The sequence below is a fragment of the Photobacterium sp. GB-56 genome (assembly GCF_003026105.1).
GTDB lineage: Bacteria > Pseudomonadota > Gammaproteobacteria > Enterobacterales > Vibrionaceae > Photobacterium.
In genome coordinates this window covers 115,343-346,028 of record NZ_PYNW01000001.1, presented here as the reverse complement: position 1 = coordinate 346,028, position 230,686 = coordinate 115,343, and the positions used below count along the sequence as shown (strand labels likewise).

218 protein-coding genes, 4 tRNA genes, 1 other RNA gene, 1 pseudogene, 1 riboswitch and 1 other annotated feature (2 of these 226 cut by a window edge) are annotated in these 230,686 nt (G+C 40.7%); of the genes and pseudogenes, 78 read left to right on the top strand and 146 right to left on the bottom strand.

Annotation, left to right across the window (positions count from 1 at the left end; translation table 11 throughout):
* The 3 genes from C9J42_RS01705 to C9J42_RS01695 form a co-directional block, all read right to left on the bottom strand.
* Positions 1-816: the 5' portion of a trypsin-like serine protease gene (locus tag C9J42_RS01705; protein ID WP_233219347.1), read on the bottom strand. It extends 285 nt beyond the left edge of the window; only the first 816 of its 1,101 coding nucleotides appear in the window; its start codon is at positions 814-816; its stop codon lies beyond the left edge, outside the window.
* 448 nt (positions 817-1,264) lie between these two features.
* Positions 1,265-1,355, bottom strand: a tRNA-Ser gene (locus tag C9J42_RS01700).
* Between the two features lie 29 nt (positions 1,356-1,384).
* Positions 1,385-1,472, bottom strand: a tRNA-Ser gene (locus C9J42_RS01695).
* Between the two features lie 261 nt (positions 1,473-1,733).
* Here C9J42_RS01695 and C9J42_RS01690 point away from each other — a divergent pair.
* Positions 1,734-2,306, top strand: coding sequence for a UPF0149 family protein (locus C9J42_RS01690; protein ID WP_105060577.1), 573 nt, complete (start codon positions 1,734-1,736; stop codon positions 2,304-2,306).
* Between the two features lie 99 nt (positions 2,307-2,405).
* On the opposite strand, the gene nadA is transcribed toward C9J42_RS01690, so the two are convergent.
* The 18 genes from nadA to aspS all read right to left on the bottom strand — a co-directional run bounded on the left by nadA (position 2,406) and on the right by aspS (position 19,966).
* A complete protein-coding gene (gene nadA, locus C9J42_RS01685; RefSeq protein ID WP_107205632.1) occupies positions 2,406-3,467 on the bottom strand; it encodes a quinolinate synthase NadA in 1,062 nt (353 codons plus the stop codon).
* Positions 3,468-3,630: 163 nt separating this feature from the next.
* On the bottom strand, positions 3,631-4,353 hold the full coding sequence (gene ybgF, locus C9J42_RS01680) for a tol-pal system protein YbgF (protein ID WP_107287054.1): 723 nt from the start codon (positions 4,351-4,353) through the stop codon (positions 3,631-3,633).
* A 21-nt stretch (positions 4,354-4,374) separates the two neighbouring features.
* Positions 4,375-4,917 (bottom strand): peptidoglycan-associated lipoprotein Pal, encoded by a 543-nt coding sequence (gene pal, locus C9J42_RS01675; RefSeq protein WP_107205630.1) that lies wholly within the window; start codon positions 4,915-4,917, stop codon positions 4,375-4,377.
* Between the two features lie 58 nt (positions 4,918-4,975).
* Entirely contained in the window at positions 4,976-6,304 is a 1,329-nt protein-coding gene (tolB, locus tag C9J42_RS01670; RefSeq protein ID WP_107205629.1) for a Tol-Pal system beta propeller repeat protein TolB, read from the bottom strand.
* 35 nt (positions 6,305-6,339) lie between these two features.
* A complete protein-coding gene (gene tolA / locus C9J42_RS01665; RefSeq protein WP_107259431.1) occupies positions 6,340-7,428 on the bottom strand; it encodes a cell envelope integrity protein TolA in 1,089 nt (362 codons plus the stop codon).
* A gap of 9 nt (positions 7,429-7,437) precedes the next feature.
* Entirely contained in the window at positions 7,438-7,881 is a 444-nt protein-coding gene (gene tolR, locus C9J42_RS01660; protein ID WP_105060582.1) for a protein TolR, read from the bottom strand.
* 3 nt (positions 7,882-7,884) lie between these two features.
* Positions 7,885-8,574: a protein TolQ gene (gene tolQ, locus C9J42_RS01655; RefSeq protein ID WP_105060583.1), complete on the bottom strand. Its 690-nt coding sequence runs from the start codon at positions 8,572-8,574 to the stop codon at positions 7,885-7,887.
* Positions 8,575-8,979, bottom strand: a complete 405-nt coding sequence (ybgC, locus tag C9J42_RS01650) for a tol-pal system-associated acyl-CoA thioesterase (RefSeq protein WP_107301598.1) — start codon at positions 8,977-8,979, stop codon at positions 8,575-8,577.
* Positions 8,980-9,257: 278 nt separating this feature from the next.
* Positions 9,258-9,551 carry a cyd operon protein YbgE gene (gene ybgE, locus C9J42_RS01645; protein WP_107205626.1) on the bottom strand — a complete coding sequence of 98 codons (294 nt, stop codon included), beginning with the start codon at positions 9,549-9,551 and terminating at the stop codon, positions 9,258-9,260.
* 1 nt (position 9,552) lies between these two features.
* Complete coding sequence (cydX, locus tag C9J42_RS01640) at positions 9,553-9,660, bottom strand: cytochrome bd-I oxidase subunit CydX (RefSeq protein WP_005370675.1); 108 nt, start codon at positions 9,658-9,660, stop codon at positions 9,553-9,555.
* A gap of 14 nt (positions 9,661-9,674) precedes the next feature.
* Positions 9,675-10,811 (bottom strand): cytochrome d ubiquinol oxidase subunit II, encoded by a 1,137-nt coding sequence (cydB, locus tag C9J42_RS01635; protein WP_107205625.1) that lies wholly within the window; start codon positions 10,809-10,811, stop codon positions 9,675-9,677.
* A 17-nt stretch (positions 10,812-10,828) separates the two neighbouring features.
* Positions 10,829-12,415: a cytochrome ubiquinol oxidase subunit I gene (gene cydA / locus C9J42_RS01630; RefSeq protein ID WP_107205624.1), complete on the bottom strand. Its 1,587-nt coding sequence runs from the start codon at positions 12,413-12,415 to the stop codon at positions 10,829-10,831.
* Positions 12,416-13,355: 940 nt separating this feature from the next.
* Entirely contained in the window at positions 13,356-14,375 is a 1,020-nt protein-coding gene (gene ruvB, locus C9J42_RS01625) for a Holliday junction branch migration DNA helicase RuvB (RefSeq protein WP_105060588.1), read from the bottom strand.
* 29 nt (positions 14,376-14,404) lie between these two features.
* A complete protein-coding gene (ruvA, locus tag C9J42_RS01620) occupies positions 14,405-15,028 on the bottom strand; it encodes a Holliday junction branch migration protein RuvA (RefSeq protein WP_107205622.1) in 624 nt (207 codons plus the stop codon).
* A gap of 77 nt (positions 15,029-15,105) precedes the next feature.
* Positions 15,106-16,560 (bottom strand): methyl-accepting chemotaxis protein, encoded by a 1,455-nt coding sequence (locus C9J42_RS01615; protein ID WP_107259425.1) that lies wholly within the window; start codon positions 16,558-16,560, stop codon positions 15,106-15,108.
* Between the two features lie 120 nt (positions 16,561-16,680).
* Positions 16,681-17,202 carry a crossover junction endodeoxyribonuclease RuvC gene (gene ruvC, locus C9J42_RS01610; RefSeq protein WP_005370662.1) on the bottom strand — a complete coding sequence of 174 codons (522 nt, stop codon included), beginning with the start codon at positions 17,200-17,202 and terminating at the stop codon, positions 16,681-16,683.
* Positions 17,203-17,224: 22 nt separating this feature from the next.
* Positions 17,225-17,971 carry a YebC/PmpR family DNA-binding transcriptional regulator gene (locus C9J42_RS01605; RefSeq protein ID WP_107245547.1) on the bottom strand — a complete coding sequence of 249 codons (747 nt, stop codon included), beginning with the start codon at positions 17,969-17,971 and terminating at the stop codon, positions 17,225-17,227.
* A gap of 204 nt (positions 17,972-18,175) precedes the next feature.
* Positions 18,176-19,966 carry an aspartate--tRNA ligase gene (aspS, locus tag C9J42_RS01600; protein WP_107245548.1) on the bottom strand — a complete coding sequence of 597 codons (1,791 nt, stop codon included), beginning with the start codon at positions 19,964-19,966 and terminating at the stop codon, positions 18,176-18,178.
* 320 nt (positions 19,967-20,286) lie between these two features.
* On the opposite strand from aspS, the gene C9J42_RS01595 reads away from it, so the two are divergent.
* The 8 genes from C9J42_RS01595 (at position 20,287) to C9J42_RS01560 (ending at position 27,992) form a co-directional block, all read left to right on the top strand.
* Complete coding sequence (locus C9J42_RS01595; RefSeq protein WP_107259423.1) at positions 20,287-21,198, top strand: DUF72 domain-containing protein; 912 nt, start codon at positions 20,287-20,289, stop codon at positions 21,196-21,198.
* A gap of 171 nt (positions 21,199-21,369) precedes the next feature.
* On the top strand, positions 21,370-22,098 hold the full coding sequence (cmoA, locus tag C9J42_RS01590; RefSeq protein WP_005370656.1) for a carboxy-S-adenosyl-L-methionine synthase CmoA: 729 nt from the start codon (positions 21,370-21,372) through the stop codon (positions 22,096-22,098).
* Between the two features lie 15 nt (positions 22,099-22,113).
* A complete protein-coding gene (gene cmoB / locus C9J42_RS01585; RefSeq protein WP_107259419.1) occupies positions 22,114-23,088 on the top strand; it encodes a tRNA 5-methoxyuridine(34)/uridine 5-oxyacetic acid(34) synthase CmoB in 975 nt (324 codons plus the stop codon).
* An 86-nt stretch (positions 23,089-23,174) separates the two neighbouring features.
* Entirely contained in the window at positions 23,175-23,984 is an 810-nt protein-coding gene (locus C9J42_RS01580) for an ATP-dependent zinc protease (RefSeq protein ID WP_107245553.1), read from the top strand.
* 14 nt (positions 23,985-23,998) lie between these two features.
* The gene (locus tag C9J42_RS01575; protein WP_107205615.1) at positions 23,999-25,507 is read left to right on the top strand and encodes an inactive transglutaminase family protein; all 1,509 of its coding nucleotides are present in this window, start codon (positions 23,999-24,001) and stop codon (positions 25,505-25,507) included.
* 3 nt (positions 25,508-25,510) lie between these two features.
* A complete protein-coding gene (locus C9J42_RS01570) occupies positions 25,511-26,485 on the top strand; it encodes an alpha-L-glutamate ligase-like protein (RefSeq protein ID WP_105060595.1) in 975 nt (324 codons plus the stop codon).
* A 142-nt stretch (positions 26,486-26,627) separates the two neighbouring features.
* Positions 26,628-27,134: a VC2046/SO_2500 family protein gene (locus tag C9J42_RS01565; protein WP_107292067.1), complete on the top strand. Its 507-nt coding sequence runs from the start codon at positions 26,628-26,630 to the stop codon at positions 27,132-27,134.
* Positions 27,135-27,314: 180 nt separating this feature from the next.
* Positions 27,315-27,992: an SDR family NAD(P)-dependent oxidoreductase gene (locus tag C9J42_RS01560; RefSeq protein WP_107290564.1), complete on the top strand. Its 678-nt coding sequence runs from the start codon at positions 27,315-27,317 to the stop codon at positions 27,990-27,992.
* Positions 27,993-28,055: 63 nt separating this feature from the next.
* Here C9J42_RS01560 and adhE read toward each other — a convergent pair whose 3' ends face one another.
* Positions 28,056-30,737: a bifunctional acetaldehyde-CoA/alcohol dehydrogenase gene (gene adhE / locus C9J42_RS01555; RefSeq protein ID WP_107205612.1), complete on the bottom strand. Its 2,682-nt coding sequence runs from the start codon at positions 30,735-30,737 to the stop codon at positions 28,056-28,058.
* A gap of 695 nt (positions 30,738-31,432) precedes the next feature.
* On the opposite strand from adhE, the gene C9J42_RS01550 reads away from it, so the two are divergent.
* The 4 genes from C9J42_RS01550 (at position 31,433) to C9J42_RS01535 (ending at position 36,488) form a co-directional block, all read left to right on the top strand.
* Positions 31,433-32,071: a YchE family NAAT transporter gene (locus C9J42_RS01550; protein ID WP_045127240.1), complete on the top strand. Its 639-nt coding sequence runs from the start codon at positions 31,433-31,435 to the stop codon at positions 32,069-32,071.
* A 207-nt stretch (positions 32,072-32,278) separates the two neighbouring features.
* Entirely contained in the window at positions 32,279-33,097 is an 819-nt protein-coding gene (locus C9J42_RS01545; RefSeq protein ID WP_005370644.1) for an ion transporter, read from the top strand.
* A gap of 145 nt (positions 33,098-33,242) precedes the next feature.
* A complete protein-coding gene (locus tag C9J42_RS01540; RefSeq protein ID WP_107245556.1) occupies positions 33,243-35,600 on the top strand; it encodes an AAA family ATPase in 2,358 nt (785 codons plus the stop codon).
* Positions 35,601-36,488, top strand: coding sequence for a mechanosensitive ion channel family protein (locus C9J42_RS01535; protein WP_107205610.1), 888 nt, complete (start codon positions 35,601-35,603; stop codon positions 36,486-36,488).
* 68 nt (positions 36,489-36,556) lie between these two features.
* Here C9J42_RS01535 and cysS read toward each other — a convergent pair whose 3' ends face one another.
* The gene (gene cysS, locus C9J42_RS01530; RefSeq protein WP_107245560.1) at positions 36,557-37,939 is read right to left on the bottom strand and encodes a cysteine--tRNA ligase; all 1,383 of its coding nucleotides are present in this window, start codon (positions 37,937-37,939) and stop codon (positions 36,557-36,559) included.
* 202 nt (positions 37,940-38,141) lie between these two features.
* On the opposite strand from cysS, the gene C9J42_RS01525 reads away from it, so the two are divergent.
* Together C9J42_RS01525 and lpxH are read left to right on the top strand one after the other, a co-directional pair.
* Positions 38,142-38,636 (top strand): peptidylprolyl isomerase, encoded by a 495-nt coding sequence (locus tag C9J42_RS01525; RefSeq protein ID WP_005370640.1) that lies wholly within the window; start codon positions 38,142-38,144, stop codon positions 38,634-38,636.
* Positions 38,637-38,681: 45 nt separating this feature from the next.
* On the top strand, positions 38,682-39,422 hold the full coding sequence (gene lpxH, locus C9J42_RS01520; protein ID WP_107287061.1) for a UDP-2,3-diacylglucosamine diphosphatase: 741 nt from the start codon (positions 38,682-38,684) through the stop codon (positions 39,420-39,422).
* 28 nt (positions 39,423-39,450) lie between these two features.
* Here lpxH and C9J42_RS01515 read toward each other — a convergent pair whose 3' ends face one another.
* On the bottom strand, positions 39,451-40,353 hold the full coding sequence (locus C9J42_RS01515) for a sulfite exporter TauE/SafE family protein (protein WP_107245563.1): 903 nt from the start codon (positions 40,351-40,353) through the stop codon (positions 39,451-39,453).
* A gap of 322 nt (positions 40,354-40,675) precedes the next feature.
* Here C9J42_RS01515 and C9J42_RS01510 point away from each other — a divergent pair, with 322 nt between their 5' ends.
* The 10 genes from C9J42_RS01510 to hisIE all read left to right on the top strand — a co-directional run bounded on the left by C9J42_RS01510 (position 40,676) and on the right by hisIE (position 50,086).
* Positions 40,676-41,902, top strand: a complete 1,227-nt coding sequence (locus C9J42_RS01510; RefSeq protein ID WP_107205606.1) for an EAL and HDOD domain-containing protein — start codon at positions 40,676-40,678, stop codon at positions 41,900-41,902.
* A gap of 2 nt (positions 41,903-41,904) precedes the next feature.
* A complete protein-coding gene (locus C9J42_RS01505; RefSeq protein ID WP_107205605.1) occupies positions 41,905-42,429 on the top strand; it encodes a YchJ family metal-binding protein in 525 nt (174 codons plus the stop codon).
* A gap of 334 nt (positions 42,430-42,763) precedes the next feature.
* Positions 42,764-42,899 (top strand) — a sequence feature (His leader region).
* A 41-nt stretch (positions 42,900-42,940) separates the two neighbouring features.
* Positions 42,941-43,837, top strand: coding sequence for an ATP phosphoribosyltransferase (gene hisG, locus C9J42_RS01500; protein WP_107205604.1), 897 nt, complete (start codon positions 42,941-42,943; stop codon positions 43,835-43,837).
* A gap of 3 nt (positions 43,838-43,840) precedes the next feature.
* The gene (gene hisD, locus C9J42_RS01495; protein WP_107205603.1) at positions 43,841-45,142 is read left to right on the top strand and encodes a histidinol dehydrogenase; all 1,302 of its coding nucleotides are present in this window, start codon (positions 43,841-43,843) and stop codon (positions 45,140-45,142) included.
* 9 nt (positions 45,143-45,151) lie between these two features.
* Positions 45,152-46,198 carry a histidinol-phosphate transaminase gene (gene hisC / locus C9J42_RS01490; RefSeq protein ID WP_107245700.1) on the top strand — a complete coding sequence of 349 codons (1,047 nt, stop codon included), beginning with the start codon at positions 45,152-45,154 and terminating at the stop codon, positions 46,196-46,198.
* Positions 46,199-46,209: 11 nt separating this feature from the next.
* A complete protein-coding gene (gene hisB / locus C9J42_RS01485) occupies positions 46,210-47,280 on the top strand; it encodes a bifunctional histidinol-phosphatase/imidazoleglycerol-phosphate dehydratase HisB (protein ID WP_369917432.1) in 1,071 nt (356 codons plus the stop codon).
* Positions 47,280-47,927, top strand: a complete 648-nt coding sequence (gene hisH / locus C9J42_RS01480; RefSeq protein ID WP_107245566.1) for an imidazole glycerol phosphate synthase subunit HisH — start codon at positions 47,280-47,282, stop codon at positions 47,925-47,927. The genes hisB and hisH overlap by 1 nt, the downstream gene beginning before the upstream one ends.
* 20 nt (positions 47,928-47,947) lie before the next feature.
* The gene (gene hisA / locus C9J42_RS01475; protein ID WP_005370613.1) at positions 47,948-48,682 is read left to right on the top strand and encodes a 1-(5-phosphoribosyl)-5-[(5-phosphoribosylamino)methylideneamino]imidazole-4-carboxamide isomerase; all 735 of its coding nucleotides are present in this window, start codon (positions 47,948-47,950) and stop codon (positions 48,680-48,682) included.
* Between the two features lie 10 nt (positions 48,683-48,692).
* Complete coding sequence (gene hisF / locus C9J42_RS01470) at positions 48,693-49,466, top strand: imidazole glycerol phosphate synthase subunit HisF (RefSeq protein WP_005370612.1); 774 nt, start codon at positions 48,693-48,695, stop codon at positions 49,464-49,466.
* Positions 49,463-50,086 carry a bifunctional phosphoribosyl-AMP cyclohydrolase/phosphoribosyl-ATP diphosphatase HisIE gene (gene hisIE, locus C9J42_RS01465; RefSeq protein WP_107205601.1) on the top strand — a complete coding sequence of 208 codons (624 nt, stop codon included), beginning with the start codon at positions 49,463-49,465 and terminating at the stop codon, positions 50,084-50,086. The genes hisF and hisIE overlap by 4 nt, the downstream gene beginning before the upstream one ends.
* A 113-nt stretch (positions 50,087-50,199) precedes the next feature.
* Here the strand turns inward: hisIE and C9J42_RS01460 are convergent, their stop codons facing one another.
* Together C9J42_RS01460 and C9J42_RS01455 are read right to left on the bottom strand one after the other, a co-directional pair.
* Positions 50,200-50,778 (bottom strand): thymidine kinase, encoded by a 579-nt coding sequence (locus C9J42_RS01460; RefSeq protein WP_107205600.1) that lies wholly within the window; start codon positions 50,776-50,778, stop codon positions 50,200-50,202.
* Positions 50,779-50,940: 162 nt separating this feature from the next.
* On the bottom strand, positions 50,941-52,539 hold the full coding sequence (locus tag C9J42_RS01455) for a Na+/H+ antiporter NhaC family protein (RefSeq protein WP_107205599.1): 1,599 nt from the start codon (positions 52,537-52,539) through the stop codon (positions 50,941-50,943).
* 86 nt (positions 52,540-52,625) lie between these two features.
* Positions 52,626-52,806: riboswitch (Lysine riboswitch) on the bottom strand.
* Positions 52,807-53,167: 361 nt separating this feature from the next.
* Between C9J42_RS01455 and C9J42_RS01450 the strand changes: the two genes are divergently transcribed.
* Entirely contained in the window at positions 53,168-53,563 is a 396-nt protein-coding gene (locus tag C9J42_RS01450) for an H-NS family nucleoid-associated regulatory protein (protein WP_045183993.1), read from the top strand.
* A 234-nt stretch (positions 53,564-53,797) separates the two neighbouring features.
* Here the strand turns inward: C9J42_RS01450 and C9J42_RS01445 are convergent, their stop codons facing one another.
* Both C9J42_RS01445 and C9J42_RS01440 read right to left on the bottom strand, forming a co-directional pair.
* Entirely contained in the window at positions 53,798-54,766 is a 969-nt protein-coding gene (locus tag C9J42_RS01445) for a lytic transglycosylase domain-containing protein (RefSeq protein WP_045082690.1), read from the bottom strand.
* A gap of 7 nt (positions 54,767-54,773) precedes the next feature.
* Positions 54,774-55,052 carry a YcgL domain-containing protein gene (locus C9J42_RS01440; protein WP_005370601.1) on the bottom strand — a complete coding sequence of 93 codons (279 nt, stop codon included), beginning with the start codon at positions 55,050-55,052 and terminating at the stop codon, positions 54,774-54,776.
* Between the two features lie 220 nt (positions 55,053-55,272).
* Between C9J42_RS01440 and minC the strand changes: the two genes are divergently transcribed.
* Genes minC through minE form a run of 3 tightly spaced genes read left to right on the top strand, consistent with a single transcriptional unit; the run spans position 55,273 to position 57,084 of the window.
* Positions 55,273-55,977, top strand: coding sequence for a septum site-determining protein MinC (gene minC / locus C9J42_RS01435; RefSeq protein ID WP_107205598.1), 705 nt, complete (start codon positions 55,273-55,275; stop codon positions 55,975-55,977).
* 24 nt (positions 55,978-56,001) lie between these two features.
* Positions 56,002-56,814 (top strand): septum site-determining protein MinD, encoded by an 813-nt coding sequence (minD, locus tag C9J42_RS01430; RefSeq protein WP_107205597.1) that lies wholly within the window; start codon positions 56,002-56,004, stop codon positions 56,812-56,814.
* 6 nt (positions 56,815-56,820) lie between these two features.
* On the top strand, positions 56,821-57,084 hold the full coding sequence (minE, locus tag C9J42_RS01425) for a cell division topological specificity factor MinE (RefSeq protein ID WP_005370595.1): 264 nt from the start codon (positions 56,821-56,823) through the stop codon (positions 57,082-57,084).
* 52 nt (positions 57,085-57,136) lie between these two features.
* Here minE and rnd read toward each other — a convergent pair whose 3' ends face one another.
* From rnd to C9J42_RS01390, 7 genes are all read right to left on the bottom strand, one after another.
* Positions 57,137-58,264: a ribonuclease D gene (gene rnd, locus C9J42_RS01420; RefSeq protein ID WP_107205596.1), complete on the bottom strand. Its 1,128-nt coding sequence runs from the start codon at positions 58,262-58,264 to the stop codon at positions 57,137-57,139.
* A 163-nt stretch (positions 58,265-58,427) separates the two neighbouring features.
* Positions 58,428-60,110, bottom strand: coding sequence for a long-chain-fatty-acid--CoA ligase FadD (gene fadD / locus C9J42_RS01415; RefSeq protein WP_105060617.1), 1,683 nt, complete (start codon positions 60,108-60,110; stop codon positions 58,428-58,430).
* Positions 60,111-60,284: 174 nt separating this feature from the next.
* Entirely contained in the window at positions 60,285-61,163 is an 879-nt protein-coding gene (locus C9J42_RS01410; protein ID WP_107287064.1) for an alpha/beta fold hydrolase, read from the bottom strand.
* 3 nt (positions 61,164-61,166) lie between these two features.
* Positions 61,167-61,733, bottom strand: coding sequence for a Slp family lipoprotein (locus tag C9J42_RS01405; RefSeq protein ID WP_107292072.1), 567 nt, complete (start codon positions 61,731-61,733; stop codon positions 61,167-61,169).
* Positions 61,734-61,850: 117 nt separating this feature from the next.
* Positions 61,851-62,144, bottom strand: coding sequence for a hypothetical protein (locus C9J42_RS01400; RefSeq protein WP_107301597.1), 294 nt, complete (start codon positions 62,142-62,144; stop codon positions 61,851-61,853).
* A 75-nt stretch (positions 62,145-62,219) separates the two neighbouring features.
* Positions 62,220-62,921 carry a tRNA (adenosine(37)-N6)-threonylcarbamoyltransferase complex dimerization subunit type 1 TsaB gene (tsaB, locus tag C9J42_RS01395; RefSeq protein WP_107205592.1) on the bottom strand — a complete coding sequence of 234 codons (702 nt, stop codon included), beginning with the start codon at positions 62,919-62,921 and terminating at the stop codon, positions 62,220-62,222.
* A complete protein-coding gene (locus C9J42_RS01390) occupies positions 62,922-64,877 on the bottom strand; it encodes an ATP-dependent DNA helicase (RefSeq protein WP_107259399.1) in 1,956 nt (651 codons plus the stop codon).
* Between the two features lie 227 nt (positions 64,878-65,104).
* Between C9J42_RS01390 and purU the strand changes: the two genes are divergently transcribed.
* A complete protein-coding gene (gene purU, locus C9J42_RS01385; RefSeq protein ID WP_105060623.1) occupies positions 65,105-65,938 on the top strand; it encodes a formyltetrahydrofolate deformylase in 834 nt (277 codons plus the stop codon).
* Positions 65,939-66,019: 81 nt separating this feature from the next.
* On the opposite strand, the gene C9J42_RS01380 is transcribed toward purU, so the two are convergent.
* Entirely contained in the window at positions 66,020-66,604 is a 585-nt protein-coding gene (locus C9J42_RS01380) for a VOC family protein (protein WP_107301596.1), read from the bottom strand.
* 417 nt (positions 66,605-67,021) lie between these two features.
* Between C9J42_RS01380 and argS the strand changes: the two genes are divergently transcribed.
* The gene (gene argS, locus C9J42_RS01375) at positions 67,022-68,752 is read left to right on the top strand and encodes an arginine--tRNA ligase (RefSeq protein ID WP_105060625.1); all 1,731 of its coding nucleotides are present in this window, start codon (positions 67,022-67,024) and stop codon (positions 68,750-68,752) included.
* A gap of 135 nt (positions 68,753-68,887) precedes the next feature.
* On the opposite strand, the gene C9J42_RS01370 is transcribed toward argS, so the two are convergent.
* Positions 68,888-69,493, bottom strand: a complete 606-nt coding sequence (locus C9J42_RS01370) for a DUF924 family protein (protein ID WP_107205589.1) — start codon at positions 69,491-69,493, stop codon at positions 68,888-68,890.
* A gap of 141 nt (positions 69,494-69,634) precedes the next feature.
* On the opposite strand from C9J42_RS01370, the gene C9J42_RS01365 reads away from it, so the two are divergent.
* Complete coding sequence (locus C9J42_RS01365) at positions 69,635-70,069, top strand: HIT domain-containing protein (RefSeq protein WP_107205588.1); 435 nt, start codon at positions 69,635-69,637, stop codon at positions 70,067-70,069.
* A 48-nt stretch (positions 70,070-70,117) separates the two neighbouring features.
* Here C9J42_RS01365 and C9J42_RS01360 read toward each other — a convergent pair whose 3' ends face one another.
* From C9J42_RS01360 to znuA, 5 genes are all read right to left on the bottom strand, one after another.
* The gene (locus C9J42_RS01360) at positions 70,118-70,360 is read right to left on the bottom strand and encodes a FeoC-like transcriptional regulator (protein WP_107245581.1); all 243 of its coding nucleotides are present in this window, start codon (positions 70,358-70,360) and stop codon (positions 70,118-70,120) included.
* A complete protein-coding gene (gene feoB / locus C9J42_RS01355; RefSeq protein WP_107205586.1) occupies positions 70,357-72,642 on the bottom strand; it encodes a Fe(2+) transporter permease subunit FeoB in 2,286 nt (761 codons plus the stop codon). Before feoB ends, C9J42_RS01360 begins: the two co-directional genes overlap by 4 nt.
* Entirely contained in the window at positions 72,642-72,869 is a 228-nt protein-coding gene (locus tag C9J42_RS01350; protein WP_105060630.1) for a FeoA family protein, read from the bottom strand. Before C9J42_RS01350 ends, feoB begins: the two co-directional genes overlap by 1 nt.
* 290 nt (positions 72,870-73,159) lie before the next feature.
* Positions 73,160-74,521 (bottom strand): murein DD-endopeptidase MepM, encoded by a 1,362-nt coding sequence (mepM, locus tag C9J42_RS01345; RefSeq protein ID WP_107205585.1) that lies wholly within the window; start codon positions 74,519-74,521, stop codon positions 73,160-73,162.
* A 3-nt stretch (positions 74,522-74,524) separates the two neighbouring features.
* On the bottom strand, positions 74,525-75,520 hold the full coding sequence (gene znuA, locus C9J42_RS01340; protein WP_107301595.1) for a zinc ABC transporter substrate-binding protein ZnuA: 996 nt from the start codon (positions 75,518-75,520) through the stop codon (positions 74,525-74,527).
* Positions 75,521-75,688: 168 nt separating this feature from the next.
* Here znuA and znuC point away from each other — a divergent pair, with 168 nt between their 5' ends.
* The 3 genes from znuC to C9J42_RS01325 all read left to right on the top strand — a co-directional run bounded on the left by znuC (position 75,689) and on the right by C9J42_RS01325 (position 79,433).
* Entirely contained in the window at positions 75,689-76,453 is a 765-nt protein-coding gene (znuC, locus tag C9J42_RS01335; protein ID WP_107292075.1) for a zinc ABC transporter ATP-binding protein ZnuC, read from the top strand.
* A complete protein-coding gene (gene znuB / locus C9J42_RS01330) occupies positions 76,450-77,235 on the top strand; it encodes a zinc ABC transporter permease subunit ZnuB (RefSeq protein ID WP_105060634.1) in 786 nt (261 codons plus the stop codon). The genes znuC and znuB overlap by 4 nt, the downstream gene beginning before the upstream one ends.
* Positions 77,236-77,375: 140 nt before the next feature.
* Positions 77,376-79,433, top strand: coding sequence for a PhoX family phosphatase (locus C9J42_RS01325; protein ID WP_107287070.1), 2,058 nt, complete (start codon positions 77,376-77,378; stop codon positions 79,431-79,433).
* 71 nt (positions 79,434-79,504) lie between these two features.
* Here the strand turns inward: C9J42_RS01325 and sucD are convergent, their stop codons facing one another.
* From sucD to sdhC, 8 genes are all read right to left on the bottom strand, one after another.
* The gene (gene sucD / locus C9J42_RS01320) at positions 79,505-80,377 is read right to left on the bottom strand and encodes a succinate--CoA ligase subunit alpha (RefSeq protein ID WP_005370551.1); all 873 of its coding nucleotides are present in this window, start codon (positions 80,375-80,377) and stop codon (positions 79,505-79,507) included.
* A complete protein-coding gene (gene sucC, locus C9J42_RS01315; RefSeq protein ID WP_005370549.1) occupies positions 80,377-81,543 on the bottom strand; it encodes an ADP-forming succinate--CoA ligase subunit beta in 1,167 nt (388 codons plus the stop codon). The genes sucD and sucC overlap by 1 nt, the downstream gene beginning before the upstream one ends.
* A gap of 147 nt (positions 81,544-81,690) precedes the next feature.
* Positions 81,691-82,896 (bottom strand): 2-oxoglutarate dehydrogenase complex dihydrolipoyllysine-residue succinyltransferase, encoded by a 1,206-nt coding sequence (odhB, locus tag C9J42_RS01310; protein WP_107205581.1) that lies wholly within the window; start codon positions 82,894-82,896, stop codon positions 81,691-81,693.
* Between the two features lie 27 nt (positions 82,897-82,923).
* Entirely contained in the window at positions 82,924-85,755 is a 2,832-nt protein-coding gene (gene sucA, locus C9J42_RS01305; protein ID WP_107205580.1) for a 2-oxoglutarate dehydrogenase E1 component, read from the bottom strand.
* A 117-nt stretch (positions 85,756-85,872) separates the two neighbouring features.
* Positions 85,873-86,586: a succinate dehydrogenase iron-sulfur subunit gene (locus C9J42_RS01300; RefSeq protein ID WP_005370542.1), complete on the bottom strand. Its 714-nt coding sequence runs from the start codon at positions 86,584-86,586 to the stop codon at positions 85,873-85,875.
* Positions 86,587-86,601: 15 nt separating this feature from the next.
* Positions 86,602-88,368 (bottom strand): succinate dehydrogenase flavoprotein subunit, encoded by a 1,767-nt coding sequence (gene sdhA, locus C9J42_RS01295; protein ID WP_107205579.1) that lies wholly within the window; start codon positions 88,366-88,368, stop codon positions 86,602-86,604.
* Positions 88,369-88,716 (bottom strand): succinate dehydrogenase, hydrophobic membrane anchor protein, encoded by a 348-nt coding sequence (gene sdhD / locus C9J42_RS01290; RefSeq protein ID WP_045148138.1) that lies wholly within the window; start codon positions 88,714-88,716, stop codon positions 88,369-88,371. It abuts the gene before it with no gap.
* The gene (gene sdhC / locus C9J42_RS01285; RefSeq protein ID WP_107205578.1) at positions 88,710-89,111 is read right to left on the bottom strand and encodes a succinate dehydrogenase cytochrome b556 subunit; all 402 of its coding nucleotides are present in this window, start codon (positions 89,109-89,111) and stop codon (positions 88,710-88,712) included. Before sdhC ends, sdhD begins: the two co-directional genes overlap by 7 nt.
* Positions 89,112-89,501: 390 nt before the next feature.
* On the opposite strand from sdhC, the gene C9J42_RS01280 reads away from it, so the two are divergent.
* The gene (locus C9J42_RS01280; protein ID WP_107205577.1) at positions 89,502-90,791 is read left to right on the top strand and encodes a citrate synthase; all 1,290 of its coding nucleotides are present in this window, start codon (positions 89,502-89,504) and stop codon (positions 90,789-90,791) included.
* 84 nt (positions 90,792-90,875) lie between these two features.
* Here C9J42_RS01280 and C9J42_RS01275 read toward each other — a convergent pair whose 3' ends face one another.
* Complete coding sequence (locus C9J42_RS01275; RefSeq protein ID WP_107205576.1) at positions 90,876-91,634, bottom strand: Nif3-like dinuclear metal center hexameric protein; 759 nt, start codon at positions 91,632-91,634, stop codon at positions 90,876-90,878.
* A gap of 155 nt (positions 91,635-91,789) precedes the next feature.
* A complete protein-coding gene (locus tag C9J42_RS01270) occupies positions 91,790-91,987 on the bottom strand; it encodes a DUF2517 family protein (RefSeq protein WP_107205575.1) in 198 nt (65 codons plus the stop codon).
* Between the two features lie 127 nt (positions 91,988-92,114).
* Here C9J42_RS01270 and C9J42_RS01265 point away from each other — a divergent pair, with 127 nt between their 5' ends.
* On the top strand, positions 92,115-92,903 hold the full coding sequence (locus C9J42_RS01265; protein WP_107259389.1) for a DUF1853 family protein: 789 nt from the start codon (positions 92,115-92,117) through the stop codon (positions 92,901-92,903).
* A 55-nt stretch (positions 92,904-92,958) separates the two neighbouring features.
* On the opposite strand, the gene pgm is transcribed toward C9J42_RS01265, so the two are convergent.
* On the bottom strand, positions 92,959-94,605 hold the full coding sequence (gene pgm, locus C9J42_RS01260) for a phosphoglucomutase (alpha-D-glucose-1,6-bisphosphate-dependent) (RefSeq protein ID WP_107301594.1): 1,647 nt from the start codon (positions 94,603-94,605) through the stop codon (positions 92,959-92,961).
* Positions 94,606-94,642: 37 nt separating this feature from the next.
* Positions 94,643-95,188: a replication initiation negative regulator SeqA gene (gene seqA, locus C9J42_RS01255; RefSeq protein WP_107245703.1), complete on the bottom strand. Its 546-nt coding sequence runs from the start codon at positions 95,186-95,188 to the stop codon at positions 94,643-94,645.
* A 104-nt stretch (positions 95,189-95,292) separates the two neighbouring features.
* On the opposite strand from seqA, the gene C9J42_RS01250 reads away from it, so the two are divergent.
* The 3 genes and pseudogenes from C9J42_RS01250 (at position 95,293) to fldA (ending at position 97,167) form a co-directional block, all read left to right on the top strand.
* Complete coding sequence (locus tag C9J42_RS01250; RefSeq protein WP_107245590.1) at positions 95,293-96,057, top strand: alpha/beta fold hydrolase; 765 nt, start codon at positions 95,293-95,295, stop codon at positions 96,055-96,057.
* Between the two features lie 172 nt (positions 96,058-96,229).
* Positions 96,230-96,446: pseudogene (locus C9J42_RS21575) on the top strand (DUF2788 domain-containing protein).
* A gap of 193 nt (positions 96,447-96,639) precedes the next feature.
* Positions 96,640-97,167, top strand: a complete 528-nt coding sequence (gene fldA, locus C9J42_RS01240) for a flavodoxin FldA (protein ID WP_107205571.1) — start codon at positions 96,640-96,642, stop codon at positions 97,165-97,167.
* A 73-nt stretch (positions 97,168-97,240) separates the two neighbouring features.
* Here the strand turns inward: fldA and C9J42_RS01235 are convergent, their stop codons facing one another.
* Positions 97,241-97,726, bottom strand: coding sequence for a DUF4442 domain-containing protein (locus C9J42_RS01235; RefSeq protein ID WP_107205570.1), 486 nt, complete (start codon positions 97,724-97,726; stop codon positions 97,241-97,243).
* Positions 97,727-97,918: 192 nt separating this feature from the next.
* On the opposite strand from C9J42_RS01235, the gene fur reads away from it, so the two are divergent.
* Both fur and C9J42_RS01225 read left to right on the top strand, forming a co-directional pair.
* Positions 97,919-98,365 carry a ferric iron uptake transcriptional regulator gene (fur, locus tag C9J42_RS01230; RefSeq protein WP_107205569.1) on the top strand — a complete coding sequence of 149 codons (447 nt, stop codon included), beginning with the start codon at positions 97,919-97,921 and terminating at the stop codon, positions 98,363-98,365.
* A gap of 143 nt (positions 98,366-98,508) precedes the next feature.
* Positions 98,509-99,549 (top strand): linear amide C-N hydrolase, encoded by a 1,041-nt coding sequence (locus C9J42_RS01225; protein ID WP_107294121.1) that lies wholly within the window; start codon positions 98,509-98,511, stop codon positions 99,547-99,549.
* Positions 99,550-99,642: 93 nt separating this feature from the next.
* Here the strand turns inward: C9J42_RS01225 and glnS are convergent, their stop codons facing one another.
* The 3 genes from glnS to nagE all read right to left on the bottom strand — a co-directional run bounded on the left by glnS (position 99,643) and on the right by nagE (position 105,917).
* Complete coding sequence (gene glnS, locus C9J42_RS01220) at positions 99,643-101,307, bottom strand: glutamine--tRNA ligase (protein ID WP_107287076.1); 1,665 nt, start codon at positions 101,305-101,307, stop codon at positions 99,643-99,645.
* 284 nt (positions 101,308-101,591) lie between these two features.
* The gene (locus C9J42_RS01215) at positions 101,592-104,255 is read right to left on the bottom strand and encodes a beta-N-acetylhexosaminidase (protein ID WP_107205566.1); all 2,664 of its coding nucleotides are present in this window, start codon (positions 104,253-104,255) and stop codon (positions 101,592-101,594) included.
* 171 nt (positions 104,256-104,426) lie between these two features.
* Complete coding sequence (gene nagE / locus C9J42_RS01210) at positions 104,427-105,917, bottom strand: N-acetylglucosamine-specific PTS transporter subunit IIBC (RefSeq protein WP_107245595.1); 1,491 nt, start codon at positions 105,915-105,917, stop codon at positions 104,427-104,429.
* Positions 105,918-106,174: 257 nt separating this feature from the next.
* Between nagE and nagB the strand changes: the two genes are divergently transcribed.
* From nagB to asnB, 5 genes are all read left to right on the top strand, one after another.
* Positions 106,175-106,975, top strand: a complete 801-nt coding sequence (nagB, locus tag C9J42_RS01205) for a glucosamine-6-phosphate deaminase (protein ID WP_107205564.1) — start codon at positions 106,175-106,177, stop codon at positions 106,973-106,975.
* Positions 106,976-106,993: 18 nt separating this feature from the next.
* Positions 106,994-108,130, top strand: a complete 1,137-nt coding sequence (nagA, locus tag C9J42_RS01200; protein WP_107205563.1) for an N-acetylglucosamine-6-phosphate deacetylase — start codon at positions 106,994-106,996, stop codon at positions 108,128-108,130.
* A 2-nt stretch (positions 108,131-108,132) separates the two neighbouring features.
* A complete protein-coding gene (locus tag C9J42_RS01195) occupies positions 108,133-109,347 on the top strand; it encodes an ROK family protein (RefSeq protein ID WP_107205562.1) in 1,215 nt (404 codons plus the stop codon).
* A gap of 115 nt (positions 109,348-109,462) precedes the next feature.
* Complete coding sequence (locus C9J42_RS01190) at positions 109,463-111,055, top strand: cation:proton antiporter family protein (RefSeq protein WP_107245596.1); 1,593 nt, start codon at positions 109,463-109,465, stop codon at positions 111,053-111,055.
* Between the two features lie 320 nt (positions 111,056-111,375).
* A complete protein-coding gene (asnB, locus tag C9J42_RS01185) occupies positions 111,376-113,046 on the top strand; it encodes an asparagine synthase B (RefSeq protein WP_107205560.1) in 1,671 nt (556 codons plus the stop codon).
* Positions 113,047-113,124: 78 nt separating this feature from the next.
* On the opposite strand, the gene C9J42_RS01180 is transcribed toward asnB, so the two are convergent.
* The 4 genes from C9J42_RS01180 to htpG all read right to left on the bottom strand — a co-directional run bounded on the left by C9J42_RS01180 (position 113,125) and on the right by htpG (position 118,467).
* Positions 113,125-114,429 carry an inosine/guanosine kinase gene (locus C9J42_RS01180; RefSeq protein WP_107205559.1) on the bottom strand — a complete coding sequence of 435 codons (1,305 nt, stop codon included), beginning with the start codon at positions 114,427-114,429 and terminating at the stop codon, positions 113,125-113,127.
* A gap of 147 nt (positions 114,430-114,576) precedes the next feature.
* A complete protein-coding gene (hemH, locus tag C9J42_RS01175) occupies positions 114,577-115,554 on the bottom strand; it encodes a ferrochelatase (protein WP_107287078.1) in 978 nt (325 codons plus the stop codon).
* A 225-nt stretch (positions 115,555-115,779) separates the two neighbouring features.
* Positions 115,780-116,424: an adenylate kinase gene (gene adk / locus C9J42_RS01170; RefSeq protein ID WP_105060657.1), complete on the bottom strand. Its 645-nt coding sequence runs from the start codon at positions 116,422-116,424 to the stop codon at positions 115,780-115,782.
* Positions 116,425-116,565: 141 nt separating this feature from the next.
* Positions 116,566-118,467: a molecular chaperone HtpG gene (gene htpG / locus C9J42_RS01165; RefSeq protein WP_107205557.1), complete on the bottom strand. Its 1,902-nt coding sequence runs from the start codon at positions 118,465-118,467 to the stop codon at positions 116,566-116,568.
* A gap of 193 nt (positions 118,468-118,660) precedes the next feature.
* Between htpG and C9J42_RS01160 the strand changes: the two genes are divergently transcribed.
* Both C9J42_RS01160 and C9J42_RS01155 read left to right on the top strand, forming a co-directional pair.
* Positions 118,661-119,530, top strand: a complete 870-nt coding sequence (locus tag C9J42_RS01160) for a transcriptional regulator (protein ID WP_107205556.1) — start codon at positions 118,661-118,663, stop codon at positions 119,528-119,530.
* Positions 119,521-120,066: a regulatory protein ToxS gene (locus C9J42_RS01155; protein WP_107205555.1), complete on the top strand. Its 546-nt coding sequence runs from the start codon at positions 119,521-119,523 to the stop codon at positions 120,064-120,066. The genes C9J42_RS01160 and C9J42_RS01155 overlap by 10 nt, the downstream gene beginning before the upstream one ends.
* A gap of 72 nt (positions 120,067-120,138) precedes the next feature.
* Here C9J42_RS01155 and recR read toward each other — a convergent pair whose 3' ends face one another.
* The 5 genes from recR to C9J42_RS01130 all read right to left on the bottom strand — a co-directional run bounded on the left by recR (position 120,139) and on the right by C9J42_RS01130 (position 124,718).
* Positions 120,139-120,738, bottom strand: coding sequence for a recombination mediator RecR (gene recR, locus C9J42_RS01150; protein ID WP_107205554.1), 600 nt, complete (start codon positions 120,736-120,738; stop codon positions 120,139-120,141).
* A 3-nt stretch (positions 120,739-120,741) separates the two neighbouring features.
* Positions 120,742-121,071 (bottom strand): YbaB/EbfC family nucleoid-associated protein, encoded by a 330-nt coding sequence (locus C9J42_RS01145; protein WP_107205553.1) that lies wholly within the window; start codon positions 121,069-121,071, stop codon positions 120,742-120,744.
* Positions 121,072-121,108: 37 nt separating this feature from the next.
* On the bottom strand, positions 121,109-123,331 hold the full coding sequence (gene dnaX, locus C9J42_RS01140; protein WP_107287079.1) for a DNA polymerase III subunit gamma/tau: 2,223 nt from the start codon (positions 123,329-123,331) through the stop codon (positions 121,109-121,111).
* A 276-nt stretch (positions 123,332-123,607) separates the two neighbouring features.
* Positions 123,608-124,153, bottom strand: coding sequence for an adenine phosphoribosyltransferase (gene apt, locus C9J42_RS01135; RefSeq protein WP_005370463.1), 546 nt, complete (start codon positions 124,151-124,153; stop codon positions 123,608-123,610).
* A gap of 130 nt (positions 124,154-124,283) precedes the next feature.
* Positions 124,284-124,718, bottom strand: coding sequence for a YbaN family protein (locus tag C9J42_RS01130; RefSeq protein ID WP_107205551.1), 435 nt, complete (start codon positions 124,716-124,718; stop codon positions 124,284-124,286).
* A 570-nt stretch (positions 124,719-125,288) separates the two neighbouring features.
* Between C9J42_RS01130 and C9J42_RS01125 the strand changes: the two genes are divergently transcribed.
* Positions 125,289-125,636 carry a conjugal transfer protein TraR gene (locus tag C9J42_RS01125; RefSeq protein ID WP_107205550.1) on the top strand — a complete coding sequence of 116 codons (348 nt, stop codon included), beginning with the start codon at positions 125,289-125,291 and terminating at the stop codon, positions 125,634-125,636.
* A gap of 78 nt (positions 125,637-125,714) precedes the next feature.
* On the opposite strand, the gene C9J42_RS01120 is transcribed toward C9J42_RS01125, so the two are convergent.
* Both C9J42_RS01120 and C9J42_RS01115 read right to left on the bottom strand, forming a co-directional pair.
* Positions 125,715-126,353 (bottom strand): DUF2057 domain-containing protein, encoded by a 639-nt coding sequence (locus tag C9J42_RS01120; protein ID WP_107205549.1) that lies wholly within the window; start codon positions 126,351-126,353, stop codon positions 125,715-125,717.
* Positions 126,354-126,479: 126 nt separating this feature from the next.
* Complete coding sequence (locus C9J42_RS01115; protein WP_107205548.1) at positions 126,480-127,466, bottom strand: porin; 987 nt, start codon at positions 127,464-127,466, stop codon at positions 126,480-126,482.
* Between the two features lie 699 nt (positions 127,467-128,165).
* Between C9J42_RS01115 and dinG the strand changes: the two genes are divergently transcribed.
* The 6 genes from dinG to C9J42_RS01085 all read left to right on the top strand — a co-directional run bounded on the left by dinG (position 128,166) and on the right by C9J42_RS01085 (position 134,421).
* A complete protein-coding gene (gene dinG / locus C9J42_RS01110) occupies positions 128,166-130,244 on the top strand; it encodes an ATP-dependent DNA helicase DinG (protein ID WP_107259378.1) in 2,079 nt (692 codons plus the stop codon).
* A 21-nt stretch (positions 130,245-130,265) separates the two neighbouring features.
* Positions 130,266-131,039 (top strand): TSUP family transporter, encoded by a 774-nt coding sequence (locus tag C9J42_RS01105; RefSeq protein WP_158259263.1) that lies wholly within the window; start codon positions 130,266-130,268, stop codon positions 131,037-131,039.
* Between the two features lie 26 nt (positions 131,040-131,065).
* Positions 131,066-131,617 (top strand): primosomal replication protein PriC, encoded by a 552-nt coding sequence (priC, locus tag C9J42_RS01100; protein WP_107205546.1) that lies wholly within the window; start codon positions 131,066-131,068, stop codon positions 131,615-131,617.
* A gap of 2 nt (positions 131,618-131,619) precedes the next feature.
* Positions 131,620-132,528 (top strand): histone deacetylase, encoded by a 909-nt coding sequence (locus C9J42_RS01095; RefSeq protein ID WP_107259376.1) that lies wholly within the window; start codon positions 131,620-131,622, stop codon positions 132,526-132,528.
* 15 nt (positions 132,529-132,543) lie between these two features.
* Positions 132,544-132,705, top strand: coding sequence for a pleiotropic regulatory protein RsmS (gene rsmS, locus C9J42_RS01090; protein ID WP_107205544.1), 162 nt, complete (start codon positions 132,544-132,546; stop codon positions 132,703-132,705).
* Between the two features lie 189 nt (positions 132,706-132,894).
* Positions 132,895-134,421, top strand: coding sequence for an EAL domain-containing protein (locus C9J42_RS01085; protein ID WP_233217608.1), 1,527 nt, complete (start codon positions 132,895-132,897; stop codon positions 134,419-134,421).
* An 82-nt stretch (positions 134,422-134,503) separates the two neighbouring features.
* Here C9J42_RS01085 and C9J42_RS01080 read toward each other — a convergent pair whose 3' ends face one another.
* From C9J42_RS01080 to C9J42_RS01070, 3 genes are all read right to left on the bottom strand, one after another.
* Complete coding sequence (locus C9J42_RS01080) at positions 134,504-134,992, bottom strand: hypothetical protein (RefSeq protein ID WP_005370451.1); 489 nt, start codon at positions 134,990-134,992, stop codon at positions 134,504-134,506.
* 362 nt (positions 134,993-135,354) lie between these two features.
* Positions 135,355-136,269 (bottom strand): hypothetical protein, encoded by a 915-nt coding sequence (locus C9J42_RS01075; protein WP_146144052.1) that lies wholly within the window; start codon positions 136,267-136,269, stop codon positions 135,355-135,357.
* Positions 136,270-136,316: 47 nt separating this feature from the next.
* Positions 136,317-137,633, bottom strand: coding sequence for a sphingomyelin phosphodiesterase (locus C9J42_RS01070; RefSeq protein ID WP_107301593.1), 1,317 nt, complete (start codon positions 137,631-137,633; stop codon positions 136,317-136,319).
* Between the two features lie 192 nt (positions 137,634-137,825).
* On the opposite strand from C9J42_RS01070, the gene C9J42_RS01065 reads away from it, so the two are divergent.
* Both C9J42_RS01065 and C9J42_RS01060 read left to right on the top strand, forming a co-directional pair.
* A complete protein-coding gene (locus tag C9J42_RS01065) occupies positions 137,826-139,208 on the top strand; it encodes a trypsin-like serine protease (RefSeq protein WP_107301592.1) in 1,383 nt (460 codons plus the stop codon).
* 104 nt (positions 139,209-139,312) lie between these two features.
* Positions 139,313-139,669 (top strand): hypothetical protein, encoded by a 357-nt coding sequence (locus C9J42_RS01060; RefSeq protein WP_107301591.1) that lies wholly within the window; start codon positions 139,313-139,315, stop codon positions 139,667-139,669.
* 342 nt (positions 139,670-140,011) lie between these two features.
* Here the strand turns inward: C9J42_RS01060 and ffs are convergent.
* Positions 140,012-140,108: signal recognition particle sRNA small type (gene ffs, locus C9J42_RS01055), an RNA gene on the bottom strand.
* A 161-nt stretch (positions 140,109-140,269) separates the two neighbouring features.
* Positions 140,270-141,004: a hypothetical protein gene (locus C9J42_RS01050; protein ID WP_107205539.1), complete on the bottom strand. Its 735-nt coding sequence runs from the start codon at positions 141,002-141,004 to the stop codon at positions 140,270-140,272.
* Between the two features lie 68 nt (positions 141,005-141,072).
* Between C9J42_RS01050 and C9J42_RS01045 the strand changes: the two genes are divergently transcribed.
* Positions 141,073-141,384 carry an MGMT family protein gene (locus tag C9J42_RS01045; RefSeq protein ID WP_107205538.1) on the top strand — a complete coding sequence of 104 codons (312 nt, stop codon included), beginning with the start codon at positions 141,073-141,075 and terminating at the stop codon, positions 141,382-141,384.
* A gap of 78 nt (positions 141,385-141,462) precedes the next feature.
* Here the strand turns inward: C9J42_RS01045 and C9J42_RS01040 are convergent, their stop codons facing one another.
* Positions 141,463-141,885 (bottom strand): YbaY family lipoprotein, encoded by a 423-nt coding sequence (locus C9J42_RS01040; RefSeq protein ID WP_107205537.1) that lies wholly within the window; start codon positions 141,883-141,885, stop codon positions 141,463-141,465.
* Between the two features lie 125 nt (positions 141,886-142,010).
* Between C9J42_RS01040 and tesB the strand changes: the two genes are divergently transcribed.
* Entirely contained in the window at positions 142,011-142,868 is an 858-nt protein-coding gene (tesB, locus tag C9J42_RS01035) for an acyl-CoA thioesterase II (protein WP_107205536.1), read from the top strand.
* Positions 142,869-142,940: 72 nt separating this feature from the next.
* Here the strand turns inward: tesB and C9J42_RS01030 are convergent, their stop codons facing one another.
* Positions 142,941-143,402, bottom strand: coding sequence for an Lrp/AsnC family transcriptional regulator (locus C9J42_RS01030; RefSeq protein WP_107205535.1), 462 nt, complete (start codon positions 143,400-143,402; stop codon positions 142,941-142,943).
* Positions 143,403-143,563: 161 nt separating this feature from the next.
* On the opposite strand from C9J42_RS01030, the gene C9J42_RS01025 reads away from it, so the two are divergent.
* Complete coding sequence (locus C9J42_RS01025; RefSeq protein WP_045148102.1) at positions 143,564-144,634, top strand: PLP-dependent cysteine synthase family protein; 1,071 nt, start codon at positions 143,564-143,566, stop codon at positions 144,632-144,634.
* 289 nt (positions 144,635-144,923) lie between these two features.
* Positions 144,924-145,619 (top strand): 7-cyano-7-deazaguanine synthase QueC, encoded by a 696-nt coding sequence (queC, locus tag C9J42_RS01020; RefSeq protein ID WP_107205534.1) that lies wholly within the window; start codon positions 144,924-144,926, stop codon positions 145,617-145,619.
* A 91-nt stretch (positions 145,620-145,710) separates the two neighbouring features.
* On the opposite strand, the gene prmB is transcribed toward queC, so the two are convergent.
* Complete coding sequence (prmB, locus tag C9J42_RS01015) at positions 145,711-146,643, bottom strand: 50S ribosomal protein L3 N(5)-glutamine methyltransferase (protein WP_005370403.1); 933 nt, start codon at positions 146,641-146,643, stop codon at positions 145,711-145,713.
* A 53-nt stretch (positions 146,644-146,696) separates the two neighbouring features.
* On the opposite strand from prmB, the gene smrB reads away from it, so the two are divergent.
* Positions 146,697-147,227, top strand: a complete 531-nt coding sequence (gene smrB / locus C9J42_RS01010) for an endonuclease SmrB (protein ID WP_107205533.1) — start codon at positions 146,697-146,699, stop codon at positions 147,225-147,227.
* A 57-nt stretch (positions 147,228-147,284) separates the two neighbouring features.
* Here the strand turns inward: smrB and C9J42_RS01005 are convergent, their stop codons facing one another.
* A complete protein-coding gene (locus tag C9J42_RS01005; RefSeq protein ID WP_233217609.1) occupies positions 147,285-147,647 on the bottom strand; it encodes a hypothetical protein in 363 nt (120 codons plus the stop codon).
* 37 nt (positions 147,648-147,684) lie between these two features.
* Positions 147,685-148,155, bottom strand: coding sequence for a phosphohistidine phosphatase SixA (gene sixA / locus C9J42_RS01000; protein WP_107205531.1), 471 nt, complete (start codon positions 148,153-148,155; stop codon positions 147,685-147,687).
* A 339-nt stretch (positions 148,156-148,494) separates the two neighbouring features.
* Here sixA and C9J42_RS00995 point away from each other — a divergent pair, with 339 nt between their 5' ends.
* Positions 148,495-151,260: an insulinase family protein gene (locus C9J42_RS00995; protein WP_107301590.1), complete on the top strand. Its 2,766-nt coding sequence runs from the start codon at positions 148,495-148,497 to the stop codon at positions 151,258-151,260.
* Positions 151,261-151,451: 191 nt separating this feature from the next.
* Here the strand turns inward: C9J42_RS00995 and fadJ are convergent, their stop codons facing one another.
* Both fadJ and fadI read right to left on the bottom strand, forming a co-directional pair.
* Entirely contained in the window at positions 151,452-153,572 is a 2,121-nt protein-coding gene (gene fadJ, locus C9J42_RS00990) for a fatty acid oxidation complex subunit alpha FadJ (protein ID WP_107205529.1), read from the bottom strand.
* Positions 153,572-154,882 (bottom strand): acetyl-CoA C-acyltransferase FadI, encoded by a 1,311-nt coding sequence (gene fadI, locus C9J42_RS00985; protein WP_107205528.1) that lies wholly within the window; start codon positions 154,880-154,882, stop codon positions 153,572-153,574. The genes fadJ and fadI overlap by 1 nt, the downstream gene beginning before the upstream one ends.
* A 605-nt stretch (positions 154,883-155,487) precedes the next feature.
* Here fadI and C9J42_RS00975 point away from each other — a divergent pair.
* The 4 genes from C9J42_RS00975 (at position 155,488) to C9J42_RS00960 (ending at position 159,957) form a co-directional block, all read left to right on the top strand.
* Positions 155,488-156,051, top strand: coding sequence for a sigma-70 family RNA polymerase sigma factor (locus C9J42_RS00975; protein ID WP_107205526.1), 564 nt, complete (start codon positions 155,488-155,490; stop codon positions 156,049-156,051).
* Positions 156,044-156,760 carry a DUF3379 family protein gene (locus C9J42_RS00970; RefSeq protein ID WP_107259364.1) on the top strand — a complete coding sequence of 239 codons (717 nt, stop codon included), beginning with the start codon at positions 156,044-156,046 and terminating at the stop codon, positions 156,758-156,760. The genes C9J42_RS00975 and C9J42_RS00970 overlap by 8 nt, the downstream gene beginning before the upstream one ends.
* A gap of 264 nt (positions 156,761-157,024) precedes the next feature.
* On the top strand, positions 157,025-158,260 hold the full coding sequence (locus C9J42_RS00965) for an outer membrane protein transport protein (RefSeq protein ID WP_107205524.1): 1,236 nt from the start codon (positions 157,025-157,027) through the stop codon (positions 158,258-158,260).
* Positions 158,261-158,613: 353 nt separating this feature from the next.
* A complete protein-coding gene (locus tag C9J42_RS00960) occupies positions 158,614-159,957 on the top strand; it encodes an outer membrane protein transport protein (protein ID WP_199187036.1) in 1,344 nt (447 codons plus the stop codon).
* A 95-nt stretch (positions 159,958-160,052) separates the two neighbouring features.
* Here C9J42_RS00960 and C9J42_RS00955 read toward each other — a convergent pair whose 3' ends face one another.
* The 10 genes from C9J42_RS00955 to ccmA form a co-directional block, all read right to left on the bottom strand.
* Positions 160,053-160,853: a VacJ family lipoprotein gene (locus tag C9J42_RS00955; RefSeq protein WP_107205522.1), complete on the bottom strand. Its 801-nt coding sequence runs from the start codon at positions 160,851-160,853 to the stop codon at positions 160,053-160,055.
* Positions 160,854-160,921: 68 nt separating this feature from the next.
* Complete coding sequence (gene ccmI / locus C9J42_RS00950) at positions 160,922-162,211, bottom strand: c-type cytochrome biogenesis protein CcmI (protein WP_107205521.1); 1,290 nt, start codon at positions 162,209-162,211, stop codon at positions 160,922-160,924.
* Complete coding sequence (locus C9J42_RS00945) at positions 162,208-162,723, bottom strand: cytochrome c-type biogenesis protein (RefSeq protein WP_107205520.1); 516 nt, start codon at positions 162,721-162,723, stop codon at positions 162,208-162,210. Before C9J42_RS00945 ends, ccmI begins: the two co-directional genes overlap by 4 nt.
* Positions 162,723-163,277: a DsbE family thiol:disulfide interchange protein gene (locus tag C9J42_RS00940; protein ID WP_107205519.1), complete on the bottom strand. Its 555-nt coding sequence runs from the start codon at positions 163,275-163,277 to the stop codon at positions 162,723-162,725. The genes C9J42_RS00945 and C9J42_RS00940 overlap by 1 nt, the downstream gene beginning before the upstream one ends.
* A complete protein-coding gene (locus C9J42_RS00935) occupies positions 163,270-165,252 on the bottom strand; it encodes a heme lyase CcmF/NrfE family subunit (RefSeq protein ID WP_107245615.1) in 1,983 nt (660 codons plus the stop codon). Before C9J42_RS00935 ends, C9J42_RS00940 begins: the two co-directional genes overlap by 8 nt.
* Entirely contained in the window at positions 165,249-165,734 is a 486-nt protein-coding gene (gene ccmE, locus C9J42_RS00930) for a cytochrome c maturation protein CcmE (RefSeq protein ID WP_107287247.1), read from the bottom strand. The genes C9J42_RS00935 and ccmE overlap by 4 nt, the downstream gene beginning before the upstream one ends.
* Positions 165,731-165,937, bottom strand: coding sequence for a heme exporter protein CcmD (gene ccmD, locus C9J42_RS00925; RefSeq protein WP_045127283.1), 207 nt, complete (start codon positions 165,935-165,937; stop codon positions 165,731-165,733). The genes ccmE and ccmD overlap by 4 nt, the downstream gene beginning before the upstream one ends.
* A 7-nt stretch (positions 165,938-165,944) precedes the next feature.
* A complete protein-coding gene (locus C9J42_RS00920) occupies positions 165,945-166,676 on the bottom strand; it encodes a heme ABC transporter permease (RefSeq protein ID WP_107245619.1) in 732 nt (243 codons plus the stop codon).
* Between the two features lie 153 nt (positions 166,677-166,829).
* Positions 166,830-167,498, bottom strand: coding sequence for a heme exporter protein CcmB (ccmB, locus tag C9J42_RS00915; protein ID WP_107245708.1), 669 nt, complete (start codon positions 167,496-167,498; stop codon positions 166,830-166,832).
* An 8-nt stretch (positions 167,499-167,506) separates the two neighbouring features.
* Positions 167,507-168,154: a cytochrome c biogenesis heme-transporting ATPase CcmA gene (gene ccmA / locus C9J42_RS00910; RefSeq protein WP_107245620.1), complete on the bottom strand. Its 648-nt coding sequence runs from the start codon at positions 168,152-168,154 to the stop codon at positions 167,507-167,509.
* 115 nt (positions 168,155-168,269) lie between these two features.
* Here ccmA and C9J42_RS00905 point away from each other — a divergent pair, with 115 nt between their 5' ends.
* Both C9J42_RS00905 and C9J42_RS00900 read left to right on the top strand, forming a co-directional pair.
* A complete protein-coding gene (locus C9J42_RS00905; protein WP_107287246.1) occupies positions 168,270-169,130 on the top strand; it encodes a hypothetical protein in 861 nt (286 codons plus the stop codon).
* 3 nt (positions 169,131-169,133) lie between these two features.
* Positions 169,134-169,442 (top strand): EscU/YscU/HrcU family type III secretion system export apparatus switch protein, encoded by a 309-nt coding sequence (locus tag C9J42_RS00900; protein ID WP_107287245.1) that lies wholly within the window; start codon positions 169,134-169,136, stop codon positions 169,440-169,442.
* Between the two features lie 3 nt (positions 169,443-169,445).
* Here the strand turns inward: C9J42_RS00900 and C9J42_RS00895 are convergent, their stop codons facing one another.
* From C9J42_RS00895 to flgK, 37 genes are all read right to left on the bottom strand, one after another.
* On the bottom strand, positions 169,446-169,880 hold the full coding sequence (locus tag C9J42_RS00895) for a DUF2802 domain-containing protein (RefSeq protein ID WP_107205512.1): 435 nt from the start codon (positions 169,878-169,880) through the stop codon (positions 169,446-169,448).
* Positions 169,880-170,374, bottom strand: a complete 495-nt coding sequence (locus tag C9J42_RS00890) for a chemotaxis protein CheW (RefSeq protein WP_005370336.1) — start codon at positions 170,372-170,374, stop codon at positions 169,880-169,882. Before C9J42_RS00890 ends, C9J42_RS00895 begins: the two co-directional genes overlap by 1 nt.
* Positions 170,375-170,398: 24 nt before the next feature.
* Entirely contained in the window at positions 170,399-171,349 is a 951-nt protein-coding gene (locus C9J42_RS00885) for a chemotaxis protein CheW (RefSeq protein WP_107205511.1), read from the bottom strand.
* Positions 171,339-172,118: a ParA family protein gene (locus C9J42_RS00880; RefSeq protein ID WP_107205510.1), complete on the bottom strand. Its 780-nt coding sequence runs from the start codon at positions 172,116-172,118 to the stop codon at positions 171,339-171,341. Before C9J42_RS00880 ends, C9J42_RS00885 begins: the two co-directional genes overlap by 11 nt.
* A 10-nt stretch (positions 172,119-172,128) precedes the next feature.
* Positions 172,129-173,295 carry a chemotaxis response regulator protein-glutamate methylesterase gene (locus tag C9J42_RS00875; RefSeq protein ID WP_107205509.1) on the bottom strand — a complete coding sequence of 389 codons (1,167 nt, stop codon included), beginning with the start codon at positions 173,293-173,295 and terminating at the stop codon, positions 172,129-172,131.
* Positions 173,296-173,371: 76 nt separating this feature from the next.
* Positions 173,372-175,600: a chemotaxis protein CheA gene (locus C9J42_RS00870; RefSeq protein ID WP_107205508.1), complete on the bottom strand. Its 2,229-nt coding sequence runs from the start codon at positions 175,598-175,600 to the stop codon at positions 173,372-173,374.
* 9 nt (positions 175,601-175,609) lie between these two features.
* Positions 175,610-176,329 (bottom strand): protein phosphatase CheZ, encoded by a 720-nt coding sequence (locus C9J42_RS00865; RefSeq protein WP_107205507.1) that lies wholly within the window; start codon positions 176,327-176,329, stop codon positions 175,610-175,612.
* Positions 176,330-176,377: 48 nt separating this feature from the next.
* Positions 176,378-176,749, bottom strand: coding sequence for a chemotaxis response regulator CheY (cheY, locus tag C9J42_RS00860; RefSeq protein WP_199187030.1), 372 nt, complete (start codon positions 176,747-176,749; stop codon positions 176,378-176,380).
* Between the two features lie 64 nt (positions 176,750-176,813).
* Positions 176,814-177,536 (bottom strand): RNA polymerase sigma factor FliA, encoded by a 723-nt coding sequence (locus C9J42_RS00855; protein ID WP_045082753.1) that lies wholly within the window; start codon positions 177,534-177,536, stop codon positions 176,814-176,816.
* Positions 177,529-178,419 carry a MinD/ParA family protein gene (locus C9J42_RS00850; RefSeq protein WP_005370324.1) on the bottom strand — a complete coding sequence of 297 codons (891 nt, stop codon included), beginning with the start codon at positions 178,417-178,419 and terminating at the stop codon, positions 177,529-177,531. Before C9J42_RS00850 ends, C9J42_RS00855 begins: the two co-directional genes overlap by 8 nt.
* Complete coding sequence (gene flhF, locus C9J42_RS00845) at positions 178,412-180,124, bottom strand: flagellar biosynthesis protein FlhF (protein WP_107245623.1); 1,713 nt, start codon at positions 180,122-180,124, stop codon at positions 178,412-178,414. Before flhF ends, C9J42_RS00850 begins: the two co-directional genes overlap by 8 nt.
* Before the next feature lie 50 nt (positions 180,125-180,174).
* A complete protein-coding gene (gene flhA / locus C9J42_RS00840; RefSeq protein ID WP_107205504.1) occupies positions 180,175-182,271 on the bottom strand; it encodes a flagellar biosynthesis protein FlhA in 2,097 nt (698 codons plus the stop codon).
* A gap of 362 nt (positions 182,272-182,633) precedes the next feature.
* A complete protein-coding gene (flhB, locus tag C9J42_RS00835) occupies positions 182,634-183,764 on the bottom strand; it encodes a flagellar biosynthesis protein FlhB (RefSeq protein ID WP_045148070.1) in 1,131 nt (376 codons plus the stop codon).
* A gap of 23 nt (positions 183,765-183,787) precedes the next feature.
* Positions 183,788-184,570 carry a flagellar biosynthetic protein FliR gene (gene fliR / locus C9J42_RS00830; protein ID WP_107205503.1) on the bottom strand — a complete coding sequence of 261 codons (783 nt, stop codon included), beginning with the start codon at positions 184,568-184,570 and terminating at the stop codon, positions 183,788-183,790.
* 20 nt (positions 184,571-184,590) lie between these two features.
* Positions 184,591-184,860 (bottom strand): flagellar biosynthesis protein FliQ, encoded by a 270-nt coding sequence (fliQ, locus tag C9J42_RS00825; RefSeq protein ID WP_005370314.1) that lies wholly within the window; start codon positions 184,858-184,860, stop codon positions 184,591-184,593.
* 33 nt (positions 184,861-184,893) lie between these two features.
* Positions 184,894-185,742 (bottom strand): flagellar type III secretion system pore protein FliP, encoded by an 849-nt coding sequence (fliP, locus tag C9J42_RS00820; protein ID WP_107205502.1) that lies wholly within the window; start codon positions 185,740-185,742, stop codon positions 184,894-184,896.
* Positions 185,729-186,178 carry a flagellar biosynthetic protein FliO gene (gene fliO, locus C9J42_RS00815; protein ID WP_107205501.1) on the bottom strand — a complete coding sequence of 150 codons (450 nt, stop codon included), beginning with the start codon at positions 186,176-186,178 and terminating at the stop codon, positions 185,729-185,731. Before fliO ends, fliP begins: the two co-directional genes overlap by 14 nt.
* Positions 186,179-186,186: 8 nt before the next feature.
* Positions 186,187-186,576, bottom strand: coding sequence for a flagellar motor switch protein FliN (fliN, locus tag C9J42_RS00810; RefSeq protein WP_107205500.1), 390 nt, complete (start codon positions 186,574-186,576; stop codon positions 186,187-186,189).
* 16 nt (positions 186,577-186,592) lie between these two features.
* The gene (fliM, locus tag C9J42_RS00805; protein ID WP_107205499.1) at positions 186,593-187,642 is read right to left on the bottom strand and encodes a flagellar motor switch protein FliM; all 1,050 of its coding nucleotides are present in this window, start codon (positions 187,640-187,642) and stop codon (positions 186,593-186,595) included.
* Between the two features lie 7 nt (positions 187,643-187,649).
* Positions 187,650-188,132, bottom strand: coding sequence for a flagellar basal body-associated protein FliL (fliL, locus tag C9J42_RS00800; RefSeq protein ID WP_107205498.1), 483 nt, complete (start codon positions 188,130-188,132; stop codon positions 187,650-187,652).
* 53 nt (positions 188,133-188,185) lie between these two features.
* Complete coding sequence (locus C9J42_RS00795) at positions 188,186-189,637, bottom strand: flagellar hook-length control protein FliK (protein WP_107301589.1); 1,452 nt, start codon at positions 189,635-189,637, stop codon at positions 188,186-188,188.
* A 120-nt stretch (positions 189,638-189,757) separates the two neighbouring features.
* Positions 189,758-190,198 carry a flagellar export protein FliJ gene (gene fliJ / locus C9J42_RS00790; RefSeq protein ID WP_045148062.1) on the bottom strand — a complete coding sequence of 147 codons (441 nt, stop codon included), beginning with the start codon at positions 190,196-190,198 and terminating at the stop codon, positions 189,758-189,760.
* 31 nt (positions 190,199-190,229) lie between these two features.
* Positions 190,230-191,552 carry a flagellar protein export ATPase FliI gene (gene fliI / locus C9J42_RS00785; protein ID WP_005370306.1) on the bottom strand — a complete coding sequence of 441 codons (1,323 nt, stop codon included), beginning with the start codon at positions 191,550-191,552 and terminating at the stop codon, positions 190,230-190,232.
* Positions 191,549-192,352 (bottom strand): flagellar assembly protein FliH, encoded by an 804-nt coding sequence (gene fliH, locus C9J42_RS00780; protein ID WP_107301588.1) that lies wholly within the window; start codon positions 192,350-192,352, stop codon positions 191,549-191,551. The genes fliI and fliH overlap by 4 nt, the downstream gene beginning before the upstream one ends.
* 35 nt (positions 192,353-192,387) lie before the next feature.
* Positions 192,388-193,431, bottom strand: a complete 1,044-nt coding sequence (fliG, locus tag C9J42_RS00775) for a flagellar motor switch protein FliG (RefSeq protein ID WP_107205920.1) — start codon at positions 193,429-193,431, stop codon at positions 192,388-192,390.
* Positions 193,424-195,172 (bottom strand): flagellar basal-body MS-ring/collar protein FliF, encoded by a 1,749-nt coding sequence (fliF, locus tag C9J42_RS00770; protein ID WP_107205495.1) that lies wholly within the window; start codon positions 195,170-195,172, stop codon positions 193,424-193,426. Before fliF ends, fliG begins: the two co-directional genes overlap by 8 nt.
* Positions 195,173-195,233: 61 nt before the next feature.
* The gene (fliE, locus tag C9J42_RS00765) at positions 195,234-195,545 is read right to left on the bottom strand and encodes a flagellar hook-basal body complex protein FliE (protein ID WP_107205494.1); all 312 of its coding nucleotides are present in this window, start codon (positions 195,543-195,545) and stop codon (positions 195,234-195,236) included.
* Positions 195,546-195,586: 41 nt separating this feature from the next.
* The gene (locus C9J42_RS00760) at positions 195,587-196,966 is read right to left on the bottom strand and encodes a sigma-54 dependent transcriptional regulator (protein ID WP_107205493.1); all 1,380 of its coding nucleotides are present in this window, start codon (positions 196,964-196,966) and stop codon (positions 195,587-195,589) included.
* A gap of 37 nt (positions 196,967-197,003) precedes the next feature.
* A complete protein-coding gene (locus C9J42_RS00755; RefSeq protein WP_107205492.1) occupies positions 197,004-198,044 on the bottom strand; it encodes a PAS domain-containing sensor histidine kinase in 1,041 nt (346 codons plus the stop codon).
* A 338-nt stretch (positions 198,045-198,382) separates the two neighbouring features.
* Positions 198,383-199,831 carry a sigma-54 dependent transcriptional regulator gene (locus C9J42_RS00750; protein ID WP_107205491.1) on the bottom strand — a complete coding sequence of 483 codons (1,449 nt, stop codon included), beginning with the start codon at positions 199,829-199,831 and terminating at the stop codon, positions 198,383-198,385.
* A gap of 274 nt (positions 199,832-200,105) precedes the next feature.
* Entirely contained in the window at positions 200,106-200,507 is a 402-nt protein-coding gene (fliS, locus tag C9J42_RS00745) for a flagellar export chaperone FliS (RefSeq protein WP_107292091.1), read from the bottom strand.
* Positions 200,508-200,559: 52 nt separating this feature from the next.
* Positions 200,560-200,859, bottom strand: a complete 300-nt coding sequence (locus tag C9J42_RS00740) for a flagellar biosynthesis protein FliS (protein WP_107205489.1) — start codon at positions 200,857-200,859, stop codon at positions 200,560-200,562.
* A gap of 12 nt (positions 200,860-200,871) precedes the next feature.
* Positions 200,872-202,257, bottom strand: coding sequence for a flagellar filament capping protein FliD (gene fliD / locus C9J42_RS00735; RefSeq protein ID WP_107205488.1), 1,386 nt, complete (start codon positions 202,255-202,257; stop codon positions 200,872-200,874).
* A gap of 11 nt (positions 202,258-202,268) precedes the next feature.
* A complete protein-coding gene (locus C9J42_RS00730; RefSeq protein WP_107205487.1) occupies positions 202,269-202,694 on the bottom strand; it encodes a flagellar protein FlaG in 426 nt (141 codons plus the stop codon).
* 70 nt (positions 202,695-202,764) lie between these two features.
* Positions 202,765-204,183, bottom strand: a complete 1,419-nt coding sequence (locus C9J42_RS00725; protein ID WP_107205486.1) for a flagellin — start codon at positions 204,181-204,183, stop codon at positions 202,765-202,767.
* A 200-nt stretch (positions 204,184-204,383) separates the two neighbouring features.
* Positions 204,384-205,619, bottom strand: coding sequence for a flagellar hook-associated protein FlgL (gene flgL / locus C9J42_RS00720; protein WP_107301587.1), 1,236 nt, complete (start codon positions 205,617-205,619; stop codon positions 204,384-204,386).
* A 12-nt stretch (positions 205,620-205,631) separates the two neighbouring features.
* Positions 205,632-207,965 (bottom strand): flagellar hook-associated protein FlgK, encoded by a 2,334-nt coding sequence (flgK, locus tag C9J42_RS00715; RefSeq protein ID WP_107301586.1) that lies wholly within the window; start codon positions 207,963-207,965, stop codon positions 205,632-205,634.
* A gap of 234 nt (positions 207,966-208,199) precedes the next feature.
* Between flgK and C9J42_RS00710 the strand changes: the two genes are divergently transcribed.
* A complete protein-coding gene (locus C9J42_RS00710) occupies positions 208,200-208,388 on the top strand; it encodes a flagellar hook protein (protein ID WP_107205483.1) in 189 nt (62 codons plus the stop codon).
* Positions 208,389-208,484: 96 nt separating this feature from the next.
* Here C9J42_RS00710 and flgJ read toward each other — a convergent pair whose 3' ends face one another.
* The 11 genes from flgJ to C9J42_RS00655 form a co-directional block, all read right to left on the bottom strand.
* Positions 208,485-209,471: a flagellar assembly peptidoglycan hydrolase FlgJ gene (gene flgJ / locus C9J42_RS00705; RefSeq protein ID WP_107301585.1), complete on the bottom strand. Its 987-nt coding sequence runs from the start codon at positions 209,469-209,471 to the stop codon at positions 208,485-208,487.
* A gap of 42 nt (positions 209,472-209,513) precedes the next feature.
* A complete protein-coding gene (locus C9J42_RS00700; RefSeq protein ID WP_006646763.1) occupies positions 209,514-210,605 on the bottom strand; it encodes a flagellar basal body P-ring protein FlgI in 1,092 nt (363 codons plus the stop codon).
* 45 nt (positions 210,606-210,650) lie between these two features.
* Positions 210,651-211,421, bottom strand: coding sequence for a flagellar basal body L-ring protein FlgH (gene flgH, locus C9J42_RS00695; protein WP_199187034.1), 771 nt, complete (start codon positions 211,419-211,421; stop codon positions 210,651-210,653).
* A gap of 55 nt (positions 211,422-211,476) precedes the next feature.
* Entirely contained in the window at positions 211,477-212,265 is a 789-nt protein-coding gene (gene flgG / locus C9J42_RS00690; RefSeq protein WP_107205480.1) for a flagellar basal-body rod protein FlgG, read from the bottom strand.
* Between the two features lie 16 nt (positions 212,266-212,281).
* A complete protein-coding gene (flgF, locus tag C9J42_RS00685; RefSeq protein WP_107205479.1) occupies positions 212,282-213,031 on the bottom strand; it encodes a flagellar basal-body rod protein FlgF in 750 nt (249 codons plus the stop codon).
* Between the two features lie 174 nt (positions 213,032-213,205).
* On the bottom strand, positions 213,206-214,600 hold the full coding sequence (gene flgE, locus C9J42_RS00680; RefSeq protein WP_107205478.1) for a flagellar hook protein FlgE: 1,395 nt from the start codon (positions 214,598-214,600) through the stop codon (positions 213,206-213,208).
* A 6-nt stretch (positions 214,601-214,606) separates the two neighbouring features.
* Positions 214,607-215,332 carry a flagellar hook assembly protein FlgD gene (gene flgD / locus C9J42_RS00675; protein WP_107301584.1) on the bottom strand — a complete coding sequence of 242 codons (726 nt, stop codon included), beginning with the start codon at positions 215,330-215,332 and terminating at the stop codon, positions 214,607-214,609.
* A 17-nt stretch (positions 215,333-215,349) separates the two neighbouring features.
* Positions 215,350-215,766 (bottom strand): flagellar basal body rod protein FlgC, encoded by a 417-nt coding sequence (flgC, locus tag C9J42_RS00670; protein WP_045082774.1) that lies wholly within the window; start codon positions 215,764-215,766, stop codon positions 215,350-215,352.
* Between the two features lie 2 nt (positions 215,767-215,768).
* Positions 215,769-216,164 carry a flagellar basal body rod protein FlgB gene (gene flgB / locus C9J42_RS00665; protein WP_005370239.1) on the bottom strand — a complete coding sequence of 132 codons (396 nt, stop codon included), beginning with the start codon at positions 216,162-216,164 and terminating at the stop codon, positions 215,769-215,771.
* A 152-nt stretch (positions 216,165-216,316) separates the two neighbouring features.
* On the bottom strand, positions 216,317-217,144 hold the full coding sequence (locus C9J42_RS00660) for a protein-glutamate O-methyltransferase CheR (protein ID WP_045148043.1): 828 nt from the start codon (positions 217,142-217,144) through the stop codon (positions 216,317-216,319).
* 66 nt (positions 217,145-217,210) lie between these two features.
* On the bottom strand, positions 217,211-218,146 hold the full coding sequence (locus C9J42_RS00655; protein ID WP_105060720.1) for a chemotaxis protein CheV: 936 nt from the start codon (positions 218,144-218,146) through the stop codon (positions 217,211-217,213).
* A 150-nt stretch (positions 218,147-218,296) separates the two neighbouring features.
* Between C9J42_RS00655 and flgA the strand changes: the two genes are divergently transcribed.
* The 3 genes from flgA to C9J42_RS00640 all read left to right on the top strand — a co-directional run bounded on the left by flgA (position 218,297) and on the right by C9J42_RS00640 (position 219,900).
* Positions 218,297-219,004 (top strand): flagellar basal body P-ring formation chaperone FlgA, encoded by a 708-nt coding sequence (gene flgA / locus C9J42_RS00650; RefSeq protein ID WP_107301583.1) that lies wholly within the window; start codon positions 218,297-218,299, stop codon positions 219,002-219,004.
* Between the two features lie 120 nt (positions 219,005-219,124).
* Positions 219,125-219,436, top strand: a complete 312-nt coding sequence (gene flgM, locus C9J42_RS00645) for a flagellar biosynthesis anti-sigma factor FlgM (RefSeq protein WP_105060722.1) — start codon at positions 219,125-219,127, stop codon at positions 219,434-219,436.
* 35 nt (positions 219,437-219,471) lie between these two features.
* A complete protein-coding gene (locus C9J42_RS00640; protein ID WP_107301582.1) occupies positions 219,472-219,900 on the top strand; it encodes a flagella synthesis protein FlgN in 429 nt (142 codons plus the stop codon).
* A gap of 3 nt (positions 219,901-219,903) precedes the next feature.
* Here the strand turns inward: C9J42_RS00640 and C9J42_RS00635 are convergent, their stop codons facing one another.
* Together C9J42_RS00635 and C9J42_RS00630 are read right to left on the bottom strand one after the other, a co-directional pair.
* Positions 219,904-220,365, bottom strand: coding sequence for an LPP20 family lipoprotein (locus C9J42_RS00635; protein ID WP_107301581.1), 462 nt, complete (start codon positions 220,363-220,365; stop codon positions 219,904-219,906).
* A 10-nt stretch (positions 220,366-220,375) separates the two neighbouring features.
* Positions 220,376-221,011, bottom strand: a complete 636-nt coding sequence (locus tag C9J42_RS00630; protein WP_005370226.1) for a FlgO family outer membrane protein — start codon at positions 221,009-221,011, stop codon at positions 220,376-220,378.
* A 146-nt stretch (positions 221,012-221,157) separates the two neighbouring features.
* Here C9J42_RS00630 and C9J42_RS00625 point away from each other — a divergent pair, with 146 nt between their 5' ends.
* The 3 genes from C9J42_RS00625 (at position 221,158) to C9J42_RS00615 (ending at position 223,313) form a co-directional block, all read left to right on the top strand.
* Positions 221,158-222,294, top strand: a complete 1,137-nt coding sequence (locus tag C9J42_RS00625; protein ID WP_105060726.1) for a flagellar assembly protein FlgT — start codon at positions 221,158-221,160, stop codon at positions 222,292-222,294.
* A 46-nt stretch (positions 222,295-222,340) separates the two neighbouring features.
* Positions 222,341-222,417 (top strand) — tRNA-Arg (locus C9J42_RS00620).
* Between the two features lie 362 nt (positions 222,418-222,779).
* Positions 222,780-223,313, top strand: coding sequence for a hypothetical protein (locus C9J42_RS00615; protein WP_233217610.1), 534 nt, complete (start codon positions 222,780-222,782; stop codon positions 223,311-223,313).
* 102 nt (positions 223,314-223,415) lie between these two features.
* Here the strand turns inward: C9J42_RS00615 and C9J42_RS00610 are convergent.
* Positions 223,416-223,491, bottom strand: a tRNA-Ala gene (locus C9J42_RS00610).
* A gap of 204 nt (positions 223,492-223,695) precedes the next feature.
* On the opposite strand from C9J42_RS00610, the gene C9J42_RS00605 reads away from it, so the two are divergent.
* The gene (locus C9J42_RS00605) at positions 223,696-224,232 is read left to right on the top strand and encodes an LA_2272 family surface repeat-containing protein (RefSeq protein WP_107205470.1); all 537 of its coding nucleotides are present in this window, start codon (positions 223,696-223,698) and stop codon (positions 224,230-224,232) included.
* 60 nt (positions 224,233-224,292) lie between these two features.
* Here C9J42_RS00605 and gltX read toward each other — a convergent pair whose 3' ends face one another.
* From gltX to zipA, 4 genes are all read right to left on the bottom strand, one after another.
* On the bottom strand, positions 224,293-225,717 hold the full coding sequence (gltX, locus tag C9J42_RS00600; protein ID WP_107259314.1) for a glutamate--tRNA ligase: 1,425 nt from the start codon (positions 225,715-225,717) through the stop codon (positions 224,293-224,295).
* A 418-nt stretch (positions 225,718-226,135) separates the two neighbouring features.
* The gene (locus tag C9J42_RS00595; RefSeq protein WP_107205468.1) at positions 226,136-227,545 is read right to left on the bottom strand and encodes a porin; all 1,410 of its coding nucleotides are present in this window, start codon (positions 227,543-227,545) and stop codon (positions 226,136-226,138) included.
* A gap of 529 nt (positions 227,546-228,074) precedes the next feature.
* The gene (ligA, locus tag C9J42_RS00590) at positions 228,075-230,087 is read right to left on the bottom strand and encodes an NAD-dependent DNA ligase LigA (RefSeq protein ID WP_107290592.1); all 2,013 of its coding nucleotides are present in this window, start codon (positions 230,085-230,087) and stop codon (positions 228,075-228,077) included.
* A gap of 144 nt (positions 230,088-230,231) precedes the next feature.
* Positions 230,232-230,686: the 3' portion of a cell division protein ZipA gene (gene zipA, locus C9J42_RS00585; protein WP_107301580.1), read on the bottom strand. Its footprint extends 889 nt past the window's final position; 455 of the gene's 1,344 nt are visible here — the last part of the coding sequence; its start codon lies off the right edge, out of view; the stop codon is at positions 230,232-230,234.

Sequence of the window (230,686 nt, the reverse complement as noted above, 5' to 3'; positions counted from 1 at the left end):
ACCAGTAAGTTGGTTATATTGATTTTCAGGAAAGTTATTTCGATTTATACATATCGCCCCATTACTAGCCAGTCCAATTAGCCTTACTCCCTTATCACTATCTGACATAGTCTGTTCATTCTGCCAAATAAGAGGATTACCCGAGTCACCATTACAAACATCTTTAATGAGTCCGTTAATATTTGAATCAGCGCATACAATATAATCATGATTATCAGTTAAACCTATGCATTGTTCGTCAGGAACCCCAGCTAAGGTGACTACCTGCAAGATTGATGGATAGCCTTTGCTAACAGTATCTCCCCAACCTGACGCAATTGTCGTTGATGATGAATCAATATTTGTTGCCCAAGAATTTCTAAATTGCTCATCTACAATATATTGCTCATTAACTGTAGCGATCTTAATCGCTTGAGACACCTCAAAAAGTGAGCGGTCTACCCTTAATAAAGCGATATCATTTAAGAATGTTAGCGGGTCATAATCTGGATGTGATATTTTATCGACAATATTAAACTTATATCTATCATGTAAAAGAACAAGATTGTCCACATCAACACTATGAGCACCAACAATAGCTACCTTACCTAAATTATCATTATTACAGTGAGCAACAGTTAGCAACCAATGCTCTGCGATGACAACCGCACCACAAATAATGGAATCGTTATTTTTACTTATAAGAGCGGCATTCCATGGTAGTAGAAAAGAATCAAAAAGATCGACGTCAGAGCCATTAAGCACTTTTTTAACAGGCTGGGAAAAAGATTGCGCAGATAAAAATAAAAGTACAATATAAAAGACCATTTTTTGCATGATTTTTACCATCGAAATTCAATATTTATATTCACTCTTAATAATAAACACCTTTGATAATAATTTAAAAATGATTCCATATATTCTTAAAAGTTAAACTATATTATTTATTTTAAACTTAATAGATAACATATATTAAATTGAAATAGTGATTAATAGACATACAGCCTATAACTAAAAGTTAATAATGACTCATACAATAATAAAGATATACGAATAAAGTAACGTCTAGAGCATAATAGAAAATACTTATATATTAGGTATATATACTCAAAACACAAAAAAGCCGCTAACTTTCGCTAGCGGCTTTCTTTAATATGACGGAGCAGCTCTGGGTATTAGAGGATTTGAACCCTTCTAATATAAATATCAGATTAATTTTAAAATATAATCATTCTTCCAGATGCAAAAAAGCCGCTAAGGGTTAACTTAGCGGCTTTCTTTAATATGGCGGAGAGATAGGGATTTGAACCCTAGATACGCTATAAACGTATGCCGGTTTTCAAGACCGGTGCTTTCAACCACTCAGCCATCTCTCCTAAATTGTTATCTCTTAAAAAATAAGAGATGGCGGTGAGGGAGGGATTCGAACCCTCGATACGTTGCCGTATACACACTTTCCAGGCGTGCTCCTTCAGCCACTCGGACACCTCACCACATTGCGTTAATAGGCACTGCTTCTTAACGGACGGCTACTATATTGTGCTAAAGGTATTAGGTCAAGATAAAACTGAAAGCATCGCATTAAGTGTCTACTTTTAAAACAAATCTGATACTTATACGAAAATATCTCATCGTGTCTCTATTTTGACCTAACGAGGCTGTTACAATAAGTAACTAATACTTGATTACTCTTTCGTTGATCGTTTAATAGGTCAAGGAATATCCTAACAATGATTAAATAGAGACTCTTTTATATGTCTTCAAAACTTAGCGTCATTTTGCAAGATCAACAGCTTGCCGAACTACTGCTCAACGAAGCGCAAACACGTGGCTTTGTCACTGCAATGGCTGCAGCACCTAATATTATTGCCCCAACAGAATGGCTAGCTTTTTTATGGGGTGGAGAAGAAACCTCTCCTTTTAGTACCCATGAAGAATTAGAAAACTATGCCAATGCAATCATTGATATTTTAAATGAAGCACGTACAACTCTCTATGACAACACATGGCAATGGCCTGAAGGCTGTGCACTAGACGATAGCCAAATTGTCACCGAAGCAACCAGTAACTTCTGTGAAGGTATGCTTCAGGGTTGGCAACTTGCGCGTGATGATTGGGAAACCATTATGCCACCAGAAAGTGAAGATAATGCCCTACTGGGTGGCGTATTGCTTTCTTTCAGCCTACTGTTTGATCCTGAAACAGCACTTGAAGCATTAAAAGAACAAGATGCTGATGCCTTAGCGCAATTTGAAGAGATCTTTAATGCCATTCCTGTAATGCTCTGTGGCTTAACACAACGTGGCGCAATGTTAGTTCAAGACTAATAATCCACACATTTCCCTAAAACAAAGAAGGCGAACAGAGATGTTCGCCTTCTTTTTTATGCTCGTTTGTTATTCATTGCCGCTGATTTAACAAAAAGCTTAAGCATTACCTTTTACTTTTAACTGCAATTCAGCCGCAAAATCTAGCATTCGGTTTAACGGGATCAGTGATTTTTCACGTAGCGATTCATCAACAAAAATTTCATGCTGCTCACCACCATCATTTAATGCGGTGTAAATCGCTTTCAAACCATTCATTGCCATCCACGGACAATGTGCGCAGCTACGACATGTTGCCCCAGCCCCCGCTGTTGGAGCCTCTACTAATTCTTTCTCTGGCACCATTTGCTGCATCTTAAAGAAAATGCCTTTATCCGTTGCTACAATAAGCTTCTGATTCGGTAGCTCTTTCGCGGCTTTAATAAGCTGGCTTGTTGAACCCACAGCATCAGCTAATGCGACAACACTCGCAGGTGATTCAGGGTGAACAAGAATAGCAGCATCAGGATATAGGTGCTTCATGTCGCGTAGGGCTTTAGCAGAAAACTCGTCGTGAACAATACATTCACCCTGCCACAACAGCATCTCTGCACCTGTTTTCTTCTGAATATAAGAACCTAAGTGACGATCCGGTCCCCAAATGATTTTCTTGTCTTCGCTATCTAAATGCTCAACAATCTCCAGTGCAATACTTGATGTTACAACCCAATCAGCACGTGCTTTTACTGCAGCAGAGGTATTGGCATAGACAACAACAGTATGATCAGGGTGAGCATCGCAAAACTCGCTAAATGCATCAATAGGACAACCTAAATCAAGCGAACATTCAGCCTCTAAGGTTGGCATCAATACATGCTTTTCTGGTGTAAGAATCTTGGCAGATTCACCCATAAAGCGTACACCACAAATAATTAAGGTGGTGGCTGGATGTTGATTACCAAAACGAGCCATTTCTAGTGAATCACCAACAAAACCGCCAGTTTCTTCAGCCAATGCCTGTATTTCAGGATCGGTATAATAATGCGCCACTAATACTGCATCTTTATCCTTTAGCAATTGTTTGATTTGCTGAATATATTGTTGTTTTTCAGTATCAGTTAGTCGGGCAGGTTTTGGTGGAAACGGATATACCATCTCTGATGGATCAAATGTAATACTCATTTTTCACTTGCTCATTAGCATTCCTTTAGTGTCCGAACATTATACGCTGGATTTTCCAAATTTCACCTTTAACCAACACTGCTTCGACTTCGTAGTAACAAAAAAGCCCACAACAGAAATAACCATTTCTTTGTGGGCTTTTAAAATCAAACCGTAACTGCGTTTATTTTAACTTCGTAAGCGCTGTTTTAGCTTGATTAGCAGACGTTGAATTCGGGTATGCTTTGATCACTTCTTGATAATATGTTTTTGCCGTCGCAATATCATTACCACGTTCTGCAATCACACCAAGTTTCAGCAACGCATCAGCGCGCTTACTTGAGTCTTTGGTATCTGCAACCACTTTAAAATTCGTTGTAGCATCTGCTAGCTGATTCTGAGCAAAGAATAATTGCCCTAACCAATAACTAGCATTCGGCTTATAAACCGAATTAGGGTAAGTCGTTAAGAAGCTTTGGAACGCTTTTGTTGCGCCTTTATAATCTTTCTCTTTTAAGATCAGATTAACCGCTTTTTCATAGGCCGTATTTTCATCGGTATTACTTGAAAAAGCTTCACTTGATGCCGCTTCTTTTTTAGCGCCCGTAGGCTCGGCTTTCGCTGGTTGGCGGCTCAAGTTATCAACTTCTCGATAGATGTCGCGTTGACGATCTACCACTTTTTTAATTTCATAACTATTACGTTCAACGTTGCCACGAAGCTCATCAATATCTGATGACATCTGCTCTAAGCGGCGCTGCATTTGTAACTGCACCTGACCTTGCGCTTCAAGCATACGCTCTAAGCTATCTAAATTCGCTGCCGATACAGGCGCGGCGACCACTTGGGTCGCCGCGCTCATCAGCAACACTAATGCAAGTTTTCGCATTACTTTGTTACTGCTCATATTGGGTTTACCTACATTAGATTAGTAAACTAAAACCGCGCGACGGTTTTTCGCATAATCAGCATCAGTGTGACCTAATACTAATGGTTTTTCTTCACCGTAGCTCACAATAGAAAGTTGAGATGCAGGTACACCTAATGCTTGCAGGTACTGTGCTACTGCATTGGCACGACGCTCACCTAACGCAATGTTGTATTCTGGCGTACCACGCTCATCAGCATGACCTTCAACGATGACTTTAATACTTGGGTGGTCACGTAAGTACGCAGCATGTGCTTCTAAAATTGCTTGGTACTCAGGTTGAATCTCTGCGTTATCAAACTTAAAGAAAACGGTTTGTTCTTGACGTAACTGCTGCAATTGTTGCTCAAGCAATTGTTCTTCACTCATGCTTCCTGATGGATCAACCGGAGTCACAATTGTTTGATCAGGCGAAGTGCTGCCGCCATTAGTACCGTTTTGGTTCGCAGCAGAGCTGTCTGCACTATCTGTTGAACTACATGCTGCCAATGTCATCATTGGTAGCGCAATGGCTAAACTTTTCAAAACTTTGTTCAGTTGCATCTAGATTTCCTTTTTAAACTCAATCGTGCCTCAAAAGGCAAATGAGAATTAACTCAAATTATAAAAATGGGCCCCAAGATGGTGCTCGTACACGTTTACTTGTTGATGGTAAGCGTGCTTGGAAACGACCATCGATGGATACCAAAGAAAGTTCGTAAGTACCATTATTTTGCGCTGAGCTATAAATAATCATACTTCCATTAGGAGCAATACTTGGTGACTCGGCAAGGCGTGCTTTTGTTAAAATTTGCATTGCACCTGTTTTAAGATCTTGTTTAGCAATGTTGTAACCACTATCTGAACGGTTTACGACGACAAGATAACGCCCATCAGGTGTAATTTGTGGTCCCATGTTCTGAGAACCTTGCCAAGTTACACGTTGCGTATCACCGGTTGCTAAATCTAAATGGTAAACCTGTGGACGACCGCCACGATCAGAGGTGAAGTAAAGAGATTGACCATCAGGTGCCCATACCGCTTCCGTATTATTAGCACGGCCGTGAGTAATTTGGCGTAATTGATTGGTTTTCAGATCTTTAATGTAGATCTGCAAGCTACCTGTTTTAGAAAGTACCATCGCTAATTTAGTACCATCAGGTGAAAACTGTGGTGAACCATTATGGCGAGGGTAATCCGCCACTACTTCACGCTTACCTGTGTAGATATCTAACACGAAGATCTGTGCTTTACCGCTTTCAAAGCTTACATACGCCAGTTTGCTACCATCTGGCGACCATGCAGGAGACATTAGCGGTTGTTTGGACTTCAATACCACACGTTCGTTGTAACCATCGTAATCAGCAACACGTAATTGATATGGAAACTTCGATGAACGATTATTATCAACGTATGCAATACGCGTTAAGAATGCACCACGTTCACCCGTTAGCTTCTGGTAAATTAAATCAGAAATACGGTGAGCATATTGACGCATGCGGTTGGGCTTTACTGACGCTTGATTATTCAATAGTAAATAATCGCCTTTTGCAGCCCCTTCAGTGCCTGCTGCTAGTTTACCTTTAACAATGTCGACTAACTGATAATTAACGGTGTAATTGCCATCTTGATTCTTAACAATTGTACCTGTTACAACCGCATCAACGCCCATCTTACTCCATGCAGAGTAATCAATTTGGCTTTCATTATGAGGTAACTGTGGCAATTTATTTGTCGGCACTGGGCTGAACTTACCACTTCGTTGTAAATCTGATGCAATTACTGCAGAAATATCAGTGGGTAGTTTACCTTCACCTTCCCATTTGAAAGGAACAACACCAATTGGGCGTGCAGAATCCACACCATCAGTGATCACTAATTCAAGTTCAGCATGTGCAAATTGGCTAACGCTTAATAGAGCTAAACATAAGCCCATTATCCAACGTTTCATCCATCGCTCCTATTTTATGTTGCACCACAAATCATTTACTGTGGCGTGACTGTAAGTTTGATATCTCTTAATTTTTTCGCAATTTCTGGATCATCAGGCATTGGGAATTGGCTAACTTTGACTACCGCAGATTTTGCCGCGCGACATAATGCACCATCACCACCAGATTGAGTGACATCCAGTACTAAACCATCAGCAGACAAACGCATAGTCAAATTACATTCTTGGCCTTTAAAACTTTGATCAACCAATAAATTTTGTTGAATCATTTGTTTATATATTGCGCCATAACGTGCCACTTCATCAGCAATATGTTGCCCTTTCGCACCACCGCGCTGCTCACTTTCCGCTTCAAGACCTGCAAACATATCATTCAATGCTGCTTCTTTTTGCTGCTGGAGTTTCTTCGCTTCAGCTGCTTTGCGTTTCGCTTCTGCTTCGGCTTTTTTCTTAGCTTCTGCTGCCTTACGCTCAGCCTCAATACGTTTTGCTTCTGCTTCTTTACGTTTCGCTTCCGCTTGAGCTGCTTCTTCTTGTGCTTTTTTCTTTGCTGCTACTTGCTTTTGACGCTCAAGTTCAGCTTGTCGACTTGCTTCTTCCGCTTTACGTTGTTCTTCAAGTTTTTGTTGACGAACTTGCTCCGCTTTTTCTGCTGCCTCTTGTTTCGCTTTACGCTCAGCTTCTGCTTTTGCTGCTTGTGCTTTCGCTACTTTTGCCGCTTCATCAGCTTTACGTTTTTCTTCAGCCGCTTGCTTTTGTTGCTCTGCGACTAACTTGCGTTGTTTCTCTGCTTCTCGTGCTTCTTTCTCAGCTTTTAGCTTGTCGGCTTTTAACTGTCTAACACGTTCAGCTTCATCTTTTCTCTGCTTTTCAAGCGCTTCCGTCTGCTCTTCCAGCCTTTTTTTACGCTCTTGTTCAGCACGTTTAGCCGCTTCCCGTTGCTCTCGAATTTGCGTCGCTTGTTGATGAATCATTGCAGGATCGACAACCACAGCTTGAATGGTATTGCCGCCCACATCTGATTTTTTCATCGTAAAATCAGCGCCCCAGAACAATAATCCAATCAACAGCGCATGAATAAATAACGATATAACGGTGGAACCTGTGTAATTGTTATTTTTCATTCTTTAACCTTATTGCTCAAGAGGCTCAGTCATTAAGCCAACAGAGCCGACACCGGCTTGGTTTAAGGCGTCCAATGTTTCGATAATATGTGCATAAGGTGTACGACCATCACCACCTACCATCACTAACGTTTTAGGCTGCGCTGCCATTTGCGCTTTTACACGTGCAAGCACTTCTTGCAACGATAAGCCCCGTTGCATGTCAGCATTGTCGATACTGACACCAAGGTGGCCATCTTTATCGACTTCCACAATAATTGGCGGAATATCGCTATCTTTATTCATCTCTGCAACCGTTTCTGCCGTGGTGGTTTGTGGCAGATCCACATCCACACCTTGGCTAACGAACGGCGCTGTTACCATAAAGATAATAAGCAATACCAACATAACGTCGATATAGGGAACAACGTTAATTTCCGCTGTCATTTTGCGCTTTTTCGGTTGATAAGCCATTGCTTACTTCTCCTGATTAGCGGCAAATGCTTGACGGTGTAAAATACTTGAAAATTCTTCCATAAACGTTGCGTACGTATGTTCTAGCTTTGATACTTTATTGGTTAAACGGTTGTAGAACATTACAGCAGGAATCGCAGCAAATAAGCCCATCGCTGTTGCAATCAATGCTCCTGCGATACCAGGTGCAACGGTTGCTAATGTTGGCTGTTTCATCGCACCAAGAGCAATAAATGCAGTCATGATACCCAGTACCGTACCAAATAAGCCGATATACGGACTAATTGAACCCACCGTCGCTAAAAACGGTAGATTGGTTTCCAATTCATCAACTTCTTTTGACAGTGATACGCGCATAGCTCGACTTGTACCTTCCATCACCGCTTCTGGCACTTTATCGTTGCTGCGGTGTAAACGTGCAAACTCTTTGAAACCTGAATAGAAAATTTGCTCAGATCCCGTTAGGTCATCTTTACGTGCTTGTACTTCTTTATACAACTGAGATAAATCAATACCTGACCAAAAACGATCTTCAAACTGTGCGGCTTTACGGCTAGCCTCTGACAATACTTGAGAACGCTTGATGATCATTGTCCATGATGCAATCGACATGCCTAATAAAATAAGCATAACCATAATTTCAAGCGCACCTGAATTTAGAATAATGTCTAAAACCGTCAACTCTGAGTTCACTTAATTTATCTCCAGCTTTAATTGTTCAGGAAGTGCAATAGGCTTCATCTGTGTCGGATCGACACAAGCAATTTTCACCAATACCTTACACAGCACTTCGTTGTTATTGTTTACTAATTCTTGGCTAAACTCGATTGAAGCTCGTCGTATATTTTGCACCACTGTATTGACCATTAACTGATCATCAAGTTTTGCACCACGAAGAAAATCAATCGTTAGGCTGCGCACAACAAAACTCATATTTAACGAAAATAACTGTTGCTGATTTAGCCCAATTTTTCTCAAGTATTCTGTTCGTGCTCGCTCAAAAAACTTCAAATAGTTAGCGTGGTATACCACCCCACCAACATCGGTATCTTCATAGTAAATGGTTACTGGCCACTTAAAAACATTAAGTTGTGTCATTTTATTACCATTGAGCCGTGGCTATCATTCATATATGCAAAAATACATTGCTGCTACTATACATCAACTTAATATAACGTTGTTACTGAGTGATGCTTTCAAGTCGTTATTTTATATAAAATTAACGCTTACGTATCCATTCTGACAATCAAATCACATTTCTGTTCACATACCATGCGTAACAAGCGAAATGAATGCAATTCCTACCTAATATTTATAAAAAAACGGCTTACTACCACAGTAGTAAGCCGTTTGATTATTCTACAAATCGCCTTCTATTAAAAAAAGTACAATTTAAGAACATAAATTAATATCGGAAGTGCGATGATTGGCGAGAAAAATAACTGCCAATACCAGCGATGAGGCACAAAACTCATACCAAAAACCATGGCACTGCATGTTGCCCAAATCATCAACGGCGCAATTACAGGACCAAAGCCACCAATTGCATCAGCAAACTGGTGTGGTTCCCACATCACTAACCCTGCAACAGTCACTGCCATTGCAATCGCTAATAATTTTAGTGGCAACATCATCAATGGTGCATGTATTGCTTTTATCGCACGATCCATATTACTCACTGTCGTTATCCATGTTTTCGGTCGTTTCAAGCCATAACGCATTGACGATACCAAAAGAACAAGCCAGTAGAACACCTAAAATCCAAGCAAAATACCACATTGTTCGTCTACTCCTTAGTACAGTGAAGTTTTGTTGTCTTCGATATATTTAGTATCTAGACGACCAAACATTTTGTAGTAACACCATGAGGTGTAAGCCAAGATCACTGGAACCATAATAAAGGCAACTACAGTCATGATCTTCAATGTTAACTCAGAGGATGTTGCATCCCAAATAGTCAAGCTGATGTGTGGATCTAGGCTTGAAGGCATAATGAATGGGAATGTTGCAAAACCAAACGTTAATACCACACCTACCATAGTTAGGCTTGAGAATAAGAAAGCAAAACCTGCACGGTTAGCACGTGAACACAGCGCTGTCAGTAACGGCATCACTACCGCAAGGATTGGTGCAATCCATAGTGCTGGGTAGTTCGCATAGTTAATGAACAATGCACCTGTCTGACGCATTACTTCTTTCGTAGTTGGATCTGAAGGTGCATTTTTAATGATTTCAGATGTAATTACGTAACCATTGATGCTTTGAGATACAAAACCTGCAATAACAAACACAACAGCCATTAGGATTGCAGAGCCTGCAGCAACCTTACGAGAACGCTCATGAATAGCATCTGTTGTTTTCATTTGTAGGAATGTTGCACCTTGAGTCACGATCATCAGTAAGCTCACCACACCACACAATAGTGCAAATGGATTTAGCAGACCGAAGAATGAACCTTTGTAGGTTGGGATCATGAACTCATTCAGTTCAAATGGTACACCCTGCATTAGGTTACCGAATGCTACACCGAAGATCACTGGTGGTACAAAACTACCAACGAAGATAGCTTTATCCCAAAGGCTACGCCATTTTGGATCTGTCAGCTTTGAACGGTAGTCGAAACCAAGAGGACGAAGCCAAAGTGCAGCTAACGTCAGGATCATTGCAACGTAAAAACCAGAGAATACAGTTGCGTAAACTAGTGGCCATGCTGCGAACAATGCACCACCAGCGGTGATTAACCATACTTGGTTACCATCCCAGTGAGGTGCAATTGAGTTGATCATTACACGGCGTTCGTTATCCGTTTTACCAATGATATGAGATAGGATACCTACCCCCATATCGAAACCATCCGTGATTGCAAAACCGATGCATAGCACACCGATTAATAACCACCAAATTAGTCGCAAGCTTTCATAATCAAACATTATTTGTTTCTCCCTGCTTACGCTTCAACCTGACGTGAAACCACATCTTGTTTTGTGTCATTTTGTTCGAAATGGTAGCGACCTGTTTTCAAGCTACTTGGACCAAGACGAGCGAATTTAACCATTAGGTAAACTTCAGCAACTAAGAATGCTGTGTATAGCGCTAGAATTGCCGCTAACGAGAACCATAGTTGAGAAGGTTCAAGGTTAGATGCTGCCATATGAACAGGTAAGATTTCACCTACTGCCCATGGTTGACGGCCATATTCTGCAACGAACCAACCAGCTTCAATTGCAATCCAAGGTAGTGGAATACCAAATAGCGCAGCTTTAAGAACAAGCTTGTTACCTGTGATCTTATGACGACAAGACTGGATAAATGCAGCACCAATAATGGCGAACATTAAGAAACCAGCACCCACCATGATACGGAAGCTAAAGAATAGCGGCCATACTTGAGGGATTGAGTCATCTACTGCTTTTTGAATTTGTTCAGGTGTCGCATCAACAACTTTGTCGGTGTAAGGCTTAAGTAGTAAACCGTAACCTAAGTCTTTCTTCACTTCGTCGAAAGCTGCAATGTTTTCTGGTGTCTTATCACCTGCGCGTAATTTCTCTAGCAGGCCGTATGCAACCATACCGTTACGAATACGTACTTCGTGCTCTTTCTTAAGATCACGGATACCCGTTACTTGTGTATCAAAAGAACGTGTTGCAATGATACCCATTAGGTACGGGATCTTAATTGCATAATCGGTTTCCATGGTTTCTTGATTAGGGAAACCAAACACAGTAAATGCCGCAGGTGCTGGCTCTGTGTGCCATTCCGCTTCAATTGCTGCTAATTTAGTTTTCTGAACGTCGCCTAGCTCGTAACCTGACTCATCACCAAGGATCATTACAGAAACGATAGATGCCATACCGAACGCTGCTGCGATTGCAAATGAACGACGCGCAAACGCAATATCACGACCTTTCAGCATGTAGTATGCACTAACACCTAGAATGAACATTGCACCACATACGTAGCCAGATGCTACAGTGTGAACAAACTTCACCTGTGCTACTGGGTTAAGTACTACGTCTGCAAAGCTCACCATTTCCATACGCATTGTTTCAAAGTTGAAATCAGCGCCGACTGGGTTTTGCATCCAACCGTTAGCAATAAGAATCCATAGTGCGGAGAAGTTTGAACCAAGAGCGACTAGCCAAGTGACAGCAAGGTGCTGGCGCTTAGATAGGCGATCCCAACCAAAGAAGAACATGCCGACTAGCGTTGATTCTAAGAAGAATGCCATTAGTGCTTCGATTGCCAATGGCGCACCGAAGATATCACCAACGTAGTGAGAGTAGTATGCCCAGTTTGTACCAAACTGGAACTCCATAGATAGGCCGGTAGCCACACCAAGAGCAAAGTTAATCGCGAAAAGCTTACCCCAGAACTTAGTCATGTCCTTGTAGATTTGCTTTCCGGTCATTACATAAACTGACTCCATAATGGCTAGTAAAAAAGCCATACCTAGAGTCAATGGAACGAACAAAAAGTGATACATCGCTGTTAGAGCGAACTGTAACCGCGATAGTTCGACGACATCAGTTAACATTGATAACTCCTTTATTCACCAGCTGACTGGTGACAGTACTAATATGTACCGATTATTGGGTTTAGCTTTGTATAGAGAACTTATTGCAATTTTGCCGACCTTCCTGATCACTTGCTTATAGTTGCAAGCATCCATGTTGTGTTGCAATATTGTTTAAATAAATTTAAATATACGTAATTCTATAGCTAATTTAGTCGTCGGTAATATTACAGATATTAAATGCAATCTTCAAAGAGTTTATTACGCGTTTTGCTTTGACAAATATCAAGAAAAAATGAGCTTGATAGCCTGTACGCAGATATTTTTGATTTAGATCAATTTACGGAAGATTTTGATAGGAAGAATGAATTAGGAAGGAGTAAACAATGAATTATATTTGATCGTATTCTGAAATATTGTTCCTTTTGCTATTTTTATTAAATCATGACTGTGAAATGAAGTGAGTCATTTTTTTACTTTACCATTATAACAATCTTATAAACCACTGAACAATAAAGAAAATAATCAAAACATCGTCTAAACTTCCATTCGTTGTCTTGTAAGGTATCGTAACCGACACTCAACTATCTAAACATACGAATGTATAAATATCTAAGTTAAACATAACGTCTTTTATTTTTTACTAAATATCAGCCCGTTAATGTATAAAATTAAACCGTCGATACAATAAAAATAAAACGTTTCGCATTTGTGATATTGCCTTGTCTATATTTCCCATTAGCTTTCACCTAATAAAAATGAAAACTATAATCATTTTTTTGACAATAAAAAACAGATAAATATTACTTGAATCATGAGTAAATAGTAAAATTGATTTTTAAATAACTAACGTGATAAATAAACATCAAATCAAAATAACAATAAATTCACAATATAATAAAAATATTAAACAAAAAGCGTGGCTTTCATCGCCACGCTTAATTTTTCTCGAATCGTTAATTTACTTCGTATTTTCAGGGAGGTCTAAACCAAAATGGAGATATGCGCGATGTGTCGCAATTCGGCCTCTTGGTGTCCGTTGTAAATAACCTTGCTGAATCAAATACGGTTCAAGTACATCTTCAATTGTATCTTTCTCTTCACCAATAGCTGCTGCTAAGTTATCTAAACCGACAGGGCCACCCATAAACTTTTCAATAATAGCTAATAGAAGTTTACGGTCCATATAATCAAAACCGCTGCTATCAACATCGAGCATGTCTAATGCTTTATTAGCGATATCAGGACAAATATGTCCGTTACCTTTTACTTCAGCGTAATCTCGCACACGCCGTAACAAACGATTAGCGATACGTGGCGTGCCACGAGCACGCATGGCCATTTCCATCGCGCCGCCTTCTTCCATTGATAGTCCTAAACATTTAGCACTTCGGCCTACAATGTCTTTGAGATCTTCTACTTTGTAATACTCAAGGCGTTGTGTAATACCAAAACGATCACGTAAAGGCGAAGTTAATGAGCCCGCTCGTGTCGTTGCACCTATTAATGTGAATGGGGGTAAATCAATTTTAATCGATCGTGCCGCAGGACCTTCACCAATCATAATATCTAATTGGTAATCTTCCATTGCAGGATACAATACTTCTTCAACTTGAGGGCTTAAGCGATGTATTTCATCAATAAATAATACATCGTTTTCTTCAAGGTTTGTAAGTAGCGCAGCCAAATCACCGGCTTTTTCAAGTACAGGGCCTGAGGTTGTACGAATACTTACCCCCATTTCATTCGCCACTATATTTGCAAGCGTTGTTTTACCCAATCCTGGAGGACCAAAGATCAATAAATGATCTAAGGCTTCATCACGCATCTTTGCCGCTTTAATAAATATTTCCATTTGATCACGAACATGATCCTGTCCTTGATAATCATCAAGTAATTTAGGTCGTATTGCGCGATCAATTATATCGTCTTCACGGGTTGTTTCGAAATTACCAGAAACCAGTCGATCAGCTTCAATCATATTTTAATGCCTATACCCAACTTACAGGGTTATACCATTGAGCGTAGTGCATCACGAATAATCGCTTCACTACTCATCTCTGGTTGTGTGACTTGAGAAACCACTTTCGCGGCAATTTGTGGTTTATAACCCAGTGCAACCAATGCACTCACCGCTTCATCTTCAGCGCGAGCTTGATTTGATGGATCTTGGATCGGAGCATTGGATGCCGCTGTATCAAGTGCTGGCGTAAATAAGTCACCTTCACCCCACCCTTTTAAGCGATCTTTCATTTCAACAACTAAACGTTCTGCTGTTTTCTTGCCGACTCCGGGGATTTTAACTAGCGTAGTCACATCTTCTAATTCAACGCTACGAACAAATTGACTTGCAGTCATAGCTGATAAAATTGCTAAGCCTAATTTAGGCCCAACACCGTTCGCTTTAATTACTTCACGGAATAACTCACGTTCATTTTTATTATTAAAGCCATACAGTAGTTGCGCATCTTCTCGTACCACAAAGTGAGTAAAGATAATGGCTTCTTGGCCGATCTGTGGTAACTCATAAAAACAGCTCATTGGCATCTGCACTTCATAACCAATGCCACCAACTTCAAGTAATACTTCAGGTGGCTGCTTTTCAATTACAATTCCGCGTAGTCGACCAATCAAAACATCATCTCTATAGTGAATTTAAACTGGCACTAGAATAGTAAAGAACTGGATAGACATCCAGTTCTTTATCGATTTTACGAAGAGTGAGAAACAACTTGATCAAGTTGTTGTGTTAAATGACGAACAGCAACCACTTGCTGATTTAATTCTGTACCATGTTGTGCAACTATTGCAGCCACACTTTGTGTATTTACCACACTATTAGCAACTTCACTGCTCGCTTCATCCAGCTCTTTTAATGCGGTTGATTGAGCAGTCATCAAACCCGATAACCCTTGTACATCTTGCGAAATCGTTGTGACTTGCTGAATGATATTATTCATCCGTTCAGTACTGGCGTTAATCACACCTTGACCGTGCCGTACTTCCTGCTCACTACGATCCAATAGATGGCGGATCTCAACGGCAGATTGACTACTTTTCGCCGAAAGCTCCCGTACTTGATCTGCTACAACCGCAAATCCCCTTCCCTGATCTCCAGCACGAGCCGCTTCTATCGAAGCATTTAGCGCAAGCAAATTGGTTTGTTCAGCAACAGAGGTGATTAAGTCCGCCACTTTCATAATCTCATCATGACTATTAATAATTTGGCTGATCGCTTGCGTTGAATCTTCTAAGTGCGCCGAACTTTTTTGCGCCAGCTCATAAACCACGTCGCTTTTTTCACGTAATTCCTCAACAAACTGACTTGAGCTCTCAACTCCAAGGACCATTTGGTGTACTTGATGGCTCATTTGTTCAGCAGCGCTGGCTTGTGATTCACTATTAATATTCAGTTCATTGACTTGGCTATCTAGCTGAGACGATTGATTCGCTAAGCTATAAGATACTTGCTTTAATTGTTCAGAATTATTATTCGCTTGAAGTAATACATCAGATAGACGTAACTCACCTTCAGTTGCTTTACTGGCCTCTGATTCACTTTTTAGCTTAGCTTTCTCGGCACGATTAATTGCTATATCACGTTGTTTCGCCGTAAAAGCTAATGCAATACCAATGACAATCAATGGCAATACGGTTCCAGACCAAACCTCAATTTGCTGTGCTGTATGAGATAAAGAAAGCTGTGGAAATGAAACACCCTGCATATGTTGGTATGTCATGTAAGCCGAAACACAAATGATCAAGCTACTCCAAAGAATAGCCATCGCGCGCGTTGCCGAGAGGAAGAAAGAGACAACTAACAAAGGCACCCAATAAGTCTGCGTTGAATCAACCACACCACCACTTTGATAAATAATATTCAGCGCGTGGATTGCCATACCAATAAAACCTAAATTTAAAGATATTAAAGGCTGCTGAAGCCAACGCAGGCTCGAAATAGCAAGGAGTTCTAATACAATCAATATGACAGAAGTAAAAACAAGATTATCATGACCATGGTTTGACCATTTAATCAAACTATAGATACCAACGAGAAAAGCGATAAAAGTAAATAAGGAAAGGATATCGGCTTGGCGTTGTTGTGCTGTTGTCCATTGAGGTTGGCGCGGCATAAATATACTGCGCCATAAAGTGGCAGGGTTCATGATCACTTCCTTGCTTATTATCGTTAGACCTCTGACCACTATAGATTGTTAACATTTCTATAACAAATATCTTAATAAATATATGCCTTAAGTGTCTCATCTTTAATAATAGTAAGCTTATTAACGATAACGCCCCTTTCGTGCTCCCGTCGCTTTCCCTGCCATTGCCACTAAGGTTTTATAGGTATGCGCGTGACAAATCGCAACAGCTAAAGCATCAGCAGCATCAGCTTGAGGCTTACCTGCTAGCTTTAATACGGAACAAACCATATGTTGTACTTGCGCTTTATCTGCCCCACCGTTTCCGACTACCGCCTGTTTGATCAATCGCGCGGCATATTCACTGACCGGCAAATCTGCATTTACCGCTGCAACAATTGCACTGCCTCGCGCCTGACCTAATTTAATCGCAGAGCTGGCATTTTTGCCCATGAACACTTCTTCAATGGCAAAAAAATCAGGCTGAAATTGCGTGATCACTTCAGACACGCCTGCATAGATTTGCTTTAATCGTCCAGGAATACCAGGCTCTGAGGTGCGAATACAGCCGCTTCCTAAATACTCTAAATTACGTCCAACCTGACGAATTACCCCGTACCCCGTAATACGAGAGCCGGGGTCTATACCTAAAATTATCGACATTTTTCACTACTATTAGTAGCAATTATTCAAGCGTAGCTGCTACTTCATCTGACATGTCACCGTTATGGTAGACTTCTTGAATGTCATCCAAATCTTCTAATGCATCAATCAAGCGTAATAGTTTAGGTGCTGTTGTTGCATCTAACTCAGCCTTCGTTGATGGCACTAAGGTTACTTCTGCATTTTCTGCTGTAAAACCTGCGGCATCTAATGCATCTTTCACGCTACCGAAATCTGCAGGTGTCGTATAAACATCGATTGAACCATCGTCATTAGTTTCAATATCGTCAGCGCCAGACTCTAACGCGACTTCCATAACAGCATCTTCATCTAACCCCGCCGCATAAGAAATCACGCCTTTTTTATCAAAAAGGTAACCTACGCTGCCATCCGTGCCAAGATTCCCCCCCGCTTTAGAGAAAGCATGACGTACGCCAGATACTGTTCGATTACGGTTATCCGTTAAACACTCAACCATTACCGCCGTACCCGCAGGACCGTAACCTTCATAAATGACAGTTTCTACGCCTTCGTCACCTTCACCACCAGCACCACGTGTTACTGCACGGTTGATAGTATCTCGAGTCATGTTATTTGATAGTGCTTTATCAATGGCAGCACGTAATCGAGGATTATTCTCAGGCTCACTGCCACCTTCTTTAGCGGCTACAGTAATCTCACGAATTAACTTAGTAAAAATTTTACCGCGTTTAGCATCTTGAGCTGCTTTACGATGTTTTATATTGGCAAATTTACTGTGTCCAGCCATGTTATCTCCAATCCGGCAATGTTAATTTTTTTGCTTGCATGAAAACATAAACCAAATAAGAGGTTAAAGCGAACAAAACACTTTTACCAAATAAGATGGACAGCAGAAAGGAATCAACAAAAGACAAAAAAGCCGATGTCTTATAGGCGTTCACTAAAAAGTGGCAAATAAGTCATCGGCTTTTATTACAGCAAATTAATCAGATCACTCTGCGTCTTTTGCTTCTTCGTCTTTCTTAGCAATTTTAACGGCAATAGATAATTCTTCTAGCGCTGCTGGGTTTGCTAGGCTTGGCGCGTCAGTTAATAGACATGCTGCTGCCGTTGTTTTAGGGAACGCGATAACATCACGGATATTATCTGTACCACAAAGAAGCATTACAAGACGGTCAAGACCAAACGCAAGACCTGCGTGTGGTGGCGTACCGAATTTCAGAGCGTCAAGTAGGAAACCAAACTTCAAACGTTGCTCATCAGCAGAGATACCTAAGATATCAAATACTGTTGATTGCATAGCAGAGTTATGGATACGTACTGAACCACCGCCCACTTCATAACCATTGATTACCATATCGTACGCATTTGATAGCGCTGCTGCAGGGTTAGCCGCTAGCTCTTCTGGTGTTAGGTTTAATGGTGATGTGAATGGGTGGTGCATTGCAGATAGTGAACCATCTTCGTTCTCTTCGAACATTGGGAAATCAACAACCCAAAGTGGTTTCCATGCTGACTTGTCTGTTAGACCTAGATCTTCACCTAGTTTCAGACGAAGTGCGCCCATCGCTTCTGTTACAACACGTTTGCTGTCTGCACCGAATAGAATGATGTCGCCAGATTCTGCTTGAGTGCGCTCAAGAAGATTAGCAACCACTTCTTCGTTAAGGAACTTCGCAACAGGAGATTGAACACCTTCAAAACCTGCAGCGCGATCGTTAACTTTCATCCATGCTAGGCCTTTCGCGCCATAGATACCCACGAACTTAGTGTATTCGTCGATTTGCTTACGGCTTAGCTCAGCACCACCAGGTACACGGATAACCGCTACACGACCTTTTTCGTCGTTAGCTGGGCCTGAGAATACTTTGAAATCAACATCTTTAACGATGTCTGCAACATCAACTAGCTCAAGTGGGTTACGTAGATCTGGCTTATCAGAACCGAAACGACGCGCGGCTTCTTCGAAAGACATGATTGGGAATGTGCCTAGGTCTACGTTTAGTAGCTCTTTCCACATTTCAGTGATCATCTTTTCAGTTACAGCACGCACTTCTTCAGCTGTCATGAAAGATGTTTCGATATCGATCTGAGTAAATTCAGGTTGACGGTCAGCACGTAAGTCTTCATCACGGAAACACTTAACGATTTGGTAGTAACGATCAAAACCAGACATCATTAGCAGCTGCTTAAATAGCTGTGGTGATTGTGGTAATGCGTAGAAGTTACCTTTGTGAACACGACTTGGTACTAAGTAATCACGCGCGCCTTCTGGCGTTGCTTTTGTTAGTACTGGTGTTTCAATATCAAGGAATGCATTGTCATCTAAGAAACGACGAACGAAGCTTGATGCTTTTGCACGTAGCTTAATACGATCGCTCATTTCTGGGCGACGAAGATCTAAGTAACGGTACTTTAGACGCTGCTCTTCAGAGTTCTTTTGGTTGAAATCAAGCGGTAACGCGTCAGAACGGTTAATGATTTCAAGGCCAGTTGCATAAACCTCAACTTCACCTGTTGCCATGTCTTTATTACATTGGCTTTCAGGACGCTCACGCACTTCACCCGTTAGGCGAATACAAAACTCGTTACGTAATTGGTTTGCTAGTGTGAAGATCTCAGTCATATCAGGATCAATAACAACCTGAACCACACCTTCGCGATCACGCATATCAATAAAGATAAGGCCGCCTAAATCACGACGACGGTTTACCCAGCCGCATAAATCGACTGTTTGTCCTGCAAGGGACTTGTTCAGGTGTCCACAATAATGGGTGCGCATAAGAAATTCCCAATCTATATACTTTACATTCCTGCGTTTAGTGTCGATAACGCTAAACGTCAGGCGAATTCAATCCCGACCGCTTGCTGTCTAATTTATCGTCTAAATTGGATAGCAAGAAGGCCAAGAGGTAAAAATAACGAGGCATTATACCCAAACAGGCTCAATAAGCGAAGTGATCCGACGGTAATTCATCACCAATTCGTTATGACGACTTTAAAGTCTTATTATGACCAAATATCTACGGCAATTTAGACTTTTACAAACAAAATCACGTAAGATAAATCATCACTCTCAACTTAATAAACCCAAGTCTTATTATGTCTTCACCTTCTGATTTATCTTTACCGTTATATCTTGGGTTATCTCAATGGTCACATAATCATTGGCAGCAAAGCATATACGGTAAAGGCTGTAAAAATGGTGACCGTTTAGCTCGCTATGCTGAGGTATTTCATACTGTCGAGGGAAATACCACCTTTTACGCTATTCCGAGCATGACGACGGTAAAAAATTGGAACGGTGCGACACCTGACAGTGGATTTAAATTTACCTTTAAAATTCCCCAAACCATCACACATCAGCAGCAGCTTCGTCATAGTAATCAAAGCTTGGTGGATTTTCTCAATACCATGTCGCCGGTTGAGGAAAAAACGGGCGTATGGATGATTCAGCTACCTGCGAGGTTTAGTCCTCACGATTTACCCTTACTCGATGCCTTTTTAGATCAGTTTCCACGCCACTTTACTACCGGTGTCGAAGTTCGCCATCCTGCGTTCTTTGCCAAAGGCGAAGAGGAAAAAGCACTTAATCGAATGCTGTTAGAAAAAGGCAGTAACCGCATTATTATGGATAGCCGTCCTGTATTTTCAGCCATAGCGAATACAGAAGCGGTGATTGATGCACAAAAGAAGAAACCTCGCGTGCCAGTTCATGCAATCGCAACCGCTGATAACCCTGTGATCCGCTTTATTGGTCATCCTGATGATGCGTGTAACGATCCTTTTTTTAAAAACTGGCTACAACGACTGCCTTTATGGATCAAAGAAGGTAAAACGCCCTATCTCTTTATTCATACCCCAGACAATAACGCTGCGCCTGAATCAGCCCGTCGGCTTTATAATGTGTTACGCGATCACCTTATCAGCGAAAACAACACTCTTTCGCCACTCCCCGAACTTGCTATACCCAGTGCAGCTGAAATAAGTACGCCACAAATCTCTTTGCTATAACGCAAATAATCAATCAAAGAACAAATCAGAAATCATTAAAGACAAATGCTGCTATTTTCTCTACAATACGCGACCTTTCAAAGGTGATGGATCGCCTGAGTATCAGCAAGGTTTGATGCTCAATACGTACAATGGATCCCTGTTCTTTATATATTATGAGGTTCGTGAGAAATGGCAGGCCACGACAATATTTTTGCTGCGCCAATTGAAAAACTCGGTGATTTTACGTTCGATGAGCGTGTTGCTGAAGTCTTCCCTGATATGATCCAACGCTCTGTGCCGGGTTACAGTAATATCATCTCAGCAATTGGCATGTTAGCTGAGCGCTTTGCCAAGCCTCATTCTAAAGTTTTTGATCTTGGTTGCTCTTTAGGGGCAGCCACTCTTTCTATGCGTCGCCATATTCAGCAAGAAGGTTGCGAAATATTAGCAATTGATAATTCTGCTGCTATGGTTGAACGATGCCGATTATTAGTGGACGCATATCGCTCTGACACACCAGTGCAAGTACTTGAAGCTGATATCCGTGATGTTGATATTCATGACGCTTCAGTCGTGGTGTTAAATTTCACTCTCCAATTCCTTGTACCTGAAGATCGCCAAGCATTATTAGAAAAAATCTATGCTGGCTTACGCCCTGGCGGTATTTTAATTTTGTCGGAGAAATATATTTTCGATGACGAACGTGCCAATGAGTTGTTGATTGATTTACACCACGATTTTAAACGAGCGAATGGTTATAGCGAGCTAGAGATCAGCCAAAAACGGAGCGCAATAGAAAATGTGATGCGCCCTGACAGTATTGAAACCCACAAAACACGTTTCAAGAAAATCGGCTTTTCTAGTTCTGAAGTATGGTTCCAGTGCTTCAATTTCGGCTCAATGTTTGCGATTAAATAAGGTTTTTTGTTCCATATGTTTAGTTTTTCTGATTTTTATCAGCTTCTTGCCCAGCATGAAACATTACGTCCATGGCTAAATACTCTACCTAAACAATTAAGTGATTGGGAAAATAGAGAGCACGGTGATATGGCTCGTTGGGTTCGCGCATTGCAAAAGTTCCCAACCGATAAACCCGATATTATTGATTTAAAAAATGAAGTCAGTGTTCGTAATGAAGTCCCGATTGCCGATGGTGAGAAAAAACGTTTAGAAAGTCTATTACGTTTGCTTCACCCTTGGCGTAAAGGCCCATTTACTATGCACGATATTCATATCGATACGGAATGGCGCTCAGATTGGAAATGGGATCGTGTACTGCCTCACATTACACCACTAAAAGGCCGTAGCGTATTAGATGTAGGCTGTGGTAATGGCTATCATATGTGGCGCATGCTGGGTGAAGGTGCAAAGCTTACCGTCGGTATCGACCCATCAAGCTTATTTTTAATTCAATTTGAAGCCATTAAGCGATTAATGGGCAACGATGATCGCGCATTCTTATTACCATTAGGTATTGAAGATCTGCCCGAATTAAAAGCATTTGATACGGTATTTAGTATGGGAGTCCTGTACCACCGTCGTTCACCGCTCGATCACATTATTCAGTTAAAGAATCAGCTGCGTAAAGGCGGTGAAGTCATTCTAGAAACATTGGTGATTGATGGTGATGAAAATGCGGTATTGGTTCCAACTCACCGCTACGCCCAAATGCACAATGTTTATTTCTTCCCATCAGCAAAAGCATTAAAAGTGTGGATGGAAAAATGTGGCTTTGTTGATGTGCGTATTGTTGATGAGAATATAACAACAACAGATGAGCAAAGAACGACAGATTGGATGACAAATAATTCCCTTCCGGAATATTTAGATCCAGAAAATCCGTCAAAAACTATCGAAGGATATCCAGCACCAAAACGTGCGGTTTTAATAGCCCGCAATCCTGACTAGTAACTGACACTGGGATGCTGTTCGCATCCCTTTTTGTAAGGTAAACTACGGTCGACATTAGAAAATAGACGCACATAGGAGATATGATGCTTCGCTTCAGCGTACCATTAATCACAATTGCAATACTGACAGGGTGTTCAAACACGCAGCCTCAAGATCATCAAGAAACCTTGGCAGCGATCAGCAACGTAGAACAGAATATTAATTCTCAATTAGATACTGTTTCTACCCGAATGGATTCACAACAGCAATATATTACCGAACTCGAAAGTAAATTAGCGTCTATATCTAAAGATCTAAAGTTTATTAAGCAAAAAAGCCTAGAAAAGCCTAAAGTTATTGTTGAAAAACAAATTGTTCGAGTGCCTGTTGAGCCAAAAATTGAAGATAATCCAACCCAAGCCAATGGTAAAGCTATCCTTGGTCAGGAAGAGTGGGTTTGGCTTGATTCGGTTAAATCATTCTTTAAAGCACGTGTCGATACAGGTGCAACCACCTCTTCTTTAAATGCTGTTGATGTACAAACTTTTGAACGAGATGGAAAAGAATGGGTACGTTTTAACCTGAGTCATGATTCAGCAGAAGATACACCAGAAGAAAAAGCACAAAACGATAAAGCAACACCTGAAACTATCGAAGCACCTATTCTGCGTTGGGTTCGTATCCGTCAATCAACTTCAGAAGATGCGGTACGTCGCCCTGTAATTGAAGCTTGGATCACGCTTGGCAATTTACATGAAAAAGCGCAATTCACGCTTGCAGATCGAACTAAGATGGATTTCCCTGTTTTATTAGGTCGTGAGTTCTTTAAAGACATTGCACTCGTTGATGTGGGTAAAGAATTTGTTCAAGGAAAAACTGAGCCAAAACCAGAGCCAGTTAGTGCTAATAAATAAATGATGAGGATGTCATGACGTCTAGAGTACCTTTTTATATCCTTATTTCACTGCTTATTATTGCAGGTTTAGGGTTGAGCATGTATCGCCACGATGTCTACGGTGTGCCGTGGACACCAGGCGAAGAGCGTGCAGTGTGGGAAGTTGAAGCACGTGTTCAATTCGATGCTGTTGGTGATCCTGTACAAGTTAAAATGGCCACGCCTGAAACACAGGAAGGCTTTACCTTAATTGATGAAAGTACGTCGTCTCCTCCTGGCTACTCTGTACTTATTCATGATACGAAAGAAGGTCACCAAGCTGACTGGGCTACGCGTACCGCAATGGGTAAGCAAGTGCTTTACTACAAAACTCAGCTTCTTGTTGATGATCAAGCGCAGTACAAAGAGATCCCACCTAAAGGTGAACCTGCAGCGGTTAGTTTAAGTAACCCACAACAAACAGCAGCAACAGCACTGTTAACACAGGCGCGTAATTTATCTGCGAACAACACCACGTTTGCCCGTGAGCTTATTCGCCAATTACAAGATAAACAAAACCAAAACGCATCTGTGTTACTTGATTCTATGAGTCCGCAAGAAGCCATTACGAATTTACTTTCACTTGAAGGTATCCATTCGCGTATTGTTAGCGGTTTAAAACTTGAAGATGGTCGTCGTCGCCAAACAGTGATGCCGATGGTTGAAGTGTGGGATAACAATAGTTGGAAGCTCTTTAATCTGACTACTGGCGAAGAAGGCAAACCTTCGGATGTAATGATTTGGAACCAACAAGGCAGTGCGATGCTAGATGTTGTTGGTGGTCGAAATTCTAATATTAGTTTTTCTATCATTGCTCAAGACATCACACCACAGCGTGCTACGCAAGAGAAGATTAAAGCCGAAGACTTATTAAACTTCTCAATCCACTCATTACCACTCGAAGAACAAGCAATGTTTAAAACCATTATGCTTGTTCCTATTGGTGCCCTGATTGTGGTATTCCTTCGCGTGATTATTGGCTTGAAAACCTCTGGTACTTTCATGCCAGTGTTAATCGCGGTTGCGTTTGTCCAAACACAATTATTAACGGGTATTGTTGGTTTCTTATTGATTGTTGGTACAGGTTTAATTATTCGAAGTTATTTATCGAAATTGAACTTGCTCTTAGTCTCACGAATATCCGCGGTAATTATTACCGTAATATTGATCATTTCAATATTCACGGTTGTTGCCTTTAAGATTGGTCTTATTGAAGGTCTAACAATTACCTTCTTCCCAATGATCATCTTGTCATGGACTATCGAACGTATGTCGATTCTATGGGAAGAAGAAGGGGCGAAAGAAGTCTTCGTACAAGGTGGTGGTTCACTACTCACTGCGATCCTTGTGTACCTTGCAATGACGAACCCTATGATCCGTCACCTAACATTTAACTTCATTGGTGTGCAGTTCATCATTCTAGCTGCCATCCTAATGCTAGGTAACTACACAGGTTATCGTTTAAGTGAACTTCGTCGTTTTAAGCCGCTAACTGAGGATTAATCGATGAATTTACTTGCACGTTTTACTTCACCAAACAAGCTGAAAGAACGTGGCATCATGGGGATGAACAAGCGTAATCATAGCTACATTGGTCGCTATAATGATCGCAGCCTTTATCCTCTTGTTGATGATAAATTAAAAACAAAATTTATCGCCCAACAAGCCGGTGCAACCGTTCCTGATTTGATCGGTGTTATCGATAGCCAAGGCTCAGTAAAAAAAATCCACGATATGGTAAAAGATTGGCCTGGATTTGTGATTAAGCCCGCACAAGGCTCGGGCGGTAAAGGCATTTTAGTTATTGTTAAGCACAAAGACGGTATTTATGTAAAACCGTCTGGTGCAGAAATCAATAAACAAGATGTTGAACGTCATATTACCAATACCCTCGCGGGACTATTCTCGTTGGGTGGTAAAAATGATGTCGCCATGGTCGAAAACTTGATCCAATTTGATAATGTTTTTGATGGCTTTAGTTTTGAAGGTGTACCTGATGTTCGTGTCATCGTATTTAAAGGCTATCCTGTGATGGCGATGATGCGTTGTTCGACCTCTGCGTCCGATGGCAAAGCAAACTTGCACCAAGGTGCTGTCGGTGTCGGGATTGATATCGCGTCAGGTAAAGCGGTACGAGCAGTTCAATTTAATCAGCCAATTGAACACCACCCAGATACTGATCGTTTACTCAGCGAGCTTCAAGTACCTAATTGGAACAAGCTACTAACGCTTGCTGCGAGTGCTTGGGAAATGACAGGCTTAGGCTACATGGGTACAGATATGGTGTTAGACAAAGTGAAAGGCCCTATGGTGCTAGAGCTAAATGCTCGACCAGGATTGGCCATTCAAATTGCAAATGGTTGTGGTTTACTCCCTCGCCTTCGCCATATTGAAAATATCGGTACTTCTGCACATACGCCAACACCTGAAGAGCGTGTCGCTTATGCTGCTCACCAGTTCGGTGTCAAACCTAAGTTTTAATCTTCTCGGTTAATACCTTTTGAAAGCCCTGTCGTGTTATCACGACAGGGCTTTTTTATTTTTATTAATAATATAAAAAATTAAAGCTCTTGGCATTGATGTCGATATAAAGACTATCACTATGATTAAGGCTTACTTTTCCATGCAACACATTTCTTTAGATAATATGCTGATCAATGAGATCCAGCTCGGTACAGGACTCAACCAAGCGGTTGAATCTGGTCGTCGTGCTGATTTCTCATTAATGCTTGCATTGCTATCTTCTGAATTAATGGAAAACACACCGCAAGATAACGAGCCTGAGCAGATTCAAACAGAGCAACAACTACGTGCTTATTTTGAGCTACCTTTTCCTCAACCGCTGACCACATCAAAACATTGTTACCAACGCTCTGCGGATCAGGCAAAAGCTTTCCATGAATCAGGTATTGCGAGTACCCGTTTACTACACGGCCTGCAACCCACAGCGTTAACGTTCCCAGCAGAGAACACTAAAGGATTACCTGAAGATATCTTTCACAACCTTTCAGTACACGAACGTCGCAAGCTTCCACCAGAAGAGCCTCGTCCTATCTCGGCATCACCAAAAACCTTATATGCTTCGCTTATTCATGCAAAGCGAACTTCTGAGCTTTATCACGCCGCTTAATATTCATATAACTATCTGCCAACCCAGCAATGATACCCAATAGGTATCTTTGTGAGCGCAATCAAACATTGTCACATCCAATTATTCTATTGTGAAAGCGCTAACTAATATGGTTCTTAACTACTTTTGGTCTGATCAGTTAATGCCATATTAACATGATAATTTTGGGATGATACTACTATGCTTATTGATCAATCTGTAATAGTCATCACTGCTGCAGGTACTCTCATCGGTAAAGCCATAGCTCTTCATTTTGCATCATTAGGGGCAAAACTTGCGCTCGTTGATAATGACATCCAAAATTTAGAGGCAACACAGGATGCTTGTTCTCAATTCTCTCGTCATATCAACATCTTTCATTTAAAAAACACCCAACCGCATTCAATTAAACAAGTCTTTACCAATATTCAGCGCCAACTAGGTACATTTAATGTCTTACTCAATACATGGCCAAAATGTACGAATACACCAAGTATTCTTGAGCCCAATGCAATTAATAAATTCAATGATGTAATGTGTAACAACGCAACCACTTTTTTTAGCGTTGGACAAATAGCAGCAACAATGATGCAAGACAACAAACAACCTGCTGTTATTATTAATTTAGCCTTACAACCATCTCACCATCACGCTCACCTTTCCGATACTAGTAAATCAGTAATACAAGGCTTAACTTTTGGCTGGTCTAAAGAATTATCTTCTTTGAATATCCGAGTGGGTGCCATTATTCCAATTACTTCAGATAATCAGACAATGCTCCATACACGATTACAAGTAGAAATAGTCAGTTGCACGGAATACATTATTACTAATGATTCCTTCAATGGCAGGATACTTGAAGCAGAGTGTTTGATATAACCATCTATAAGATATAAAAAAGCCCGCTAAGTTAGCGGGCTTTTTTTCAATCAACGCTAGGTATTAAGCTTTTGCTTTTTTACCTTTAGTGGTTTTCACTGGCTCTGATTTTTTAATCACTGTTGTGCCTTCAAACGCTTCACCTTCAATGAAAGGCTTACCGTAGTAAGATGCCATTAGTACATCTTTAAGCTCAGAGATTAGAGGATAACGAGGGTTTGCACCAGTACACTGGTCATCAAACGCTTCTACCGCTAACTCATCAACTTTCGCAAGGAAATCAGCTTCTGAAACGCCTGCTTCTTGGATTGACATTGGAATCTGAAGATTCACTTTCAATTCGTCTAACCAAGTTAGTAGACGCTCAATTTTCTGTGCAGTACGGTCACCCGCATGTGATAGACCTAAGTGATCAGCAACTTCAGCATAACGACGACGCGCTTGTGGGCTTGCGTACTGTGAGAATGCTGTTTGCTTTGTTGGATTATCATTCGCGTTGTAACGAACAACGTTAGAAATCAACAATGCGTTAGCAAGACCGTGTGGTACGTGGAACTCGGCACCTAGTTTGTGCGCCATTGAGTGACATACACCTAGGAATGCGTTCGCAAATGCGATACCCGCGATAGTTGCCGCATTGTGTACTTTCTCACGTGCGATTGGGTCATTAGCACCATTTGCATAGCTTGATGGTAAGTATTCTTTTAGCATTCTTAGTGCTTGAAGTGCTTGACCATCAGAGTATTCGTTAGCAAGAACTGATACGTAAGCTTCTAGTGCGTGAGTGACGGCATCGTAACCACCAAACGCTGTTAGAGACTTAGGCATGTTCATTACAAGGTTAGCATCAACGATTGCCATGTTAGGCGTTAGTTCGTAGTCAGCTAGTGGGTACTTAGCACCTGTTTTATCGTCAGTTACAACCGCAAATGGTGTTACTTCAGAACCTGTACCAGATGTAGTAGTGATACATACTAGTTCAGCTTTCTTACCCATTTTAGGGAACTTGTAAATACGTTTACGGATGTCCATGAAGCGCATTGCTAGTTCTTCGAAGTGCGTTTCTGGGTGCTCATACATTACCCACATGATCTTCGCAGCATCCATTGGCGAACCACCACCGAGTGCAATAATCACATCAGGTTGGAAGCTCTTCATTGCTTCAGCGCCTTTCTCAACAACAGACAGTGTTGGATCCGCTTCTACATCAAAGAATGTTTGAACTTCGATACCTTGTGCTTTAAGCAAAGATACGATTTCATCTGCGTAACCGTTATTAAATAGGAAACGGTCTGTTACTAAGAACGCACGCTTCTTACCTTCTAAATCGCTAAGTGCAATTGGAAGGCTACCACGACGGAAGTAAATTGATTTAGGTAGTTTATGCCACAACATATTTTCAGCTCGCTTCGCTACTGTCTTCTTGTTGATAAGGTGCTTAGGACCTACGTTCTCAGAGATAGAGTTACCACCCCATGAACCACAACCTAGAGTTAACGAAGGCGCAACGTTAAAGTTGTAAAGATCACCGATACCACCATGAGTTGTTGGGATATTCACAAGAATACGTGCTGTTTTCATTTTGTCGCCGAAGTACTTAATACGGTCAGCGTTAGTGTCTTGATTCGTGTATAAGCCAGATGTATGACCGATACCACCAATCTCTACCATTGTTACTGCTTGATCTACTGCATTTTCAAATGAAGACGCGCGGAACATACCTAATGTAGGAGATAGTTTCTCGTGTGCGAACTCATCGTCGAAAGAAACTTGCTCACCTTCACCAATAAGGATCTTAGTATTAGCAGGAACAGTAACACCCGCCATTTCTGCGATCTTCGTTGCTGGCTGACCTACGATATCTGCATTAAGGTTACCGTTGATAAGCAGAACTTTACGTACTTTCTCTGCCTCATCTTTTGATAAAACGTAGCCATTGTGAGAAGCAAAACGCTCTTTCACTTCATCATAGACTTCGTCCATAACGATTACAGCTTGCTCTGAGGCACAAACAACACCGTTATCAAACGTTTTTGACATAAGTACTGATGCAACAGCACGCTTAATATCAGCTGTTTCATCGATAACAACAGGCACGTTACCCGCACCAACACCGATAGCAGGTTTACCTGAAGAGTAAGCTGCTTTAACCATGCCTGGACCACCAGTCGCAAGGATAAGGTTGATATCATCGTGCTTCATTAGTGCGTTAGATAGTTCAACTGATGGTTGATCAATCCAGCCAATAATATCTTTAGGTGCACCTGCGGCAACAGCGGCATCTAATACTAATTTAGCAGCAGCGTTAGTTGAGTTTTTAGCACGCGGGTGTGGCGAGAAAATAATTGCGTTACGTGTTTTAAGAGAGATTAACGATTTGAAGATAGCTGTAGATGTCGGGTTAGTCGTTGGAACAATACCACAAATAATACCTACAGGCTCAGCAATAGTCATGGTGCCGAACTCATCGTTCTCTTCCAAGATACCGCATGTCTTTTCGTCTTTGTATTTGTTGTAGATAAATTCAGAAGCGAAGTGGTTTTTAATAACCTTGTCTTCGATGATACCCATGCCAGATTCAGCAACAGCTTGCTGAGCGAGAGGAATACGTGCGTTGTTTGCAGCAAGAGAAGCAGCGCGGAAAATTTTATCCACTTGCTCTTGAGAGAAAGTTGCAAATTCTTTTTGTGCCGCTTTAACGCGAGCAACCATTGCATCTAGTTCAGTGATATTTGTAACAGGCATAGTAGACTCCTACCTTAAGATTGAAAACTTTTTAGTAAGGATACGGCTTCATTCTTAATTCTCGAACTAAGAAAATCACACACTTAGTAAATTACTTTCAAAATTGATTATATTTATTCACATTCTAAAAAGATTTGATTTAGATCAGTGTTAGCTCTGATGATTAATTTATACCTAAAAATCATAAAAATGAGTAAAAAACAAACACATACTCTATAGAATCAATCTTTTTACTAATATTTCACATCTTAGCGACAATAACCACTTATTTCACAAGGAGAAATATTACGTAATAAAAATACATTTACTAGCCCTACATTTGTCTACTTGTGACAATTATCACCTTTTCATATACCAATTGGTCAATGTTGAGTCATTACTATTAATAAGCATTTCGTTTCACCATAGTAGTTCATGTTTTCAACAATAAAAGTTTATTTAAAAATAATGGAGAAATCTTTCACTAGAATTTTAAAAGCAGGCTTTTTTTTGTGGTTAGGCTAATAATTTAAGATTAAAATATCATCGAGTGATTAATTAACATTGGTTTTACCTGTCAAAAAATTAGCGTGCATAACCTAATTGTTAAGTTAATAACTACGCCTTATATACGAGGCTTTTTTACTCTGAGATCAACTGTATTGATTAATACTATTCTCATGACTTACACCTAGTGAAATCTAACTGAGAAAATCATGCAAGCCATTGAAATAGGAATATTTTTACACTTTTTTGTCGGGCTTTTTGCAACGGTAAACCCTGTTGGTATTATGCCTGTTTTCGTGTCATTAACTGGTTCAATGACACCTGAAGAGCGTAATAAAACTGCGTTAACAACCAATACAGCTGTTGTTATCATACTGGTAGTGGCTCTTGTTGCTGGCCAACACTTACTGGATCTCTTTAGTATCTCTATTGATTCATTCCGAGTCGCCGGCGGCTTACTGTTGCTGAGTATCGCTTTTTCAATGATGAGCGGTAAGATTGGCGAGGTGAAACAAAATAAAGAAGAGAAATCAGAGTCAGCCATACGTGAACAAGTCGGTGTGGTGCCACTTGCAATGCCTTTAATGGCAGGACCAGGTGCTATCAGTTCAACCATTGTTTATGGTTCCAAGTATCCAACAATGACATCAACGATTGGCATTGCCATTACCATCGTTGTATTTGCTTTTGGCTGTTGGTTACTGTTTCGCTCTGCACCATTAATTGTTCGCTTCCTAGGTCAAACAGGAATTAACGTTATTACTCGTATCATGGGTTTGATCCTTGCCGCACTTGGTATCGAATTTATTATTAATGGATTAAAAGTAATGCTACCAGGCCTAGTTTAAGCGTCACAACATAAACACCTCGCTAATAAAAGATAATAATTAAATATAAAGTCTCGATTTTTTCGGGACTTTTTATTATCAATTATCTACGCTCATCATTTACGCACTTACCTAATACTATTTTTGGTATACTAGTCTGCTGATTGATATGCCATACAAAATAATAACCTACTTCTGCGTAAGCTTACGGCTAACTAACACTTAATTATGATTAAACTGACTCTAAGACAACGTCTTTACCAAATTATTTTTGGTACCTCTACACGCGCTGGACAGCTATTCGATATTGGCTTAATAATCGCTATTGTTAGCTCTGAACTGATCCTAATCATTTCATCTGTTGCCAGTATTGAATCAAAATTCTCTACAGCGCTGTTAGGTGCTGAGTGGCTATTCACGATCTTATTTACCATAGAGTATATTCTGCGCTTGTATTGTTCGCCGCGCCCTCTCGCTTACGCGCGAAGTTTTTATGGCATCATTGATTTAATTGCCATTGTGCCTGCTTACATTTCTTTCTTTGTGCCAGGTTCAAACTATTTACTGATCGTACGTTTAATCCGTGTTTTACGTATTTTCCGTGTTCTAAAACTGGCTAGATTCTTACAAGACTCCAATATTCTTTTACGATCACTTCGCCATGCCCAACGTAAAATTTTTGTTTTCTTTAGTTCTGTATTAATTCTAGTTACCGTATTTGGTTCATTAATGTTCTTGATTGAAGGCCCTGAAAATGGCTTTACCAGTATCCCTAAAAGTATTTACTGGGCAGTCGTGACTATTACAACTGTTGGTTATGGCGATATTGTGCCGCAAACCGTAATGGGTAAGGCGTTAGCTTCATTGACCATGTTACTCGGTTACTCAATTCTTGCCGTTCCGACCGGTATTTTGACCGCAGAACTCAATCAAGAAATGAAAACACACCGAAACCTAAGACGATGCCCTAATTGTGCAACCAGTGGTCATGAAGTGGATGCTGATTACTGCAAAAAGTGTGGAACACAACTCCCTGAAAATATCTAATTATCATTAAAGAAAACCATTAATTTTAATGATTAACCACTTGATCTTTAAGACGTGATCTAATTCTTACTTTTACAAGATAACAATTATTCTCGTCTTATTTGGTCTACCTTTGTCTTCATCATTCAGGAAATATGAAAAATTAATGCGATTAACGATATACTCATTACTCTGTAGTTTCATTCTGATATTCAGTACTTCAGCATCTGCTACGCTAACCCTTTTTGAATCAGAGCAGCCTGAATTAACCCAAGCAGCAACGAGCATAAATACTGCCATTAATCAGCTACCTGATCAGCATTTGTTCACTCATAACGATGTTAAAGAAGTTAATTCCTTACTGTCTAAGACCCTCTCACAACAGAAGAAGCATCAAAAGTTACTGGCAACAGCACTGAATAAATACCAGAAAAGTGATGATAAAGAACAAGCATGGGAAAAACTGTCGTCGGTTTACAATTCACTACTGAGTATTAGCCAAGATAAAGAGCGCCTTCTCAATTTAAGTTCATCAGCTATCCAAGATAAGGTGACAGGATTTGGACCTTTTGGCGTTCAACAATTTAAGTTAGAGCTATCAATCACAGCACTTAACTTACAGTACATGGTCTTATATCAATTACGCAGTTTCCATGATTTGCTAAAAGATATGCTGATTTCGCCAGTCCCCATTCTTGTGGTTGCCTTAAAAGTTTTCGCTATTTTATTTTTACTTTCTTGGTGGCAGCGTAATAGCGCACGTTTGATCGAACATTTTAGAGAAACACAACTCGAACATAACCCGCATCCCAATCTTTTGTTTCGTGCGATTTGGTATATTAGTCGAGCGCACCGTCCAATTGGTTGGTTAATTGCAATCACGCTTTCACTCCGTATTGTTTCTCAATTACCAAGCTTGCACCACTTGATCTACTTGGAAATCTTCACATGGTGGATCCTTGGTGGCTCAATTGCAGTGCGATTTATACTTGAGTTTGCGCGTCGTAATAGCATCAATAATAGCGATGCTGAAGTTGTCGCATTACGTCTTTCAACTATTCGCCAATACGTATGGGGATTTATTGCCGCAGGCGTAATTCTACAAATTTCAGCGCGCACACTGGGGCAAGGCACCATCTATGCGTGGATTTGGTCAATTATCTTCTTTGGTTTTATCTTATTAACCTTAATTACGCTTCGTCGTTGGCGACATATCGTCTTTAAGCGCTTAGAAGGCGCGACACATCTGCCCCTTTCTATTAAATGGGCGCTCAATCATAAAGATAAATTATTACTTTCAATTCCAGCAACAGCACTAGGTGCAGCATGGCTTACCTTACGTCGCTTTCAACATACACTGGTTGCTAACTTATCAAAGTACATTTTCTTTCGTCATGCACTCGCCTATCTATTCCGTATTGAAGTTGCTAAACAAACAGAAACCTCTCGCGAACAACTCAATATGGTTCGTATCAAAGGTGCCGCTACTTATGAATATGTAAAGCCAGGTAGTGAGGATAGCCCAATCATTGAAGACTATGCGTTAGAAGAAATTAAACAGCTTTCAGGCTACTTATTAACTGATAAACCCGCAGTTTGTGTTGTTTCTGGTGAGCGTGGCATTGGGACAACGACACTTCTTCGACGCTTGTTACACAAAGTTAAAAATGCAACACCGATATACATTAACTGTCCTTATGATGGCTACGCAGAATTGCTACAACAGTTCTCTACCGCTCTTGGGCTTGCTAGTGACAGCTCTGAAGATGATATTCTTGAATACTTACGCAATAGTGAAACAACCTATTTAATTGCCATCGATAACGCTCAACGATTGGTGACACCTAAAGTCGGTGGACTAAAAGATCTAATGAGTATCACTAATTTATTGCGTAAAACACGGAAAAGTCATCGTGCGATTATTGCGGTTGAAAAATCATGTTGGCGTTTTGTTGATCGTGCTCGTGGTGAGCGTTTACTGTTTGATTTAGTCACCTTTATGCCACGTTGGAGCGAACAGCAAATTGGCGACTTATTAAAAACCCGTACCTCTTCCGAAGGAGAATTTGCCATTAGTTTTGAAGGCCTAGTGCTGCCTCGCCAGTGGGATGAAGATGACATAACAGAAGAAGAAAGAGCTCAACGAGGCTTTTATCGTATTTTGTGGGATTACTCTGATGGTAACCCTACGGTTGCTGTACGTTTCTTCCGTTTCTCTCTGCAGCGAGATAAAGACACAGATAAAGTACTGGTACGTTTATTTAAAGCACCACAATCTGAAGATTTAGAACAAATGCCAAAGCCGATGTTAGCAGTGCTACGTTCTATTGTGCAGTTAGAGGTCGCATCCCCGCAAGAGCTCTCTGAATGTACTCAGCTCAGCCTTGATGAAGTTATTGGTACGTTACGTTACTTCCAAAGTCGTGGTTTTATTGAATGGTCAGATGATAAAGCGAAAATCTCCGATCACTGGTTCCGTCATATCACTAATGTTCTCCACCGTCAGCACTTATTGGTGAAATAAATGAAGCGTTTATTCTGTCTCTTTAGCCTAATACTTCTTAGTTTTTCACCAGCCGTTTTTGCTGATGACATGCCAAACATTGAGGACTTCCAGCAATTTGCTAACCTTATTCGTTGGAGTGGCGTGCTCTTTTCTGCATTAACGGTTTGTGCCGCTTGGATATTACTGCGATTCATTCAATCGATTGTTGATGGTATCAGTAGCCAATTTGCTCAACGTCGAATGTTGCTACAAAAGTTACAATCTTTCTTCCAATTCTTCATTTATATGTCGACGGGTATTGCCGTCTTTATGATGAGTTTCCGTGTTGATGATCGTATCTTAGCTTTGATTGGCGGTACTATTGCAGTATCTGTTGGTTTTGCCCTTAAAGACTTGGCAGCCTCGTTCATTGCAGGCTTAACCGTGATGATTGATAGACCTTTCCAAGTTGGCGATCGTGTAACATTTGAAGGCAATTATGGTGACATTATTACTATCGGTTTGCGCTCTGTACGTATGCGCACCTTAAATGACGATATTATCACCATACCAAACAACAAATTCTTAAGTGAAGTCACCGTCAGTGGTAACTATGGTGCGCTGGATATGCAAGTGGTGATCCCCTTCTATATTAGTATGGATCAAGATATCCGCTTAGCCCGAGATTTAATCCAAGAAGCTGCGTCATCAAGCCGTTATATTCACCTACCAAAACCTGTAACAGTTTTAGTAAAGCAAACGATCACCGATAACTACCTAGCTATCATGTTGACTTGTAAAGCTTATGTGGTTGATACCAAATATGAAAAGTTATTTGAAACTGATATTACACTGCGTGTAATGGAAGAATTTGCACGTAACGGCATTAGGCCACCAGCAATCGCACTCAAAAGTACCGATGCTTAATTCGTATTTATATTACTGATATAAAAAAACCGAGCACTTAGCTCGGTTTTTTTCTTATGGGGATGTAATTACTTACGACGCCATGTTGTGCCTTGTGCACCATCTTCTAAGATAATGCCCATTGCTAATAACTTATCACGAGCGTCATCTGCTGCAGCCCAATCTTTTGCTGCACGCGCATCGAGACGTTGTTGAATCAATGCTTCAATTTCAGCCACATTATCATCTTCACCAGCACCACCTTGTAGGAAAGCTTCAGGCTCTTGAGATAGAAGACCAAGTACATCAGCAAGCTCACGCATACGTGCACCTAATGCAGAAGCTGTAGCAACATCATCTGTTTTCAAACGGTTAATTTCACGCGCCATATCAAACAATACTGAATAAGCTTCAGGTGTATTAAAGTCATCGTCCATCGCTTCTTTAAAACGAGTAACGAACTCTTCACCGCCAGCCGCTTCAACAGATGTGTCTAAACCACGAAGCGATGTGTATAGACGCTCAAGTGCAGAACGCGCTTGTTTCAAGTTCTCTTCGCTGTAGTTTAGCTGGCTACGGTAGTGACCAGACATTAGAAAGTAACGTACCGTTTCAGGATCGTAGTGGTTTAATACATCACGAATCGTGAAGAAGTTACCTAATGACTTAGACATCTTCTCGCGGTCAACCATTACCATGCCACTGTGCATCCAAGTATTTACATACTGGGTATCATGTGCACAGCAAGATTGCGCGATTTCGTTTTCATGGTGTGGGAACTGAAGATCTGAACCACCACCGTGAATATCAAAGTGATCGCCTAAGATTGCAGAGTTCATTGCTGAACATTCAATGTGCCAACCTGGACGACCTGGGCCCCATGGCGATTCCCACGTAGGTTCACCTGGTTTAGACATTTTCCATAAAACGAAATCTAGCGGGCTACGTTTTGCCATATCGATATCAACACGCGCACCTGCTTGAAGTTGGTCAAGATCTTGCTTAGATAAACGACCGTAATCTTCATACTTGCTCACTTCAAACATGACATCGCCATTAGAAGCAACATAAGCAAAACCACGTTCAATTAATCGCTCACAAAGCGCGATAATTTCTGCGATAAACTGTGTCGCACGTGGTTCAACGTCTGGACGTTTCATACCTAACGCATCAAAATCCGCATGCATTTCACCGATCAAACGCTCAGTTAATGAATCACAACTTTCGCCATTTTCAGCGGCACGCTTAATGATTTTATCGTCTATATCAGTGATATTACGAACAAATGTTAAATCATAACCAGAATAGCGCAGGTAACGAGAAACCACGTCAAAAGATACAAACGTACGACCGTGTCCGATGTGACACAAATCGTAGATCGTTACTCCACAGACGTACATGCCTACTTTACCAGGCTGGATTGGGGTGAATGCCTCTTTCTGTCGTGTGAGCGAGTTATAGATCTTTAACATGTCTCTTCATTACTCATAGTAGTAGGATTACAAATTCGAAGGGTAATTACACCTTTTATGCCTTTTGTTGGCAAGGAAAATCCTTTAATGAATGCTATTTTAACCATTAGCCTCCGATTAATCGGGTAATGTTTGTCTGAGCAGGCTATGGTAAGTTAATATTCAAGACTTAAAGAAAAATACTCCATTAAAGGAAAAGATCATGATTACCCTTCACACAAATTTTGGTGACATCAAAATTAACCTATTCGAAGACAAAGCACCTCAAACGTGTGCAAACTTCCTTCAATACTGCCGTGATGGTTTCTACAACGGTACTATTTTCCACCGTGTTATTGATGGTTTCATGGTTCAAGGTGGCGGCATGCTTCCTGGTATGGAAGAGAAAGAAACTCGCGCTCCAATTCAAAACGAAGCAAACAATGGCCTAAGCAACAAGACAGGCACACTTGCAATGGCGCGTACTAACGCTCCTCACTCTGCTAGCTCTCAGTTCTTCATTAACGTAAAAGACAACAACTTCCTTGATTTTACTGGTGAAAACATGAGCGGTTGGGGCTACTGTGTATTTGCTGCAGTGGTTGAAGGTATGGATGTAGTTAACAAGATTAAGGCTGTGAAAACAGGCCGTCACGGTTACCACTCTGATGTACCAGTTGAAGATGTTGTTATCGAAAGCGTAACTATCGAAGAATAAGTCTTCATTGATATTAAGGGTGGCATTAGCCGCCCTTTTTCTATTATGACAACACTATTTATTTCAGATCTGCACTTAAGTGCTGAGCGTCCCGATATGACAGCATGTTTTTTGCGATTTATGGCAGAAGACACAAAAGATATTGACGCCTTATACGTGCTCGGGGATTTGTTTGAAATGTGGATTGGTGATGATGAAGACTCACCTTTTTTACAACAAATCAAACAGGCCTTTAAAGCCCTCACTGACTCGGGGATTCCTTGCTATTTTATCCATGGTAATCGCGACTTTTTAATTGGTAAACGTTTTAGCCAACAAACGGGGATTCAGTTACTTCCTGAACATTGCATTGTTGAACTTTACGGAAAACCAACCTTAATCCTCCATGGTGACACTTTATGCATAGAAGACGAAGCGTATCAACGTTACCGTAAAAAAGTGCATAACAAGTTTATTCAATGGTTATTCTTCCGCATTCCCCTTTCTCGTCGTATTAAAATTGGTGAGAAGTTTAGAAGTAATAGTAGTAAAAATAATCAGATGAAGAGCCAATCCATCATGGACGTCACACAAAGTGAAGTGGTTCGATTGATGCAAGCTTTCCATGTTGATCAAATGATCCATGGTCACACCCATCGACCAGATATTCATTCACTCACTGTTGATAATAAGCCAGCCTCACGCATTGTCCTCGGTGATTGGTATGAACATGGCTCGATATTAGTCGTTACGCCTGATGGCTATCAGCTAGAAACCCGTAATTTTGATACTAATCAGCAGCAATAAAAAAGGTACGCACTGCGTACCTTCCTTTTTATGCGATCTTTTCTTCAACATTGACTTGCTTGAGCTGTTTTCGATCAGCTGCCCAAGAACGATACATCGTCAAAGAGGTATAGAAGACAACCCCACAAACAAGCCAAGCCAATACCTTCATATCTAGCGATTTCACTAAATAAGCTGCAATCACCACACCGATAGGCCCTGTTATTGCAACCGCCACTGACGCTCGACTATTAATTTTGTCTCGACGTAAGAAACCACCAGCAGAAAAGAAGCCTAAAAATCCACATGAGCACATCATCACAGGGAACGCAGCAAGCGGATTCATACCTAGCATGTAGATCATCGTCATACATGGTGCGTATAAACCAATACCTACCGTCATTAATGCGCCAAATAAGAAGTTACCAGCAATACCGACTGCCAACTTCCACCCTGTTAAGCCTAAACTGGTTCCGCCAAGAGGGAATAGCTTTAACTGACCCGCAAGCATTAAGCCCGCCACCACCAACAAAGCACCACTCATCACAATACGTATAAGTTGGCGATCCCAATTAGAAACTAAACGCGCACCGACGGTTGCCCCTAAACACGCTGAAACAACAAGACTTAATAAGGTAACTGCATCCACATTCACCGCAGTAAGAAAAATAAGTGCTTGTACGACCGTGGCTAACACCGCTTGGCAATTCAATGTTCCGGGAAGAACTTGATCATCAATAAGCTTAAATTGTTTATAACCTGCTGTCATAATAGCGAAACTTCCAACACCAAGAGTGTCACAGAAGTTTGCAAAACCACCAATCAAGGCGACGGGAATAATACGTGTATTTGCTTCCTGCTTTCGGTTTCTTCGCCAAGCTCTAATAAGCATCACAATAAAAACACTACCACCAACAAGCAATCCCGCTTGTATCAAGGCAAATATAGACATAACTAGTACAAATACGATTTGATAGAAAATTTAAAAGGTAGATCAAACAATTCACGACAAGAGTGAATGTTTAAACACTAATATTATGAACTCAAAACAGATCTTACACCATTTTCATTATTTATAATGGTTTTATGTGCTAATATATTTATAAGGTTTGATTATTTTAACCATCTGTAAACGTGATGTGCTTGTCGCTTCAATATTTTATTTAAATAGTGTTAAAAACATCACTTTGTGAAATATATAAATTTGATATGATCTAACTAATAACAACAATACTAAAACGATTTTATTTTTTTGGACTTTTCTGTAGATTTCAATGTTCTCATATATTGCTCGACAACCCATTTTAAACAGAAATAAGCAAACTATTGGCTACGAACTTTTATTTAGGGATGGCCCAGATAACTGCTTTCCAAATATTGGTGATGAGCAAGCTACAAACCGTCTGCTTAACGATAACTTTTTCAGTTCTGCTGGAGAAGCGCAATTAACATCAGGCAAACGCGCATTTGTTAATTTCCCTTATAGTTCAATAATATCAGGTACACCTCTTCTTTTCCCAAAACAAAGTTTCATCATCGAAATTCTTGAAAACTGTGAACCAACTGACGAGCTTTTTGAAGCTATAAAGAAACTTCATCAAAAAGGCTACACACTCGCACTTGATGATTTTATCCCTAATAAACAATGGACTCGCTTTTTTCCCTATATCCATATTATTAAATTCGATATTCGTCTTATCAGTATTGAAAAAGCCGCACGATTTATTCAATTCTATAAAGAAAAAACAAAACTACGTTTCTTAGCCGAAAAAGTAGAAACCCAAGAAGAATACCAACAAGCTTATGATGCGGGCTTTGATCTTTTCCAAGGCTTCTTTTTCAGCAAGCCAGAAATGATCCAACGAAAGTCATTAAAACCCTCATCTTTAACAACATTACGTTTGTTTAAAGAAATTTGTGTTACTGATGTTGATTTTGACAAAATTGAAGAAATTATTGCTACTGATTTAACCTTATCGTACAAATTACTTCGTCACGTCAATGCGCTAACATCAACGCGCTCAAAGCCAGTGACCTCTTTTAAACAAGCGTTAATTTTTCTTGGTGAAGATCAACTACGACGTTTTGTCACATTTGTCGCAACCTCGCATGCGGTTGAAAATAAACCTCAATCTCTTTATAACTTATCACTCCAACGTGCACATTTTTGTGAGCAGTTATATCGGACCCGAGTACCCAAAGATAATGGTAACCAAGCCTTTCTTACTGGGTTATTTTCCTTATTAGACTCTTTGCTTGATCAACCATTAGAAGAGTTGATAGAACTCCTCCCTTTAAGCGAGCAAGTTAAGTTAGCGTTAACTAAACGTGCCGGTCCTTTAGGCGCAATACTAAACTTAACAGATGCTTACGATCAGGCAAATTGGCCACTAGTTAAAAAATACAGCGCGGCATTGAAAATCAATGAATCAAGCATTGCAGACTACTATTTAGAATCAGTAAAATGGTCTACTGAATATGAGCAATCCTCGGCTAAATAAACATGTCTAAACACACATCAATGTGTCCTTGTGGAAGTAATAAGCCCCTTATTGAGTGCTGTAAACCTATCCATCTTGATCATTCAAAAGCAAAACACCCAGAACAACTGATGCGTGCACGTTACAGTGCTCATGTGCTTGGGTTAGTTGATTTTGTCGTTCAAACTTATCACTCTAGTTGTGAAGCAGAACAGCACCGCAATGCCATTGCAGAATCAGTACACTTAACATGGTTAGGGTTAGATGTTCTAAACAGTGAAATCGCTGAAAGTGGCGAAGGTTTTGTTGAATTTAAAGCCATGTACAAAGAAGCAGGCAATGAATATATCCTGCAAGAACGTTCACGTTTTTTACAGCAAGAAAAAGATAATAAGTTATGTTGGTTTTACATTGATGGTGAATACCCAGAACCACCACCAGTAGAGCAAACAGCTCCACCAGCTCCCGTTAAAAGTGAGAAAACTGTCGGTCGTAACGACCCTTGCTTATGCGGAAGCGGTAAGAAATATAAAAAATGTTGTGGTTAATACAGCGTTAACATTCTTCTCACTGAAACCGATCTTAGCGTCGGTTTTCTTATTTAAGTATGCTATTCACACAAAACTATGTACTGAACCAATAACTTACCTTGCTCTTACTTCTTTCGACATAATTAATTTAACCACCTAAAACTCAATAAGTTAGGAAACTTATTCTTACAATTGCGACAACGCCGAAACTATTTTCGAAAAGAAAAATAAATAAGATAAAAGGTTAAAAATAATGTTGCATTATCTAACACTCTTAGTTAGTGTGGGTAACAAGAAAGTAACACTATTATTTATTAACGAGATTTATTATGCGTATCCAAATGACTAACAATCATATTCATCACCATCCTGACTAGTCTTTCGGGAGGATACGCCTCACCCTGGAAGACAACATACTCTTCCAGTGGTCACAAGGAATAATCAAATTCAGACCCTCGGAAGATACAAGCTTCCGAGGGTTTTTTAATACCAGATTTTGAATTAAGTGAATTAGGACAGGGAAATGACTATGCAAACACAACGATTACGCATTGCGATTCAGAAAAAAGGCCGTCTAAGTAAAGAGTGTCAAACACTGCTTAAACGCTGTGGTGTGAAATTTAACATGGTAGGCGAACGTCTTGTTGTTCACGCTGAAAACATGCCTATAGACTTGCTACTTGTTCGTGATGACGACATTCCTGGTCTGATCATGGATGGTGTAGTTGATTTAGGTGTGATTGGTGAAAATGAACTTGAAGAAGTTGGCCTTGAACGTGCTGCTCGCGGTGAACCATCAGATTATATAAAACTACGCCGCCTAGATTTTGGTGGTTGCCGCCTTTCTATCGCAATTGATAAAGATGCTAAGTACAACGGTCCTCAAGATTTAAACGGCAAACGTATTGCGACGACTTATCCGCAATTAGTTAAACGCTATATGGATGAACTGGGCGTTAAATTTAGCACTTGTATGCTAAACGGCTCTGTTGAAGTTGCTCCACGAGCTGGGCTTGCTGACGCCATCTGTGATTTAGTTTCGACTGGTGCGACACTTGAAGCGAATGGTCTTAAAGAAGCAGAAGTGATCCTGCGTTCAAAAGCGGTACTGATCCAATCAACGCAGACACTCGATGCAGAAAAACAAGCATTAATTGAACGCTTACTGACCCGTATGCAAGGTGTGATCCAAGCAAAAGAATCAAAATACATCATGCTACATGCGCCAACTGATCGTCTAGAGCAAATTAAACTGCTACTACCTGGCGCTGAAGATCCAACGGTACTTCCTCTTGCTGAAGACAAATCTCGTGTTGCTATCCATTTAGTGAGTTCTGAAAACCTATTCTGGGAAACAATGGAACAACTAAAAGAATTAGGCGCAAGCTCTATTCTAGTATTGCCAATCGAGAAAATGATGGAGTAATCGATGAAGACAGTTGTATGGCAATCCTTAAGTGAAAGTCAGCGAGAAAATCTTCTTGCTCGACCAGCCGTAAATAATGGCGCTAATATTAGCGCTATTGTTTCTGGCATTATTAGCGATGTCCGTGAACGTGGTGATGAAGCTTTACTGGAACTGACAGAAAAATTTGATGGTATTCGTCCAGCATCCATCAAAGTCAGTGACACAGAAATCGACGATGCATGTGCTCGATTAAGTACAGAGATGAAAGAAGCGCTACAGCAAGCTTTTAACAATATCAGTACCTTCCATAAAGCACAGAAGCAACCGACACTGCGTGTAGAAACACAGCCAGGTATCATCTGTGAGCAAATGACACGCCCTGTTAATTCAGTCGGTTTGTATATTCCAGGAGGCAGTGCACCACTACCATCAACCGTATTAATGCTCGGCGTGCCCGCTAAAATAGCAGGTTGCCAAAAAGTGGTGCTGTGCTCTCCACCGCCTATTGCTGATGAAATCTTATACGTTGCCAAATTATGTGGCATCGATGATGTTTACAACGTCGGTGGTTCACAAGCGGTTGCAGCGATGGCCTACGGCAGCGAAACCGTCACTAAAGTCGATAAGATTTTTGGCCCAGGCAATGCCTTTGTAACAGAAGCTAAACGCCAAGTAAGTAATGATTTTCGCGGTGCTGCTATTGATATGCCAGCAGGCCCTTCTGAAGTATTAGTGATTGCAGATAGCAGTGCAGATCCTGACTTTATCGCAGCAGACCTACTTAGCCAAGCTGAGCATGGTCCTGACTCTCAGGTCATTTTGGTTACGCCTGATCCAGTGATTGCTGATAAAACCGCTGATGCTATTCAACGTCAACTAGCTCAATTATCACGTGCAGATATTGCGAAAGAAGCATTAGGTTCAAGCCTATTAATTGTCGCTGAAACATTACCGCAGTGTATTGCGATTTCTAACAACTATGGGCCTGAGCACTTAATTGTTCAAACCCGTACGCCACGTGATTTAGTGCCATTACTTGACAATGCTGGCTCTATTTTCTTAGGTAACTGGTCACCTGAATCTGTTGGTGATTATGCATCTGGTACTAACCACGTATTACCAACCTATGGTTATACACGGACTTATTCAAGTTTAGGCTTGGCTGACTTTTCTAAGCGTATGACAGTACAAGAGCTGTCTGCGGATGGCCTACTGGGGTTAGCAAAAACAGTAACCACGATTGCCGATGCTGAAGGTCTTGATGCCCACAAACGTGCAGTAACAATCCGTGTTGAAAAATTAACGGCTAAGCGTGAGGGATAAATCATGACGATGGCAAGACTAGCACGTAAAACAGTACGTGAATTAACCCCTTACCAATCAGCCCGTCGATTAGGCGGCAACGGAGATATTTGGTTAAACGCCAACGAATCGCCGTTTGATAACGAGTACAGCATTAGTCTTGCTCGATTAAACCGTTACAGCGAATGTCAGCCACCAGCATTAATCAATGCCTACGCAGACTATGCCAATGTAAAACCCGAGCAAGTGTTAACCTCACGTGGTGCCGATGAAGGTATCGAACTTCTGATCCGCGCTTTTTGTGAGCCAAACCAAGACAGTATTTTATATTGTCCACCGACGTATGGCATGTATGCCATCAGTGCTGAAACTTACGATGTAAATGCGAAAGTTATTCCGCTCACAAGCAAGTGGCAATTAGATTTAGAGGCCATTTCACAAAACCTTGATGGCGTAAAAATAGTTTTCGTTTGTAGCCCGAATAACCCGACAGGTAACTTGTTAGCACGTAAAGACATTGAAGCCCTGCTCGATATGACAGCAAACTCAGCCCTAGTCGTTGTTGATGAAGCCTATATCGATTTCTGCTTAGAAGAAAGCGCCAGCGATTTACTGTCAAGCTACCCTAATTTAGTCATTCTTCGTACGTTATCAAAAGCGTTTGCACTAGCGGGTTTGCGCTGTGGCTTTACCATTGCTAACAGCGATATTATCGATGTTTTGCTTAAAGTGATTGCCCCCTACCCCGTACCTGTACCTGTCACTGAAATTGCAGTCCAAGCCCTATCGGAAGCAGGTCGAGCACGAACAAAATTCCAAGTGCTTGATATCAGTGCTAACCGCGCTTACTTACAAGCGGGTTTAAGCATGTTAGATGGCGTAACCGTATTTGATGGCTACGGTAATTACCTACTGGTTGAATTCCCTAATGCAGATCAACTCTTTAAAGCATTATGGGATAACGGCATTATTTTACGCCGCTCTCCGATTGAAAACTGTATTCGAATCAGTGTAGGTAACCGCGATGAGTGTGAGAAAACTCTCGCCTTTATTCGTAGCCAATTAGAACAACAATAAGGACATTGATTGTGAGCAAGGAAAAGATTTTATTTATTGACCGTGACGGCACCTTAATTGTTGAGCCGCCAGTAGACTTTCAAGTAGACCGTTTAGACAAACTTAAATTTGAACCGAATGTGATTCCTGCCCTACTTGCTTTGCAAAACGCAGGCTACAAACTAGTGATGGTGACAAACCAAGATGGTTTAGGTACAGATAGCTACCCGCAGGCGGATTTTGATGCGCCACATAACATGATGATGGAAATCTTCGAATCACAAGGTGTAGTATTTAGCGATGTGCTGATCTGTCCTCACTTTGATAACGAAGGTTGTAGCTGCCGTAAGCCTAAACTTGGACTGGTCAAAGAGTACCTTCAACAAGGTCGCGTCGACTTTGAAACCTCTGCAGTCATTGGTGATCGGATTACCGATCTACAGCTTGCTGAAAATATGGCAATTCGTGGTATACAGTACAACCCTGAAACCATGAATTGGATGCAGATATTAACGGATTTAACCACCCAACCTCGCATTGCTGAAGTAGTACGAACCACAAAAGAAACTGACATTCGCGTTAAAGTGAATTTAGATCAAACGGGCGGTAATACGATTTCAACTGGCCTTGGCTTTTTTGATCACATGTTAGATCAAATCGCCACGCACGGCGGTTTTCAAATGACCTTAACCGTTGATGGTGATTTACACATCGATGATCACCACAGTGTTGAAGATGCTGCACTTGCGTTAGGCGAAGCGTTGAAAAAAGCCTTAGGTGATAAACGTGGAATTGGCCGCTTTGGCTTTAGCCTACCGATGGATGAGTGTTTAGCACAATGCGCGTTAGATCTCTCTGGTCGTCCGTATTTAAAATTTGAAGCACAATTTAGTCGTGATCAAGTAGGTGATTTATCAACGGAAATGGTGCCGCACTTCTTCCGATCTTTAACTGATACACTCGCTTGTACTCTGCACTTATCATCATCAGGTAATAACGACCACCACATTGTTGAAAGCCTATTTAAAGCTTTCGGGCGCACATTACGCCAAGCGATTAAAGTAGAAGGTAACGAGCTACCAAGCAGTAAAGGAGTATTGTAATGACAACAACCAATACTCAGCAGCGCGTCGTCATTATTGATACCGGCTGTGCCAATGTCTCTTCTGTTCGCTTTGCTATTGAACGTCTTGGCTATCAAGTAGAAGTCAGCAAGGATCCAGCAGTTGTACTTGCTGCCGATAAACTTTTTCTTCCGGGTGTCGGTACCGCCAGTGAAGCAATGCAGAACCTACAACAGCGTGATTTAGTTGGCTTAGTCAAGCAAGTGACTAAGCCATTATTAGGTATCTGTTTAGGTATGCAATTACTGGGTAAAGCGTCGCAAGAGCACGGGCAAAATGGCAGTGAAATTATTCCCTGCTTAGATTTGTGTAATGCTTCTGTAGAGAAAATCCAAGCAGAGGGGTTACCGCTGCCACATATGGGCTGGAACACCATTACACCGGAAGATAATCACCCATTATTTAAAGGTATTCCTGCGGGAAGCTATTTTTATTTCGTTCATAGTTACGCCATGCCTGTATTTGATCATACCGCGCAGCAAGGTGGCAAAACCATCGCCAGCGCGCAATATGGTCAAAGCTTTACCGCAGCAGTGCAAAATGGCAATTACTACGGGGTGCAATTTCACCCAGAGCGTTCAAGTAAAGCTGGCGCGAAACTCATTCAAAACTTCCTCGAACTATAACGATAACAAAAGGACTTGTTATGATTATTCCAGCATTAGATCTGATTGAAGGCCAAGTCGTTCGTCTATTCCAAGGCGACTATGGTCAAGTGACAGAATACAAAGTCGATCCCGCAGAGCAATTTAATCTTTACCACCAAGCTGGCGCTAACTGGCTACATTTGGTTGATTTAACGGGCGCAAAAGATACGCAAGCGCGTCAGTTATCTTTAATTGAAAAACTACTCAAAAGCACACCAGCCAATGTACAAATTGGTGGTGGCGTACGCACCGAGCAAGACGTCGCAGATCTGTTAAACGCTGGTGCTAAACGTGTGGTAATTGGTTCTACCGCCGTTAAACAACCAGAAATGGTAAAAGGTTGGATGGAAAAATACGGTGCTGAACACATCGTATTGGCTCTGGATATCAACATTGATGACAACGGTAACCGCATTGTCGCTGTCTCTGGTTGGCAAGAAGATTCAGGCGTTACTATTGAGGCGCTATTAGAAGATTTCTTAAAAGTGGGTTTAAAGCACGTGCTGTGTACTGACATTTCTCGCGATGGCACATTGGCTGGTTCAAATGTCGAACTGTATGTCGATCTTTGTCGCCAGTACCCGCAAGTACAATTTCAATCATCTGGTGGCATTGGCTCGCTTGATGATATTGCAGCATTAAAAGGCTCAGGTGTGGCTGGCGTTATTGTCGGTCGCGCCCTACTTGATGGTAAGTTTACTGCCGAGCAAGCCTTTACATGCTGGAACAATTAAGGAGACCACAATGTTAGCTAAACGTATTATTCCTTGTTTAGACGTACGTGATGGTCAGGTTGTAAAAGGTGTCCAATTTCGTAACCACGAAATCATTGGCGACATTGTACCACTGGCAAAACGTTACGCTGAAGAAGGCGCAGATGAATTGGTTTTCTACGATATTACCGCATCAAGTGACGGTCGTGTTGTTGATAAAAGCTGGGTATCTCGCGTTGCAGAAGTGATTGATATTCCATTCTGTGTCGCAGGTGGGATTAAATCTGCTGACGATGCGAGCCGTATTCTTCAATTTGGTGCAGATAAAGTCTCTATCAATTCACCAGCGCTGGCAGATCCAACATTAATCACCACATTGGCGGATAAGTTCGGTGTGCAATGTATCGTTGTCGGTATTGATTCCTATTTTGACGCTGAAACAGGTCAATATCAGGTATACCAATTTACTGGTGATGAAAAGCGTACCAAAGCAACCCAATGGCAAACACGTGATTGGGTTGAAGAAGTTCAACGTCGTGGCGCGGGTGAAATCGTACTGAACATGATGAACCAAGATGGCGTACGTAATGGTTACGACTTAGAGCAACTCAACATGGTACGCAGTGTATGTGACGTGCCTTTAATTGCTTCTGGTGGTGCAGGTGAAATGCAGCACTTTAGCGATGCCTTTAAGCTTGCGAATGTAGACGGCGCCTTAGCTGCCTCTGTTTTCCATAAACAAATCATCAACATTGGTGAGTTAAAGCAATTTCTGAAAACGCAAAATGTGGAGATCCGACTATGAGTTTATTAACCAAAATCAATTGGGAAAAAGTAGCCGGACTGATCCCTGCTATTGTTCAAGATAATGCCAGTGGTCAAGTGCTAATGCTTGGCTACATGAACGAAGATGCGCTTCAAAAGACACTTGATACTAAACAAGTCACTTTCTGGTCTCGCACCAAAGAGCGCCTGTGGACGAAAGGTGAAACATCAGGCAATGTACTGCAACTTAAAAGTATTCAGCTTGATTGTGACCAAGACACCTTATTAGTACACGTCGATCCAATTGGTCCAACGTGCCACTTAAACACGACCACCTGTTTTGATTCTGATGAAAGTGATGCTCAGCCACCGTCACTGGTTTTCCTTCATCAACTTGAGCAGCTCTTGGCGAGTCGTAAAGGTGCAGATCCTGAGTCTTCCTACACAGCTAGCCTCTACGCCCGTGGCACCAAGCGTATATCGCAAAAAGTGGGCGAAGAAGGTGTTGAAGTCGCGCTTGCGGCAACGTCGGGTGACAAAGCGGAATTAGTATGTGAATCAGCGGATTTGATCTATCACCTGCTTGTACTACTTCAAGATCAAGGTTTATCACTGTCAGATGTGACGAATAAACTGCAAGAGCGTCATAATAAGAAATAATTCAATCGTCAGTTACGATGAAAAAGCCAGCTAAATAAGCTGGCTTTTTGTTTCGCAATAATTACGTATTACTGGATAAGATAAAAAGGACTATCCCTATTATCATTAAATAATTAACGACCTAATGCCTCTTTATAATGTAATCGACATACTGATACGTAACGTGCGTTGCCACCAATTTCAACTTGTTCACCATCAGCAATAGCACGACCGGTTTCATCTTGACGGATCACCATGTTTGCTTTGCGACCACAGTGACAAATTGTTTTTAATTCAACTAACTTATCCGCCCACGATAATAAGTAACGACTCCCTTCAAAAAGTTCACCTAAGAAGTCTGTACGTAAGCCGTAACATAAAACCGGAATATCGAGTTTATCGACCACTTCCGTTAATTGATACACCTGCGCTTTAGATAAGAACTGGCATTCATCAATTAATACGCAATCAATTTTACCTCTATCTGATAACGCTTTTAATCGTTCGAATAAATCATCTTCTGCATTAAATAACTCAGCCTCTTCTTCTAAACCAATACGAGAGCTGACTTTACCCACACCAAAGCGATCATCAATCGCAGCAGTAAAAATAACGGGGGTCATTCCTCTTTCGCGATAATTAAACGAGGATTGCAATAATGTGGTCGATTTCCCTGCATTCATTGCAGAGTAATAGAAATACATTTGGGCCATGAGGATTCCCTAGTAATACGATTGGTTTAAAAAAACTGCGCCGATGCTACAGAAATTCACTCACAATGAAAAGTGATAGACTTAACAAGTACACATTAGTTACAAAAAAGCCCATACTCTTTTTCATGAAAAGTGTATGGGCTTAAAAGAACAGAGATAAAATCAGCTTTTTACTGTTGGGACATAAGTACGTCGTGATAACCAAGCAAACAACACACAAACCATAATAAAAGTAATTATAGCCGCGATGAAGGCTACGGGTAATGAATCAGTCATACCTAGCACAAGGAAGCCAATAGTAGAAACAAAGGCGACAGAAACTGCGTAAGGAAGTTGCGTTGCGACATGATCAATATGATGGCAACGTGCCCCCGTTGAAGACAATATTGTAGTATCTGAAATCGGTGAACAGTGATCACCAAATACAGAGCCTGCTAATACTCCCGCTAGCATTGGTAACATCAAGGTAATATCGGTTGCCCCAGCTAAATCACCAGCTATAGGTAACATAATGCCAAACGTGCCCCACGACGTACCTGTAGAAAATGCCATCACGCCTGATAATAAAAATAAGATCATCGGTAATAACATAGGGTTAATATTCCCTTGTACAAGGGTTGATAAATATTGACCCGTTTTCATATCACCAATAACGCTACCAATACTCCACGCGAATAATAAAATTAAAATCGCACCAAACATGGATTTAGCACCAATCCATAATGTGCGAATAACTTCATTAAATGCAATACGCTGGCGAATGACTGGAATAATCGCAGCAACTAAGCCAAATAAACCACCAAGACAAAGTGACTTACCGACATCAGTATTTTCAAACGCACCTAGCAGAGCAAAAGATTTACCATCTGCTGCTAATGCTTGATAGCCTGTAAAAACCATAAAAAAGAACGTGGCAAATATTAAAATAACAATCGGCCAAATTAAATCGCCAACTTTACCTTTCGTACTTTCAACAATTTCTAATTCGTCAGTTAAATCTTTTGCTTGTTCATCAACATCACCGCCTTCATCAAAACCACGGCCATGCATTGCTGCCATCTCATGTTTTTTCATTGGTCCAATATCCCATTGGAACCAAGACACAACAAAAACCATAGCTAAAGCAAAAATAGCATAGAAGTTCATTGGCGCTAGCGTTAAAAAGGCACTTAAAGGTGTATATTCTGTTACTCCATGCGTAACTAAAATACCGCCAATTAACGTAATTATATACGCACCCCAACTCGATGCCGGCATTAGAACGCACATTGGAGCGGCTGTTGAATCTAATATATAAGCCAATTTAGAACGCGATACGTAATAGCGATCCGTTACGGGACGAGCGATAGAACCCACCGCTAAACTATTAAAGTAATCATCAACAAAAATAAACACACCTAAAAAAGCAGCAAGCAGTTTCGCGCCCCTTTTTGTTTTAATTTTTGTTTGTGCCCATGCAGCGAATGCACGAGTACCACCAGACAATGTTAACAATGCTGTCGTCATGCCTAATATAATGAGGAATAAAACAATACTCATATTCCAGGTATTAATACCACCATCAGATATGAATAAGTTTTGTATAGTGCCTCCTAAATAAGAAGCTGAATGGTTAAATGAAAAGTCATTTAAGTAAAGTGCTCCTAATACGATACCCGCACCAAGAGAAACTAACACACGCCGAGAAAGTATCGCTAACCCTAACGCAACAATAGGAGGAATAATGGATACTAATGAATGGGAGTAATCTACTAAATTCATGATCTCAAAGACAACCGAATTAGGTTGGAGATCTACTGGATAACATGGCGGTTAACCATATTTGAAGAACGTCTTGGCTCTTCTCTTTTCACAGTAGCGCTCCATAGTGAATATGATTATATACTATGGCAGTGTTGCACTTATTCAATACAACCCCAGAAAAAGGATTTGACGTCACTCTTACTTCGGCATTAGCTCCTTTCATTAACCGTCATTGGTTTCACCCTCTTGTTAATTACTATTAGATAACGCGCCTCTACCTTACATCAAGGTTGCGATTATTCTACGTAATGTTTCATTATTTGCAACAACATCACATGAAACATTTAACAACAGAACAAATAACATTGCATTATAAATATAATCTTATCTAAGTATAGCTTCACCCATTAAATATTATGAACCTACGAGCAGATATGTTTCATTTTGTAACCATTTAAACATCTATTAAGCATAAATCCGATATTCGTATTTTTATAAAAATACGAATATCGCTATTATTAACAATTAACAATAAAGAATGTTTAAAGTGTTTTGACATAATGAATAAAAGCATTACTATTGTAATAAATGATTCGACACTGCTATTATTATTTACAGTTAGTTAAAAATAACAGGAAATATAAAAATGTCTGATGCAATGAAAGCACTTTTAAACCTTCGTAGTCTTCGTGCACTTTCTCGTGAATATACTTTAGAGCAACTAGAAGAAGCTTTAGAGAAATTAACTACCGTTGTTCAAGAACGTGCTGAAGCTGAAGAAGAAGAACAAGCAAAAGAAAATGAGCGTAATGAAAAACTAGCTCAATACCGTGAAATGCTATTAGCTGATGGTATCGACCCTGAAGAATTGTTAGCAAGCCTTTCAAAAGCACCAAAAGCAAAACGTGCTGCACGTCCAGCTAAATATAAATTCATCGATGAAAACGGTGAAGAAAAAACGTGGACAGGCCAAGGCCGTACACCAAGCGCGCTTAAGCAAGCACTTGAAAATGGTAAATCTTTAGAAGAATTTGAAATCTAATTTCATTTCCTACCATATATTTAGAAAGCTCAACTTAGTTGGGCTTTTTTTATACTGTCATGAACCAAGAATTATAGACATCAATCTAAACAACGCTGTTTTCGAATTGCTTAAAGATATGTCTAGGCAAATATTTATTCGCTTTTAAATATAGAAAACACAAATCAAAATAAAAAGCCAGGCAGTAGTGCCTGACTTTCAATACAGATAACCTTTTATTATTGGTTATAGCTATTAGATACGATCAGCAAGATGGCTGACAGCTAAAGCAAAATAATGAGAACGATTCCATTTCATTAATGTTTGGTAATTACCATAAACAAGGTAAGCACGCCCATGTTCGTCATCAGGTTGAATTAACCATGCATCAATGTCTTCTTTGGGTAAATTCCCACCACTCATAGTACGAACACCGAGTGTTTGCCATTGTGCTAGTGTTTTGGTTTTTTCTACACCCGTACCTTTTAAATCGGCCGATAATGATGATGGGATCTTAACTTGACGTCCCCAAGTATATTTATCATTCCAACCTGATTTTTTTAGGTAATTCGCTGCAGATGCAAAAACATCCGCTTTAGTATTCCAAATATCAGCTTTACCATCATTATTACCATCAACCGCAAAGGTTAAATAAGATGTTGGCATAAATTGGCATTGACCCATCGCCCCTGCCCATGATCCTTTCATCTCATCAATCGTAATATGTCCTTCTTGAAGGATTTGTAATGCCGCCATCACTTGTTTACGAAATAATGCTTCACGACGACCTTCATAAGCCAACGTGGTTAATGCTTCAACAACATGGTAATTACCTTGTAATTTACCAAAGTTACTTTCAACCCCCCACAACGCAACAATAAAACGTGGCTGTACGCCGTATTCTTTACCTATCCGATCTAATGTTGTTTTATTCTCTTGATATAAACGACGTGCTTGTTTTACTTTCCAGTCAGGTACAGCGCGTGGAATATATTGATCTAATGTTAACTTTTTCTCAGGTTGGTTTTTATCTGCCTTTACTGCACGATGAGTAAATGTAATGCCTTTAAAAGCTGAATCGAGAATAGGCTCAGAAATACCATTACTACGCGCTTCTGCTTTTAATTTATTTATATATGCGTTAAACCCTTCATCAGCAGCAAAAGCTGTTGAGGAAATCCCTAGTCCTAAGGCCACAACGGCCGATATAAAACGCTTATGCATAATAACCTTAATTAGCTCTGCCGGCTTTCTCGGCTTTATATTGATCCAATAAATTTGTTACTGGCGGTGGAACTTGAAGATAGAAACCAACGGTCTTTAATGCTTCTTTTACTTTTTCAACATCGGCCAAGGCTAACTTTCTCCCTTCTAACTTTATCACCATAACAAATTGCGGTTTACCAAATGTATTCATTAATACTTCAGGCACATCGGAGAAATCATCTTTCTTATTTACATATAAATATGTGTTATCTTTTTTTAAGCTTTTATAGATTGCACACAACATTTCAATTCACCTATTTGTTAAAGCTTATTCTTTCAGACAGCTATTTTAACGTATCATTCCCCGTTGGTTTATTTTTCCCCTACAGGATGAGACTTTTGTCTGAATTTCCCATGTCAAAGCAAGGATAACTTGCCCCTAACTGCTCGGGAATATACCATGCTAGTACCTTTGTGATAATCAACAAGAATGGTTAATTTAAACATTAACCATAATAAATACCATGACCAAGACGACTGAACTTAAAGGGAGCTCATTTACGCTCTCTGCGCTTCATTTAATTGATGGTGATATCAAAAAAGCGACCGATCACCTAAAAGAAAAAATTGAACTCGCACCTAATTTCTTTGCATCAGCTCCCGTTGTTATCGATATCTCTAATGCAGGCAAAGATATTAATTTTGAGCAATTAAAACGAGCAATTGTCGACGCGGGCATGATCCCTGTAGGTATCAGCGGTTGTAAAGAACAAGCGTTACAAAATCAAGCAAAATCTGCTGGATTTGCTATTATGAATGCCGCACGCACGGTGAAAGAAAAAACAACAGTAGAATCTACTGAAGCTGAGCCATCTTCTCAGCCAGTTCAAGGCCGAGAGTCTGCACTTATCATTCGCACTCCTGTTCGTTCTGGTCAACAGATTTATGCTAAAAATCGTGACCTTGTCATTCTCAACCATGTGAGTGCGGGCGCTGAAATTATTGCTGATGGTTGCATTCATATTTACGGTACGTTACGTGGTCGAGCATTAGCTGGAGCCAACGGAGACCTAGAAGCGACAATTTTCTGTCAGAACTTGCAATCTGAACTAATTTCAGTTGCAGGAAACTACTGGCTAAGTGATAACATTCAGGATGAGTTCTGGGGCAAGGGTGTTGTAATTTCAATTACTGATAATACGCTTAGCATCGAGCACCTTGCTTTATAAAAGTTTTAATAAGGAATTTAGTAAATGGCACGAATTATCGTTGTTACTTCAGGTAAAGGCGGCGTTGGTAAAACAACCTCAAGCGCAGCCATTGCATCTGGTCTAGCATTATGCGGTAAAAAAACGGCGGTTATCGATTTTGATATTGGTTTACGTAACCTTGATCTCATTATGGGTTGTGAGCGACGTGTCGTTTATGACTTTGTAAACGTTATCAACGGCGAAGCAAATCTGAACCAAGCATTAATTAAAGATAAGCGTGTTGATAACCTTTTTGTTTTACCAGCATCTCAGACTCGTGATAAAGACGCACTCTCTCGTGAAGGTGTTGAGCGTGTTTTAAATGACTTGGATAAAATGAATTTTGATTTCATTATCTGTGATTCTCCAGCAGGTATTGAAACTGGTGCTTTAATGGCACTTTACTTTGCTGATGAAGCGATTGTAACAACGAATCCTGAAGTCTCTTCTGTTCGCGACTCTGATCGTATTTTAGGTATTCTAGATTCTAAGTCTCGCCGAGCAGAAGATGGTAAAGACGCAGTTAAACAACACTTACTACTAACACGCTATAACCCGACACGTGTAACGCAAGGTGAAATGCTAAGCGTTCAAGATGTTGAAGAAATTTTACACATCCCTCTTTTAGGTGTTATTCCTGAAAGCCAAGCTGTGCTAAACGCATCTAACAAGGGTGAGCCCGTTATTTTCGATAAAGAATCTGATGCTGGCATTGCTTATGAAGATACAGTAGCACGCTTATTGGGTGAGGAACGCCCATTTAAATTCTTAGAGGAAGAGAAGAAAGGCTTCCTAAAACGCTTATTTGGAGGCTAACTTTATATGGCACTGCTCGAGTTTTTCCGCCCGAAAAAGACGAAAACAGCGAATGTAGCAAAGGAAAGGTTACAGATTATTGTCGCTGAACGTCGTAGTGCTGGACAACCGGCTCCAGCCTACCTACCCCAGCTAAAACAAGATATTTTAGATGTGATCAGTAAGTACGTTCAAATCGACCCAAATCAAGTGTCTGTGAACCTTGATCATAAAGAGGAAGATTTATCCGTACTCGAACTTAACGTGACGTTACCTGACGAAGAACGTTAATACAGAAAAACCCGCAGATGGCGGGTTTTTTCTTTTAGGACGTAGTAATCAATTAGGCTTTTTCGTCTAATAACTTTAATACACGTTGCTCAAATAAATCACGACGCCAGTTTTTCAACATTTCAGGACGTTTTTCATCTTGACGCTGATACTTCCATGCCCAAGATAATACTTGGTGGATCTGCTTTTTAGAAGCTAAGAACTCAGGCGCTAAACCGGTCTCTTTTTCAACATCTGTTACTACGTCTTTGATGGATTTTACCATCTGCTTATAATGTGGGAAATCAACCAAACGCTCTATTTTCGCGGGATAATCTTGCGCTGCAATACGATCGCAATCATGCACCATTTTCAATAAACGGTTACCGTGACGTTGGATCTCCATTGGCTCAAAATCTGCTTTCTCAAGCTCAGATCGTGATTTAATATTAAAACGCGCTAATTTCCATAAATGTAATTCTTTGACAATGAAGTTTAATGCGATATCCCGTTTCTGCGCTTCACGTACTCGCCAAGCTGCAACTTTTTGCAAAACAGCAAGTTGCTGTGGGTTTAACTGCCATGCGTTTTTAATATCAAGATACGCTTTTTCTGGATCAACGGGCTTAATACGGCGGTGTATTACAGATAGGCATTCTTGCTGTAATGCTTCCATATAGCCCCGTTCTTCAACCTTAGCTAATAAACTTTCAAACAACGGTTTTAAGTAATAAACATCGGCAGCGGCATAATCGAGTTGTTTTGCCGTTAATGGACGTGCAAGCCAATTGGTACGCGCTTCGCCTTTATCAAGCTCAACACCAACGTATTCTTTCACTAATGCACCAAAGCCCGTTGAAATACCTTGTCCAAGGAAAGCTGCCATTAACTGAGTATCAAACATTGGTGTTGGTAAACAACCGGCATGATGCTGAAATACTTCTAGATCTTCACCACAGGCGTGAAGCACTTTCATCACCGATTGATCACGTAACAATGCCCACAATGGCTCCATGTCTTCCACTTCTAATGGATCAATTAACGATAACTGCTCACCATCGAATAATTGAATCAAACCTAAACGCGGGTATAGCGTACGAGTACGGACAAATTCCGTATCAAGCATAACGGCAGTGTGCGTTCTGGCTGAGTCACAACGCTGTTGTAATTGCTCGGTTGTTGTAATTATCTCGAAGTTCACATGATACCTTTTCGGTGCGGGGCTAAATCATTAACCTTTTTGTAAATTATATTAAGAAAAATGCCGACGTAATGTCGGCATCTATAATATCGCGCAATAGTATGTAATAACACTTTTCAGCAAAAACTGATGGGCTTTTTTACATATTTATTATCGCAAACACTTATTGTTGTGCTTTTTTATCAGACTCTTCACGCAATACGCGACGTAGAATCTTACCTACATTGGTTTTTGGCAAGTCATCCATAAATTCAACAATTTTAGGTATCTTATAACCTGTTAAATGTTGACGACAATGCGCTATCAATTCATCTTTTGTGAGGCTCTGATCGCGTTTCACCACACATATCTTAACCACTTCTCCAGACACTTCATGAGCCTGGCCGATCGCTGCGACTTCAAGCACTTTGTCATGTAGCGCTACAACATCTTCGATTTCATTAGGATAAACGTTAAAACCTGACACTAAGATCATATCTTTCTTACGATCGACAATATGCAAAAAGCCTTCATCATCAAATTTAACGATATCACCCGTCGATAGCCAACCATCTTCTGTTAATACTTCTTTAGTGGCTTCAGGACGCTGCCAGTAACCTTTCATGACTTGAGGACCACGAACTTGTAATTCACCGACTTCGTCGATACCCACAATATTACCTTCATCATCAACCATACGCACTTCAGTTGAAGGGACAGGCAGGCCAATTGAACCGTTATATTGCGTCAAATCATAAGGGTATGCTGCAACCAGTGGTGAACACTCGGTTAAACCGTACCCTTCTAATAAGTAATTACCGGTGATTTTCTGCCACTTTTCAGCAACAGCACGTTGCACCGCCATACCGCCGCCAACAGAAAGACGTAGATTACTAAAATCGAGCTCTTGGAAATCTTCATTGTTGATCAGCGCATTAAATAAGGTGTTCACACCTGTAATTGCTGTAAATTGATAACGTTGAAGCTCTTTGACAAAAGTGGGAATATCACGTGGATTCGTGATCAGTAAGTTCTGACCGCCCATTTCCATTAATAATAAGCAGTTTACTGTCAATGCAAATACATGATAAAGCGGTAAAGCGGTAACAATGAGCTCACGCCCCTCTGTTAGCACAGGACCATATGCACCTTTCGCCTGCATGACATTAGACACCATATTATGATGCGTTAATATTGCACCCTTAGCGACGCCTGTTGTACCACCTGTATATTGAAGAAATGCCATGTCATCGCCAGTAATAAATGGCTTAACATACTGCATACGACGGCCTTTACGCAGTGCGATACGCATTGAAGTCGCATGCGGCAAATGGTACTTAGGCACCATTTTCTTAATGTACTTAACAACAAAGTTAACCAAAGTACCTTTTGGACGAGACAATTGGTCGCCAAGGCTGGTTAAAATTACATTTTTAACACCTGTATTTTTAACAACAGCTTCAAGGGTATGAGCAAAGTTAGACACGATAACAATGGCTTTTGCACCAGAGTCATTTAATTGGTGCTCTAACTCACGTGGGGTGTATAACGGGTTGACGTTAACCACAACACAACCTGCACGTAAAATACCGAATAGCGCGATAGGATATTGCAGTAAGTTTGGCATCATTACAGCAACACGGTCACCTTTTTGTAGCTTCAATTCATTTTGAAGGTAAGCTGCAAAGGCACGGCTACGCTCTTCCAATTTACGGAAGGTCATAACTTGTCCCATGTTAATGAAAGCAGTTTGATCAGCATATTTACGTACTGATTGTTCAAACATATCAACTAATGATGAATATGCATCCGGATTAATTTCTGCCGGTACATCATTCGGATAGCGGCTAAGCCAAACCTTATCCACTCGCATTCTCCTTATTATTAGACTGCTTTAATACCTATACAGGAATACAGGTAAATACTGTACGTATAAATCAAACATGCGTTTACATTCAAGTACAGTATACTTAACTTATAATTAACATCTTGCCAAATTAACTGAGTAGAAACTTTGAAGCTACTCATTGAAAAGCGAAGATTAATCTCTCTCGAGGGAAATAAAAGCCCTAATACAATTCGATACTGTATCTGGCTGTTCTAAATGGCAATGATGCCCCCCGTCAATCACTACCTGTGAAAACTGTTGAAGCTTGTATTTATCCTGCGGATCATCACGCAGTTGAGGAAATCCATGACTTCCGACAATCGAATAAATGGGTGCTTCTATTGACGACATAATTGCTTGTGCTTGTTGTTGTGTCATCCGGTAGAGTGATTCACAACGCAGGCGATGGTCATGTCGCCAGTACCACAGCCCATTACGCTTAACCGTTGCCCGCTTCACAACAGGCTCTAAACATGCCATGGGTAAATCATTAACGTTGGCACGTAATTGTAAAGCTTCAGTAAAAGAGCTCATTGCTCTTGCTTTACGACGTTCACTACTTTTACGGTATTGCTGTCGACTTTTAATCCCACACTTTAACCGCTCAACCGTTTGTTCGGCCTCTTCCACTAATGGCGATAAGCCTTCAATTAATACCAACTTATCTATTGATTGAGGATAAGCTGCGCTATAACAACTGGCAATAATCGCCCCTAATGAGTGGCCAACAAGACACACGCGAGTGGTGGGGAGCTGTGTAATGACTTGGTGTAAATCATCAATATAATCGAAAAAGTGATAATAGTTATCCCCACTTCGAGATTGTGATAAACCATGTCCAGGCAAATCAATGGCAACAAGATTAAAATCGTCCTCTAGTCGTGACCAAAGTGATGAAAACGTCGCAGCATTATCTTGCCAACCATGAATAAATAACAACACGGGTTTGTTATTCTCTAACGGCGACGATAATGAGAAATTGGTCAGTCCCGCTAATTCTAATTCAGCCAGCTTAAATGTTGTTACTTCCATGACTTACATTATCACTCTATCAACCACGCGCCCTTGAATGCCAAACGGTGGCATAAAGTAATCATCGCCCCAAAATCCACAGTTAATGCCAATACAACGATTAAATCGCATTGGTGTTTCCATTTGAATTTGCTGCTGTACTTGCCAAATTTGCTCACCTGAAGCATTTACCACAGGAAAAGTATAATCGTACTCTCCAACTTTACCTTTTTGCATTTCAGTATATTGCCCGACAACTGTCAGTAAACGTCCTTTGGCATACTCGATAGGATCAAGAAAGCCAGGTACATTCGCAATAAATCTACCTTGGGGTTTACTGTTCAATATTGGTCTACCGTCAGAGGTTAACGGCAATGCGACTATTTCAACGCGTGTTTGCTTTGCTTCATTTTTAATTGAAGCAATAATGCCACCTAACCTTACTTCCTGATGTTGCATTACAGTAGGATGCTCGGTGATAACGCGTAAATCCGTGATAGGATTTTTCGTTTTGGTCTGCAAGCTGGCTGGAACACTGGCGCAGCCTACCATAAAGATTAATATCAGCCCAAGAAATAGCGTGCGAAACATATAAAACCTCAACATAACTGTTCAATATTACAGCAAAAGTAATTATTTAGGCATAGTCTACGGACACGTTAAATTAACGTGATAACGATGAGAATAATAAGGAAAGTATTCGTTGGTTTAAACAACCATATTGATACCGATCAGATCGGAAAGTTGTTCTTTTCTATCATGCAGCATGACATCCATATACATAGATAATGCTTTCTGATGTTTACCATCAGGGCGATCATACTGTAATTGACGATATTCTTGACTCGCCCACTCTGCGTGTTGTGTTTTCGATAACGATGATAAAACAGACGTTGATGAAACCGTATCACTTGAAGTGCTCGCTTTCGTACTAGAGGTCTGTGAGGTTGAACTAAATGGTTTTGATGGTAATGATATAACACCATGATTGATAGTAACCATAATCTCCTCTCATCATCCATTTAAAAAATTAGGATAAAGAAAAAGTAGCAGCACCCGCCACTACTCTTTATTTAATTATTCGCGACCTGGCAGTTTTTTCCATGTCACAGTATCACGTAAATACACAGGACTAGCCACTTCTGCGCTAACACTTTCACCACGAGCAAAAGCAAACTTCGCTAGGTGAACCATGTCTTGTGAATCAGGATATAACACCGAGCCCTGCTGCATTTCAAAAGGTAACTTAGCTAGAGTATCAGCATACACTTCCCACGCTGTACCCGCTGTTAACCAAATACCCGTTTCGGTCTGAACAGATTCAACTAAAGCATCAGGTACAATCACCTGCTCTGCACCGATAATTTGCCAGTCACCATCTATTTTACGCTGATACTGACCCCAATAGATTTCGCCCATACGAGCATCAATAGCAGATAATACATTGTCAGCTTGATGGACACGGTAAGTACCTTGCGCCATTGCAGCTAATGTTGACACGCCCACCATAGGTAAATCGGCACCAAACGCTAAACCTTGCGCAATACCAATGCCGATACGAACACCAGTAAAGCTACCAGGGCCTTGGCCGTAAGCCAATGCATCGAGTTGGTTTAGCTTGATACCAGCTTCAGCCAGAACTGTATCTACCATAGGCAAAATTTTTGTTGTGTGCTCACGTGGTGCATATTCACAACGAGAGATAACTTCGTCACCCATTAATAGGGCAACAGAACAATTTTCAGTTGCAGTATCAACTGCCAAAATTTTGGTGCTCATTCAAGCCTCTGAATGTTGGTTGTCATCTTCAATAACGTTATTGTTATTAATAGTAGACAAAAAGTCACTAACCCCTTCAACACTACGTGTACGAGGGATCGGTGGTAAACTTCGTAAAAATACAGCGCCATAATGCCTTGTTACTAATCGGTTATCACAAATGATCAATGCGCCTTTGTCTTTAGTATCACGGATCAAACGCCCAACCCCCTGCTTTAAGGTGATCACCGCATCAGGTACTTGGACATCGGCAAAAGGATCACCACCACGCATACGACAATCTTCAATACGTGCTTTTAATAATGGATCATCTGGTGCTGTAAACGGTAATTTATCAATGATAACACAGCTAAGGGCTTGCCCTCTAACATCAATCCCTTCCCAGAACGCCCCCGTTGCCACTAATAATGCATTACCATGAGCCAAATACTCATTAAGTAGCTTTTGTTTCGTTGTTTCACCTTGCGCTAACACGGGTAAGCTCAGCTTCTCACGAAACCCTTCTGCAAGATCGCGTACCATTTGATGAGAAGTACACAAGAAAAAACAACGACCATTATTCGCTTCAATCACAGGCGCTAACATATCAACCAATTTGTTAGCGAGACCATAACTATTAGGCTCAGGTAAATGGCGAGGTACACATAATAACGCCTGCTCGTTGTAATCAAACGGACTTTCAAGCGAGAATTGTTGCTTTGGCTCTAACCCTAAGCGATGACTAAAGTGGGTGAAGTTCTCATCAACGGCTAAGGTTGCTGAAGTGAAGATCCATGCCCCTTTTTGCTCAGCCATTTGCTCTTTAAATTTATCCGCAACAGAGAGCGGCGTGATATTTAAACTAAACTGGCGCGGTGTACATTCATACCAATAGGAATAGCCTGTAATTGCAGTATCTGATACTCGTTTTAGTTTGGCTTTTAGCGTTGCTGCACGTTCAAAGGCAGTATCTAGTAACTGGCTTCGACCTAACGCCAGCTTAAGTACATCGTAGGTAAGATCTAATGCATCTGACAGTCGAGTCAATTCCCGTTGAACAGCAGGGGTTTGTGATGCTTCTCGCCAATTTCCTCGAAACCCGGGATCACCTAAAATAATCCGCATTTCAAACGCAGCTTGCTGTAACCTGTCTGCCGTTTTTTGCAGTTGGCGCATATCACGCGCTTCTGTGCGATAACCAATATCAATATCTTTCGCGAGTTCAATTAATTGGCGACTGGTTAGGCTCTGGCCAAAGTACTGACTGGCAATATCAGGCATTTGGTGGGCTTCATCAAAGATAAATACTTCAGCTTCAGGAATTAATTCACCAAAGCCGGTTTCTTTAATGGCTAAATCTGCCAAGAATAAATGGTGATTAACAACAACTACATCAGCTTCCATTGCTTTGCGACGTGCTTTAACGACAAAACAATCATCATACGAGGGGCATTCACGGCCTAAACAGTTATCATTGGTCGAAGTAATCAATGGAATGACTGGGCTATCTTCTGCAACATCTTCACATTCACCAAAATCGCCGCTTTTCGATGATGAAGACCATTGTCGAATTTTAACCAACTGTGTTAATAACGTAGGATCAGATTCCACATCATGGCTTTCTATCACTTGGCGATTTAGGCGATCAATACATAGATAATTTGAGCGCCCTTTTAATAACGCGACACGCCCCGTAAAGCCAATAGCATCAGCCATTAATGGCAAATCACGGTGAAATAATTGCTCTTGAAGGTTTTTAGAGCCTGTACTGATAATAGTTTTCTTACCACTAAGCAAAGCGGGGATCACATAAGCAAAGGTTTTACCTGTCCCCGTTCCCGCTTCAACCACCAGCTGAGATTCACTCTTGATCGCATCAGCCACAGCATTCGCCATATCAATTTGAGGTTGGCGAGCCTGAAAACCAGGGATGGCTTTATCTAATGCGCCACCAGAGGCAAAAAACTTCGTTATCATTTACTTCGCACTATTGGTTATATATACAGTATTCATTATGCCAATTATCCAACTACTCGACTAGTCTTCTATCCATCGATTACAAAAATTAACGACATCACTTTCTTATTAATAACATCACCTAACAAATAAATACTTTGACCATAAGGTTAAATCTAGGTAATAGTTAATTAAGATCTTTGTAACACGCAATGTATTATATGCGTGAATCGCAGTCAGGAAACGACATGGAAAAGAAAACACTCCTCACGGAATGCCCAGATGAAATGGGACTAATCGCCAAAATAACCAACATTTGTCATAAGCACCAACTAAATATTATCAACAATAAGGAATATGTTGATAACACCCATAATCAATTTTTCATGCGTACTGAGCTTGAAGGCTATTTTAATGATACAACCTTCCTCGCAGATATTGATCATGCTTTACCCAAAGGCAGCAAACGCCGTTTAATCAGTTCTGATCGCAAAAAAATCGTCATCATGGTGACAAAAGAAGCGCACTGTCTAGGTGATATTCTAGTTAAAGCCTTCGATGGATCATTAGATATCGACATTGCTGCGGTTGTCGGTAATTACGACACCCTACAAGGGCTAACGGAAAAATTTGATATTCCATTCCATCATGTTTGCCATGAAGGATTAAGCCGTGAAGAGCACGAGCAAAAACTATTAGAAGCGGTACAACAGTATCAACCAAATTACGTGGTACTGGCGAAATATATGCGTATTTTAACGCCTAATTTTGTTGCACAATTCCCTAATAAAATCATTAATATTCATCACAGTTTCTTACCTGCATTTATTGGCGCTAAGCCTTACCAACAAGCATTTGAACGTGGTGTAAAAATCATTGGTGCAACCGCACACTTTGTAACTAACGATCTTGATGAAGGGCCAATCATAACCCAAAACGTCATCCCTGTTGATCATAGTTTCAGTGCAGTTGAAATGGCAAAGTCTGGTCGTGATGTAGAAAAATCTGTGCTCAGTAAAGCATTAGGCCTTGCGGTAGACGATCGTATTTTTGTCTATGGTAACCGGACGGTTATTTTATAATCAGAAAAAGACAATATTGACCAAGCGAGCGTAGTAATCTTTGGGGATTACTACGCTTTTTATTATTCGTATTTACAGCAACTAGGCTTGTTCACTTTCTAATACTGCTTTTAACGAGTGTCCGTGTAATTTAATACATACCCCATCACGTTTAAACGCAAAAGTAGGATTAGCTAAACGCTCATCTTCACCGGATGGTGAACTGGCTTTTACTTTGATCCCCTTCGCATCTAACCCATCCCAATCTAATTGTGGTAATTGTTCTAGTAAATCTGCTTTTAATTCTTCAATCGTTTGTGCACTGGATGGCACCACAAACTCAATATGCTCCCACCCTTGCTTCAGATAAACTTTATCACTCGGATAAGGCAACTCTAACGCTTCGATTGTCCATCCATCTACGGCTAATGACTGTTCAAACCCAATGATCACAATGGGACGACCATTGATCATATTGTTAGACCATTCTTGGCCATAACTCAGCCAGGCTTGATGTAACTGTTGCGCCACATCTTGATCATTGACACGTAATGCAATGTGATCGGCTTGGTAATCAGCCAGTGAAATCCCTAAATCATCAATCAATGCATTAATCGCTTTCATAAACTCCGGTAACTGCGCAAGCATCTGCGTTGGATGAAGATTATATTGTTCAAGCTTGTGCATAAATTTATCCTATTATTGACAGCTATTACTATAATGAGACGAAGTGAATAATTATCCATTTTTCGTGATTTAATGAAACATGAATTTAACGCACTCTCTTTTCAATACAATAGCGTGTTACACATTATTTACTCATAACAAAAAAAGTTAAAAAAAAACGTAAACAATAGGTTTTTCCGGTTGCCAAAGTACCTCCATCTGTGGGTATTATTAGGACAATACCTACTGCGTATTCAAGACTTCGGTGCATATTTAGATATTCGCGACCCCGTCAAAAATACTCACGTTAAACACTTGATTTATTTATGTTATCATTTTGTTTTATTTCGTGATTATTTTTGACGGTGATCTTGTAATACGTAGACATTTTTGCCTCTTATTAGTAATTGGCGTTACAAATGATTTAAGGATCAGCGTGTGAACATTCAAGCACTTATTAATGATAAAGTATCTCAGGCTTTAGAAGCCGCTGGCGCACCTGCAGGCAGCCCTGCCGCAGTTCGCCAATCAGCTAAAGCGCAGTTTGGTGATTACCAAGCGAACGGTGTTATGGGCGTAGCAAAGAAGCTAGGTACTAATCCACGCGAATTCGCACAAAAAGTTATCGACTGCTTAGAACTAGATGGTATTGCTGAGAAAGTTGAAATTGCCGGCCCAGGCTTTATTAACATTTTCTTAAACAAAGCATGGTTAGCTGAGCGTGGTGAAGAAGCACTAAAAGATGAGCGTCTAGCCGTTAATACTGAAACAGCACAAAACATTGTTGTTGACTACTCTGCACCAAACGTTGCAAAAGAAATGCACGTAGGTCACTTACGTTCAACTATCATCGGTGATGCAGTTGTACGTACTCTTGAATTTTTAGGCCACAATGTTATCCGAGCTAACCACCTTGGTGACTGGGGTACACAATTCGGTATGCTTATCGCTAACATGCAGCGTAAAGAGCAAGAAGGTACTGATGTTTCTATGGACATCAGCGATCTTGAAGGTTTCTACCGTGAATCTAAAGTACTTTATGATGAAGACGAAGAATTCGGTAAAACAGCACGTAACTTTGTTGTTCGTCTACAAAGCGGTGATGAGTACTGCCTTGAGAAATGGAAGCAACTTGTTGCTATTACACTTAAGCAAAATCAACGCAACTACGATCGTCTAAGCGTGTCACTGACTGATGACAACGTAATGGGCGAATCTATGTACAACGACATGCTACCTGGCGTTGTTGCAGATCTTAAAGAAAAAGGTCTAGCTGTAGAAAGTGATGGCGCAATTGTTGTTTACCTAGACGAATACAAAAACAAAGACGGCGAGCCTATGGGTGTGATCATCCAGAAGCGTGATGGCGGTTACCTATACACAACCACTGATATCGCTTGTGCTAAATACCGTTACGAGCAACTTCATGCTGATCGCGTACTTTACTTCATCGACTCACGTCAGCACCAACACCTAATGATGGCTTGGGAAATCGTACGTAAAGCGGGTTATGTGCCAGAGAGTGTATCTCTTGAGCACCACGCATTTGGTATGATGCTAGGGAAAGATGGTCGTCCATTTAAGACTCGTGCTGGCGGTACTGTTCGTCTTGCTGATCTTCTGGATGAAGCTGTTGAGCGTGCTAACAAGCTAATTGAAGAAAAGAACCCAGAACTAAGTGCTGAAGAAAAAGCAAACATTGCACAAACTGTTGCAATGGCTGCGGTTAAGTACTCTGATCTTTCTAAGCACCGTACGACAGATTACATCTTCGACTGGGACAACATGCTAGCATTCGAAGGTAACACTGCACCATACATGCAGTACGCATACACACGTGTAGCATCTATCTTTAAGCGCGCGAATGTTGAGCTTGCAGATCTTACTCACCCAATCGTTATCACTGACGAAAAAGAGCAAGTACTGCTATCTAAACTTCTTCAATTTGAAGAAGCGGTACAATCTGTAGCACGTGAAGGTCAACCACACTTAATGTGTACTTACCTATTCGAACTTGCAGGTATGTTCTCTAGCTTCTACGAAGCATGTCCAATTCTTAATGCTGAAGAAGATGTTAAGCAAAGCCGCTTGAAGCTTGCATTGCTAACATCAAAAACTATCAAGCAAGGTCTAGACCTACTTGGTATCGAAACACTAGAGCGTATGTAATCTACATCCCTCTTAATATTAAAAAGCCTTCCATTTGGAAGGCTTTTTATTTTCTGTTTATCGCACTCTGAAATATGTTTATAAATTAGGCTCTGTAAATAAAAACATAACCAAAGATTCAATAGTTAGATCCCTTTATTGACCAAATCGCTGACCACCTTGGTTCAACCACATCAATTCACCTTGCGTAGAAAGTCGCCCCAGCACCGCATTACGATATGGAAAACGTCCAAATTGCTTAATCACATCATAATGGCTTCTCGCATAATTATAAAAGCCATCAAATAGTTCACGATTATTCAAGGAAGTTGATTCTCTTAAGTGTTGAAAGCGAAACACACTCTCTTCTTGATCTTCCAAATCTTCTGCATGTTCTAAAGGTAAATAGAAAAATACGCGTTCAATTGGCGATAAATCTACATCTTGATTCAATGCTAAACCACGTTTACACAATGCTAAGGCTAATGAGTCATAACGAAATGCCGCACTTAATCCACGGTAGATGTTGCGGCTAAATTGATCGAGTAAAATTATCAGGGCCAAGCGACCTTGGGCCGTTTCACACCAGTGATTTAACTCCCCTTTGCCAGCCTTACTCACCCAAGATTGAAAATGGGTTTTAATGTAAGCATCAATTTCTTCACCACCTAGAAACCAAAGCGCATGTTTATTTTCTTTGGTTACTTCACCCTCTAACTCGCCAAACCAATAATCGAGTATAAACTGATATTCGCTTGCCATAAGTTGCCTCACAATAATTAGAACTCTTAACCAAATGTTAGAGAATACGTTAAGGATAATACCAATCGTTTTAAATTAGGCATACTATGATAAATAATGCTCTGGCTTGTGAGCCATAATGTACTGTGAAGGAATAATTACATGCGTTTCACTCTTCATCCTCGCCTACAATCTGATACCACTGTACTCGGTGATTTTCCGCTTTCTCGTGTTTTATTATCTAAAGAAGCGCTGGGACCATGGATTATCTTAGTCCCTCGTATTGACGAGTTACGTGAGATCCACCACCTACCTGAACAAGACCAATACCAACTAATGCGTGAATCAAGTGCCGTAGCCACATTATTAGAAAACGACTATCAAGCAGAAAAGATTAACGTTGGTGCATTAGGTAACCTTGTACCACAACTTCATTTACACCACATTGCACGCTTTAGTCATGACATAGCATGGCCTGGACCAATTTGGGGGAATACAGATGGTACTCAACGCAGTGAAGCGCTACAAGCAGCACTGGCTGATGAGCTGCGCGAAGAGTTAAGTCAGGTTAAAGGCTTTACAGCTATCTCTCATTAGCATTAAAAAAGGCAGCTTAATTAAGCTGCCTTTTGATTTTACTACCTTCTATCGCATTACCGTTATCGATAATTCGTTAACGGATAAACAACGATACCAAATCTCTTTCGCAGGTTGGCAGCAGTCTGAACTTTCACAGCCAACCAATTCTTTTCCAATCGAACCCTTACGTATCCATACATCAAGCATTGCTTCAACCCCGTCTTCCGACATTCCGAAGTGATCAGAGAGTTGCTTGCGACTGACACGTCCATGCTGTTCAATATATTGTTTTAACTGCTGTAGGATCATTCTACTAACAAGCCTTCAAGGTTAGTTTGTTTTTTTCCTTCTCGTTTCAATAACAAGAAGATACCGCCATTAATCAATACGAAGAAGCTAATCCAGAATGCACTCGTTACAGGATGATCAACAAAGTGAGCAATTTGGTAGAACCAAGTGGCAAACGAGTAAGCCATTAACATCGTCCAACCTGCAATAAACAGAGCAAACTTCTGACCAAACTCACGTACGTAAGCACCCATTGCAGCCGCACATGGTGTGTACAACAGAATGAAAATCAAGTACGCCATTGCAGCTGCACCACTTACGAAGTGCGCTTGAATGTTACCGTATACAGATTCGTTAACACCCTGCTCTTCAGCAACGGCTTGTTTGTTTTCTAAATCACCCACTTCGATACCCAGTGGATCACTAAAGCTTAATGCTGCTAGGTTATCACCAACTGATTCAACTGCTTCTTTTAAGCTAGCAACAAGGTTGTATTCTTCATTGCTATCATCTGTTGCTGGTGCATATAAGCTGTTTAGCGTACCCACAACGGCTTCTTTTGCGAAAATACCCGTAATGATACCGACGGTTGCAGGCCAGTTATCGGCTTTCACACCAATAGGTTCTAATACTGGCGTTACAACTTGTGCGGCTTTTGAAAGTACAGATTTAGACGTATCTTCGTTACCGAATGAACCATCAGTACCTAATGAGTTAAAGAAGCTTAATACTGCCACAACGACAACGATGGTTTTACCCGCACCAAATACAAAGCGCTTTAGCTTTTGCCATGTTTTTATCACCACATTGCGAATAGTTGGTAATTCGTAGTTTGGCATTTCCATGATAAAGCTATCACTAGAGCCAGGATAAAGCGTTGAACGTAAAATAAGCCCCGTCATCACAGCTGCCACAATACCTAATAGGTACAGTGCAAATACCACGTTCTGACCATTTTCAGGGAAAAAAGCTGCTGCAAACAGTGCATATACCGGTAAACGCGCGCCACATGACATAAAGGGTGCCATTGCGGCTGCGAGTTTACGCTCACGTTCTTGTTCAAGAGTACGAGTTGCCATGATCGCAGGTACATTACAACCAAAGCCAAGCACTAGAGGAACAAATGCTTTACCCGGTAAACCTACTTTTTGCATCACTTTATCAAGAACAAATGCGGCGCGTGCCATATAGCCCGAGCTTTCTAATACCGCAAGGAACAGGTACAAACACGCAATCACTGGAATAAAGGTTGCAACCGTTTGAATACCACCACCGATGCCGTTCGCAATAATTGTTACTAACCATACTGGCAAGTGATCATCTAAAAGATGATGACCACCATCGACTAATAGTGCGCCAAAGCTAATATCAAAGAAATCGATAAATGCACTACCAATGTTTATCGCAAACATAAACATCACGTACATTACTAAGAAGAAAAATGGGATACCAAAAAAGCGGTTCAGTAATACACGATCTATTTTATCCGTTAGGCTGTTACTTAAACGGCCTTCTTGACGACGGACTTTTTGACACAGCTGATGCAAGAAGGTGTAACGCACATCAGCGACTTGAATATCAGGATCAACCGTACTTAATAAATCTGCACGTAAACCACATGCTGTTGTTTTATCTTCATCAGATAGCGTGTTGATCACTAAAGTATCGTTTTCTAATACACGGATACCTTGTGCACGAGCATTTAGCTTATCGTTATGTTTGAATAACGGTGCTAATTGACTCACTGCTCGCTCGAAATCTTGACCATAATCAAGCTCAAACTCGTTAACGACAACACCTTGTGTTAACATCTTGTGTAACTTGGTTTTAAATTCAGCAATACGCTCCATATTATTAGCAGATAACGCTAATACAGGACACCCTAATGCTTTTTCTAACGCTTTAATATCCAATACCTGACGCTGGCGCTTCAATACATCCATCTTGTTAAGCACAACCACCATCGGGCGGCCTAGCTCACGCAGCTGTAGCGTCATGTATAAACTACGCTCCAAGCTCGATGCATCAACAACGTTGATTATCACGTCAGCAGGCGTTGTTAAAATTGCACGTGACGCGATTGCTTCATCAAGGCTATTCGCATCGTTTGCACTATCAAGGTTATAAATACCAGGTAGATCTGTCAGCGAAAAATCATCACCATTGTGTTGGTAGCGACCTGTTTTTTTCTCAACCGTTACACCAGCCCAGTTACCGACTTGCTGCTTAGCGCCAGTTAAGCCATTAAACAACGTTGTTTTACCACTGTTCGGGTTACCAACAGTAAGAATATTATATTGCATTACAGTGCCTCAACCTCGATGTTTTCTGCAATTTGCTTACGTAAAGCGATATCAACACCACGTACACGAACTTGAAGCGGATCACCTAACGGCGCCACACGAACAACGGTAATTTCTGTACGAGGTAGTAACCCCATAACCATCAACTTTTTTCGCGTCGCTGAGGGTAACGCAGACATATTAATGACGGTCCCACAGTTTCCGCATGACATCTCTGACAACTTCATAGTAAATCGTTACCTTAATAAGAATTATTAGCATTTCTGGTTTGAATTTTACATATTGATACATTTCATGTCTTGTCATAAATCAAAAAAACATTTTTTTTTTTGCCATTACATTGCTTAAAAACGACATGGAATCACCAAAAAGGAACAGAAATACAAATACTTAATTCTCTATAGATATAAGTGATAAGTGTTGGGTTAATTTAAAAAACGTCTTTGATTAGTTAAATTCAGTGATAAAAACCATAAAAAAAGCGCACAATATGTGCGCTTTTTTACGATTAAACAACTTAGCTCGATATTACATCGTTAAACTTATCCTTATAAAAGCTAACTTGTTTCATTAAATTTTTGCGTTCTTTACCATAGAGTGGATCGGCTTGTGGCAAAGATACTTTCATTGCGTCAACAGGACGACCATTTTTTATCAACTCAAAATGTAAGTGTGGGCCTGTTGAGCGCCCAGTATTACCACTTTTAGCAATACGTTGTCCCATTTTCACTTTATCGCCCACCTTCACCTCACGTTTACTTAGGTGTAAATAACGTGTCATATATTCTCGGCCATGCTTAACGACAATATAGTTACCTGCTAATGGGTGGTAACGTGATTTTACAACGACGCCATCACCAGCAGCCAAAACAGATGTACCAATCGGAACCGCAAAATCGGTACCATTATGTGGTGATCGGCGTCCAGTGACAGGGTGGAGACGATTTGGATTAAAAGATGAGCTGATACGATAACGTTTCGATGTGGGAATACGTCTAAATGCTCGGTTTAAACTGTGTCCACTACTATCATAGAACTGATCATCATCACCTCTAATAATAAAGGTTGAATCCTTACCATTCGCTGATTTGTAGTAAAAAGCATTAACCTCACCTTTACCCACCGCCTTACCATCAATAAATTCTCGATCAATACCTACAGCAAAACGATCCCCTTTATGCGCTTCGCGTCCAAGGTTAAATTTCCATTGTAAGGCTTTTACTAATGTTTGGATCTGAGTCGGTGTTAGGCCTGCTGCTCGAGCTGAATTATAAAAACTGCCATTTACACGTCCGATGATAGTAACGGGTTTCATCTCACCTTTTTTAACTATCTTTTTATATACATAACCTTTTTTCGATAGTGTAAAGGCATCCGTCTCTTTTTTACTGCGGATAATTTTAAGTTCTGTTAATTTCCCATCATCATTGACTTCCCACTCAAGTGTTTGTCCAACACGCAAATTCTGTACTGACTTATTTGCATCAATTAAGCGGTACATATCTGAAATAGGCAAACCATACTGTGAAAAGATAATCCCTAACGTTTCACCCGATGCCACTCGATGTTTATGCTCAACTTCAACTTTAGCATCATCAAGTTGTTGCTCTATTTCATCTTTTGGTGCTTGGAATTCAGGATCATTTTGATCAAGAGACACACCTAATGGCTCACTATCTTGTTCAGATAATAAATCTAATTTAGATGGCAATGTGACATCAATACGCTTATTTACGCTTGATGATGGAAAAGTTACTTGTGGTTTTGATGGCTGCCACATTATGGCAGCCATCATAAGCACAGAGGTGGAAACTAACGCAATTTTGTGCTGACGCGGCAGCTCTTTAATAGAAGTTGCTGCCGCTTGATATAATTTCATTTTCTATTTTAAACACTTGGTAAAGCTCTGTCCGAGTTCCTTAATAAAACGGACGTATCCTCCCTTGCCCACTTCGACATTTGTCGCCATTGGATCAAGGGTTCCTATGTTTACCCCTGTGCCTTTAGTTACACTATCAACAACTGCTGGTGAAAACTGCGGCTCACTGAATACACAATAAGCTTGCTTATCTTTTAATGATTCACGAATTGCGATTAGAGTTTTAGCACCAGGCTTACGATCAGGCTCAACAGTAAAGTGCCCTAAGTTATTCAGACCAAACTGATGTTCGAAATACCCATAGCCATCATGAAAAACAAAATAGCCATTATTTGAAACAGGTTTTAATTCCGCATTAAGTTCACTTACAGCTTGATTAACTTCAGTGGTAAACGTTGAAAGATTATCGAGATAAACAGTTTTATGCAATGGATCATGTTTAATCAATGCTTCCGTGATCACATTTGCGGCTTCAATTGTCTGTTTTGGTCCCATCCAGAAATGCGGATTAAGCCCAGAGTGGTGATGACCTGCATGATCACCATGGTCATCATGAGCATCGTGACCTTCATGATCGCCATGGTCATTGTGATCATCGTGGCCGGCATGATCGCCATGGTCATCGTGATCGTCGTGACCGGCATGGTCATCACTCGGTTTAGCACCATAATTTAGAAAATCGATACCAGCTTGTTTTGTCAAAGCGAAGCTATTTGGGTTTGTAGCCATAAGTTTTGTTAAAAAAGTTTCTAGTTGAGGCCCAACCCAAATTACCAGATCTGCATCATTCAATTTTTTTACATCTGATGGACGTAATGCATAATCATGTGGAGAAGCTCCTGGTGGTAAGATTGCATCTGACGTTGCTGCACCTTGAACTAACTCACTAACAATCAGGTTTAATGGTTTAATGGTTGTAACAACTTTAAAGTCATCTGCCATTGCTGAACCTGATAAAGCCAGAGCTGCTGCACAAAACAATGATGATATACGCTGCATTATTTTATTATCCTAAAAAATAAGTGTTGCACTTTTATACTGCTAATTATTTATATGATGAGCAATATATTCCCTAACGAACATGATAATGTTACAATATAACACATCAGTAATGTTATATTATAACATTACCTTTTATTTCTAAAGCCTATTAAGACAACTTCCTTTATGTCAACCCTAATCGAACTACAATCAGTCACTGTCTCATTTGGTGAACGTGATGTTTTGGATAATATTACGCTTAAGCTTGAACGCGGTGAAATTACCACCTTAATCGGTCCTAATGGTGCAGGTAAATCAACCTTAGTAAAAGTCATAACAGGACTGAGCAAAGCCACAAAAGGAAAAGTGGTTCGTAAAAAAGGAATTCGTATTGGTTATGTACCTCAAAAGCTACGCCTAAATAATACCCTGCCTCTTTCTGTCGATCGTTTTATGCGTCTTGCTGGACGTTATAATCAAGAACAACGTATCGAAGCTTTAAACATGGTTAATGGTAGCCACCTACTTAACAGTGATATGCATGGGCTATCTGGCGGTGAGATGCAACGTGTCTTACTTGCGCGCGCCTTATTGCAAAAACCCGATTTACTAGTACTTGATGAGCCAGTACAGGGGGTTGATGTAAACGGCCAATTAGAACTTTATCGCCTGATCCAACAATTACGTGATTTACTTAACTGTGCCATCTTGATGGTTTCTCACGACTTACACCTTGTAATGGCGAAAACTGATAATGTGATTTGTTTGCAACATCACATCTGTTGCTCTGGTAGTCCACTAACTGTGACGAGCCACCCTAAATACATTGCATTATTCGGCCAAACATCGACAGAGCAGCTTGCTGTCTATGAACATAAACATAACCACCAGCATGACGATTCAAATAAAACTCATAAATGCTGTAATAACCATGAGGAATCAAAAGCATGATTGAGTTTCTTCTGCCGGCCTTGATCGCTGGTATTGGTATTGCAATACTCGCCGGTCCACTGGGCTCATTTGTTGTTTGGCGAAAAATGGCTTATTTCGGCGATACATTATCTCATGCCTCTCTACTCGGTATTGCGCTAGGTTTTCTTTTTAATATCAACTTAAATCTGGCGTTAGTTATCTGTTGTTTAGTGCTTGCCGTTGTACTTGTTACGCTACAAAAACAACGTTATGTAGCCACAGATACTTTACTGGGTATCTTAGCCCATAGCGCTTTATCGCTAGGTCTGGTTGCAGTGAGCTTCCTCGACAATGTTCGTATCGATTTAATGTCATATCTATTTGGTGATTTATTGGCTGTAACCACTAACGATCTATTATGGATATATTGCGGTGGTGCTGTCGTTTTAGCTTTATTGATTTATCTATGGCGACCACTACTTTCGATGACTATTAGTGAAGAAATGGCTCAAGTAGAAGGCGTGAATGTCGATTTAATGCGCCTATTACTGATGTTAATGGTGGGTATGGTAATCGCTGTTGCGATGAAATTTGTTGGGGCATTGATCATTACATCATTACTTATCATTCCTGCCGCGACCGCTCGACGTTTTTCACACAGTCCAGAATCAATGGCAGTATTTGCGTCAATTATTGGCGCGATAGCTGTGGTTCTTGGTCTTGCAATGTCATGGCATTACGACACGCCAGCAGGCCCTTCTGTTGTTGTATCTGCCGCTGCAATGTTTATGCTTAGCCAACTAAAACGCACTGCGCGTTAACCTTATCTTCATTACTTGGGTAGCTGACAATATTATTAAATATAAATGTCACAATAATAGACAAATTCTGTCACTACCCATTCTTACTATCTTTCCTGTTCAACTTATTAAATAAATAATAAACACAGGAAAGCAAAGCAATGAGTAAGGAAACGTTCGATCCTACCCGCTATAACACCAGTAATAACAAAGCATTTGAAGATGTACTTCAAGCTAACTTGCAACGCCGAAGCATCCTCAAGGGTGGCTTAGGTATGAGTGCAATGTCAGCTCTTGGTGCATTAGGTCTTGCTGGTTGTAACTCTTCAGGTTCAACTGAAGCAACGGCTAAGGTAGCAGATCGTTCTCAAGCTGTTTTAAATTTCGATTCTATCCCTGGTTCGTTAACTGATGCCGTTTCTATTCCTTCTGGTTACACCGCACAAGTATTAGTCCCTTGGGGTACACCATTAAATGCGACTGCAAATGCATGGAAAAATGATGGTACAAATAACAGTACTGATCAGTTAAATGCATTAGGTATGCACCATGACGGTATGCACTTTTTCCCATTAAACGAACAATCTACTGATGGATTACTTTGTATTAACCACGAGTACATTGATCAGCAAGCACTGCACTCAAACTGGGACAAAGATGCCGAAAGAGCAAAAGAAGTACGTACTGATATAGACGAAATCCGCAAAGAGATAAACGCTCATGGTATTTCTGTTGTTCGTATCCAACTTGAAAATAACCAATGGAAGTTAATCGACAGCGACCCACTTAACCGTCGCTACACCGGTGCAACTGTAATGGATTTATCCGGCCCTCTCGCACATTCTGAGTTAACCGTCACTCGCTTCTCACCTGACGGTAGTCAAGCACGGGGAACACTCAACAACTGTGGTAACGGCTATACTCCGTGGGGAACTTACCTCACCTGTGAAGAAAACTGGCCGGGCTATTTTACTAATACTGGTACACGCACTAAAGAGCAAGATCGTATTGGTATTTCGGGCACAGGTAAGTATTTACAAGGTCGCTATAAGTGGGAAACGTTAGCAGGCCATAATGAAGAACGTCTTGATGAATTTGCTCGTTTTAATTTGGCACCGACAGGTACTTCATCACTTGACGATTATCGAAATGAAGCCAATGGTCATGGCTACATTGTTGAAATTGATCCATATACAAAAAACTCTCGAGCTAAAAAACGTACCGCGTTAGGGCGTTTCCGCCACGAAGGCTGTACCTTTGGCAAACTAGAAGAAGGTAAGCCTGTTGTGTTTTATTCAGGCCATGACTCACGCTTTGAGTACCTATACAAATTTGAGTCAGCAGCATTATGGGATCCCGCTGATGCTTCACCTTCAAACCGCTTATTAACCGGTGATAAGTATATGGATGAAGGCACACTATATGTTGCTCGATTTAATGAAGACAGTACCGGAACTTGGCTGCCGTTAACCCTTGATAGCCTCACAACTTCAGGTGATACACTGGCTTCACACTTTAACTCATTGGCTGAGATCATCATTAATACTGCAGGTGCCGCTGATTTAGTTGGAGCAACACCAATGGATCGTCCTGAATGGGCAGCAGTGGATCCATTTACGGGTTCTGTTTACCTCACCCTAACCAATAACACTAAACGTAAAGACAGCACTAACCCTGCCAACCCTCGCCTAAATAATAAATTTGGTCATATCATTCGCTGGGATGAAGGTGAAAATCCAACAGAGTTTAACTGGGATATTTTCGTTTTTGGCTCACCAAGTAATGGTGATGAAGAGACAAACCGCTCAGGTTTAACAGATCTAAATCAGTTTGCTAGCCCTGATGGATTAGCGTTTGATCAACGAGGTATTATGTGGATTCAAACCGATAATGGTGCTGATGAAGTTGAAGAGTACACCAATGATCAAATGCTTGCGGTAGTGCCATCTCAGTTACTGAATGAAGATGATAGTCAAACAGTTATTGCTAGCTCAAATCAGGCAGAGCTAAAACGCTTCTTTGTTGGTCCAAATGGTTGTGAGGTCACAGGTTTCACCATTAGCCCTGACTACAAATCTCTGTTTGTTAATATTCAACATCCGGGCAATTGGCCATATAGTGATAATGCCGCCGAAGCAGCACCTAGCGGTACAGAAGTTCGACCACGTTCATCAACGGTCGTTATTCGCCGTGAAGATGGTGGTGAGATTGGTGTTTAACGCTCTGTATTACTAATCAATAAAAAAGCCCTGCAAATGCAGGGCTTTCATTTTCAATGGGTAGGTAGAGATTACCAGTTAGTTACTTCACGTAACGCTTTACCGATATCTGCTAAACTTTTTACTGTCTTAACGCCAGCTTCTTCAAGTGCAGCAAATTTATCTTCAGCCGTACCTTTACCGCCAGAAATAATAGCACCTGCGTGACCCATACGCTTACCAGGAGGTGCGGTAACACCCGCAATGTAAGAAACAACAGGTTTTGTCACGTTCTCTTTAATGTAAGCTGCTGCTTCTTCTTCAGCAGTACCACCGATTTCACCAATCATTACAATCGCTTCTGTCGCTGGATCTTTTTCAAACATTTCAAGGATATCAATGAAGTTTGAACCTGGGATTGGATCACCACCGATACCTACACATGTAGATTGACCAAAGCCTTCATCTGTTGTTTGCTTAACCGCTTCGTAAGTCAATGTACCTGAACGCGATACGATACCTACTTTACCAGCCTTATGGATATGACCCGGCATGATACCAATCTTACACTCATCTGGTGTAATAACACCCGGACAGTTAGGACCAATCATACGAACGCCAGCTTCATCAAGGCGAACTTTAACATCTAGCATATCCAGTGTTGGAATGCCTTCTGTAATCGTTACGATAAGCTCGATGCCAGCATCAATTGCTTCTAAGATTGCATCTTTACAAAACGGCGCGGGTACATAGATAACTGTCGCTGTTGCACCAGTCACTTCAACTGCTTCACGTACCGTATTAAATACAGGTAGACCTAGGTGTGTTGTTCCGCCTTTACCTGGAGAAACACCACCCACCATTTGTGTTCCGTACTCAATCGCTTGCTCTGAGTGGAATGTACCTTGTCCGCCAGTAAAGCCCTGACAAATTACTTTGGTATCTTTATTAATTAAAACTGACATTATTTACCCTCCGCTGCAGCAACAACTTTTTCCGCCGCTTCTGTTAACGAAGTCGCAGCAATAATATTAAGACCACTATCTGCAAGTTTCGCTGCACCTACTTCTGCGTTGTTACCTTCAAGGCGAACAACAACTGGTACTTTAACGCCAACTTCTGCAATAGCGCCGATGATGCCATCAGCAATCAAATCACAACGTACAATACCACCGAAGATATTAACCAATACGGCTTTTACGTTGCTATCAGAGAGGATAATTTTAAATGCTTCAGTAACACGCTCTTTGGTTGCACCGCCACCTACATCAAGGAAGTTAGCCGGCTGTCCACCGTGCAGGTTAACGATATCCATCGTACCCATTGCAAGGCCTGCACCATTAACCATACAGCCAATGTTTCCGTCGAGTGCAACGTAATTTAATTCCCACTGTGCAGCATGTGCTTCACGCTCATCTTCTTGCGATGGATCATGCATTTCACGGAGTTTAGGCTGGCGATACATTGCGTTAGAATCGATATTAATCTTACCGTCTAGGCACAATAGGTTATTATCACCCGTGATAACTAGTGGGTTAATTTCAAGCAATGCAAGGTCATATTCAGCGAACATATTTGCTAAGCCCATAAAGATCTTAGTAAATTGTTTAATCTGATCGCCTTTAAGACCCAGTTTGAATGCAAGCTCACGTCCTTGGTATGGCTGAGGCCCAACCAATGGATCAATTGCTGCTTTATGAATAAGTTCAGGTGTCTCTTCTGCTACTTTTTCAATTTCCACACCACCTTCAGTTGACGCCATGAAAACGATACGGCGAGAGCCACGATCAACCACTGCACCTAAGTACAACTCATTGGCAATATTAGATGCTTCTTCAACTAATATTTTGGTTACTGGCTGACCATTAGCATCTGTTTGGTAAGTTACTAGATTTTTACCTAGCCAGTTTTGAGCAAACTGTTTAATACCATCTTTGGTTTCATGTAATTCCACACCGCCCGCTTTACCGCGACCACCAGCGTGAACCTGACATTTAACTACCCACTTACTACCACCAATTTTACCTGCCGCTTCTGCCGCCTGTTGTGGCGTATCGCAAGCGTAACCTTCTGGTACAGGTAAACCATATTCAGCGAATAGCTGTTTTGCCTGATATTCGTGCAAATTCATGATGTTCTATCCGTTTTCTTATCCCTTTGGGACTTGTTATATCCATACGAGGTACTCTTGGGAACCTCTTCGTGATTAGATTTGGCAATTTGACTAACTGTCATTAACAGGCTGAATAATGAGCATTTATCCAGCCTATTTACCAAATTATACGTCTAGTAGTAGACGCGTTGGATCTTCAAGTAACTCTTTAATCGTTACTAAGTAACCCACTGATTCACGACCATCAACTAAACGGTGATCGTAAGATAACGCAAGGTACATCATAGGCAAGATTTCAACTTGTCCATTCACCGCCATAGGGCGATCTTGGATTTTATGCATACCTAAAATCGCAGCTTGTGGTGGATTAATGATCGGCGTCGACATCAATGAGCCAAACACACCACCATTAGTGATCGTAAAGTTACCACCTGTTAAATCTTCAACGGTTAACTTGCCGTCACGACCTTTAATTGCAAGTTCACGAATACCCTTCTCAATTTCAGCAAGGCTTAGCTTATCGCAATCACGTAGAACAGGAGTTACCAGACCACGAGGTGTTGATACTGCAATGCTTACATCAAAGAAGTTGTGATAAACAATATCATCACCATCAATAGATGCATTTACTTCTGGGTAACGCTTTAGTGCTTCAACCACAGCTTTTACATAGAAAGACATAAAGCCAAGACGAATACCATGACGCTCTTCGAAGATATCTTTGTATTGCTTACGAAGATCCATGATTGGTTTCATGTTCACTTCGTTAAACGTTGTTAACATCGCCGTACTATTTTTAGCTTCAAGCAGGCGCTCAGCTACACGCTTACGTAAACGTGTCATAGGCACACGTTTTTCGCTGCGGTGCGCTAGTGGCGTATCAACAACAGGTGCTTTTGTCACAGCTGATGCTGATTGATTCTTTAAGTATGCTTCTACATCTTCTCGAGTAATGCGACCACCAACACCAGAGCCTTTAACAGCACCTGCATCAATACCATGCTCACTTAACAAACGACGAACGGCTGGGCTTAATGCTTCACTTGTTTCTTCTGTTAAAGAGGCGGTGTTACGCTTATTCGGTGACGCTTCAGCTTCTGTTGGTACATCTTTTGTTGGTTCACCAGCAACTGCGCCAACTTTGATTTTACCAATCAACTGTTTAGTAAGAACAGTCGTACCTTCACCTTCAAAAATAGCTTCTAACACGCCATCTTCAGGAGCTGGAACTTCAAGTACTACTTTATCTGTTTCAATATCAACCAATACCTCATCACGAGATACGGCATCGCCAGGTTGTTTGTGCCAAGTGGCAACGGTTGCGTCAGCCACAGATTCCGGGAGGTCGGGAACCAGAATTTCGATTGTCATATCGGTTTTGTCCTTTTTGTTCCAGTTCTAATTATTATTTTGCTCTTGAGGAGCAATTGTTAAAGCGTCTTCTATAAGTGCTTTTTGTTGTTTCAAATGCACCGACATGTAACCTACCGCCGGTGAGGCTGATGCTGGACGTCCGGCATAACTTAAACGCGCACCTGCTGGTAACGCAGAATAGAAGTTATGTTGACTTGAATACCACGCGCCTTGGTTTTGCGGCTCTTCTTGACACCAAACAAAATCAGTTACGTGCTTATATTCAGCAATTGCAGCTTCAACGTCTTCTTTCGGGAATGGGTACAGTTGCTCGATACGAACAATCGCCACATCCTCTTGTTCATTCTTGCGGCGTTGCTCCAGTAAATCGTAATAAACTTTACCTGAACAGAAAACCACACGTTTCACTTTATTTGGTGCTAAATCATCAACTTCAGCAATCGCAGGTAAGAAAGTACCGTTAGCTAAATCGTCTAACGTAGATGTACATAACGGATGGCGCAGCAATGATTTTGGCGACATTACAATTAATGGTCGACGCATTGGACGAACCACTTGACGACGGATCATGTGGTAAACCTGTGCAGGTGTTGATGGAACAACAACTTGCATATTTTGCTCTGCACACAATTGTAAGTAACGCTCTAAACGTGCCGATGAGTGCTCTGGGCCTTGACCTTCATAACCATGTGGTAGCAGCATGGTTAAACCACACATACGCCCCCATTTTTGCTCACCAGAACTGATGAATTGGTCAATCACAACTTGAGCACCATTAGCAAAATCACCAAATTGCGCTTCCCATACCGTCAAACCACTAGGCTCAGCCGTTGCGTAACCATATTCAAAGGCTAATACCGCTTCTTCAGATAACACTGAGTCGATCACTTCAAACGGACCTTGTCCATTGTGAAGATTAGCTAACGGCACATAAGTACTAGCATCTTCTTGGTTATGCAGTACAGCATGACGATGGAAGAAGGTACCACGACCAGAATCTTGGCCTGTAATACGAATACGATTACCTTCGTCAACTAATGTGGCATAAGCCAATGTTTCAGCCATACCCCAATCAAACGCTTTTTCACCCGCAATCATAGCGACGCGATCGTTATATAGCTTTTGAACACGGCTCTGTAAAACATGACTATCTGGATATTGGCAAAGGCGAGCACCTAACTCTTTTAAACGCTCAACAGGCACTTTGTTATTCCAATCAACTGTCCAGTCATGGCCTAAGTACGGTGACCAATCAACTGTATGAAGATGCATTGGACGCCATTCTTTTACCACACACTCGCCACGATCTAACGCATCACGATATTCATTGACTAAGCTTGTTGCCGTATCTAAACCAAACACGCCAGTGTCGGTTAAGTAATCGGCATAAATCTTACGAGGCGTAGGATGCTTTTTGATCTTTTGGTACATAAGAGGCTGAGTTGCATTCGGCTCATCCGCTTCATTGTGACCATGACGACGGTAACAAACCAAATCAATAACAACATCACGCTTAAATTCATTACGGAAATCAAACGCAAGTCGAGTTACAAAAGCAACCGCTTCAGGATCATCAGCATTAACGTGGAAAATAGGTGACTGCACCATCTTAGCGATATCAGTACAGTATTCTGTCGAGCGGGTATCATTTGGATTAGAGGTCGTAAAACCAACTTGGTTATTGACGACAATACGAATAGTACCGCCAACACCATAACCACGTGCTTGAGACATATTGAACGTCTCAGCAACAACACCCTGTCCAGCAATCGCTGAATCACCATGGAGTGTAATAGGTAATACTTTAGAACCCGTATCATCACCTAAGCGATCTTGACGAGCGCGGACAGAACCCACAACAACTGGGTTTACAATTTCAAGGTGAGATGGGTTAAAGGCAAGAGCAAGGTGAACATCGCCACCTGGTGTAGCAAAATCTGCAGAAAAGCCTTGGTGATATTTTACATCACCCGTACCCCAGCTTTCGCCGTGCTTACCTGCAAACTCATCAAATAAGTCTTGTGGCTTTTTACCTAATACATTAACTAACATGTTTAGGCGACCACGGTGGGCCATGCCAATAACAACTTCGCGTACACCTTGAGAACCAGCGTGACGGATCAACTCTTTCATCATTGGAATAAGTGCATCACCACCTTCTAATGAGAATCGCTTAGCTCCAGGGAATTTCGCGCCTAAATAACGCTCAAGACCTTCAGCTGCGGTCAATTCATCAAGAAATGAAAGTTGCTCTTCTTGTGAGAAGGAACCGTGCCCCATTACCGATTCAAGACGTTGTTGGATCCAACGCTTTTCCTCAGTATCTGTAATGTGCATGTATTCTGCACCAATAGAGCCACAGTATGTTTTCTTTAACGCAGCATAAATTTCAGAAAGCTTCATGGTCTCTTGACCAACAGCAAACGAGCCTACATTAAATGTTTCATTAAAATCTTCATCAGTAAGATTATGGAATGCTGGATCAAGATCTGGAACTAAATCACGCTGCCATAATCCTAATGGATCAAGTTTTGCATTTTGATGCCCACGGAAGCGGTACGCATTAATAAGTTGCAATACCTTTACTTGTTTCGCATCTACATCTGGATCACTGACGGTAGCACTTAAAAAGTTGGTTTCTTTCGCTAAACGTCGGAAATAATCACGAACACGTGAGTGAGGTTGTTCTACAGCAGTCTCATTGACTACCGGTAATTCAACAAAAATATCACGCCATTGCTCGTCAACTAATTCTGGGTCGCTAAGATACAACTCGTAGAGATCTTCTACGTAAGTCGCATTGGCGCCAGCTAAATGTGAAGACTCAAGCCATGCCTTCATAACGCCGTTCTGCATTATTTTCCCTTAACCACTAGTTATCGCCGTTTACACCGATTGTTTAATCAGAGCATTAAGGCCGGATCAATTACTCATTCATTGAATTAACGTCACCGGCATATCGATATTATTTTTTTATACTGCTCGTTTAAGCAGCATTGATTTAATGTGACCAATCGCTTTTGTTGGATTTAGTCCTTTAGGACAAACATTTACACAGTTCATTATGCCATGGCAACGAAAAACACTAAATGCATCATCAAGATTTGATAATCGTTCATCTGTTGCTGTATCACGGCTATCAATTAACCATCGATATGCTGCCAATAAGCCTGCAGGTCCAATAAATTTATCAGGATTCCACCAAAATGATGGGCATGATGTCGAGCAACATGCACACATAATACATTCGTACAAACCATCTAACTGCGCGCGATCTTCAGGCGCTTGGAGGTTTTCACGAGCCGGTGGAACTGCTCCATCATCAATTAAGAAAGGTTTTACTTTTGCATAATTGGTGTAGAACTGTTCCATGTCGATAATCAGATCACGAACAACTGGTAATCCCGGTAAAGGGCGGATAACAATCGTGCTCTTATCCATTAAAGCTGATAATGGTGTAATACACGCTAAACCATTTTTACCGTTCATATTAATGCCATCAGAACCACACACACCCTCACGACATGAACGACGGAAAGACAGCGTAGAATCTTGCTCTTTTAACAGAATAAGTGCATCAAGCACCATCATATCTGAGCCTTCTGGCACTTCTAAGGTATACCCTTTCATGTGTGGCGCATTATCCACATCAGGGTTATAGCGATATATTGAGAAGTTGAGTTTCATCTTATCTATCCTCCCTTAGTAAGTACGTGCTTTCGGCGGGAAAGCTTCACGATGAACTGGCGACATGTTTACATCACGCTTAGACATAGCTTCTGTCTCAGGGTTGTAAATAGAGTGGCATAACCAATTAGCATCATCACGTTCAGGGAAGTCGAAACGAGCATGAGCACCACGACTTTCAGTACGGTAGTTAGCCGCGACTGCCGTTGCCATTGCTGTTTCCATTAAGTTTTCAAGCTCTAAGCATTCAATACGTTGTGTATTAAACTCAGAAGAAGTGTCATCTAAACGCGCATGCTTTAAACGTTCACGAATTTCTTTTAGCTCTGTAAGACCCGTTGCCATCGCATCACCTTCACGGAAAACCGAGAAGTTGTTTTGCATACAACTTTGAAGATCTTTACGAATTTGAACAGGATCTTCACCTTTTTGCGTAGTGTTCCAACGGTTAACACGGGCTAAAGAGGCTTCTATATCAGAATCTGTGGCAGGACGAGCTTCTGTTTGTGCAGCCAACGTTTCACCTAGATGTAAACCCGTTGCACGACCGAAGACGACCAGATCAAGTAATGAGTTGCCACCTAAACGGTTAGCACCATGCACAGATACAGATGCGATCTCACCACAAGCGAAAAGACCTTGTACTTCTTGATCAACACCAGATGCTGTTTGTTTAAGGGCTTGGCCTGATACCTGAGTCGGTACCCCACCCATCATGTAATGACAAGTAGGAATAACTGGAATCGGCTCTTTAACAGGATCAATATGGGCAAAGGTACGCGATAATTCACAAATACCCGGTAGACGCGATTCAAGAACATCTTTACCTAAATGATCAAGTTTCAATTTAATGTGAGGTCCCCATGGGCCATCGCAACCACGACCTTCACGGATCTCAACCATCATTGAACGTGCAACCACATCACGACCAGCCAAATCTTTAGCATTAGGTGCATAACGCTCCATGAAGCGTTCACCATCTTTATTTAAAAGATAACCACCTTCACCACGACAACCTTCAGTTACCAGTACACCCGCGCCAGCAATACCCGTTGGGTGGAATTGCCACATTTCCATATCTTGCATTGGCACGCCAGCACGAAGCGCCATACCAACACCGTCACCAGTGTTAATGTGCGCATTTGTTGTCGAAGCGTAAATACGGCCAGCGCCGCCTGTTGCAAGGATAGTAGCTTTAGATTTGAAGTAACAAATCTCGCCAGTTTCCATACACAAAGCAGTACAACCTAAAATTGCACCATCTTGGTTTTTTACTAAATCTAACGCATACCACTCAGAAAAAATCGTCGTTTGATGCTTAATATTTTGCTGATAAAGCGTATGAAGTAACGCGTGACCAGTACGGTCAGCAGCAGCGGCTGTACGCGCAGCTTGCTCACCACCAAACTCTTTAGACTGACCACCAAATGGGCGTTGATAGATAGTACCGTTGTCAAAACGCGAAAACGGTAGCCCCATTTTTTCTAATTCAATAACTGACTTAGGGCCATTTTGACACATGTATTCAATAGCATTCTGATCACCAATGTAATCAGAGCCTTTTACTGTGTCATACATATGCCATTGCCAATTATCTGGGTGTGAATTACCCAGCGCAACAGTAATACCGCCCTGCGCAGATACAGTATGAGAGCGCGTAGGGAACACTTTTGATAGCAAGGCACATTTTAGTCCTTGCTCTGAAATTTGTAATGCGGCACGCATACCCGCACCACCAGCACCGATAACAACGGCATCAAACTCACGAACTGCAATGCTCACTTACACACCCCACACAATAAAGAAACCCGCAAATAGGTAAACAAAAAGAATTGCTACAACAACAAACTGCAATCCCACTCTTAAAACGGCAGGTTTAATGTAGTCTGTTAACACTTGCCACAAACCAATCCAAGCATGTACAAGAATGGAAACCAAAGCCAGCATAGTAAAAACTTTGGTACTGATTTGATTGAAGAATGCACTCCAAGTTTCAAACGTTAGCTCAGGGCCAAACGCAAAGAAACCAACCATATATACGGTGTAAAGGGTCAAAATGATCGCTGTAGCGCGGATCAGAATAAAATCGTGTATACCATTACGGCCGACGGAAGATACGTTATTTACCATACTAAGCCTCCTGCAAATACTGCTAGTACAGCGACAATTGCAAAACTAACTTTGGTACTTGCAATGCCTGTGTCCATTTCTTCGAAATAACCTAAATCCATCAACAAATGACGGACACCTAAAACAATGTGATAAAACAATGCGGTCAATACTCCCCACAGGATAAATTTCACAAAAAAGCTATCAGTAACACTAACAGCGGATGTAAAACCTTCAGGAGAAGATAAAGATAGGTTTAGCAGCCACAGCAAGATGGCAAGGGATACGAATGTAATCACACCTGAAACGCGGTGTAGGATTGACGCTATCGCAGTAAGCGGAAAGCGAATCGTTTGTAGGTCGAGATTGACAGGTCTTGGCTTTTTTACTTTCACGGTTTGCCCACTCAGCTCCATTGAAGCAATTTATTTTTTTATTAAATTCTCTGAGATATACGTACAAGCCAACAAACAAGTGCAACAAAAATTCAATATTAGGTTATTATTATGTTGAGCAGACGTTGTAAACGTCATTACCTAACTCTTAAAAATAAATGACACATGTTTGTAAAATCCTGGCGGGTAGTATAACCAGAGACCTTGCCTCACTATACGCCCCGTAACATTCAAAAACAATTCCAGTTACATGATGTCAAACACGATTCTCATAAATTAATACTTTTTGATTTAAAGTTATTAACAAGCGCACACAAAGAAGCACAATAATTGACAAAAGTTGCGCCTGACGGTACAACAAATGCACATCCGCATCGGATTAGGATTATAAAAATAGCAAAGGAGATTGTTATGGCAGATAAGAAAGCTACTCTTCATGTTGAAGGGAAAGCACCTATCGAACTGCCGATTATCGGGGGCTCTGAGGGCCAAGATGTAATTGATGTGCGTAAACTTGGTGCAAACGGCTTTTTTACATTTGACCCAGGTTTTCTAGCAACAGCCTCGTGTGAATCTCAAATTACATACATTGATGGCGAAGAAGGAATCTTGCTTCACAGAGGTTTCCCGATTGATCAATTAGCCAATAACGCAGACTATTTAGAAGTTTGTTTTGTCTTGTTATACGGTGAGGTCCCTACCCGAGCTGAATACGAGCAGTTTAGAACAACAGTTACACGCCATACCATGGTGCATGAACAAATCGCGAGCTTTTTCCATGGCTTCCGTCGTGATGCACACCCAATGGCTATAATGTGTGGTGTTGTTGGTGCTTTATCTGCGTTTTATCATGACTCTCTTGATATTAACAACGATACACACCGTGAGATTGCAGCATTTAGATTGTTATCTAAGATGCCGACATTAGCGGCAATGTGTCATAAGTACACCATCGGACAACCATTTATTTATCCTCGTAATGATCTTGATTACGCGGAAAATTTCCTTCACATGATGTTTGCAACACCTTGTGAAGAATATGAAGTAAGCCCTGTCGTTGCGCGTGCTATGGATAAGATCTTTACCCTACACGCAGATCACGAGCAGAATGCTTCAACGTCAACGGTTCGTCTTGCGGGCTCTTCTGGTGCTAACCCATTTGCTTGTATTGCGGCAGGTATTGCATCTCTTTGGGGGCCTGCGCATGGTGGTGCTAATGAAGCTTGTCTTAAGATGCTTGAAGAAATCGGAACTGTAGAAAACATTCCTGAGTTCATTGAGCGTGCAAAAGATAAAGATGACCCATTCCGCCTAATGGGCTTTGGTCACCGTGTTTACAAAAACTACGACCCTCGTGCAACCGTGATGCGTGAAGCTTGTCATGAAGTGCTTGAAGAGCTGAAGATTGAAGATCCATTACTAGATGTTGCAATGGAACTTGAGCGTATTGCGCTTTCTGATGAGTACTTTGTCAGTAAGAAATTATACCCTAACGTAGATTTCTACTCTGGTATTATTTTAAAAGCGATTGGTATTCCAGTATCAATGTTTACGGTGATCTTTGCGATGTCTCGTACCATTGGTTGGATTGCTCACTGGAACGAAATGCACAGTGATCCAACAAATCGTATTGGTCGACCTCGTCAGCTTTATACTGGTGAATCATTTAGAGAATTTAAGCCTCTTCATGAGCGCGAATAAATTTTCTTGAAAGTGATGATAAATAAAAAGGTTGAGTTTAAATACTCAACCTTTTTTATTTCATCTATCAAAAGACTAGCTAGCCTATACTGGGTTATCGATGTCGATAAACGCCACATCAAAGTTATATTCTTGTGCTAACCATTCACCTAATGCTTTTACACCATAACGCTCTGTGGCGTGATGACCCGCAGCAAAATAATGAATACCTAATTCGCGTGCAATATGCGTGGTTCTTTCAGATACTTCACCCGAAATAAAGGCGTCACAGCCTTGCTGAACGGCTAATTCAATATAATCTTGCCCGCCACCAGTACACCACCCCACTTTTTTTATTAAATGAGATGAACTCGGTGCGATATGTAATGGTTCGCGTTGAAGTGCCATCGCAATTCTTGCCGCAAAATCCTCACCACAGATCGCTTGATCTAACTCACCATAAATCGCAACTGAACGAGGATTGCCTAACTCTAAACCACCAGTGATGTCTAAATCTAAACGTTGGGCTAACTGTACATTATTGCCAACTTGCGTATGTACATCTAATGGCAAATGATAAGCATATAAATTAATCCCATTTTCAATCAACGCTTTAATACGTCGATATTTCATACCACGAATTTCAGCAGGCTCACCTTTCCAAAAAAAGCCATGGTGGACAACAATTGCATCGGCTTTCTCTTCAATAGCTCTATCAATCAGTGCCTGACAAGCCGTTACGCCAGTAATAATTTTTTTAACGTCGGGTTTGCCTTCAACTTGTAACCCATTAGGACAATAATCTTTGATCAAGTGAGGAGAAAGAAACTCATTAAGTACGGTTTCTAAAGCAAAATTATTCATCTAATGTTGTCCTTAATCTTATAACTAAAATCTTTTTTAATACTACGATATTAGTTTACTAAAGCTATCTTTATATTAAGAGTTTTCTCTGTATTAACAGTAAATAAATGGTATAAAAAAAGCTGCCAATGGCAGCTTTTCATATTACATGGAAATTATTTTAAGCCTTGCTCAATTTTTTTAAGCCATACAGGCTGAGCGCTAGTTTGCACCCAGTAGCGATGTAAGAAACTACCCATACGCGTACGTTTATTGACAGGTAATAAAAGTAAAACAGGTAATGAAAGCAGTCCTGCTAGTACAACAAAAACGCGACGAAAAGTAATATTGAACTTTGAATACTGAGTGTACATAACAGAATCTCTTTATGACTAAATCTGTCACCACTTTAATCGAGTTTATGAAATATTACTACAGATTTTCGTGTAACTTTTCGTCAATATTGTGTCATACGCCTATATACAAGCGAGTTATGTAAGAATGTTACAAAAAGAAATAGATAAACAATTAACGAAGGATTATCTCGCTGCACTCAATATGCCAAATTTAATCTCATCATACGACTATGTCTGTGACGACACTTGGTTTGAGGTATTTAATCGCGACGCACAACTTCCCTGCATAGCGCCCTATACTGGAAATCGCCGCTTAGGGTTTTACTATCAATGGCTATGGCAGCAATTAATTATTTCTCACCCTCATTACGAATTGATGGAAGAAGAAGTCCAACTTCATTGGCATAAACAGACTGTTGGCTCTATTGATTTTCTGGTTAAAAACTTACGGACTGATGAAATTGAACATTGGGAAGTCGCCATCAAATTTTATCTCGCCTATAACAATAGCTGGCCAGGACCAAATGCTAAAGACAATCTCGATAAGAAAACCAATCGAATGATTGAACATCAACTCAGACTGAGTGAGCATGATGCATTTAAAACTACCTTTGATGAACAGCCAACCAAACGTCGACTCATCATGCAGGGGCGATTATTTCACGCTTGGCCTGAACCTCAGCAAGGCTCAACTATTATTATCAACCCAAAGGCTAACACAGGATTATGGTGTTATCAGTCTGATGCTGCACATCTAGTTTTGAAAGTATTGACGAAAAAACAGTGGATCGCGCCACCAGCTTTCGCTGAACTTGATAAATATCTCGACCCAAATCAAATTACCGTACCAACACAGGCTGTTGATAAAAAAGATAGAGTATGGTTTATCGTTCCGAATCACTGGCCAAAGCATAATAGTGAATTGAGAACATAAGCTTCATATATAAAAAAACGCCCATTGTGGGCGTTTTCTTTATCCATATAACAGGTTATAAACCTGCGTCGGCAAAGACTTTACTGACAATTTCCTGTGCTTCTTGCTCAAGAAGCACTAGATGTTCTTTGCCCTTAAAGCTTTCACAATAGATTTTGTAAATATCTTCTGTACCCGATGGACGAGCAGCAAACCAACCATTTTCAGTCGTCACTTTTAAACCACCAATCGCAGCACCATTACCTGGCGCATGAGTTAGACGTGCGGTGATTGGTTCACCAGCTAGTGTTTCAGCTGAAACCATTTCGGGAGAAAGCTTACTTAATACCGCTTTCTGCTCTTTATTCGCGACAGCTTGCAAACGAGAATATTCTGAACGTCCAAACTTATCTGCTAACTCTTCGTAATATTCTTGCGGTGTTTTACCGGTTACAGCAGTGATCTCTGCAGCTAATAAACACAGTAAAATACCGTCTTTATCTGTTGACCAAGGCGTGCCGTCTTTACGTAAGAAAGATGCGCCCGCACTTTCTTCACCGCCAAAACCTAACTTACCGCTAAATAAGCCATCAACAAACCATTTAAAACCGACTGGAACTTCAACAAGTTCACGGCCTAATGCTGCAACAACACGATCAATCAACGCACTAGATACTAGTGTTTTACCCACTGCAACTTGCTTAGCCCAATCGTTACGATGACGGAATAAGTAATCAATACATACGGCAAGATAATGGTTAGGATTCATTAAACCTGCAGGTGTTACGATGCCATGACGGTCGTAATCAGGATCGTTACCAAACGCTAGATCGTAATTATCTTTGTACGCCAGTAACCCAGCCATTGCATATGGTGATGAACAGTCCATACGCACTACGCCATCTTTATCTAATGACATAAAACGAAATGATGGGTCAATAGATTCATTAACAAGTGTTAGATCTAGCGCATAATATGCGGCAATTTGACGCCAGTATTCAATACCAGAACCACCAAGAGGATCTACACCCAACTTCAGCTCTGATTTTTGAATCGCGTCCATATTTATAACATTTACAAGATCTGCGACATACGGTGCAACTAAATCTTGCTCAACAACAAGTTGTGAAGCTAAAGCGTCGACAATAGATACACGCTTAACATCTACCAAACCGTTTGCAATGATTTCATTAGCACGGCGTTCAATAGCTGTTGTTAATTCACTTTCAGCGGGTCCACCATGGACAGGATTATATTTAATACCGCCATCTTGAGGTGGATTATGCGATGGCGTGATAACAATACCATCAGCTTTATCATCATGTGCTTTGTTGTAACAAAGGATAGAGTGAGAAATGCCAGGTGTCGGGGTATATCCCTTACCTTGTTGAATAACAACTTGAACATTATTAGCAACAAGTACTTCTAATGTTGAAGTAAAAGCAGGCTCTGATAATGCATGGGTATCTTTTCCTAAAAAAAGTGGCCCCATCACTCCATTTTCAGCACGCACTTCAGCAATGGCTTGTGCAATGGCCCAAATATGATGCTGATTAAATGTGCCTTTATCTGCTGTTCCTCGATGACCTGAAGTACCAAACTCTACTTGCTGAGATGCATCTTGAGCACTTGGCTCTATAAGAAAATAATTAGCGATAAGTGCTGGAATGTTATGCATATCTTCTTGCTGAGCTCGTTGCCCAGCACGAGGATGAATAGCCATAGTTTTATCCTTGTTATTTGACCTCAATATCTGACAATTAGATTTCGCCACATACCTTATCAATAATGTCTGAACCAAATCCCATCTTAGTCATCAGCTGGTCAATCATTTGACGCTTACGCTCAGTATTTGTATTTGTAATCACCCAGAATGGTGTTGATGGAATCGACTTAGGTTTCGTCGTTTTACCACTTGCTAGTAACGTTTCTTCATCATGAGCAAAGTAAACGCGGGTACGACCTTTAATTGCAGCAGCTTCAGCAAAGCCTTCTGCATCAATGCTATACAAAGAAGACAAGATCATCATAAAACGACCAATTGCTTTTTCTTGTGCGGCAAATTCATCAGAGATCAATACTGTTCGCATTTCTTTAACACGATCCATCGTTGGTACATTGCCAGCATCTTTACTAACAACGATCCCTTTCGGACGAACAGGCATTACCACAGCAGGCTGCTGTAGTAGTTGCTCTTCAGGTACCATAAGCAAGCGACGCAAAATATCAGAAGCACTTTCACCAATATGTTGAGTTTGGCTAGCAATATAACGATATAGTTCTTCGTCTACTTCAATAGTCTTCATCGTATTATTCATTATCGTTCCGTTAAAAAATCTGGCTACGATTATAGCTTGATCCGAGGTTATACTCTACGGTAAATACCACAACTAATTAGAGAAAATAGTCAGTGAATCTTCATTATCAAGTTGAAGGCGATGGAAAAACGATCATTTTGATCCATGGCTTATTCGGCAGTGCTGCTAATCTAGGGCTTTTAGCCAGATATTTGAAAAATAACTATAAAGTAATTAGCGTTGATCTTCGTAACCATGGATTGTCCCCACACAGTGATCATTTTACCTATCAGGATATGGCACAAGATGTGCTGAATGTGATCAACCAATTAGATATTGATCAATTTTCGGTAATTGGTCATTCAATGGGTGGAAAAGTAGCCATGGCATTGGCTGCATTAGCACCAAATCACTTAGAACATTTGGTTGTATTGGATATGGCTCCGGTTAGCTATCAAACACATCGGCATCAAAATGTGTTTAATGGTTTACAAGAAGTGAATAAACATACCATTACCAAGCGTAGTGAGGCCGAACAGTTTCTTGCTCAATATGTTGAAGACGCCAGTGTTAGACAATTTTTACTTAAATCTCTCGCCAAACAGGGTGAACATTACCAATGGCGATTTAATGTTGATGGGATTATTGCCAACTACAGCACCATTATGGGCTGGCAGCCTGCTGTAGAGCCATTCAAAGGCAAGACATTATTTATTAAAGGCCAAGAATCTGACTATATCATGCCAGAATATCGGGATGAAATTATGCGCCAATTCCCTCACGCCAAAGCACATATGGTGGCAAATACTGGACATTGGCTCCATGCCGAAAAACCTGAAACGGTGACCCGTATCATCACAAACTTCCTTGATAAATAAATAACATGGCTTATCTCGTTGTTAGCATGCTCACTAGCAACGAGATATTGCATAACCACAGTGTTAAATACCTTTTTTAACTATGCTATAGTCTCACTAGATTGATATACCTGAATGACTTTAAATACCAAGTATTTTGAGGTTACTTGGGTATATATCAAAAGGATTTGTTATGCTTTATGGATACATAGACTTAATTAAATCTATTGGGCTGGATCTTGTTTTTACCACTATTTTTTCTTTCTCGGTATGGCAATAAAAGATTTCTTAAAACAAGGTAATGTCCCTCCTTTTAGACAAAAAGTTGTTCGGCTAGTCTAATTTCTGGCTGTGCTGGATTTATAACCAAAGGCATTATTCAGCTAAGATGGGAAGGTACTGGGATTTAATTATTAGCGTTAATTGTGTAACTTATGATGATTATATCAACACCTAAACACTTAGTTCTTGCGGGTAATGCTACCGTTTAGACGAAAAAATATACAAAACGTCAGTAAACAGTAATTATCATTGCACCGTTTCTACTGATTTCTGTAAACTGCGATGCAGCAGTTAACTATTTATATACGGGTAATCTCTACTATGGCAAGCGTTGGACTCTTCTTTGGTAGCGACACAGGTAATACCGAAGCTGTCGCTAAAATGATTCAAAAGCAACTTGGTGACAAGCTAGTTGAAGTAAAAGATATCGCAAAAAGCAGCAAAGAAGATATCGACAACTTTGATCTATTGCTACTTGGTATTCCTACTTGGTACTACGGTGAACCACAGTGTGATTGGGATGACTTTTTCCCAGAGCTTGAGCAAGTTGATTTTTCAACTAAACTTGTGGCTATCTTCGGTTGTGGTGACCAAGAAGATTACGCAGAATATTTCTGTGATGCGATGGGTACTGTGCGTGACATCGTTGAAGGTCGCGGTGCAACTGTTGTGGGTAACTTCTCAACAGAAGGCTTTGAGTTTGAAGCTTCAAAAGCACTTGTTGATGACAACCACTTCGTAGGTTTATGTATTGATGAAGATCGCCAACCAGAGCTTACAGCACAGCGTGTTAAGCAATGGGTTGAGCAAATTTATGATGAAATGTGCTTAGCAGAACTTGCTGATTAATCGCATTGAGATCATCAAAAAAACGCGCTTATCAAGCGCGTTTTTTTATACATCTTTTTAGCGATATTTTCACTCAAGATATCGCATTCGATTCCGTTCGATATTCTGGTTTTTTCCTTACATATAAGGTTCGCTCAACTTGAGAAACTAACTCCCCTCGACTATTTAATACATTGACCGTAAAAGAGGGAAAATACTTATCACCAGATTTTGTTACTTGCTTTATCTCTTCAATACACTGTTCAGAAATCACAAAATCAGCGGTTAAATCACTATCGCCCGGTTGAATAAAGTTGATATTTGCTTGTTTATCCCAGACAAAATACTCACGTCCAAGTATGCCCATTAACATCAAAGAATAAACAGGATCTGTAAGTGAAAAAATACTTCCACCATACTGTGTACGGTTTGCATTCTTATTCCACCAGCGCAGCTTCAATTTTATACGAACATATCGAAAATCATCACTGATCGTCATAATCTTAATACCCGCCCCCCAAAAGGGTGGCCATAGATTCAGCGCACATTTCACAACACTTGGCTTATAAACGTTAAACAATATGAAAGCCCCCATCTGGTACGATGAGTTTATATTTACATAAATTTTACATACATTCAAACACTAGAAATTATACATATCTCCTAGTTTCCTCTGCTTTTAAGGTTTATTGTTATCGTTGCGTCACTTATAATAGTTAGAAATGAAAAAGACTACTGCAACACCTTTGCGGATAGCCAATAGGAAATTTTGATGTCAGATAATAATCATGCGCTAAAACAAGCAGGCTTAAAAGTTACTCTTCCACGCCTTAAAATTTTGGAAGTACTGCAAGAACCTGATTGCCAACACATCAGTGCTGAAGACTTGTACAAAAAACTTATCGATATTGGCGAAGAAATTGGCCTAGCTACAGTCTATCGCGTACTCAACCAGTTTGATGATGCAGGCATTGTCACACGACATCATTTTGAAGGTGGTAAATCTGTTTTCGAACTATCAACTCAACACCACCATGATCATCTAGTTTGTTTAGATTGTGGTAAAGTTATCGAGTTTTCAGATGACATCATCGAAGATCGTCAAAAACAAATTGCAGAAAGCTTCAATGTTCGCTTAACAAATCATAGCCTATATCTATATGGTCATTGCATGAAAGGCAATTGCGCCGAAGATGAAACTCTTCACGACCCAAAGTAATACTTTAAAAGAGCCAGTGTATTTCCACTGGCTTTTTTATTTGATACTTAGTTCACCTTTCAAACATTGTTACAAATAACCACATTACAAAATGGTGTTTTTTACTATATATCTATGCCAACTATTTTATATGGATGTTATAGATGAAAGTAAAACCATTAGTACTCGCATTAATCACCACCCTATCTCTTTCAAGCCTAATATCTAACGCGAATGCTTGTACTCGTATCCTTTGGCAAACAGAAGATCATGGTGTCTTTGTTTCTCGTACTATGGATTGGTCTGAATCCACAAACCCTTACTTAGCAAACTTTCCTCAAGGTTCAGAATACACAACGCACCTAAGTAATAAGAACCTTGTTACATCCAAATTTGCTGTCACGGGGATCACTGCTTACGGTGTTCTAATGGATGGTATTAACTCACAAGGGCTCAGTGGTAATATTCTTTATGATGGTGGAATGGATCTCGGCAAAGGGAATAATAAACAAACCGATGGCGCAATTACCTACCTTCGCCATATGTTGTCGCAACATAAAACAGTGAATGATGTTGTAAAAGCAGCCACCGCACTTGCCCCTAACGAAGAATTTATTGAAGGAATTCCTGTTCGCATTGCTCTGCATTTATCTTTCCAAGATCCAACGGGCGACAGCGCTATTATTGAATGGCGTGAGGGCAAACCTCAAATTTGGCATGGAAAACAATATACCGTCATGACAAATCAGCCTGGTTATGCCCAACACCTTGCGAATATTAAACGTTCTGCACGTGGATGGGGCGAACAAGATCAACAATGGAGCCAAACAAATTTAGGCACTGGCGGTAACACTAATCCTGAAGATCGTTTCGTTCATGCCACCTATTTTTCAGAGCACTTAAAAGAACCAACGAGCATCATCAATGGCATTTTAAAGCTCGAGTCAACGATGTTTCGTATTCCTCATGATGCGCCAAACCGCCCTATTAACGGTAAAATGACAGGTTACGCAACAGAGTATTCGGTAAATAGGCATTTACAATCAGGTGAGACTTTCGTTCGCTATCAATGGGGAGATATATTTAGTCAATTTAAATACAACACCCAAGATATTCAAAAATCAGGCAAAATGATTTTCTTCAAATTAAGCAATGCTGAGCTTGCGGGGAATATTACGGAGCAAGTCATTAACTCTGGACATTAATAGCCATGTTATATCATCGATTTAGATAGCTATTAATAAAAAACCGCATCACAAGAGCGATGCGGTTTTTATTAGCTGAAATCAGAGACTGAATTAGTCGCCAATTTTCGCCCAAGTATCACGAAGGCCGACTGTGCGGTTGAAGACTAAATGCTCAGGGCTTGAGTCTTTGTTATCTGCACAGAAGTAACCCATACGCTCAAATTGGTAAGCTTTTTCAGCTTCAGCAGCAACCAATGATGGTTCAACGAAACCGTTAACTACTGTTAGAGAGTCAGGGTTGATCACTGATACAAAATCATCTGCCGCACCAGGGTTTGGTACTGTAAATAGGCGATCGTATAAACGAATTTCTGCTGGAATACCCGCTTCTGCTGATACCCAGTGAATAACACCTTTTACTTTACGACCATCTGCTGGGTTCTTACCTAATGTATCTTTATCGTAAGAACAGAAAATTGTGGTGATATTACCTTCCGCATCCTTTTCGATGCGATCCGCTTGAATCACATAAGCGCCACGTAAGCGAACTTCTTTACCTAACACTAAACGCTTGTATTTCTTATTCGCTTCTTCGCGGAAATCTTCACGCTCAATGTATAGCTCGCGGCTAAATGGCACTTCACGCGAACCCATTTCAGGTTGATTCGGATGATTAGCGACAGTAAGCATTTCTGTCTCACCATCAAAGTTTTCAATCACAACTTTAACAGGATCAAGAACCGCCATTGCACGTGGTGCGTTTTCGTTTAGATCGTCACGAATACAAGATTCTAGTGAGCTGATCTCGATAGTGTTGTCTTGCTTAGTCACACCGATACGCTTACAGAACTCACGCATAGATGCCGGTGTGAAACCACGGCGACGCAGACCAGAAATAGTTGGCATACGTGGATCATCCCAACCATTAACCAATTTATCAGTCACAAGTTGGTTCAGCTTACGCTTCGACATCACAGTGTATTCAAGGTTTAGACGGCTAAACTCATACTGATGCGGTGTACAATCGATAGTGATGTTTTCAAGAACCCAATCGTATAGACGACGGTTGTCCATGAACTCAAGGGTACAAATAGAGTGCGTAATGCCCTCTAGCGCATCAGAAATACAGTGTGTGAAGTCGTACATTGGGTAAATGCACCACTTATCACCCGTTTGATGATGAGTCGCAAAACGTACACGGTAGATCACTGGATCGCGCATAACCATAAATGGTGATGCCATGTCGATCTTCGCACGAAGACACATTTTGCCTTCTTCAACTTCACCGTTCTTCATTTTGTCGAATAGAGCTAAGTTTTCTTCAACGCTACGATCGCGGTATGGGCTATGCTTACCTGGCTCAGTTAATGTGCCACGGTACTCACGCATCTGCTCTGGACTTAGCTCATCAACGTACGCTAAGCCTTTATTAATTAATTCAATTGCGAACCCGTATAGCTTATCGAAGTAGTTTGATGAATAACAAATCTCACCGCTCCACTCAAAGCCCAACCAGTTAACATCGTTCTTAATAGACTCAACGTATTCGATGTCTTCTTTCTCAGGGTTAGTATCATCAAAACGAAGATTACATTGACCCTGATAGTCCTGAGCAATACCGAAGTTCAAACAAATAGATTTAGCATGGCCGATATGCAGGTAACCATTCGGCTCCGGCGGGAATCGGGTATGTACGCTTGTATGTTTGCCACTTGCTAAATCCGCATCAATAATTTGGCGGATAAAGTTAGTTGGACGAGCTTCAGATTCACTCATCAATTACACCTCGTGTGCTTACAGGATTGAGAACTGTATATGATCCATAAATATGGCTCATGACTCAACAAATAGTATGCATTGTTTGTCGATATGGATAAAAAAGCCCCGTAATAACGGAGTTTGTATCCTACCACTATACATTAATGCCCTAATTAGGCGCATTAAAAACATGACCATTAATTTGATAGCCATGATTTTTACCTAACTTAATAAAAAAAGCCGATGAAGGTTTCCCTTCACCGGCTGATATTTTAACAGTTAAAGCGTGTTTACATCGTAACTTATAGTGATGTTACACGGCTGAAACGTTTACCGTCTGCGCTTACTGCACGGATTTCAACTTTACCCGTTACACTTGGTTGTGCTTTCGCATTGTAAGTGTTCCACGTTTTGCCTTCGTCCGTTGAGTATTGTAGTGCTAAGCCAGGCATACTTACGTTCATTGCAAGTTTACCATTTTCAATTTTTGCACCAGGTACTGGTACACGGTACTGAATACCTGCCGCATCAAGTTTAGCTAGTTCACGTTGACCAAGAACGTTAGCAAAACGCTCCCACTCGTTGTGAAGGGCTTTCTTGTCCACAAGGTTTGAGTCTTGTGAGTATTCAACACCTGCTTGGTACTCATTTTCCCACTCACCTTTGTGCCATGCACGCTCAGCTGCTGCTAGTACGCGAGGGAATACCATGTACTCGTATTGATCATCGTTACCTACAGTTTCACTCCAAAGCTGAGCAGACAGACCGTGGAAGCCTTTCGATTCAACCGTACCTTTACTTGCAAAGCCATTGCCATCACGATCGAGTGATGTTTCTGCGTTCTGAGGTAAGTTTGCAGGTGCAAAACCAAACATCTTACGTGTATCTGTTGCACGTGTTGCCCAGTAGTAACCGCGCTCTGATGGATCTACTTCATATGGCATATCCATGTATACGTAATCTGGGTTTGATACTACAACATCATAGCCTTTGTTAGCCCACTCGTATGCAGATGCACCACCGCCCCAGTATAGAACATCCCAGAAGTTCACACGTACGTTATCTGTGTCAAATGCTTTCGCATCTTTCGAGTACTTCAAGCCATCTTGCCATGCTTGGAAATTCTCAATACCCTTGCTATTAACCACAGCACTTACACGCTCAGCAAAGTAGCTTGGTAGACGATCGTAATCACTTACCACACCTTCTGCGATCAATTTCTGACACATTGGTGATTTTTGGTATGGCTTATCTTGCTTAGATTGATCAATTGAACCCGTCCAAGCTGTTTGCTCTGCAGCGTTAATATCTTGGAAGCCTGCATTTAACTTGATGTTCTTCGCTTCATCACCACCGAAATGCCATGTATTTAGCGGCATACCCGCGTCTTTATGCATTGCTTGAATTTCAGTAATGACTTTATCAACAAACTTTGCTGACGAATCCATACATGGGTTAATAAAACTACGCTTATCGTAGAACTGTACTGTCGTTACGTTTGACGTATCTTGTGGATCCATCAAGCGATATTCATTCGCTTCATCCATCTTGCCTTCAGCAGCTAGACGCTTGTAACGCGCTTCCATTGCTACCACCGCTGCACGCGCGTGAGCTGGCATATCAATTTCAGGGATCACTTCGATACCACGTGCTTTCGCATATTTTAGAATATCTAAGTAATCTTGCTTGCTGTAGAAACCTGAACCATCGTTCTCAGATGTTGGGCCTGAGCCTAGTTGAGGAAGAAGACAGCTTGTTTCTGATAAATCATGACAACGCTTACCACCGATTTCTGTCAATTCAGGAAGACCCGGAATTTCGATACGCCAACCTTCATCATCAGATAGGTGGAAGTGGAATTTGTTCATCTTGTACGCTGCCATTTGATCTAGCGTACGTAGGATCGCTTCTTTAGAGTGGAAGTTACGACCCACATCAACCATTACACCACGATAATCAAAACGTGGTGCGTCCAATACATTTAATGTTGGAATGCTGTTATCTGCACCGGTAGACATCAGTGAGATCAGAGACTGCATACCGTAGAACGCACCTTGGTTATCAAAACCAGTAACGGTGGCGCCCTTCTTAGTTACGTCTAGCTTATAAGCACCAACAATTTGCTGATCCTTCTTAAACGAACCCGGTAAAATTGTTACTTTTACTGGGTATTCACCCTGCGCGTTCACACCAAGCTGTGCTAAACGAGCCTCTACTGCAGCCATCATGTCAGCAGGTAGCGTTAGGTTGTCGATCTTAATACCGTTAGCTAGAGAAACAGTATCGCCAGTTAATTTAGTACTTAGCGGTGTAGGTAAAATAGTGCCAGCTACTTCTTCAGAAGCCACTAAGTTTACATCGCTGTTTTTCTCAAAACGTGTTTCTGGTGTCGCTAATACGTTATTATCCGCTTTAACACGCTTAAATTGATCGCCTTTTAATGGCGTTAAGTAATCTGCAGGGTTAGCTGTATCTGTGCTAACAATTGTTTTTGGTTCTGCATTACCTGCTGTTACATATGCACGAGGCATGTAATCATTTTCAAATAAAGTCCAATATTCACCGATGTAAGGGATAACAACCTTTTCACCTTCAGCAAAACCATCGAACTTATCTGTTGGCTCTAGTGTGTGTAGATCACCTGTTACATGAGTAACTTTGAATTGATCATTCTGCACTTCTAGGATTTGACGAATACTGCTGAAGTAAATTTTCCAATCTTTATTCGTCACCGCTGGACCTTTATTTTCCAGCGTTAAATTAATCAAATCACATGATGCCCATTCCGCACCCAGTGTTTTACATGGCAAGCCTTCTTCTGCACCGTGCTGAATAGCGACTTCGTAGTTAAGATCTAGGTTTGACGCTAGGTTATTTACTACAGTTTGATCATTGTTTCCTTTACTTGCACAACCCGTCACCGCTAATGCAATAAAAGATGCTAACGCCGTAAGTTTAATAGTCATGATATATTCCTTTCTCCCGATATCTCTTCTAAAAAAGTGAAGAGAAAATCAATACGAGCCCAAACGTTGGGTACTCAAAATGCCGGCCCTATCATTCCATGTTTGAAAATAATAAGGCCGGTTTTATTAAAGGTCTTGCGGTATTACTTAATTACTGAAGAATTCAGGTAATTATGGAAGTTTTACAGAAGATAGATCTTCTGACGCTGGGATTTTCTTCATTTCGCCAGCAACAATTTCAGCTAGAGGGCCAAGGATAACCTGAAGGTTATTTGAACCTAGTTTAACTACACCCATCGCACCTAGTGCTTTTAACGTTTTCTCGTTAGCAAGACTGCTGTCTTTTAGCGTTAGGCGTAGACGTGTAATACAAGCATCAATGTTCTCTAGGTTACCGTGACCACCCAGTGCTTTTAAGTACTGCTTCGCTAGCTCGCTAGTTTCTGCAGAACCTGCAACTGATGAAGTCTCTTCTTCGTCGTCTTCACGGCCAGGCGTTTTAAGGTTGAACTTAACAATCGCGAAGCGGAATACAAAGTAGTAGATGAAGAAGAATGCAATACCTTGAACAATCAGCATATACCACTGAACAGCTAGTGGGTTGCGTGATGACAAGAACATATCAACTAGACCTGCAGAGAAACCGAAACCTGCAATCCACTGCATAGATGCTGCGATGTATACAGATAGACCCGCTAGTGCTGCGTGAATTACGTACAGTACTGGTGCTAGGAACATGAATGCAAATTCTAGCGGCTCAGTAACACCTGTGAAGAATGATGCAAAACCAGCAGCTAGTAGTAGAGATGCTACGCGCTCTTTATTCTTCGCTTTCGCAGTGTGGTACATCGCAAGTGCCGCACCTGGTAGACCAAACATCATGATTGGGAAGAAACCAGCTTGGTACATACCAGTGACACCTGGAGTTGCTGTACCTTCAGCGATTGATTTCGCGCCGCCTAGGAAGTTAGGAATATCGTTAATACCTGCTACGTCAAACCAGAATACTGAGTTTAGTGCGTGGTGAAGACCTACAGGAATCAATAGACGGTTGAAGAATGCATATAGACCCGCACCTACAGAACCCATACCTTGGATGCTTTCACCAAAATGTACTAGACCGCCGTAAATTGATGGCCAAACAACCATCAAGATACCTGCAATAACGATACCAGCAATAGATGTTAGAATTGGTACTAAACGCTTACCACTAAAGAACGCTAGTGCTTTGTGTAGTTCTACGTTTGAGAAACGGTTGTACAACTCAGCTGATACGATACCGACTAAGATACCTACGAATTGGTTATTGATTTTACCAAATGCAGCTGGAACTGCGCTTGGGTCAATACCTTGGATTTGCGCGACTGCACCCGGTGCAAGAAGCGTTGTTACCACAAGGAAACCTACAAAACCAGAAAGTGCTGCTGCACCATCTTTATCTTTAGACATGCCGTATGCAACACCCACTGCAAACAGTACAGACATGTTATCAATAATTGCCGCACCAGCCTTGATCAAGAAAGCAGCTAATGCAGAGTTTGCACCCCAGCCGTTCGGATCAATCCAGTAACCGATACCCATTAAGATTGCCGCTGCAGGAAGTACTGCAACTGGCACCATTAATGCCTTACCTACTTTTTGAAAATATCCAAGAATATTCACCCTTAGTTCCCCCTATGGTTTTCTTAGATGTAATTAAATAACTGTTTATAAGCTATCCGTATTAAGTTATCCGCAGTTTAAGAAATTAATTTCGCCCCGCAAATTAAAAGCTCATCATTTGTGATCTCAATCACCGACGGAGGTTAGAACTGAGTGATTTTGCTAGCTCGATCATAAAACTTATTTTATCATTCGAAACAAAGGCGCTATGTCGCTAAGATTTTTCCTGTTTTAACTTTCTTCAACGAGGTATCAACGTGAGACTAATCCCGCTAAATAACGCTAAAGATGTTGGTTTATGGTCAGCTCGCTACATCGCAGATCGTATCAATAAATTCGAACCATCAGCTGAGCGTCCATTTGTATTGGGTCTACCAACTGGTGGTACACCACTTGCAACTTACAAACGTCTTATCGAGCTATACCAAGCTGGTGAAGTAAGCTTTAAACATGTTGTTACTTTCAACATGGATGAGTACGTAGGCATGCCTGCAGATCACCCAGAATCATACCGTAACTTCATGTACAACAACTTCTTCAACCACGTTGACATCCAAGAAGAGAACATTAACCTTCTTGATGGTAACGCAGAAGATCACGTTGCTGAATGCCAACGTTACGAAGATAAGATCAAATCTTACGGTAAAATCAACCTATTCATGGGCGGTGTAGGCAACGACGGCCACATTGCTTTCAATGAGCCAGCATCATCATTAGCATCTCGTACACGAATCAAAACACTAACGCACGAAACGCGTATTGCTAACTCTCGCTTCTTCGATGGCGATATCAACCAAGTACCTAAGTACTCGCTAACTATCGGTGTTGGTACATTACTAGATTCTGAAGAAGTCATGATCCTTATCACTGGCCACAACAAAGCACAGGCACTACAAGCTGCGGTTGAAGGCAGTGTCAATCACCTATGGACAGTATCTGCACTGCAGCTACATCCTAAATCAATGATTGTTTGTGATGAGCCATCAACTCAAGAGCTAAAAGTGAAGACCGTTAAGTACTTCCAAGAACTAGAAGCGGAAAATATTAACCACCTTTAATCCTATTAAGGAATATTCATGTACGCGCTTACCAACTGTAATATTTTTACCGGTAGCGAAGTGCTGAATAACCACGCCGTCATTATTGACGGCGTGAACATTCATGCAATCTGCCCGATTAATCATTTACTCGATGGCATCGACACTATCGATCTTCATGGTGCAAACCTCTCTCCTGGCTTTATTGACTTACAATTAAATGGTTGTGGAGGGGTGATGTTCAACAATGAAACCACCGCCGAAGCCATTGATATTATGCACCAAGCCAACCTAAAATCAGGTTGTACTAGCTTTCTCCCTACGCTTATCACCTCCCCCGACGAAGACATGAAACGTGCAGTTTCAGCTATTCGTGACTATCAAGCAAAATACCACAATCAAGCATTAGGCCTACACCTAGAAGGCCCTTATATTAATGTTGTAAAGAAAGGGGTTCACCGCCCGGATTTCATTCGTCCAGCGAGTGACGATATGATTGCGTTCTTGTGTGATAATGCTGATGTTATTACTAAAGTCACTCTCGCACCTGAACTGAATTCACCTGAGCATATTCAGAAACTGATTGATTCAGGTATTGTCGTATCGGCAGGACACAGTAATGCGACATACGAAGAAGCAAGACAAGGCTTCGATCTCGGTATTAGTTTTACTACGCATTTATTCAATGCGATGAGTCCAGTAGAAGGTCGTTCGCCAGGTCTAGTTGGCGCTATTTACGATAGCAGTGAAATCTATACAGGCGTTATTGCTGACGGTTTCCATGTTGACTATGCCAATATCCGCATGGCTCATAAAATGAAGAATACGCGTTTAGTTTTAGTGACCGATGCCACAGCTCCAGCAGGTGCAAACATCGATAGCTTTCTTTTTACTGGGACAAAGGTATATTACCGAAACGGCATGTGTGTAACTGAAGAAGGCACACTTGGTGGTTCAGCACTGACAATGATTGAAGCAATTCAAAATAGTGTTGAACATGTAGGTATCGCCTTGGACGAAGCGATTCGTATGGCCACACTTTATCCTGCTCGCGCTATTGGTGTAGACAAGAAACTTGGGGCTATAAGAAAAGGCATGGTAGCAAATCTTACTGTGTTTGATCGCGATTATCATGTTCAGGCGACAATTGTTAATGGTGAATACAAACAGAGCTAATTATGACAGGCGGACAAATTGGTAATGTTGATCTCGTAAAACAGCTAAACAGTGCAGCTGTTTATCGCTTGATTGACTTGCAGGGCCCTATTTCACGTATTCAGGTGGCTGATGTTAGTCAGCTTGCTCCTGCCAGTGTTACTAAAATAACCCGCCAACTACTTGAGCGCGGCCTAATCAAAGAGGTCGCGCAACAAGCATCAACCGGCGGTAGACGGGCAATATCGCTGACAACTGAATCAGCAGCATTTCATTCTATTGCGGTGCGTATTGGTCGAAATTACATTGAAATAACCCTTTATGATTTAAGTGGTAACCATATAACAGGTACCGCTCACCCATTTTCTTATACCAGCCAACAAGCCTTAATTGATGGTTTACTTGAGCATATCCAAAATTTCATCAGTAATAACCAAAATGTAATGAAAGAATTGGTTGCATTTGGTATTACGCTCCCCGGCTTAGTGAACCCTGAGCATGGTATTGTGGAATATATGCCACATATTGAAATTGATGACTTTCCATTAGCTGACATTATTAAAAAACAATTCGGTGTTATTTGTTTTGTCGGTAATGATATTCGAGGCCTAGCGCTAGCTGAACATTACTTCGGTGCAAGCCGCGATTGTAAAGACTCAATTCTAGTCAGTGTTCACAACGGTACAGGTGCCGGTATTATTGTTAATGGTCAAGTATTCTTGGGCTTTAACCGTAACGTGGGCGAGATCGGCCATATTCAAATCGATCCTTTAGGCGATAAATGCCAATGCGGTAATTTTGGTTGTTTAGAAACAGTCGCAGCCGATCCCGCAATAGTTAAAAATGTTCAACATTTGCTCGACCAAGGCTATCCAAGTTCATTACAAGCGCTTGAAGATATAACAATGCTTGCGATTTGTAATGCGGCAAATGATGGTGATGAGTTAGCAACCCAAGCGTTGATAAAAGTTGGAAATCAATTGGGCAAAGCTCTTGCGATGACCATCAATTTGTTCAACCCTCAAAAAATCATTCTTGCGGGTAACATTACTCATGCCCAAGAGATTGTTTTTCCAGCGATTCGACGTTGTGTTGAAACACAATCACTCTCAAGATTTCATCATGACTTACCGGTTGTTGCATCTGAGCTTTATAACCAGCCGACCATAGGTGCATTTTCAATGATCAAACGCGCCATGTTAAACGGTGTATTATTACAGCTTCTATTAGAAGACTAATCACAGCACCATATAAATTCAGAGCAAAGGGGCGTATTGATTTAATACGCCCCTAATCTCATCAGCTTCACACTATTTCTCCAGATTGTTATCTTGCAAGGATGTTGTACAAGATATGGAATTTATCTACATACTTACCGCTTTTATCATTGGTTTTATTGCTCTACGTTGCAAACTCCCCCCTCTTGTGGGTTTTCTTGTTGCAGGCTTTAGTCTTAACAGTTTTGGCTTTACTTCTACACCTACTTTAGAAACCTTAGCTAACTTAGGGGTAACACTGCTTCTTTTTACCATTGGTTTAAAGCTGGATGTGAAGTCCTTACTTAAAAAAGAAGTTTGGGGTGGTGCTACCTTACATAATCTCTTATCAACAACCTTATTTACCCTCTGTTTATTGGTATTAAAACAGCTTGGTTTAACCATGTTCAGCGACATGGCGTTAAGCCAATTAATTCTTATCGGGTTTGCGCTGTCTTTTTCCAGTACAGTATTTGCCATTAAGCTGTTACAAGAAAAAGGCGAGTTAAATGCAAAGTACGGTACCGTCTCTATCGGTATTCTGGTCATGCAAGATATCTTCGCCGTTATATTCTTGACTATCTCAAGTGGAAAAATGCCAGAAGTGTATGCGCTTGGACTTTTCGCCCTACCGTTAATTCGCCCTATCCTATACAAGATCTTAGACAAAGCAGGTCACGGTGAAGTACTGGTACTCTATGCCATTACTCTTGCGCTAGTGCTCGGTGCAGGGTTATTTAAACTGGTTGGTATGAAGCCTGATTTGGGTGCGCTATTGATCGGGATGCTAATGGCAGGACACAGTAAGTCTTCTGAAATGGCAAAATCACTCTTTAACTTTAAAGAGCTGTTACTTGTTTGCTTTTTCTTAAATATTGGCCTGTCAGAAACCCCGACGCTTAATGGGTTACTGATGGCATTTGTTTTACTACTCTTATTACCGCTTAAAGGCATGTTGTACTACGGCATATTCCATTTGTGTCGTTACCGTGTCCGTACCTCAATGCTCGCGACGTTAACACTATTTAATTACAGCGAGTTTGGTTTAATTGTCGGTGGTGTGGCTTATAAGCTAGGACTATTACCGGGTACTTTTTTAGTGGCTATCGCTATTGCCGTTTCTTTTTCATTTTTGCTCGCAGCCCCTCTCAACAGCGTGAGCCATAAACTTTATACAGAAGCATCAAAATGGCTAAAAGAATTTGAACCAGAAAAACTCAACGCCGATGACAAACTGATCGATCTTGGACAATCAAAAGTGTTAATTCTTGGTATGGGTCGAATAGGCACGGGGGCATATGATGAGTTACAAGCACGTTACGGCAAGCAAATCATAGGCGTTGAAACCCGAGAGGAATCCGCAGAGAAGCAACGCAAAGAAGGACGTAATGTTATTCAAGGCGATGCGACTGATCCTGATTTTTGGGCGCGGGTGATCAGCAAAGAACGTATAACTCTTATTTTATTAGCAATGCCTCATAGTCAGGCGAATGTTTATGCCTTGGAGCAAATTAAAGCTCGTCATTTCCAAGGTAAAATAGCAGCAATTGCTCAGTACAATGATGATGAAGAGTTACTGTATGAACAAGGTATTGATGCCGTCTTCAACATCTTCAATGAGGCTGGCAGTGGTTTTGCTCGTAATGTATGTGATCACTTAAAGCCAGACATAACAGCAATCAAATCATAATCCTATAAGTACGCCCCCTTATTTCGCAGCAAAAAATAAACAGTGGTAACAACTACTGTTTATTTTTTTTAAACAAAAAGCCAAACAAATTAGATTTAATTCAGTTAAAGGCGATTTTAATGAATGATATTTACCTAAGGCGTTTTATTTTAATGGATTGAAGATTTTTTATTGCAATTTACTTCAGAATACGCAATTTTAACAATCAAAGAGAAACGCACATAAATAAAAAGTTTTATTTTCATTATATAAACCTTTCGGTTACATCTGTGTTTCTAAGATTTATGGATATAAAAAGATAACGTTGGAGTGGTATTACTATGTGTTCTGTATTTGGGATCCTAGACATTAAAAGCGACGCAGCAGCATTGCGTCCTATCGCATTAGAAATGTCGAAAAAGCTTCGTCACCGCGGCCCAGACTGGTCAGGTATTTATGCATCAGAACATGCCATTCTTGCGCATGAGCGTCTAGCGATTGTTGGCTTAAACAGTGGTGCACAACCGCTATATAGCCCAGATAAAAAATTAATTCTTGCGGTTAACGGTGAAATCTACAACCACAAAGAAATCCGTGCTCGCTATGAAGGTAAATACGATTTCCAAACAGATTCAGATTGTGAAGTTATTCTTGCGCTATACCAAGATATGGGCGAAGAGTTACTTGAAGAGCTTAACGGTATTTTCGCCTTTGTACTGTACGATGAAGAAAAAGATACTTACCTTGTAGGTCGTGATCACATTGGTATTATTCCGTTGTACCAAGGCTTTGACGAAAACGGTAACTACTATGTTGCATCAGAAATGAAAGCGCTGGTACCTGTGTGTAAAACAGTGAGTGAATTCCCTCCTGGTTGTTACTACGGTAGTGCTGATGCCGAGCCACAACGGTATTACACCCGTGATTGGAATGAATACGCAGCCGTACAAGGTAACTCAACCAGCAAAGAAGAATTAACTGAAGCATTAGAAGCCGCTATTAAGCGTCAGTTAATGACAGATGTACCTTACGGTGTACTACTATCAGGTGGTTTAGATTCATCAATTACATCAGCTGTGGCAAAACGCTTTGCTGCAATGCGTATTGAGGATAATGACCAATCTGAAGCATGGTGGCCTCAACTTCACTCTTTTGCCGTGGGTCTTGAAGGTGCCCCTGATTTAAAAGCAGCGCGTGAAGTTGCAGATAAAATTGGTACCGTTCACCATGAAATGACTTACACGATTCAAGAAGGTCTAGATGCTATCCGTGATGTGATTTATCACATTGAAACTTACGATGTGACAACCATTCGTGCTTCTACCCCAATGTTCCTAATGGGTCGTAAAATCAAGGCAATGGGTATCAAGATGGTACTTTCTGGTGAAGGTGCAGATGAAATCTTTGGTGGCTACTTATACTTCCATAAAGCACCGAACGCGAAAGAGTTCCATGAAGAAACTGTACGTAAATTGCTTGCTCTGAACATGTTTGACTGTGCACGAGCAAACAAATCGTTAGCGGCATGGGGTGTTGAAGGCCGAGTACCATTCCTAGATAAAGAATTTATCGATGTGGCAATGCGTCTGAACCCTGAAGATAAAATGTGTGGTAACGGTAAGATGGAAAAACACATCTTACGTGAGTGTTTTGAGCACTACTTACCAGAATCTATCGCATGGCGTCAAAAAGAGCAGTTCTCTGATGGTGTAGGTTACAGCTGGATTGATACGCTAAAAGAAGTGGCTGAAGAAAAAGTAACGGATCAACAGCTTGAAACAGCGGCTTACCGCTTCCCTTACAACACACCAACAACCAAAGAAGGTTACGCATACCGTGAGATCTTTGAAGAGTTGTTCCCGCTAGAAAGTGCGGCAAAATGTGTACCGGGTGGTCCATCGATTGCTTGTTCAAGTGCAAAAGCGATTGAATGGGATGAGAGCTTTAAGAACGCAGCAGACCCATCAGGTCGTGCAGTAGCAGCTGTACATAACGAAGCTTATAAAAAATAAGTTTGCTCTAAACTGCAGCTAATAAAAAACCGCCAAGCACTAAAATGTGTTGGCGGTTTTTTTATATCTATATGAAACTTAACGTTCCCAGTATGCTTCTTCCAAACTATCTTCACGCTCTGGCAGACCACGAGATAAACGTGGAGAATACTGAGCCAAGACTTCGTAGCTTACACGGTTTGAATATAAACAAACCTGTGAGAACGATGAATAAGTTAGGAAAGAATGTTGGTGCTTACTCGAGTTCGGCACGTTTTCTTTATGGTAGCGGTTTGCAGACATATCATGCAGTAATGCTGAAAGTGCACCATCACCAGCACCGTTAGTATTCTTAATACGCTCAGGACCGCCCATATAAGGAGCAATATGTGAATACGCCTTAATTGGATTCTCACACGCCGTTTTAAGCATTGGTCGGCTAAATTCATAGCGGTTAAACTCAGCAATATCACCTGGAAGTAACGGTAAACTTGTTTCACGCTTAGCGTTATCATCAGTGTAACCTGCGGTATATAAACCTACAGGGCCTGCAGTACAAAGAACAAGATCAACCCATTCTAATGCTTTATCAGCTGCTACAAGCGGATCAGACTCACCAGTTAACGCTTCACCTTCATCTTCATTCATTGCAACAACTGTTACATGATCACGAAGGAAGTCGCGCCACCATTGTGGATCGTCTTGAATAACGAACTTTGTACCTAATGTTAATACCACGGGTACATCGTATTTTTTCGCATATTCAATGGCGCGCATTGTTGCCGCTGGCATAGGATCGCCAGGCTTACAACGCACTAAATACGCCGTTAACACAAGTGCAGACGCATTTTCAAACACATGTTCAGGAATGCTATCAGGTTCAAGTTGGTTCATCTTACCTTCGTTGATAGCGAAGGTACGTTCACCGTCTTTTGAAATAAGAGCAAAACAACGACCAATAGGACCGTCAACAGGTTGAAGGTAGTTCATATCCATGCGGCTTGATGTATTACAAAGGTAACGGTACGCGTAGCTACCGATCTCAATGTCTTTACTCATCACGCCTAAAAGAACAGATTTATCATCCGCTAACACAGAATAGTTGTGTAGCGTATTACCAATCGTGCCACCAGCAAACTCGTGAGTAACAAGGTTGTTCTCTTTTAGCTCTTGATATAGCGCTTCTGCTTTTTCATCAGTAATAACCAAAGAATGGCCTTTACTTAACTCATAGCGTTCCAGGAATTCATCATCCACATAAGCTTCAATATCTACCAATGTTTGGTCAATACCTACAACATGAGTACGTGCTAGACGCTTCTCTTGTTTCGTTTGACTTAAAAGTGGATCGCGAGCATGTACCGGAAAGTAATGCTTAGATTTTCGTTGGCCTGGAAATTTCATGTCTATGCGCTATCAAGTTGTAAATTTTGCGAATTCTATCACAGAATATAGAACATAAAAGCAAAAGCTCTCATTGGTTTTGAGATATATCAACACAAATGAGAGCGTAAACGTTATCGTCAATGTAAGTTACAGAATAAAAACTGACTATTCCCAACCTTGAACATGTTGTTTCACCAAGTTTTCCATCATTGTAATATGTGCCTGGCTATCATTAAGGCAAGGGATCAAATTAAATTCTACCCCACCCGCTTCAATGAACACTTCTTTGCACTGCTCTGCAATTTCTTCAAGGGTTTCTAAACAATCAACAGAGAACGCAGGACACATAACATCAAGGCGTTTTACGCCTTTCTCAGCCAATGATTTTATCGTGCCTTCCGTATACGGTTTTAACCATTCTTCTCGTCCAAAAATAGACTGATAGCTCATGCTCATTTTTTCACGCGGCATCTCAAGCATCTTCGCTAATAGCTCCGTTGTACCATTACAATGATCGGGATACGGATCGCCATTATCAGCATAACGTTTAGGAATACCGTGATATGAACATAATAAGTAATCAGGCTCGCCTTTTTCTGCCCACACCGTTTTAGCCGTCTCGGCTAACGCTGAAATATAATCAGGGTGATCGTAATAATGATTAATAAAGCGCAACTCTGGGATATACGATATGGACTTTAAGTCTTTCGCAATACGATCAAATACAGCAGCTGTGGTAGTACCTGAATACTGAGGATATAACGGTAAAACTAAAACCTTATCACAACCTTGCTGCTTTAGACGCTCCAAACCAGCCTGAGTACTCGGGTTACCATAAGTCATACCCAGTTCAACTGGGGCTTGAAGTATCTCTGTTAATGCTTTTTGTTGGCGTTTTGAATACACCATCAATGGTGAGCCATCTTCCATCCAAACAGATTGATATAATTTAGCAACTTTCGGTGAGCGAATCGGCAAAATTACGCCGTGTAAAATGGGGCACCATAACCAGCGAGTCATATCGACGACACGGTGATCGTGTAAAAATTGAGATAGAAATTGTTTCACCCCAGCCGCCGTCGGTGCATCAGGCGTACCTAAGTTAACTAACAATACACCGTATTTTTTATTGTCTTTATTCATCGGTTTTCGCTCTTATCTGTCCTAAACCAAGCTTTCTGATCAAAAAATATTAATCATGCAACCGAAGCTAAACGAAGGCTGATCGCTTTTAGATCACTTTGATCAGAAAAAGACGTATCCCGCCTTTATTAACCCCTATTTAAACCATAAAAAAACGGACTATACCAATAGGTAAGCCCGTTTTTTTTCATTGTTACAAGCTATCTAAAACAGCCTATATCAATATTAAGCTAATGCTTTTTCTAGCTCAGCGCTCACTTCAGCAACAGGAAGTGTACCATCAAACTTAAGGTATTTCGTGTTACCCGCTGCCGCTTCTTTACCATAGTACTCGATAAGAGGTGCAGTTTGTGTGTGGTAAACATTTAGACGTGCACGAACTGTTTCTTCTTTGTCGTCTTCACGGATAACAAGATCTTCACCTGTTACGTCATCTTTACCTTCAACCTTTGGTGGGTTGTAAACAGCGTGGTAAGTACGACCAGAAGGAAGGTGAGCACGACGACCCGCCATACGCTCAACGATCACATCGTCAGCCACATCAAACTCGATAACGTAATCAACGTTAACACCGTTTTCTTTTAGACCATCAGCTTGAGGAATTGTGCGTGGGAAACCATCTAGTAGGAAGCCTTTTGCGCAATCATCTGCCGCAATACGCTCTTTTACAAGACCAAGAATGATATCGTCAGATACCAATTGACCTGCATCGATCACTGATTTCGCTTGCTTGCCTAGTTCAGTACCCGCTTTGATAGCTGCACGTAGCATGTCACCAGTTGAAATTTGAGGAATACCAAACTTTTCCATGATGAATTGAGCTTGAGTACCTTTACCTGCACCTGGAGCGCCCAGAAGAATGATGCGCATTGTGATCCCCTTTAATAGAGTGGAATTTTTGCAAAAAAGTGAAAATACACTGAATAAGCGAGACTCGCAAGCCCAGTACAATGACTGGGCTTGGTTTACATGCTTTATCAGAATAGTATTTGATACAAGCAAGTTATTTGGTTATTTAATCAGCAACTTGTTAATTGCAGCAAGGAACTGAGAAGGATCTTCCATCGTACCGCGTTCAGCTAACATCGCTTCACCGAGCAAGAATTCAACCCAACGACCAAACACTTCTTCATCTGCTTCATCTGCCATTTTCTTAACCAATGCATGCTCAGGGTTTAATTCAAAAATGTATTGAACCTCTGGCGCATCATGACCCGCTGCTGCTAGCAGTTTCGCCATTTGGGTACCCATTTCGTTTTCATCTGTCACAACAACTGCTGGTGTGTCATGAAGTTTGAACGTTGCACGTACATCTTTTACACGTGTGCCTAAGTAACCTTTTGTTCGCTCAGTCACTGAAGCAAACTCTTTTTCCGTCTCTTTTTGCTTCTCTTTCACTGCTTCATCGTCAAAGCTTGAAAGATCAAGATCAGATTTAGTAATCGCTTGGAACTGCTTGCCTTCAAATTCTGGCAAGTGCCCCATTAGGTACTCATCAATACGATCGTACATCAAAATCACTTCCAACCCTTTAGCACGGAATTGCTCAAGGTGTGGGCTATGTTTCGCTGCATTAAAATTATCTGCGGTTAGATAATAAATCTTATCTTGGTTTTCTTTCATGCGGCTCACGTAATCGGCAAGCGATACTGTTTGCTCTTGTGAGTCATTTTCTGTTGAGCTAAAGCGTAGCAAGTTGGCAATTTTGTCACGATTCGCAAAATCTTCAGCTAACCCTTCTTTTAATACCTGACCAAACGCTTTCCAGAACGTCTGATACTTCTCAGCATCATTTTTCGCCATACGCTCAAGCATTTGCAACACACGCTTGGTACACGCTTTACGTAGCGCTTGAGTTACCTTGTTATCTTGTAGAATTTCGCGCGATACGTTCAGTGGCAGATCGTTTGAATCAATTAAGCCGCGCACGAAGCGAAGGTATGTCGGCATAAACTGCTGTGCATCATCCATAATAAATACACGTTGTACATACAGTTTTAAACCATGCTGACCATCACGATTATTCAGATCCCAAGGTGCCGTCGACGGGATGTAAAGCAGACTAGTGTAATCTTGCTTACCTTCAACGCGGTTATGTGACCATACCAAAGGCTCTGCGTAATCATGCGCAACGTGATTGTAGAATTCTTTATATTCTTCCTCACTGATGTCGGACTTATTACGTGTCCACAATGCTTGGGCCTTATTTATCTGATCCCACTTTGTTCCTGTTACTTTACCTTCTTCGTCTTTTTCTTCGGTTTGAATAAGAACAGGAATACCAATATGGTCTGAATACTTACCCACGATTTCACGTAAGCGATACTCATTTAAAAACTCTTTATCATCTTCACGTAGATGCAAGATAATATCAGTACCACGATTCGCTTTAGTGATAGTTTCAATACTGTAATCACCTTCACCAGCAGACTGCCAACTTACCGCTTCATCAGCCGCAACATCAGCTGCACGTGTATTAACCGTTACCGAATCTGCCACAATGAATGCTGAGTAAAAACCCACACCAAACTGACCAATTAATTGCGAATCTTTACTTTCATCTTCTTTTAGCTGAGAGAAGAATTCTTTCGTACCTGATTTAGCAATTGTGCCTAAATGCTCAATCGCCTGCTCACGAGTCATACCAATACCATTATCACTAATAGTTAATGTACCCGCTTGCTCATTGATTGATAACTTAACGCATAGGTTAGAATCGTCACCATACAAATCAGACTGTGATAAGGCTTTAAAACGTAGCTTATCTGCCGCATCAGACGCATTTGAGATCAATTCACGTAAGAAAATCTCTTTATTCGAGTAAAGTGAATGGATCATTAGGTGAAGTAATTGTTTTACTTCCGACTGAAAACCACGAGTTTCCTTATTTTTATCAACTACTTGCTCGCTCATCTCTACTCCATTGGAAATTGTTAGGTGTTATTTTTAAGATAAATATGGTCAAACGGTATAATTTCAACCTAAAATAACACGATTTTTATTTTTTATATTTTTTCAGATTCCGTTTTATATTTTTAGATTAAGAAACCATTCAGCAAACTTATAGAACAATGAATAATTAGAAGATCATTGCTAAGGTTAAAAAATGCCCACACACGCAAAAAAGTTTTTAATCGGACAACGATTCATTTTTGATCCAAACGATAACAGTTTAATTGATAAACTAGAAAATAATGAGTTAATTCGTTTAGGCAGTAATGAAAGCCGCGCCTTGAGTCTTCTAATCGAAGATCCAAGCCTCATTATTACTCGCCAGCGTATTCACGATTATGTTTGGCGCGAACAAGGCTTTGAAGTCGATGACTCAAGTTTAACACAAGCTATTTCAACGTTGCGTAAAGCACTAAAAGACTCAACTAAGTCGCCTGCATTTGTAAAAACTGTGCCCAAACGTGGTTACCAAATCATTGCCACTGTCGATCCCTATGTCGATGAAGAAGGCATGGATTCTAATGTTGCAGCCCAAGAAACTTTACCGCATCCAGAACATATTTCCCCTCTTGATACACCAAGTGTTGATGTTACAGATAGCGAGATCGTTGAACAAATAACAGAGGCTGAATCATCGATACCACCCTCGATAGAAACCAAACCGAAGATAACATGGCTTGGTTGGATAGCACTGGCGATCGCTTTAATATTACCGGTTGTTGTTAATTTAAGTATGCCCCCAAAATCGGCTGCTTTTCGTCCACTTCTTCAAGTTGAGGGCGTAAAAATTTATACGCCAATTAGTAATCCAGTGATGAAAGATTGGAACAATATGATCAGTAGTTGCGTCAGTGATTATTTGAAAAATCATCAGGATGAAGGTAAACCAACCGAAGTCATCGTCACTGGTGGACAAAATAATCAACTGTATTTGAATTACTTACATAGCAGCAGTGTACCAATGGAAAACATCACCTTACGTTTACTGACTAGCCATGAGGATAATGTGAAATTATGCCAGTAAATTCTCCTATTACCTTCTCGCATATTATTCGTAAGTATTGGCCTTTTGGGATCCTTGCTATTTCTATCACTGTTTGTAGTTGGGTTTATTTTTCAACAGATTACAAACAAGAGCAGCTACTAATGTCGCGAGAATGGCAAAGTACGACATTTAGTCGCATTGAGCCAACACAACTCGATAATTTAGGCACACTACGTAAAGTAAAACAAAGCAGTAATATGGTGTATTTGCCTAACCATACCTATTCACGTATTACGACGTTAGAGCTGTATAGTGAGAAAGCAACGCCCGTAACGATTCATATTTCTGAATCCGGTCAATGGGATGTCAGTGGTGGCTATCTGCTTACTGAGCCCACAGAGTTTAAAGACGTAACATCTGGTACAAATATTGATTTTGATGATAAGCAACTTAATGTTGTAAAAGATATTTTCAGAATGAATGCGCAAGAAAGCCGTCGGATTGATGTGATAAACAAAAATTCACTGTTATTAACCAGTTTGACCTACGGCTCTAATATTCTTTACTCGCTGTAAAAAATACAGGCTTTAAATAACACATAAAAAAACCGCGCTATATGAGCGCGGTTTTTATTTATTCTCGCCAGACTATAAACGCTGACGCCCTGCTAATGAGTGCGATAGCGTTGTACCATCAACAAGCTCTAACTCACCACCGACAGGAACACCATGAGCAATACGGCTCGCCGGTACATCATATTCATGACATAACTCAGCAATGTAATGCGCTGTGGCCTCCCCTTCAACCGTAGGGTTAGTTGCAAGAATTACTTCACTGATATTTTCATGCTGTAATCGATTTTCAAGACGATCAAGACCAATATCAGAAGGTCCAATACCATCAAGTGGTGACAAGTGCCCCATCAATACAAAATAACGGCCAGAAAATTGTCCTGTTGCTTCTACTGCGACAATATCCGCAGGACTTTCAACAACACAAATTAATCCGTTTTCTTGGCGGCGAGGATTTTCACAAATGGCACAAACATCATCTTCAGTAAATGTTCGACAATCACGGCAATGTCCAATTTCAGTCATAGCCTGACTCAGTGCATCTGCAAGTTGTAAACCACCTTGGCGATTACGCTGTAGCAAACTAAAAGCCATACGCTGTGCTGACTTAGGACCAACCCCCGGTAGACAGCGTAAAGCTTCCATTAAATGCTCCAGTAAGTGACTGGTACGCATTAATTAGAATGGCAGTTTAAAGCCAGCAGGTAGGTTCATACCGCCAGTAACTGAAGCCATTTTTTCTTTTTGTGCTTCTTCGATACGACGAGAAGCATCGTTAAATGCTGCTGCGATAAGATCTTCTAGCATGTCTTTGTCGTCTTCCATTAGACTTTCATCAATTTCAACACGACGAACACTGTGGCTACCAGTGATAGTAACTTTAACAAGGCCAGCACCTGATTCACCAGTTACTTCCATGTTTGCTACTTCTTCTTGCATCTTCTGCATACGCTCTTGCATCTGTTGCGCCTGCTTCATCATGTTACCCATGCCACCTTTACCAAACATATCTTTTCTCTCTCTATCTTGGTCTGGTTAAAAACCTTTAAATTGGTCGAACACTGTCTTCATCCAGTTGAGCGGCAAAACGCTGACAAATAAACATCACATTTTGATCGTTATCTAAGCTCTGTTTTGCTTGTAACAGCTTTTGTTGATACAGCTCTTCACGTAATTCTAACGGTGTTTTTCCTTCTTCACCCAGTACGATATTCAACATGACTGAGTGTCCTAATACGGAACTTAATGCACTACATAATTGTTCTTTCGCACGCTCACCATTTAAATGCTGTTGCGCTGCGCGTAAATGCAATGTGATTTGATCACCTTGCTGCTCAAAAGAAGAGTTCAAGGCTAGCTGTTGGATTAATTTACCCACATCCAACTGCGTCACTAAGTTTGCCCAACTATCCTGATTTGCTGCTTCATTGACAAGTATTTTTGTCATTTCAGGTGTTTTTTCGTGCTCTAGTGCTTTCTTTAAAACACGTGGAGCAACATCGACTTTTTTAGCCTCTTCAGCATCCGGTTTTGCTGTCGGTTTCCAGCGGTATTCTTGATCTTCTTTCTCTTGTAGCTGTTGTGCTGGGAGATTCGACGTCGGCATCGCACGTGAAACACTCGTAGGTATCGCTTTTTGCTTATTCGCAACACGATCTAATACGGAAGTAGCGACTTTTTTAGCTGACGTCGTTGGCGTCTTTTTTACCGATGAAACCTGTGCATCATCATGACCACGCTGTTTCTGGCTGCGTAACCTATTACGTGCCGCCAATAACCCACTAGCTGGCGAGCCTGAACGTGATGTTTCAGCAGGTGCCGCTGGCATTTCAGGCGCACTCATCGGTTGCGATGCCTGTGATACTGGCTCCTGAGAACGTTGTGGCGCAGCAGGTTGTGATTGAGCACTTGACTGAGCTGGTCCCACTTGAGGTTCTGGCATCACAGAATGAGGTGGCATTGGCGCCATATTAATCTCTGGATTAATAGCAACATTAGATTGTTGTATTTGATGCGGTGCGACTGGAGATACAGGCTCCGTATGCGTGGCTTGCATCTGCGCTTTTAACGCTTGTACGCGTGAAACACCTTGTTGCCCAGTAGGGTTTGGATTCGCCGCTGGTACTGCCGCGACTGGCTGAGTGCTAGGAACATTGATCGCTTGTGGCTGGATCCCTGATGAAACAACAGGTCTAAATGCCAACATACGCAATAGCACCATTTCAAGTCCAGTTCGACCATCAGGGGCATAGCCTAAATCTTGTCGACCTTGCACCGCAATTTGATAGCATAGCTGCACATCTTGTGGCGTCATCAATTGGCTTAACAAACTGATACGCTCAGCGTCAGGCAAGGCTTCATCTAAACTCGCAGGTAAAGCTTGATACATGGCTACACGGTGCAATTGACAGGCTAATTCACGCAGTAAGCTGTCCCATTCAACGCCAATATTCGCCAGTTCTTGTAAACTGTTCATCGCAATATTTGCATTTGCTTGCGCAACAGCTTCAAGTAAAAATAACGCTTGATCTGTGTCTAATGTGCCAAGCATTGTCGCGACATTATCAATGCCAACTTGGCCGTTTCCCAAAGCAATCGCTTGATCCGTTAAACTTAACGCATCACGCATACTGCCTTCTGCAGCGCGCGCTAATAAACTCAATGCTTTAGCTTCATACTCTACTTTTTCTTCTGTGAGTACTGTTTCTAATTGCGTTTGAATTTGTTGATGATCAAGGTGCTTTAAATGAAACTGCAAACAACGAGATAAAATCGTAACCGGCAACTTTTGAGGATCCGTTGTCGCTAAAATAAATTTAACGTACTCCGGTGGCTCTTCTAACGTTTTGAGTAAAGCATTAAAACTGTGGCGAGATAACATATGTACTTCATCAATCAAGTACACTTTAAAGCGTCCACGAGCAGGCTTATACTGAACATTATCGAGTAATTCACGAGTATCTTCTACTTTGGTACGAGACGCGGCATCTATCTCTAATAGATCAACAAAACGTCCTTCGTCAATTTCACGACACGTTGTACATTTACCACAGGGGGTTGCAGTGATCCCTTCTTCACAGTTTAGTCCTTTGGCGAAAATGCGCGCGATGGTTGTTTTACCCACACCACGAGTGCCACTGAACAAGTAAGCATGATGAAGGCGATTTTGCGTTAACGCATTGCCTAAGGCTGTCAACACATGTGACTGACCAACCACATCAGAAAACTGAGATGGACGCCATTTACGGGCCAGAACCTGATAACTCATTAATAACTACCTTACTCTATCTAGACAGCGTCTTATGAATACACTCGCTTCTATTTCTATTATTCTCTAAACCTTATTTTAGATACCCATAAAACAAATAGTTCGTAGAAAATAAGAGAAATACTAAGACATGGTGTATTGATGGTGAAACCTGCGCTAATGCTAGCATATTGCGTATTTTGGAGCGAGAGAAGAGATAATTGAGAGCGCAATCATTAAGCAAATAAACAGTAAGTAAACATCTGGCTTACTTACTGTTCAATATTCTATTTATACTTAGTGGCCGGGGAAGTCACAAATAGCATATACATTTAAGCCTAAGCCTTGCAGGCGTGCTTCACCGCCGATATCTGGCAAGTTAATAACAAATGCAGCATCATCTACAATACCACCTAAACGACGCACTAAATTCGTTGTCGCTTCAATGGTGCCACCTGTTGCCAATAAATCGTCTACAAGCAATACGCGATCACCAGGTTTAATTGCATCTTTGTGAATTTCTAATGTGTCTTTGCCGTATTCTAACTCGTAACTTTCAGCAATCACTTCACGCGGTAATTTACCTGGCTTACGAACAGGCACAAAACCAACGCCAAGTTCTAATGCTAATGGCGCACCAAACAGAAATCCGCGCGCTTCAGTACCGATAATTTTGGTAATACCTTGATCTTTATACTTTTCAGCTAAAATAGCAATCGTTGCACGGTAAGCTTCAGGCTGCTCCATCAAACTCGTCACATCACGGAATAAGATCCCCGGTTTTGGGTAATCTTGAATTGATTGAATACTATTTTTAATCAAGTTAAGTGTTTCTTGGTTCATAATCGTTTCCGTGCTTTCACAATGCTGATAAGTATCAAGCGAGAAATAAAATGCCTACTCAATCGCAGGCAATATCATCAACTCCGGCAGATAAATATCAAAATTATCTGTCATGAATTATTGTTGCAGTTTATTGGTTTTCCTGCTTGTCAGCAACTAGCTCTGCAGCCATAGTTTTATCAATTACTGTCAACCTATTAAAGAAAAAGAGCAATGTCATCGCCATCACCAACAACATCAATTTATGCCACCATAACGGCACAAGAAAAATAGACAGTGCAAAACTGCACACTATCATGATGTTACCACGACGTTTTACGGTAGAAGAGACAGCACGATGCTGGTACCAATTATCTAAAATCGGTCCAAAGGTAGGATGATGACGTAGCCAATGATTTAAACGTGGTGAACCTCGCATAAAACACGCACTGGCTAGCAGTAAAAATGGGGTTGTTGGCAACAGTGGTAAAAAAATCCCTATCACCCCTAAGACAACACAGGTGGCTCCTGTAACCACATATAAAGATGAGACAACTCTTGTTTTTAAATTGGCATTCTGTCGCATTATCATGCTATTCCTTGTGTCCATTGCTACCTCCATATTGAAGCAAGATATAAGGTTAGTATAGCGATGATTAAAACTTATAAATCAAATAATAAGTAACAAAACAAATTAATCATATGACTAACCTAGTTTAATATAATCCCAAGAGAAGTGAGGTTCGCAGGCAAAGTCGGTAGAGCAATTAATAACAACAGACCACAGAAATACTTCACGCTAAACGGGCCTTCAAATTCATGATCCATCTCTACTTCTTTATATAAGATAATTGACAGTGCTGTGACGAAGATACTGAACTTGTTTTTTTTCTTTATATTTGTTAAAAAAAAATTCTATCTGATAATTTTTTTAGCAAAAACCGAAAGAAAATAGGGTTATTGATATAAATTTACACTAAGACTTGATTCAAATCACAACTCAAAAATGAATATCACCTAAACTAAAAATGAACTTGGGAGGATTCGTTAATATGTAAAATTTCTCGCAACTCTCTTGTTTCATATCAATCCCCATAATTAATGACAGTGATGTTTAATTTTCTCTATTGAATCAATCATTACGGCAATGGTAGACATGAATTATCAACAATTTCAGAGCCCGCTAAATACAGAATTTTTAACCCTAGCGGAAGAATTAAAAAATAAAATACAGCTCAATAGCCTAGTTACTGATCCTGCAAAGATTAATGATGCAGAACTTAACGACCTGATTGCGATGGCGAAAGCATCATTCATTCCTGCTCTTTTTGATACTGCAATTCGTCTTGAAAAAGTAGATGCCGCAGTCTGTTCATTTAAACTAGGTATGTATGGTTTATGTACTGATTGTGAAGAAGAAATTGAATACCGTGATTTAGAGCAAGATCCAGCACAACCTCGCTGTAAAGCATGTCGTGAGCATAGCCGTTATCACCACGACTGATCTTCATTAATAAATGACATATATAGAAAAAGGCAGCGATAGTCGCTGCCTTTTGCTTTTTACAATGTAGCGTAAGTCTTAATTAAAATCGTGCTCTGCCATCCAAATTTTAAACGCTTTTTTATCGTCTTTAGATGCCTTGCTATACCATAACTTTAATTGCGTTAACGCATCACCCGTGATCTGAACTTTTCCTGTTTTATCATCAACTTCTACCACTGTTTTTTGTAAATCAACAGGGTTACCGTTTTCAATAATGATACCGTTGTTTTTATTATATTCAGCCACAAGTGCCGGCATGTCACTATACGCTCCAAAACCTTCACCAATAAGTTCAACCGCATCTAACGATAATTTCTCACCACCTTCTGTCTCTAATATCCATTTTGGATCGCGGTCAAAATATGCTTTTGCTTGTGATTCTGTGGTTAAACGTGGCAAGGTTATTTCCGCATCTTGCGAAGTCATATTAATATCAAATAGATATGGACGCGTTGTATAAATTGTTGTTTTTGAGCCACGCTTCACTTCACCATCAAAACGTACCACTACTTGGTGCTTGCCTTCAGATAATTCAATACTTTCAGCATGAGAGAAGCGGCCTGATTTTACTTCCTTACCATCTACAACCAACAACTCAAGATTATTACCTACCGATAAGGTTGCCGCATTAACAGCACCAGAAAATAATGCGACTAGCAATAAGATTTTTTTCATTTTACATCCCTTATATACAGCATTGGATCATCAAACTCTTTCTATAGCAATTTATATCAACAGCTATAGAAAAAATGTAATAAAAAAGCCGCCAAAATGGCGGCTTATTGGTAGTAAACTCTATAATTAGAATTTAACTTCTAGACCAGCAACGTAACCGAACTCTTCAACTTCGTTGAAGATCTTGTCGTTATCAGCGTAACCAACTTCAGCGTATGCTTTAACATTGCTGTGTAGTTGTTGCGTTACGTTAGCGTATACGTTGTCATGAGAAACATCTTCGTGACGGTCTTTAGCGTGAACATAACCTAGAGCGAACGTTGTTTTGTCTAATGTGTAAGAACCGTTAACTTCGTATAGATCTAAGTCTTTCTGAACTTTCTTAGTATCAGAGTGTTTGTATTTAATTTGACCGAAAGAAGCAGCTAGGTTTACAGCACCGAATGCGTATTCCGCTTCTAGGTTGTAACCACGAACATCATCGCCAGCTTTACCAGGCTTAACAACTGGCTTACCGTCAACTTCACCAAAATTTTCTAGACCTTTGTAGCCAACACGCTCAGCATCGTAACCGTATACACGCACGTCAAGACCAGCAGTACGGAAACCTAAACGACCATCAGTGATCTCTGTTTTGTTATCAGAACCTAAGTTATGAGAAGCAGCAGCGTAGAAAGTACCGTTGTCGTAAACGTACTTAATTGCACGGTCGCCTTCAGTTTGAGCAAAGCTTACTTGCTCTAGACCCATTTCGTAGTCTTTACCAATACCTGAATCATCTGAAACAAGTAATTGACGACCAAATGTTAGCGTACCGAAATCACCTGAGAAACCAGCCCATAGTTCATCATTTTTTACTTCTTTACTTTCGTATTTAAACGCAGTACCAGAAACAACATTTAGATTATCGCTAACTGCAACAGATGCATTTAGAGATAAATCACCGTCATCCAGACGGATTGTTGTATCTTCGTTTTTTGCATAACCGTCATAAACTTGAACTTCAACAGCACCAGATAGGTCAACTTTAACACCGTTTGCGTCATATAGGTTGATGCCTGCATTTGCAGAACCAGCTGTTAGTACAGCAAGAGCTAAAAGAGTTTTTTTCATGATAAGTCCACTGCCTTTCTTTATCTTATTTATGGAGAACCATTCCCGGCACTCCTGTTTATTTTCTCCTTGTTATGCAACAGTTCTAAAAATAAAAAACTAAAATAACAAGGAGTTGGTGTTCGTGGCTCGCATCCTGACAGAAGTTCAATATTTTTGTCAAATTTCATAAAATAAATATAAAAAAATATAAAACGATCATAATTTTCAATCAGTTACAGCAAAGAAATACAAATAACAAACACTATCAAATGGCGCTTTTCCTTTTATTTAAACCATTAAAAAGTGTAAATAAACAGAATAAAAAACTAAAAACAAAACATAAAAATAGGCATTTTAGCTATTTAAACTTTAAAAAACATTTTGAATGGACGATCGTTTCCAGTCGTCATTTATGGTATTTAATATTACAGTTTTCTATTCGCAATCGTGATCCAAAGCACAATACAACTATTATTTTGTCTCCGTATATCGCTCCTATCACTCAAATCAATTCCTTATAAACACCTTTCCTGTCATTCCACCTTTAATACTTGATGAGATTGTTATCTTTGTTTCTTAAATGTCAGTACTAAAACAAACACATCACTTATTATGCACCGTTCAACGCTCTGAATTTCACCTCACTCCACGTTATTCACTTTGAACACCGATACTTCATGCTACAATGCCGTCCCCTGCCATTATGAAATTTCAGCCATGTTACACAGCCAAGTAAAAACCGATATCAAGCAGTGCTATGAGAATTTAGGAAAACAGCTAGATAACTTTATTCCGCGTCGCGCACAAAACTATTTGGTGTCAGAAATAGCAAAAACGCTGGCTGGGGAATACCACAAAAAAAATCGAATGTTAGTGGCTGAGGCTGGTACAGGGATCGGTAAATCTTTAGCCTATTTACTCGGTGGGATCCCTTTCGCGTTATTCAATAATAAAAAGCTATTGATCTCGACAGCAACCGTTGCGCTGCAAGAACAGCTAATCAACAAAGATCTCCCGTTGTTTAATCAAATTTTCCCAAAGGAATTCAGTTTTATTCTCGCCAAAGGGCGTCAACGCTATTGCTGTAACCATAAGTTAGAAGCATGCTGTTCACCTGATGGTGATCCTCAACTCGCCATGTGGGAAGAAAAACCTAAAAAATCTGATCTCGATCTGCTAAAACGAATGCTAAAGGCAACCGAGCAAAAGAAATGGGATGGCGACAGAGACAGTTGGCCAACAACAATTCCTGATCGTGTTTGGATGCAAATTATGGCAGATAAACATAGCTGTCATGCTGGTATGCCTAAACATCGTACATGCCCTTTTGCTAAAGCACGTGAGCACTTAGATAAAGCGGATGTTATTGTGGCTAACCATGCTTTGTTAATGGCTGATATTGAACTAGGTGGTGGGGTTATCTTACCTGAGCCAGAGCAAACCATTTATGTGATTGATGAGGCCCACCACCTGCCACAAGTCGCACGTGACTTCTCATCTGCCGCTGCGAGTTTGAAAGGCGCAGCAAGTTGGCTTGAAAAACTCAATCAAAATGTAAGTAAATACGCAGAGCTCGCTGACTATCAAAAAGCTAATCGCTTTCAAAATGCAATACAAGATAACATCCAGCACTTAATTCCAACATTGAGTCAGATTGCCAATAATATTGATCCCGCTATTTTTAATAAAGATGGCGTGTATCGTTTTGAACATGGTGAATTACCACAATGGTTAGAAGAAGAAGCGAAAGGCTGTAAAGAAGCCAGTAAAAAAGTCATGCAATCATTGGGTAAGATCCAAGATTTAATCTCCGAGCGTACGAAAGAAAACGAAATTATTCCTCGATTAGGTGAGCAAGCACTTACTGAAATCGGTTTTTATCTTCAGCGCGTGGAAAACCTTGAAAAAGTCTGGACACTGATGGCGCAACCAAACAATAAAAAAGGTGCTCCGTTAGCTCGTTGGATAGAAAAAAGTCCTGAACGGGAAAATGACTACATTATTGAAGTGTCACCACTTGAAGTCGGCTATCGTTTAGATCAGTTACTTTGGAGTCGCGCAGCAGGATCTATTTTAGTTTCAGCAACCTTGCGTGCTTTAAACCAATTTAACTTTTTCTGCCGTCAAGCTGGTGTTTCAGAAACGGATGGAACACGCTTTTTAGCACTGGCATCTCCATTTGATTATCAAAATAATGCGCGATTAGTGATCCCCTCTTTAAAAATGGAACCACAAGCCGAAGCATTTACTGACTTATTAATTGAAATATTACCTGAATACCTTGAAGGTGAAACTGCAAGTTTGGTGTTGTTCTCTTCCTATTGGCAAATGAATAAAGTCGCCGATGCATTACGCCCACTAGCGAAAAAGAATAAATGGGAATTATTGGTACAAGGCGAAGAGTCACGTAATGAAACCCTAAAAAAACATAAAGAAAACTGTAAAAGCGGTAAAGCTAGCATCTTATTTGGTACCGGAAGTTTTTCTGAAGGTCTTGATTTACCTGGTGATTTACTAACGAATTTAATTATTACCAAGATTCCATTTGCTGTACCCACATCACCAGTAGAAGAAGCCCACGCTGAATATATTGAAAGCAGAGGCGGAAATCCCTTCTTACAAATATCAGTACCAGAAGCCAGTAAAAAGCTTATTCAATCCGTCGGTCGCTTACTGCGAAAAGAGCAGGACTCTGGTAGAGTAGTGATTCTTGACCGTCGAATTATTACCCGTCGATATGGAAAATCATTATTAGACTCTCTGCCTCCTTTTAAACGGGTTATTGAATATAACTAAATGAATAAAAAAGAATAATTAATGATTGAAATGATAGAACCGAGTACCTTACTGATACTCGGTATTATTGCCCTTGCCGCTGGCTTTATTGATGCGGTTGCAGGCGGTGGCGGAATGCTCACTGTCCCTGCCTTGCTATCACTAGGGTTACCGCCACATATTGCTTTAGGTACCAATAAACTTGCTGCAAGCTTTGCCTCTGCAACAGCGGCTTGGACTTATTATAAAAAAAACCTATTCTCACCACGTTTTTGGCTTGCTTCCTTTATCGCTACATTTATTGGCGCAATAACAGGTACCTTAATTGTTAATCTAGTTAGTAGTGAGTGGCTAGAAAAAGGCTTACCTCTGCTTATCTTTGCCGTGGCTATCTATACTATTTGGCATCCCCAGCCAAAAGAAGAGCAATACGTATTACCATCAGTCACCCCTATGCTAAAACTTAAGCAATGGCTTCAAGGAACAAGTATCGGCTTTTATGATGGCATTGCAGGCCCTGGCACAGGCGCTTTTTGGACAGTTTCTAGCATGATTTTATATCGGTTAGACATGCTCCGTGCTTGCGGCCTTGCAAAAGCGATGAATTTCACCAGTAACATTACTTCATTAGTTACTTTCATTGTCTTAGGGCAAGTCAATTTTGCACTAGGTTTAACAATGGGGATATGTTTAATGCTAGGTGCTTACATTGGTGCTCATTCTGCAATACGCTTTGGCGCAAAGTTTATTCGACCTGTTTTTGTCACTGTTGTTTTAATTTTAGCAATTAAATTAGCTTGGCAAGCTTGGTTCTAACTTAGCTTGTAATACAAGGTTTCTCTATGATTGACTTATCTCGTCTTATTTCACTGATTGAACAATTAAAACAACAAACAGCTGACGTTGACCGTAAACGTGGCGAATCCTTTAAGCCTCTGTTTGACGAAACGCTATTTAAAACACGTAGTAAGTTGCTTACCCCTTGCGTCAATGAAGTCCATAATGAGCTCCAGTTATTACAAAAAGAGCAACAAGCCGGACGTTTATTACCCGCAAGAACACAGCATCTCTGTGAAAAAATTGTGAGCCAAATTCAAGCTATCCAACGTGAACTAGCCACACAAAACATTCGTAAAAAAGAGCCGAAAAATCAAGCTGTCTGGCGCAGACCAATTAATGAAATATATCAAGATCTTAATCAACATAAAGATTGGGAACGCCGTTTAAAAGCCATGCTTCGTGATAAAGAGTTATTAATTAGTAGTTGTGCTTCACAATTTGAGCAGCAACAGCTTCAAAAAGAAATTCTAGCCCTTGAAGGTAGGATAAGCCGCTGCCAAGCTGCTTTGATAAAAATTGAAACTGACATCAGTAACAGAGAGAGAAAAGGCTAACAATGCTTCCTCTGATTTACCATTCTCAATACTCGGCTCTAACCTTGCCAGAAAAGCATCGTTATCCTATTAATAAATACCGACTGCTGTTTGAGGCTATTTTTCACTCAGAATTAAGTAACAAGGTAAGTATTCACCAACCTAATAGGGCTGATATTGCCAAAATTAAGGCCATTCATAATAGTGAATATGTTGATGACTTACTCTTTAATAGATTGCCAGCAGCAAAAATGCGCCGTATCGGGTTCCCTTGGAGTAATGAATTAATCACTCGAACCCTACTCTCAACAGGTGGCACTCAATTAACGGTTGATTTAGCACTTGAGCACGGTATAGCCATTCATTTAAGTGGTGGTTATCATCACGCCCATCATGATTTTGGTAGTGGTTTTTGTCTATTTAATGACTTAGCCATCGCAGCTAAGCATGCTTTATCTTATTCTCATATCGACAAAGTCATGATTATTGATTGTGATGTACATCATGGTGACGGCACAGCAACACTACTTACCAATGATCCCAACATCATTACTTTTTCTGTTCATTGTGATAAAAATTTCCCAGCTCGTAAGCCTGATTCAGATGTAGACCTTGCTTTAGAAAGAAACACTTCAACAGATGATTACCTCACGGCATTGCAAGGTGTTCTCCCTCTTCTGCTTGCTCAGCACCAACCCGATTTGGTCATATACGATGCCGGCGTTGATATCCACCAGCATGATGAACTGGGATATTTTGATGTTTCTAAACAAGGTCTATACCTACGAGATCATTATATTTTAACCCAATCTAAAGCGCAGAATATTCCTGTTGCCGCAGTCATCGGTGGTGGATATAGAACAAATCATCAAGATTTAGTCGAGCTACACTTACAACTTATTTATGCAGCATTATTCGTACACAACAAATAGCGATAAAGAGAAATTATGCCTGATAACCAAATAACAACAAATACATTAGAAAATGCACCGGAAGAAATAAAGCTCGCGGTAGATTTAATTTATTTATTAGAGAGTAATGACATTGCCCCAGAGATCGTACTTTCCGCTTTAGAAATTGTTCGCAAAGACTTTGAAAATAAAGCATAGACGCCATATTTTTAAAAAATTAGCTCAATTCTCACCAAAAGATAAAAGATACAACTTTTCACCATTAGTATCTTTTATCGACTCAACCAAATATTTAAAATGGCAATAATATACTATAAAGGTATACTTTTAATTGGCGTTATTTAACAGTATGAAACAAACTTCATTATGTCATTTACAGTAAAAAAAATGTTTCAACTAGCTTTGTTAGCTCTTTTAATTGCTACGCCTATTACCTTTACATACTTAAATATTCGGTGTAGTAATTTAAGTAAAGATATTGCGAGCGCATTAAATAAAACGTTAAATAAACGTATTTCTAGCGTTTTAGATCTACCAGAGAACCAACCAGACGCTAAAAGTATGCATGATTTGGTGACATTGGTTCTTTCTTCTCGCTCTCTACGAAGTGTTGCCTACTTTCAAAACAATCATTACATCTATTCAGATCGTAATGCCTCTTTGCATACTCCAATTTCACCTAGCCTGATTGAACGATTAAAAAAGGATAAATTACCACTACTTTATCGCAAACGTAGCTCACTTGATCAGATCGATGAATTACATCTTGTCGTTAAAGGTAAAAAGGGCTTTTATCAGTTATTTATAAACGCACCTTATATGGATGACTGGTTAACTAATGCGGATGAGTATTTACGAGGTTATGTCGTTACCAATAGCGGGAATATATTAATTAATCATAAGAGAAACTATTTATTCCATAAGTCATACCATTCAACTCAATTTCCTTTTAAAGTGATTGTTGGTGCTAAACCTTCTCAGGTGTTATTGAGTATAGCTGCATTGTCTGCTTTTATTTTTATTTTGTGCATGTTCATTATCCTTATTATTAATTACATTCAAACTAATAACTTCTCATTTAAAAAGGATATAGACAGAGCAATAAAAAATAATGAGTTTATTCCTTATTATCAACCTATTGTGTGTAATAAAACTCACCAGATCATTGGAGCCGAATTACTCTGTCGCTGGCTATATCGTCATGCCAAATTGATCACCCCAAACCAATTTATTACAAAAGTAGAATCGAATGGGCAAATAAAACCGATAACGTTACAATTATTAAAACAGCTTTCAATTGATAAGCCTTTAATAGCTCATTCAAATAAAGATTTTTACGTTTCGATAAACGTTACTCTATCTATGCTCAACGATCCCAAATTTGTTGATGATGTCATATTGTTAATTAAGCAGAACCCGTCATTACAACAAGGCTTAGTCTTTGAAATGACAGAAAGAGAAAACACAACCAATGCATTTATCAAATTAGATAACATCATGCAGCGTTTTCGTAGCTTAGGTGTTCGTTGGGCTCTTGATGATTTTGGAACGGGTTTTTCCAGCCTATCAAGCTTAAAAGAGCTCAATTTTGATATTATTAAAATTGATAAACTGTTTGTAAATTCTGCTGATACAGATGCAGTCACAAGCTCAATTTTGAATAACATCGCTTCACTCGGAAAAGAGTTAGAATGTAAGTTAGTCGCAGAGGGTGTAGAGACAGAGACGCAGTTAAATACCCTAAAATCGTTGCTGATTGACTATACACAAGGCTTTTACTTTAGTGCTCCAACTAGCCGTTGTGGTTTTATCGCGTTTAAAATAGAGCATAATGAACTGATTCTAAAAACAATGGATAAATGCACAAAGCGTTGCGTTACATTGAACTATCATAGCCCTTCTATTGATATTTGACCCGTTAAAAATTTATCGTACTGCGTCACAATAAAAAAAGGGCTGATAATAATCAGCCCTTCGTATATATATTAAGTATCAATTAGATACCAGCACGCTTTAACAAGCCAGCCATTAATGCTGAGCTTGATTTCACTTGCTTAGACTTATTTTTAAACTCTTTAGCCAATGACACATCTTTAATTTCATTAGCAATATAAATCATAGAGTTGTACATATCTTTTGGCGTTTTTACACGATCTTTATCATTCAAAGGCTTCAACAACGTCACAACGTCTGCACCTTTCATTTTATTTTCAGTCGTGTATGCAAGCATTGATTCTAGTAGCTTATCCATATCTACCATAAACTCAGAGTTTTCAATGCCCTGCTTTTTCATTTCTTTCAGGTTTTTCTTACGTACCTGCTTAATCACAAATGCAGGTTGGTTAATTTTCTTATAACCATAAATACCGGCAATGATTAATAAAACCACGCCACCTGCTACATAACCCCACACTGAACCTGAAGACTCAGCAACTGGCTGAGCGACAGCAGCAATATTTGCAACAGACTCTGGTACATCAGACATATTTGTAACCTTTTTACTTTAGGAATTCGGAATGCGGCGAGACATTATCACCAACTCGGTAAACAACAATGTGTTTTATGAAAATTCAATTCAAATAGAGTGACCGAGTTCAAATGTGAGGCCATTCTGCCGTTTTCACTGACAAAAATAAAGCATTAATTGCACACTTTTTAACCACATTTTGTTAACTAGTTGTCTCACCACAAAAAGTTCGCACTATTATCTCATGCTATTTGTTATTTGCTATGAATAATTACCATGAAATATAAATTACCAATACAAATCGTGATCTTATCAACATTACTTTCAAAAATGCTCTGTCGGTGTGTGTTGCACAATTTATATAGCACATAAGTTATATATCATTGATAGTCAAAAAATCTCTTTTTAAATTCCCCGATCCGATCCTGATATACCCTCTGCCACTCATTATCAGATAACGTTCTATATTCATTATTACGCATACTTTCCAAACTCTTTTTTAACTCAAAAAGCTGTTTCTGGTATGTTTCAACTTCTTTCCTTTGATTTTTTATTTGCAGATCCCTTCTGTAAAAATCGGTTGTTTCTTGTTCATTTAAATAAAGCAAAGAAAGCTCTCTTACGAGCAATGCTCGCTCTTCCTCACTGTATGTATTAGGTATATTCCTTAGAGCATAATCAAATGTGGCACTTTTTGATTGAAAAAACATATCAAGGTTTGTCGCTGCCTGTTGTTCAAATATCCGGTTTAATTGTTCTATATATTCAGAAGGCGGGACTTGTTGCAATATCCTGCTTTCGGATCTAAAACGATAATATTTAAACTCTTCCTCAAATAAAAGATCAGTATATTCCCCCCAGACAGTCTCGTATTGTTGTCTAACTTGATTGACTTTTTCGTTAAAGGGAATTTCCATCGGAATACTTAGAGAAGCTAACAACCACTCATCTCTAAGTGATTCAAAGTCACTCAACAGCTTAAATAACGAGTAAGGTAATTGTTTTTCTAATTCTATTAATTGCCCATCGCATGTATGGGTCGACTTGCATTCAACCCAAAAATTGGTCATTTTATTTAATAACGCATTTCCCTTTAGTGATTGCAATTCGTCGCTGAGTACATGTATGCGCATAATCTTTTCATCAGTGCTCTCTTCAACCTTCTTCAATTCAAAATTATTGTGCTCATTTAAGGCTATTTCAGGTTCTATCAATTCGTTTACGTGGCTTTTTATAAGCCTGTCTGCTTTAACCGTTTTTGGCTCTATAACTTTTGCAGGAGTGATCAGCGTCATATAAACGACGCTGATAAGAAAAATTACGAAAACAAGCGCGAGCCATCTCATTGTGCAATTGTCGCCACAACAGGAAAGTGATCTGATAAATCCCAGTGATACCACAAACCAGAGGACGTAGAACGTGGAATATCAACCCTATTTGTATTTGATTCAACCTGACCATATTCAGTACTTACGACTACGTAGTCTAAATATTCAGAACTTGAGCTCGCATAGCTATTTATTGTCGGATCATAGGTTGCAGATGTATATCCGGTATAAGTAGGCTCATTTGCTCTCAATAGCATATGCATCCACTGGTAATCTTGTGTAAAGAATTTATTTTTATTTACATTAAAATCACCACTATAGATAACGACTTCATTATTTGGAATATTTTGCTTTCTAGCAAAACTATTAATTTCAGAGAATTGATAAATACGATCAACTCTAGCATCAATAGAATCAGTTGAAGCTGCATGAGTCGCAAATACATGATATGACTTACTACCTTTAACTACTTCAGCATAAACAGCACCTTTATCTGCTAAGCAATCTGTTCCGCTACAACGCGAGAATATATGGTAATCTGTTGCAACAATTGGATATCGGCTAACAATAATCACTCCTCCATCCATCGCATTAAATCCTGGAGCATCTAATACTTCGGTTTGATAAGGGTACTCTGATGATAACTCTTGCAAGAAAGAATATCTTTCTCCAGAAAAAACTTCTTGGAAAGCAATAACATCATAATCTGATAAAAATTCTGGTAAGGCGTCTAATCTATCTGAAATATGAGAAGCAATAAATGGTAGAGCCCATATATTATAAGTCATCAACTTGAGGGAAGAGTCATCAGTAATTAGAGGTTCAGAGTGTTTAACTGGCGTTATAGTGTAATAAATATCGTCATAACCCGATGTTCTCTTAGCACGAAAAGCTAATTCAGCCGATAAGTCACTATAATCATGAGATGTAAATCTATGAATTGAATAACCAGATTTGTAAGAAGTATTTACATCAGCAGCACTTAGTTTGTATTTGAGAGAAGATCCCCACCAACTGCCTCGCATATATTGCTGTAAATTTACTTGTTTACCACTTTCGGAAGTGACTGATGTTGTAAAATAATATTTCTTTTTATTCTTAACGCCCCAGTTTCGATTAAAGCTTAATACTTTTTTCGTTTCCCATGGCATCAATGTTTGTGCATCCTGAGTCCATTCACTTCCTTCTCTTAATGTATCTCCTTTACCACTGTGACTGACATTTATGCTAAGAGTTTCAGAGGAGTTATTAGTAATATATATATAGGTATCTGAATAGCAATAGCTTGAAAACATTGCAAGTAAGGTAAATAAATAGGATTTAATGTTCATTGTTAACATCTCGTAGATGAAGACGGAATGTTATTTAATTATAGTTCATTTAAAAAAATGACAATTAATCATATTAAAAAAACAAGTGTTATAAACATCTAATTTTATTAAATAAAAAAATAAATTTATTTTTTGAAATTATAAATCGAATAACACGGTCTTATTTAAGATATCCTAAAAAGGTTAGAAACAATGAAATTTTTAATTGTCTTATCAATGCTTCTTACTATTTCAACATCTCATTCAATTATTCTCTCTGAAAGCAAGTTTCAAGAAATTGGTGGAAATATTCATAATATCCCAGAAAGTATCAAAGTAGACAATGAAATACTTAGAGAAATGAGTTTACACCCTGAATATTTAACTGTAGGAAGTATAAGTTCTAAAAAAGGTCGATGTACTGCAACGTTATTAGGACAAGACAATAATGGATTTTCATATATTTTCACTGCTGCACATTGTATGAAATATAATAAAAACAAACAACAATCAGATATTAATGCAACATTTACATCTTGGAATAAAAGAACAATTGCAAAGGGGAAAGGTAAAATTTTTGTACCTAAACCACTAATTAGAAAACCATTATCACACAAAAATGATCACATCTATTATGATATGGCAATATTGAAACTACCGACTGTTGACATTTTATTAGATCAATTTGGTTTTCCTGTACCCTCTCCAATACTTAACGATAATTTTCTGAAGAAGAATGCTAAAGTGAGCTTTGTCGGTTACGGTTTATGGGGGGTTGGGAATGACATATCAAACGATTACAAACCTGCATATGGACAACAACGTCGTTTATATGGTGAAAATATTGTAACGCATATCATATCTCAACATGCCTTTCTGATATGGCTAGTAAACAACAATAGTAACAAATGGGCCCTGCCAACCGCAGGTGATAGTGGTTCCGCTTGGTGGTATAAACATAAAGGCTTAAATGTTATGGTAGCCATTACGACTAAAGGCAAAGATAATCTTGCCTTGGGATCCAGTCTATCAAAGAAGATTGATTGGATTAAGAGTGTTTATAGCGATGTAAAACTTTTAAGTAGAACATTTCTGACCATAAAAAAAGACAATAATGCAGGAGAAGTTGGAGATTATTACCAGGTGAAAAAACAAGATGGTTGTTATAACTATTATGAACTATCTAAAATAACGAATGATAGCTATCGTAATCTGCCTGACTCCCATAATGACAATTCAAATTGGCAATTCAGAGGCCCATTTTTTGAACATAATAAACAAGACTTAGTTATGGGAGATATTTTCCTTTACGACAACTCTGAAAGTGGTGAACTAGAACTATTTAAACTCATTTCTCCCAATATTAACAATATAACAGAAACCATCCCAAAAGATCGTAGCGATAACAATTCTTGGATCTACATGAAAAAAGCGGATATAGAGTATAGCCAGTTAATTAACTGTTCTACATACAAAGATACTGTCTACAAAGAACCAACGTTAGAAGAAACATTAGCTGCCTTATCTGAGCTTCAAGAACTATTCAGTAATATTGTTTTTTTAGAGCAATTAGCGAATATGTACGATAATAACTAATAGGTATTATGAGTCTCTCAATGTATAAATATTGCTCAAAGCCACCTTTATAATATTCATGAGTAGGCTAGCCTTTAAATAACTTCTATTTTTTAAGGATATTTATGAAATTGGTTTATATTTATTTATTTCTCTTTTCTGCTACTTCATTTTCAAAAGATACGATAAAAAAGACCTTTAACTTTAAAGAAAACAGAAGTGATATTATAGAAGAGTGCTTTAAAGCGCATACTAATGACGTTCTGCATTTTGAATTCAACAGCTTAGAAGATATTGATTTTAATATTCATTGGCATAAAAATGACGATATTTACTTTTTAGAAAAAATTTCTTCAATCAAGACGAACCTGAATAATTTTACAATACCTGAAGACGACTCTTACTGTATTATGTTCAAGAAACGAGTAGAAGCGAATAACGAAATTCTATTGCAGTACTACATCGAGCCGTATAAAGCATAAATATTGATATTCATTCATCATTTTTAAACGTAAATATAGTATAAACCTTCTGGCTGCGCCTCTATAAAAGAAATATCTGGCGAGCATTCAAGATGGAAACAAGTATCAAACTCTAATCTTGATTCAACAGTTAAGACCTTATTCATCTTAGAGCTAACAAATTTGAAGATGTTTTTAACGCGGGAATGTCTTAGATTTCGCCTGTACATAACAACGCTCTTTTTTGTAGCTAAACTACAACAAAAATAGGTTATGCAGAGGTATGGTGCAAGTTATGCAGTGAGAAAGTAGAATTATGCAGAGGTATGGTGCAAACAACAGGAATAGCAGATGGGTGGAAGCCCCCACCAGCCACATCCCGGCACACACATCGCCTGCTGCGGTTGCTCCCTTCCGGGCCTGGCCGAGTTCACAAGTTAGTGTTGCGGGAGGACCAATGGGGGCCTCCATAGATTCTTTGTCTCTTGCGAGAACGGAGAAGATTATCTATTAAGCGCATCGATATTGCAAGTTGTTATATAGCAACAATCGTTCAAGTGTGTGTTATTTATCCAAACACTAAGATATTGAAAATAAAACCATCGCCTTGCTTCATTTAACTTACTCTTCTTCCTCAGGATCGTCTAATAAAGATTCACCAAGTAGCCCACCACCCAGTACCAGTAGCCAAGACACTAATATCGGATTAGCAACATCAAATTGCGGCATGATGACTAGCGTGGCAAAACCAACAGCAGGTAATACACAAGCCAATTTAGGGATCCATTCATCAAGATGTAATTTATTTAAAGACTGAAGTGCCGCAATAATACCGGTAACACTTAAAGCCAATAATGCAGCATGCTCCATGCCACCAACCCATAAGGGAACCACAAGTAAAAGCGGCCACCATGTATTGCCTTCAACAGGCCGCCAACTTCTAGCAGCAAACCAAATAATGGCAATACCAATAATTTGAATAATAGTCGCACCAATAGAGCCCGGCAGTTTACCCTCCGCTTGTAATGCCATTAAACCTGCATTCATGGCTAATACAATGGAGATCATCAATGAACCTAACTGCCAACATCCCTTAGGCGATGTGCAAATCATCAAAATCGGTAACATCATAAATAAGCTGACAGACAACGCGACAGGTTGTTCTGGCAATACATAACCAAATACACCTAGTCCAAACAATAATAGCCATGCCGCAACACCGCCCTGAGGTAGCAGCCATAATGCTGGGATCGCAAGGGCAAGAATAGGTAACTCTCCCTGACTATGCGCCAAGGCATTAACCCCTAATACGGTCAATAATAAAGTGACAATGATTAGTAATGTTTTATACAACATGGCAACACCTCCTTGCGTTATCCTGTTGTTTAAGAAAAGATGGTTTTTTTTTATCTCTAATTATAAATATGGACGATTTTTCTCAGCAAATCTACAGCCAAGTGCATCAAATACCTATTGGTAAAATATCGACTTATGGCGATATTGCAAAATTTTCAGGATTTCCTGGCTATGCACGTCAAGTAGGCCGCTTACTCTCGAACCTTCCCCAAGGTTCAGCGTTGCCTTGGCACCGTGTTATTAATAGCCAAGGAAAGATCTCAATATGTGATAACGGTAGAGCTCGCCAAATAGCAGCATTGCGTAATGAAGGGATTATTGTGACGGAACAAGGACGAGTAAGCCTTAAAACATACCGTTGGGATGGGTACCCTGAATAGCAAAATGCCCGACTATCTTATTCAATCATAATAAATAGAATAAATCGGGCATTACTAATATTGTATAAAACGATTGGATTACACTTTCACCAATGGAATATCTAGGTGTGTGGTTTTTAACGGTTCAATGCTTAAATCTACTGTTGATTGATTACTGAACAATACTTCATCATTGATTTCAATCTTAGCAATAACACGATATGAGGTATCTGGCTTTAATTTACTTTTCACATAATTCAACGTGAAAGAAACAGGTGGCTGTTCACCTTCAGCTAAAAATGAATGTTGGCTGATAACTTTACTCGCACTATGATCAGCTTGAGTAGACTGTTCAACCAATGACACTATAATGCGTGCATTATTCGGTAACACTACACGCTCACGATAACTTACTGTTCCACTTAATGTTCCAACATCATTATCGGTCGGCATGAGGTTAGTACAAGCCGTGATCACTAATGCCGCAATCAAAACCCCAAACCATGCAAAAGAATTTTTCATATTCTTCTCTATTAATCCCTAATCTATATTGCTATAAAGCTCAAATATAATAAAACCAATCCAATCTCTATTTGAACTTGATTTCCCTAAATCGTACTGATAGTAACATAATTAATGGTGCTTAGATGAGTAAAGAACTGAATGAACTTCTCAATCTTCTACAATTAGAACAACTTGAGCTTGATCTTTTCAGAGGTCAAAGTGAAAACCTTGGCCTACCGCAAGTATATGGTGGACAAGTGATTGGGCAGTCCTTATCCGCAGCTAAGCAAACGGTTGAAAAAGAACGCTACTTACACTCCTTTCATAGCTACTTTTTACGCCCTGGTAATTCTGAAAAGCCAATTATATATGATGTAGAAAAACTACGTGATGGTAAAAGCTTTAGTACTCGTCGTGTAAAAGCAATTCAGAATGGTGAGCCTATTTTTTTCTTAACGGCTTCATACCAAGCCAATGAAGAAGGGTTTAACCACCAATCAACAATGCCCAATGTAGTAGGGCCTGAAGGTTTAGCATCTGAAACTCAACTTGTTGATGCCATTGCGCAATATCTACCACCTAAAATAGTGGAAAACTTTGGTAAGAAACGCCCAGTTGAAGTGCGTCCAGTAACTATTATTAATCCATTAAAGCCAACCATTGCTGAGCCTAAACAATATTTATGGATTAAAGCCAATGGCACAATGCCTGAAGATCTTAATATCCATCACTACCTATTGGCGTATGCATCTGATTGGGGATTTCTTGTCACATCAATGCATCCACATGGTGTGACGTTATTTAGCCCGAATATGCAAGTTGCAACCATTGACCATTCAATGTGGTTTCACCGTCCATTTAAGATGGATGAATGGCTGCTTTATGCTATTGATAGCCCATCAGCAAGTGGCTCTCGCGGTATTGTTCGTGGTGAGATTTATAACCAAAAAGGCGAACTTGTTGCATCGGCAGTACAAGAAGGCTTGATCCGTCAACGATAAACTTATCGGCTGAAGGTTAACGCAATCAAGGCAGCCACTAGTAATAAATAGTGGCTGCCTTGATTATATAACCTATACAGGTAATGCCGTGGTGTACTTAAGGGGTTCCATTGCAAATGTCGATGTTACATTCGTTAGTCCCTCAATGCTGTTCACCAATTTCTTATAAAACAGATCAAAAGCCTGCATATCTGCCACTTGTACTTTCATCATGTAATCATAATCCCCCGCCATACGGTAAAATTCCATGACTTCTGGGAACTCTTCAACCGTATGAACAAAACCGTTATACCACTCTTTAGAATGATTACTGGTTTTAATCTGTACAAATGCTATAAAAGATAATCCTAGTTTTGCCGCATCTAATAGCGCAACACGTTGACGTAATATGCCATCTTCTTCTAAACGCTTTAGCCTTTTCCAGCATGGCGTGGTCGTTAAATTAACAGCTTCTGCTAATTCAGATAACGCTAGCGTTGCGTCTTGTTGCAACAAACGCAGTAATGTTCTATCTACAGCATCCAAACTTGACATCCCATACCACCAATAAGCAATTAAGTAGAAATATTTTCTAAATTTTATCGTTTTTTTGCAAAACAAAGCAAAGACTTTTCTCTGTAACTTGGTAATATAATTGTTAAGCAATCAACATAAATACAACAACAATAATAAAATCAATACAGTGGAGTCACGCTATGACACAACAACTAAACAATCAATGGGTTAATAACGCTATTCGTAAAATTGATGCTGATTATCAACGCTCAGCAGACACCCACTTAATTAAATTAGAGTTACCTAGCCTAGACGGTATTGATATTTATCTTAAAGATGAAAGCACGCATCCAACCGGAAGCTTAAAGCACCGTCTTGCTCGTTCGTTATTCCTATATGCTTTATGTAACGGTTGGATTAAAGAAGGTACACCGATCATTGAATCATCATCAGGTAGTACCGCCGTTTCTGAAGCATATTTTGCACGTTTACTTGGGTTACCATTTATTGCTGTCGTGCCACGTAAAACAGCGTGTAAAAAAATAGAACAAATTAAATTTTATGGGGGTAGCGCCCATTTTGTTGACTCTCCTGCTGCAATTTATGACGAATCTCGCCGTTTAGCAAAAGAGTTAAATGGTCATTACATGGATCAATTTACCTATGCTGAACGTGCCACCGACTGGCGTGGTAATAACAACATCGCTAACAGTATTTTTGATCAAATGAAGTTAGAGCGCTTCCCTATCCCAAGCTGGATTGTAATGAGCCCTGGTACTGGTGGGACATCAGCAACAATTGGTCGTTATATTCGTTACCAAATGCAACCAACACAACTGTGTGTGGTTGACCCAGAGAACTCAGTATTCCACGACTACTTTATGCAGCGTGATAATACGATTACTGGCAACACAGGCAGCCGTATTGAAGGTATTGGACGTCCTCGAGTTGAGCCAAGCTTTATTCCTGATGTGATTAATGAAATGCGTAAGATCCCAGATGCGGCAAGTGTTGCCACTGTTCACTGGTTAGAAAAAATTATTGGTCGTAAAGCCGGTGCATCAACAGGTACAAACCTATTTGGTGTATTGCAAATCGCGGCTGAAATGAAACAACGAGGCGAAACAGGCTCTATCGTTACGCTATTGTGTGATAGTGGCGAGCGTTACCTCGACACCTACTACAACCCTGAATGGATCAGCGAAAATATTGGCGATTTATCAGCATATACCGAACAGTTAGAACAATTGGAAAAATTCGGTCAATGGTAAGTATCACGCTTCAATGAACAACCCCTTGGGGAGGTTAGCCACAGCGCCTCCCCCCTCTATTAAACTTTGTGTCTGTGTACGTTGAACGTTGATAAACCAAGTACTGCCTTAACTTGGATAATCTTTAAACGCGATACGTTATTTTGCCGTACTTTATGTACGGCTTTTTTTCGTCTATTACATCTAAAACTTTGCAGCGGACAACAGCTGAGTTAGCATAGATAGACGTTCTAAAGAATGTCTATCTACCGACTGTTTCTCGGTAATTTTTCAAAAAAGGAACACCTATATGTCAAAAGCAGTTGTTGTTTTCAGTGGCGGTCAAGATTCGACTACGTGCCTTATTCAAGCTCTGGCGCATTACGATGAAGTGCACTGTATTACATTTGATTATGGCCAACGCCATAAATTAGAGATTGAAGTGGCAGAAGCTATTGCCAAAGATCTTGGCGTAACAGCACATAAAGTAATGGATGTCGGCCTATTAAATGAATTAGCCATTAGTTCACTAACACGTGACAATATTGCTGTCTCTCATGAACTACAAGAAAACGGATTACCGAACTCCTTTGTTCCTGGTCGTAATATTCTATTTTTAACCTTGGCTGGTATTTACGCCTACCAAATTGGTGCTGAAACCGTTATCACCGGTGTATGTGAAACTGACTTTTCTGGCTACCCTGATTGCCGTGATGAATTTGTTAAATCATTAAACCAATCATTAGTACTCGGGATGGATCGCCCATTAACGATTGCAACACCATTAATGTGGCTAAATAAAGCAGAAACATGGGCGCTAGCAGATCAATACCAAAAACTAGACTATGTTCGTGAAAAAACACTGACTTGCTATAACGGTATTATTGGTGACGGTTGTGGTGATTGCCCATCTTGTGATTTACGTCGTGCAGGACTTACTGATTACTTAGATCATAAAACCACTGTGATGAATGCTCTGAAAGCAAAGCAAGCGCAGCAAGCATAATAACCACTGAGTGACCTATAAAAACGGCATGATGGTACAGAGAAAGTAACCATCATGCCGTTTTTCTTAATCGTGTTTAACTGCGCTTTAATTAGTCGCGAAAAGCCGCAAAATCATCTGCACAATCAACAAGCTGATCACGTGTTAACAAAAACACACCATGACCACCATTTTCAAACTCTAACCAGGTGAATGGAATATGCGGATATTGATCTTCCATGTGGATCATGGAGTTACCCACTTCACAGATCAAGAAGCCATCATCTTTTAGGTAATCGGGTGCATTGGCTAAAATACGACGCACTAAATCTAAACCATCAAACCCTGCCGCAAGACCGAGTTCAGGCTCGTGACGGAATTCATCTGGTAGACTATCCATATCTTCTTGATCCACATACGGTGGATTAGACACGATAAAGTCATACTTATCTTTTGGTACATCACGAAGCAAATCAGAACGAAGTGGGATCACTTGTTGCTCTAAGCCGTGATCAGCGATATTCTGCTCAGCAACAGCCAGTGCCTCAGGTGAAATATCAACGATATCCACTTCTGCTTCTGGGAACATGTGCGCACACGCAATACCAATACAACCACTACCCGTACATAAGTCCATAATACGTGTAGGCTCTTGGTTTAAAAGTGGCTCAAAACGGTTTTCAATCAATTCGCCAATCGGAGAACGTGGAATAAGAACACGCTCATCAACGAAGAATTCCATACCACAGAAATAAGCAATATTTGTTAGGTATGATACGGGTGTACGATCGTCGATACGGCGAATAACGCGCTCAACAATACTCTGACGCTCACTACGAGTTAAACGAGAATCTCGAACTTCAGGTGGAACATCTAACGGTAAATACAATGTAGGAAGAACAAGCTGAACCGCTTCATCCCACGCATTATCGGTACCGTGACCATAAAATAGACCTGCGGCATTGAAACGACTTACCGTCCAACGTAACATGTCTTGCAATGTATGAAGTTCGTTGACAGCTTCGTCGACAAAAATCTTATCCAAAATAGCCTCCGAAAAACGCGACATTACCGCTATATAGTTGTTGGAATTTCATTATGAGTAAAAAAGATCCAAACCTTGATGAAGAGATGGCTCTCTTCAAAGATGCGATAAAAGGCGTAAAAAAGTTTTCGCATGATACCATAATCACGCCACGCAAACAGACTACAAAAGCTGATAAAGCAAAAGTCATGGGCAAAGAAAGTCAAAACCATGAATTTTATTTCTCAGATGAATTTGAGCCTCATCTTAATGAAAATGGTCCTGTGCAATATGCACGCGACGGCGTTTCTAAGTATGAAGTAAAAAAGTTACGTCGGGGTGTTTACGTACCTGACATTTATTTAGATATGCACGGCATGACGCAACAAGAAGCCAAGCGAGAACTCGCCGCTATGATTGCAGCCTGTATAAAAGAGAATGTGTCTTGTGCCTGTGTAATGCACGGTATTGGAAAGCATATTTTGAAACAAAAAGCGCCGATGTGGTTGGCACAACATCCAGATGTACTCGCTTTTCACCAAGCTCCCCTTGAATTTGGTGGGAATGGCGCACTACTCGTGCTTATCGAAATACCTGAAAGATAAAAGAACATCGAGTAAGCAAAACGCGCATCGCAATATCACTTACTCGGTTGTCCTATTTTAATAGCTTGGTTTTACTATATGTCCAACCTTCACTACTTTACCGTGATTAAATAGCGTCACTTCTCCAGTGGCGCATATTTTTAAACGTCGTTTAATCACGGTTTCATCGTAAAAGTATTCACAGTCATCATTTCGTGCACTATCAATACGCGCAAAAATACGAATAGGCCCTTCACCGATCGCATTGGAATAATTAGCAAAGGTTAATGTGCTTCCCGTACTCGATACATGCATGCCTTCTTTTCGTCCATCTGACCACTTGATCATACCATTTGCTGAAATACGAACAGGCTCAGCGGTAGAAGCGCAGCCCATTAGCAATATCGAAGTGAGAAAAGAAATTAACGATACTCTTACCATAACCAGCACTTACCTATTGTCCGTCATCAAAGCCATATTATTGTGGTACGTTTTGCCAAACCAATTCTGCATTATCCATGTCAGGATCGTAATCAATAGCAGCAATGGCCGAAGTACTAAACATAGGGGGCTGTATGCCTGCCACCAACTCTGAGGTTAAATATCCCACCAGAGGTAGATGTGAAACTAATAGAACCGATTGTGGCTTTTCAACCCCAATCATTGCTTTTAAATAATCGACTACCGTTACAGCATCACCATAAGGGGTGATCTCATCACTCACTTGAACATTTGCAACACCCGGTAATACACTTTCCATACATTGCCATGTTTGTTGCGCGCGTAAATACGTACTCACCAGTACAGTGTCTAATGGTTGATTTAATTGCTGGGCTAGCATTTCCGCCATCTGTTTTGATTGGCGTGAACCGCGCTCTGTCAACGGGCGCTCTGCATCACTCGCCGCAAAATTTTCAGCTTCACCGTGACGCATAATATAAATTCGCATAAGTTTCCGTTTCTCTTCGTTAAACAGGTCGTTCAATGAGTTGTGATAATGAGGCTTATTTTATTACTAATTGACATGCTAATGCATTTTTTTCAACGTATCTCTCTATCATGCTAGCAACTCCCTTTCATATCGCATACTCCTTACGCAAATTTGATAACGAATCCGTGACAAGGTTAGCCAACCTGAACAAATCATTTATTAAAATAGGATTAAGCCTTGACGTTGGGTTTTCATATCACGCTCATAACTACGTAAATAAAGTTAACTATCAGTTTGCCAGTCTGTGTATTGGAGGTCATAATTGATCCAATTCTCCTTTAAAAATAGGCTCTTCCTGTGCATATAAGCCCAAATGATCACAAGCAGTATCGCTATCTTACTTTAGCGAATGAACTACGCGTATTGCTGGTTCATGATGCTGAAGCGCCTCGCTCCGCTGCTGCCTTATCCGTCGAAATTGGTCATTTTGACGATCCTCTTGATCGTCAAGGTATGGCGCACTTTCTCGAACATATGCTGTTTTTAGGTACTGAAAAATATCCACGTGTTGGGGAATTTCAAACCTTTATCAATCGCAGTGGCGGCAGTAACAATGCATGGACTGGAACAGAAAACACGACGTTTTTCTTTGAAGTCAGCCCCCATGCTTTTAAAGAAGGATTAGATCGTTTTGGGCAGTTTTTCACTGCACCATTATTTAATGAAGAAGCCGTTGATAAAGAAAGACAAGCTGTTGATTCTGAATATAAATTAAAAATAAAAGATGATGTCCGCCGCCTTTATCAAGTACAAAAAGAAACCATTAACCCAGAGCACCCTTTTGCTAAGTTTTCAGTCGGTGATCTTACGACACTAGACGATCGTGATGGCAAATCTGTACGGGATGATTTAATAGCTTTTTACCATCAACATTATTCAGCGGATGCGATGGGTCTCGTCTTATTAGGCCCCCAACCATTAGATGAATTAGAACAATTCACGAATGACTTTTTTAGCCATATTCCAAAAACAGATGTAGTAAAAACACCGCTTACTACGCCGTTTGTGACCGAAAAACAACAACAACAATTTATTCAAATTGAACCAATTAAAGAACTACGAAAGTTAACGCTGTCATTTTCTTTGCCGTGTGTAGATGAGTTTTATACCGCGAAACCCTTATCTTATATTGCCCATTTACTAGGCAATGAAGGTCAAGGTAGTTTGATGTCAGTTCTCAAAAAACGGGGGTTTATTAATACCTTAACCGCCGGTGGCGGCGTTAGCGGCAGTAATTTCAGAGAATTTACCGTAGGTTTGAATTTAACGCCGAAAGGTCAAGATCACATTGACGAGATAGTCACTAGCGTTTTTCAGTGCCTTAAACTCATTAAGCTACATGGCTTAGCTCAATGGCGACAACAAGAGAAGAAAGCTGTACTTGAAATGGCTTTCCGCTATCAAGAAAAAAGCCGTCCATTAGATACTGTCAGTTATTTGGTTTTAAACCTGTTGCATTATAAACCGGAAGATATCATCTACGGTGATTATATGATGGAGCAATACGATCATACCTTAATCGAGCAGATCTTAGATTACCTTGAGCCGACCAATATGCGATTAACCTTGGTTGCTCAAGGTGGCCATTATGATCGCACAGCACAATGGTATGACACGCCTTACTCAGTAACACCATTTACCGCGGAACAAAAAGCGTTATGGCAAGATATTGAACTGGATCCTGAGTTAACACTACCCGAGCGCAATATATATCTTTGTGATAATTTTGAGCCTTTACCACTTGAACCTGGCTCAGAATTACCTCCTCAGTTAATTCAAGATTTACCTGGATTTCGTTTATGGCATAAACAAGAACATGATTTCCGCGTTCCTAAAGGTATAGTTTATGTTGCCATTGATAGCCCGCATGCGGTGAGTTCACCACGTAATATCGTAAAAACTCGCCTATGTGTTGAAATGCTATTAGAAGCGATAAATGAGACCGCTTATCCCGCTGAGATTGCAGGTATGTCGTATAATCTTTATGCTCACCAAGGGGGAGTGACGCTTCAGCTATCAGGCTTTAGTGAAAAACAACCTTTGCTTATGAAGCTGATACTTGAGCGCTTTGCTGGACGAAAATTTGATCACGATCGTTTCACCAATATCAAAGCACAAATGCTACGTAATTGGCGTAACGCAGCTGAAGATAAACCGATTTCACAATTATTTAATCAGCTAACAGGATTACTACAACCCAATAATCCACCCTATCCTGTCATGATTGAAGCGTTAGAATCAATCGAGTTAGATGAGCTACCAAGCTTTGTTGATGAAATGTTCGCAGAGCTTCATATTGATACTTTTGTATATGGCAACTGGCTTAAAAAAGATGCGTTAGCATTAGCTGAAATATTAAAAGATGCATTCCGAGTGACTGACCAACTTTATGGTGAATCACAACGTCCGCTGGTACATTTAGACAATGCGGGTACATTAACGTATGAGTTAGATTGTAATCATGAAGATTCAGCAATCTTAATGTATTACCAATCTCAGGAAACCACACCTGAGCAAATTGCGATTTATACGTTAGCTAATCATTTAATGTCGACCACGTTCTTCCATGAGTTACGCACGAAACAACAACTGGGTTATATGGTAGGAACGGCCAATCTACCGCTTAATCGTCATCCAGGGTTGATCTTATATATTCAATCACCTGTTGCCGATCCAAGTTACTTATCAGAGGCAATTGATGATTTTACCAATGCTTTTGCACTTGTATTGCTCGAATTGAATGAAGCGCAATGGCAAGACAGTAAGCAAGGTTTAATTGCTCAAATTTCAGAGCCAGATACTAATTTACGATCTCGCGCTCAACGTTTTTGGGTAAGTATCGGCAATAAAGATGAAACGTTCCAACAACGTCAGCGTGTTGTTAATGCACTTAAACAGTTAGATCGTGTAGATATGATCAAATTTGTTGTTGATACCATTAAACCAAGAACAGCGAATAGATTAGTCATGTATTACAAAGGTAAAGCGCATAGTGATTACGCACCTTTAGAGATAGGTCAGCCAATTGAATCAGTCACAGAATTTCAAGATAATGCTTATTAAGCTGGCATGACTCGTCTAACAATTAAGACGACCGTCTACATAACGAGCCATATTTACAAATAAGTGTTAAATATGGCTTTTTGTCTATTGTCATTCGTTGTGTATAACATTTATTAAGAGAATTAAGGCTTTATTGAATAGCAAAAAAACCGATGGCCTAAGCTCATCGGTTTTTTTCATTAATCTATTGGCTAATAGAACGTTTTCTCTTCTTTGGCCATATCAAGTAATCGCTCGCACGGTTTAAAACGATCACCATACTTATCTGTGTACTCGTTTAGCATATCAACAACACGCGTTATCCCAATATGATCCATATAACGGAATGGCCCGCCTAGGAACGGTGGGAAGCCGATACCGAAAATAGCGCCAATATCGCCATCTCTTGCCGAACGGATCACACCTTCATCTAAACACCTTGCTGCTTCATTCAGCATCATTAAACTACAACGAACCGCGATTTCAGTTTCAGATTCTTTAATCTTTGGTTCCAACTCAAGAAGCTTATAAACCGACTTATCGACTTCTTTTTTCTTGGTATTATAACGATAAAAACCTTTACCGCTTTTACGTCCCTTGCGATTATCCTTCAGCAATAAATCAAACACATCTGGTGCTTCAAATCGTTCACCGAGTTCAGCTAACAGAATAGGACTTATCTTCGCGCCGATATCAACACCAACTTCATCCAATAATGTGATTGGCCCAACAGGGAAACCAAAGTTAAGTAAAGCTGTATCTATATGTTCAATCGGCTCACCACTAAGAAGTACGCGTGCCGCTTCATTCATATAAGGCGCTAGTATACGATTAACATAGAAGCCTGCTTTATCACCGACCACTATCGGGGTTTTACCTTGTTTTTTCGCCAAGGCTACAACCGTTGCAATCGTCTCTTCTGACGTTGCACTCCCTGTTTCCGTGCCTTGATGTGGAATGACCTCAACCAATGGCATTTTTTCTACAGGACTAAAATAGTGAAGACCAACAACATTCTCAGGATGCTCTGCCGCTTGTGCTATTTGATTGATCGGCAATGAGGATGTATTCGTGGCAAAAATTGTGGTTGGTTTTGCATGCTCTTCAACATCTTTTACCATTTGATGTTTGAGCGCTAAATCTTCAAATACCGCTTCAATCACGACATCGGCCTGATTAAAGCCAGTAAAATCAGTCCCACCTGTTATCGTTAGCATTTGTTTTTGTAATGTGGCTTTCGAGATAATTTTACGCTTACGTTTTTTCTCAAGTAGCTTGAAATTGTACGCTAGCGCATTTTGGATACCATCATTACTAATATCTTTGATCCGTACCGGATAACCTGCTTTCGTTGCTGTAACATGACTAATACCGCCGCCCATTAAACCGCCACCCAATACAGCGACTCGTTCGACAGTTAATGGCTCTGCCTCTGAACCCGTTTCTTTTTTCATTGCTGTTGTGGCAAAAAAGATACTACGAAGCGCGGCGGATTCCGGTGACATCACCAATTCACCAAATACTTTAGCCTCTTGTTCTAACCCTTTTTCCATCCCATGCTGTAAACCATATTTCACAACTTCTAAAATGGCATCAACAGCAGGATAATTCCCACGTGTTTTCTCATGTGCTTTTTTCGCCGCTTGATCAAACACTACTGAGCGACCTAATGGATTTCCGCCCAATGCCCAATTTTGCATGGATGATTTGCGGCTAGGTTTTGGCGATAAAGCCATTTGCTCGGCAACATTTAATAAAATACTTTCAGGGACAACTTGATCAATCACCCCCAATTTCACCGCTTTTTTCGCGCGTAATTGCTTACCCGATAAAATCATGTCAAGCGCATTAGCTACGCCAATCAAACGAGGTAAACGCTGAGTACCGCCAGAGCCCGGGAGTAATCCCAACTGTACTTCTGGTAAACCTAATCGGGTTTTATCACCATCACTACAAACTCGGCTATGGCAAGCAAGAGCAAGCTCTAAGCCGCCCCCTAAACATGGGCCGTGAATCGCTGCAACCACATGAAAAGGCAGTTGCTCTAACTGTGAAAATAAAACCTGTCCTTTTACAGCTAAGGCTTGTGCCTCTTGTGCTGTTTCACAGGCTGACAACATGCGAATATCAGCGCCAGCGACAAAGTTATCAGGCTTACCTGAATAGACAACAAGCCCTTTAATATCAGAACGTGCTTTAAGCTCTGCGAGCACTGATGTTATTTGCTCTGAAAATTCAGCTTGTAAGGTGTTCATTTTCTCGTTTGGCACATCTATTTTTAGCCAAGCAACACCATTATCTTTGTACGATAAACTAAATGCAGATTGCGTCATTATTCAGCCTCCAAAATCATTGCCGCACCTAAACCACCAGCTGCACATGCCGTATTCAATGCAAAGCCACCACCACGACGTTTTAACTCACGCAAAGTTTGGGTGATCATACGTGCGCCTGTTGCTGCAAATGGATGCCCGTAAGCCAATGAGCCACCTAACACATTGAATTTATCCATATCAACTTCACCAATCGCATCAATACGGCCTAACTTTTCACGCGCAAACTTAGTAGAAGCAAACATTTTTAAATTTGCTAATGTTTGGGCAGCAAAAGCCTCATGCATGTCAATCAAGGTAAGATCAGATAAATTTAAACCTGCACGTTCCAGTGCAACAGGTGTCGCGTAAGAAGGTCCCATCAGCATATCGCTTTCAACCCCTATTGCGGAAAACGCGTAGGAACGAATATATCCTAATGGTGTTAATCCTAATTCCTTAGCTCGCCCTTCTCGCATCATCAGTATTGCGGCTGCGCCATCCGTTAATGGGGTCGCATTTGCTGCTGTGACTGAGCCATATTTACGATCAAAGGCTGGTCGTAATTTGGCATAAGATTCAAGAGTCGATTCTTCACGAATGTTGTTATCTTTATCTATCCACTGGCGATAAGGTTGTGGGAATGCCGTCATCACTTCATCACGGATCAATCCATCTCGCCATGCTTGTGCCGCTAATGTGTGTGAACGGTGAGCCAATGCATCTTGCTCTTCACGACTAATACCATGTGTTTTTGCCATCTGCTCTGCGGTTTGTCCCATGCTCAATCCTGTTGAATATTCAGCAACGGCAGGCGGCACAGGCATTAAATCTTTCATGTTAAGCGAACTTAATAACTTAAGCCGTTTTGACATGGTTTTCGCCTTGCTAAGTGCAAGTAATGTAGCAGCCATTTTTTTACTTACGCCAATGGGTAATACCGATGATGAATCAGCACCACCTGCGATACCAATATCGATCGTGCCTGAAATAATACTTTCGGCAACATTCGCAGCGGCTTGAAAACTAGTGGCACAGGCACGGGTAACACTGTAAGCATCAGTATGAATGTTCATACCAGTACCCAATACAATCTCACGCGCGATATTTGGCGCTTCTGGCATTTGTACCACTTGCCCAAACACCACTTGATCAATAAGCATCGGATCAAAGTCAAGCGTTTGTAGCATATCATTGACAACCAGCTTTCCGAGATCCAAAGCAGGAACACCATCGAAAGCGGTAGATTGACGAGCAAATGGAGTACGTAAACCGCTAACAACGGCAATACGTTCCCCTTGACGAGTAGTAAGATTTTGGAGACGTGTCATCGCAACTCCTTTTGATAATTTGGCTTACAGTAAGCCGTTTGGCACACCGTGCAATAGAGGTCAGACCTCACAATTGTAAGCCAAATGTTACCAAATTCAATCAAGTGTTTAAATTTAACGGAAGAAGTGTCAAAGATTGTGATCTATCCTCTCAGTTTTAAAACGATATTAAGCGGAAAAATGCAGATAATTAGAGAGAGAATTAGAAAAGATGTAAAAATAGAGGTCAACAAAGATAAAAAGGCAAAAAAAAACCATACCTTATAAGGTATGGTCATAATTCACGCGGAAAGCAATCTGCGTAATGAATAAGTCAATCAACATAAAGCTAATTGCAAATCAGGAAAACCTGATAGGAGAAAGTAAAGTCAGCCTTCAAAAGGAAGTTGTCATCTTGCTCAACAGATAGCATTACAATAGCCGGTTTTGCAACCCACCATCTCGCTATCAGATGACGCAGTCACTATAACGCGCTGCTGGAATCAAATTTTGAACCAGATCAATTTTAGTGTGAATTATCAGCTTAATTATAAAAAAGAAAGGTAAACACCTTATAGCTTTCTTTATTCATAAGATTTTTCGTAAGGACAACGACGGATATTGCCATGTTCAAAAATTTTTTTGGTAAGAAAAAACACGATCCCTCGGTCTCTTTAGATATGGACAAACAAAGAAAATACGAGGCCCTTGTTAGGGCTTGGCATCGGGATCTCTACCGTTACGCATATTGGTTGTGCCACGACCAGCATATTGCTGAAGACTTGGTACAAGAAACATGCTTACGCGCATGGCGTTCCCTTGATAGCCTACAGGATGATAAAGCTGCTAAGGCATGGTTAATTACCATACTTAGGCGTGAAAACGCACGTCGGTTTGAAAGAAAACGATTTGATTTGGTTGATATTGATGACCATGCAATTGCTGATTCCACACCCAGTGTTGAAATGAATACTGAGCAACATATGCTTCAACGTTTAATCATGAATTTGGCACCGGAGTATAGAGAACCACTCATTTTACAGGTCATGGCTGGTTTTAATGGTGATGAAATTGCAGAGATCCTTGAACTTAACCGAAACACTGTGATGACTCGCTTATTTCGAGCCCGTAACCAATTAAAAGAGCAACTTGAAAATAAAGAGTCAAAAAGGGGGAATCAGAATGGATGAACTAGAATTTAGACGGAGATTATTAGCTGATCCACATGATAATGATCCCACTGTAACGGCATGTAAACATCAATCGATCGCAAATAAAAAGTTTTCCGATGAATTACAACAGCTTGATATCCAATTAGAGCAAGCGCTTAAAGTCGATGTACCCGATGATCTGGCGGATAAAATTTTATTTCAACAAGCTGGAGAAGAAACCAACAAGAAAGGCATTAATCGCTATTGGTCTTATGGCCTCGCCGCCTCTGTTGCTTTTGCTATTGGTCTCTTTGTTGGGCAAATGAATTTGCTACCAAGCCAACAGTTACCAATCAATAGCCTTGCCAATGTCGCACTTGAACATGTTTCTTATGAAGCAAAATTTGTCGATAACATCGATGAAAAAGCAACGTTGCAACAAGTGAATGCAAAGCTGCAACCTTTTGGTTCGGAAATGAAAGATTTACCAGGGCACATTTATTATGTGAACTATTGTGGCTTTGATGGCAAACGCTCATTACATATGGTGATGGATACACCACAAGGTAAAGTCACGGTATTTGTTGTTCCAACCCCAAGCCATGCTATTTCTAACTCAACAGACAATAACAATGAAAGTTTAGTCGTACCGATCAGAGAGGCAAGTTTGATTATTGTTGGCGATAAGGGTCAAAACTTAATGCCAGTTGCGAGTAAAATCAAAAACGACCTTAGCTGGGAAATCTAATTTTCCTACTGATTTTTAGTCCTTCTTAATAACGGCAACACACGCTATGTTGCCGTTTTTCGCATCTGATATTTGTCGTTAAAACAACCTAAAACATCGACATTTGATACCAAAATCACTATAAGTTTCGTTAAAAAGTATTTTTACTTAGACATAACACTGGTCAGATTTGATTAAGTCAGTACACCCCCTACAATCATCGAAAATTAGCCAACATAGGCTAATAAAAAACAATAATATATATAATTAGGAATTATTCTAAGCATGAATAAGAAGCAAATTTTTACACGCTCAGTGATTACTGCTGCTATCGCCTTAGCTTCATCACAATCTATGGCAGCGGGCTTTCAGCTGAATGCACAATCTGCAACTGGTCTTGGCCGTGCATTTTCAGGTGACGGTGTTATTGCTGACAACGCATCAACAATGGCAAAAAACGCTGCATCAATGACATTATTTGATGCACCTGCACTGTCTCTTGGTATTATCGCCATTGATACTGACGTTAAAGTAAAAGATGCAACATACAATGGTTATCAGATCCCTGGTGATCAAATTGGTGGTACTAGTTACGCGCCAAACATCTACTACATTCAACCTATCAACGATAAATTCGCTGTAGGTGCATCACTTTACTCAAACTTCGGTACTAAAACTGAGTTTAGTGATAACTACGCTGCAAATGTATTTGGTGGTTTAACTGATGTAAAAAGTGTGAACTTAGGTTTAAGTGCTGCTTACCGCATTAACCAGCAACTAAGCATTGGTGGTGGTTTAGACGTAATTTACGGCAGTGGTAAACTAAATCGCTATATACCTGCAGGAAAAATTCCAACACCTAATGGTACGATCAATACACCAAAAATTGATTTACTTGATGTTGATGCCGATGGTGTAGCACTTGGCTTTAACCTAGGTACTATCTACGAACTCGATCAAAACAACCGTTTTGGCTTATCTTACCGCTATAGCCCAACATTAGAAGCTAAAGGTGATATGCACTATGCGGGCAACGACCTTAGCGATCAGAAGCTAAAAATGCCATTACCAGATATGGCAGAATTTTCTGGTTTCAATAAGCTAAATGATAAATTTGCGGTTCACTACAGCATTCAATGGATCCGCTGGAGCGAGTTTGACGTTCTAGAAACAACTGGTGGCGTTAAATTAAATGATTACCAATGGCAAGATGGATGGCACTACTCTATCGGTGGTACTTACTACCTAAACGATCAGTGGACACTTCGTGCCGGTTACATGCATGACACTAGCGCACAGGATTCAAAAACGTCTATTTCTGTACCTGATTCAGATCGTAACTGGTTATCTGGCGGCTTTAGCTACCACCTAGACAGCAAGTCTACCATCGACTTTGGCTTAACTTACCTTATTGGTAAAGATGTTAAAGCAGATGAAACCAATCCGCTCGGTATGTCGGTTGACGCAACTACTCGTGCAAATGCATGGTTGTACGGTCTACAATACAGCCGTTCATTCTAATTTCAGCGTACACTTGAACGCTAAAATGATTAAAAGGAGCCATTTGGCTCCTTTTTTAATCTTTTCACTACCACTTCCACCTCACTTTCCTTTCATTAATTCACTCGACACGTTCAAAATTTGTATAAATAACAATCAGAACAATACAACAACTGGTACATGTGTACGCTGAAAACAGATCAGATCAGAACAGCACGAACAAAAAGTAACGGATATAAATCCAAAATAAACAAATTAAAGGAATATTACTTCAATAAGTGAAATTTATAGCGATAAATCGTCACGTTATTAATTGTTAAGGGTATTATTCGCGACTTAGTTTCAGCGAACAATTAGCGATTAATATTAAAATGATGAATAAAAATAAAATTACATTATCTTTAACGGCTGCATTAGCATTAGGCATGAGCTCTAACGCCCTAGCAGCAGGATTCCAATTGGCTGAATATTCAGCAACAGGTTTAGGCCGCGCATTTGCTGGTGAAGCAGCAATGGCTGACAATGCCAGCGCCCAATTCCGTAACCCTGCAATGCTGACATACCTTGAAGGTACGCAAATATCAGTAGGTGCAATTTACGTTGACCCAAACATTGATGTTAAAGGGAATCTACAACTTAATGATCAAACCATAGATCAAACTGAATCTCGTGATATCGCTAATAGTGCCGTTATTCCCAATTTTTATATTTCTCGTCAATTGAACGATAAAGCAACATTAGGCCTAGCATTTGGTACAAACTTTGGTATGCGTACCGAACTTGGCACCCAGTTCACTGCCTCTCTTTTCGGTAATCAAGCGGAAGTGCACACCGTTGAAATCAACCCTAACCTTGGTTACAAAATTAATGACCAATTTAGCGTCGGTGCCGGTGTACGTTATATTATGGCAAAAGGCCACTTCGGCGCGGCACTGCCAAGCGCACTACCAGCGGCTGTTTCTGGAATGTTGTCACCACAACAAAAATATATTTATGATCAAGGCTTAGCAGGTAAAAATCTTAAATATATGGAAGGCGAAGATAATGCATGGGGTTGGCAAGCAGGTGCTGCATGGCAAATTAACCCAGCAAACCGTATTGGCGTAAGCTATCGCTCAGCTGTTGACCTAAACCTTAGCGGTCACGCTAGCGGCCTTGCATACAACAACCAAACTTTACCCGGTTCATTGCCGCTTGAGCTTCCAGCATCTGCAGAGATTGCAACCTTCCACCAGCTAACCGATCAATGGGCTATTCATACCAGCATCAACTGGACAGATTGGAGCAGCTTTGAAAAATTAGAAGCGAATATTCCGGCTCTTGGTTCACACAGTAACGATCTAATTAAAGAAGAAAACTGGAAAGACAACTACCGTTTTGCTATCGGTACCACTTACCAAGTAAACAGTAAACTCGCACTTCGCTCTGGTATTGCCTATGACATGGCTGCAGTTGATGAAGCCCACCGAACTCAAACGATCCCTGAAACTGATCGTACTTGGTTAAGTCTTGGTGCGGGTTACCAGTGGTCTAAGAATTTAACATTAGATGCAGGCCTGACCTACGTTTATGCGAAGAAAGCGCACCTAAACGAAACAGATAAGAGTATTAATGGCCTGGCTAGCGGCCTACTTCAACAACCAACTAAACTCTCTTTCGCTGGTACAACATCTGGTGATGTGTGGTTAGCGGGTGTACAAGCAAGCTACCGTTTCTAAGTAAAATAAAATTTATTTAGAAAAACAAGCTCGCTACAAACTATACCACATATAAAAAGACCTCCTTATTGGAGGTCTTTTTTAGTTAAGTAATATTACTGATCATCAATTTCATCAAGATAACTATCATCAAAACTATCTGCTTGTTGCTCTTGGTCAACTTTACCGTCACTGGCGACAAAGTCTTTATATTGAATATATGCATCACGAGTAAATACATATGGATCGGGTGAGTTTTCTAGCATCGCTTCTTGTTGTGCTAATGCAGCACGATCTTCCATCCCCTGAAAAAGCCATTTACCTAGCCCTTCCCAAATATTTAATAAGCTGAACATTGGGTAGAGTTCATCAGCCGCATCACCAAAACCTCGGAACGTCACTGGGCCATAAACTGGTAACATCAAATAAGGACCATTTGGTACACCATAATAACCTAACGTGTCACCAAATCGTCGATCCGCAGGTTTATTTATGTCAGCCGCAGATGCGATATCGATTAAACCACCCAATCCAAAAATTGTATTAATCCAAAAACGGTTAAAATGGGTGACCGCAGCTTTGCCATTTAACGACAGTAGGCTATTAACCATACTTGCAGGCTCATCTAAATTTGATAAAAAATTCATGATGCCTTTACGAACAGGGGTTGGCGTGTAATTAACATATGCCATTGAAACTGGACGGGCTACGTACGGGTCTAAATAGTTAAAATTAAAATCCCACATAGCACGGTTAAACCCCTCAAATGGGTCATAAACGCCATTACTATCACTGTCAGCATCAATATGATCAGTAATATTGTTAGAGGTAATTTGTTTTGACGGTTCATCTGGTGTTTGCGCACAACCGACTAGCCCCAGAGAAAGCCAAATTATTAGTAAGAAAATTCTATTCAAAACATATATCCAATAGAAAGCAGGCTGGACAATAATATCCAGCCTGCTCTATTTGTTCCAGTATTGAATCAATATTGTTTATTAATTAATACTTTTGTATCACCACCAAGCATCACTTTCTGGCTTTCACCATACCAATCACCTTGTTTCGTCATGACGTTACCATCACTATCAATACGAGCACGGACAATCATTTCAGATAATGACGATAGCTTGCGCTGCGGCATCATGCTGTCTTTATCCGTTAACGTAATGGTTAATGGGAAAGACGTTGTCAGTGGTAGCTTTACAGCTGCAATTGGCATTGGTGCGCCATCAGCGCTATGAACAGAGACAATAATATCGCCCTGCTTTGGCATCACGACGTTTGGCGCTAATGAAATTGTCGCCACTATCTGCTGTTTTGCTTGTTCAGCACTGACTTTTGGCGCAGTTTCTGCCGCAGCTGCAGCAGAACCATTGACTAATGCCTTCGCTTTGTCATCAGCATTTAAACGTGCTTGTGCGCGTTCAATACTTCGATCAAGCATCGGTGCACGGGAATCATCCGGTCCGATAAGCTTTTTCATCATCGTCCAGTAAGCGATCGCTTGTTCAAACTTGTTTTGCTCAAACGCATCGAAAGCGAGCAGCGATAATGCTTGCACGTTAGTATGATCTTTCTTAATGACATTGCGTAATAAGTTACGTGCCATGTCACTTGCGCCCGGCTTACCACTTAGCATTAATGACTGTGCATAACCTAACTGAATATCCTCATCAACAGGGTTTAAGTCATAGGCTTTTTTCATTGCCATTTCAGCGGTTTCACCATCACGGTTTGCCATTGCGATACGGCCTAACAATAACCATCCCATAGGATCATCACCGTCATCGTGCAATTTAGTACGTAATGCTAAAGTCAAATCAGACATATCTTGATCAGACAGCGGCTCATTAGCGGCATTATCACCCAGTAAGCGTTGAGAAAGTTGAGGCAGACGGTTTACCGCATCATGCCACGCTTCTACTTTCTGAATACCGCCCACAGAGGCGTACATGCCATAGCTCACACCAACAATTAAGATAATGCCAGGTAGCAACATCCCAGCACTAACATGAGTAGATTTCTTCTCTTTACTTTCAGGTATATCATCTAGCAATGACTGTTGAAGCTCAGAAACTAATTCTTGGCGATTCTCAACCAAGCCTTCTTCTGATTCGTGCTCCAGTTCATGAATACGATCTTTAAAGAATGCTTTGTTTAATTCATCTCGGCTTGCTACATCATCGTATTCTTTACCATACAACATAGGTACAGCAAAAAATGCTATTGCAATAAGCACTAAGACAGCAGTTATAATCCAAAACAGCGTCATTTGTTTACCTTTGATTGAGTATCAACACTTTTAGCATCTTGCTGTTCCATCTCTGCAAGCAGTGCTTTTAATCGTTTAGCTTCTTCCTCATCTAATTGAGCCTGCTCAACTTTTTCACCGTTTTTACGCGTACGATAAACCAGAACAGTAAAGCCAATAACGATAAACAGAATAGGACCAACCCATAAAATTGCAGTCGAAGCTGTCATCGGTGGATTGTACGTAACAAAGTTACCGTAACGCGCAATCATGTAATCAATAATTTGCTGACTGGTTTTGCCTTCTTGAAGAAGCTCAAATGTTTTCTGTCGCATATCTTGCGCTAAGGTTGCATTTGAATCAGCAATATTATTGTTCTGACACTTAGGGCAACGTAATGTTGCCGTTAGCTCTTGAAACTGCTTTTCTTGTTCCGCATTTTTAAAGTCATAGACATCAATCGATGCAAATGCTGGTAACGCCGCGGTTAGCGCAATCGTTGCAGCTATAACAAGGGCAAATAAACGTTTCATTAACCTTTTGCCTCCGCTTTTAGCTTGTTGTACAACGGCTCAAGCGTTTTTTTCCAATTTTCAGGATTAACGTCACCCACATGGCGATAACGAATAATGCCGTTAGCATCAATAATGAATGTTTCAGGTGCGCCATACACACCTAAATCCATACCTAACATACCGTTACCATCATAAAGTGTATGCAAATAAGGATTACCCAATTCAGTTAACCAACCAATCGCTTTCTCACGTTGATCTTTGTAGTTCAGACCAATGATCTTAACGCCTTGTTTCGCTAACGTATTTAAGTATTGGTGTTCTGCATAACATGTCGGACACCATGTCGCCCACACGTTAAGCAATAATGGTTCACCTTTGAAAATCGTTTGTTGATACTCTTTTCCTGGTTGGAATAGATCTTCTAATTTAAAGGTCGGTACAGGTTTACCTACCAATACCGATTCTAATTTTGTTGGATCATCACCATCAGCATTGCGGGTTAACTGCACCATAAACATAATAACCAGTGCAATGAACAAGACTAACGGAATAAAGAGGAACTTCTTATTCATGGGTTAATTTTTCCTCTGACGATTTATTACTCAGTTTTGCAGGAGTGCGGAATCGGTAACGTTTATCGCTGATCGCCAATGCACCACCTAACGCCATTAAAAATGCACCCGCCCACATCCAGTTCACAAATGGTTTGTAATAAATACGAACAGCCCATGCACCATCACCAAGCTTCTCACCCATAGCAACATATAAGTCACGAGTAATCCCGCTATCAATTGCCGCTTCTGTCATCATAGAGCCAGCCACACTGTAGAAACGTTTTTCAGCATGTAGTGTTGTTACATTAATACCACGACGGCTAATATTGAAATCAGCTATATATCCATCATAGTTAGGACCATCTGCATCACGTAATCCAGCAAAGTGGAAATCATAGCCTTTCACATTAACAGATTGACCCGGCGCTAAACGTAAATCACGTTCGATATCGTAGTTAGAGACTAGCGTGATACCAATGATAGATATCGCTAAACCAATATGGCCTAACACCATCGCCCAATGGCTACGACCTAATTTACCTAAGCCATCAACAAAAGTATGACGGTGTGTCGCACGCTCGAATAACTCAAAACCATGCATCACAATGATCCACACCGCCATCATCATCCCTAACACCGCAAGCGGTTCAACCACACTTGCCGTAAAGTAAATAACAAGGTATGAAAATGGAATCGTGATCAGTGCTGAGATAATCATTGGCTTGCGAACATGTTTGAAATTATCGCGTTTCCAACGAACAAGAGGACCAACACCCATAATAAAAGCAAACGGGATCATCAACCATGTAAATAGCATGTTGAAGAAAGGTACACCGATAGAAACAGAACCTAAACCAATTTGCTTATGTACCAATGGTAATAATGTACCAATAAGTACAACTACTAAGCCTGCAACAAGTAAAATGTTGTTTGCTAGTAACAGGTTTTCACGTGAGAACAAGCTGTAGTTACCACGAGAACGAATTTGACCACCACGTAATGCATACAGCAGTAAAGAACCACCGATAACAACCACAAGGAAACCAAGAATGAACATACCGCGAGCCGGATCTGACGCAAATGCATGCACAGAAACCAATACGCCAGAACGCACTAAGAACGTACCTAATAAACTTAATGAGAAGGCAGAGATCGCAAGCAGTACAGTCCATGCTTTAAATGTGCCACGCTTTTCTGTTACTGATAGCGAGTGCATTAACGCCGTACCTGCAAGCCATGGCATAAATGATGCGTTTTCTACTGGATCCCAGAACCACCAGCCACCCCAGCCAAGTTCGTAGTAAGCCCACCATGACCCTAGTGCGATACCTACCGTTAGGAATGACCATGCCGCGATTGTCCATGGACGAGACCAACGTGCCCAAGCGGTATCTAAACGACCAGTCATCAAGGATGCAATGGCAAAAGAGAACGCAACAGAGAAGCCAACGTAGCCCATGTAAAGCATTGGCGGGTGAATAATTAGACCCGGATCTTGCAATAATGGGTTTAGATCACGACCTTCGACAGGGAATACCGGTAGCGTACGTAAAAATGGGTTAGAAGTAATGATAATAAACAGTAAGAAACCCACTGCAATCATCCCCATTACCGATAAGACACGAGAAACAGATTCAAGTGGCATATCACGGCTAAAACGCGCCACAGCAGCAGCCCAACCGGCTTGGATAAGTACCCAAAGCAGCAATGAACCTTCGTGCGCGCCCCATACCGCTGTAATACGGTAATACCACGGTAATAAACTTGTCGAGTTACTGGCTACATACGCAACAGTAAAATCATTGTTATAGAATGACCAACATAAAATAACAAAAGATAACGATATAAAAGCAAAAATACCGTATGCCAATGGTCGTGCCATACGCATCATTGCTTGGTTACCGACTGCAGCACCATATAGCGGATAAATACTGGCCAGTACCGATAAGGCGAGGGCAGTAATAAGGGCAAAATGGCCTATTTCAGGGATCATTGAGCACTACCTTGTAGTTGTTCTTCAGTATATTGAAGTTTTGAGTGATTTTTCTTCATCGCATCAGCGACTTCAGCCGGCATGTAATTTTCATCATGCTTAGCCAGTACTTCATGTGCTTTTACTGTTGTTGGGCCAACGAGTACACCTTGCGCGACAATACCCTGCCCTTCACGGAAGAGATCAGGCAAAATACCATCATAAGTGACAGTTACTGAAGGGCCGACATCAGCAACTTTAAAACTCACTTCTAAAGATTGAGGATCACGCTTCACAGAGCCTTTCACCACCATGCCACCAATACGTAAACGTTGACCAACTTCTGGTTTGGTGCCATCAGGCTTACCATTAACCAGTTCTGTTGGTGTGTAGAATAAATCCATATTTTGATTTAACGCATAAAGCACTAAACCAATGGTAGCACCAAGGCCTAAAACGAGCGCTAACACTAAGGCGAGACGCTTCTTACGTCTTGGGGTCATAGCGTATTCTCCATCTTTTTCGCATCTTTAATGCGTTGTTCACGTGCGATTTTATTTTTAATGTCACCTAATACGCGACGATGGGTGGCCATACTAGAAAAGAGGATCCATAGCATCGCCAAAAATGAGATGCCAAACGCACTCCATACATAAGCAGCATAACCACCCATGGCAAAAAAGTCGCTCATAGAATCAAAATGCATACCAACCTCACTTCACTAGCTCACGCACCCAAGGGCGGTGACTTTCGCGGATAAGAATTTCATTACGTAGACGGATCATAGTCACCGCACCGAAGAAAAAAGCAAAACCCACAATACCAATCAGCAACGGCCATAACATATCTGTTGACATAGAAGGCTTGGCAAATTTAGTAATGGTTGCACCTTGGTGAAGGGTATTCCACCACTCGACAGAGAAGTGAATAATAGGAATATTGATCACACCAACAATCGCTAAAATACCCGCCGCTTTGGCTGCTGTCTTTTGATCATCAAAAGCATTATACAATGCAATAACACCAAGATATAAAAATAGAAGAATGAGTTCAGATGTTAAACGCGCATCCCACACCCACCATGTGCCCCACATTGGCTTACCCCAAATAGCACCAGTGATCAATGCAATAAAGGTAAACACTGCACCAACCGGCGCCATCGCAGCAGCGGCCATATCCGATAATCGAATCTGCCACACTAAACCAATGAATGCGGCAATAGCCATTGATACATAAGCACCCATCGACCAGATTGCAGCGGGAACATGCAAGTAAATAATTCTAAAGCTGTCACCCTGTTGATAATCCGCTGGCGCAAACATTAAGCCCCAAATAGAACTGACAACAATGGCAATTAAGCTAATCATGGAAAACCAAGGCAGTAACTTACCGCACAAGCGATAGGTATTCTCGGCTTTAGCGTAGGGATGTAACCACTTCCACATAATGCTCTCTACTCGTTATATAGTTATAAATACGTCATTAAAACCAAGTTCAGTCACAAAATAATAGGATTTTGTGTCATCCCTTAACCTTATAAATCTCTACCGGTTGGATAAATAAACAAAATGGAAGACATCATCGCTCCCACTCTTGATTTAATTCACACTGATCCTTAGCGATGCCGCAACCGCAAACGGTGCTAACGTTAAAGAGGCCACCAACATTGCCGCCATTAATGCTAATTGCCCGTTATATGCCATCCCTAGGCCTGCAGCTTCTATTGCAGAGGTTGCGAATATAAGCACAGGTATATATAACGGTAATATGAGCAAGCTCAATAAAACGCCACCTTTTCGTAATCCAACCGTTAAAGCGACACCAATTGCCCCTAAAAAGCTTAATGTTGGCGTACCTACTAGCAATGTGAGTACAACGGCTACCCATGTATCCCAATTTAAGGATAATAAAATCGCTAATAAGGGACTAATTAATATCAGCGGTAGACCTGTCAACAACCAATGTGCAAGCATTTTAGCAAAGGCAGATACCGCTAATGGTGTCGGCATTAATAACATTTGCTCCAGCGAGCCATCGGCATAATCATCACGAAAAAGGCGTTCCATTGATAATAACGCTGCTAACAATGCCGCCACCCAAATGATCCCAGGAGCAATACGTGCAAGCAATTTAGGCTCAGGACCAATACTTAATGGAAATAAGGTGATCACAATAATAAAGAACCACAATGGGTTCATCACATCTGCACGTCGACGAAAAGCAATTAACAATTCACGACGAATAATTTGAATAATAGAATTAAACACCGTGCTCACTACCCTAACTTAATTTTTCGTAAATGATTACTATCCGTAAACATATCTTGGTGCGTGGTTAATAACACCATGCCACCACGTTCAACATGAGATAAAAACAAGTTTTCAAGCACCTTGACACCTTGCTTATCAATCGCCGTTAATGGCTCATCAAGCACCCATAATTTATGATTACTTAACCATAGACGCGCTAATGCAACACGGCGTTGCTGACCTGCAGATAGTTGCCCTGCTGGTACATCTTCACGCCCCGCTAACCCAACATGCGCCAATGCTTGCCATAATGCGTCCTCACCCATAACTTGTGGTGAACCCTTGAGATCTGAGCCTTGATTGCATTTATGCATGGCTTGAAAAAAAGCCAAGTTCTCAAAGGCGGTAAGTTCACGCTTTACGCCAGTTTGATGACCAAGAAACAACAGCTCTTGATGGTAATCTTCTCGTGCAACCTGAATATCTTCTTGATTCCAAAGAACGTGCCCACTATCCGCGCGGCCTAACCCAGCAATAATACGTAACAGTGTGGTTTTACCCGCACCATTATGGCCTTCAATTTGCACTAACTCGCCACTTGATATAGTGAAACTGAGTTCGTCAAACAATAAACGTTCATCACGAACGCAGCTTAAGTCTGCTACTGACAACATATAAATGATGTATCCTAGGTGTCACAAATCAGTCCGCATGATACCACAATGGCTAATAATTTAGCTAAACTACGGACATATTCATCGTTAACTAACGTAAGTAAATGTGAAATATATGCGCATCAATTTAACGCCATCTCACCCCCCTAGCGCAGCAAACACTGCTCAAATTGAAAAACCTTTATCGGATAATCGAAAGAGCCAGGCGCCATTATTTACTCGCTCAGGAGAAAAAGAGCAAAACCTCATTTCTCAATTACCGCAATTATTGTTATCCATAAACAGCTTGCAACGTTTAGTTACACTTTTATCTAACCCGTTAAACTCTGGTACAGCTAAATTAGCCACATCGCCCTCTAACAACCTAAATACTATTTTCCAGCAGCTCTTTGCACCACAAAATCAAACCAGCTTAATCACTTGGTTACAACAAGGTGGAGAACGAAAACCTTTAGCTCAGTTATTACAGCAACTATCTCAACCACAAAGCCAGTTAAACCAATGGTTAAAAACGTTAAGCCCTGAGCAACAGCAAGATATTCCCGCTCTATTAAGGCTTGCCGCTGAGCAACGAGGACCAGAAACACAACGTACACAAGATACCAATAGCATTTATCTGCAATGGCCGATGAATAACAACCAATCTATTGATATTAAAATAAAAAATGAAAATGAGGATTCAGACTCAAATGCCGACAAGAGTATCAATTCCTGTTGGACGGTCAAATTGGCATTACCTATTGGTGCAATCGATATACTTAATGTTACAGCCCAATGGAAAAACAGCACATTAACAACGGTATTTGAAACCGTTAATCCATTGTTACTACATAAAATAGAGCAGGTCTCGCCGCTACTTTTTTCTCGTATGGCACAGTTAGGTATTAACTGTGAATCTCCTAAATTTCTGCAAGCTCAAGATAAAGAGTCTAATGACCCTCTAGCCTCTTCTAATGGCTTATTGATTAAGGTCTAAGTGATGACTACAGATAATAAAACAACCTCGCATGCAGTTGCACTTAAATATGATGGTGACAAGTCTCCTTATATTACAGCCAAAGGCCACCAGCAATTAGCTGAACATATTATTGAACAAGTGAAACTGCAAGGTGGCTTAATACATCAAGATCCCGTTCTGGCACAATATCTAAATAGCTTTGATGTCGGTGATGAAATCCCACAGGAGTTATACTTGATTATTGCCGAACTGATTGCCTTTTCATGGTATTTAAACGGAAAAACCCCTCCGGGATGGGAGGGGCTTAAAGATATTAATATATCAGTATAACGATTAACGTCGACGGTGTTTTTGCATCGTCTGCTGTAAGCGAAGCAGAAGTTCAGCTTCAGCTTTAGGTAAATCACACTCATTCATCAATTCATGTACATCTGCGCCCAACTCTACCATTTTACTGGCACGGCTATATAAACGCCCTTCGGGATCGTTCATCATGATCTCTGTTTGACGATCTTCAACCACTTCTAACTGATGTGACATATCCGCCAGTTTGTGACTCATACCCATTGTTCCTGCCCGCAATTCATTGAACTCTTTATTCAAGCGTTCATTTTGTAAGCGGGCATTTTTCAATACAGTTTCAATAGCGGCAAATTTTGTTTCTAAACTCCGTCGCGCTTTACGCTCGCGAAGCAATAACACAGTAAAGATTAAAACCGCCAATACACTAATAACAGTAGGTATCCACTGGAGCAGAATAGTATTCATTACAAGTACGCCATCTCATCCCACTCTTCATCAGATAGCAGCTTATTAAGATCAACTAAGATAAGTAATTGTCCTTCGCGGTTACTTACACCTTGAATAAACTTCGCACTCTCTTCGGTACCCACACTTGGCGTGCTATCAATTTCAGAACTACGTAGATAAACCACTTCAGCAACACTATCGACAAGAATACCAATCACTTGTTTTTCTGCTTCAATGATAACAATACGTGTATTGTCAGAAATCTCACCCGGAGCTAAGCCAAAACGAGAGCGAGTATCGATAACAGTAACGACATTGCCGCGAAGATTAATAATACCGAGCACATAATCAGGCGCACCTGGCACTGGTGCAATTTCTGAATAGCGCAAAACCTCACGGACTTGCATAACATTTATACCGTAAGTCTCATCTTCTAGCTGAAATGTCACCCATTGCAGAACCTGATCATTCGCTCCGTCTTTTTGGATCTCAGCGATATTTACCTGTGACATGCTATTCCCTCTTAAGGTCCTGTATTACTCAATACTATTTACATCCAATCCATTGTTTAGCATTGCGATCAACGCATCGACATGGATAAGTGCACACATTTTATCTTTTACCATACCCGCAAGCCAAGGGCGTTTTCCAGCCTTCTCTCGCCAGCGAATATCATTGCCATTCAGCATTTTGGTGCCATGCAGTTTATCGCTAGCTAGCCCCCATTGGCTATCGCCAAGCATCACAATATAACGATAATTATCACGATACTCATCACCAACTAGCTTCTCTGGCATTACCCAACGTGCAGTATCAACTACATCTAACTTTTGCTCGCGTGTTGACTGTAGACCCAAATACCAATTAGGACGCCCAAGTAAACGGTTAAGCTCGCCAAGTTGATGAATACCACCCAATTGCGTGAGCGCAACAGCAAATGTCACACCATTAACTTCAAAAAATAGCGCTTGAAACGCTTGTTCCATCCCATGATGTGTCCACTGCTCTGGCGGAATTAACCCTGCATCTTCAGCAATTTCAGCGGTTTTGATAACCTCCGTTTCAACGGTATCTTCCGCTATATTTTCAGTACTCGTACACCTAGGTTCAGCTTCTTTAATAGAAGTTAGTTGCTCTGGTATGACGTATTCTGTTTCTGAAAAAATTTGTTGTGGATTTGCAGTTTGTATAACATTTTCTTGAATATCATCAACATAATTTTCATCAACTTGACTCAATAGTCGTGCTATATCTTGTCGATTTGACGGCTCTGCATAATCAACAGCAACATAAGGCTGTGGCTTTAATACATTTAACTTAGGTTGAAGTAACGTAGACGCGACTTCAACATTTTCAATACTTGGTTTATCGACATCTAAAATGGGATCTTTAATCTCCGCAGGTACAGCAACTTCATTTGATTCTTCTAATAAATCAAAAAAATAATCATCTAGGGCTTGATCACTTGAAAGTGGCTTACTTTGCATGATTGTCTAACCGTTCTACATATTTTAATAACGTTTTGTAAGCAAACACACCACGACAGTTTCGGGCATATAATGATGGTGGCATATGTTTAATACTGGCATCACGGAACTTTGTATCAATAGGTACCGCAGACGCCCAAACTTGTTCAGGGAAACGAGCCTTGAGTTCTTGCAACGTTTGGAGTGATGCGCGTGTTCGTTTATCGTACATAGTTGGAACAATCGTGACATTAAAACCAGACGGCTTAGAACGCTGCATAATTTGTAACGTCCTCATCATTCTTTCCAAGCCTTTCATGGCTAAAAACTCGGTTTGTACTGGTATAAGAATGCGATCGCTCGCCGCCAATGCATTGACCATCATCACCCCCAAAATCGGTGGGCAATCTATCAGTACGTAATCATAGTCATCAACTAAACTATGCAGCGCTTTTTTTAACACTAACCCCATACCACTGCGATTTCCCATTACACGATCAAGTGTTGCCAGTGACATATGGGCAGGAATAATATCAATATTATTAAATGCTGTTTTAAGAATAAGTGGTTTTACACTGACTTTATTCACTACGGGTAATTGAAACAAATCAAATAAACTCGCGGGTACTTGCTCTGAATCAAAGTTTAAATACGTTGTTAACGATGCGTGTGGGTCGGTATCAACTAATAAAACACGTTTATTTTGCTCACTCAGCAATCCGGCTAATGTAATTGTGGTTGTGGTTTTCCCCACCCCACCTTTTTGATTAGCAATACTCCAAACAATCACCCCTTGATCCTCACTGTAAACCTAGTTCTATTAACATACATTCAGCAATACGATCTAAAGGTAAGTCGTGGCTTGATATACCCGCTTTAGCAACGGCTTGAGGCATACCGTATACCACACAACTGTCTTCATCCTGCGCCCAAATAGTTGAACCACTATTTTTTAGCATTCTTGCGCCATCTCGACCATCAGCGCCCATACCGGTTAATACCATTGATAGGACTTTGTCTTGATAAACTTTAGCCGCAGAACCAAATGTTACATCAACACATGGTTTATAATTCATGCGCTCACCGCTATCAATAATACGTAATCTTGATGCGCCAGGTCGACCATCAAGCATCATTTGTTTACCGCCTGGAGCAAGATACGCCATACCCGCTTTCAACATATCCCCATTTTCCGCTTCTTTCACTCCAATTTTGCACAGCTGATCTAATCGTGCAGCAAAAGCGGCGGTAAATGTCGCAGGCATGTGCTGAATAAGCACTATCGGATAGGGAAAATTAGCAGGTAGCTGAGTCAATATTTTTTGTAATGCGACAGGGCCACCCGTGGATGTGCCAATTGCAACAATCTGGTATTTTTTTCCTGACGCTTTAAAACGTAATGCGGGTTTGACAACAGATGCACGCGCAGCTCTTGAAGATGAAACAGATGAAGGTTCAGCCTGCAAGCGTGACGTTAGCGTTGGTTTCGTCGTCGATGTATGAGTGCTTGTTAATGGCGAAGAAGGAAGAGATGTTGAACGCGTCGTCGCACTTCGGCGCATAAAAATACGTTTACGTGCAAGCTCTGCAACACGTTTTTGAAGCAGTTCAACGGCTTCATCACGATTACGCGCAATATCTTCAAATTTCTTTGGCAAGAAATCTAATGCACCAGCATCAAGGGCATCAAGCGTCGCCTTGGCACCATCATGAGTTAACGAAGAAAACATTAAGATCGGAGTTGGTGACACTTTCATGATCTCGCGAACGGCTGTAATACCATCCATTACGGGCATTTCGATGTCCATTGTGATCACGTCAGGTTGCAGTTTTTGGGTTAACTCTACCGCTTCTTTGCCATTAACGGCATTGCCAACAACTTCCAACCGACTATCAGCATTAATTATTTCACTTACTCTTCGACGGAAAAAACTTGAGTCATCAACTACTAATACTTTAACTGCCATGTTACTTTCATCCCGTTGAAACGCTTAAACAAAGGGGGTCATCGCCCCCCTCTTTTATTATTATTTGTCGTGCTAATTAATGACCAGCGTAGTGTTTTAATAAGCTTGGCACATCAAGAATTAATGCAATATGACCATCACTGGTAATAGTTGCACCTGCCATACCTGGCGTACCTTGAAGTAAGCTATCTAGTGGTTTTATCACGACTTCTTCTTGACCAATTAAGGTATCAACCACAAAACCAATTCGCTGATGGCCAATTTGAACAATAACGACATGACCATGGCCACGATCTTTATTCGTACCGCCAGTCATATTTGACAACCAATCTTGTAGATAAAACAGGGGTATCGCTTTATCACGAACAATAATTGTTAACTGACCATCAACAGTATTGGTTTTATTCAAATCAAGGTGGAATATTTCATTCACACTCGCTAATGGCAATGCAAATGGTTGTTCACCAACACCTACCATTAATGTCGGTAAAATAGCCAACGTTAACGGTACTTTAATGTCAATTCGAGTGCCTTTACCTAGCACTGAATCAATATGAATTGAACCATTAAGCTGATTAATCCCTGTTTTTACAACATCCATTCCTACACCACGACCAGAAATATCAGAGATTTCTTTTTTGGTCGAGAAGCCAGGGGCAAAAATGAGATTATACGCTTCATTGTCAGTGATACGAGAAGCGGCATCTGCATCCATCACACCGCGTTCAACAGCAATGCTGCGGAGCTTTTCTGCATCCATACCGCCACCATCATCTTCGATGGTAAGTAGAATATGATCGCCTTCTTGTGATGCTGATAATAAGACAGTTCCCGTACGAGGCTTACCTACCTGCTCACGAACATCCGGCATTTCAATACCATGATCTACAGAATTTCGTACTAAGTGAACCAGAGGATCAGCAAGAGCTTCCACTAAGTTTTTATCTAAATCTGTTTCCTCACCGCGCATTTCCAGTACGATTTCTTTCTTTAAGCTACGCGCTAAATCACGTACAACACGAGGAAAACGACCAAATACTTTCTTGATTGGTTGCATGCGAGTTTTCATCACAGCGCCTTGAAGATCTGCCGTTACAACATCAAGATTTGAGACCGCTTTCGACATTTCTTCATCATTGGTGTTTAAACCAAGACTAACTAAACGATTTCGTACTAAAACCAACTCTCCGACCATATTCATAATGGTATCAAGGGTTGAAGTATCAACACGCACTGTCGCATCCGCTTGTGGTTTTGACTTCTCTTTGACCGCAACAGGTTTCGCTGAGCGCTCTACTGGCGGTTGATGTGCCGCAGAAGCAGGTGGAGTGACCATTGCTGTTGATTGAGTCGAACTAACAGCAGCTTCAACTTCGGTTAAATCATTCGCTGTAGATTGTGCAGCAGACGCTTGTTCTTCTAAAGATGGGCTTTTACCTGCACCATGTAATTCATCAAGCAGACGTTCAAATTCATCATCTGTCATCAAGTCATCACTATCACCGGCACCAGTATCTTCTGGCACGGTAGATGATAGGGTTACTGACGATGATGGTGTTGTAACACTTGCCGCAGGCGTATCACTATTTCCCGGCCCTTTGCCAGAACCGTGTAGTTCGTCTAACAAACGTTCGAATTCATCATCAGTAATATCACCGCTATCAAAATTTAATTGTGCTTCTACATTATTTTGCGCAGTTGGCTCTGGTGCCGTTGGCTTGGATGGGCTTTGTCCAGTACCATGAAGTTCATCAAGTAAACGATCAAACTCATCTTGAGTCATGTCATCAACACTGTCACCAGTGGTAACATTCTCACTACTTGACGTACTCGCGGGTTCTGGTGTCACCTCTGCAATAACATCAACCGATGGCGCTTCAACGGGCTTAGAAATAGGAGCGAGTTCATCTGCTGTTGCAGGCTGGCTGTAATAATGTAAGGCATCTAATAAACGTTGATCAGCACGATCAAGAGGCTGATGTTCTTTCACTTGTTCAAACATCACATTAATACAGTCAAGCGCTTCTAAAATCACATCCATCAACTCAGATGTTACGCTACGCTTGCCTGTTCGCAGCAAGTCAAAAACGTTTTCTGCACCGTGACAAGCATCAACCAGTTCGGTTAAAGAAAGAAATCCTGCGCCACCTTTTACCGTATGAAAACCACGGAAAATAGCATTCAATAACTCAGAATCATCGGGGCTTCGTTCAAGCTCTACCAATTGTTCAGAAAGCAATTCAAGAATTTCGCCTGCTTCTATTAAAAAGTCCTGCAGGATATCTTCGTCTAAATCAAAGCTCATAAATTTCCCCTAAAATCCAAGACTCGAAAGTAAATCATCAACATCATCTTGTGATTCAACAACATCATTACGTTGCTCTGGATTGATGATTGGCCCTTCAGGCTTTAAGGCGTCTTTTTTATCATCAATCACAGTATTCGCGTCTTGTTCCATGCCAAAAGCTTTAAGAATTTCAACTAACCTATCTTCAACTTCATGAACTAACTCAATGACACGTCGAATGATTTGTCCAGTGAGATCTTGGTAGTCCTGAGCCATAAGGATATCGGTAAGGTGGGTACGCAGTGTGCTGCTATCACCTTCAATTTGAACAAGCAATAAATCAATATCGTGACACAATGTTTTAAATTCAGTAAGACCAATCTTACCTGCCATTAAACGCTGCCACTGAGGATGCACTTGCAATAACGTGTTATGCAGTTTATCCGCAATAGGTAGCGTGCTTTCAACTGCGTCCATCGTTTTATTTGCGGCTTGCTCCGTTTTATCGATAACATAAAGCAATCGTTCACGAGCATCAGGAATATCAGTTTTCGCTAAATCATTAACCCGAGGGTCAAGGCGAAAATTAATTAAAGAATCATGCAACTGGCGAGTAATTTTACCCACCTCTGCAAACATTGGTTCATGGCTATCGGCAACTAATGTTTGTACAAGCGAATTGGCTTCAGCTTGTTGTCCATTTTCTAGCAAGCTGACAAGCTGTTTTGCCTGTTCAAGTGAAATCATGCTTCTTTATCGTCCTTATGCACTACTGATGGTTATTGTTAGTAATCGTTACTGCAAACGTTCGAAAATTTTATCCAATTTTTCTTTCAACGTTGCTGCGGTAAATGGTTTAACGATATAACCATTAACACCTGCTTGTGCCGCTTCAATGATCTGCTCACGCTTTGCTTCAGCAGTGATCATCAATACAGGCAAGTGCTTCAATTGTTCATCAGAACGAATATGACGAAGTAAATCAATACCTTGCATTCCTGGCATATTCCAATCCGTTACAACGAAGTCGAAATCACCCTTTTTAAGCATTGGTAAAGCGGTTAATCCATCATCTGCTTCTAAGGTGTTGTTAAAACCCAAATCACGAAGCAGGTTTTTAACAATACGGCGCATTGTTGAGAAGTCATCAACAATGAGAATTTTCATGTTTTTATTCAAGTTTGCCTCCACTGAGAGCCAGTGTTCTTCTAGTTCTAAAAATAAATAATTATTAAGCAGTCCATGCTGTTAATTTTGCACGTAATCGCTGCATTGCTTGGCTGTGTATCTGACAAATTCGTGATTCACTAACACCGATTACCGCACCAATTTCTTTTAAATTAAGCTCTTCGTCGTAATAAAGTGATAACACTAACGCCTCTCGTTCTGGGAGGGTTTTTATCGCTTCAGCCAATGACGCACGAAAGTTATCATCAACAACACCTTGAAAGGGTGTGTTTTCACCGATACTTTCTTCATTAGCGACGGTATCTTCTGCCACTCCAAGATCACTAATACCGACTAAGCGTCCACAATTAACATCATTTAGTGCTTGATGGTACTGTTCTAACGGCATATCGAGATATTGCGCAATTTCTTGGTCATTAGGATCGCGTCCTAATTCATTTTCAAGGTGAGATATTGCTTCACTTATCTTTCGGCTATTTTTATATACTGAACGAGGGACCCAATCACCACGACGAATATCATCAAGCATTGCCCCACGAATACGAATTCCAGCAAACGTTTCAAAGCTTGCCCCTTTCGTAGGATCATAATTTTGTTGCGCTTCAAGTAAACCTATCATGCCTGCTTGAATTAAATCTTCCACTAAGACACTCGGCGGTAAACGAACCATTAAGTGATGAGCAATGCGTTTAACTAACGATGAGTATCGTTCGATAAATGCTTGTGGACTCTGCTGATATTGACCATAAGCCATCGCTTTATTCACTGTATGGCACCTCCATGGCCTGAGAACGTTTGATCAATAAACGCTCAACAAAAAACTCAAGATGTCCACCTGGGTTATGCGGAATAGGCCAAGTCATTGCTTTGGTTGATAATGAATTCAACGCCAATGCAGCAGGGCTACGAGGGAAAGCTTCGACCACTATCTTCTGACGTTTAACGGCTTGGCGAACATTATCATCAAGCGGAATACATGCCACGAGCTCTAAATTAGCATCTAAGAATCGTTCCGTAACACGCGTCAATTTGGTAAACAGATCGCGTCCTTCACGGTAACTACGCACCATATTGGCAACAATTTTAAAGCGTTGAACATCATATTCACGACTTAAGATTTTAATCAATGCATAAGCATCTGTAATTGATGTTGGTTCATCACAGACAACAACCAGCACATCTTGCGCAGCGCGAGCAAAACTAAGCACCATGTCTGAAATACCTGCAGCGGTATCTACCAGTAGAAAATCAAGATCGTCTTGTAAATTACCAAAAGCACGAATTAACCCAGCATGCTGCGCTGGTGTTAACTCTGCCATATTTTGAGTACCCGAGGCAGCAGGAATAATTTTTAACCCGTATGGGCCTTCAATAATGATATCTTCCAGCTCACAGATACCCGCTAAAACGTGAGATAAGTTACGCCCTGCACGAAGTCCTAGCATCACATCAACGTTCGCAAGGCCTAGATCAGCATCCAATACCATGACCCGCTTACCTTGACGTGCCATCGACATCGCCATATTTAGCGTAACATTGGTTTTACCGACACCACCTTTACCACCGGTTACAGTAATCACTTTGGTTGAGGTTAACTGAGTCATTCGACGTAAACCGCTTGCTTGATCGTACATTCTGCTCTCAATCATAATAATCTGCCGCCTTATTATCTGAACTATCACTAGACCAGAAATGTGATTGCTGGCTTATCTCTATCTCCAATAATTCATTAGCACGTGACACTAGGTAGTTCCCCGATGCTATTTTGATATCTTCTGGTACACGCTGGCCATCCGCTAAATAAGCGATAGGTAATGCATTTTGAATCGCCACGCAGATGATCTCTCCTAAACTTAATGACTCATCAAGCTTTGTTAATACGCAACCAGAAAGTGGAATACGACGAAAATGTTCAATCGTTTCCTGCAGCACTCGACGCTGTGATGTCGCTGGCATCACTAAGTAGCTTCGAATATGCGCTCCGCTGTTTTTCATTAAAGTGTCTAGCTGTTCAGATAACCGAATATCACGCTGCCCCATCCCTGCGGTATCAAGCAATACCAATCGGCGATGTCGCAACTGATGTAAGATATCGGCAAGTTCTTCAGCATCTTTAGCAACTCTTACCGGACAGCCCATAATTCGACCATAAGTCGCTAATTGCTCATGAGCACCAATACGATATGTATCTGTCGTCACTAGAGCAATTTGATCTGGACCAAACTCCATTGCCGCGCGAGCAGCTAACTTGGCAATTGTCGTGGTTTTACCTACACCTGTTGGGCCTAATAAAGCCACCACACCGCCCGTATCTAAAATACAATCGTCGGTAGTAATAATTTGATCCGATAACAAATCAAGTAATGCCGGCCATGCTTCATTGGGTTGAATATCTTCAGGGATATAACACGCTAATTGATCGGCTAATTGCTCTGATAATCCCATTTTTTCAAGACGTTTGATCATCATGGCGCGCATTGGTTCGCGGCGTTCAACTTCTTGCCACATTAAGCCAGATAGCTGATGTTCTAATAAGCGACGTATCGAGATCATTTCAGATCGCACTTGATCCAGTTCATCTTTACTCGGTTGGGCTTTAGATTCGTAACGAGAAGGATCTAATCGTGGCTTTTGCGGTGAATGCTCACGTCCATTCATACCATGATCATGCTGAGGGCTATCAAATAACCCACGACCAACGGATAAATCACGTTCATATTGTTTTGATGATGGACGACGGTAATCGCCGATATCTAAATCATGCTTATTGGTTTCAGGTTGACGACGCTGAAATAGTGGTGATGTTGATGATGAACGGTTATCACGTGATGAAGGAGTATCTGCATAATGTTGGTCAGAATAACGAGAGTAACCACTAGCCTTTTGTTGCGATGCGCGTTCATTTTGCGGACTGTATGCTGGCTTGTGGTCATGTCGAAATGCATTCGCTTCTGAATATAAGCTGTGACTATCCCCTTGCTCGCGCAATTTAGATTGGCGATCAAGTAATGCACTAAGTGAATCAACCTCGTTAGGTTGCTCATTTTGCTCTTGGGTTGAGGCATAGTTTTGTAATACGCTAGCAAATTTCTGCGCCGTGGATTGGTTCAACTGCACCTTGTCATCAGCAAGTTTACGTCTTGCTTGATTTAACCCTTGAGTAACTTCGTCACGAGAGCGAGGCTGAGTATTTGGAGCTGCTGGAGGCGTTGTATCGACATCCACCGCTGCCACAATCTCAACACCACCAGAAACTTTCTTATTCGACATAATGACGGCATCAGGCCCAAGCTCTTCTTTGACTTCGCTAAGTGCCGTTCTCATATCCTTGGCAAAAAATCGTTTAATTTTCAAAATATCGTCCTATATCAGAAAGGGCTTAGGCGCATCTACAACCACTAACATTAATTACCTACCGCATTCACAATTCGAATTTGTTTTTCATCAGGCACTTCCTGATATGACAATACCCGTAAACTTGGGATCGTATTTTTAACAAATTTAGCTAATGTTGAACGCAACACACCTGAGGTCAATAATACCGCAGGCTCACCTTTCAATTCTTGCTGCTGAGTCGCTTCTGTTAATGAACGTTGTAAACGTTCCGCTAATCCAGGCTCAATACCTGAAGATTCACCACCAGCAGATTGCATAGTTTGATGCAATATTTGTTCCAATTCAGGGACTAGGGTAATCACTGGCAACTCAACTTCTATTCCATTGATTTCTTGACAAATTAATCGTTTCAGACCGATACGAACAGCGGCGGTTAATATGTCAGGATCTTGACTCTTACTGGAATACTCCGACAAAGTTTGGACAATGGTTCGAATATCACGCAGTGGAATAGCTTCATTTAATAAGTTCTGCATTACTTTCACCACAACCCCTAGAGGTAATTGATCAGGAACAAAACCATCAACCAATTTAGGTGTCGTTTGACCTAACATTTCTAATAGGTTTTGTACCTCTTCATGACCCAGTAACTGCGATGCATGATTTGTCAGTAATTGGCTTAAATGAGTCGCCAGTACTGTTGCTGAATCAACCACGGTATAACCTAATGCTTGCGCATGTTCACGTTGTGAGTCTTGTACCCAGACCGCTTCAAGACCAAACGCAGGATCGGTTGTCATTTCACCATCAATAGAACCGAAAACTTGGCCAGGGTTAATCGCCAGATCCATTTTGGGGTGAATATTTGCTTCGCCACAGGCGACGCCCATCAAACTAATGCGGTAACTATTCGGTGGCAGCTCTAAGTTATCGCGAATATGAACCGGTGGGATAAGAAAACCAAAGTCTTGTGATAACTTTTTACGAACACCTTTCACGCGCTCTAGCAACTCACCACCTTGATCTTTATCGACCATTGAAATTAAACGGTAACCCACTTCTAAACCAATGGTATCAACAGGCTGTACATCATCCCACGATAGTTCTTTTAGCGGTTGGGTCGGTGCTAACTCTGTCGGCGGCGCTTGCTTTTCAACAAGTGCTTCTGCTTTCTCTTTCTTTATTCGCCAATAAGCGACACCACCAATAATGGCGGCAAGCAATAAGAAAGGAATATGAGGCATACCAGGAACAATACCCATAACAAATAGAATCATACCGGTGATGATCAGCGCTTGAGGATTGTTAAACATCTGAAAATACATTTGCTGCCCCATGTCCTCGTCAGTATTTTGACGAGTTACCATCATTGCCGCACCGATGGATAACAGTAGCGATGGGATTTGAGCAACAAGACCATCACCAATGGTCAATAAACTGTAAATTTCGAGGGCTTCACCAAATGTCAGACCATGCTGACCCATACCAATGATTAAACCACCAATGATATTGATAAAGAGGATCAAGATACCGGCAATGGCATCACCTTTAACAAACTTAGACGCACCATCCATAGAACCATAGAAGTCGGCTTCTTTTGTTACTTCAAAACGACGAGTACGCGCTTGCTCTTGATCAATAAGCCCTGCGTTTAAATCAGCATCAATAGCCATTTGCTTACCCGGTAAGGCATCAAGGGTGAAGCGAGCACTAACTTCTGAAATACGACCTGCACCTTTGGTTACTACCATAAAGTTAATGATCATCAAAATAAGGAAGACCACTAAACCCACCGCATAGTTGCCACCAATAACAACCGAGCCAAATGCATCAATAACTTGTCCTGCCGCATCAGGCCCTTCATGACCGTGCAATAAAACAACACGAGTCGATGCAACGTTTAGTGCTAAACGTAATAGCGTGGCAATAAGTAGTACGGTAGGAAAAGCAGCAAAATCAAGCGGACGACGGGTATATACCGTCACCAATAACACCACCAGTGAAAGCGCGATATTAAAGGTAAACGTCATATCCAATAGCAACGGCGGCATTGGTAAAATGATCATTGCTAACATTGCCAATACCATTATAGGCGCACCTATTGATGGCATAGACTTGATACTGGCTAACGGCAATCTATCTGCAAAGGGAATTGAAAGCTTCATTCTGTCTAGTGATCTATTCTTTTATTATTGGTATCAATGTTCGTTTTATAAACAAAAGAAGATAATTAAATAGTCCGTTATTTAATAAAGACGATGAACCATGAATGCATAAAATAAGGTAAAGCAATTATCATGCCTTACATATTAGTCATTTTTTTGACAGTGCGAAAAGACTATCAAATTAATAACAGAAAGCTAAAGATAAACGCTATATTTGTGACTTCCTGTCTAATATAAACATTTAATTAAATAACGCCCCTAATAGACTTTATTCCAAAAAAGAATTAATGATTAATATATAAACAATAAATTTTTAGCCACAATATACTTAATTATCATTTCAATAATCATGTACCTAAACATTAATGGCGTAATTCTTCAGGTATATCCATTGCAGCTTTAGATAGTGTTGGTTTTTTGCCTTTACCTTTGCGGTATTCTTTTAACTGAAACACATAAGCTAATATTTGAGCAACGGCAACAAATAAACCATCTGGAATTTGCTGTTCTAATTCAGTCGTATAATAAATAGCACGAGCTAATGGCGCGGCAGGTACAATATCAATATTATGTTTATTGGCTATCTCTCTGATCTTAAGCGCTAAATGATCGCCTCCTTTCGCAATAACAACGGGCGCAGAGTCCAACTTAGGATCGTAGCGAAGTGCGACAGAGAAGTGCTCAGGGTTAGTAATTACCACGTCAGCTTGCGGCACATCTGCCATCATACGTCGCTGAGCCATTTCACGTTGCAGCATTCTAATACGCCCTTTTACTTCAGGCTTACCTTCCGAATCTTTGTATTCATCTTTAATTTCTTGTTTGGTCATTTTTAATTGCTGATTAAAATTCCAAATTTGAAATGGCACATCAATGGCAACAACAATAAGCAGTGAGCAACAAATTAAAAGAACAAAGTTTAGTAATATATCGATAGCATGAAAGTAATTGGCAGGAAAAACCTCATTACTGAGTTGGAAAAAGTCTTCTAAACTCGAAAATATCAAGTAGCAAGCAATACTCCCCACCAGCCCAACTTTTAAAATAGACTTAATTAACTCAACCCAACTTTGCATACCAAACATCCGCTTTATTCCACTGAGCGGATTCATTTTTGATAACTTAGGCATTGCAGCTTGAGTGGAAAAGCGAACACCACCGACACCAGCAGCTCCAATAAAAGCAGCAACAAACAAAAAAATGAGTACTAAAAATAAAGGCGCGAGAATATAAACAATCGCATCTAAAATAATAACGAATAAACGATCAAGATCGAATATATCGTCGCGCGTTAAGCTAAACATTGCTGTCATGATATGACTCAGTGCTTTACTTAACCCTTCTCCAAACCACATTAACCCAACAGCACCAGACACTAATACCGCAACAGACGCTAATTCTCTTGAGCGCGGAACTTGACCTTTCTCTCGCGCCTGCTCAAGCCGTCTGGGCGTGGCGTCTTCGGTACGTTCTTGACCATCTGAATCAGACATACTGATTTACTCCCAGTCTTAACTTAACAATCAATTCGGATCAAACTACACACTTGATCTAAGCCAACTTGCCATATCGCTTCATATTGCGGCACGATACCGAGTACAATAAACCAGCTAATTGCCAGACCGAGTAATAACGCAAATGAGAAACCTAACGAGAAAATATTTAGCTGTGGTGCTGCTCGAGTCATTACGCCAAACGACAAATTCACCGTTAGCAAAGCAATCACCCCTGCTAACGCCATATTCACGCCCGCTTTAAACATATGCCCAAACCAACCTGCAAGCTGATAGTAATCTTTTTGCTGTAGCATAGCCTCACCTATCGGCAAGGTTTTAAAGCTCACAACAACAGCATTTAACATCTCTAAATGCCCATCTGTTGCTAAGAACAATAAAATGGCCAAAAACATATAAAACTGTCCCAATACGGGCGTATTCTGACCATTCGCAGGATCAACCATTGAAGCAAAACCTAAACTCGATTGCATACCTAATATTTGCCCAAGTAAGACAAATATTTGAGTAATAAACTGTGTCACTAATCCCATTGCTACACCAATGATTAGTTGCTGAGTAGTAACAATAAATCCAGCTAAAGAAAGTAACTCAATATCTTGTGGGACTTTAGGTAAAACAGGCAAGACCGCAAATGTGATCGCTAAGGCTAAATATAAGCGAATTTTAGGTGAAACAAAGCGCGCCCCAAAAAACGTCATCGCCATCATCATTGATGAGATACGTGTAAAAGGCCAAAAATAATTCGCTATCCAATCAAGTAAAAGATTTGCGGTGTAATGCATAATCGACGGCTGCTCGTTTGCTAATAAAGCAACTGTGGGATTTGATCAATAATGCGATAGAAATAATCCATCAGCATTTGCGTCATCATATGACCAAAAAACATCAACGCGAGTAACGTCACCACTAAACGGGGTAAGAAACTCAATGTTTGCTCATTGATTGAGGTGGCCGCTTGAAATACCGCAACAACTAAACCAATTAACAGCCCTGGAATGACAATCGCGCACACCATGATAAGTACCATGTATAGCGCTTCTTGAAATATCTCAACAAAAGCTTCTGGCGTCATAAAAGCATCCTTTTTATCCGATGTTTATTCACATTAGGTGCCAAAACTACCTGCCAGTGTGGATAAGATCAGGTTCCAACCATCAACTAAAACAAACAACATTAATTTAAACGGTAACGATACAATCATAGGTGAAAGCATCATCATACCCATCGCCATTAAGATCGATGCAACGACCAAATCAATAATCAAAAATGGTAAAAACAGCATAAAGCCGATTTGAAACGCCGTTTTTAGCTCTGAAGTAATAAACGCAGGGATCAATACCGTTAACGGCACCGTCTGCGGATCATCAGCCGTTGAGCCAGACATATTCACAAACGTTTCTAAATCTTTTACCCGGGTTTGTTTTAGCATAAATTGGCGCATCGGATCTTCCGCTTTTGCCAACGCTTCTTTCGCCGTGATTTGCTCATTAATATAAGGCTGAACGGCATCTGCATTGATCTTATCAATCACCGGAGACATCACAAAAAACGTTAAGAACAGCGCTATGCCGATAATCACTTGGTTAGAAGGTGTTTGCTGTAAACCCATCGCTTGACGCAGGATCGACATTACCACCACGATACGGGTGAAAGAGGTCATTAAAATAACCATCGCAGGCAAAAAGCCCAACGCGGTCATTAACGCTAAAATTTGCAGGGTGACAGAATAATCTTCACTACCATCAGGGTTTACTGTCACCGATAATGCCGGTATTCCCCCACCATTACGGGCTGCTTGCATGTGACCTGAGGTTGTTTCTGCACTCATTGCTGTCGCCGTCGTACTATTAGCCACGTTCGCTTCAACCGCATGCGCTATATTGATTGACGATAACAACACAGAGATAGCAAGAAAAGCCATCCAAGTGATAAGGGTGAATTTATTTTTTAACATTATTTTTCATTAGCTTGCTAAGCTGAGAAGCGAAATCTCTGCTTGGCGATTCGTCCATGTTTAAAGGCTTATCCAATTTACTTAGCAAAGAAATATTATGTTGAGTAATACCCACCAACATTTGCTCTTCACCGACTTGCAATAGCACGACTCTTTCTCGTTGCCCGACTGCCAGCTGTGTAATTACTTTTAAACCCGAATCATTACCACTGATCCCAGCCACCCGCATACGTTTTAATAACCAAGCTAAGAAAACAATAATCGCAATCACAAGCAGTAAAGAAGCCAGAGTGGTTGCGATATTTAAGTCAGGTGCTTGTCTTAATGGCGGCGGCGCTTTTTCAATCGTTTTCTCAACCGCTGTTTGTGCGAAACAGGACAGTGTGAAAAATAATAGCGATAATACTGTAACTATCTGGCCTATAATCCTTTTCATGGCCAGCCTTAACGTAACTTTTTAATACGCTCAGTTTGGCTGATCACATCAGTCAAACGAATACCAAATTTGTCATTGACCACAACCACTTCACCATGTGCAATAAGGGTCCCATTAACCATCACATCTAATGATTCACCCGCAATACGATCAAGCTCAACCACTGAACCTTGGTTTAATTGCAGTAGGTTACGAATACTGATTTGCGTACGTCCGACTTCCATCGAAATGGTAACCGGAATATCCATAATAGTATCAAGCTTACGACGTTCATCATCGGTGATCGGTACCGTTTCATCAGTCAGCTCTTCTAGTGGTGCTGGTTGTACATCATCAATTTGCTCTGCTAATGCTGCAGCCCAATCATCTGCCATTTGTTGGTCATTATTATTTGACATTGTCATCGTCCTTTTCTTATTCGTTACTATCGCGATTAATATTAAGTAATGCCGTGCCTAGCTCATCACGGTCGAGAAACGCCAAATCCGTTTTAACCATATCGGGACGTTGTAGTTTCTCACTAATTTTCAATGCTACATTGTCACCAGAGCGACCCATTTTGGCGTGATAAGTCGGTAAATCTTCCACAAAAATGGTCGCTTGCTCAGGCATATCAATAGGGATCACATCGCCAACTTGTAGCTCCATCAAATCACGTAACGATAAATCCACATCCAGTAATTTGGCGCGAAGATTAACGGGTACATCCATGATTTCATCACGCAATGCTTTACTCCAACGCACGTCGGTGTCCATCTTGTCACTTTGTACACCCGCATCGAGTAATTCACGGATTGGCTCAACCATCGAATATGGCATGACGACATGAAAATCACCGCCGCCACCATCAACTTCAATATGAAATGAGCTCACCACTATCACTTCTGTTGGGCTCACAATATTTGCCATGGTCGGGTTCACTTCTGAGTCTAAATATTCAAACTCAACCCCCATCACCGGAGACCATGCTTCGCGGTAATCTTCAAACACAAGTTTGAGTAGCATTTGAACAATACGGCGTTCGGTAGGAGTAAATTCACGACCTTCAATTTTGGCGTGAAAGCGACCATCGCCACCAAAAAAGTTTTCAACCAGAATAAAGACGAGACGCGCTTCCATCGTAATAAGCGCGGTACCTTTTAATGGACGAAAGCGCACCATATTTAAGCTTGTTGGTACATACAGTGTATTTTGGTACTCACCAAATTTAATCATCTGTACGCCATTAATAGACACTTCCGCCGTTTTACGCAGCATATTAAACAGGCTGATACGCATATGGCGCGCAAAACGCTCATTGATAAGCTCAAGTGTCGGCATTCGACCACGAACAATGCGGTCTTGTGATGAAAAATCAAAGGTAGCAACATCACTCGCGACCTCGTGATCATGAAGTTCATCTTCTGGCTCATCGACACCATGAAGTAGCGCATCAATTTCATCTTGGGTTAATAAATCACTCACTGTAAACCTACTGCATTACAAAACCAGTAAAAAGAACCCGCTCAACTGCAGGTGTTCCAGCCACTTTAACCATTGCCGCTTTCACAGCTTCAAGCGCTTGTTGGCGTAACTGATCACGGCCATTAGGGCTACGTAATTGCTCAACGGTTGCGACCCCGAATGCTTGAAGAAGAGTACTTTCAATTAACGGTATGTGCTGTTTCGCCAAGGCTTCATTTTTATCGCCACGTACCATTAATTGCACTTTAATTTGAACCACTCTATCTCGTGTATCACCCGTAACATTGAAAGTAAAAGGCTGAGGTAATACAACATAGTAAGCAGACATTACAGATGCTGGTGACGTTGTACTTTCTTGAACCGTTGCAGCCACTTGTGGCGACTCTTTAGCGTCATCGCCATTTAGCAACCAAAAGCCAATGCCTGCCGCCAATATTACAATGACGGCTACTGCACTTATTAACATCAGCTTTTTCTTGCCCATCGCCATTTTTATTCCTTTTTGTCTTTATTTTCATTAATTAAATTATTAGCAATTGTTAATTACGCATAGTAATCAACCCGATCTTTATTGTTTGTTACAAACATCTCAATCGCATCAAGATGTTTATCTGAATTAGTCTCATTAGTGCCTGCAAAAGATTCATCATGGGCAGCACCTGATGATTGCTCCCCTGAATGCTGCTGTGAGAACTGCTGCGCAAATTGATTTGAACTGTCTTGCTGCACAGAGCCTTGCGCTAACTGCAAGCCTTGTTGCTGCATCATCTCACGTAGCCTTGGCATTGCTTGTTCAACCATATCCCGTGTTTGGCTATTATTAACGGTAAATTGCACTGAAGCTTGATCTTGATTCAAGGCTAATTTGATTTGAATTTTGCCAAGCTCTGGCGGATCTAATCGGATATCAATTTGCTTTAAATTCTTAGCCATCATCATATTAATCCGCTCAGAAACTTGCTCTCCCGCCTGCTCTTTTGTCAGCAGTAATGGCGACTGAACCTGTGTATTTGCATGTTGTAAGTCCATTTTCATCGCATTGGTTTGCTGGTTACTCATTAGTGCCGATAATGGTTGTGAAGAGATAGTGTCTTGCTCTTGTTCCTGACCATCAACCAATGTTTTTCTAACAGCTTCCATCATTCCATTGGTTGCGATCAGTTCAGAATTTTTTTCACCAGAAAGAAACGCATTCACGATACCATGTTCAGCTTTTACACCAGATAGTGTTGATTTTAATTCAGGATCGATTGTGGGTTGAGAAAGCAGTGTCGCTTCATCACTTTTTTCCGCTTTCACTGCAGCGGTTGCAGCGTGCCAGCCCAGTTTTAACTCACTCGGTTTGACATCCGCTTGTAGTACTTTCTCTTTTTCAGTTAGCTCATTTTGCTTGATTGAAGTGATTTCAGAGCTATCTAATACAAATTTGTCACTAGAGAGCTCTGGTTTCACATCTAAAGACGCATCTGATGATGGCATTTGCTCTGACTGTGGCGGCAAAGCTTTGCCCCCACCTGAAGATTGTTGACTAAGCTGCTGATTTGATTGGTTCAAACGTTGAAGGAAATCCGCACCTTCAAACATCATTTTTTCGACATCAGCAATACTTTCGCCATCATCAACATTATCAACACTGGTGATATCCTCACTATCATCAATAGATACAACGCCACTATCAACAACAGATACCATCTCATCTGAAACAACCTCATCAGAGACTACCTCAGCGTTAGATTCAGTGTCGATAACTAAATCATCAGAGACAATAACAGCATTATTGTTCGCTTCTTCACCAGCTTCAACATCTGTCGATTTTTGTGTTTTTTGTTCTATTTTTAAATCGCTTACCGATGTTTTCTCTGTTGATGCTGCTTGTAACTGAGAATCAAACGAAGCATCTTTGTCACCTTCATTTGTTTCTACCGTTTTAGTATTTGAAGATCCCGCAGGTGTGGCTTTTACGTGCGGTGTTGATAAGGGATTTAATAGATTCATAGCCAATTCAAACCTAGTACTGGGCGTGGAGAAAACAAAACGTAACCATTTGATCTTCCGACGACAAAAAGAGATAAGCTGGAGTAATGCAAAAACTAAACCAGTTACTCATCAATAAGGTTATTGTTGTAACCTTCGCGCAAATTGCAATGTAACAAATTCATCCATCATTTTTTGCTCTTGCTTATCAAGCCACTGTTTATGCTCACGTTCGCGTTTTTCCACCAGCCATTCAACCGAACGTCTTTTTTGTTGCATTTCTTGCCAGTGCTGGGAGCACTTTTGAATTTGTTCTTCAAAGTACCCTCCCGCTTGCTTTTGCTTTTCTAATGTTTGATCCAGTTGCGTTAAGAATTTCTGTAAATGACTATATTGACTTGCGGTTAAACCTTGTTGGCCTCTAACAGATAACTGATTGAGATAATCCAATCGATATTTTTCAATCTGCGCTAACTGTTGTAAGTAGTTTTGTTGCTCAATACGGGCTTGGTTTAACGCTAAACTGGCTTGATGCTCTTGCTCTTTCGCTTGCTCGATGATTAATCCTAGCGCGTTAGACATACTTAATTTCCTTATCCATGATCACCTGCAATTAACCACCTAATGTTGAGCGCAACATATTGACGCACATCTCATAGGGCACTGACTCTTTCATTTCTTGTTGCAGATAAGCGTCTAATTTCGGTTTAAAACTAAAAGCTTGATCAATCGTATTATCCGTTCCGGGTTTATAAGCACCAATGGAGACTAAATCTTGATTTTTACGGCATATAGAAAGAATTTGACGTACCGCTTTTGACATCAACATATGCTCTTCGCTCACAATCGCAGGCATAACACGACTCACCGAACGTTCGACATCGATCGCAGGATAATGTCCAGCGTCTGCCATCTCACGAGATAACACAATGTGACCATCTAAAATCGCACGAGAGGCATCTGCAATAGGATCTTGCAAGTCATCACCTTCACTAAGAACGGTAAAGAAAGCCGTTATAGAACCTTGATTTTCATTACCATTACCCGCGCGTTCCACCAGCGCAGGTAACTTTGCAAATACCGAAGGTGGATAACCTTTGGTTGCTGGCGGCTCACCAACAGACAATGCGATTTCACGTTGTGCTTGTGCAAAACGGGTCAGAGAATCCATCAGCAGTAATACATCAAAGCCCTGATCGCGGAAATACTCAGCAATCGTCAATGAGGTTTGACAACCTTTTAAGCGCATTAATGGTGAAGCATCAGCAGGTGCCGCCACCACCACAGATCGCGCACGGCCTTCTGGCCCTAAGCTTTCTTCAATAAACTCTTTAACTTCACGACCACGCTCACCAATAAGGCCAACCACAACAATCTGGGCACTGGTGCCACGAGTCATCATGCCTAAAGTCACAGACTTACCAACACCCGAGCCTGCAAAAAGACCAATACGCTGGCCTTTGCCTACCGTCAAACAGCCATTGATCGCTTTAATACCCACATCGAGCGGCTCTTTGATTGGTTTACGGGCGAGAGGATTGATAGGAGTGGCATTAAATGAAGCTCGATGCTCGGTAAAAATAGGCCCTAAGCCATCGAGCGGATTACCCACCCCATCAATAACCCGACCTAATAATTCAGGACCAACGGGTAGACCACTATTGTGCAGAATTGGCGTGACTTTAGCGCCTGGCATCACCCCAAGCAGCTGTTCACTCGGCATGAGAAACAAGGTTTCACCTGAAAAGCCAACCACTTCAGCTTCAAGTTCACCATTTAATGTTTCTACTTTACATAAGCTACCAACAGGAGCACGGCAACCTATTGCTTCAAGTGTTAAACCAACAACTCGCACTAAACGTCCAGAAGCAACAGGCTTACACCCCGTCCCTTCCGTTTTATATTGACTTAACCGTTCGGCTAGTGAGGCTGTCATTTAGATTGATCTCGAATACTACTATTAACCGCTTCAAAGCTACTTAAAGAGTGACGAATACGATCTTCGATAAAATAATCAACCGAAGTATCATGGCTATTTAATTGCAGATCACCTCGATTTAAACTTGGCTCAGCAATAAGTTTCCATTTTCGCTCTAACAAGTCATCATCACTAAAATTTTGTTTTACTAAGGCTACATCTTCAGGATGCAGATTCATCGTAATATCACGATTGGCAACCGGTAACGTCGCCACCACTTCACGAATCGTATTTAAAATCACTTGTGGGTTCGTTTTCACTTCCACTCGGATCAACTCTTTCGCTAAACCTAAAGCAAGTTGCATCACCTGCTCTTCAACCTCACGATCAACTTGTGTAATTGGCGCTAATAGCTTTTCAGCCACTGACGCCAAATGATTCACTTGTTCTGTTATTTGTTGTTGGGCTTGCTCTAACCCCTGTTGTAACCCTTGCTCTTTGCCTTCAACAAGACCAGATTCAAGCCCTTCAGCGTGACCGGTTTTAAACCCTTCACTGTGTCCAGCTTGTCGTCCTTGCTCTATTCCTTCGTCATACGCCGATTGCTGCATCGCTTCTAAATCAGCAGCCGTTAATGGCGGAGGCCCCGCTTCTTCTTCAGGCTCGAATTCTTCAATAACAGGACGAGGCTGATAATTAAAAGCGTTGTCACTTTGTTCTTGACGCTGTTCTGAATAATCAGGGTATGCCCAACGTTCTAATTCTTGTGCTTGGTGGTCTGAAACTCGAAAAAAGCCGCGACGACGTTCATCACTCATGACGACCACCTGCTAATTCAACAATAGGGATAATTTTATAGGTACTCATCTGCACCGCCACCGCCGCCGCCCAGCATAATTTCACCTGCATCAGAAAGACGACGAGCAATGGTTAGAATTTCTTTTTGCGCCGCTTCTACATCAGCAACACGAATCGGCCCCATCGCTTCTAATTCTTCACGTAGCATCTCAGAAGCACGCTTGGACATATTGGCGAAGAATTTATCACGCAGCATATCATCCGCACCTTTTAGTGCTTTTTGTAAGAGATCTTGTGGTATATCACGGAGCAAGGTCTGAATACCGCGATCATCGACTTCTGTTAGGTTATCAAATACAAACATTAAGTCTTGGATCTGGGTCGCCGTATCTTCATCCGTTTCACGGATCTGATCCATCAACAAGCCTTCAACATTATTATCGAGGTAGTTCATGATCTCAGCCGCAGCTTTCAAGCCGCCAATTTTAGCCGCTTGCGCACCAGCTTGACCTGCAAACTGTTTCTCCATGATATCGTTCAATTCATGCAGTGCCGCTGGTTGTACTTCTTCTAAGTTCGCAATACGCATCATCAGATCTAAACGTACACGCTCAGGAAATTGCGCTAAGATTTCCGCAGATTGTTCCGGCTCTAAGTATGATAAAACAATGGTTTGGATCTGCGGGTGCTCATTGAGAATAATGCTCGCTACTTGACGAGGATCCATCCATTTCAGCGAATCCAAGCCACGAGAGCCACTGCCCATCAGGATTTGATCAACAAGGTTATTCGCTTTATCTTCACCTAACGCAGCAACTAATGTGTTACGTACGAAATCTTCGCTACCCATGCCAATGCTAGTGTATTTTTGAATATCTTCGAGAAACAATCGGTGTACACCGGAGACTTTCTCTTGGCTAAGATCTGTCATACTCGCCATCGCACCACCCACACGTTGCACCTGCTTAGGTTCAAGGTGACGAATAATACTGGCAGCATCTTGCTCACTAAGGCTAAGCAGTAAAATGGCGGCTTTTTCTGTCCCACTTAGCGTATTTGGATCAAATTTATTTTCACTTATAGCAACATCATTAGCCATCTTCATTCACCCAACTTTTAACCACTTGTGCTGCGAGATCAGGTTCATTATCCACCAATGCTCGAACGGCTTTCAGTAAATCTTCATCTTTATGTAAATTTGGTAAATCTAAGCTACTAGAGCTCAATTCAAACCCTTCACCGCCATCCAATTCTGCGCCAATAAGCCCAACAGCATCCGCTGAGTTTGCCATAACTGGCATACCATTTTCGTCTAATGGCGTACCATCTGGTGCTTGGTTTGGATACAACAGCTTACGCATTGCTGGACGTACTAATACCATAATCACCACAATAATAACGAGCGCCGCTGCAATCCAACGTACCCAGCTACTAAAGTTCGGATTTTCCCAGATAGGGAGATCGGCAGCTAATTGAGATTCTGGTAACGCAAAAGGAACGGAAAGCACTTCAAGTAAATCCCCTCGCGCTTCTGAAAAACCAATCCCCCCCATTAGCAGGCGGCGAATTTTAGCAATTTCTGCTTCTGAAACAGGTACGCGAGTCACATCCCCCGTTTTAGGATCTGTGATGGTCTTATAATCCACCGCAACAGATACCGTTTGACGGTCAATAACCCCCGTTTGTGCACGCTTATGGCTAATCGTGGTATCTAATTCATAGTTACGGGTAGATTCTCTATGTACCGAGCCATCACTGCCGTTTGTACCCGACTGCATGTCTTTCACATTTTGAGGGATTGCCGATTCAACCGGCGGCTGATTACTTAATGCACCAGGAATACCTGCAACTTGGTTACCACCATTAATATCTTCCAGCGTAAATTCACTGCGCGTTGCCGCTGTTGATGGATCATAGCGCTTACGCGTTTCTTCTAATGCCGAGAAATCCATAGCAACGTCAACTTGCGAAGTATAATTACCCAGACCTAAAACAGGCATTAAGATAGCATCAATTTTTTCGCGTAATGCTTGTTCCTGTTTTCGCTCTAATTCGTATTCTTTACGTTTCGCTGTTGTACTAGGATCTTCAGTACCAGAGCTCAATAAACGACCATGTTGATCGGTTACCGTGACTCGTGTTGGACGAAGCCCAGGTACCGCTGTTGCCACCATATCAACAATGGAATCTACTTCTTGTTGGCCTAATGAACCACCAGAAGATAAGGTTAAAAAGACTGTTGCCGTCGCTTCTTGATTATGACGAACAAACACACTTTGTTTTGGTGTCGCCAATAAAACCTGCGCTTTACGTACTTGGCTAATTTGTTCGATAGCACGGGCTAATTGACGTTCACGACTGAGCTTTAAACGCTCACTTTCCATTCGTTGTGATACACCAAATCCCATGTCTTGCAATAAAATATCATCGCCTTCTGCCGTTTGGGCATTTAGTCCAGTACGGGTTAAATCTAACTTGATCGCACTGTATTCATCAGCAGGAACGCGGATCGTATTGCCATCTAATTGATATTCAATTTTCTTTTGATCAAAGTGATCGAGGATTGGAATTAATTCTTCGGTATCATAAGTGCCTAATGGGCGCATCTCAGGCTCTTTGATCCACATTGTTACCAACACGATTAGCGCGACACAAATTGCCACCGATAGCACTAGAATAACTTGACGTAATAAATCCAAGTTACCCAAAATACTATCAGTCGAAGAGGCTTTCTTCTCTGAAATATCAGCACCTTGATCTGCGCCCATATCATCATGTAATACAGGAGCGGCGCCATTGCCCGATACCGCCAAAGGTTGATTAATGTTTTCTTCTGCCACGACTTTTACCCATAAACTGCAAGAATAACGGTGTTACTTTCCATACTTTAAAAAGTCAGGCTTATACCGGCATATTCATTAATTCTTTGTACGCTTGTACCATTTTATTGCGAACTTGTACGGTTGCTTCAAACGCCACACTAGACTTATTTCTTGCAATCATGACATCTGCTAATGAAACGCTACGATCACCTTGATCAAAACGCGTTGCTAACTCACTGGATTGCCCTTGTATCTGATTCACAGATTGCAATGCATCACTCAAAAGATTGCCAAAATCAGAGCTCACTTGTTGGGCTGTTGCAGGGGAAGTGGTATTTTGAGCATCCAGTCTCATTGCTTGCATTTCTGCTTGTAATCCGTTTACTTTCATTCCGTGATTCTCTCTATCAATGTATTTATTTTAACCGCTCACTACGCAGGAATTTCAATCCCTGCATCACGCATTTTCGCCAATTTATAGCGCAAAGTTCGAGGACTGATCCCTAACTGCTCTGCCACATCTTTACGGCTGCCTTCACAGGCGATTAAAGTATCTAAAATAATACTAAACTCTTGTTCACGTAACTCACTACCCAGCCCTTCTCCCGTTGCCGCCGGTTTAGGACGAGCAGCCACAACGCAAGGTTCAGGCTCTGGCACACTTTGAGGCATTTCCGTATCTAGCCAATCAAAATGTTCTAATAAAATATCTTGCTGTTGAATGTGGTTGTTATCGCAAAGAATTAACGCGCGTTGAATAACGTTATCTAATTCTCGCACATTCCCAGGCCACGGGTATTGCACTAATTTATCTTGTGCCGCTTGGCTTATACTTGGTACCACATTTCCTTGTTTGATACTGTGTCGCTCTGCAAATAATGCCGCTAAAGGCAGAATATCACCCTGACGTTCAGCTAAAGCAGGCCAAGCAATTGGGAAGACATTAAGTCGGTAGTACAAATCTTCACGAAAATGCCCTTCTGCCACATAAGTTTTAAGTTCACGGTTACTGGTCGCAAGAATACGTACATCTAACTTAATGCTTTTGCGGCCACCTAGACGTTCAACTTCACGTTCTTGCAATACACGCAATAATTTTGCCTGTAAGCCTAAATCCATTTCACTGATTTCATCAAGCAATAAGGTACCACCTTGCGCTTGCTCAAATTTACCCGGACAGGCTTGAATCGCCCCCGTAAATGCACCTTTTTCATAGCCAAATAAGGTCGCTTCAAGCATATTTTCAGGAATGGCAGCGCAGTTAATGGCAATAAAGGGCCCATCTTTACGCTCGGAGTTATCATGGATATAACGAGACAGTACTTCCTTTCCTGAGCCACTCGGCCCTAGCACCATCACATTCGCCTCCGTTTTTGCGACCTTATCAGCAAGTGCTAATAACTTGATACTTTTCGGATCAGCAACAACGGTTTTACTGCTTTGTTTTTTTATCGGCGCATAACGCCCGACCATGTTTAACAGCACTTCAGGGGCAAAGGGTTTTGCCATATAATCAATCGCACCTTCACGCATTGCCGCGACTGCATCTTCAATATTGGCGTAAGCCGTCATTAATAGTACTGGGATTTTAGGCCAATTTAATTTAATACTGCGAAGTAATGCTAATCCATCCATCCCTGCCATTTGTACATCAGAGACAACGATATCAACCGCTTCCGACTTCATGATCACTAAAGCATGCTCTGCGCTTTCCGCTTCAATCCATTGATAGCCAGCTAACGCTAACGTATCAACCAATGCTTCACGTAATCCTTCATCATCTTCGACTACTAAGACTCTCGTTTGATTCATCTCTTCTCTCCATGAGTAAGCTCTGGCACTTTAATGCTCACGATGCGGCTAACTGTGATTGCATATTCTGCTGTGAGGCAATGGGAAGGGTTAAAGTAAAGCATGCCCCTTTACCTAACTCTGATATTAAAGACAACTTGCCACGATGCGCGAGTGCCACCATTTGAACAACGGCTAATCCCAACCCTGTACCTTGTTTTCGAGTGGTAAAGAAAGGCTCTAAGACCTTGCTTTGGAGCTCTGTCGCAATACCGGGGCCATTATCAGTGACTGATAACAAAATTTCGTCACCTACGGCATAACAAGACACAGCAACAGTACAGCCTTTACCTGACATTTGGATAGCGTTTGTAATTAGGTTACTGATAGCGCTCGCCAGTGCATTTTCATTGCCTAAAATAGCCAGTGATTCATCATCACAGTCAATACTAAAATCAACATTTTGGCTCATCACCAAGGCTTCAACCATGTTTTCCATACTATTAAGTAAACTTTCTAATGAAAAACAATTAACCACTTTATTATCACCACCTTTGGCGAACAGCAGCATATCATTAACTTGTTTTTCAAGATCTTGAAGACGATCGACAAGTTTACTTTGGAAGCGTTCACGGGTTGTTACTGGCAAGTTAGGGGCAGATAAATTAGCGGCGTATAACATCGCACTCGATAATGGTGTTCTGACTTGATGCGCCAAGGATGCCACCATTTTTCCTAAGGACGACAGTCGCTGCATTTCACTTAATCGTGATTGTAATCGGCGCGTTTCTGTCATGTCTGTAATGACAATTAACTGTCCAGCCGAAGAGGCTGAAATAGCTAATTTTACCTTAGCGCCAGAGCGCAGTGAAATTTCGTGTCCATCATCTTCCTGAGGCTGAAAACAGCGCTGGATAATATCTACCCAACGTTCACCTTCAAGGGGCTCGCCGAGCAAACGTAATGCTTCATTATTGGTTTCACAAATAATGCCTTTAGGATCGAGTAAAATGACACCAACAGGCATCACTTCCAGCACTTGTTGATAACGTTCAACTTGTTGTTCTAATGCCCCAATCACAACCGCTTTATCATCCATGCATGAAACCTAATAACAAAAAATCCAATCTAATTCATAAAAAAGCAATTTACATGCCATGTATTATTCTTTTAAATCATGCAATTACAAAATAGTCATGACAAAAAAACAATGTCAAAAAAATGACAATATATTAGAGTTTTATGGAATTGGCTAAAAAAATACAGATTGGCAGCAGTTTTTTGAGAGGTTATTGCTAAAAATAAATTAAAAGAAAGTGATTGTTAGCCCGCTCTGTTGAAAGTGATGTATTAACAACCTGCTATTTCGATTGCTATGAGGAATAAAAAAGCCGATGTCAAATTAATGGCATCGGCTTTGTATAAATTCATGACGCTCTATAAGCCTTCTTTATTCAGACCATATTTACGCATTTTTTCTACTAACGTAGTGCGTCGCATACCAAGCATATCAGCCGCCCTTGCAACAACACCTGACTGAGCATCTAACGCTTGCTTGATCATATCAACTTCAAGATCAGCTAACATTTCTTTTAAATTTAGCCCTTCAGGAGGAAGCTCGCTATTTACACCTGTTTGCTCATCTTCATATGATGAAAACATACTTGCTAATGCTTCTTGCTCTAATTCCTCAACACTTGGTTGAGAACTTTCTGGCGTAAAGTCAGGAAGTTGGCCGTAGCGATACTTAATCGGCAAATGATTAGTATCGACCATTTCACCGGGGTACAGAATACATAAACGCTCAACAAGGTTTGCAAGTTCACGTACGTTACCCGGCCAGTTATGCTCCATTAATGAATTAATCGCACGCGGTGTGAAGTGAATGCGTTTCGCACCTTCAGCTTCCATTCGAGTAAGCAACTCTTGAAGTAATAAAGGCAAATCCTCAATACGTTCACGCAATGCGGGCATATCAATAGGAAAAACATTAAGGCGATAGTACAAATCTTCACGGAATAAATTCTCATGGATCATTTTGTCTAAATCGCGGTGTGTTGCTGCAACAATACGTACGTTGGTTTTAATGGTTTGACTACCACCAACACGTTCAAAGCTTCGTTCTTGCAAAACGCGTAGGAGCTTAACTTGCATCGACATCGGCATATCACCGATTTCATCAAGAAATAACGTACCACCTTCAGCTAATTCAAAACGGCCTTTACGTGCAGAAATCGCACCAGTAAATGCCCCTTTTTCATGACCAAACAATTCACTTTCCAGTAAATCTGGCGGAATAGCACCACAGTTAACAGGAACAAACGGACCTTTACCACGCGCAGAGTGATAATGAACGTTACGTGCCACGACTTCTTTGCCTGTACCAGATTCACCTAAAATCAGCACACTGGCATCACAAGCAGCCACTTGCTCCATAAGGTGACGGATCTGACTAATTGTAGAGCTACTACCAACCATGCTACGGAATAAGGTATTTTTACGCCCTAGCTGAGGAACTTGGTAAGCACGTTTACCCATGTATTCTTGGCAATGACGGAAAGCATCAACGAGTTGGTTATAATGCAAAGGTAACTCTAGATCGCCAACATAATTCGCTAAACCAGAAAGATGAGCACGGTGATTTCCAAGCGATACAACAGGAATATGGGCATGAATTTTTAATGCATCTACGATATGAGATAAATGTTTATTTACTTCAATATTGCCCAGTAAACATGCGCCCCATGACTGCTGCCATAATGATGCATCAATACTCTGTGACGAGATAATTTCACACTGCTCACCAACAAACCCCAGAATTACACTGAGATCATGACGTTGCTGTTGATCGTCCTCAATAACGAGTGTCTTTGCTAAACCTTGCATAGAATGGATATAGCCTGCCTTCATAAAATGATGTAATTATTGGCTTATTTAATAGAAATGCGAACCACTGCCAATATTATTGGTATCTATTGTAATTAAACCATAGGAGAAGGCAATATTTGATAACGGAAAGGTGTGATACCAATACAAGGATAGATAAAACAATAGGACGAATATTGCGCATTTACAGCTATTCATCCTATATTTGAAGAGTTATTACCATTTTTTATAGTGTTATCCTGCCTATATGCATTTTAACACTTAACTTTATTAATTAACTCGCTTCACTTAAATGATGATACTCAGTTGGGATTTGATCCCACGCTGATTTGATCTCACGTAGCATACCAATCACATCATCAATGGGCTTAGTTTGGTTTTCGGCATTTGCTCGGCTGATCTCTGCAGCCATAAACTCATATAGGGCATCAAGGTTCTTGGAAATATCACCACCGTCTTCCATTGATAAGCAATCACGCAGACTTAGTACAATATCTAATGCTTTGCTTAAACGCTCGCATTTAACCGCAACATCGCCTTGCTCCATTGCCGCTTTTCCTTGAATTAAACGCTCAATCGCCCCTGCATACAGCATTTGAATAATACGGTGAGGAGAAGCACTGGCTAATTGTGCGTTTACTGAAACTTTTTTATATGCCTGAAGAGAACCACGCATGATGTAATCCCTTATTTAATAAGTGAAATCAAAATCAACAAAACCAAGAAGGCTATAAACCGTTTTGTTGAATATTGCTATACAGTGATAACGATTGTTTGCTCTTTTTAGAACGCACTAATCGCTCGCCAATAATGTCTTTGTGTTTTTGAATTAAGCTTTTTAATGCTTTCGTTCGTGCAACCACATCATCAAACACGACACGCGTTAAATCCGGTTGCCCTAAGATGTTTTCTACTTCTTGATGACGCAGAGCAACCAAATTTTCCAATTGTTGAGGAAAATCATCAGGATAATCTTGCTGCTGCAAAAGCTGTTCAATCTGCTGTTCGAGTTGAGTTAATTTTTCCATTTTTCATTCACTTTAAAATGTCATTAGGCTCATCATGGTATTCAGCTGATTATTCATTTTTCCAATAGCTGCATCCATCGCGGTAAACTGTTGATAGGTTCGTTCTTCATAAGCTTTCATTCGCTCATTTAAATCATCCATATCATCGTTTAATCTGTCTTGCTGCTCTTTTAAACTTTTCTCTTTATTGGTTAGAGAGCCGTCCGTTGAACTGGTGTAACCTTTAAAAATAGCTTCAGCCTTATCAAGAAAGCCTTTTTCATCGGTATGGAAGAAAGAATTAAATGCATTAAAATTATCTTTTAAAGACTCATCTAACTTTTCATCATCAATCTCGATTTTTCCATAACGGTCAGTGGTAATACCAAAGTCACTTAAGCTATAAGTTCTACCATCAACTTCGATACCCGCATTCATCATATTTCGCATTTGACTGATAATTGAACGGGTTAAACTATCACCGTTTAATGGCCCACTAGATTTAGACTCTGTATCGTATTTACTTAAACTATCAGCGGTATCGATAAACTCATTGTACTTTTCAACAAAGTCTTCAATTGAAGACTTTGCCGTTGAAGTGTCGTTGGTGATATCAATCGTTGCGAACTTAACATCGTCAGTATTGGTGAGTTTTTTAATATCAAGCGTCACACCTTCAATGGCATCTTCGATTTTATTACTACTACTAGTGATCTCGGTGAAGTTATCAATTTTTATTTTGGCATCAACACCGTTTTGCATCTCAACCATATCGGCATTGGCTGTTGGATTGGCAGGATCAAAGCTTAATTTGGCTAGCTCGCCCGTCATCCCTGAAGCATCAATAGAAATTTCATTGGCAACACCGGTATCAGTGCTTGAAAAAACAATTTTCGAACCATTGGCATCATTAATAACTGTTGCCGTTACACCAGGGTTATCTGCAGAATTGTTAATTGCATTCAGTACATCTTTTAAGCTGCTTTTATCTTGATCAATGGTGACAGACATGGTTTTACCATCAACGGTAATTTCCAAATCGCCCGATCCCAGTTGTGCTTTAGGATCGGCATCAAAAGCACTGTTAGTGACCACTTTATGAGATTTGGCAATTTCTAACACTTCAACGGTATAACTACCATTTTTTGCTTTATCTGATGCTTCAACAGAGACAAAATCTTTCTCAGATGATTTAGCTGATTGACCTGCAAATACTTTATCTTCAGCAAATTTTTTCACCATATCTTCTAAACCAGATACCGCCGATTTAATTTGCCCGTAGCCACTTAACTGTACTTCCAGTTTTTGTTGCTGCTCTTTAATGCGTTGCTCTTTTGGCGTACGCTCGGCGGCAACCAATTGTTGCGTCATGCCCGCCACATCTAAGCCAGAAGCTAAACCACCTGCACTTAACCCCATGAGTTTTCCTTTTACACTTTATGACTTAACGAGCCTAAACCGTACTTGGCCAAATTTTTGTTTAAATCTAGCAATTCTTGTGCCGGAACTTGGCGAATAACTTCACCCGTTTTGTTATCAACTATGGTGGCAATTGGTTTACCTGACTCATCATCTTGATGGAAACGTAACGAACGATTGGCAGATTGTAATGCCATTTCAATCTGCTTAATTCTCTCTTGTTCCGACTTTTGCTCTAGCAAAGATGAATTAAGGGGATCGTCAATGTCACTGGAATCAATAGGATTAACAGCCTTTATCGATGATAGGGAAGATTCAGAGCTAACAGTTTGTTGCTCTACACCTTGAGGGGAAGTGTGACGAACTTTCTTATCGCCTTCCATATCCTGATTAGAGGTTAAAGACGATGAAAAGATAGTTATCGGATTGATCGCCATAGCCAGTCCTTAGCGATATCGCTGTAAGTAAAAAGCCCTGTATTGAATATACAGGGCTTCATTTGAATGATTAACCCAGTAGGCTAAGTGCCGCTTGTGGGATCTGCTTAGCTTGCGCAAGAATTGAAGTACTTGCTTGTTGCAGAATTTGGTTCTTCGTCATGTTAGTGGTTTCAGCTGCGAAATCGACATCTTTAATACGGCTGTTTGATGCATTTACGTTTTCATTGATGTTCGCAAGGTTATTTAACGTGTGGTTAAAACGGTTTTGTACCGCACCCAAATCTGCTCGTTGTGAGTCAATCCCAGCAATAGCTGCGTCAATAACGTCTAGTGCGCCTTGAGCACCACTCTGACTTGTAATATCGATATCTTTAACAGTACTTAAAGATGAGTTACCAGCTGCAGTAGTAATGGCTGTAGCAGTACCAGTTACCGTAAACTTATCACTAGAACTAAAAGTTAATTCAGAATTAACTACAGCACCACCAACATTAACAGTAGCAGCTGTACCAGCAACTCCCGTTGAAGGATCAACTGCCGCCATAGTTAATGTACCGCCTGCAGGACCTACAGCTTTAATACCTGCAACATCTTCAGCTTCGATCTGCAATTTACCTGTAGACTTATCATAAGTAGCATTATAACCATCTTTACCGATATCACTTGCAAGCTCAGACATATCACCATTATAAGAGCTTAAGTCATAACTTGTTGTACCAATCTCCAGTGTACCAGTATCGGAAGCAGTCAAATTATCCAACTCAACACGAGCCGTAGCCTTAGCTTCAACACCAGTACCCAATGCACTCAAGGCATCAGCTGCTGCTTTAGCATCCATTGTTGAAATATCAGTAGTAGCTGAAACACCATTTGGACCTGATAAAACTATATCACTTGCGCCTGTTGCTAAACCGTATGCTGTGCCTGCTGCTGCTGCTGCGCCAAATACAGTACCAGCACCTGATTTCTGGTGTTGACCAATATCGCCAGAAGCAACACTTGATAATGAAACATCAATAGTCTCATTCGCATTTGAGCCAACTTGGAAGGATTTCGTACCGAAAGTACCATCTAATAACTGTTGACCACCAAACGTTGTAGTATCTGCAATACGGGTCATTTCTGTTTGTAAGGCACTTACTTCTTTTTGAAGTGCTTCACGGTCTTCAGCTGAGTTTGAGCCATTCGCTGCTTGAAGAGACAAATCACGCATACGTTGAAGCATGTTTGTTGTTTCTGACATCGCGCCTTCAGCGGTTTGCGCCATTGAGATACCGTCGTTGGCATTACGCATTGCTACGTTTAGACCGTTTGTTTGGCTGGTTAAACGGTTTGAGATTTGAAGACCTGCAGCATCATCTTTTGCAGAGTTAATGCGAAGACCAGAAGAAAGTTTTTCCATGCTATTAGCAACGCCGTTGCTTGCACCGTTTAGGTAACGCTGGGCGGTCATTGCAGAGACGTTAGTATTAACTGTAACAGCCATAATTGTAGCTCCTTGATTTGATACCCAGCGATTCCCGGGCTAACTAAGTATTTCCTGTTGTGATTTCTTTAACGGCACGGCGAGAAAATGCTTTAATGTTTTTTTTATTTTTTTCTTATCAAGGGTTAACTTTATTTTTTTACAGTAAGTTAGACAAAAAAAAGCGGCAACTTATTGCCGCTTAATTCTATGACAGATAGCTATAAATAATTAAATAATGTGAGTTCTTTTGTCTTATTAAACGCAGCCTGTGATGCTTGCAGTGCCATCGATTGTTCATTCATATCAATGATCGCTTTGCTGTAATCAAGATCTTCTAAGCCGCTTTGTGCTTTATTCAAGGTTAATTCAAAATCTTTGTGTTGTTCGCCCTGTCTATCAAGGGTTTGTAACACACTACCAACCTGCGAGCGCTGCTGGTTCATGTGAATGAATGCGCCATTTAAATCATCAATAACACGTTGTAAATTGGCATTACCTTCTGCTGATGACGTTGGCTGCTCTGCGTTGTTAATCGCATCTTTAAGAGAATCTAAAACGTTAAAGGTTTTACTCGGGGTTAACGCGACACTATCACCCAGTTTGATTTCACCATCAAATTGAAAGTCTAACGTCCCCGCACCACCAGCAGCTGCGAGATCAAAGTTTACCCCCACTTTAGGATCATAAGTATTTTGATCTAATAGTACCCCCGTTGTTGGGTCCCCTTGATAAAGTTGATATTCCATTACACCAGCATTATCGACAAACTTAACACTGTAATTATTGCTGTCATTCGGATTGCTATTTGTTGCCGTTAAAATATGTAGCTGCGAGTCTGGTTGTAAACCAGAAAAGTCAGGCCGGTAATCACCGTAAGGGTTGGGTATCGCCATGAAGACATCATTACCCGTTAAGCTGGTCTTCACCTCTAAGTTTTTATCTATTTGGCTATGACGCGCTTGATCATCCCCTTGATAAACAATGGTTGGCGGCGTTTGCCCATTTTGCATAAAAGGTTTGGTGGCTGATTGTGTACCTGCAAAAATATAGTTACCCGATTCATCTTGTGTATTTGCCAGCCCCAATAACTCATCATAAAGGCTCTGCAATTCATCTTTAAAGGCACTGCGATCTTCTGCAGCCATAGCACCATTGATCATGCGAATGACTTTTTGTTTCGTCACATCAAGATTGTTCTCTACACCCGTTAACGTTGATTCCGTCACATTCATGCGGTTGGTCGCTAATGTTATCGCATCTTGATATTGCGTGATGAGTGTCTGCTCTTGACGATAATTCTGAATCATTACTGATGAAACAGGATCGTCACCGGCGGTTAATACGCGTCGACCCGTCGCTAAATGTTCATTACTGGTATTTAGTTCACCCTGCTTACGCATTAAATTCGAGGTTAAACTTTGATACTGGCTAGCAGTAGAAACTCGGTTAATCATGATTTACTCCTACTACACGGTACGCATTAAGGTATCAAAGGTTTCTTTAGCCACTGACATGATCCGAGATGATGCCATGTAAGATTGCTGGAACTTCATAAGATTAGCGGCTTCTTCATCAAGATTAACACCCGATAAGTTCGATACTCGCTCGGACGCGGCATCAAAATCCAATTGATTGACTTCTGCAGTTTTATCCGCATTATTCTTTAACATACCAATGTCTGTTGCTAACCCTTCAAACAAATCAATCACACTCGATTTGCCCTCATTCATGGTTTTGCCATGCTGAATTTGCTGCATTGCTAAGAAGTTACTGTTGCCACCTACCGCATTAGTCCTGCCTAAAGTCACCGTGAAGTTATCTCCAACTTGACCATTATCCGTCAGTGACAATGTCGGGGCTGTTTGGCCTGCAAAGGTAATTTCTTTACTCACGTTAGTTAATGGATAAGCCAGTGATTGGACGGTATTACCCGCATCATCTTTTAAATCCATTAGGGTGTTCGTTTGAGTATTCGTTACTGTTAACTTGTCAGAAGCGGTGATGGCTAACGTAAACGTATCACCAATCGCTGCACCTGAAGTTAAACTTGCTACGCTGATTTGATCACCATTGCTAGCAACCATGGTTAATACATTGCCCGTTGTTGTCAGTGGATAGTCTAGCTCGTTAACAACAGCACCCGTAGCATCCACTAAATTAATCGGATTATTTGCAGCATCTACCATGCTAAGTTTATCGCCCGCACCATTTAAGCTAAGGGTATACGTGCCTTGTGCCACTGTGGCACCAGCAGCTTGAATAGCCGTCAGCGTCGCTGTACCAGTGTTACTTGCATTATTGGTCGCTGTTAAATCAGCGCTGTTAATAATGTCGACTCTGTAGGTGCCCGCTAATTGGTCAGGCACTAACCCGCCAGCTTTATTGAGCTCTGCTGTTCCAACGTTATTTGGGTTAGCTTCAATACTGGATATTTTATTCCCTGCAAGGCCACGAGGATCTGACATCTCCACGCTAATGTTAGCCGCACCACGACGCATCGGCTGAATGATGACGGTCTCACTTTGTCCTGCCGCAGGGGGATTGCCCATCACAGTATTCATGGTTAACGTTAAACCATCGACACTGACTGATAAAGGCATTGTCGCCGTTGGAGATATAAGTGGATTGCCGTTTGACTGTTTCATCTCATTGCCAGTGGGATCGATTAAGCGAAAACTATAATCAGTACCATCAAATTCAGTTGTAAGCTGGTATTCTCCCGTTTTTAACGCATTTACATCATCAATTTTGACATCAATGTCAGTTTGGCTACCTAATGGCTTTAATACTCGCTCTTTCATTAAGTTAGGGTTGTTAACATCATAAAAAATAGCACCTCCAACCGCACCTGAGAGATCGGTACCCGATTGCTGCAAATCGTTTATTTGCTTTGAAAAGCCAATCGCCATTCGCCCCATTTCATCGAGGCTTTTATCTATTACATCATCACGGATCGACAACATGGCACCTAATCCGCCGCCAATGTGATCACTTTTAATGGCTTTGGCTTGATTCCCATTAATTAATGCCATCTGTTTGTCTTCCAAATCAGGATCACCATTAACCATTTTTAATTGTGATGATTCAACGCCAGAAACCAAGGTATCACCGCTACCAATAATGACTTTATCGGCAAGGCTGCCTTTATCCGCCAATACTGTCACTTTGGTATATTTGGCTAATTCATTAATTAAGCCTCGTTGTTTATCCAGCAAGTCATGGTTTTTATCGCCATCAGGCATGCCTTGTAAACTGGTATTAATAGCGGCAAGTTCTTGCCCTAATGCATTCACACGCTCAAGTGTTACATCCAGTTGCTCATTCACATCTCGACGAATATTGGTTAACGTCTCATAAGAATTATTAAAACTTCTTGCCGCTTGTTCGGCATGCTCTAACACGGTTTGACGAGAGCCAAGATCGTTAGGGTGATCTGACAATGAACGTACCGAGTTATAAAAATTATTCATGCTATTAACGGTGTTAACAGCACTTTTTGAGGTGAAATCATCCAGCATCATCATGTGCTGTTGACGAACATTTGAAGCTTCAAGCTGGGTGGTAGAGAGGGTTAATTCACGGGCAGCAAACTGATCATAAGCACGATTAACGCTATCAATGTACGCACCACTGCCGTAATAGTTACCGCCGCTCCATTGTGCATCGGCCGCTTTTTGATCGACCACCTGACGGCTATAACCTGCGGTATGCACGTTACTAATATTATGGCTGGTTACATCAAGTTGCTTTTGCGATGTACGCAAACCACTGATACCAAGCTGCATTAAATCCGACGCCATATTAATTCCCTAACTCATTAACAACGTGATGTTTTATATCAATCTTAATGACGCTTATTCATATAAGGCGTGCATTACGATAGCTTCTTTGCAAAAATCGAACCAATTAAAAATAATAAAAGTTTTTTTAATTAAACGATTATTTTTGAGTATTTAAAGATGGTAATAAATCGCTATTTGTTTATAATTTAAAAGCTCAACCCAAATTAAAATAAAACATAAAGGATAATGATTATGAACTTATTAGTATCAGGATTAATTGGTTACGCATTAAAAGAAGTTGTTGTGCCACTCGTTAATGATCATTTTGACGATAAAAAAACAGAAGAAAAGCAAGTACCTGAAAAAGAAGTAGAAAATGCTTTATTTGAAAGTAACGATCTAATTAAAATGGTATCGAACATTATTGACATTGTTGTATAACCCTATATTTCAGATACTAAAAGCCTTCCATCAAATATTATTTGATAGAATATAAATGTTTTATTTTAATTCGCTTTTTTTATATATCCCTTCTTTTTACATTAATGTTTTCACCTTTTTCATTACTGCTAATACTTTATTACTGTAATTAGGATCGGTGGCATACCCTGCTTTATGTATTTCTCGAATAAATTGATTCGGCTCACCACTATGTTTTAACGCAGTTGAATAACGTGGGTTCTGTTGTAAGAACTTCACAAAATCTTGAAAGCTATCTTGATAAGAGCCATAAGAGCGAAACGCCGCATTTTCTTGTACAGCAACACCGTTATGATATTCCAATGTACGCGTGGCAACCTTTTGCCCACTCCAACGTGGATCGGCTTTAATATTAAATAAGTTGTTACTCGTTCCTGCCGCATTTTTGATCACTTTTTTACCCCAACCGGTTTCTAACGCCGCTTGCGCTATCAACATTGCTGGATCGGTGCCCAACGCACGTGCCGCTTTCGTTGCATACGGTGCCATATGATCAACAAATGCTTGTGGCGTTTCAAAACGATCAGGTTCTGGTTGTCGTAATGGCGGCTGAACATCAGCGTTTTGTAATCGCTGCTTATATTTTTCTAATACCTGTTGTGCCGCAACACTGTTTTGATCTTCTCGTTGCGGTAGTGTTAATGGCTGGGATTTATTATCGATTGGGCGAATCTGCAATGGATCCGTATTGTCTTTTTTCGGGAATAAATCTGTCGTTGGAGTATGCGGCTTTTGTTCGTTATCTTCGCCACCCAATTGCTTAACAATCATATCAGCCAAGCCCAAACTTCCAGTGGTGCTTAGCTGAGATGACATCTGCTCATCATGCATTTGCTGATAAAACTTACTGTTATTGCTACTCATTAAATCAGATTCAAACGCTTCGTTCGCTTCGCGCATTGACTTAAATAGCATCTGAGTAAAGATAGACTCAAACTGATTAGCCGCCTGACGCAATGATCCCTTTGAATCTTCGCCAATACCCGCACGTAGACGGTCTAGGTTACTAATATCATGGACAAAACCGGGATCAATTTGCTTCATATTATAATCCTTGTTGATTACTTTTTAGTTAAATCATCAGGGTTAAATGATGATTAACTGCCCTTCAATGGCACCCGCTTGTTTCAGCGCTTGTAAAATTGCCATTAGATCTGATGGTGCGGCGCCCACTTGATTCACCGCTCGAACAAGCTCATCTAACGACACACCGGGCTCAAACTTAAACATGCGTGCATCAGATTGCTGTACGTTGATATTACTGTTCTCCACAACGGTTGTTTCACCACCAGCAAAGGCATTGGGTTGACTCACCTGTGGATTTTCTTTAATGGAAACTGTCATACCACCATGGGTGATTGCCGCAGGTTTTAACTTCACATGCTGGCCAATAACAATGGTACCAGTACGTGAGTTTACGATAATTTTCGCGGAGCCTTCTGCCGGATCAAACTCTAAGTTTTCAACTGTTGATAGGAACGCAACTCGCTGGCTAACATCGCGTGGTGCTCGCACTTTTATTGATGTTGCATCAACAGCTGATGCCATTTGAGGCCCTAAAAACTGATTAATAGAATCTGCCATACGTTGTGCCGTGGTAAAATCTGAATCATGCAGGTTAAAGGTTAAGTAATCACCGCGTCCAAATGGGTTCGGTACTTCTTGTTCAACCATTGCACCGTTAGAGATTCGACCTACCGTTGGCGTATTACCGATAACTTTAGAGCCATCTGCCCCTTCTGCACTAAAACCACCAACCACCAATGTACCTTGAGCTATTGCATAAACCTTGCCATCTAAACCTTTTAAGAAAGTTTGCAATAACGTACCACCTCGTAAACTCTTGGCGGAACCAATTGAAGAGACGGTAACATCAATGCTTTGACCTTGTTTGGTAAAAGGAGGCAAAGTGGCATTAACGGCAACAGCGGCAACGTTTTTGATCTTTGGCTTTGTACCTACCGGCAATTGAATGCCGAAATTTTGCAACATGGCATTAAAGCTTTGATCGGTGAAAGGCGTTGTCTCGCCAGTACCAGGCAAACCAACGACTAAACCATAACCGACGAGTTGGTTACTACGAACGCCTGCAACAGAAGCGACATCTTTAATACGTGCCGCATCCACAGTGCCAGATAATAAAATTAATCCAGTAATAATAATTGCGCGAAAATTCAATGGATTCTCCTGTCCCTAACGCTATGTTTTGACAAAATTGGCTGATTAGAAAGCAACGTTAAAGAAACGTGATAACCAATTTTGCTCTTGAATATCTTGGCGATCACCGGTACCTGAGTATTGGATCCGCGCATTAGAAATACGTGTTGATGCAATGGTGTTATCTTGGCTAATATCGTCAGGTCTAATATGTCCGCTAACCCGAATATATTCTTCGCCAGTGTTAAGCATTAGCCATTTTTCACCACGTACAACCAAGTTACCGTTATTTAAAACCTCAACCACTTCAACTGAAATAGAACCTTTAATACTGTTACTTTGATCGGCAGAAGTAGAGCCTGCAAATGTGTTGTTGTTCGACATACCATAAGACAAGCTGTAATCACGAATGGTGACGGGTTTCCCCCCTAGCTCTATTGGCTTCATATTTAAATCGGTAGATTTATCTAAATCTGAACTTGCACTCTTTTTCGCTGCGGTTTTTTCTTCGAGTAAAATTGTGACGATATCACCAATACCACGGGGCTTAGTGTCGTCATACAGATCTTGCACTTGTGATTGATTAAACAAAGAGCCTGTGGCAGTTGCGTAATGCTCAGGTTTATCTTGTGGACGAACAGGATTCCAAGCGGGATCGCCCGCTTCTGGATCTTCACGTTTACGGATCCGATCAATCAGCCCTTTCGACTCTTTCTCTTTACCTTCTACCGCATCAACATTGGTGGTGGCTTTTTCAATATCACTGCCAGCAACATCAGGTGGTGTAGATACACAGCCTGTTAATGCCAAACTTAATAGAAGTAATGATTTTTTCATCCACTGACGATTCATTTTATTTACCTGAGCGCAATTCATTCATTACCACCAATCATTACAACTGCTGGTTAACGTAACTCAACATCTGATCGACAGTTGAAATCACCTTCGAGTTCATCTCATAAACACGTTGTGCTTCAATCATATTCACAAGCTCTTCCGTCACGTTTACGTTGGACGTTTCAAGCATAGATTGGCGAATAGAACCATATCCTTCTAAGCCTGGCGTTCCTTCTTGAGGATCACCACTCGCGCCTGTTGGTAAGAATAAGTTCTGACCGATAGGCTCCATACCACCTGGGTTAATAAAGTCGACAGTCGTAATTTGCCCCAAGGCTTGGTTTTCTTGCTCTCCACGAATACGGGCAGAAACTTCACCATCAGTACCGACGGTGATGCCTACCGCATCTTCAGGTACCACAATCTCAGGCTGGACAGGATAGCCACTACCACTGGTAACCAATTGACCTTCAGAGTTAATCGTGAACTGACCATTACGGGTATAACCTATGTTGCCATCTGGTAATAGCACTTGGAAAAAGCCATCACCTTCGATCATCATGTCCATGGCGTTATTGGTGGTTTGAGTATTACCTTGAGTAAAGACTTTTTGTGTCGCAACCACTTTTGAACCCGCCCCCAACATTAAACCTGTTGGTAATGTGGTATCTTGAGTTGACTGACCGCCCGGTTGGTTAATATTTTGATAAAAGAGATCTTCAAAAACCGCGCGACCTTTTTTAAAACCAACGGTTGATGCGTTAGCCAAGTTGTTAGAAATAGTCGAGATATTTGTCTGCTGCGCGTCAAGACCGGTTTTACTTACCCATAGTGCTGGATGCATTGTTCTGTCCTTTTAATTAGCCAATACGCATAAGAGAAGAAGAGGCTTTATCCATTTCTTCTGCGGTTTTCATCAGTTTTACTTGCATTTCAAAGTGGCGCTGAAGATCTATCATGCTGGTCATTTCAGAAACCGCATTCACGTTACTGCCTTCAAGCATACCTTTCGCCAGTGTTACACTGGCATCTGCATCAAGCGGAATACGCTCGCCGATGGATTTAAATAAACCATCAGTATCTTTAAATAACGCTTGATTATCAGGTTTAACCAATTTGATGCGATCAACGACTGCGATTGCATCAGGCGGCGCACCTTGTGGTAAAACCGACACTGTACCGTCTTTACCAATTTCAATTTTACTGATCGGAAGTGGGATAAAAATAGGACTGTCGTTTTGGCCTAATACCAATTGACCATTACTGTTTTGTAGCATGCCTGTTTGATCAATTTTCAAATGCCCAGCACGGGTGTAAGCTTCTTGGCCTTTGACATCCATTACAGCAAGCCAACCATCACCTTCAATAGCAACGTCTAAATCACGCCCTGTATTGATCACTGAACCTTGTGCAAAATCATTACCCGGGCGCTCAGTCATTGAAAACACTCGGCTAGGTAGACCTTCACCATAGGCTTGCATACTGCGCGCCTGTTGTAAGTCGGCACGAAAACCTGTTGTACTGACATTTGCCAAGTTATTGGCATGAACTTGCATACCATACATATCTTGTTTTGCGCCACTCATGGCAAGATACAGAGCACGATCCATTTTTTGACACTCCTATTATCTAACAGCATCAATAAAGCAAAAACTAAGCCAATTATATTTATTGTTTAATAACAGTGAATTGAGAGCAAAAGAGCAAGAAGGTAAAGCAGGAGGGAAAAAAATTGCCGCTTCAACGAAAAGGTAAAACGGCAATAGGACTGGAAAGGATAAAGCTTAACGAATTTGTAGAATATTCTGTTGTAGCTGATTATTCACATCTAGTGCACGAGAGCTGGCTTGGAAGTTACGTTGCGCGGTTATCAAATCCACCAGCTCTTGAGTCATATCGATATTTGATTGTTCAAGCGTTCCGCTTTTAACAGAGCCAAATGAACCTTGTGATGCATCGCCCCAAATCGCCTGACCTGATTCTTGGGTGGTATTCCAAAGCGTGCCACCTAACTGTGCTAACCCTTGTTCATTAGAAACACGGGCTAAGGCAACACGTCCTACAACGATATCTTTACCATTTGAATAAGACGCCAAAATATTGCCTTCAGGATCAATATCAACTTTCGATAAATAACCTGTTGTCGCGCCGTCTACATCTTGAAATTTGCGCACTTCAAACGCTGAAGCATATTGCGTCGGATCATCATAATTCATAGTTAACGATTGCGTAGGATCAGCACCACCGACATCAATACCAGCAGAAGCGAATGTCTCCATTTGGATATTTAATGGCATTGGTGGAGTTGCTGGAACGGCAGGTGGATTACCAGGGTCTCCAGGATATGGCTGACCATTTTGATCAAATCGCATCCGATAGCCTGTCACTACAGGGGCTGCAGGGTTTGTATTATCAATAACTTGATAAGCTGCAGGGATGCTTGCTGGATCTGGCTTTAATAACCGCTCTTGACCACTGTTATTGGTAACAGTTTGATGCACTTCCCATGTATTAGCATTGGTTGGAACGGCATTAGGATCATATTTAGCGACATAATAAGTCGTCATTTTATACGGTTTACCTAATGAATCATAAATCGTTGATGACGTTGATTTATTGAAAGAATCAGGATCTTTAAAGTCAAATGGACTATTTTTAGGCGTTGTTTCTTTATTAGGTAAATTTAAAGACACTTTGATTGTGCCTGATTTTGTTGGCTGACCAAATACATCATCAATTTTCATCGATTTTGCTTCATAAGAAGCCACGGTATTTGAATCTTTATTGACAGGGTAACCCAGTAGAAACTTACCTTCAGAGTTCACTAACTCATTTTCGTTATTTAGATGAAATGCACCATTGCGAGTAAGATTATTATTCGAAGGTTCATTCTTATTATCTGCCACAGCAAAAAAACCCGAACCAGATACACGTAAATCTAATGGGTTATTGGTATAAATACTAGAACCTTCATGGAACTGTTGTGCAACCGTTGAGGTTTGTACGCCCCCACCCGTTGTCGTTTTACCATTAGAGAAAATCGAATTAGAATAGACATCACCAAATTCAGCACGTGATTCTTTAAAACCAAAGGTGTTGGCATTGGCTATGTTATTACTGGTGGTATTTAGATCTTTTTGAGCTGCACCTAGACCGCTCAACGCAATGTTCATACTCATATTCGATTATCCTTTTTGTGTTGCTTTGCCAATTTGTAGAACATCAGCCAACTGAACTGGCTTATCGAAACCAGCAAGGTTTAACATCACCTGACCGTCGTTATTCCCTAATAAAACGCTATTCACGTTTGCGTGTGTAAGCACTTCAAAATTCTGGCTTTCGCCTTTTACATTGCCTGACACAGAAAACTTATACATACCTTGCGGCATAATATTGCCATCATCATCTTTACCATCCCATGTAAAGGGATGTTCACCGGCTGATTTAGCACCAAGACTCATGGTTTTAACCAATTCACCTTGTTCATTTTCAACGCGCAACATTGCGTTATCAATGCTTTGCGTTAAACGCGTCATGCCAGACATTTCGCCTTCGCTACTGCGCATTGCGGTTGAATTAGGAATAAGTACATCTTGTCCAACAAGAGAAGAAGCTTGTAGTGCTTGATTTGACGTCATCGCACTATTTAATGAGCCAAACTGCTCATTCATTTTGTTAATGCCATCAACGGTAGCGAATGATGCCATTTGCGCGATCATTTGATCATTACTCACAGGTTTAAACGGATCTTGCTGTGCTAACTGCTTGGTTAGTAATGACAAGAAATCATCTTGCTTTAGCTGATTTTTTCCTGTGACTTCTTGCTCTTGTTCGACTTTCTTATCTTGCATGCTTTTTAGCTGGTCAAGGTAAGAAAGATTGCTGGTTCCTGCACCATTAACTGTGATCATAATGACAACTCCTTACCTTATTTGCCCATCTGCAAGGTTTTCATTAGCATCTGCTTACTTGCATCGGCTACCTGAACATTATTTTGATATGAACGAGATGCTGAAATCATATTCGCCATCTCTTCCATCACATTAACGTTGGGCTTATAAATAAAACCTTCAGCATTTGCCATCGGGTGCTCTGGATTGTATTCAGCTGATAGCGGCTTATCACTTTCAACAATACCTTTAACTTGCACAGGTACGCTGCTGCTTTGATGATAAGACGCAGAATTTAATGCGGCGGCAAAAATAGGATGACGGGCTTTATAAGTTTCTTCTGCTGAGCTACTGACACTGTTGGCGTTAGCAAGGTTACTTGATGTGGTATTTAAACGTACAGATTCAGCACTCATTGCCGATCCCGTTACATTAAAAACATTAAATAAACTCATTATTATTCCCCTTTCAATGCCTTGCTCAGGTTCTTAAATTTAGAACCTAAAAAATCCAACGATGCTTGATATTCAATACTATTTTGCATAAACAAGTTTTGCTCTAGTTGGGCATCCACCGTGTTGCCATCCCCTGTATCCGGCTGTGTTGGCACGCGATATTTTTGCTCGCCACTGACTTGTGTAGAGGCATTAATGTGCCGCCCATTTGTTCGGCTTAGGCCAATATCTGCCCCAGATGTTGCCGCTTTAAGCGCACGACTGAAGTCTAAATCTTTTGCTTTATAGCCAGGAGTGTTGGCATTAGAGATATTACTCGCTAGGGTTTCGGCACGTTTTTCACGTACGCCAACAGTATACTGATGAACCCCTAATGCTTTATCGAACGAAATGGACATATCTTGCCTCCACAATTACTTAGCAGTAATAAAGCAAAGACAGTGCCAATTTTAAGAATTGAGAAATTAAGAAGATGGTTGGTAACTAGAGAGGAGAATAATTAACTAAAAAGCGCTACACGCAATATTAACAAGCGGCAGCGCTTCTTCAATTAACGGAGTTTATAAATGATGCCAGGGTTACAACGGATCATTTCAAATTTTTCAGTTAACCCTGTTAGTGACTCTGATGCACCTAAGAACAAATAGCCACCAGGATTTAAGCTGGCCGCTAATTGATTTAAAACTTTCGATTTCATCTCTGGAGAAAAATATATCAAAACATTTCGACAGAAAATAATGTCAAACTTCCCCAGCAATGCATAGCTATCTTTAAGGTTCTGCGGCCTAAAATTAACCATTTGTTTAACTTTATTGTTAACCCGCATACGGCCATCACCATTGTCTTCAAAAAACATACGGCGACGCTCCGGCGATAACCCTCGGCTTAAAGCAAGATTGTCATACACACCTGCTCGGCATGTTTCTAACATCGTCTGTGAGATATCAGTGGCTGTAATTTGAATAGATGGCAGTAAACCAGGACGCTTAGCTTGGGTTTCCAAAACCGTCATCGCCATAGAATACGGTTCTTGGCCTGATGAACTCGCCGCAGACCAAATTTTGATCGGTTTTTTATTTGCTGCAAGTTCAGGCAAAATTTTGTCTGATAATACGGTAAAAGGATAACCATCACGAAACCATAATGTTTCATTGGTTGTCATCGCATCAACGGCGGCAATACGTAATTCACGATTACGACCTGATAATACATTCTGCAACAAGTCTGAAAGCGACGATAAAGAAAAACGATTCACTAACGGGCTTAAACGACTGCGTACTAAATATTGCTTGCTATCGCCTAATACGATGCCACATTGTGACTCAAGAAAACGGCAAAATTCACGATATTCTTGGTCATTTACAGTTACTGCTGTCATTTACAACTCTTCTTTGTCAGTACGTTCAGCATTAAATGCTCAATAATTTATTATAATTTTTAACGGTTACGCCGATTCGATTGCTCTATCAGGCATTGCCCCTTTTACAGCTCGACCCAATTCGTCTGGGTTAAATTTAGGAATAAAGGCGTTTGCTCCTACACGTTCAACCATGGCTTGGTTAAACACACCACTTAATGATGTATGTAAAATAACATGTAAGTCTTTTAATTTAGGATCATTTCGTATTTCAGCGGTTAATGTGTACCCGTCCATCTCTGGCATTTCAATATCAGAAATAATCAATGCTAGTTGATCATAAATAGAGCCTTGGGCAGCCATTTCACGCAATTTAATAATGGCTTCTTTACCATCTTTTACGAGTACACATTCACAACCAATCGCTTCTATCGCTCGTTGTACCTGCTTACGTGCCACAGTTGAATCATCGGCAACAAGAACACGACGCACTACAGGACCATTTTCAACCAACTCTTCGAGCACAGTTCCTGTGATATTGGTATTAACTGGGGAGATCTCATCGAGAATTTTTTCAACATCTAAAATCTCAACTAATTCACCGTCTATTTCCGTCACAGCTGTCAAATAGTTACTTCGACCAGCCCCTTGAGGAGGAGGAAGAATCGATTCCCAATTCATGTTAATAATGCGTTCAACAGAAGACACAAGGAAGCCTTGAATAGAGCGATTAAATTCCGAAATAATAATAAAGCAGTTAGTTAAATCGGTTATCGGACGCCCACCGGTAGCTAAGCTCATATCAATAACAGAAATTGTTTGTCCTCGAATATGAGCAACACCTTTAATCAATGGATGTAAATTCGGCATTGATGTTAACTGGGGACATTGCAGAACTTCTTTAACTTTAAAAACGTTAATACCATAACGTTGACGTCGATTAAGACGGAATGTCAGCAGCTCTAAACGGTTTTGCCCGACTAATTGTGTCCGCTGGTTAACTGAATCTAAAATACCTGTCATTGGATAAACTCCCTGTCGTGTTATAAATCGCGCTCGCGAACACACTTTATCCACTCACGATCACATCTGATAAATAATCAAGATATTAGAATATCTAGCTATAACTTGGAATGTTATAGTAATTCTAACCATGACCAAAGAGCATTTACCGTGACAAGCCACAGAGATCAAAAACTCTTGCCAATTTTTATCGGCCTTTTGCTATTTTTCTTTAGTACAAATATCTTCGCTTCCGATTATAACGTGCTAGATTCCGTGGAAAAAGCCGCTGAAAACCTAATAAAACAGCAAGTTACCTTACCAGAAAAAGGGAAATTAAAAGTTACAGCAGCAGAGCTTGATAACCGTCTTCGCTTTTCTACTTGTTCGGCACCACTTGAAGCCACTCTCCCCGGCAAACAAAACTTAAGTGGTAATGTTACTGTACTTGTTAAATGCCCTACCGAAAACTGGCAGCTTTATGTCCCTGTAAACGTGCAATTAACACTACCTAAAGTTGTTGCTAGTGTTGCTCTTGGTCGAGGCATGGTTATTACTCGAGATAAACTTTCCGTTCAAATGGTTGAAAGTCGTTTTCAACGAGGCAATAGCTTTGAAGATCCTAATGAAATCGTAGGATCAAAAGTTAAACGCTCAGTAAAATTAGGAGAAATGATCCAAGCCCGTGATATTTGTTTAGTATGCCGTAACGACACTGTCATTATCCGTGCCGGAACAGGCGGACTAAATATAGTAACAGAAGGTAAAGCGCTGTCTGACGGGGCTATCGGTGAAGAGATCCGAGTTCAGAATAGAACATCAAGACGCATGATTGATGCTATTATTACCGCAGTTGGTGAAGTAACCGTAAAGTATTAGTCAGAAAAGTTGATTGCGCATGACGATAAATAAATCATTTTATCTTCATAATATTTACTAAAGTCTGTTCACACTTTGCCGATAGCTAGGTATCACAGTTAATTATCAAGGTAAAAGATTATGGCAAGTATTGATCACCTACGTGGTGGACAACCTGTAAATACCACACGTGTTGGCCAACAAAAAACAACCACAACGGAAGAGCAAACTACCACGTCAAACATTGCTAAAGAGCAACATGACGAAGTCTCTTTAAGCTCTCAAGGTAAAGCTGTGGGACAAATTCATCAACAATTAGCAACAGAGCCAAGCTTTGATGCTGGAAAAGTGGCAGAGATCAAACAAGCAATTGCAAATGGCTCATATACTATTGATGCCGATAAACTTGCATCAAATATGTTAAAGTTCGAAGACGAGCTTAATGGGCTTTAAGATAACATTTGCATACTAAAATTGAGATCAGCGTAATGAAACAGACACTTGGTCAACTGCTTGAAGTTCAACAAACCACCTTATTGTCTTTAATCGATCTTCTCAAACAAGAAAGAGTGGCAATCACTCGCCGCAAGGCATTAGAAATTGAACAGATTGCCAAAGAGAAGTTAGATCTGATCTACAAAGTCCAACAACACGATTATTTATTGTCTTCCCATGAAGAGCGCGACCAGTTAACGCAGATCGACGAATACCAAACACAAGTGAATACGATTCAAGATCTAGTTAAAGAATGCCAACAATTTAATGATATCAATGGCGAAGTATTACAGCGCGCTCACCTCAGCTTTCATAAGCTAAATAATTTATTCCAGCAAAGTCGTGGGCGGCACCAAATGACCTACAATTGTGATGGTATCGCACAAAATGTTCGTTCATTAGGCACCAACCTAAAAGCGTAATCGTTAAAACATAACTTCTTGTTTATTTGGTACATGAAACACTTCTCCGTGTTGCTTCATTCGTTCCATCAAACCAATATTTAACTCCATTTCAGTGACATAGCTGTCACCGACAGGATAGCTGCGAATAATTTTTGCCCCACGAATAACGCCATCTACTGCACCATCTGTACTTTCATATCCTAACTGCTGATCATCAAGCGATGTGGTTGCACTAATGCGTAATCCATAAATTTGCTCTGATAATTCGCGGTAAGCATCTAACTTAGAAGCGCGCATTGCACGAATACTTTTTTCTTCTTTGGTTCGCCCTTTTTGCTCACTAATTGAAGCATACCCTACCGCTTGGATCACATCTTTACTTTTAGTTAAGTCTGGGCCCGGAACCGTTGCACTGCCTGATGTTGTATTAGTACAACCTGACAGTAATAACATCGCAGCAGCTAAAGCCACATAATATTTCATTGTTACTTCCTTACGGCTTTAAAATTACATTATTATCAGGACGGTTACGCACATCTGTACGCATAATTACCCCATTTCGTAACTGAATTTTATTCATAAAATCCAAGTCTCGACCAATACGCTCTGCCGGTAGAAAACCCTGTGCTGTAGCAATAACCACATTTGAGCGCATACCGATAATTCGAGCATTAATGAGCACACCACCACTTTGACGCAGCATTGTACCTGTTAGCACGTAATCAACAGGTTGCTGTGACGCTAATTCTTTCCAGTTACGACTAATACTAAAATCGCCACTACGCGTCACTTTAATTACCCCTGTTGACTTATAGTCAACCACTGTAAAACCACGCTGCTGCATTTGGTACATGAAGTTTTCACTCACTACATTACCTAACCAGTTGGTTTCTGTCATATCTTGTAAATCAACAAACGAGGTAACAGCTAATGGCGTACTCGCCGTTAAATATTGGTTCGACGTTACCAATTGATTCGCTAATCCTTCAATAAAATAATCAACGGTATGTCTTGGCGTGTCTGATAAAGAATAGGCGCCTGATGAATATTTCTCTTTACCGTTATAAACCGGAGGTGCGGCACAAGCAGTCATCGCTAACGACAACACAATTACAATCCACTTATTCATTACACTTACCCGCCCTCAAATATTGTTTTCTTTATATCGTATGAACATTTAAATTCTTTAATACAAGAGCCTAATTGGGAACACTCTTTGCATTCACTTTTTCATCGAACTATTAAAAAGCAAAAAACATACCTAAATGGGCTTTTATGAATAAAAATTTTTTACGCAGCTTAAGTGCACTTTGTTTGTTTTTTTCATGCTATAGCTCAGCCCAATGGGTTGAAGTAACAGGTGAAGCTGTCATTTTAGAAAGTGAAGAAACAGCACGTGTTAATGCACTAGAAGATGCGGTATATCAAGCAATGAAACATGCAGGCGGTGAAATAGCGACACTTCCGTCATTAAAACCTTATTTCGCAGAGCCTAAACAGCAATACCGTTTTAGTGGTAATGAAATCCGTAACGTAACGGTTCTTGAACAAAAAAAAGCAGGCGGCAAAATGTATGTCACCAGCCGTGTCGATATTTACCCATCGGCAAAAAGTTGCCACAAGACCCAGTATAAAAAAGGCATTCTATTAGGCAGTTTTTCAATTGCTGAGCCACAACAAGCAGCCATGGGTAGCGTTTATAAAATAGGCACTGATTTCGCTTCAATACTCGGAAAGCAAATTCAAAAACGTTCACAAAGCTTTATTGTTACTGGTAAAACAACCGTCCCTTTCAGTGCAACTCAAGCATCAGCAATGACGATGCTGGCTGAAGATCACGATGCGCAATATTTAATTGGTGGTGAAATAACAGATTTGACCGCTACCCTTGATGAAAAATTAGTTAAGAAAGATCAAGTCAATCGCCAGTTTGCGGTTTCACTGGAAATAATGGACGGTAAAACAGGAGAGATCATCTACCAAAATAGCTACCGTGAAATTGGGTTATGGCCGTTTTCTCGCTCAAGCCATGTAGATACCAAATCAGCACGTTTTTGGGTTTCACCTTATGGACAGAGTATTCAACGGATCAGCCAAAATATGATGCTCGATATTGAAAGTGCGCTCTCTTGCCGAGCCAGCCTCCCAGAAGTCATCAACATCCATAATAATGTTGCGCAAATGAACGTTGGTCGTGTTCATGGTGTAAAACAAGGTGATAAATTAAAACTATGGCATAGTGCAGGATTTATTGACCAAAAAGGTATACCGCGGAATCGGATGGTTGATACAAAAATTAGCTTAACCGTTGGTCGCGTTTATGAAAAGTCAGCAGAACTTATTGTTAATCAACCAGAATTAGCAGCAAGCATCCAACCTGGTGATTTACTAACCAAGCAAACGCGACGTTAAGAGTATTCCCTTATATTTTTGAAAATATACCGTATAATACTCAAATGCTTCCTTAGCTCAGATGGATAGAGCGTCCCCCTCCTAAGGGGAAGGCCACTGGTTCGACTCCAGTAGGGAGCGCCATATTTTTCAAAGGCTTAGCGATTTTTTATTGCTAAGCCTTTTTTATTTCCACACAATGTAGTGTCGTAACAATACTATATAGATTCAGTCTTTATCACTTCGGGTCGCATGATTTAATCTGCTCTTCTTTGAACAATCTGCTTTATAACGTGTTATTATCCTTATTTTTGTGGCTAATAAACGGCTACAACTATTATTATCAAAAATATTTTTACTGTTTTAAATCAATAAAATGGATTTATTTAGCTCATTACTTGAAACATAACGTTACAATATTTGAACGTTGTTTTTTATTGTTTAGTGTTTATACTGCCAGCACTTCATAACTCTCATGTTATGAGTTTGTATAGGACATTATGAAAATGAAATTAGCATCTCTTATTGTATCTGCCGCTCTTCTTGCCCCTGCAGCAGCTATGGCTAACACACCAGTTCAGCTTTCAGTACCCGGCGTAAACCTACCAGCAGGTAACGTTACAGGGGTTCGCTTAAATGCTTTATATGGGCATACCGCTTCTGTAACAGGTGTAAACTTCTCATTATTAGGTCTTTCAGATATTGATACATTCAAAGGTCTAAACTTTGGCCTAGCATTTGGTGTGAACCGTACTCGTTCGATGATGACGGGGCTTGAATTTGGTCTTGCAAACTTGAACGACGGTAATGCGAAAGGGGCTGATTTTGGTGCCGTAAACTATACTGCTGGCAACTTTACAGGTGCGCAGTTCGGTACATTTAACTACGCAGGAACACTAAATGGCCTACAGTTTGGCTTAGTGAACGCAACCGATCATATTAATAAAGGTATTCAGATCGGCCTGATTAACTATGATAAGTCTGGTACTTTCGTCAGTAACAGCTTACCTGTATTCCCTATTGTAAATGCGCGATTCTAAGATTTCGCTATAGCAATAAAGAGCCTCGCCACTATGCGGGGCTTTGTTTTAAATGGATAAATTTAGACATAAAAAACCTCGCACAAGGCGAGGTTTAGAATTTGGTGGAGCTAAGCGGGATCGAACCGCTGACCTCTTCGCTGCCAGCGAAGCGCTCTCCCAGCTGAGCTATAGCCCCAAAACAAGAATACAATAAAATCTCACTGCATCAGTGTCAACATAACTACAAAGATATAAGCATATTTGTGAATTAACTCAAAAATATAACCCTAACAAACATAAAATAATCACGCCTATATCATTTACTTACCATTGACACCTCTAGTAATAAAGTGCGGTTAAATATCTTTAATGGTGACGACTAACCTTAAGGATTATTTTCATGAAGCTTCAACTGACCTCTCTTTTACTCGCAACGGCAATTTGTGCTCCATCCGTTTACGCTGATTCTCCAGTACAACTTTCTGTTCCAACAATTAACTTGCCTGCAGGTGATGTATCAGGTGTTCGAGTAAGTGCACTTTATGGTCGAAGCCACAATGTGAAAGGGTTAAATTTTTCCGTTCTTGGTCTTTCTGATATTGATAACTTTACAGGAATTAACCTTGGTTTGTTCTATGGTGCAAACCGTACCCGTACAAGTATGAAAGGGTTTGAATTAGGTTTAGCAAACTTTAATGGCGGAACAGCAAAAGGGGCTGATGTCGGCCTAGTAAACTACACAGCAAGTAATTTCACAGGTGCGCAATTGGGACTCTTTAATTATGCAGGTAGTTTAAATGGACTCCAATTTGGCTTTATGAACGCAACAAATCATATTAATAAAGGTATTCAAATAGGTTTAATCAACTTCGACCGTTCGGGTACTTTCGTTAGCAAAGATCTTCCTGTTTTCCCTCTTGTGAACGCAAGATTCTAATTAGCAAATATAAAAAACGGAGCATTAATGCTCCGTTTTTTTATTTTATATTTAACAAGCTTATGCGTTAGCTTCACGCTCTGCAATAAATGCTAACGCCATTTTGATACGAGCGACAACACGCTCTTTACCAATAAGCTGCATCACAGCATCAACAGAAGGCGACTGACCTTGACCTGTAACAGCTACACGTAAAGGCATACCCACTTTACCCATACCTAGCTCAAGTTCTTCACACACTTGTGCAATAACGGCATGAAGATTTTCTGTTGTCCACTCTTCAAGTGCTTCAACTTTAGCCAATGCAAGCGCTAACGCTTCTTTTGCAACAGGACGTAAATGCTTTTTCGCCGCGCCAGCTTCAAATTCGTTAAAGTCTTGGTAGAAGTAACGAGATTGTTCAGCAAGTTCGATCAATGTATTACAACGCTCACCCACTAGCGTGATCACATCTGTAATAGCAGGGCCATTTTCAATAGAAATTTCTTTCTTATCTAAGTGCCATTGTAGGTATTTCGCAACATACTCAGGTTCAGCTGTTTTGATGTAATGGTTATTTAGCCATAATAGCTTATCAGTATTAAATGCAGATGCTGATTTACTTACTGATTCTAGGCTAAATAGATCAATCATCTCTTGTCGTGAGAAAATCTCTTGATCGCCATGAGACCAACCTAGGCGTACTAAGTAGTTCAGTAATGATTGTGGCAGGTAACCATCATCACGGTATTGCATTACACCTACAGCGCCATGACGCTTAGATAATTTTGCGCCATCATCACCTAGAATCATTGCGCAGTGTGCAAACTCAGGTACTGGTGCACCTAGCGCTTTATAGATATTAATTTGACGAGGCGTATTGTTGATGTGGTCTTCACCGCGAACAACTTGAGTAATACCCATATCCCAGTCATCGATAACCACACAGAAATTGTACGTTGGGCTACCATCTGTACGACGAATGATAAGATCATCAAGCTCACTGTTCGCAATTTCGATGTGACCACGGATTTTATCATCAAAAATGACAGTCCCTTCTTTAGGGTTACGGAAGCGAATACAGAATGGTGAATCTTCTGTTGCTGCGGCATTAGCTGCAATAATTTTAGGGTGGTTTGCATCGTAGCGAGGTTTAATACCAGCTGCCATTTGCTCTTCACGGATTTCGTCAAGAAGCTCTTTCGGACAGTAACACTTGTACGCTTTGTCTTCTGCTAGAAGTTGATCAACCACTTCGTTATAACGATCAAAACGCTTAGTTTGGTAGTAAGGGCCTTCATCCCAGTTAAGCTCTAACCACTCCATCCCTTCCATAATCGCGTCGATAGCTTCTTGAGTTGAACGCTCTAGATCCGTATCTTCAATACGAAGTACAAACTCGCCGCCCATATGTTTAGCGTATAACCATGAGTAAAGTGCAGTACGAGCACCACCTACGTGCAAAAAGCCAGTTGGACTTGGTGCAAAACGAGTTTTAACCGTCATTGGAATTACCTTATGAATGAAGGACTACACAGTAAGGGCTACTGTGTCTTATCTAATAACGAGTATTTTAGCACTGTGAGGTAAATCTACAATAATCAGTAGACAATGATTATTTAGAATAAATAATTTTAACAGGAGTTAAGAGAATCGATTCTCTTTTTTAATTAAAAATCATTTGTTATGTCACTTTTGTTCTTACAAGCAAACCAAAGCGCAAAAAATGAGATCACTATTTGGTAAACACATGCGATTTGACCATAACTACCCGCCCCACTCATTCCGTTATGCCCATTCGTTCCACAAGCATAAACAGTCGATGATGCTATCTCCAATAAAACATTAACTATCTTATTTTTAATACAAACAAAAAGACCCACTAAAAGTGGGTCTTTAAAACATTCTTTAACTTTCAGTTATATTAGAAAGTGTAAGGAATGATAACTTGGAAACGTAGATCTGTTTCATCTGCAGAATTTGCACCTTCAAACTCGTCACGCTCTAGCACTGTACCGTGTAGACGAACGGTTGAACCTTTAAGTGCGCCAGTTTGAACAGAGTAAGAGATTGTACCATTAACTGCGTACTCGCTCTTGTAATCCCAATCGCCTAAAGCACCTTCAGCTGCTGACTTACCGCCAGAACCGTAACCGAAGCCTAGGTAGTAGTTCCAACCATTACCTTGGTCAAATGATAGACGGTTGTAGATAGAAACTTCACCAGATTTGTTCCAATCAGATAGTGCATCCCACCATAGTGAGTAAGTACCGTTAGTCATACCGTATGTGTAAATCATACGTGGGTTAACATCACGGTCGTTATCACTCTTAGCGTAGTTAAGATTAGTCATCCAAGAGAACTGACCAAAGCTTGCGTTAAATGCTAAACCAGTGGTGTAACCAAGACCATCATACTGAACATCATCATTTACGCCGTAGAAGTCGTATGCAACAGACATTGTGTCGTTGATATTGTATTTAGCGTAAACTTTGTAACCCGTTGTATCAACTGGATCGTGGTAACCTGTTACAACACCGTTAGCCCAGTCAACACCGTTTTGGTATTTAACATCTGTAACTTGACCTAGACCAAACTGTAGGAATAAATCATCAGTTGCATTACCTTGTAAACCTAGAGAGTGTGCAATACCCCAAGTTGTATCAGCCCAAAGAGCAGGAGCGTAATCATTTTTGCTTAGTAGCCAAGGAGCTGTAAACTGATCTGCAATGAAGTAAGTTGCTTTGAAGTTACCAATGTTTGCGTTAAGTTCAGCACCACGGTATGTACCTGGTACGAAAGACCAAACGTTACCTAAAACACCGTTACCATTCGCTTGAGTGAAACCAAAACGACCGTCTACGTTTTCGCCAGCTTTAAACTTAAGCGCTGCTTTTGTAACTTTAACAGGACCGCCTTCACCAGCACCCCAGTCTAAGTTATTACAAGTAGAAATTTCGTTACATAGGTACTCACCAGTACCACCGTTCATTGCACTATCATTGTATAGGTCACCAGAAAGGTAACCAGCAATGTCAGCGCCTAACCAACCATTGTGGTAGCCAGAAGTGAAGTCTAAAATAAGGTTGTAAGAAGAGTAGTTTAAACGACTCCATACATCGCCATCTTCACCGCCAGGAGCACCAGTTGAACGAGTACGTGAACGTGTATCAACAACAGCAACACCAGCTAGTGTTGAACCTTCAAGGAACTCATTAACTTGTTCTACATATTCAGGGCCAGCTGCACTGTCTTCCGTTGCCATTGCTGGCATTGCTACTGCACCTAACATTGCTGCTGTTAAAGCAGAAACTTTAAAAAACTTTGATTCCATGGAATAACTCCTAAAAGATATAAGCTGTTTACCTGTAACCTGAAAGGTTGGCCGCCGAAGGTTACAAGTAAATTTCCCATATGTTAGCCGAATCATTTCGACCAATTCATATTTTTTTCGTTCAAAATTGAACTTTGTGTAACTTCGCTATTAAGACTACTTTCGCAGCGCAAAACATCAATAAGAACTTACTTTCTTGTGTTAAAAATTTGATTCAGTGCAAAGTTTCCAGCCTATAGTGATCCAGTTCAAATGTTTTCACCAATAAATAAAATCACAATAAAAACAATAACCTACAAACATAACGGCATATATATGTGACCCTGATCGTATTTTCATTTTTATTGACATACCTGATTTTTTTTAAAAACAAATTATTAACACAATGATTTATTGTTGATAATGAAACATCTATTACACGTATTGATCACACAGTTATATACACTGTTTCATTTAATTCATAAAAAAAAGCCGCCCAAAATTGAGCGACTTTTTTTGTAACAAGGTTTATCAACCTTATAAAAAGGTATTAAGCCATCAGATCAACGAGTTTTTGTTCGTCCCAGATCTCAATACCTAGCTCTTGTGCTTTCGTTAATTTAGAGCCAGCCGCTTCACCTGCCACTAATAAATCAGTTTTCTTCGAAACACTGCCTGTGACTTTTGCACCTAATTTTTGTAATGCAGCTTTCGCATCAGAGCGAGTTAATTGAGATAGAGATCCTGTTAGTACAACCACTTTTCCATCAAGCGGTAATTCGACATCCTCATCAATTTTTTCAATTTCAGGCCAATGTATCCCAACTTCTTTTAACTCGTTCACAACGACCATATTGTGCTCTTCACGAAAGAAATTAAAGATATGCGCAGCAACAATACCGCCCACATCCGGCACTTCAATTAACTGCTCTTTCGTTGCTTGGCTAATTGCTTCTAATGTCTCAAAGTAATTCGCTAGGTTTGCAGCCGTTGCTTCACCTACCTCACGAATACCTAGAGAATAAATAAAACGAGGTAATGTTGTCAGTTTTGAAGCATTCAGCGCATCAACCAGTTTTTGAGCTGATTTAGGTCCCATACGCTCAAGTACCGTCACTTCTCCTGCACTGAATTTAAACAAATCAGCAGGTGTGGTTACCATTTCACGATCAACCAGTTGCTCTATCACTTTTTCGCCACAACCATCAACGTCTAATGCTTTACGTGATACGAAGTGTTTTAACGCTTCTTTTCTCTGGGCTTGACAGAAGAGGCCACCGGTACAACGTGCGACGGCTTCGCCCTCAATACGTTCAACCTTTGACTGACAAACAGGGCACTCTGTTGGAAATACAATCGCTTGCGCATTTTCTGGGCGACGAGACTCAACCACTGAAGCGATTTGTGGAATGACATCACCAGCACGACGAATAATAACGGTATCGCCAATCATCACGCCTAAACGCGCCACTTCATCAGCATTATGCAGTGTTGCATTACTGACTGTTACACCGCCCACAAACACAGGTTCAAGCTTAGCAACGGGTGTAATTGCACCTGTACGCCCAACCTGAAACTCGACATTGTTTAGAATTGTCATCTCTTCTTGGGCTGGGAATTTATAAGCAATTGCCCAACGAGGTGCTCGAGCAACAAAGCCAAGCTGTTGTTGTGTATCAACATCATCAACTTTAATCACCACACCATCAATTTCATAGCCTAGTGATTGGCGCTTTTCACCAATACTCTGATGATAAGCAATAACTTCTTCAATACTGTCAACTTTGCGAATTTCTGGGCACATTGGAAGCCCCCATGCTTTTAACTGGCACAGGCGTTCATATTGCGTATTGGCAAGTTCACGTCCATCGACAACACCGACAGCATAGGCATAAAAACTTAACGGCCGCGTCGCGGTAATTTTAGGATCTAGCTGACGTAAGCTACCAGCTGCTGCATTTCGAGGGTTTGCAAATGCCTTATCACCTTTTTTAAGCGCCTTGATATTTAACGCTTCAAAGCCTTTTTTAGGCATAAAGACTTCGCCGCGAACTTCTAATCGCTCAGGCCAGTCGTCGCCTTGAAGCTTTAAGGGAATAGCGCGAATAGTACGCACATTATGAGTGATATTTTCACCTGTTGCGCCATCACCTCGGGTTGCTGCTTGTACTAACACCCCCTTTTCATACATTAGGCTCACAGCAAGACCATCTAATTTAGGCTCACAGCAGTAACTAAGTGTTGCTCCTGAACGCAAACGATCTTGTAAACGTTTTTGAAATGCACGTAAATCATCATCATTAAACGCATTGTCTAACGAAAGCATCGCGATCTCATGTTTAACTTGAGTAAACCCCTCTAACGCAGCACCACCAACACGTTGGCTTGGCGAATCAACCGTTATCCATTCTGGATGCTCAGCTTCGATCTTTAGTAATTGCTGCATCATCCGGTCATATTCAGCATCAGGAATTTCTGGGTTATCTTCAACGTAATAACGATGACCGTGGTAATCGAGTTGCTGTCGTAGCGTTAATAATTGTTGCTGAAGGTCAATACTCATTTTTTCTACCTGACAAATCTTGATAGTTTCTGCCAAAACAACGCCCTATCGATAATAAAACGATTAAGACTATTGCCTAAATTTAAATAAAAAAACAGGCCCCTTAAAGGAGCCTGCTCATTAATGACTTCATCTTTTTAAAGATTAAGCATCATTATATTTCACTGATTTTTCTCGATATTGCGTAATACGATTTGGCGTGATCATTACACGATCTTGATCGAGAACATCTGCATTTAACTCATCAGCAATTTGCTGTGCTGTTTGTAGCATTAAGTTAAAGTTACTGGCTGCCTTACCGTAACAAGGCAACATTAAGAAAAAGCCGATACCTGGTGTTTCAAAATGTTGGTAGTTAGTTTCAGGGAAAGAGCCTGGATTTAGCAAGTTAGTTACTGAGAAAATAACAGGTTCCGTGCCAGCTAAATCAGCATGACGATGGAACACTGAATTCTCACCAAAAATTAAACCATGACGCTCTAAACATGCGAACAGTGACGGCCCACGTAAAATCTTACCATTGCGCGCATGAACACATAGCGATATATAAGTTGGTGGTAATGGCTCTGGCTCTGGCTCTGGCTCTGGCTCTGGCTCTG

Bases quoted from the DNA above. Each gene is read 5' to 3' on its own strand.
- fldA (WP_107205571.1), top strand. From the start codon at position 96,640: ATGGCAAGCGTTGGACTCTTCTTTGGTAGCGACACAGGTAATACCGAA.
- C9J42_RS00935 (WP_107245615.1), bottom strand. From the start codon at position 165,252: ATGATCCCTGAAATAGGCCATTTTGCCCTTATTACTGCCCTCGCCTTA.
- C9J42_RS01365 (WP_107205588.1), top strand. From the start codon at position 69,635: ATGCGTTTCACTCTTCATCCTCGCCTACAATCTGATACCACTGTACTC.
- C9J42_RS01105 (WP_158259263.1), top strand. From the start codon at position 130,266: ATGATTGAAATGATAGAACCGAGTACCTTACTGATACTCGGTATTATT.
- tolA (WP_107259431.1), bottom strand. From the start codon at position 7,428: ATGAAAAATAACAATTACACAGGTTCCACCGTTATATCGTTATTTATT.
- sdhC (WP_107205578.1), bottom strand. From the start codon at position 89,111: ATGGAGCTGAGTGGGCAAACCGTGAAAGTAAAAAAGCCAAGACCTGTC.
- flgJ (WP_107301585.1), bottom strand. From the start codon at position 209,471: ATGAAGCAAATTGATCCCGGTTTTGTCCATGATATTAGTAACCTAGAC.
- C9J42_RS01410 (WP_107287064.1), bottom strand. From the start codon at position 61,163: ATGGAAGTAACAACATTTAAGCTGGCTGAATTAGAATTAGCGGGACTG.
- cheY (WP_199187030.1), bottom strand. From the start codon at position 176,749: ATGAAAATTCTCATTGTTGATGACTTCTCAACAATGCGCCGTATTGTT.
- ccmA (WP_107245620.1), bottom strand. From the start codon at position 168,154: ATGTTGTCAGTAGCAGACTTAAGCTGCGTTCGTGATGAACGTTTATTG.
- C9J42_RS00965 (WP_107205524.1), top strand. From the start codon at position 157,025: ATGAATAAGAAGCAAATTTTTACACGCTCAGTGATTACTGCTGCTATC.
- C9J42_RS00900 (WP_107287245.1), top strand. From the start codon at position 169,134: ATGACTACAGATAATAAAACAACCTCGCATGCAGTTGCACTTAAATAT.
- C9J42_RS00625 (WP_105060726.1), top strand. From the start codon at position 221,158: ATGAATAAAAATTTTTTACGCAGCTTAAGTGCACTTTGTTTGTTTTTT.
- C9J42_RS00730 (WP_107205487.1), bottom strand. From the start codon at position 202,694: ATGGCGATCAATCCGATAACTATCTTTTCATCGTCTTTAACCTCTAAT.
- C9J42_RS01560 (WP_107290564.1), top strand. From the start codon at position 27,315: ATGCTTATTGATCAATCTGTAATAGTCATCACTGCTGCAGGTACTCTC.
- C9J42_RS01690 (WP_105060577.1), top strand. From the start codon at position 1,734: ATGTCTTCAAAACTTAGCGTCATTTTGCAAGATCAACAGCTTGCCGAA.
- ybgF (WP_107287054.1), bottom strand. From the start codon at position 4,353: ATGAGCAGTAACAAAGTAATGCGAAAACTTGCATTAGTGTTGCTGATG.
- C9J42_RS01450 (WP_045183993.1), top strand. From the start codon at position 53,168: ATGTCTGATGCAATGAAAGCACTTTTAAACCTTCGTAGTCTTCGTGCA.
- C9J42_RS01390 (WP_107259399.1), bottom strand. From the start codon at position 64,877: ATGATAACGAAGTTTTTTGCCTCTGGTGGCGCATTAGATAAAGCCATC.
- queC (WP_107205534.1), top strand. From the start codon at position 144,924: ATGTCAAAAGCAGTTGTTGTTTTCAGTGGCGGTCAAGATTCGACTACG.
- C9J42_RS01400 (WP_107301597.1), bottom strand. From the start codon at position 62,144: ATGGTTACTATCAATCATGGTGTTATATCATTACCATCAAAACCATTT.
- fur (WP_107205569.1), top strand. From the start codon at position 97,919: ATGTCAGATAATAATCATGCGCTAAAACAAGCAGGCTTAAAAGTTACT.
- C9J42_RS01360 (WP_107245581.1), bottom strand. From the start codon at position 70,360: ATGATCCTACAGCAGTTAAAACAATATATTGAACAGCATGGACGTGTC.
- C9J42_RS01155 (WP_107205555.1), top strand. From the start codon at position 119,521: ATGCCAGTAAATTCTCCTATTACCTTCTCGCATATTATTCGTAAGTAT.
- C9J42_RS01225 (WP_107294121.1), top strand. From the start codon at position 98,509: ATGAAAGTAAAACCATTAGTACTCGCATTAATCACCACCCTATCTCTT.
- C9J42_RS01405 (WP_107292072.1), bottom strand. From the start codon at position 61,733: ATGTTTCGCACGCTATTTCTTGGGCTGATATTAATCTTTATGGTAGGC.
- ruvB (WP_105060588.1), bottom strand. From the start codon at position 14,375: ATGATTGAAGCTGATCGACTGGTTTCTGGTAATTTCGAAACAACCCGT.
- flgH (WP_199187034.1), bottom strand. From the start codon at position 211,421: ATGAAAAAATCATTACTTCTATTAAGTTTGGCATTAACAGGCTGTGTA.
- C9J42_RS01070 (WP_107301593.1), bottom strand. From the start codon at position 137,633: ATGAACATTAAATCCTATTTATTTACCTTACTTGCAATGTTTTCAAGC.
- C9J42_RS01565 (WP_107292067.1), top strand. From the start codon at position 26,628: ATGCAACACATTTCTTTAGATAATATGCTGATCAATGAGATCCAGCTC.
- C9J42_RS01280 (WP_107205577.1), top strand. From the start codon at position 89,502: ATGGCAGATAAGAAAGCTACTCTTCATGTTGAAGGGAAAGCACCTATC.
- ybgE (WP_107205626.1), bottom strand. From the start codon at position 9,551: ATGGATCGTGCGATAAAAGCAATACATGCACCATTGATGATGTTGCCA.
- C9J42_RS01440 (WP_005370601.1), bottom strand. From the start codon at position 55,052: ATGTTGTGTGCAATCTATAAAAGCTTAAAAAAAGATAACACATATTTA.
- cmoA (WP_005370656.1), top strand. From the start codon at position 21,370: ATGGCAGGCCACGACAATATTTTTGCTGCGCCAATTGAAAAACTCGGT.
- C9J42_RS00890 (WP_005370336.1), bottom strand. From the start codon at position 170,374: ATGTCACAGGTAAATATCGCTGAGATCCAAAAAGACGGAGCGAATGAT.
- sucC (WP_005370549.1), bottom strand. From the start codon at position 81,543: ATGAATTTGCACGAATATCAGGCAAAACAGCTATTCGCTGAATATGGT.
- tsaB (WP_107205592.1), bottom strand. From the start codon at position 62,921: ATGAGCACCAAAATTTTGGCAGTTGATACTGCAACTGAAAATTGTTCT.
- fliE (WP_107205494.1), bottom strand. From the start codon at position 195,545: ATGAAAGTAAACGGATTACAAGCAGAAATGCAAGCAATGAGACTGGAT.
- cydA (WP_107205624.1), bottom strand. From the start codon at position 12,415: ATGTTAACTGATGTCGTCGAACTATCGCGGTTACAGTTCGCTCTAACA.
- priC (WP_107205546.1), top strand. From the start codon at position 131,066: ATGATTGACTTATCTCGTCTTATTTCACTGATTGAACAATTAAAACAA.
- fliR (WP_107205503.1), bottom strand. From the start codon at position 184,570: ATGCATTACACCGCAAATCTTTTACTTGATTGGATAGCGAATTATTTT.
- flgK (WP_107301586.1), bottom strand. From the start codon at position 207,965: ATGGCGTCGGATTTAATGCAGCTTGGTATCAGTGGTTTGCGTACATCG.
- C9J42_RS01605 (WP_107245547.1), bottom strand. From the start codon at position 17,971: ATGGCTGGACACAGTAAATTTGCCAATATAAAACATCGTAAAGCAGCT.
- C9J42_RS00975 (WP_107205526.1), top strand. From the start codon at position 155,488: ATGTTCAAAAATTTTTTTGGTAAGAAAAAACACGATCCCTCGGTCTCT.
- nagA (WP_107205563.1), top strand. From the start codon at position 106,994: ATGTACGCGCTTACCAACTGTAATATTTTTACCGGTAGCGAAGTGCTG.
- C9J42_RS00655 (WP_105060720.1), bottom strand. From the start codon at position 218,146: ATGACAGGTATTTTAGATTCAGTTAACCAGCGGACACAATTAGTCGGG.
- C9J42_RS01050 (WP_107205539.1), bottom strand. From the start codon at position 141,004: ATGTTGTATAAAACATTACTAATCATTGTCACTTTATTATTGACCGTA.
- C9J42_RS01025 (WP_045148102.1), top strand. From the start codon at position 143,564: ATGACACAACAACTAAACAATCAATGGGTTAATAACGCTATTCGTAAA.
- C9J42_RS01265 (WP_107259389.1), top strand. From the start codon at position 92,115: ATGTTACAAAAAGAAATAGATAAACAATTAACGAAGGATTATCTCGCT.
- tesB (WP_107205536.1), top strand. From the start codon at position 142,011: ATGAGTAAAGAACTGAATGAACTTCTCAATCTTCTACAATTAGAACAA.
- aspS (WP_107245548.1), bottom strand. From the start codon at position 19,966: ATGCGCACCCATTATTGTGGACACCTGAACAAGTCCCTTGCAGGACAA.
- C9J42_RS01455 (WP_107205599.1), bottom strand. From the start codon at position 52,539: ATGAATTTAGTAGATTACTCCCATTCATTAGTATCCATTATTCCTCCT.
- C9J42_RS01065 (WP_107301592.1), top strand. From the start codon at position 137,826: ATGAAATTTTTAATTGTCTTATCAATGCTTCTTACTATTTCAACATCT.
- C9J42_RS00920 (WP_107245619.1), bottom strand. From the start codon at position 166,676: ATGTGGAAGTGGTTACATCCCTACGCTAAAGCCGAGAATACCTATCGC.
- C9J42_RS00660 (WP_045148043.1), bottom strand. From the start codon at position 217,144: ATGACAGCAGTAACTGTAAATGACCAAGAATATCGTGAATTTTGCCGT.
- asnB (WP_107205560.1), top strand. From the start codon at position 111,376: ATGTGTTCTGTATTTGGGATCCTAGACATTAAAAGCGACGCAGCAGCA.
- C9J42_RS00640 (WP_107301582.1), top strand. From the start codon at position 219,472: ATGAAACAGACACTTGGTCAACTGCTTGAAGTTCAACAAACCACCTTA.
- C9J42_RS01380 (WP_107301596.1), bottom strand. From the start codon at position 66,604: ATGCACAAGCTTGAACAATATAATCTTCATCCAACGCAGATGCTTGCG.
- C9J42_RS01325 (WP_107287070.1), top strand. From the start codon at position 77,376: ATGAGTAAGGAAACGTTCGATCCTACCCGCTATAACACCAGTAATAAC.
- znuA (WP_107301595.1), bottom strand. From the start codon at position 75,520: ATGCAGCGTATATCATCATTGTTTTGTGCAGCAGCTCTGGCTTTATCA.
- C9J42_RS00740 (WP_107205489.1), bottom strand. From the start codon at position 200,859: ATGGAAAAATTAACTCAACTCGAACAGCAGATTGAACAGCTTTTGCAG.
- sucD (WP_005370551.1), bottom strand. From the start codon at position 80,377: ATGTCAGTTTTAATTAATAAAGATACCAAAGTAATTTGTCAGGGCTTT.
- fliQ (WP_005370314.1), bottom strand. From the start codon at position 184,860: ATGACGCCAGAAGCTTTTGTTGAGATATTTCAAGAAGCGCTATACATG.
- purU (WP_105060623.1), top strand. From the start codon at position 65,105: ATGGAAAAGAAAACACTCCTCACGGAATGCCCAGATGAAATGGGACTA.
- C9J42_RS01145 (WP_107205553.1), bottom strand. From the start codon at position 121,071: ATGTTTGGTAAAGGTGGCATGGGTAACATGATGAAGCAGGCGCAACAG.
- fliG (WP_107205920.1), bottom strand. From the start codon at position 193,431: ATGGCTAATGATGTTGCTATAAGTGAAAATAAATTTGATCCAAATACG.
- tolR (WP_105060582.1), bottom strand. From the start codon at position 7,881: ATGGCTTATCAACCGAAAAAGCGCAAAATGACAGCGGAAATTAACGTT.
- C9J42_RS01540 (WP_107245556.1), top strand. From the start codon at position 33,243: ATGCGATTAACGATATACTCATTACTCTGTAGTTTCATTCTGATATTC.
- pgm (WP_107301594.1), bottom strand. From the start codon at position 94,605: ATGGCTATTCATCCTCGTGCTGGGCAACGAGCTCAGCAAGAAGATATG.
- flgB (WP_005370239.1), bottom strand. From the start codon at position 216,164: ATGTCCATTTCGTTCGATAAAGCATTAGGGGTTCATCAGTATACTGTT.
- lpxH (WP_107287061.1), top strand. From the start codon at position 38,682: ATGACAACACTATTTATTTCAGATCTGCACTTAAGTGCTGAGCGTCCC.
- C9J42_RS01030 (WP_107205535.1), bottom strand. From the start codon at position 143,402: ATGTCAAGTTTGGATGCTGTAGATAGAACATTACTGCGTTTGTTGCAA.
- C9J42_RS00630 (WP_005370226.1), bottom strand. From the start codon at position 221,011: ATGAATAAGTGGATTGTAATTGTGTTGTCGTTAGCGATGACTGCTTGT.
- C9J42_RS00605 (WP_107205470.1), top strand. From the start codon at position 223,696: ATGAAGCTTCAACTGACCTCTCTTTTACTCGCAACGGCAATTTGTGCT.
- C9J42_RS00895 (WP_107205512.1), bottom strand. From the start codon at position 169,880: ATGAATACTATTCTGCTCCAGTGGATACCTACTGTTATTAGTGTATTG.
- odhB (WP_107205581.1), bottom strand. From the start codon at position 82,896: ATGACAATCGAAATTCTGGTTCCCGACCTCCCGGAATCTGTGGCTGAC.
- feoB (WP_107205586.1), bottom strand. From the start codon at position 72,642: ATGCAATATAATATTCTTACTGTTGGTAACCCGAACAGTGGTAAAACA.
- C9J42_RS01005 (WP_233217609.1), bottom strand. From the start codon at position 147,647: ATGGTAAGAGTATCGTTAATTTCTTTTCTCACTTCGATATTGCTAATG.
- flgM (WP_105060722.1), top strand. From the start codon at position 219,125: ATGGCAAGTATTGATCACCTACGTGGTGGACAACCTGTAAATACCACA.
- cydB (WP_107205625.1), bottom strand. From the start codon at position 10,811: ATGTTTGATTATGAAAGCTTGCGACTAATTTGGTGGTTATTAATCGGT.
- glnS (WP_107287076.1), bottom strand. From the start codon at position 101,307: ATGAGTGAATCTGAAGCTCGTCCAACTAACTTTATCCGCCAAATTATT.
- C9J42_RS01550 (WP_045127240.1), top strand. From the start codon at position 31,433: ATGCAAGCCATTGAAATAGGAATATTTTTACACTTTTTTGTCGGGCTT.
- C9J42_RS00850 (WP_005370324.1), bottom strand. From the start codon at position 178,419: ATGATTGAGAGCAGAATGTACGATCAAGCAAGCGGTTTACGTCGAATG.
- hemH (WP_107287078.1), bottom strand. From the start codon at position 115,554: ATGAATAAAGACAATAAAAAATACGGTGTATTGTTAGTTAACTTAGGT.
- C9J42_RS01370 (WP_107205589.1), bottom strand. From the start codon at position 69,493: ATGGCAAGCGAATATCAGTTTATACTCGATTATTGGTTTGGCGAGTTA.
- cysS (WP_107245560.1), bottom strand. From the start codon at position 37,939: ATGTTAAAGATCTATAACTCGCTCACACGACAGAAAGAGGCATTCACC.
- hisF (WP_005370612.1), top strand. From the start codon at position 48,693: ATGTTAGCTAAACGTATTATTCCTTGTTTAGACGTACGTGATGGTCAG.
- flgE (WP_107205478.1), bottom strand. From the start codon at position 214,600: ATGAGTATGAACATTGCGTTGAGCGGTCTAGGTGCAGCTCAAAAAGAT.
- fliO (WP_107205501.1), bottom strand. From the start codon at position 186,178: ATGAAAAGGATTATAGGCCAGATAGTTACAGTATTATCGCTATTATTT.
- htpG (WP_107205557.1), bottom strand. From the start codon at position 118,467: ATGAGCGAGCAAGTAGTTGATAAAAATAAGGAAACTCGTGGTTTTCAG.
- C9J42_RS01350 (WP_105060630.1), bottom strand. From the start codon at position 72,869: ATGAAGTTGTCAGAGATGTCATGCGGAAACTGTGGGACCGTCATTAAT.
- C9J42_RS01160 (WP_107205556.1), top strand. From the start codon at position 118,661: ATGCCCACACACGCAAAAAAGTTTTTAATCGGACAACGATTCATTTTT.
- C9J42_RS01460 (WP_107205600.1), bottom strand. From the start codon at position 50,778: ATGGCCCAAATGTATTTCTATTACTCTGCAATGAATGCAGGGAAATCG.
- ccmE (WP_107287247.1), bottom strand. From the start codon at position 165,734: ATGACCCCAAGACGTAAGAAGCGTCTCGCCTTAGTGTTAGCGCTCGTT.
- C9J42_RS01580 (WP_107245553.1), top strand. From the start codon at position 23,175: ATGCTTCGCTTCAGCGTACCATTAATCACAATTGCAATACTGACAGGG.
- dnaX (WP_107287079.1), bottom strand. From the start codon at position 123,331: ATGAGTTATCAGGTTCTGGCCCGTAAATGGCGTCCATCTCAGTTTTCT.
- fliJ (WP_045148062.1), bottom strand. From the start codon at position 190,198: ATGTCTAACGCGCTAGGATTAATCATCGAGCAAGCGAAAGAGCAAGAG.
- C9J42_RS01595 (WP_107259423.1), top strand. From the start codon at position 20,287: ATGTCTTCACCTTCTGATTTATCTTTACCGTTATATCTTGGGTTATCT.
- flgG (WP_107205480.1), bottom strand. From the start codon at position 212,265: ATGCATCCAGCACTATGGGTAAGTAAAACCGGTCTTGACGCGCAGCAG.
- C9J42_RS00940 (WP_107205519.1), bottom strand. From the start codon at position 163,277: ATGAATAAGAAGTTCCTCTTTATTCCGTTAGTCTTGTTCATTGCACTG.
- C9J42_RS00945 (WP_107205520.1), bottom strand. From the start codon at position 162,723: ATGAAACGTTTATTTGCCCTTGTTATAGCTGCAACGATTGCGCTAACC.
- C9J42_RS00710 (WP_107205483.1), top strand. From the start codon at position 208,200: ATGAACTTATTAGTATCAGGATTAATTGGTTACGCATTAAAAGAAGTT.
- C9J42_RS00795 (WP_107301589.1), bottom strand. From the start codon at position 189,637: ATGAATCTATTAAATCCCTTATCAACACCGCACGTAAAAGCCACACCT.
- C9J42_RS00750 (WP_107205491.1), bottom strand. From the start codon at position 199,831: ATGCAAGGTTTAGCAAAGACACTCGTTATTGAGGACGATCAACAGCAA.
- fliL (WP_107205498.1), bottom strand. From the start codon at position 188,132: ATGGCGATGGGCAAGAAAAAGCTGATGTTAATAAGTGCAGTAGCCGTC.
- nadA (WP_107205632.1), bottom strand. From the start codon at position 3,467: ATGAGTATTACATTTGATCCATCAGAGATGGTATATCCGTTTCCACCA.
- znuC (WP_107292075.1), top strand. From the start codon at position 75,689: ATGTCAACCCTAATCGAACTACAATCAGTCACTGTCTCATTTGGTGAA.
- tolB (WP_107205629.1), bottom strand. From the start codon at position 6,304: ATGAAACGTTGGATAATGGGCTTATGTTTAGCTCTATTAAGCGTTAGC.
- apt (WP_005370463.1), bottom strand. From the start codon at position 124,153: ATGAACCAAGAAACACTTAACTTGATTAAAAATAGTATTCAATCAATT.
- hisC (WP_107245700.1), top strand. From the start codon at position 45,152: ATGGCAAGACTAGCACGTAAAACAGTACGTGAATTAACCCCTTACCAA.
- smrB (WP_107205533.1), top strand. From the start codon at position 146,697: ATGAGTAAAAAAGATCCAAACCTTGATGAAGAGATGGCTCTCTTCAAA.
- C9J42_RS00865 (WP_107205507.1), bottom strand. From the start codon at position 176,329: ATGATTTCACTTGAACAGGCAAAACAGCTTGTCAGCTTGCTAGAAAAT.
- fliH (WP_107301588.1), bottom strand. From the start codon at position 192,352: ATGAGTGATGAACGTCGTCGCGGCTTTTTTCGAGTTTCAGACCACCAA.
- C9J42_RS01080 (WP_005370451.1), bottom strand. From the start codon at position 134,992: ATGTCTGATGTACCAGAGTCTGTTGCAAATATTGCTGCTGTCGCTCAG.
- C9J42_RS01095 (WP_107259376.1), top strand. From the start codon at position 131,620: ATGCTTCCTCTGATTTACCATTCTCAATACTCGGCTCTAACCTTGCCA.
- C9J42_RS01525 (WP_005370640.1), top strand. From the start codon at position 38,142: ATGATTACCCTTCACACAAATTTTGGTGACATCAAAATTAACCTATTC.
- flhA (WP_107205504.1), bottom strand. From the start codon at position 182,271: ATGAAGCTTTCAATTCCCTTTGCAGATAGATTGCCGTTAGCCAGTATC.
- sixA (WP_107205531.1), bottom strand. From the start codon at position 148,155: ATGCGAATTTATATTATGCGTCACGGTGAAGCTGAAAATTTTGCGGCG.
- C9J42_RS01515 (WP_107245563.1), bottom strand. From the start codon at position 40,353: ATGTCTATATTTGCCTTGATACAAGCGGGATTGCTTGTTGGTGGTAGT.
- hisD (WP_107205603.1), top strand. From the start codon at position 43,841: ATGAAGACAGTTGTATGGCAATCCTTAAGTGAAAGTCAGCGAGAAAAT.
- hisG (WP_107205604.1), top strand. From the start codon at position 42,941: ATGCAAACACAACGATTACGCATTGCGATTCAGAAAAAAGGCCGTCTA.
- cydX (WP_005370675.1), bottom strand. From the start codon at position 9,660: ATGTGGTATTTTGCTTGGATTTTAGGTGTTCTACTGGCTTGTTCTTTT.
- cmoB (WP_107259419.1), top strand. From the start codon at position 22,114: ATGTTTAGTTTTTCTGATTTTTATCAGCTTCTTGCCCAGCATGAAACA.
- C9J42_RS01545 (WP_005370644.1), top strand. From the start codon at position 32,279: ATGATTAAACTGACTCTAAGACAACGTCTTTACCAAATTATTTTTGGT.
- C9J42_RS00870 (WP_107205508.1), bottom strand. From the start codon at position 175,600: ATGAGCTTTGATTTAGACGAAGATATCCTGCAGGACTTTTTAATAGAA.
- fadJ (WP_107205529.1), bottom strand. From the start codon at position 153,572: ATGACGCAATCTGCATTTAGTTTATCGTACAAAGATAATGGTGTTGCT.
- C9J42_RS01300 (WP_005370542.1), bottom strand. From the start codon at position 86,586: ATGAAACTCAACTTCTCAATATATCGCTATAACCCTGATGTGGATAAT.
- fliI (WP_005370306.1), bottom strand. From the start codon at position 191,552: ATGACAGCCTCACTAGCCGAACGGTTAAGTCAATATAAAACGGAAGGG.
- minE (WP_005370595.1), top strand. From the start codon at position 56,821: ATGGCACTGCTCGAGTTTTTCCGCCCGAAAAAGACGAAAACAGCGAAT.
- C9J42_RS00875 (WP_107205509.1), bottom strand. From the start codon at position 173,295: ATGGCAGTTAAAGTATTAGTAGTTGATGACTCAAGTTTTTTCCGTCGA.
- C9J42_RS00885 (WP_107205511.1), bottom strand. From the start codon at position 171,349: ATGCAAAGTAAGCCACTTTCAAGTGATCAAGCCCTAGATGATTATTTT.
- C9J42_RS01505 (WP_107205605.1), top strand. From the start codon at position 41,905: ATGTCTAAACACACATCAATGTGTCCTTGTGGAAGTAATAAGCCCCTT.
- minC (WP_107205598.1), top strand. From the start codon at position 55,273: ATGACCAAGACGACTGAACTTAAAGGGAGCTCATTTACGCTCTCTGCG.
- C9J42_RS00635 (WP_107301581.1), bottom strand. From the start codon at position 220,365: ATGAAATATTATGTGGCTTTAGCTGCTGCGATGTTATTACTGTCAGGT.
- C9J42_RS00595 (WP_107205468.1), bottom strand. From the start codon at position 227,545: ATGGAATCAAAGTTTTTTAAAGTTTCTGCTTTAACAGCAGCAATGTTA.
- flgF (WP_107205479.1), bottom strand. From the start codon at position 213,031: ATGGATCGTGCTCTGTATCTTGCCATGAGTGGCGCAAAACAAGATATG.
- fliS (WP_107292091.1), bottom strand. From the start codon at position 200,507: ATGCGTGGTTCTCTTCAGGCATATAAAAAAGTTTCAGTAAACGCACAA.
- C9J42_RS01130 (WP_107205551.1), bottom strand. From the start codon at position 124,718: ATGCGACAGAATGCCAATTTAAAAACAAGAGTTGTCTCATCTTTATAT.
- hisA (WP_005370613.1), top strand. From the start codon at position 47,948: ATGATTATTCCAGCATTAGATCTGATTGAAGGCCAAGTCGTTCGTCTA.
- pal (WP_107205630.1), bottom strand. From the start codon at position 4,917: ATGCAACTGAACAAAGTTTTGAAAAGTTTAGCCATTGCGCTACCAATG.
- C9J42_RS00960 (WP_199187036.1), top strand. From the start codon at position 158,614: ATGAATAAAAATAAAATTACATTATCTTTAACGGCTGCATTAGCATTA.
- fliP (WP_107205502.1), bottom strand. From the start codon at position 185,742: ATGTTAAAAAATAAATTCACCCTTATCACTTGGATGGCTTTTCTTGCT.
- C9J42_RS00725 (WP_107205486.1), bottom strand. From the start codon at position 204,183: ATGGCTGTTACAGTTAATACTAACGTCTCTGCAATGACCGCCCAGCGT.
- C9J42_RS00615 (WP_233217610.1), top strand. From the start codon at position 222,780: ATGAAATTAGCATCTCTTATTGTATCTGCCGCTCTTCTTGCCCCTGCA.
- seqA (WP_107245703.1), bottom strand. From the start codon at position 95,188: ATGAAGACTATTGAAGTAGACGAAGAACTATATCGTTATATTGCTAGC.
- flgL (WP_107301587.1), bottom strand. From the start codon at position 205,619: ATGATTAACCGAGTTTCTACTGCTAGCCAGTATCAAAGTTTAACCTCG.
- ccmI (WP_107205521.1), bottom strand. From the start codon at position 162,211: ATGACGCTGTTTTGGATTATAACTGCTGTCTTAGTGCTTATTGCAATA.
- flhB (WP_045148070.1), bottom strand. From the start codon at position 183,764: ATGTCTGATTCAGATGGTCAAGAACGTACCGAAGACGCCACGCCCAGA.
- C9J42_RS01120 (WP_107205549.1), bottom strand. From the start codon at position 126,353: ATGAAAAAAATCTTATTGCTAGTCGCATTATTTTCTGGTGCTGTTAAT.
- hisH (WP_107245566.1), top strand. From the start codon at position 47,280: ATGACAACAACCAATACTCAGCAGCGCGTCGTCATTATTGATACCGGC.
- adhE (WP_107205612.1), bottom strand. From the start codon at position 30,737: ATGCCTGTTACAAATATCACTGAACTAGATGCAATGGTTGCTCGCGTT.
- C9J42_RS01215 (WP_107205566.1), bottom strand. From the start codon at position 104,255: ATGACTATTAAACTTACGGCGTTAGCATCTTTTATTGCATTAGCGGTG.
- flgC (WP_045082774.1), bottom strand. From the start codon at position 215,766: ATGAGTTTATTTAATGTTTTTAATGTAACGGGATCGGCAATGAGTGCT.
- ruvC (WP_005370662.1), bottom strand. From the start codon at position 17,202: ATGTCGATAATTTTAGGTATAGACCCCGGCTCTCGTATTACGGGGTAC.
- mepM (WP_107205585.1), bottom strand. From the start codon at position 74,521: ATGAAATTATATCAAGCGGCAGCAACTTCTATTAAAGAGCTGCCGCGT.
- C9J42_RS01575 (WP_107205615.1), top strand. From the start codon at position 23,999: ATGACGTCTAGAGTACCTTTTTATATCCTTATTTCACTGCTTATTATT.
- flgD (WP_107301584.1), bottom strand. From the start codon at position 215,332: ATGATCACAGTTAATGGTGCAGGAACCAGCAATCTTTCTTACCTTGAC.
- C9J42_RS01190 (WP_107245596.1), top strand. From the start codon at position 109,463: ATGGAATTTATCTACATACTTACCGCTTTTATCATTGGTTTTATTGCT.
- ligA (WP_107290592.1), bottom strand. From the start codon at position 230,087: ATGAGTATTGACCTTCAGCAACAATTATTAACGCTACGACAGCAACTC.
- minD (WP_107205597.1), top strand. From the start codon at position 56,002: ATGGCACGAATTATCGTTGTTACTTCAGGTAAAGGCGGCGTTGGTAAA.
- rsmS (WP_107205544.1), top strand. From the start codon at position 132,544: ATGCCTGATAACCAAATAACAACAAATACATTAGAAAATGCACCGGAA.
- dinG (WP_107259378.1), top strand. From the start codon at position 128,166: ATGTTACACAGCCAAGTAAAAACCGATATCAAGCAGTGCTATGAGAAT.
- hisIE (WP_107205601.1), top strand. From the start codon at position 49,463: ATGAGTTTATTAACCAAAATCAATTGGGAAAAAGTAGCCGGACTGATC.
- ybgC (WP_107301598.1), bottom strand. From the start codon at position 8,979: ATGACACAACTTAATGTTTTTAAGTGGCCAGTAACCATTTACTATGAA.
- C9J42_RS01510 (WP_107205606.1), top strand. From the start codon at position 40,676: ATGTTCTCATATATTGCTCGACAACCCATTTTAAACAGAAATAAGCAA.
- C9J42_RS00905 (WP_107287246.1), top strand. From the start codon at position 168,270: ATGCGCATCAATTTAACGCCATCTCACCCCCCTAGCGCAGCAAACACT.
- znuB (WP_105060634.1), top strand. From the start codon at position 76,450: ATGATTGAGTTTCTTCTGCCGGCCTTGATCGCTGGTATTGGTATTGCA.
- C9J42_RS01615 (WP_107259425.1), bottom strand. From the start codon at position 16,560: ATGAACCCTGCCACTTTATGGCGCAGTATATTTATGCCGCGCCAACCT.
- C9J42_RS01270 (WP_107205575.1), bottom strand. From the start codon at position 91,987: ATGTACACTCAGTATTCAAAGTTCAATATTACTTTTCGTCGCGTTTTT.
- C9J42_RS01045 (WP_107205538.1), top strand. From the start codon at position 141,073: ATGGACGATTTTTCTCAGCAAATCTACAGCCAAGTGCATCAAATACCT.
- C9J42_RS01180 (WP_107205559.1), bottom strand. From the start codon at position 114,429: ATGAAATTTCCAGGCCAACGAAAATCTAAGCATTACTTTCCGGTACAT.
- C9J42_RS01040 (WP_107205537.1), bottom strand. From the start codon at position 141,885: ATGAAAAATTCTTTTGCATGGTTTGGGGTTTTGATTGCGGCATTAGTG.
- C9J42_RS01075 (WP_146144052.1), bottom strand. From the start codon at position 136,269: ATGACGCTGATCACTCCTGCAAAAGTTATAGAGCCAAAAACGGTTAAA.
- C9J42_RS01570 (WP_105060595.1), top strand. From the start codon at position 25,511: ATGAATTTACTTGCACGTTTTACTTCACCAAACAAGCTGAAAGAACGT.
- C9J42_RS01085 (WP_233217608.1), top strand. From the start codon at position 132,895: ATGTTTCAACTAGCTTTGTTAGCTCTTTTAATTGCTACGCCTATTACC.
- C9J42_RS00755 (WP_107205492.1), bottom strand. From the start codon at position 198,044: ATGGATGATAAAGCGGTTGTGATTGGGGCATTAGAACAACAAGTTGAA.
- sucA (WP_107205580.1), bottom strand. From the start codon at position 85,755: ATGCAGAACGGCGTTATGAAGGCATGGCTTGAGTCTTCACATTTAGCT.
- C9J42_RS00970 (WP_107259364.1), top strand. From the start codon at position 156,044: ATGGATGAACTAGAATTTAGACGGAGATTATTAGCTGATCCACATGAT.
- C9J42_RS00760 (WP_107205493.1), bottom strand. From the start codon at position 196,966: ATGAATCAAACGAGAGTCTTAGTAGTCGAAGATGATGAAGGATTACGT.
- C9J42_RS01195 (WP_107205562.1), top strand. From the start codon at position 108,133: ATGACAGGCGGACAAATTGGTAATGTTGATCTCGTAAAACAGCTAAAC.
- fliD (WP_107205488.1), bottom strand. From the start codon at position 202,257: ATGGGGTTAAGTGCAGGTGGTTTAGCTTCTGGCTTAGATGTGGCGGGC.
- C9J42_RS01535 (WP_107205610.1), top strand. From the start codon at position 35,601: ATGAAGCGTTTATTCTGTCTCTTTAGCCTAATACTTCTTAGTTTTTCA.
- C9J42_RS01445 (WP_045082690.1), bottom strand. From the start codon at position 54,766: ATGCATAAGCGTTTTATATCGGCCGTTGTGGCCTTAGGACTAGGGATT.
- gltX (WP_107259314.1), bottom strand. From the start codon at position 225,717: ATGACGGTTAAAACTCGTTTTGCACCAAGTCCAACTGGCTTTTTGCAC.
- fliN (WP_107205500.1), bottom strand. From the start codon at position 186,576: ATGTCAAATAATAATGACCAACAAATGGCAGATGATTGGGCTGCAGCA.
- C9J42_RS01115 (WP_107205548.1), bottom strand. From the start codon at position 127,466: ATGAAAAAAACTCTTTTAGCTCTTGCTGTACTAACAGCTGGTTCTGCA.
- sdhD (WP_045148138.1), bottom strand. From the start codon at position 88,716: ATGGTAAATAACGTATCTTCCGTCGGCCGTAATGGTATACACGATTTT.
- C9J42_RS01060 (WP_107301591.1), top strand. From the start codon at position 139,313: ATGAAATTGGTTTATATTTATTTATTTCTCTTTTCTGCTACTTCATTT.
- C9J42_RS01125 (WP_107205550.1), top strand. From the start codon at position 125,289: ATGAATTATCAACAATTTCAGAGCCCGCTAAATACAGAATTTTTAACC.
- fadI (WP_107205528.1), bottom strand. From the start codon at position 154,882: ATGACACGTCTCCAAAATCTTACTACTCGTCAAGGGGAACGTATTGCC.
- C9J42_RS01275 (WP_107205576.1), bottom strand. From the start codon at position 91,634: ATGAATAATTTTGCTTTAGAAACCGTACTTAATGAGTTTCTTTCTCCT.
- adk (WP_105060657.1), bottom strand. From the start codon at position 116,424: ATGCGCATCATTCTTCTGGGCGCTCCAGGTGCAGGTAAAGGTACTCAA.
- recR (WP_107205554.1), bottom strand. From the start codon at position 120,738: ATGCGTACCAGTCACTTACTGGAGCATTTAATGGAAGCTTTACGCTGT.
- ccmD (WP_045127283.1), bottom strand. From the start codon at position 165,937: ATGCATTTTGATTCTATGAGCGACTTTTTTGCCATGGGTGGTTATGCT.